The sequence below is a fragment of the Variovorax gossypii genome, from assembly GCF_003965815.1.
Lineage (GTDB): Bacteria > Pseudomonadota > Gammaproteobacteria > Burkholderiales > Burkholderiaceae_C > Variovorax > Variovorax gossypii.
The window spans coordinates 57,032-279,033 of record NZ_RXOE01000001.1 but is presented as its reverse complement, the minus strand read 5'-3'; the positions used below and the strand labels follow the sequence as shown (position 1 = coordinate 279,033).

General features: G+C 67.5%; 202 protein-coding genes, 8 tRNA genes, 1 pseudogene and 2 riboswitches (2 of these 213 running past the window's edge). Of the genes and pseudogenes, 93 read left to right on the top strand and 118 right to left on the bottom strand.

All coding sequences use genetic code 11. The features are described from left to right. Positions 1 to 259 carry the beginning of a 30S ribosomal protein S2 gene (gene rpsB, locus EJP69_RS01280; protein WP_093202355.1) on the bottom strand. Its footprint begins 494 nt before the window's first position, so the window shows 259 of its 753 coding nt (coding positions 1–259); it begins with the start codon at positions 257 to 259; the stop codon falls past the left edge of the window. Positions 260 to 465: 206 nt separating this feature from the next. Between rpsB and EJP69_RS01275 the strand changes: the two genes are divergently transcribed. Both EJP69_RS01275 and EJP69_RS01270 read left to right on the top strand, forming a co-directional pair. Continuing rightward, positions 466 to 1,788, top strand: a complete 1,323-nt coding sequence (locus EJP69_RS01275; protein ID WP_126468472.1) for an amidase — start codon at positions 466 to 468, stop codon at positions 1,786 to 1,788. A gap of 56 nt (positions 1,789 to 1,844) precedes the next feature. Further along, positions 1,845 to 3,098, top strand: a complete 1,254-nt coding sequence (locus EJP69_RS01270) for a D-amino acid dehydrogenase (protein ID WP_093202360.1) — start codon at positions 1,845 to 1,847, stop codon at positions 3,096 to 3,098. Here the strand turns inward: EJP69_RS01270 and EJP69_RS01265 are convergent. After that, positions 3,088 to 3,516, bottom strand: a complete 429-nt coding sequence (locus EJP69_RS01265; RefSeq protein ID WP_126468471.1) for a hypothetical protein — start codon at positions 3,514 to 3,516, stop codon at positions 3,088 to 3,090. The genes EJP69_RS01270 and EJP69_RS01265 overlap by 11 nt on opposite strands. Before the next feature lie 41 nt (positions 3,517 to 3,557). Here EJP69_RS01265 and EJP69_RS01260 point away from each other — a divergent pair, with 41 nt between their 5' ends. After that, a complete protein-coding gene (locus EJP69_RS01260; protein WP_126468470.1) occupies positions 3,558 to 5,018 on the top strand; it encodes an NAD(P)H-hydrate dehydratase in 1,461 nt (486 codons plus the stop codon). Between the two features lie 6 nt (positions 5,019 to 5,024). Here EJP69_RS01260 and EJP69_RS01255 read toward each other — a convergent pair whose 3' ends face one another. Continuing rightward, complete coding sequence (locus EJP69_RS01255) at positions 5,025 to 5,789, bottom strand: SDR family oxidoreductase (protein ID WP_093202368.1); 765 nt, start codon at positions 5,787 to 5,789, stop codon at positions 5,025 to 5,027. Positions 5,790 to 5,846: 57 nt separating this feature from the next. Continuing rightward, the gene (gene rnr, locus EJP69_RS01250; protein ID WP_240652065.1) at positions 5,847 to 8,117 is read right to left on the bottom strand and encodes a ribonuclease R; all 2,271 of its coding nucleotides are present in this window, start codon (positions 8,115 to 8,117) and stop codon (positions 5,847 to 5,849) included. A gap of 81 nt (positions 8,118 to 8,198) precedes the next feature. Here rnr and EJP69_RS01245 point away from each other — a divergent pair. Beyond that, positions 8,199 to 8,283 (top strand) — tRNA-Leu (locus EJP69_RS01245). Between the two features lie 209 nt (positions 8,284 to 8,492). Continuing rightward, positions 8,493 to 8,577: transfer RNA gene (locus tag EJP69_RS01240), tRNA-Leu, on the top strand. Positions 8,578 to 8,658: 81 nt separating this feature from the next. On the opposite strand, the gene rimO is transcribed toward EJP69_RS01240, so the two are convergent. The 6 genes from rimO to EJP69_RS01210 all read right to left on the bottom strand — a co-directional run bounded on the left by rimO (position 8,659) and on the right by EJP69_RS01210 (position 14,699). After that, on the bottom strand, positions 8,659 to 10,065 hold the full coding sequence (gene rimO / locus EJP69_RS01235) for a 30S ribosomal protein S12 methylthiotransferase RimO (protein ID WP_126468469.1): 1,407 nt from the start codon (positions 10,063 to 10,065) through the stop codon (positions 8,659 to 8,661). 78 nt (positions 10,066 to 10,143) lie between these two features. Continuing rightward, positions 10,144 to 10,704 (bottom strand): polyhydroxyalkanoate synthesis repressor PhaR, encoded by a 561-nt coding sequence (phaR, locus tag EJP69_RS01230; protein WP_093202373.1) that lies wholly within the window; start codon positions 10,702 to 10,704, stop codon positions 10,144 to 10,146. 74 nt (positions 10,705 to 10,778) lie between these two features. Continuing rightward, positions 10,779 to 11,090: a hypothetical protein gene (locus EJP69_RS01225; RefSeq protein WP_240651998.1), complete on the bottom strand. Its 312-nt coding sequence runs from the start codon at positions 11,088 to 11,090 to the stop codon at positions 10,779 to 10,781. A 227-nt stretch (positions 11,091 to 11,317) separates the two neighbouring features. Further along, positions 11,318 to 11,394 (bottom strand) — tRNA-Val (locus EJP69_RS01220). 48 nt (positions 11,395 to 11,442) lie between these two features. Continuing rightward, positions 11,443 to 13,632: a RelA/SpoT family protein gene (locus EJP69_RS01215; protein WP_240652064.1), complete on the bottom strand. Its 2,190-nt coding sequence runs from the start codon at positions 13,630 to 13,632 to the stop codon at positions 11,443 to 11,445. Positions 13,633 to 13,694: 62 nt separating this feature from the next. Next, a complete protein-coding gene (locus EJP69_RS01210) occupies positions 13,695 to 14,699 on the bottom strand; it encodes an alpha/beta fold hydrolase (protein ID WP_126468468.1) in 1,005 nt (334 codons plus the stop codon). 26 nt (positions 14,700 to 14,725) lie between these two features. On the opposite strand from EJP69_RS01210, the gene EJP69_RS01205 reads away from it, so the two are divergent. Beyond that, on the top strand, positions 14,726 to 15,496 hold the full coding sequence (locus EJP69_RS01205) for a 3-hydroxybutyrate dehydrogenase (protein ID WP_093306436.1): 771 nt from the start codon (positions 14,726 to 14,728) through the stop codon (positions 15,494 to 15,496). A 27-nt stretch (positions 15,497 to 15,523) separates the two neighbouring features. On the opposite strand, the gene EJP69_RS01200 is transcribed toward EJP69_RS01205, so the two are convergent. Next, positions 15,524 to 16,234 carry an SIMPL domain-containing protein gene (locus EJP69_RS01200; protein ID WP_126468467.1) on the bottom strand — a complete coding sequence of 237 codons (711 nt, stop codon included), beginning with the start codon at positions 16,232 to 16,234 and terminating at the stop codon, positions 15,524 to 15,526. A 76-nt stretch (positions 16,235 to 16,310) separates the two neighbouring features. Continuing rightward, positions 16,311 to 16,670 carry a hypothetical protein gene (locus EJP69_RS01195; RefSeq protein WP_093202384.1) on the bottom strand — a complete coding sequence of 120 codons (360 nt, stop codon included), beginning with the start codon at positions 16,668 to 16,670 and terminating at the stop codon, positions 16,311 to 16,313. 172 nt (positions 16,671 to 16,842) lie between these two features. On the opposite strand from EJP69_RS01195, the gene ompR reads away from it, so the two are divergent. Then, complete coding sequence (ompR, locus tag EJP69_RS01190) at positions 16,843 to 17,574, top strand: osmolarity response regulator transcription factor OmpR (protein ID WP_007837017.1); 732 nt, start codon at positions 16,843 to 16,845, stop codon at positions 17,572 to 17,574. A 74-nt stretch (positions 17,575 to 17,648) separates the two neighbouring features. After that, the gene (locus tag EJP69_RS01185) at positions 17,649 to 19,073 is read left to right on the top strand and encodes a sensor histidine kinase (RefSeq protein ID WP_093202386.1); all 1,425 of its coding nucleotides are present in this window, start codon (positions 17,649 to 17,651) and stop codon (positions 19,071 to 19,073) included. 18 nt (positions 19,074 to 19,091) lie between these two features. Here the strand turns inward: EJP69_RS01185 and ispF are convergent, their stop codons facing one another. Beyond that, complete coding sequence (gene ispF / locus EJP69_RS01180; RefSeq protein WP_093202389.1) at positions 19,092 to 19,580, bottom strand: 2-C-methyl-D-erythritol 2,4-cyclodiphosphate synthase; 489 nt, start codon at positions 19,578 to 19,580, stop codon at positions 19,092 to 19,094. After that, positions 19,577 to 20,299 (bottom strand): 2-C-methyl-D-erythritol 4-phosphate cytidylyltransferase, encoded by a 723-nt coding sequence (ispD, locus tag EJP69_RS01175; protein ID WP_126468466.1) that lies wholly within the window; start codon positions 20,297 to 20,299, stop codon positions 19,577 to 19,579. Before ispD ends, ispF begins: the two co-directional genes overlap by 4 nt. A gap of 118 nt (positions 20,300 to 20,417) precedes the next feature. On the opposite strand from ispD, the gene mfd reads away from it, so the two are divergent. Genes mfd through EJP69_RS01160 form a run of 3 tightly spaced genes read left to right on the top strand, consistent with a single transcriptional unit; the run spans position 20,418 to position 25,674 of the window. Further along, positions 20,418 to 23,906, top strand: coding sequence for a transcription-repair coupling factor (gene mfd, locus EJP69_RS01170; protein WP_126468465.1), 3,489 nt, complete (start codon positions 20,418 to 20,420; stop codon positions 23,904 to 23,906). Next, positions 23,903 to 24,613, top strand: a complete 711-nt coding sequence (serB, locus tag EJP69_RS01165) for a phosphoserine phosphatase SerB (protein ID WP_093202396.1) — start codon at positions 23,903 to 23,905, stop codon at positions 24,611 to 24,613. The genes mfd and serB overlap by 4 nt, the downstream gene beginning before the upstream one ends. After that, positions 24,610 to 25,674 (top strand): Ldh family oxidoreductase, encoded by a 1,065-nt coding sequence (locus EJP69_RS01160; RefSeq protein ID WP_126468464.1) that lies wholly within the window; start codon positions 24,610 to 24,612, stop codon positions 25,672 to 25,674. Before serB ends, EJP69_RS01160 begins: the two co-directional genes overlap by 4 nt. A 7-nt stretch (positions 25,675 to 25,681) precedes the next feature. On the opposite strand, the gene EJP69_RS01155 is transcribed toward EJP69_RS01160, so the two are convergent. Next, complete coding sequence (locus tag EJP69_RS01155) at positions 25,682 to 26,005, bottom strand: DUF6172 family protein (RefSeq protein ID WP_093202400.1); 324 nt, start codon at positions 26,003 to 26,005, stop codon at positions 25,682 to 25,684. 90 nt (positions 26,006 to 26,095) lie between these two features. Here EJP69_RS01155 and EJP69_RS01150 point away from each other — a divergent pair, with 90 nt between their 5' ends. Both EJP69_RS01150 and EJP69_RS01145 read left to right on the top strand, forming a co-directional pair. Next, positions 26,096 to 27,118, top strand: coding sequence for a histone deacetylase family protein (locus EJP69_RS01150; RefSeq protein WP_126468463.1), 1,023 nt, complete (start codon positions 26,096 to 26,098; stop codon positions 27,116 to 27,118). Between the two features lie 67 nt (positions 27,119 to 27,185). After that, the gene (locus EJP69_RS01145; RefSeq protein WP_093202405.1) at positions 27,186 to 27,413 is read left to right on the top strand and encodes a hypothetical protein; all 228 of its coding nucleotides are present in this window, start codon (positions 27,186 to 27,188) and stop codon (positions 27,411 to 27,413) included. A 13-nt stretch (positions 27,414 to 27,426) separates the two neighbouring features. Here EJP69_RS01145 and EJP69_RS01140 read toward each other — a convergent pair whose 3' ends face one another. Further along, positions 27,427 to 28,614 carry an aminotransferase-like domain-containing protein gene (locus EJP69_RS01140; RefSeq protein ID WP_126468462.1) on the bottom strand — a complete coding sequence of 396 codons (1,188 nt, stop codon included), beginning with the start codon at positions 28,612 to 28,614 and terminating at the stop codon, positions 27,427 to 27,429. Between the two features lie 122 nt (positions 28,615 to 28,736). On the opposite strand from EJP69_RS01140, the gene nth reads away from it, so the two are divergent. Both nth and EJP69_RS01130 read left to right on the top strand, forming a co-directional pair. Beyond that, positions 28,737 to 29,384, top strand: a complete 648-nt coding sequence (nth, locus tag EJP69_RS01135; RefSeq protein ID WP_126468461.1) for an endonuclease III — start codon at positions 28,737 to 28,739, stop codon at positions 29,382 to 29,384. 26 nt (positions 29,385 to 29,410) lie between these two features. Beyond that, positions 29,411 to 30,259, top strand: a complete 849-nt coding sequence (locus tag EJP69_RS01130; RefSeq protein WP_126468460.1) for an Ivy family c-type lysozyme inhibitor — start codon at positions 29,411 to 29,413, stop codon at positions 30,257 to 30,259. Positions 30,260 to 30,315: 56 nt separating this feature from the next. Here the strand turns inward: EJP69_RS01130 and EJP69_RS01125 are convergent, their stop codons facing one another. After that, complete coding sequence (locus tag EJP69_RS01125) at positions 30,316 to 31,878, bottom strand: methyl-accepting chemotaxis protein (protein WP_126468459.1); 1,563 nt, start codon at positions 31,876 to 31,878, stop codon at positions 30,316 to 30,318. 145 nt (positions 31,879 to 32,023) lie between these two features. On the opposite strand from EJP69_RS01125, the gene EJP69_RS01120 reads away from it, so the two are divergent. Next, a complete protein-coding gene (locus tag EJP69_RS01120) occupies positions 32,024 to 34,813 on the top strand; it encodes a LuxR C-terminal-related transcriptional regulator (RefSeq protein ID WP_126468458.1) in 2,790 nt (929 codons plus the stop codon). A gap of 26 nt (positions 34,814 to 34,839) precedes the next feature. Here EJP69_RS01120 and EJP69_RS01115 read toward each other — a convergent pair whose 3' ends face one another. Genes EJP69_RS01115 through EJP69_RS01100 form a run of 4 tightly spaced genes read right to left on the bottom strand, consistent with a single transcriptional unit; the run spans position 34,840 to position 38,688 of the window. Further along, positions 34,840 to 35,391 (bottom strand): histidine phosphatase family protein, encoded by a 552-nt coding sequence (locus EJP69_RS01115; protein ID WP_126468457.1) that lies wholly within the window; start codon positions 35,389 to 35,391, stop codon positions 34,840 to 34,842. After that, positions 35,388 to 36,185, bottom strand: coding sequence for an adenosylcobinamide-GDP ribazoletransferase (locus EJP69_RS01110; RefSeq protein ID WP_126468456.1), 798 nt, complete (start codon positions 36,183 to 36,185; stop codon positions 35,388 to 35,390). Before EJP69_RS01110 ends, EJP69_RS01115 begins: the two co-directional genes overlap by 4 nt. Before the next feature lie 5 nt (positions 36,186 to 36,190). Next, positions 36,191 to 37,231, bottom strand: a complete 1,041-nt coding sequence (cobT, locus tag EJP69_RS01105) for a nicotinate-nucleotide--dimethylbenzimidazole phosphoribosyltransferase (RefSeq protein ID WP_126468455.1) — start codon at positions 37,229 to 37,231, stop codon at positions 36,191 to 36,193. Next, positions 37,228 to 38,688, bottom strand: a complete 1,461-nt coding sequence (locus EJP69_RS01100; RefSeq protein WP_126468454.1) for a cobyric acid synthase — start codon at positions 38,686 to 38,688, stop codon at positions 37,228 to 37,230. The genes cobT and EJP69_RS01100 overlap by 4 nt, the downstream gene beginning before the upstream one ends. A 180-nt stretch (positions 38,689 to 38,868) precedes the next feature. Here EJP69_RS01100 and EJP69_RS01095 point away from each other — a divergent pair, with 180 nt between their 5' ends. Further along, positions 38,869 to 39,099, top strand: coding sequence for a hypothetical protein (locus EJP69_RS01095; RefSeq protein WP_093202428.1), 231 nt, complete (start codon positions 38,869 to 38,871; stop codon positions 39,097 to 39,099). 69 nt (positions 39,100 to 39,168) lie between these two features. On the opposite strand, the gene EJP69_RS01090 is transcribed toward EJP69_RS01095, so the two are convergent. The 4 genes from EJP69_RS01090 to EJP69_RS01075 all read right to left on the bottom strand — a co-directional run bounded on the left by EJP69_RS01090 (position 39,169) and on the right by EJP69_RS01075 (position 46,277). Then, positions 39,169 to 40,650: an efflux transporter outer membrane subunit gene (locus EJP69_RS01090; RefSeq protein ID WP_093306343.1), complete on the bottom strand. Its 1,482-nt coding sequence runs from the start codon at positions 40,648 to 40,650 to the stop codon at positions 39,169 to 39,171. A gap of 25 nt (positions 40,651 to 40,675) precedes the next feature. Beyond that, on the bottom strand, positions 40,676 to 43,954 hold the full coding sequence (locus EJP69_RS01085; RefSeq protein ID WP_093202433.1) for an efflux RND transporter permease subunit: 3,279 nt from the start codon (positions 43,952 to 43,954) through the stop codon (positions 40,676 to 40,678). A gap of 40 nt (positions 43,955 to 43,994) precedes the next feature. Continuing rightward, entirely contained in the window at positions 43,995 to 45,245 is a 1,251-nt protein-coding gene (locus EJP69_RS01080) for an efflux RND transporter periplasmic adaptor subunit (protein WP_093202435.1), read from the bottom strand. Between the two features lie 147 nt (positions 45,246 to 45,392). Then, entirely contained in the window at positions 45,393 to 46,277 is an 885-nt protein-coding gene (locus tag EJP69_RS01075; protein ID WP_093202438.1) for an alpha/beta hydrolase, read from the bottom strand. A gap of 182 nt (positions 46,278 to 46,459) precedes the next feature. Between EJP69_RS01075 and EJP69_RS01070 the strand changes: the two genes are divergently transcribed. Next, entirely contained in the window at positions 46,460 to 47,374 is a 915-nt protein-coding gene (locus EJP69_RS01070) for a LysR family transcriptional regulator (protein ID WP_093202440.1), read from the top strand. A gap of 197 nt (positions 47,375 to 47,571) precedes the next feature. Continuing rightward, a complete protein-coding gene (locus tag EJP69_RS01065; RefSeq protein WP_126468453.1) occupies positions 47,572 to 48,348 on the top strand; it encodes a flagellar brake protein in 777 nt (258 codons plus the stop codon). 15 nt (positions 48,349 to 48,363) lie between these two features. On the opposite strand, the gene EJP69_RS01060 is transcribed toward EJP69_RS01065, so the two are convergent. The 17 genes and pseudogenes from EJP69_RS01060 to EJP69_RS00980 form a co-directional block, all read right to left on the bottom strand. Further along, positions 48,364 to 48,828 carry an OsmC family protein gene (locus tag EJP69_RS01060; protein ID WP_093202446.1) on the bottom strand — a complete coding sequence of 155 codons (465 nt, stop codon included), beginning with the start codon at positions 48,826 to 48,828 and terminating at the stop codon, positions 48,364 to 48,366. Between the two features lie 20 nt (positions 48,829 to 48,848). After that, complete coding sequence (locus EJP69_RS01055) at positions 48,849 to 49,430, bottom strand: GNAT family N-acetyltransferase (protein WP_240651997.1); 582 nt, start codon at positions 49,428 to 49,430, stop codon at positions 48,849 to 48,851. A 5-nt stretch (positions 49,431 to 49,435) separates the two neighbouring features. Next, on the bottom strand, positions 49,436 to 50,164 hold the full coding sequence (locus EJP69_RS01050) for an LrgB family protein (protein ID WP_093202451.1): 729 nt from the start codon (positions 50,162 to 50,164) through the stop codon (positions 49,436 to 49,438). Continuing rightward, positions 50,165 to 50,518 carry a CidA/LrgA family protein gene (locus EJP69_RS01045; protein ID WP_093202453.1) on the bottom strand — a complete coding sequence of 118 codons (354 nt, stop codon included), beginning with the start codon at positions 50,516 to 50,518 and terminating at the stop codon, positions 50,165 to 50,167. 61 nt (positions 50,519 to 50,579) lie between these two features. After that, positions 50,580 to 51,569: an aminotransferase class I/II-fold pyridoxal phosphate-dependent enzyme gene (locus tag EJP69_RS01040; RefSeq protein WP_126468452.1), complete on the bottom strand. Its 990-nt coding sequence runs from the start codon at positions 51,567 to 51,569 to the stop codon at positions 50,580 to 50,582. Beyond that, entirely contained in the window at positions 51,566 to 52,546 is a 981-nt protein-coding gene (gene cbiB, locus EJP69_RS01035) for an adenosylcobinamide-phosphate synthase CbiB (protein WP_170217022.1), read from the bottom strand. Before cbiB ends, EJP69_RS01040 begins: the two co-directional genes overlap by 4 nt. 21 nt (positions 52,547 to 52,567) lie before the next feature. Continuing rightward, entirely contained in the window at positions 52,568 to 56,575 is a 4,008-nt protein-coding gene (cobN, locus tag EJP69_RS01030; RefSeq protein ID WP_126468450.1) for a cobaltochelatase subunit CobN, read from the bottom strand. Next, positions 56,572 to 56,937, bottom strand: coding sequence for a DUF2149 domain-containing protein (locus tag EJP69_RS01025; RefSeq protein WP_126468449.1), 366 nt, complete (start codon positions 56,935 to 56,937; stop codon positions 56,572 to 56,574). Before EJP69_RS01025 ends, cobN begins: the two co-directional genes overlap by 4 nt. Beyond that, entirely contained in the window at positions 56,934 to 57,407 is a 474-nt protein-coding gene (locus tag EJP69_RS01020) for a MotA/TolQ/ExbB proton channel family protein (protein ID WP_093306325.1), read from the bottom strand. The genes EJP69_RS01025 and EJP69_RS01020 overlap by 4 nt, the downstream gene beginning before the upstream one ends. Continuing rightward, positions 57,407 to 58,090 carry a 5,6-dimethylbenzimidazole synthase gene (gene bluB, locus EJP69_RS01015; protein WP_126468448.1) on the bottom strand — a complete coding sequence of 228 codons (684 nt, stop codon included), beginning with the start codon at positions 58,088 to 58,090 and terminating at the stop codon, positions 57,407 to 57,409. Before bluB ends, EJP69_RS01020 begins: the two co-directional genes overlap by 1 nt. Positions 58,091 to 58,101: 11 nt before the next feature. Then, positions 58,102 to 58,674, bottom strand: a pseudogene (gene cobO / locus EJP69_RS01010) (cob(I)yrinic acid a,c-diamide adenosyltransferase); the annotation flags it as partial. Positions 58,675 to 58,704: 30 nt separating this feature from the next. Further along, a complete protein-coding gene (locus EJP69_RS01005) occupies positions 58,705 to 59,490 on the bottom strand; it encodes an ABC transporter ATP-binding protein (protein WP_093202474.1) in 786 nt (261 codons plus the stop codon). Further along, the gene (locus EJP69_RS01000) at positions 59,487 to 60,515 is read right to left on the bottom strand and encodes a FecCD family ABC transporter permease (protein WP_093202477.1); all 1,029 of its coding nucleotides are present in this window, start codon (positions 60,513 to 60,515) and stop codon (positions 59,487 to 59,489) included. The genes EJP69_RS01005 and EJP69_RS01000 overlap by 4 nt, the downstream gene beginning before the upstream one ends. Beyond that, positions 60,512 to 61,405, bottom strand: coding sequence for an ABC transporter substrate-binding protein (locus EJP69_RS00995; RefSeq protein ID WP_126468446.1), 894 nt, complete (start codon positions 61,403 to 61,405; stop codon positions 60,512 to 60,514). The genes EJP69_RS01000 and EJP69_RS00995 overlap by 4 nt, the downstream gene beginning before the upstream one ends. Next, entirely contained in the window at positions 61,402 to 62,004 is a 603-nt protein-coding gene (locus EJP69_RS00990; protein WP_126468445.1) for a bifunctional adenosylcobinamide kinase/adenosylcobinamide-phosphate guanylyltransferase, read from the bottom strand. Before EJP69_RS00990 ends, EJP69_RS00995 begins: the two co-directional genes overlap by 4 nt. Further along, entirely contained in the window at positions 61,979 to 63,406 is a 1,428-nt protein-coding gene (locus tag EJP69_RS00985) for a cobyrinic acid a,c-diamide synthase CobB (protein ID WP_126468444.1), read from the bottom strand. Before EJP69_RS00985 ends, EJP69_RS00990 begins: the two co-directional genes overlap by 26 nt. Further along, complete coding sequence (locus EJP69_RS00980) at positions 63,391 to 65,310, bottom strand: TonB-dependent receptor domain-containing protein (protein WP_093202481.1); 1,920 nt, start codon at positions 65,308 to 65,310, stop codon at positions 63,391 to 63,393. Before EJP69_RS00980 ends, EJP69_RS00985 begins: the two co-directional genes overlap by 16 nt. 90 nt (positions 65,311 to 65,400) lie before the next feature. Further along, positions 65,401 to 65,656: riboswitch (cobalamin riboswitch) on the bottom strand. 55 nt (positions 65,657 to 65,711) lie between these two features. Here EJP69_RS00980 and EJP69_RS00975 point away from each other — a divergent pair. The 5 genes from EJP69_RS00975 (at position 65,712) to EJP69_RS00955 (ending at position 69,718) form a co-directional block, all read left to right on the top strand. Beyond that, positions 65,712 to 67,433: a ClcB-like voltage-gated chloride channel protein gene (locus tag EJP69_RS00975; RefSeq protein WP_126468443.1), complete on the top strand. Its 1,722-nt coding sequence runs from the start codon at positions 65,712 to 65,714 to the stop codon at positions 67,431 to 67,433. Positions 67,434 to 67,547: 114 nt separating this feature from the next. Continuing rightward, positions 67,548 to 67,772, top strand: coding sequence for a hypothetical protein (locus EJP69_RS00970; RefSeq protein WP_019652365.1), 225 nt, complete (start codon positions 67,548 to 67,550; stop codon positions 67,770 to 67,772). Beyond that, complete coding sequence (locus EJP69_RS00965; protein WP_093306314.1) at positions 67,769 to 68,092, top strand: cell division protein ZapA; 324 nt, start codon at positions 67,769 to 67,771, stop codon at positions 68,090 to 68,092. The genes EJP69_RS00970 and EJP69_RS00965 overlap by 4 nt, the downstream gene beginning before the upstream one ends. 281 nt (positions 68,093 to 68,373) lie before the next feature. Further along, a complete protein-coding gene (locus tag EJP69_RS00960) occupies positions 68,374 to 69,201 on the top strand; it encodes a sulfite exporter TauE/SafE family protein (RefSeq protein WP_093202489.1) in 828 nt (275 codons plus the stop codon). A 91-nt stretch (positions 69,202 to 69,292) separates the two neighbouring features. Next, entirely contained in the window at positions 69,293 to 69,718 is a 426-nt protein-coding gene (locus EJP69_RS00955; protein ID WP_093202492.1) for a universal stress protein, read from the top strand. A 17-nt stretch (positions 69,719 to 69,735) separates the two neighbouring features. Here the strand turns inward: EJP69_RS00955 and EJP69_RS00950 are convergent, their stop codons facing one another. Further along, positions 69,736 to 70,701: an AraC-like ligand-binding domain-containing protein gene (locus EJP69_RS00950; RefSeq protein ID WP_093202494.1), complete on the bottom strand. Its 966-nt coding sequence runs from the start codon at positions 70,699 to 70,701 to the stop codon at positions 69,736 to 69,738. A gap of 189 nt (positions 70,702 to 70,890) precedes the next feature. Here EJP69_RS00950 and EJP69_RS00945 point away from each other — a divergent pair, with 189 nt between their 5' ends. Further along, entirely contained in the window at positions 70,891 to 71,913 is a 1,023-nt protein-coding gene (locus tag EJP69_RS00945; protein ID WP_093306311.1) for a carbon-nitrogen hydrolase family protein, read from the top strand. 17 nt (positions 71,914 to 71,930) lie between these two features. Further along, the gene (locus EJP69_RS00940; RefSeq protein ID WP_126468442.1) at positions 71,931 to 72,998 is read left to right on the top strand and encodes a phenylacetaldoxime dehydratase family protein; all 1,068 of its coding nucleotides are present in this window, start codon (positions 71,931 to 71,933) and stop codon (positions 72,996 to 72,998) included. 6 nt (positions 72,999 to 73,004) lie between these two features. On the opposite strand, the gene EJP69_RS00935 is transcribed toward EJP69_RS00940, so the two are convergent. The 8 genes from EJP69_RS00935 to EJP69_RS00900 form a co-directional block, all read right to left on the bottom strand. Beyond that, the gene (locus tag EJP69_RS00935; RefSeq protein ID WP_126468441.1) at positions 73,005 to 74,543 is read right to left on the bottom strand and encodes a malonate--CoA ligase; all 1,539 of its coding nucleotides are present in this window, start codon (positions 74,541 to 74,543) and stop codon (positions 73,005 to 73,007) included. A gap of 18 nt (positions 74,544 to 74,561) precedes the next feature. Further along, positions 74,562 to 75,344 carry an enoyl-CoA hydratase/isomerase family protein gene (locus tag EJP69_RS00930; protein ID WP_126468440.1) on the bottom strand — a complete coding sequence of 261 codons (783 nt, stop codon included), beginning with the start codon at positions 75,342 to 75,344 and terminating at the stop codon, positions 74,562 to 74,564. Beyond that, complete coding sequence (locus EJP69_RS00925) at positions 75,341 to 76,327, bottom strand: Bug family tripartite tricarboxylate transporter substrate binding protein (RefSeq protein WP_093306308.1); 987 nt, start codon at positions 76,325 to 76,327, stop codon at positions 75,341 to 75,343. Before EJP69_RS00925 ends, EJP69_RS00930 begins: the two co-directional genes overlap by 4 nt. 141 nt (positions 76,328 to 76,468) lie before the next feature. Beyond that, on the bottom strand, positions 76,469 to 77,935 hold the full coding sequence (locus tag EJP69_RS00920) for a malonyl-CoA decarboxylase (RefSeq protein ID WP_126468439.1): 1,467 nt from the start codon (positions 77,933 to 77,935) through the stop codon (positions 76,469 to 76,471). A gap of 28 nt (positions 77,936 to 77,963) precedes the next feature. After that, positions 77,964 to 78,632, bottom strand: coding sequence for a GntR family transcriptional regulator (locus tag EJP69_RS00915; protein WP_093202514.1), 669 nt, complete (start codon positions 78,630 to 78,632; stop codon positions 77,964 to 77,966). A 134-nt stretch (positions 78,633 to 78,766) separates the two neighbouring features. Then, a complete protein-coding gene (lgt, locus tag EJP69_RS00910) occupies positions 78,767 to 79,597 on the bottom strand; it encodes a prolipoprotein diacylglyceryl transferase (protein ID WP_126468438.1) in 831 nt (276 codons plus the stop codon). A 67-nt stretch (positions 79,598 to 79,664) separates the two neighbouring features. Beyond that, positions 79,665 to 79,934 (bottom strand): hypothetical protein, encoded by a 270-nt coding sequence (locus EJP69_RS00905; protein ID WP_126468437.1) that lies wholly within the window; start codon positions 79,932 to 79,934, stop codon positions 79,665 to 79,667. A gap of 44 nt (positions 79,935 to 79,978) precedes the next feature. Beyond that, the gene (locus EJP69_RS00900) at positions 79,979 to 80,752 is read right to left on the bottom strand and encodes an SDR family oxidoreductase (RefSeq protein WP_126468436.1); all 774 of its coding nucleotides are present in this window, start codon (positions 80,750 to 80,752) and stop codon (positions 79,979 to 79,981) included. Positions 80,753 to 80,891: 139 nt separating this feature from the next. On the opposite strand from EJP69_RS00900, the gene EJP69_RS00895 reads away from it, so the two are divergent. Further along, positions 80,892 to 81,833: a LysR family transcriptional regulator gene (locus tag EJP69_RS00895; protein WP_126468435.1), complete on the top strand. Its 942-nt coding sequence runs from the start codon at positions 80,892 to 80,894 to the stop codon at positions 81,831 to 81,833. A gap of 21 nt (positions 81,834 to 81,854) precedes the next feature. Here EJP69_RS00895 and EJP69_RS00890 read toward each other — a convergent pair whose 3' ends face one another. Further along, positions 81,855 to 82,394, bottom strand: coding sequence for a hypothetical protein (locus EJP69_RS00890; RefSeq protein WP_126468434.1), 540 nt, complete (start codon positions 82,392 to 82,394; stop codon positions 81,855 to 81,857). After that, the gene (locus tag EJP69_RS00885; RefSeq protein ID WP_126468433.1) at positions 82,391 to 83,356 is read right to left on the bottom strand and encodes a LysR family transcriptional regulator; all 966 of its coding nucleotides are present in this window, start codon (positions 83,354 to 83,356) and stop codon (positions 82,391 to 82,393) included. Before EJP69_RS00885 ends, EJP69_RS00890 begins: the two co-directional genes overlap by 4 nt. A 101-nt stretch (positions 83,357 to 83,457) precedes the next feature. Between EJP69_RS00885 and ilvD the strand changes: the two genes are divergently transcribed. Next, positions 83,458 to 85,152, top strand: a complete 1,695-nt coding sequence (gene ilvD, locus EJP69_RS00880) for a dihydroxy-acid dehydratase (RefSeq protein WP_126468432.1) — start codon at positions 83,458 to 83,460, stop codon at positions 85,150 to 85,152. 6 nt (positions 85,153 to 85,158) lie between these two features. On the opposite strand, the gene EJP69_RS00875 is transcribed toward ilvD, so the two are convergent. Next, complete coding sequence (locus EJP69_RS00875; RefSeq protein ID WP_126468431.1) at positions 85,159 to 85,992, bottom strand: DUF3592 domain-containing protein; 834 nt, start codon at positions 85,990 to 85,992, stop codon at positions 85,159 to 85,161. Between the two features lie 55 nt (positions 85,993 to 86,047). Continuing rightward, positions 86,048 to 86,302 (bottom strand): TIGR04438 family Trp-rich protein, encoded by a 255-nt coding sequence (locus EJP69_RS00870; protein WP_093202537.1) that lies wholly within the window; start codon positions 86,300 to 86,302, stop codon positions 86,048 to 86,050. Between the two features lie 108 nt (positions 86,303 to 86,410). On the opposite strand from EJP69_RS00870, the gene EJP69_RS00865 reads away from it, so the two are divergent. Beyond that, positions 86,411 to 86,725: a c-type cytochrome gene (locus tag EJP69_RS00865; protein ID WP_126468430.1), complete on the top strand. Its 315-nt coding sequence runs from the start codon at positions 86,411 to 86,413 to the stop codon at positions 86,723 to 86,725. 18 nt (positions 86,726 to 86,743) lie between these two features. On the opposite strand, the gene EJP69_RS00860 is transcribed toward EJP69_RS00865, so the two are convergent. Together EJP69_RS00860 and acs are read right to left on the bottom strand one after the other, a co-directional pair. Continuing rightward, complete coding sequence (locus EJP69_RS00860; protein ID WP_126468429.1) at positions 86,744 to 87,244, bottom strand: DUF485 domain-containing protein; 501 nt, start codon at positions 87,242 to 87,244, stop codon at positions 86,744 to 86,746. A 280-nt stretch (positions 87,245 to 87,524) separates the two neighbouring features. Continuing rightward, a complete protein-coding gene (gene acs, locus EJP69_RS00855) occupies positions 87,525 to 89,525 on the bottom strand; it encodes an acetate--CoA ligase (protein WP_093306291.1) in 2,001 nt (666 codons plus the stop codon). A 163-nt stretch (positions 89,526 to 89,688) separates the two neighbouring features. Between acs and EJP69_RS00850 the strand changes: the two genes are divergently transcribed. Continuing rightward, positions 89,689 to 90,324: a YqhA family protein gene (locus EJP69_RS00850; protein WP_093202546.1), complete on the top strand. Its 636-nt coding sequence runs from the start codon at positions 89,689 to 89,691 to the stop codon at positions 90,322 to 90,324. Between the two features lie 4 nt (positions 90,325 to 90,328). Here EJP69_RS00850 and EJP69_RS00845 read toward each other — a convergent pair whose 3' ends face one another. After that, the gene (locus tag EJP69_RS00845; RefSeq protein WP_093202548.1) at positions 90,329 to 91,261 is read right to left on the bottom strand and encodes a LysR family transcriptional regulator; all 933 of its coding nucleotides are present in this window, start codon (positions 91,259 to 91,261) and stop codon (positions 90,329 to 90,331) included. A gap of 104 nt (positions 91,262 to 91,365) precedes the next feature. Between EJP69_RS00845 and EJP69_RS00840 the strand changes: the two genes are divergently transcribed. Beyond that, on the top strand, positions 91,366 to 91,983 hold the full coding sequence (locus EJP69_RS00840; protein WP_126468428.1) for an NAD(P)-dependent oxidoreductase: 618 nt from the start codon (positions 91,366 to 91,368) through the stop codon (positions 91,981 to 91,983). Positions 91,984 to 92,047: 64 nt separating this feature from the next. On the opposite strand, the gene fumC is transcribed toward EJP69_RS00840, so the two are convergent. Further along, positions 92,048 to 93,445, bottom strand: coding sequence for a class II fumarate hydratase (fumC, locus tag EJP69_RS00835; RefSeq protein ID WP_126468427.1), 1,398 nt, complete (start codon positions 93,443 to 93,445; stop codon positions 92,048 to 92,050). A gap of 517 nt (positions 93,446 to 93,962) precedes the next feature. On the opposite strand from fumC, the gene proV reads away from it, so the two are divergent. The 7 genes from proV (at position 93,963) to EJP69_RS00800 (ending at position 102,980) form a co-directional block, all read left to right on the top strand. Then, complete coding sequence (gene proV / locus EJP69_RS00830; RefSeq protein WP_126468426.1) at positions 93,963 to 95,222, top strand: glycine betaine/L-proline ABC transporter ATP-binding protein ProV; 1,260 nt, start codon at positions 93,963 to 93,965, stop codon at positions 95,220 to 95,222. 22 nt (positions 95,223 to 95,244) lie between these two features. Next, positions 95,245 to 96,426: a glycine betaine/L-proline ABC transporter permease ProW gene (gene proW, locus EJP69_RS00825; protein ID WP_126468425.1), complete on the top strand. Its 1,182-nt coding sequence runs from the start codon at positions 95,245 to 95,247 to the stop codon at positions 96,424 to 96,426. A 17-nt stretch (positions 96,427 to 96,443) separates the two neighbouring features. Beyond that, positions 96,444 to 97,454 carry a glycine betaine/L-proline ABC transporter substrate-binding protein ProX gene (gene proX, locus EJP69_RS00820; protein WP_126468424.1) on the top strand — a complete coding sequence of 337 codons (1,011 nt, stop codon included), beginning with the start codon at positions 96,444 to 96,446 and terminating at the stop codon, positions 97,452 to 97,454. Positions 97,455 to 97,519: 65 nt separating this feature from the next. After that, the gene (locus EJP69_RS00815; protein ID WP_093202564.1) at positions 97,520 to 99,073 is read left to right on the top strand and encodes a fumarate hydratase; all 1,554 of its coding nucleotides are present in this window, start codon (positions 97,520 to 97,522) and stop codon (positions 99,071 to 99,073) included. A gap of 1 nt (position 99,074) precedes the next feature. Beyond that, on the top strand, positions 99,075 to 99,863 hold the full coding sequence (murI, locus tag EJP69_RS00810; protein ID WP_126468423.1) for a glutamate racemase: 789 nt from the start codon (positions 99,075 to 99,077) through the stop codon (positions 99,861 to 99,863). Between the two features lie 30 nt (positions 99,864 to 99,893). Further along, positions 99,894 to 100,685 (top strand): PA3715 family protein, encoded by a 792-nt coding sequence (locus EJP69_RS00805; RefSeq protein ID WP_126468422.1) that lies wholly within the window; start codon positions 99,894 to 99,896, stop codon positions 100,683 to 100,685. A 90-nt stretch (positions 100,686 to 100,775) separates the two neighbouring features. Continuing rightward, positions 100,776 to 102,980 (top strand): Ig-like domain-containing domain, encoded by a 2,205-nt coding sequence (locus EJP69_RS00800; protein WP_126468421.1) that lies wholly within the window; start codon positions 100,776 to 100,778, stop codon positions 102,978 to 102,980. Between the two features lie 16 nt (positions 102,981 to 102,996). On the opposite strand, the gene EJP69_RS00795 is transcribed toward EJP69_RS00800, so the two are convergent. From EJP69_RS00795 to tig, 9 genes are all read right to left on the bottom strand, one after another. Further along, positions 102,997 to 104,295: an MFS transporter gene (locus EJP69_RS00795; RefSeq protein ID WP_126468420.1), complete on the bottom strand. Its 1,299-nt coding sequence runs from the start codon at positions 104,293 to 104,295 to the stop codon at positions 102,997 to 102,999. A gap of 55 nt (positions 104,296 to 104,350) precedes the next feature. Next, on the bottom strand, positions 104,351 to 104,992 hold the full coding sequence (locus EJP69_RS00790; RefSeq protein WP_093306269.1) for a DUF6806 family protein: 642 nt from the start codon (positions 104,990 to 104,992) through the stop codon (positions 104,351 to 104,353). Between the two features lie 20 nt (positions 104,993 to 105,012). After that, positions 105,013 to 105,104: transfer RNA gene (locus tag EJP69_RS00785), tRNA-Leu, on the bottom strand. A 100-nt stretch (positions 105,105 to 105,204) separates the two neighbouring features. Beyond that, a tRNA-Cys gene (locus EJP69_RS00780) sits at positions 105,205 to 105,278 on the bottom strand. Positions 105,279 to 105,341: 63 nt separating this feature from the next. After that, positions 105,342 to 105,417: transfer RNA gene (locus EJP69_RS00775), tRNA-Gly, on the bottom strand. A 61-nt stretch (positions 105,418 to 105,478) separates the two neighbouring features. Continuing rightward, complete coding sequence (gene lon / locus EJP69_RS00770) at positions 105,479 to 107,920, bottom strand: endopeptidase La (RefSeq protein ID WP_093202580.1); 2,442 nt, start codon at positions 107,918 to 107,920, stop codon at positions 105,479 to 105,481. A gap of 23 nt (positions 107,921 to 107,943) precedes the next feature. Then, the gene (clpX, locus tag EJP69_RS00765; RefSeq protein WP_093202582.1) at positions 107,944 to 109,209 is read right to left on the bottom strand and encodes an ATP-dependent Clp protease ATP-binding subunit ClpX; all 1,266 of its coding nucleotides are present in this window, start codon (positions 109,207 to 109,209) and stop codon (positions 107,944 to 107,946) included. 107 nt (positions 109,210 to 109,316) lie between these two features. Continuing rightward, a complete protein-coding gene (gene clpP / locus EJP69_RS00760; RefSeq protein ID WP_093202585.1) occupies positions 109,317 to 109,925 on the bottom strand; it encodes an ATP-dependent Clp endopeptidase proteolytic subunit ClpP in 609 nt (202 codons plus the stop codon). A gap of 115 nt (positions 109,926 to 110,040) precedes the next feature. After that, a complete protein-coding gene (tig, locus tag EJP69_RS00755; RefSeq protein WP_093202586.1) occupies positions 110,041 to 111,357 on the bottom strand; it encodes a trigger factor in 1,317 nt (438 codons plus the stop codon). Positions 111,358 to 111,622: 265 nt separating this feature from the next. Here tig and EJP69_RS29615 point away from each other — a divergent pair, with 265 nt between their 5' ends. Further along, positions 111,623 to 112,627 carry a tetratricopeptide repeat protein gene (locus EJP69_RS29615; RefSeq protein WP_206169269.1) on the top strand — a complete coding sequence of 335 codons (1,005 nt, stop codon included), beginning with the start codon at positions 111,623 to 111,625 and terminating at the stop codon, positions 112,625 to 112,627. A gap of 84 nt (positions 112,628 to 112,711) precedes the next feature. Here EJP69_RS29615 and EJP69_RS00745 read toward each other — a convergent pair. From EJP69_RS00745 to EJP69_RS00730, 4 genes are all read right to left on the bottom strand, one after another. Next, a tRNA-Leu gene (locus EJP69_RS00745) sits at positions 112,712 to 112,798 on the bottom strand. Positions 112,799 to 112,903: 105 nt separating this feature from the next. Then, the gene (locus EJP69_RS00740; RefSeq protein WP_093202590.1) at positions 112,904 to 116,062 is read right to left on the bottom strand and encodes an efflux RND transporter permease subunit; all 3,159 of its coding nucleotides are present in this window, start codon (positions 116,060 to 116,062) and stop codon (positions 112,904 to 112,906) included. Then, positions 116,059 to 117,258, bottom strand: coding sequence for an efflux RND transporter periplasmic adaptor subunit (locus EJP69_RS00735; RefSeq protein WP_093306265.1), 1,200 nt, complete (start codon positions 117,256 to 117,258; stop codon positions 116,059 to 116,061). The genes EJP69_RS00740 and EJP69_RS00735 overlap by 4 nt, the downstream gene beginning before the upstream one ends. Before the next feature lie 116 nt (positions 117,259 to 117,374). Then, positions 117,375 to 119,219 carry a potassium transporter Kup gene (locus tag EJP69_RS00730; RefSeq protein ID WP_093202596.1) on the bottom strand — a complete coding sequence of 615 codons (1,845 nt, stop codon included), beginning with the start codon at positions 119,217 to 119,219 and terminating at the stop codon, positions 117,375 to 117,377. Between the two features lie 151 nt (positions 119,220 to 119,370). On the opposite strand from EJP69_RS00730, the gene hpnC reads away from it, so the two are divergent. From hpnC to EJP69_RS00710, 4 genes are all read left to right on the top strand, one after another. Then, complete coding sequence (gene hpnC / locus EJP69_RS00725) at positions 119,371 to 120,285, top strand: squalene synthase HpnC (protein WP_093202598.1); 915 nt, start codon at positions 119,371 to 119,373, stop codon at positions 120,283 to 120,285. Then, entirely contained in the window at positions 120,282 to 121,121 is an 840-nt protein-coding gene (hpnD, locus tag EJP69_RS00720; protein ID WP_093202600.1) for a presqualene diphosphate synthase HpnD, read from the top strand. Before hpnC ends, hpnD begins: the two co-directional genes overlap by 4 nt. 175 nt (positions 121,122 to 121,296) lie before the next feature. Then, positions 121,297 to 122,553 (top strand): hydroxysqualene dehydroxylase HpnE, encoded by a 1,257-nt coding sequence (gene hpnE / locus EJP69_RS00715; protein WP_126468419.1) that lies wholly within the window; start codon positions 121,297 to 121,299, stop codon positions 122,551 to 122,553. After that, complete coding sequence (locus EJP69_RS00710; RefSeq protein WP_126468418.1) at positions 122,550 to 122,858, top strand: hypothetical protein; 309 nt, start codon at positions 122,550 to 122,552, stop codon at positions 122,856 to 122,858. The genes hpnE and EJP69_RS00710 overlap by 4 nt, the downstream gene beginning before the upstream one ends. A gap of 15 nt (positions 122,859 to 122,873) precedes the next feature. Here EJP69_RS00710 and EJP69_RS00705 read toward each other — a convergent pair whose 3' ends face one another. Beyond that, on the bottom strand, positions 122,874 to 123,515 hold the full coding sequence (locus EJP69_RS00705; RefSeq protein ID WP_093202607.1) for a LysE family translocator: 642 nt from the start codon (positions 123,513 to 123,515) through the stop codon (positions 122,874 to 122,876). Positions 123,516 to 123,654: 139 nt separating this feature from the next. On the opposite strand from EJP69_RS00705, the gene EJP69_RS00700 reads away from it, so the two are divergent. Then, complete coding sequence (locus EJP69_RS00700; protein ID WP_093202610.1) at positions 123,655 to 123,960, top strand: NIPSNAP family protein; 306 nt, start codon at positions 123,655 to 123,657, stop codon at positions 123,958 to 123,960. A 4-nt stretch (positions 123,961 to 123,964) separates the two neighbouring features. Here the strand turns inward: EJP69_RS00700 and EJP69_RS00695 are convergent, their stop codons facing one another. After that, positions 123,965 to 124,696, bottom strand: coding sequence for an HAD family hydrolase (locus EJP69_RS00695; protein WP_093202612.1), 732 nt, complete (start codon positions 124,694 to 124,696; stop codon positions 123,965 to 123,967). 15 nt (positions 124,697 to 124,711) lie between these two features. On the opposite strand from EJP69_RS00695, the gene hemH reads away from it, so the two are divergent. From hemH to EJP69_RS00680, 3 genes are read left to right on the top strand one after another with little or no spacing between them, the layout of a single operon-like run. Continuing rightward, on the top strand, positions 124,712 to 125,746 hold the full coding sequence (gene hemH / locus EJP69_RS00690; RefSeq protein WP_126468417.1) for a ferrochelatase: 1,035 nt from the start codon (positions 124,712 to 124,714) through the stop codon (positions 125,744 to 125,746). Then, the gene (locus EJP69_RS00685; RefSeq protein WP_126468416.1) at positions 125,743 to 126,591 is read left to right on the top strand and encodes a class I SAM-dependent methyltransferase; all 849 of its coding nucleotides are present in this window, start codon (positions 125,743 to 125,745) and stop codon (positions 126,589 to 126,591) included. Before hemH ends, EJP69_RS00685 begins: the two co-directional genes overlap by 4 nt. Continuing rightward, complete coding sequence (locus EJP69_RS00680; protein WP_126468415.1) at positions 126,588 to 127,700, top strand: hypothetical protein; 1,113 nt, start codon at positions 126,588 to 126,590, stop codon at positions 127,698 to 127,700. The genes EJP69_RS00685 and EJP69_RS00680 overlap by 4 nt, the downstream gene beginning before the upstream one ends. Positions 127,701 to 127,713: 13 nt before the next feature. Here the strand turns inward: EJP69_RS00680 and EJP69_RS00675 are convergent, their stop codons facing one another. The 12 genes from EJP69_RS00675 to EJP69_RS00620 all read right to left on the bottom strand — a co-directional run bounded on the left by EJP69_RS00675 (position 127,714) and on the right by EJP69_RS00620 (position 138,692). Next, positions 127,714 to 128,277, bottom strand: coding sequence for a thioredoxin family protein (locus tag EJP69_RS00675; RefSeq protein WP_126469249.1), 564 nt, complete (start codon positions 128,275 to 128,277; stop codon positions 127,714 to 127,716). A 140-nt stretch (positions 128,278 to 128,417) separates the two neighbouring features. Continuing rightward, the gene (locus tag EJP69_RS00670; RefSeq protein WP_126468414.1) at positions 128,418 to 128,924 is read right to left on the bottom strand and encodes a DUF1993 domain-containing protein; all 507 of its coding nucleotides are present in this window, start codon (positions 128,922 to 128,924) and stop codon (positions 128,418 to 128,420) included. A 68-nt stretch (positions 128,925 to 128,992) separates the two neighbouring features. Beyond that, a complete protein-coding gene (locus EJP69_RS00665) occupies positions 128,993 to 129,886 on the bottom strand; it encodes an alpha/beta fold hydrolase (protein WP_126468413.1) in 894 nt (297 codons plus the stop codon). Further along, positions 129,883 to 130,950, bottom strand: coding sequence for a branched-chain amino acid ABC transporter permease (locus EJP69_RS00660; RefSeq protein ID WP_093202627.1), 1,068 nt, complete (start codon positions 130,948 to 130,950; stop codon positions 129,883 to 129,885). The genes EJP69_RS00665 and EJP69_RS00660 overlap by 4 nt, the downstream gene beginning before the upstream one ends. A 16-nt stretch (positions 130,951 to 130,966) precedes the next feature. Continuing rightward, positions 130,967 to 131,950, bottom strand: a complete 984-nt coding sequence (locus EJP69_RS00655) for a branched-chain amino acid ABC transporter permease (RefSeq protein WP_093202629.1) — start codon at positions 131,948 to 131,950, stop codon at positions 130,967 to 130,969. After that, positions 131,947 to 132,675: an ABC transporter ATP-binding protein gene (locus tag EJP69_RS00650; protein ID WP_126468412.1), complete on the bottom strand. Its 729-nt coding sequence runs from the start codon at positions 132,673 to 132,675 to the stop codon at positions 131,947 to 131,949. Before EJP69_RS00650 ends, EJP69_RS00655 begins: the two co-directional genes overlap by 4 nt. Further along, positions 132,672 to 133,436 (bottom strand): ABC transporter ATP-binding protein, encoded by a 765-nt coding sequence (locus tag EJP69_RS00645; protein WP_093202634.1) that lies wholly within the window; start codon positions 133,434 to 133,436, stop codon positions 132,672 to 132,674. The genes EJP69_RS00650 and EJP69_RS00645 overlap by 4 nt, the downstream gene beginning before the upstream one ends. A gap of 49 nt (positions 133,437 to 133,485) precedes the next feature. Further along, positions 133,486 to 134,937 carry an extracellular catalytic domain type 2 short-chain-length polyhydroxyalkanoate depolymerase gene (locus EJP69_RS00640; protein WP_126468411.1) on the bottom strand — a complete coding sequence of 484 codons (1,452 nt, stop codon included), beginning with the start codon at positions 134,935 to 134,937 and terminating at the stop codon, positions 133,486 to 133,488. A 189-nt stretch (positions 134,938 to 135,126) separates the two neighbouring features. Continuing rightward, entirely contained in the window at positions 135,127 to 136,314 is a 1,188-nt protein-coding gene (locus EJP69_RS00635) for a substrate-binding domain-containing protein (protein WP_093202639.1), read from the bottom strand. 132 nt (positions 136,315 to 136,446) lie between these two features. Further along, positions 136,447 to 136,734, bottom strand: coding sequence for a hypothetical protein (locus EJP69_RS00630; RefSeq protein WP_126468410.1), 288 nt, complete (start codon positions 136,732 to 136,734; stop codon positions 136,447 to 136,449). Continuing rightward, on the bottom strand, positions 136,731 to 137,069 hold the full coding sequence (locus tag EJP69_RS00625; protein ID WP_126468409.1) for a hypothetical protein: 339 nt from the start codon (positions 137,067 to 137,069) through the stop codon (positions 136,731 to 136,733). Before EJP69_RS00625 ends, EJP69_RS00630 begins: the two co-directional genes overlap by 4 nt. Before the next feature lie 81 nt (positions 137,070 to 137,150). Beyond that, complete coding sequence (locus EJP69_RS00620; protein WP_093306425.1) at positions 137,151 to 138,692, bottom strand: sigma-54 interaction domain-containing protein; 1,542 nt, start codon at positions 138,690 to 138,692, stop codon at positions 137,151 to 137,153. Positions 138,693 to 138,861: 169 nt separating this feature from the next. On the opposite strand from EJP69_RS00620, the gene EJP69_RS00615 reads away from it, so the two are divergent. The 4 genes from EJP69_RS00615 to EJP69_RS00600 are packed head-to-tail and all read left to right on the top strand — an operon-like array spanning position 138,862 to position 145,417. After that, positions 138,862 to 139,560: a TetR/AcrR family transcriptional regulator gene (locus EJP69_RS00615; protein ID WP_240651996.1), complete on the top strand. Its 699-nt coding sequence runs from the start codon at positions 138,862 to 138,864 to the stop codon at positions 139,558 to 139,560. After that, positions 139,557 to 141,059, top strand: coding sequence for an efflux transporter outer membrane subunit (locus tag EJP69_RS00610; protein ID WP_126468407.1), 1,503 nt, complete (start codon positions 139,557 to 139,559; stop codon positions 141,057 to 141,059). The genes EJP69_RS00615 and EJP69_RS00610 overlap by 4 nt, the downstream gene beginning before the upstream one ends. Then, the gene (locus tag EJP69_RS00605) at positions 141,056 to 142,264 is read left to right on the top strand and encodes an efflux RND transporter periplasmic adaptor subunit (RefSeq protein WP_126468406.1); all 1,209 of its coding nucleotides are present in this window, start codon (positions 141,056 to 141,058) and stop codon (positions 142,262 to 142,264) included. The genes EJP69_RS00610 and EJP69_RS00605 overlap by 4 nt, the downstream gene beginning before the upstream one ends. A 33-nt stretch (positions 142,265 to 142,297) precedes the next feature. Then, positions 142,298 to 145,417 (top strand): efflux RND transporter permease subunit, encoded by a 3,120-nt coding sequence (locus EJP69_RS00600; RefSeq protein WP_126468405.1) that lies wholly within the window; start codon positions 142,298 to 142,300, stop codon positions 145,415 to 145,417. On the opposite strand, the gene EJP69_RS00595 is transcribed toward EJP69_RS00600, so the two are convergent. From EJP69_RS00595 to EJP69_RS00580, 4 genes are all read right to left on the bottom strand, one after another. After that, positions 145,414 to 145,746, bottom strand: coding sequence for a DMT family transporter (locus EJP69_RS00595; RefSeq protein WP_126468404.1), 333 nt, complete (start codon positions 145,744 to 145,746; stop codon positions 145,414 to 145,416). The two genes, EJP69_RS00600 and EJP69_RS00595, sit on opposite strands and share 4 nt — an antisense overlap. Before the next feature lie 124 nt (positions 145,747 to 145,870). Next, on the bottom strand, positions 145,871 to 147,394 hold the full coding sequence (locus tag EJP69_RS00590) for a tripartite tricarboxylate transporter permease (RefSeq protein ID WP_093202659.1): 1,524 nt from the start codon (positions 147,392 to 147,394) through the stop codon (positions 145,871 to 145,873). 1 nt (position 147,395) lies between these two features. Beyond that, the gene (locus EJP69_RS00585; RefSeq protein ID WP_093202661.1) at positions 147,396 to 147,932 is read right to left on the bottom strand and encodes a tripartite tricarboxylate transporter TctB family protein; all 537 of its coding nucleotides are present in this window, start codon (positions 147,930 to 147,932) and stop codon (positions 147,396 to 147,398) included. Between the two features lie 139 nt (positions 147,933 to 148,071). Then, complete coding sequence (locus tag EJP69_RS00580; protein ID WP_093202664.1) at positions 148,072 to 149,031, bottom strand: tripartite tricarboxylate transporter substrate binding protein; 960 nt, start codon at positions 149,029 to 149,031, stop codon at positions 148,072 to 148,074. Between the two features lie 135 nt (positions 149,032 to 149,166). On the opposite strand from EJP69_RS00580, the gene EJP69_RS00575 reads away from it, so the two are divergent. From EJP69_RS00575 to EJP69_RS00560, 4 genes are all read left to right on the top strand, one after another. Further along, positions 149,167 to 149,850: a response regulator transcription factor gene (locus tag EJP69_RS00575; RefSeq protein ID WP_093202666.1), complete on the top strand. Its 684-nt coding sequence runs from the start codon at positions 149,167 to 149,169 to the stop codon at positions 149,848 to 149,850. Between the two features lie 19 nt (positions 149,851 to 149,869). After that, positions 149,870 to 151,312 (top strand): sensor histidine kinase, encoded by a 1,443-nt coding sequence (locus EJP69_RS00570; protein ID WP_126468403.1) that lies wholly within the window; start codon positions 149,870 to 149,872, stop codon positions 151,310 to 151,312. A gap of 46 nt (positions 151,313 to 151,358) precedes the next feature. Beyond that, complete coding sequence (locus EJP69_RS00565) at positions 151,359 to 151,796, top strand: RNA-binding S4 domain-containing protein (RefSeq protein ID WP_093306232.1); 438 nt, start codon at positions 151,359 to 151,361, stop codon at positions 151,794 to 151,796. A gap of 64 nt (positions 151,797 to 151,860) precedes the next feature. After that, the gene (locus tag EJP69_RS00560; RefSeq protein WP_126468402.1) at positions 151,861 to 152,667 is read left to right on the top strand and encodes a PPK2 family polyphosphate kinase; all 807 of its coding nucleotides are present in this window, start codon (positions 151,861 to 151,863) and stop codon (positions 152,665 to 152,667) included. A 39-nt stretch (positions 152,668 to 152,706) separates the two neighbouring features. Here EJP69_RS00560 and EJP69_RS00555 read toward each other — a convergent pair whose 3' ends face one another. Continuing rightward, positions 152,707 to 153,375 (bottom strand): hypothetical protein, encoded by a 669-nt coding sequence (locus EJP69_RS00555; RefSeq protein ID WP_126468401.1) that lies wholly within the window; start codon positions 153,373 to 153,375, stop codon positions 152,707 to 152,709. Positions 153,376 to 153,516: 141 nt separating this feature from the next. On the opposite strand from EJP69_RS00555, the gene EJP69_RS00550 reads away from it, so the two are divergent. After that, positions 153,517 to 153,876 (top strand): c-type cytochrome, encoded by a 360-nt coding sequence (locus EJP69_RS00550; RefSeq protein ID WP_126468400.1) that lies wholly within the window; start codon positions 153,517 to 153,519, stop codon positions 153,874 to 153,876. Positions 153,877 to 154,028: 152 nt separating this feature from the next. Beyond that, the gene (locus EJP69_RS00545) at positions 154,029 to 155,918 is read left to right on the top strand and encodes a sensor histidine kinase (protein WP_126469248.1); all 1,890 of its coding nucleotides are present in this window, start codon (positions 154,029 to 154,031) and stop codon (positions 155,916 to 155,918) included. 25 nt (positions 155,919 to 155,943) lie between these two features. On the opposite strand, the gene EJP69_RS00540 is transcribed toward EJP69_RS00545, so the two are convergent. Continuing rightward, a complete protein-coding gene (locus EJP69_RS00540; RefSeq protein ID WP_093202680.1) occupies positions 155,944 to 156,825 on the bottom strand; it encodes an MBL fold metallo-hydrolase in 882 nt (293 codons plus the stop codon). 36 nt (positions 156,826 to 156,861) lie between these two features. Between EJP69_RS00540 and EJP69_RS00535 the strand changes: the two genes are divergently transcribed. Beyond that, on the top strand, positions 156,862 to 158,232 hold the full coding sequence (locus tag EJP69_RS00535; protein ID WP_126468399.1) for an MmgE/PrpD family protein: 1,371 nt from the start codon (positions 156,862 to 156,864) through the stop codon (positions 158,230 to 158,232). 15 nt (positions 158,233 to 158,247) lie between these two features. On the opposite strand, the gene EJP69_RS00530 is transcribed toward EJP69_RS00535, so the two are convergent. Further along, entirely contained in the window at positions 158,248 to 158,994 is a 747-nt protein-coding gene (locus EJP69_RS00530; RefSeq protein ID WP_240651995.1) for an IclR family transcriptional regulator, read from the bottom strand. Positions 158,995 to 159,152: 158 nt separating this feature from the next. On the opposite strand from EJP69_RS00530, the gene EJP69_RS00525 reads away from it, so the two are divergent. The 6 genes from EJP69_RS00525 to EJP69_RS00500 are packed head-to-tail and all read left to right on the top strand — an operon-like array spanning position 159,153 to position 167,297. Further along, the gene (locus tag EJP69_RS00525) at positions 159,153 to 160,610 is read left to right on the top strand and encodes an FAD-binding oxidoreductase (RefSeq protein WP_126468398.1); all 1,458 of its coding nucleotides are present in this window, start codon (positions 159,153 to 159,155) and stop codon (positions 160,608 to 160,610) included. A 15-nt stretch (positions 160,611 to 160,625) separates the two neighbouring features. Then, on the top strand, positions 160,626 to 161,987 hold the full coding sequence (purB, locus tag EJP69_RS00520; RefSeq protein WP_093202688.1) for an adenylosuccinate lyase: 1,362 nt from the start codon (positions 160,626 to 160,628) through the stop codon (positions 161,985 to 161,987). A gap of 55 nt (positions 161,988 to 162,042) precedes the next feature. Continuing rightward, positions 162,043 to 163,035 (top strand): Bug family tripartite tricarboxylate transporter substrate binding protein, encoded by a 993-nt coding sequence (locus tag EJP69_RS00515; RefSeq protein ID WP_126468397.1) that lies wholly within the window; start codon positions 162,043 to 162,045, stop codon positions 163,033 to 163,035. A gap of 51 nt (positions 163,036 to 163,086) precedes the next feature. Beyond that, positions 163,087 to 163,944 (top strand): sulfurtransferase, encoded by an 858-nt coding sequence (locus tag EJP69_RS00510; protein WP_126468396.1) that lies wholly within the window; start codon positions 163,087 to 163,089, stop codon positions 163,942 to 163,944. A gap of 40 nt (positions 163,945 to 163,984) precedes the next feature. Continuing rightward, positions 163,985 to 164,962: a Bug family tripartite tricarboxylate transporter substrate binding protein gene (locus tag EJP69_RS00505; protein ID WP_240651994.1), complete on the top strand. Its 978-nt coding sequence runs from the start codon at positions 163,985 to 163,987 to the stop codon at positions 164,960 to 164,962. Positions 164,963 to 165,011: 49 nt separating this feature from the next. Then, positions 165,012 to 167,297, top strand: a complete 2,286-nt coding sequence (locus tag EJP69_RS00500; protein WP_126468395.1) for a molybdopterin-dependent oxidoreductase — start codon at positions 165,012 to 165,014, stop codon at positions 167,295 to 167,297. On the opposite strand, the gene EJP69_RS00495 is transcribed toward EJP69_RS00500, so the two are convergent. Further along, positions 167,284 to 168,981: an acyl-CoA dehydrogenase family protein gene (locus EJP69_RS00495; protein ID WP_420824194.1), complete on the bottom strand. Its 1,698-nt coding sequence runs from the start codon at positions 168,979 to 168,981 to the stop codon at positions 167,284 to 167,286. The genes EJP69_RS00500 and EJP69_RS00495 overlap by 14 nt on opposite strands. A 299-nt stretch (positions 168,982 to 169,280) precedes the next feature. Between EJP69_RS00495 and EJP69_RS00490 the strand changes: the two genes are divergently transcribed. The 11 genes from EJP69_RS00490 to ileS all read left to right on the top strand — a co-directional run bounded on the left by EJP69_RS00490 (position 169,281) and on the right by ileS (position 181,864). Beyond that, the gene (locus tag EJP69_RS00490) at positions 169,281 to 170,120 is read left to right on the top strand and encodes an AraC family transcriptional regulator (protein WP_093202703.1); all 840 of its coding nucleotides are present in this window, start codon (positions 169,281 to 169,283) and stop codon (positions 170,118 to 170,120) included. A gap of 283 nt (positions 170,121 to 170,403) precedes the next feature. Continuing rightward, the gene (locus tag EJP69_RS00485; RefSeq protein WP_093202706.1) at positions 170,404 to 171,396 is read left to right on the top strand and encodes a class I SAM-dependent methyltransferase; all 993 of its coding nucleotides are present in this window, start codon (positions 170,404 to 170,406) and stop codon (positions 171,394 to 171,396) included. A gap of 68 nt (positions 171,397 to 171,464) precedes the next feature. Further along, a complete protein-coding gene (locus EJP69_RS00480; protein WP_093202709.1) occupies positions 171,465 to 172,289 on the top strand; it encodes a hypothetical protein in 825 nt (274 codons plus the stop codon). Between the two features lie 65 nt (positions 172,290 to 172,354). Further along, positions 172,355 to 172,666 carry a DUF1330 domain-containing protein gene (locus EJP69_RS00475; RefSeq protein ID WP_093306205.1) on the top strand — a complete coding sequence of 104 codons (312 nt, stop codon included), beginning with the start codon at positions 172,355 to 172,357 and terminating at the stop codon, positions 172,664 to 172,666. An 89-nt stretch (positions 172,667 to 172,755) separates the two neighbouring features. Beyond that, positions 172,756 to 173,679: a DMT family transporter gene (locus EJP69_RS00470; RefSeq protein WP_126468393.1), complete on the top strand. Its 924-nt coding sequence runs from the start codon at positions 172,756 to 172,758 to the stop codon at positions 173,677 to 173,679. Positions 173,680 to 173,716: 37 nt separating this feature from the next. Then, the gene (locus EJP69_RS00465; RefSeq protein WP_126468392.1) at positions 173,717 to 174,442 is read left to right on the top strand and encodes an alanyl-tRNA editing protein; all 726 of its coding nucleotides are present in this window, start codon (positions 173,717 to 173,719) and stop codon (positions 174,440 to 174,442) included. Positions 174,443 to 174,452: 10 nt separating this feature from the next. After that, positions 174,453 to 175,109, top strand: a complete 657-nt coding sequence (locus tag EJP69_RS00460) for a Rieske 2Fe-2S domain-containing protein (RefSeq protein WP_126468391.1) — start codon at positions 174,453 to 174,455, stop codon at positions 175,107 to 175,109. Positions 175,110 to 175,382: 273 nt separating this feature from the next. Next, positions 175,383 to 176,501 (top strand): Leu/Phe/Val dehydrogenase, encoded by a 1,119-nt coding sequence (locus EJP69_RS00455; protein WP_240651993.1) that lies wholly within the window; start codon positions 175,383 to 175,385, stop codon positions 176,499 to 176,501. Beyond that, entirely contained in the window at positions 176,498 to 177,637 is a 1,140-nt protein-coding gene (argE, locus tag EJP69_RS00450) for an acetylornithine deacetylase (protein WP_093202722.1), read from the top strand. Before EJP69_RS00455 ends, argE begins: the two co-directional genes overlap by 4 nt. Beyond that, positions 177,634 to 178,995, top strand: a complete 1,362-nt coding sequence (locus tag EJP69_RS00445) for an MFS transporter (RefSeq protein ID WP_126468390.1) — start codon at positions 177,634 to 177,636, stop codon at positions 178,993 to 178,995. Before argE ends, EJP69_RS00445 begins: the two co-directional genes overlap by 4 nt. Positions 178,996 to 179,071: 76 nt before the next feature. Beyond that, positions 179,072 to 181,864 carry an isoleucine--tRNA ligase gene (ileS, locus tag EJP69_RS00440; protein ID WP_126468389.1) on the top strand — a complete coding sequence of 931 codons (2,793 nt, stop codon included), beginning with the start codon at positions 179,072 to 179,074 and terminating at the stop codon, positions 181,862 to 181,864. A gap of 40 nt (positions 181,865 to 181,904) precedes the next feature. Here the strand turns inward: ileS and EJP69_RS00435 are convergent, their stop codons facing one another. Continuing rightward, on the bottom strand, positions 181,905 to 182,831 hold the full coding sequence (locus tag EJP69_RS00435; protein WP_126469246.1) for a LysR family transcriptional regulator: 927 nt from the start codon (positions 182,829 to 182,831) through the stop codon (positions 181,905 to 181,907). A 141-nt stretch (positions 182,832 to 182,972) separates the two neighbouring features. On the opposite strand from EJP69_RS00435, the gene EJP69_RS00430 reads away from it, so the two are divergent. Together EJP69_RS00430 and EJP69_RS00425 are read left to right on the top strand one after the other, a co-directional pair. Then, positions 182,973 to 183,710 carry an SDR family NAD(P)-dependent oxidoreductase gene (locus EJP69_RS00430; protein WP_126468388.1) on the top strand — a complete coding sequence of 246 codons (738 nt, stop codon included), beginning with the start codon at positions 182,973 to 182,975 and terminating at the stop codon, positions 183,708 to 183,710. Positions 183,711 to 183,722: 12 nt separating this feature from the next. Further along, entirely contained in the window at positions 183,723 to 183,974 is a 252-nt protein-coding gene (locus EJP69_RS00425) for a tautomerase family protein (protein ID WP_276318368.1), read from the top strand. Between the two features lie 99 nt (positions 183,975 to 184,073). Here EJP69_RS00425 and EJP69_RS00420 read toward each other — a convergent pair whose 3' ends face one another. The 3 genes from EJP69_RS00420 to EJP69_RS00410 all read right to left on the bottom strand — a co-directional run bounded on the left by EJP69_RS00420 (position 184,074) and on the right by EJP69_RS00410 (position 186,733). Continuing rightward, positions 184,074 to 184,664, bottom strand: coding sequence for a recombinase family protein (locus EJP69_RS00420; RefSeq protein ID WP_126468387.1), 591 nt, complete (start codon positions 184,662 to 184,664; stop codon positions 184,074 to 184,076). A gap of 61 nt (positions 184,665 to 184,725) precedes the next feature. Further along, a complete protein-coding gene (locus tag EJP69_RS00415; RefSeq protein ID WP_126468386.1) occupies positions 184,726 to 185,670 on the bottom strand; it encodes a rolling circle replication-associated protein in 945 nt (314 codons plus the stop codon). Positions 185,671 to 185,827: 157 nt separating this feature from the next. Beyond that, positions 185,828 to 186,733: a zonular occludens toxin domain-containing protein gene (locus EJP69_RS00410; protein ID WP_170217021.1), complete on the bottom strand. Its 906-nt coding sequence runs from the start codon at positions 186,731 to 186,733 to the stop codon at positions 185,828 to 185,830. On the opposite strand from EJP69_RS00410, the gene EJP69_RS29390 reads away from it, so the two are divergent. Further along, positions 186,732 to 186,980: a hypothetical protein gene (locus EJP69_RS29390; RefSeq protein WP_170217020.1), complete on the top strand. Its 249-nt coding sequence runs from the start codon at positions 186,732 to 186,734 to the stop codon at positions 186,978 to 186,980. The two genes, EJP69_RS00410 and EJP69_RS29390, sit on opposite strands and share 2 nt — an antisense overlap. Here EJP69_RS29390 and EJP69_RS00405 read toward each other — a convergent pair. The 6 genes from EJP69_RS00405 to EJP69_RS00385 form a co-directional block, all read right to left on the bottom strand. Beyond that, on the bottom strand, positions 186,947 to 187,300 hold the full coding sequence (locus tag EJP69_RS00405; protein WP_126468384.1) for a hypothetical protein: 354 nt from the start codon (positions 187,298 to 187,300) through the stop codon (positions 186,947 to 186,949). The genes EJP69_RS29390 and EJP69_RS00405 overlap by 34 nt on opposite strands. Continuing rightward, positions 187,300 to 187,560 (bottom strand): hypothetical protein, encoded by a 261-nt coding sequence (locus EJP69_RS00400; protein ID WP_126468383.1) that lies wholly within the window; start codon positions 187,558 to 187,560, stop codon positions 187,300 to 187,302. Before EJP69_RS00400 ends, EJP69_RS00405 begins: the two co-directional genes overlap by 1 nt. A gap of 62 nt (positions 187,561 to 187,622) precedes the next feature. Next, positions 187,623 to 188,018, bottom strand: a complete 396-nt coding sequence (locus tag EJP69_RS29610) for a hypothetical protein (RefSeq protein WP_206169268.1) — start codon at positions 188,016 to 188,018, stop codon at positions 187,623 to 187,625. A gap of 905 nt (positions 188,019 to 188,923) precedes the next feature. Beyond that, positions 188,924 to 189,148, bottom strand: a complete 225-nt coding sequence (locus tag EJP69_RS00395; protein WP_126468382.1) for a hypothetical protein — start codon at positions 189,146 to 189,148, stop codon at positions 188,924 to 188,926. A gap of 878 nt (positions 189,149 to 190,026) precedes the next feature. Beyond that, positions 190,027 to 190,356 carry a hypothetical protein gene (locus tag EJP69_RS00390; protein WP_126468381.1) on the bottom strand — a complete coding sequence of 110 codons (330 nt, stop codon included), beginning with the start codon at positions 190,354 to 190,356 and terminating at the stop codon, positions 190,027 to 190,029. 79 nt (positions 190,357 to 190,435) lie between these two features. Beyond that, entirely contained in the window at positions 190,436 to 190,783 is a 348-nt protein-coding gene (locus tag EJP69_RS00385; RefSeq protein WP_126468380.1) for a hypothetical protein, read from the bottom strand. Between the two features lie 77 nt (positions 190,784 to 190,860). On the opposite strand from EJP69_RS00385, the gene EJP69_RS00380 reads away from it, so the two are divergent. Next, complete coding sequence (locus EJP69_RS00380) at positions 190,861 to 191,232, top strand: hypothetical protein (protein WP_206169267.1); 372 nt, start codon at positions 190,861 to 190,863, stop codon at positions 191,230 to 191,232. Here EJP69_RS00380 and EJP69_RS00375 read toward each other — a convergent pair. From EJP69_RS00375 to cysS, 6 genes are all read right to left on the bottom strand, one after another. Beyond that, positions 191,200 to 191,292: transfer RNA gene (locus EJP69_RS00375), tRNA-Ser, on the bottom strand. The two genes, EJP69_RS00380 and EJP69_RS00375, sit on opposite strands and share 33 nt — an antisense overlap. 27 nt (positions 191,293 to 191,319) lie before the next feature. Beyond that, positions 191,320 to 192,588, bottom strand: a complete 1,269-nt coding sequence (locus EJP69_RS00370) for an aspartate kinase (RefSeq protein ID WP_093202738.1) — start codon at positions 192,586 to 192,588, stop codon at positions 191,320 to 191,322. Positions 192,589 to 192,643: 55 nt separating this feature from the next. Then, complete coding sequence (gene tilS / locus EJP69_RS00365; RefSeq protein ID WP_126468379.1) at positions 192,644 to 193,621, bottom strand: tRNA lysidine(34) synthetase TilS; 978 nt, start codon at positions 193,619 to 193,621, stop codon at positions 192,644 to 192,646. Positions 193,622 to 193,636: 15 nt separating this feature from the next. Further along, complete coding sequence (locus EJP69_RS00360) at positions 193,637 to 194,620, bottom strand: acetyl-CoA carboxylase carboxyltransferase subunit alpha (RefSeq protein ID WP_093202743.1); 984 nt, start codon at positions 194,618 to 194,620, stop codon at positions 193,637 to 193,639. Positions 194,621 to 194,770: 150 nt separating this feature from the next. After that, positions 194,771 to 195,421: a DNA-3-methyladenine glycosylase family protein gene (locus tag EJP69_RS00355; protein WP_126468378.1), complete on the bottom strand. Its 651-nt coding sequence runs from the start codon at positions 195,419 to 195,421 to the stop codon at positions 194,771 to 194,773. Between the two features lie 17 nt (positions 195,422 to 195,438). After that, positions 195,439 to 196,815, bottom strand: coding sequence for a cysteine--tRNA ligase (cysS, locus tag EJP69_RS00350; RefSeq protein ID WP_093202748.1), 1,377 nt, complete (start codon positions 196,813 to 196,815; stop codon positions 195,439 to 195,441). 204 nt (positions 196,816 to 197,019) lie between these two features. Between cysS and EJP69_RS00345 the strand changes: the two genes are divergently transcribed. The 6 genes from EJP69_RS00345 to EJP69_RS00320 all read left to right on the top strand — a co-directional run bounded on the left by EJP69_RS00345 (position 197,020) and on the right by EJP69_RS00320 (position 201,135). Next, positions 197,020 to 197,610, top strand: a complete 591-nt coding sequence (locus EJP69_RS00345) for a tetratricopeptide repeat protein (protein ID WP_093202751.1) — start codon at positions 197,020 to 197,022, stop codon at positions 197,608 to 197,610. A gap of 81 nt (positions 197,611 to 197,691) precedes the next feature. Then, a complete protein-coding gene (locus EJP69_RS00340) occupies positions 197,692 to 198,285 on the top strand; it encodes a peptidylprolyl isomerase (protein ID WP_093202753.1) in 594 nt (197 codons plus the stop codon). A gap of 24 nt (positions 198,286 to 198,309) precedes the next feature. After that, entirely contained in the window at positions 198,310 to 198,822 is a 513-nt protein-coding gene (locus tag EJP69_RS00335) for a peptidylprolyl isomerase (protein ID WP_093306184.1), read from the top strand. 37 nt (positions 198,823 to 198,859) lie between these two features. Then, positions 198,860 to 199,636, top strand: a complete 777-nt coding sequence (locus EJP69_RS00330; protein WP_093306183.1) for a UDP-2,3-diacylglucosamine diphosphatase — start codon at positions 198,860 to 198,862, stop codon at positions 199,634 to 199,636. 17 nt (positions 199,637 to 199,653) lie between these two features. Next, a complete protein-coding gene (locus tag EJP69_RS00325) occupies positions 199,654 to 200,445 on the top strand; it encodes a M90 family metallopeptidase (RefSeq protein WP_126468377.1) in 792 nt (263 codons plus the stop codon). 93 nt (positions 200,446 to 200,538) lie between these two features. Continuing rightward, positions 200,539 to 201,135, top strand: a complete 597-nt coding sequence (locus EJP69_RS00320) for a hypothetical protein (RefSeq protein WP_093202764.1) — start codon at positions 200,539 to 200,541, stop codon at positions 201,133 to 201,135. Between the two features lie 98 nt (positions 201,136 to 201,233). On the opposite strand, the gene EJP69_RS00315 is transcribed toward EJP69_RS00320, so the two are convergent. Both EJP69_RS00315 and EJP69_RS00310 read right to left on the bottom strand, forming a co-directional pair. After that, the gene (locus EJP69_RS00315) at positions 201,234 to 204,086 is read right to left on the bottom strand and encodes a DUF349 domain-containing protein (RefSeq protein ID WP_126468376.1); all 2,853 of its coding nucleotides are present in this window, start codon (positions 204,084 to 204,086) and stop codon (positions 201,234 to 201,236) included. Positions 204,087 to 204,304: 218 nt separating this feature from the next. Further along, complete coding sequence (locus tag EJP69_RS00310; RefSeq protein ID WP_126468375.1) at positions 204,305 to 208,129, bottom strand: DUF748 domain-containing protein; 3,825 nt, start codon at positions 208,127 to 208,129, stop codon at positions 204,305 to 204,307. A gap of 671 nt (positions 208,130 to 208,800) precedes the next feature. Between EJP69_RS00310 and EJP69_RS00305 the strand changes: the two genes are divergently transcribed. The 3 genes from EJP69_RS00305 to nrdR all read left to right on the top strand — a co-directional run bounded on the left by EJP69_RS00305 (position 208,801) and on the right by nrdR (position 211,572). Beyond that, positions 208,801 to 209,640 (top strand): lytic transglycosylase domain-containing protein, encoded by an 840-nt coding sequence (locus tag EJP69_RS00305; RefSeq protein ID WP_093202772.1) that lies wholly within the window; start codon positions 208,801 to 208,803, stop codon positions 209,638 to 209,640. Positions 209,641 to 209,683: 43 nt separating this feature from the next. After that, a riboswitch (ZMP/ZTP riboswitch) is annotated at positions 209,684 to 209,809 on the top strand. A 41-nt stretch (positions 209,810 to 209,850) separates the two neighbouring features. After that, the gene (glyA, locus tag EJP69_RS00300; protein WP_093202774.1) at positions 209,851 to 211,095 is read left to right on the top strand and encodes a serine hydroxymethyltransferase; all 1,245 of its coding nucleotides are present in this window, start codon (positions 209,851 to 209,853) and stop codon (positions 211,093 to 211,095) included. A 33-nt stretch (positions 211,096 to 211,128) separates the two neighbouring features. Further along, on the top strand, positions 211,129 to 211,572 hold the full coding sequence (nrdR, locus tag EJP69_RS00295) for a transcriptional regulator NrdR (RefSeq protein ID WP_007836918.1): 444 nt from the start codon (positions 211,129 to 211,131) through the stop codon (positions 211,570 to 211,572). 39 nt (positions 211,573 to 211,611) lie between these two features. Here the strand turns inward: nrdR and EJP69_RS00290 are convergent, their stop codons facing one another. The 6 genes from EJP69_RS00290 to EJP69_RS00265 are packed head-to-tail and all read right to left on the bottom strand — an operon-like array spanning position 211,612 to position 218,061. Further along, positions 211,612 to 212,073 (bottom strand): type IV pilin protein, encoded by a 462-nt coding sequence (locus EJP69_RS00290; protein WP_093306176.1) that lies wholly within the window; start codon positions 212,071 to 212,073, stop codon positions 211,612 to 211,614. A gap of 10 nt (positions 212,074 to 212,083) precedes the next feature. Further along, complete coding sequence (locus EJP69_RS00285; RefSeq protein ID WP_240651992.1) at positions 212,084 to 215,452, bottom strand: pilus assembly protein; 3,369 nt, start codon at positions 215,450 to 215,452, stop codon at positions 212,084 to 212,086. A 53-nt stretch (positions 215,453 to 215,505) separates the two neighbouring features. Beyond that, entirely contained in the window at positions 215,506 to 216,198 is a 693-nt protein-coding gene (locus tag EJP69_RS00280; protein WP_126468373.1) for a pilus assembly PilX family protein, read from the bottom strand. Continuing rightward, on the bottom strand, positions 216,195 to 217,022 hold the full coding sequence (locus tag EJP69_RS00275; RefSeq protein WP_126468372.1) for a PilW family protein: 828 nt from the start codon (positions 217,020 to 217,022) through the stop codon (positions 216,195 to 216,197). The genes EJP69_RS00280 and EJP69_RS00275 overlap by 4 nt, the downstream gene beginning before the upstream one ends. Beyond that, a complete protein-coding gene (pilV, locus tag EJP69_RS00270; RefSeq protein WP_126468371.1) occupies positions 217,019 to 217,561 on the bottom strand; it encodes a type IV pilus modification protein PilV in 543 nt (180 codons plus the stop codon). The genes EJP69_RS00275 and pilV overlap by 4 nt, the downstream gene beginning before the upstream one ends. Continuing rightward, positions 217,561 to 218,061 (bottom strand): GspH/FimT family pseudopilin, encoded by a 501-nt coding sequence (locus EJP69_RS00265; RefSeq protein WP_126468370.1) that lies wholly within the window; start codon positions 218,059 to 218,061, stop codon positions 217,561 to 217,563. Before EJP69_RS00265 ends, pilV begins: the two co-directional genes overlap by 1 nt. Positions 218,062 to 218,256: 195 nt before the next feature. Between EJP69_RS00265 and ribD the strand changes: the two genes are divergently transcribed. The 5 genes in view from ribD to nusB are tightly spaced (at most 44 nt apart) and all read left to right on the top strand, a layout consistent with a single transcriptional unit that may run on beyond the window. Next, positions 218,257 to 219,378 (top strand): bifunctional diaminohydroxyphosphoribosylaminopyrimidine deaminase/5-amino-6-(5-phosphoribosylamino)uracil reductase RibD, encoded by a 1,122-nt coding sequence (ribD, locus tag EJP69_RS00260; protein WP_126468369.1) that lies wholly within the window; start codon positions 218,257 to 218,259, stop codon positions 219,376 to 219,378. Positions 219,379 to 219,422: 44 nt separating this feature from the next. Then, on the top strand, positions 219,423 to 220,079 hold the full coding sequence (locus EJP69_RS00255) for a riboflavin synthase (RefSeq protein WP_093202792.1): 657 nt from the start codon (positions 219,423 to 219,425) through the stop codon (positions 220,077 to 220,079). Continuing rightward, positions 220,076 to 221,233 carry a bifunctional 3,4-dihydroxy-2-butanone-4-phosphate synthase/GTP cyclohydrolase II gene (gene ribBA / locus EJP69_RS00250; protein WP_126468368.1) on the top strand — a complete coding sequence of 386 codons (1,158 nt, stop codon included), beginning with the start codon at positions 220,076 to 220,078 and terminating at the stop codon, positions 221,231 to 221,233. The genes EJP69_RS00255 and ribBA overlap by 4 nt, the downstream gene beginning before the upstream one ends. Before the next feature lie 6 nt (positions 221,234 to 221,239). Then, positions 221,240 to 221,704, top strand: a complete 465-nt coding sequence (gene ribH / locus EJP69_RS00245) for a 6,7-dimethyl-8-ribityllumazine synthase (RefSeq protein WP_093306166.1) — start codon at positions 221,240 to 221,242, stop codon at positions 221,702 to 221,704. Then, positions 221,701 to 222,002: the 5' portion of a transcription antitermination factor NusB gene (gene nusB, locus EJP69_RS00240; protein WP_093202799.1), read on the top strand. 253 nt of this gene lie beyond the right edge of the window; 302 of the gene's 555 nt are visible here — the first part of the coding sequence; its start codon is at positions 221,701 to 221,703; its stop codon lies off the right edge, out of view. The genes ribH and nusB overlap by 4 nt, the downstream gene beginning before the upstream one ends.

Here is a 222,002-nt window from a genome sequence, read left to right as displayed (position 1 = left end):
CGGCGCGACGGGCTTCAGCCGCCACGATTTCGCGGGCCTGCCGCTTCGTGCCGACCATCAGGATCGTGCCGCGGTTGGCGGTGAGCTGCTTGGCGTACTTCATCGCATCCTGGAACATCGGGAGCGACTTTTCCAGGTTGATGATGTGGATCTTGTTGCGATGGCCGAAGATGTACGGAGCCATCTTGGGGTTCCAGAAGCGGGTTTGGTGACCGAAATGGACACCTGCTTCCAGCATTTCGCGCATGGTGGTAGACATTGAAATTACTCCAAAGGTTGGGTCTAAAATCCAGCCCGTTTTGCGCTCTTTGGATCGAGTCACAACACCTTGATTGGGCCGGTTTGCGGATGTGTCTGGCTGGATGCAACGGGAGCCGTTGCTCGACCAGCGAAACCCAAAGAGTATAGCACGGCCGCCGCCCCTTCCCTGAACCAGCCGCCCCCGACGGTACCTGCAGCCTCCCAATGAACGACCTCCACGCCGCCCGTCTCGACCTTCTGGCAGGTGGCACCGATGCACGCACCGAAATGGAGCGTGCCATCGGAATCGCCGAGTCCCCGGCCTGCGCCCACGCATTCACCAGCACCATGTTCGACGAGGCCCGTCAGGCCGCCGCTGCGTCGGATCCAGGCAGCCGGCTGGCAGGCCTCGCCTTCACGGCAAAAGACCTGTTCGACGTCGAAGGCCAGCCGACGCCCGCCGGTTCCGCCGTTCTGAGCCACGCCCCCGCCGCCACGGCCGATTCGCCAGCCGTAGCCCGGCTGCGCGCGGCAGGCGGCGTGCTGACCGGCCGAACCAACATGACGGAGTTCGCCTTCTCGGGCGTCGGCGTCAATCCGCACCACGGCACGCCGTCCAACGTGAGCGACTCGGCCGTGCCGCGCATTCCGGGCGGCTCTTCGTCCGGCGCCGCGATCTCGGTGGCCAGCGGGGCCGCATTCATCGGCCTGGGCTCCGATACCGGCGGCTCGATCCGCATTCCCGCAGCCCTGAACGGCATCGTCGGCTTCAAGAACACGGCCCGGCTGACGCCTGCGGCTGGCGCGCTGCCGCTCTCGACCACCCTGGACACTGTCTGCGCCATGACACGCTCGGTGCGCGACGCCATCACCGCGCACGAAATCCTCGCCGCGCGCCGCGTGACAGCCGGCAACGCGCCCCTGGCCGCCTACAGGCTGGCTGTGGTGAAGAACGTGTTCTTCGACAGCATCGAAGCCCCGGTGGCCGCTGCCTTCGAGCGCTCGCTGAAAACACTTCGCGCGGCTGGCGCCCGCATCGTGGAAATCGAGCTGCCAGAGCTCGCGGAGCTGGCGGCCATCAACGCCACCGGCGGTTTCTCGGCCGCCGAGTCGTACGCCTGGCACCGTCTGCTGCTGGAGCGCAGCGGCGCGGGCTACGACCCTCGCGTGGCCCAGCGCATCCTGCGCGGCGCCACGATGAAGGCGCATGAATACATCGACCTGATCAACGCCCGCCGCGACTGGATCGCCCGCGTCGAAGCCGCGCTCGCGCCGTTCGACGCGGTGCTGTCGCCGACCGTGCCCATCACCGCGCCGCCCATCGCCAGCGTGGCGCCGGGCGCCGAGCGCGACGAGGAGTTCTTCCGCGTCAATGCCCTGCTGCTGCGCAATCCGTCGATCGTCAACATGCTCGACGGCTGCGCCATCTCCCTGCCCTGCCACGCCGCCGGCGAACTGCCGGTGGGCCTGATGCTGTGGCACGCCGCGCTGCACGACGACGCCATCCTCGCGATGGCGCTCCAGACCGAGCGCGCGCTGCAAGAATAAAGGCCGTCGCGTCCGCTCCTGCGGGCGCCAGCCATCTCTCTCATCCTGAACACTCAATGAAAATCGCGATCGTGGGCGCCGGCATCATCGGCGTCACCACCGCCTGGGAACTGGTTTCCGACGGCCATGAAGTGACCGTCTTCGAGCGCCGCGGCGCTGCCGCCGAGGAAGCCAGCTTCGCCAACGCCGGCGTGGTCGCCCCCGGATACGTCACGCCATGGGCCGGCCCCGGCATGCGCGGCAAGGTGCTGCGCTCCCTGTTGTCTTCTCACGGCGCCATCAAGCTGCGCTGGCCGCTGGGTTCGCGCGACCTCGGCTGGCTCTCTCGCTGGCAGAAGGCCTGCAAGCTCGAGACCTACCTGGCCAACCGCGCCCGCATGCAGCGCCTGGCCTTCTACAGCCGCAACCGGCTGCACGAGGTGACCGAAGCCCGCGAACTCAGTTACGAACGCAGCGACGGCTACATGGTGCTGCTGCGCTCCAAGCGCGACAAGAAGCTGGTGCAGCCCGGGCTGGACGTGCTGCGCGCGGCCGGCAGCGTCTTCAAGGAAATCGACGCCGACGAAGCCCGTTTGATCGAGCCGGCCCTCAACCCCGACACCCCGCTGGTGGGCGCCATCCACCTGCCCGAGGACGAGGTGGCCAACTGCCGCCAATTCGCGCTACTGCTCAAGTGGGAGGCCGAGTCCTTCGGCGCGCAGTTCCACTTCAACTGCGACATCGCACCGCTGAGCCGCGCCGCCCCCACCTCGCTGTCGCTGGCGAGCGGCTCCGACCCGGTTCGCTATGACGCGGTCGTGGTCTGCGCCGGCCTGGCCTCGGCGGCGCTGCTGCGCCCGCTGGGTCTGCGCATTCCGATGGCGCCGGTCTACGGCCATTCGGTGAGCGCGCCGATCCGCGAGCCGCTCAACGCACCGCGCAGCGCGGTGATGGACGAGCGCTACAAGGTCGCCATCTCCCGCCTCGGCCAGCGCGTGCGCGTGGCCGGCAGCGCCGAGATCGGCGGCTCGCTGGACACGATGAATCCCGCGGCCGTGCAAACGCTCTACAAGGTGCTGCACGACTGGTTCCCGGGAGCCGCCACGCTGCAATCCGGCATCCAGCAATGGAAAGGTGCGCGACCGATGCTGCCCGACGGCCCACCCGTGCTGGGCGCCAGCGGCATACCCGGCGTGTGGCTCAACCTTGGCCACGGATCGAGCGGCTGGGCCTTGTCGTGCGGCAGCGCGCGGGTGCTGGGCGACCTGATCGGCGGACGGGAGCCGGGAATCGACCTCGAAGGGCTCGGCGTCGAGCGGCTCAGTCTCTAGGGCCCCAGCGGCGCAGCGCCTCGGGGCTGGCCGGCTGCTCGACGGGCAGCTCGGGTTCGGGTGGCGGCCGAAGCCTTCCAGCGGCCCACCCCAGCAAGCCGGGAACGAGCACCGCGAAGAAGATCAGGCAGAGCGCAGCCGCACCCAGCAGTGCCCAGCGCGCCAGGCCGGAAGCGGCTTCGCCCGGCACGTCGAACCACCGGATCACGCTGCAGCCGAAGCCGACATTGGCCGCCCAGGCCATGTCGCGCAGTCGCTCCCATCGCTTGAATTCCGCCAGCAGGAAGGCACCCCACACGGCGCACATCAGGCCCAGAACCCAGCCCAGGCCCGCAATCCACGCCAATGTCGCGGCCACAAAGGAGGCGAGCGCAGCGAAAAGCAGTGCAAGCAGCCAACCGACGCTCTTGAAGTTCATCCCCGGATGATAGGAACGCAGCCCGACGGCACAATGCGCCGATGCAACGCATCACCCCAGCCACCGCTGCCGATCTGTTCGACATCGCCGCCACGCGCCGCATCGAACAGGCTGCTGCGGCCGCCCTGCCCGCCCACACGCTGATGCAGCGCGCGGGTCTTGCGGTCGCCCGGCTGGCGATGGCGATCGCGCCGCATGCACGCACCATCTGGGTGGCCTGCGGGCCGGGGAACAACGGCGGCGACGGCTTCGAAGCTGCCGCGCAGCTGCGGCATCGAGGCTTCTTTCCGGTGGTCACCTTTCTGGGAGAAGAAGGCCGGTTGCCGCCAGACGCCAAGGCATCGCTTCAGCGCGCCCGCGATGCGGGTGTCACCTTTGCCGCGACGCCCCCTTCGGCCCATGAGCTGGCGATCGATGCGCTGCTCGGCATCGGATCGACGCGGCCTCCCGAAGGCGCCATGGCGCAGTGGCTGGCGCGGATGCACTCCAGCAGCCAGCCGGTACTTTGCGTGGACGTTCCCTCGGGTCTGGACGCGGACACGGGCACTCTGCCCCAGGGCGCCAGCCACCCGCGGGAATCGGCTCTCACCTGCATCACCTTTCTCACCTTGAAGCCAGGCTTGTTCACCGCCCAGGGCCGTGACGCGGCAGGCACGATCTGGTTCGATGACCTCGGCTGCGGTGCATTCAAGGATCGGCCGACGGCCCGGATCGCGGGAGCGCCCGACTCGCAACCGCGCAGCCACGCATCGCACAAGGGCAGCTACGGCGACGTCGCGGTGATCGGCGGAGCGTCCGGCATGGCCGGAGCCGCATTGCTGGCCGGCTCGGCGGCGCTGCATGGCGGCGCGGGACGCGTCTTCGTCGGCTTGCTCGACCCGAACGCAGCCCCCGTCGACACCGCGCAGCCCGAACTGATGTTGCGCGACGCACGGACGCTCGATCTTTCCGGCATGACGGCGGTCTGCGGTTGCGGCGGCGGAGAAGCCGTTCGCGAGCTGCTGCCGAACGTGCTCTACACGGCGGCCGCCCTGGTGCTCGACGCCGATGCACTCAATGCGATCGCAGCCGATGGTGCGCTGCAAACGCAGCTGTCATCACGCGGCAGAGACGGAGCCCCCACCGTGATCACGCCGCATCCGCTGGAAGCCGCGCGCCTGCTGAACTGCACGGTCGGCGACGTTCAGGGCGACAGGCTGACCGCAGCACGCGACCTCGCCGCGCGCTTCAATGTGGTGGTGGTGCTCAAGGGCTCGGGCACCGTCATTGCCGGCGGCGCCGATACCCTGCCGGTCATCAACCTGAGCGGCAATGCCCGCCTGGCGACCGCCGGCACCGGCGACGTGCTGGCCGGAATGATCGGTGCCGCCCTGGCCATGCGAAAACCGGCTTTCGACGCGGCGCGCGAAGCCGTCTGGCTGCATGGCCGCATCGCCGACACCTGGCCGGCCGATGCAGCCCCGCTCACGGCCGGCGCACTGGCCCGCCGCGCATCCGATTGAGAGGCGTCAGCCGCGCCCGACGAAGGGCATCTTCGTCGCCATGATGGTGTGGAACAGCACGTTAGCTTCGAGCGGCAGGTTCGCCATGTAGAGCACCGACTGGCCGACGATCTTGACGTCGATCAGCGGTTCGATGGCGAGCTCGCCATTGGCCTGCGGCACGCCCTTGGCCATGCGTGCGGCCAGCTCGGTCATGGCGTTGCCCACGTCCACCTGCCCGACGGCGATGTCGTACTTGCGGCCGTCAAGCGAAGCGGTCTTGGTGAGCCCTTCGACCGCATGCTTGGTCGCCGTGTAGGCAGCCGAGTTCGGACGCGGTGCCGTGGCCGAGATCGAGCCGTTGTTGATGATGCGGCCGCCCATCGGCGTCTGGGCCTTCATCGTGCGGAACGCCTGCTGGATGCAGAAGAACATGCCGGTGAGGTTGATGTCGACCACGCCCTGCCACTGCTCGGGCGTCCAGTCCTCGAACGGGCCCGGCGGGTTGCCCACGCCGGCGTTGTTGAACAGCAGGTCGACACGGCCGAAGCGCTCGACGGTGGCGGCGAACAGGGCCTGCACCGAGTCTGCGTTCGACACGTCGGTCGGCACGGCGAAAGCGCGCGCGCCGGCGCCCGATTCTTCCGCAACCTGCTCCAGCGGCTCGAGGCGGCGACCCGCCAGCGCCACGCTCCAGCCGTCGCCCAGCAGCGCCAGCGCGGCGGCGCGGCCAATGCCGGAACCCGCACCCGTGACGATGGCGATACGGCCCTTGTTGTCTTCAGCGCTCATGCTGTCTGTCTCTTTCTTTTCGGTTGTCGATGGTTCGTTCGATGGTGTGAGGCCCGGTCAGCGGCGCGGCTTGCGCCCCTTGCCCTTCATCTTGCTGGCGGCCTTCTTCACCGCAGACTTGAAGGCCTGCATCGCCGACTGCGCCCCGGCCGTGGTGGAGGTGGGTCGCTCGCCGCGCGGCTCGGCCTTGCCGGCTTCCGCCTTGTGGCGCGTACTGCGCTTCGCCGAGGCCTTCACCGGCACTCCCGATGATGCCGCACCCTTGTCCTTCATGGCGCGGGCCGCGAGCTCTTCACCTTCGCGCACGAGACGGAAGTCGATCTTGCGGCCGTCCAGGTCGACGCGGCTCACCTGCACGCGCACCCGCGTGCCGATGGCGTAGCGGATGCCGGTGCGCTCGCCGCGCAGCTCCTGGCGCATCTCGTCGAACTTGAAGTACTCGCCGCCGAGCTCGGTGATGTGCACCAGGCCCTCGACGTACATCGCATCGAGCGTGACGAAGATGCCGAAGGTGGTGGCCGCGGTGACCACGCCGCCGTACTCCTCGCCGAGATGCTCGCGCATGTACTTGCACTTGAGCCAGGCTTCGACGTCGCGGCTGGCCTCATCGGCACGGCGCTCGTTGGCGCTGCAATGCAGACCAGCAGCCTCCCATGCCATCACTTCCTTGCTGGGCGCGACGGTGGCCTTCTGCGGCTTTGCAGTGGGCGCCTTCACGCGCGACGCCAAGCGCTTGGCCAGCTTCGCATGCGCCTCGCCGGGGGTGGGCAGCATCGGCAGCTGGTAGCGCGTCTTGCCGAGGATCGCCTTGATCACGCGATGCACCAGCAGGTCGGGATAGCGCCGGATCGGGCTGGTGAAGTGCGTGTAGGCCTCGTAGGCCAGGCCGAAGTGGCCGCTGTTGATCGGCGTATAGATCGCCTGCTGCATCGAGCGCAACAGCATGGTGTGGATCTGCTGCGCGTCGGGGCGCTCCTTGGTGGCCTCTGCGATCGCCTGGAACTCGCCCGGACGCGGGTCGTCGGTGATGCTCAAGCCCACGCCCATGGCCTTCAGGTAGCCGCGCAGGATTTCCTTCTTCTCGGGCGTCGGACCTTCGTGCACGCGGTACAGGCCTGGATGCTTGCCTTCAGCGATGAAGTCGGCGCTGCAGACGTTGGCCGCGAGCATCGCCTCTTCGATCAGGCGATGCGCCTCGTTGCGAGTGCGAGGCACGATCTTCTCGATGCGGCCGGCTTCGTCGCAGATGATCTGGGTCTCGGTGGTTTCGAAATCGACAGCGCCGCGCTTGCCGCGCTGCTTGAGCAGCGCCTTGTAGACGTCGGCGAGGTTCAGCAGGTCCTTGACGCGCTCCTTGCGCTTCGCAGCCTCTGGGCCGCGCGTGTTGCCGAGGATGGCAGCCACCTCGGTGTACGTGAAGCGCGCGTGACTGAACATCACGGCCGGATAGAACTGGTAGGCGTAGATCTCGCCGTCGGCCGCGACCAGCATGTCGCACACCATGCACAGGCGCTCGACCTCGGGGTTGAGCGAGCACAGTCCGTTCGACAGCTTCTCGGGCAGCATCGGAATGACGCGGCGCGGGAAGTAGACGCTGGTGGCGCGGTCGTAGGCATCGATGTCGATGGGCGAGCCGGTCTGCACATAGGCACTGACGTCGGCAATGGCCACCAGCAGGCGCCAGCCCTTGCCGCGGCCTACCTTCGCGGGCTCGCAATAGACGGCGTCGTCGAAGTCGCGGGCATCCTCGCCGTCGATGGTGACGAGAGGAATGTCGGTGAGGTCGACGCGGCCCTTCTTGTCGGCGGGGCGGACCTTCTCGGGCAACGCCTTGGCAGCCGCCAGGCATTCCGCGGAAAACTCGTGCGGCACGCCGTACTTGCGCACGGCGATCTCGATCTCCATGCCGGGGTCGTCGATCTCGCCCAGCACCTCTTTCACACGGCCCACGGGCTGACCGAACAGCGCCGGCGGCTCGGTGAGCTGCACGACCACGACCTGCCCCACCTTCGCGGGGCCGGTCGCCCCCTTGGGAATCAGGACGTCCTGGCCGTAGCGCTTGTCTTCCGGCGCCACGAGCCAGATGCCGCCTTCGTGCAACAGGCGGCCGATGATGGGCTGCTCGGGGCGCTCGACGATTTCCACCACGCGCCCCTCGGGGCGGCCACGGCGGTCCTGGCGCACGATGCGCGCCTTGACGCGGTCCTTGTGCAGCACCGCGCGCATCTCGTTCGGAGGCAGGTAGATGTCTGCCTCGCCGTCGTCGCGCTGCACGAAGCCGTGCCCGTCGCGATGTCCTTGAACAGTTCCTTCGATTTCATCCAGCAGGCCGCTGGAAGTAACGTTATTTTTGATATGATCTCCTTCTTTCCTGAAATTCAAAACGCAGTTGCTTCTGCAACTACGTGGGCCCAGATGGCGGAATTGGTAGACGCACTAGTTTCAGGTACTAGCGAGTAACATCGTGGAGGTTCGAGTCCTCTTCTGGGCACCAAGTTTAAACAGACCTTTACCGGGTCAATCGATTCAAGCCACCGGTCTCCGGTGGCTTTTTTCATTGCCGATCGAATCCGCATCGAACGGCCGGCGCAACCGGACAGGCAAGAGCCGGACCAGTGCCAAATTTTTTCTGCGCGGCCCGTTTTTTTCAGGCCATCGCGACAAATTGTGTATACTCGCAGTCTTTGCTGAAAAGCAGAAACTGCCCAGATGGCGGAATTGGTAGACGCACTAGTTTCAGGTACTAGCGAGTAACATCGTGGAGGTTCGAGTCCTCTTCTGGGCACCAGATCCGAATTGACCCCCGCCAGGTCATCCGAAAGAAGCCACCGGTCTCCGGTGGCTTTTTTCTTGCTCATCCGGATCTGCATCAAATGGGCAGTGCGATCAGGTCGTGGCCCTCGGCACCCACGATGCGCGCGCGGGTGAACTCACCCACCTTCAGCGTCTTGCTGATCTTCTCGGGCGGCAGCAACCGGACCGTTCCGTCGATTTCCGGTGCATCGGCATACGTGCGCCCCACCCCGCCCTTGCGGCCCATGCCAGGCGCCGAGTCGACCAGCACCTGCATCGTCGAGCCGATGCGCCTTTGCAGCTTGGCGATCGACACGGCCTCGGCCACCTCCATGAAACGCGCACGGCGCGCCTCGCGCTCGGCCTCGGGCAGCATGCCCGGAATGTCGTTCGCCGTGGCGCCTTCGACCGGGCTGTACGCAAAGCAACCGGCACGATCGATCTCAGCCTCGCGGATGAAGTCGAGCAGATGCTCGAACTCCTGCTCCGTCTCGCCGGGGAAGCCCGCGATGAAGGTGCTGCGGATCACGAGCTCCGGGCACACCTCGCGCCAACGCGCCAGCCGCTCCAGGTTCTTCTCGCCGCTAGCCGGGCGCTTCATGCGCTTCAGCACATCGGGATGACTGTGCTGCAAGGGCACGTCGAGGTACGGCAGCACCTGTCCGCTCGCCATCAGCGGAATGATCTCGTCGACGCTCGGGTACGGGTACACATAGTGCAGGCGAACCCAGGCACCGTACGGCTCGGCGATTTCACCCAGCGTGCGCACCAGTTCGAGCATGCGGGTCTTGACCGGCTTGCCATCCCAGAACCCGGTGCGGTACTTCACGTCGACGCCATAGGCCGAGGTGTCCTGGCTGATCACCAACAGCTCCTTCACGCCGCCTTCGAACAAGGCCTTGGCCTCGCTCAGCACATCGCCCACGGGCCGCGACACGAGGTCGCCGCGCATCGAGGGAATGATGCAGAAGGTGCAGCGATGGTTGCAGCCCTCGCTGATCTTCAGGTACGCGTAGTGCCGTGGCGTCAGCTTGAGCCCCGCGACACCGAAGGTGTTCGGCACCAGGTCGATGAATGGGTCGTGCGGCTTCGGCAGGTTGGCATGCACCGCATCCATCACCTCCTGCGTGGCGTGCGGACCGGTGACGGCAAGCACGCTCGGATGCATCTGGCGCACCAGATTGCCGCCCTGGTCGCCGGTCTTGGCACCCAGGCAGCCGGTGACGATCACGCGGCCGTTCTCGGCGAGCGCTTCGCCGATGGTGTCGAGGCTTTCCTTCACGGCATCGTCGATGAAGCCGCAGGTGTTGACGATCACCAAGTCGGCGCCTTCGAAAGTCTTGGCGGTTTGATAGCCCTCAGCACTCAACTGGGTCAGGATCAATTCGGAATCGGTAAGGGCCTTGGGGCAGCCCAGGCTCACGAATCCGACCTTGGGGGCGGTCGGCGTGGCCGTACGTTCGGGGGAGGCAACTTCGCTCATATGCCTCTATTGTCCCAGCTATCGGTGACGGCGGGGCATCGACCGGTCAGTCTGCGCTTCCGGTCGCCTGCACGTCGATCAGGAGCGCTTGATGCCAAAGGCCCCCAGCACCTGTTCGGTATTCTTCTGCATCTGCTCCTGCATCTGCAGAAAGACATTCTTCGATTGCTCGACATAGCTGCCCATCAGCCCCTGCAGCATCGGCGACTGCATGGTCATGAAGCGAGCCCACATCTCGGGCGTCAGGCCTTCGGCCTTTTCGGCAAGCTGCGCCTGCACCTCGGTCATGGCCTGGATGTTCTTCTCGAGATACGGGCCCATGTAACCCTGCATCGCCTGACCGTAGAAACGAATGATGTTGGCCAGCACCTGCTCGGTGAACATCGGCGCGCCGCCCGCCTCTTCCTCAAGAATGATCTGCAGCAGGATGCTGCGCGTGAGGTCGTCGCCGGTCTTGGCATCACGCACCACGAACTGGGCATTCTGGATGACCAGCTGCTTCACCTCGGTCAGCGTGATGTACGTGGATGTCTCGGTGTCGTAGAGCCTTCTGTTCGGGTACTTCTTGATCACACGCTGCACCGGTTTCGCCCCGGACTTCTTGCTCTGCACTGCGGACTCCTTCACATGGACGCCCATGTCATCGGATGATTCTAGGGAGCGGTTTTGCTGCGTCGCGACAAGGTTTACCCTGACCGGCTGCGGCACTTTCTTCAATCCGCCGACGTCGCGTACTCCGCGCCGCATGCATGACAACCAGCAACCTCGGGTCGCTCTTCGTCTGCCTCGCGAAACCGCAGCGGGGTTTTCTGCCCGTAGACGACCCAGCATCGCGGGCAATGCTCTTGCCCGACCGTCGGCAGATAGGCACGGGCGCGCTGTTCGGCACGCTCCTCGGTCAGGGGCATGCCCTGGCGTTGGGCGCGCGCCACTTCACGCGCTGCCATGGTGTCGGTGCGACCGCTTTCGTAGTCATTGATGCCGTACACAGCACGCGCAAACTCGATGGGAGCCTGCTTGAGCAATGCTGTCAGCCGCTTGTCGGCATGAGCCCGATCAACGAAGGTTGATCGCGTATTTATCGGATCGCTTATCAAGAAAAATGGAATGTAGTTGCAGAGTGACCAAGGTAGCACAAGAACATGCCAAGGGTCTTTGTCTGCATCACCACAAGGGACGATATGTGCACCGGGGAACCCGGTGCATGCTCTGTTCGACTGAACCGGTGGTTGGCCGGGGCTGAAACAGAAATTGGTAGGCGCGATTGGACTCGAACCAACGACCCCCACCATGTCAAGGTGGTGCTCTAACCAGCTGAGCTACGCGCCTAAGGATGTGTCCGAGAAGCAGTTATTGTAGCAGGAGAAATCGCGTTTTTCAGCGACGACGTGCAGATCGCACACCAATAACTGCAGTGACCAGTCCGAGGACCTGCGTGAGACGCGCGGCATCGGCGATTTCGACAGTGAACGTCATCCACGCAGTGCCCTTGATCGACTGCGTCTGCACGCCGATCACATTCATCTTCTCGCGCGCGAACACATCGGAGATATCGCGCAGCAGGCCCTGACGATCCGCTGCCTCGACAGCAACGTCTACCGCATACACAGGCGCATCGGCGCCCTTCTTCGCGGCACCCCACTCCACATCGATGACGCGCTCGCCATCTTTCGCGGCCATCATGCGGAAGTTGCTGCAGTCGCTGCGATGCACGCTCACACCGTGGCCCCGCGTGACGAAGCCACGAATGGCGTCAGGCGGTGCCGGCTTGCAGCACTTGGCGAGCTGCGTCATCAACGAAGACACGCCCACCACGAGCACACCGCCCTTGCCCGATTTCTCGCTGCCGCGCGCCTTCTTGATGAGCACGCCATCGTCAGGCCCGGGTGCGGGCTCCGGCGGCCGCAGCAAGGCTTCGATGTTGCGCAGGGAGAACTCGTCCTTGCCCACCACTTCGAACAGGTGGTCCGCCGATTTGAAGCCCAGCTGCGAAGCCAGGTCCTCGAGCCGCACCGCAGTCTTGCCCTCGCGCTGCAGCAGCTTCTCGACCGCCTCGCGTCCGCGCGCCACTGTCTCGTGCGTGATCTGCGCGTTGAACCATGCTCGCACCTTCGCGCGCGCACGATGGCTGGCCAGATAACCAAGCTCCGCATTGAGCCAGTCGCGCGAAGGCCCGCCCTCCTTGGCCGCAATGATCTCCACCGTCTGTCCGTTCGACAGCGGCGTGTTCAGCGGCACCATCGCGCCATCGACACGCGCTCCGCGGCAGCGATGGCCTAGTGTGGTGTGCACCGTGTAGGCGAAGTCCACGGGCGTCGCGCCCTGCGGCAGCTCGACGATGGCGGCATCGGGCGTCAGTACATAGATGCGGTCGTCGAACAGGCCCTGCCCCTGCAGGCCACCAGAGAGATCACGCTCCCACGCCAGCAACTGCCGCAGCACGGCGATCTTCGCGTCGTACTCGCCGCTGGCCCACACGCCCGCGTAGCCCTTGTGACCTGCTTCCTTGTAGGCCCAGTGAGCGGCCACGCCATGCTCGGCGTGGTCATGCATTTCTTCAGTGCGGATCTGGATCTCGATGGGCTTGCCCGCCTTGCCGTCCACCAGCTCGCGCACCACCGTGTGCAGCGACTGGTAGCCATTGGGCTTGGGCCGCGCGATGTAGTCGTCGAACTCCTCGTCGATGGGCTGGAAGTGCGAATGCACCCAAGCCAGCGCCGCGTAGCAATCCTTGACGTCGGGCACCACCACGCGCAGCGCGAGGATGTCGAAGACCTGAGCGAAGTCGAGCGACTTGCCGCGCATCTTCTTCACGATGCTGTAGATGTTCTTCGGCCGCCCCTGCACCACGGCCTTGACGCCTTCGGCCTGCAGCTCACGCTCGAGCTGCGAGCGCAGCTGCTCGACATGCCCTTCGCGCTCGATGCGCTTCTCGTCGAGCAGGCGCGCGATCAGCTTGTAGGTCTCGGGCTCGAGGAAGCGGAACGAGAGATCCTCGATCTCCCACTTCACCTGCCAGATGCCCAGGCGGTTGGCCAGCGGCGCGAACACCTGCAGCGACTCGCGCGCCACGCCCTCGGGCGCCGGCCGCTTGCTCGCTGCCGCATGCCTCAGCGTCTGCAGGCGCGAAGCCAGCCGCAACATCACCACGCGCAGGTCGCGCGAAAACGCGAGCAGCATCTTGCGCACGTTCTCGGTCTGCGCGCCGGCACCTTCTCCGTGATGCCCCTGCGAGGCCGACCGCGCCTGTTCCTGCACTCGAACCAGCTTGGTCGTCTCTACCGCCAGCGCCGCGAAGTTGTCGCCGAACACCTTGGCGATCACTTCCTGCGGGCGATTCAGGTGCTGGCACGAATAGACCAGGTAGCTCGCGGCCTGCATGGCCTCGGAGCCGCCCATCTTCGCGACGATGCCAGCCACCGCGTCGGCATGCGCGAGCGTGTTCTCGCCGGTGTCGAGCTTCTCGTCGGCGATCAGGGGCTCGGCGAAGGCGCGAGCGCGCGCCAGCATGTTCTCCATCACCGGCGTGCGCTCGGCAGTGGCCGCGGACAGCGGATAGTCGACCATGACCGCGTCGGACGCGGATGCCGTCTGGAGACTCGAAGAATCGCGCTTCACGCTTCGCTCGCTCAATCGCTCGATGGGTCGAAAAGGAAGTTGGTGACGGCGGCGATCTGTGCGGGGTCGACGAAGGTCGGCGCATGGCCCACGCCCTCGAACTCGACCAGGGTTGCATGCGGGCCGCGCTGCGTCATGGCCAGGGCCGTTTCGCGCGACAGCAGATCCGACTCGGCGCCGCGCGTGAGCAGCGTGCGCGCCGTGATGGCGTCGTACAGGCTCCACATGATCGCACCGCCCTGCGCCGCGGCCTCGGGCGTGATGGCGCGAAGCGCAACGCCGATGGCCGGGTCGTAGTGAAGCAGCCAGCGCCCGTCTTCGCCACCGCTCGCCTCGACCTTCGCCGAGCCGTCGGCCGTGCGCTGCGAGGCGGGCACCACCATGTGCCGCGACAACTCCAGCCACTGGGCCGGCGTGTGGGGACCGAAGGTGGTCGACAGCGCCCACATGGCATCGGCCGCCGCCTGCTCGCTCTCGAAGCTGCCGTTCTTGCCGACATAGGCGCCGATGCGCTGCAACGCGACCGGCTCGATCGTCGGGCCGACGTCGTTCGCCACGAAGCGACGGATGGAACGGGCCAGCGGCAGCTCCTTGTGCCCGGCGAGCACGAAGCCGATCAGCCCGCCCATGCTTGTGCCGAGGTAGTCGAGCGTGTCGATGGGCTGCTCGCGATGCAGCTGCGCAATCAGCGCAACCATGTCGGCCGCGTACACCGGCACCTGATATAGGGAAGGGTCGCGCAACCAGTCGCTGCGCCCTCGGCCCGCCACATCGGGGCAGACCACGCGCACGTCGCCGCCGGCGCGCGCCACGATGGCCTGCGCCAGCAGGTCGAAATCGCGGCCCTGCCGGGTGAGACCGTGCACGCAGACAACGACGTGTGCGCTGCGCGCGTCGCCCCATTGCCAATAGGCCATGCGGTGGCCGCCCTGGGCGTCATCGCACGCCACGTAATGAAGCGTCGGCTCGGTCATGGAAACAATCTTGTTCTGGTGCTGATAATTGTCTCGTCGCATCCTAATTCATCCGGAGATTGATCTTCATGCTCAAAGGCAAAACCGCGCTTGTCACGGGGTCCACCAGTGGCATCGGCCTCGCTGTCGCCAAGTCCCTCGCCCAACAGGGTGCAAACATCGTGCTCAACGGCTTCGGCGATGCCTCGGCCCCCAGGGCCGAGGTCGAAGCACTCGGCGTTCGCGCCGAATACCACGGCGCCGACATGAGCAAGCCGGAACAGATCGAGGACATGATGAAGTTCGCCGCGTCGAAGTTCGGCCGCGTCGACATCCTCGTGAACAACGCCGGCATCCAGCACGTGGCCAAGGTGGAAGATTTCCCCACCGAACGTTGGGACGCCATCATCGCGATCAACCTCAGCAGCGCCTTCCACACTACGCGCCTGGCGATCCCCGCGATGCGCGAGGCGAACTGGGGCCGGGTCATCAACATCGCATCGGCGCACGGCCTCGTGGCTTCGGCGCAGAAGTCGGCCTACGTGGCGGCCAAGCATGGCGTCGTGGGCCTGACCAAGGCCGTGGCGCTCGAAACCGCGACCACCGGCGTCACCGTCAATGCCATCTGCCCCGGCTGGGTGCTGACCGCACTGGTGCAGAAGCAGATCGACGACCGCGCGGCGCGGGAAGGCATCACGGCCGCGCAGGCACAGAACGACCTGCTGGGCGAAAAGCAGCCTTCGCTGCAGTTCACCACCGTCGAGCAACTGGGCGGCCTGGCCGTCTTCCTGTGCTCGCCGGCTGCCGACCAGGTCCGGGGCGTTGCCTGGGCCATGGACGGCGGCTGGACTGCCCAGTAATGGGTAGCCCCGCGGTACGCGTTTCCCTTATTTGAGCTGCACCGAGCCCGACACGCTCACCGTCACGCTGGTCTTGCCGGCCTCGACCGGCACGGCCGAATCGGCCGACGAGAACGACTTGGCCTGCACCGCCATCATGCGCGGGCGGATCGGGCCGTTGTCGCTCGCGTTCACCGACACCTCGCGCAGCGTGTAGCCGCTGAAGCCGAAGCCCTTGGCAAGCTCGTCGGCCTTCTGCTTGAAGTTCTGGATGGCGATGGTCTGCGCCTCGGTCTCGGTCTTGGCACGCTGTTCGCGGCTCAGGCCGAAGCCGACGTTGCCCACGCTGAGCGTGGTGATGCGCCCTGCCGTCTGGGTGATTCGCGGGAAGTCGCGGCCTTCGAGCACCAGCTCGGTCGAGCCCTGCCAGCCGTTGATCTTGCCGTCCTTGGTGTAGCGCGGCGACAGGCTGAAGTTGCCGGTGCGCACGTCGAGCTGGCCCGCCTGGGCATTCTTCTTCGCTTCGGCCAGCGCGGCGTCGAGCGCGGCCTTCAGCTGCGTCTGCACGGTGGCAGCGTCGGTCGCGTCGCGGGTGGTCACGAGCGTCATGCTCAGCATGTCCTGCTGGACTTCGACCGCACCCGATGCGGTGAGCTGCAGCACGTTCTGGGGAGCCGGCGTGACGACGTTCTGGGCCAGGGCAGTGCCGGCCGTGGCCAGGGCGGCACAGGCCGCGAACAGTTTGATTTTCTTCTTCATGGCAAGGTTCTCCCGATTGATATGAAAGACAGACAGGCCTGCCCCGAGAAGGCAGGCCGGCGCTTCGCGCGCTGTCTCAGCGGCGTTCGCTGCGCGGCGCGACAGGCAGCTGGCGGGCCGCGGCCGGTGGCACCGGCACGATCCGCTCGGCCGGCTGCGATTCTGCCGAATTGAGCAAAGCACCCGCGGCGGGCGGGGTCCATTGGCCGCGAACCTGCTGACGCAGCTCGAACAGCTCGGCGGGAGTGAGGCGCCGTCCGGCAATGGCCTCTCCGCGGCGGACTTCCTCGCGTTGCGCGGCCCTGTGGGCGGCAACGGCGTCCCTGACTTCATTGCGCCGGACCTCGCCCACCCTGAACAGATCGCCAGACACCGCCAGCGAAGGACCGCAGGCGAATACGAGGAAGAACGGCAGCGCGAATGTAGGACGTCTCATTGATTGGAAGTCGGCAGGAAGCGCGACTTTGCCATCACCTCGCTAACGTCGGATGACCAGACCGCGAACGTCCGCAAGTTTTGTAACTTAGTGTCAAACCATAAGTAAATCCGGCTCAACGAACCCTCAACGCCTTCAGAATCGGCCCTGTTACAAATTCAACGTTGTAGAAATGACTCAAGTTCCCGCTCGCACCGACAAGATCGTGATCGTCGACGACGACGCCCGCATCCGCGACCTGCTGCGCCGCTACCTGACGCAGGAAGGCTTCGAAGTGATCGTGGCCGAGGACGGCAAGGCGCTCAACCGCATCCTGTTGCGCGACACGGTCGACCTGATCGTGCTCGACCTGATGATGCCCGGCGAGGACGGCCTCTCCGTCTGCCGCCGCCTGCGTGCCGCCAACGACCGCACGCCGATCATCATGCTCACCGCCAAGGGCGAGGACGTTGACCGCATCGTCGGCCTCGAGGTCGGCGCCGACGACTACCTCGGCAAGCCCTTCAACCCGCGCGAACTGCTGGCCCGCGTCCACGCGGTGCTGCGCCGCCGCCCGCCGCTCGAGGCGCCGGGTGCTCCCTCCACCGAGAACGAGACCGTCACCTTCGGCCCGTTCGCCTTCGACCTCGGCTCCCGCACCCTGAAGAAGGACGGCGAAGAACTCTCGCTGACCACCGGCGAGTTCGCCATGCTGAAGGCGCTGGTGCGCCATCCGCGCCAGCCGCTGTCGCGCGAAAAGCTCGCCCAGCTGGCGCGCGGCCGCGAGTTCGAGCCCTTCGACCGCAGCCTGGACGTGCAGATCTCGCGCCTGCGCAAGCTCGTCGAATCCGATGCCGCTGCGCCCCGCTACATCCAGACCGTCTGGGGCGTGGGCTACGTGTTCGTGCCGGACGGCACGGCCTGATACCACGTTGACAGGTGGCCGTCGGCCAAACCACCGGACCAGGCGCTGCCCAGGAGGACGGTGCGCAGGTCACGATGCCGAGCCCGCTCGAAGCGAGCGCGCAACGTGACCGCCGCCCCGGCCTCAAGCTGGGCTTCAGCCTTTTCTGGCGCACCTTCTTTCTGCTCGCACTGCTGCTGATCGGCTGTACGGTCGCCTGGCTGCAGACTTTCCGCTCGCTCGAATACGAGCCGCGCGCCATCCAGACGGCGCACCAGATCGCCTCGCTCGTGAACCTCACGCGCGCGGCGCTAGTGTATTCCGACGCCATCACCCGGGTGTCGCTGATCAAGACGCTGGCCGACCAGGAGGGCGTGCGCATCCTGCCGCGCGAGCCCAACGACCGCTTCCAGCCCTACACCAGCGGCGCGCTCGACCTGCGCGTGACCGAGGAGCTGATCGACCAGCTCGGCGAAGGCACCACGGTTGCAAGCCGCGTGAACGACGAGGCCGGCCTGTGGATCGGCTTCACCATCGAGAGCGACACCTACTGGCTGCTGCTCGACCCCACGCGCTTCAGCCGCGTGGGCGGACGCACCTGGCTGGTGTGGCTCAGCACCGCCATGGCTCTGTCGCTGGCCGGCGCGGCGCTGATCACGCGGCTCATCAACCTGCCTCTCAAGCAGCTGTCGCGCGCGACCATGCAGGTGCGCGAGGGCGAGTACGAGGCGCACCGGCTCGACGAGCGCGCCCGCACCAACGAGATCCGCGCAGTCAACATCGGCTTCAACCGCATGGCAGACCAGCTCGCCAAGATCGAGCAGGACCGCGCCATCATGCTGGCCGGCATCTCGCACGACCTGCGAACGCCGCTGGCCCGGCTGCGGCTGGAAACCGAGATGAGCGTGGCCGACGAGGACGCGCGCGACCACATGGCCGCCGACATCGCCCAGCTCGACGCGATCATCGACAAGTTCCTCGACTACGCCCGGCCCGACCACGTCGACCCCAAGCCGGTGCTGCTGCGCGACGTGGTCGATGCCTGCACCTATGCCGTGCAGGACTACGAGGAGATGAACATCAAGGTCGAGGTGCCGCCCGACCTGCGCGTGATGGGCGACGAGGTCGAGCTCACGCGCGTCATCTCCAACCTGGTCGAGAACGCGCGGCGCTACGGCAAGACGCCCTCCACCGGCGTTGCAGACGTGACGATCCAGGCGCAGGCCAACAACGACGCGGTGCTCATCAAGGTGCGCGACCACGGCGCCGGCGTCGAGCCCGCCCTGCTCGCGCAGCTGACCAAGCCCTTCTTCCGCGGCGACGCGGCCCGCACCTCGGCCGCCGGCGCGGGGTTGGGGCTGTCGATCGTGGCGAAGAACATCGAGCGCATGGGCGGCACCTTCGCGCTGACGAGCACGCCGGGCCGCGGCCTGGCGGCGCACATCCGCATGCCGCGCGCGATGCCGCCCGGCATCAAGCCCGGCGAACCGCAGGGCAGCGGCGCCAAGAAGCCGGCCTGAGCGCCGGCAGCGTCTTTCTTATCTGTGGAGCAGAACGGCCGCGCGGGCCTCCATCGCGCGGCCCTCGCCCACCGGGCCCAGCTTCTCGGCCGTCTTGGCCTTCACGTTCACCTGCTCCAGCGTCACGCCCAGCGTGTCGGCGATGCGCTGGCACATCAGCGGGATGTGCGGCGCGAGCTTGGGCGCCTGCGCGATCACGGTGCTGTCGACGTTGCCGATCTCCCAGCCGGCCGCGCGCACCCTGCGCGCCGCCTCGGCCAGCAGCACCGCCGAATCGGCGCCGCGAAACTGCGGATCGGTGTCCGGAAAGTGCCGGCCGATGTCGCCGAGCCCCGCGCCGCCCAGCAGCGCGTCGGTGATGGCGTGCAGCAGCACGTCGGCATCCGAATGCCCCAGCAGGCCGGTGGTGTGCGGCACCTCGACGCCGCCCAGGATCAGCTTGCGCCCCGCCACCAGCTGGTGGACGTCCCAGCCCTCGCCGATGCGGATGTTGAATGCGCCTGTCATGCCAGCCCCTTCCTGCGGCCCAGCAGCACCGCTTCGGCCAGCGCGAAGTCTTCGGGAAAGGTCACCTTGAAGTTCTGCGCGCTGCCCGGCACCAGCAACGGCGACAGGCCGACGGCCTCGATCGCGCTGGCCTCGTCGGTCACGGCGTCTCCGGTGCGCTCCAGCGCGTCGAGCAGCATGCCGATGCGGAACATCTGCGGCGTCTGGGCCAGCCACTTGTCGGCGCGCGACAGGGTCTGGGCCACGCGGCTCTCGGCGGTGGACGACTTCAACGTGTCCGCCAGCCGCTGCGCCAGCAGGCCGCCGACGGCGTCGTGCTCGCAGGCGGCGATCAGCGCCTCGATCTGGCTGGAGGTGACGAGGCAGCGCGCCGCGTCGTGCACCAGCACCCAGTCGTGCGCGCCGGCGCCCTTCTGCCGCAACGCCACCAGGCCGTTGCGCACCGTGGCCGCACGGGTCACGCCGCCCACGCGCAGCAGGTATTCGTTCTCCGAGGGAAAGCGCGGCAGCACCGCATCCACGTCCCGGTCGTCCGGCGACACCACCAGCGCCAGCCCGGCGAAGCGCCCCGCCAGTGCGCGGAAGGCCTCCAGGGTGTGGGCCACCATCGGCAGGCCGGCCAGACGCCGGTACTGCTTGGGCTGCGTGGACTGCGCATGCCCCGCGCGGTGGCCGGAGCCGGCGCACGGGATCAGCACGAAAAGTCGGGAAGAGGACATGGGCCCTGCGGTCGGCTGCGGCCGACAAGCGGATAAAGGGCCGCCATTCTAGAATTGCCCGCTACGCACACCCCTCGCCAGCCGGCGCGGGGTGTTGTGCATTTCCATCAAGCGTTCCATGGACCTCCCCCACCTCACGGCGGGCAAGCGATTCACGCTGCCGCGTCCCCCGTTGTCGGCCGATGCACTGCTGCTGGCGCAGCTGGCCATGCGCGAGAAAGCCGCCGGGCGCGCCACCGCGATGTTCACAGCCGACGCCAACGACGCCCAGCGCCTGATCGACGAGATCGCCTTCTTCGCCCCCGAGCTGCGCTGCGCCCTGTTCCCCGACTGGGAGACGCTGCCCTACGACAGCTTCTCGCCCCACCAGGACCTGATCAGCGAGCGCCTGGCCACCCTCTGGCGCATCAGCCAGAAGGAGGCCGACGTGGTGCTGGTGCCCGCCACCACCGCGCTCTACCGGCTGGCGCCGCCGTCCTTCCTGGCCGGCTACACCTTCCAGTTCAAGGCAAAGCAGAAGCTGGAGGAATCGAAGCTCAAGGCCCAGCTCACTCTCGCCGGCTACACCCACGTGACGCAGGTGGTGAGCCCCGGCGAATACGCGGTGCGCGGCGGACTGATCGACCTGTTCCCCATGGGCTCGCCGGTGCCCTTCCGCGTCGACCTGTTCGACGACGAGATCGACACCATCCGCACCTTCGACCCCGACACCCAGCGCAGCCTCTACCCCGTGCCCGAGGTGCGGCTGCTGCCCGGCCGCGAATTCCCCATGGACGACGAGGCGCGCGGGCGCTTCCGCAGCCGCTGGCGCGAGCTGCTCGAGGGCGACCCGACCAAGAGCCGCATCTACAAGGACATGGGCAACGGCGTGGCCACCGCCGGCATCGAGTACTACCTGCCGCTGTTCTTCGACGAGACGGCCACGGTGTTCGACTACCTGGGCGCCGACGCCACCGTGGTGCTGCACGGCGACCTCGAACCAGCCTTCCAGCATTTCTGGCAGGACACGAACGAGCGCTACCGGCTGGTGCGCGGCGACCCCGAGCGCCCCGCCCTGCCGCCCGAAGCGTTGTTCCTGAACGCCGAGCAGTTCTACCAGCGCGCCAAGCCCCATGCGCAGCTTGCCATCCGCGGCGGCGGCGACGTCCCCACCGAGGCGCCCTACGCCGAGTTCGACAGGCTGCCCCCCTTTGCCGTGGTGCGCGGCGCCGAGGATCCGCTGGTCGGACTGAAGGCGCACATCGCCAGGACGCCGCACCGCGTGCTGCTGATCGCCGAGAGCGACGGCCGCCGCGAGAGCCTGCTCGACTTCCTGCGCGCCAGCGGCGTGAACCCGCCCGCCTTCGACTCGCTGGCCGAGTTCGAGACTTCCGGCGACGAGAAGATCGGCATCGCCACCGCCGCGCTGGCCTCGGGCTTCGCGTGGCGCGAGCAGGCCATCGACTTCGTCACCGAGACCGAGCTGTTCGCCGCCGCGCCCACCACGCGCCGGCGCAACAAGAAGCAGGAGCAGGTCAGCGACGTCGAGGCGCTCATCAAGGACCTCTCGGAGCTCAACGTGGGCGACCCGGTAGTCCACAGCGCGCACGGCATCGGCCGCTACCGCGGCCTGATTCACATGGACCTGGGCCAGGGCAACGGCCCCGACGGCAAGCCGCTGCTGCAGGAAATGCTGCACCTGGAGTACGCCGACAAGGCCACGCTCTACGTGCCCGTGAGCCAGCTGCACCAGGTCAGCCGCTACACCGGCGTCAGCGCCGACGAGGCCCCGCTGCACAAGCTGGGCTCGGGCCAATGGGAAAAGGCCAAGCGCAAGGCAGCCGAACAGGTGCGCGACTCGGCCGCCGAGCTGCTCAACATCTACGCCCGCCGGGCGGCCCGCGAGGGCCATGCCTTCCGCTATTCGCCGGCCGACTACGAGTTGTTCGCCAACGACTTCGGCTTCCAGGAAACGGCCGACCAGAAGGCCGCGATCCACGCCGTGGTGCAGGACATGATCTCGCCCCAGCCCATGGACCGCCTCGTATGCGGCGACGTGGGCTTCGGCAAGACCGAGGTGGCGCTACGCGCGGCCTTCATCGCCGTCACCGGCGGCAAGCAGGTGGCGTTTCTTGCGCCCACCACGCTGCTGGCCGAGCAGCACTACCAGACGCTGGTGGACCGCTTCGCCAAGTGGCCGGTGAAGGTGGCCGAGATGAGCCGCTTCCGCTCGGCCAAGGAAGTGACGGCCGCCGCCAAGGGGCTGGCCGACGGGCAGGTCGACATCGTGGTCGGCACGCACAAGCTGCTCTCGCAGTCGGTCAAGTTCAAGAACCTGGGCCTGCTCATCATCGACGAGGAGCACCGCTTCGGCGTGCGCCACAAGGAGGCGATGAAGGCCATGCGCGCCGAGGTCGACGTGCTCACCCTCACCGCCACACCGATCCCGCGCACGCTGGGCATGGCGCTCGAAGGCCTGCGCGACCTGAGCGTGATCGCCACCGCGCCGCAGCGGCGCCTGGCCATCAAGACCTTCGTGCGCAACGAAGGCACCGGCGTGATCCGCGAGGCCGTGCTGCGCGAGTTGAAGCGCGGCGGGCAGGTCTACTTCCTGCACAACGAGGTCGAGACCATCGAGAACCGCCGCCAGAAGCTGGAAGAAATACTGCCCGAAGCCCGCATCGCCGTGGCCCACGGCCAGATGCCCGAGCGCGAACTGGAGCGCGTGATGCGCGACTTCGTGGCGCAGCGCTACAACCTGCTGCTGTGCTCGACCATCATCGAGACCGGCATCGACGTGCCGACCGCCAACACCATCGTGATGAGCCGCGCCGACAAGTTCGGCCTGGCGCAGCTGCACCAGCTGCGCGGCCGCGTCGGCCGTTCGCACCACCAGGCGTATGCCTACCTCATGGTGCCCGACACCGAGGGCCTGACCAAGCAGGCAGCCCAGCGGCTGGACGCCATCCAGCAGATGGAAGAACTCGGTTCCGGCTTCTACCTCGCCATGCACGACCTGGAGATCCGCGGCACCGGCGAGGTGCTGGGCGAGAACCAGAGCGGCAACATGATGGAGATCGGCTTCCAGCTCTACAACGAGATGTTGAGCGAGGCGGTGCGCGCGCTCAAGGCCGGGCAGGAGCCCGACCTGTTGTCGCCGCTGTCGGTCACGACCGAGATCAACCTGCACGCCCCTGCCCTGCTGCCTGACGACTATTGCGGCGACGTGCACCTGCGGCTGTCGTTCTACAAGAAGCTGGCGACGGCGAAGACGCCCGACCAGATCGACACGCTGCTGGAGGAAATCGTCGACCGCTTCGGCAAGCTGCCGCCGCAGGCGCAGACGCTGATCGACACCCACCGCCTGCGCGTGCTCGCGCGGCCCTACGGCGTGGTGAAGGTCGACGCGGCGCCGGGCATCATCAACATCACGTTCAAGAAGGATCCGCCGGTCGACGGCATGGCCATCATCCAGTTGATCCAGAAGAACAGGCACATCAAGCTCGCCGGCAACGAGAAGCTGCGCATCGAGCGCGAACTGAAAGAACCCAAGGACCGGGCCCAGATGGTGCGCGACGTGCTGCGCAGCCTGGGCCAGCCCACCGTCAAGGAAACCGCCACCGCATGAGCGCTACTGAAATCTCCCCCGGCCTCGTCATCCAGCGCGTGAAGCCGCCGCTGAAGCTCGCCGACTTCAGGCTGATCGCGTTCGACATGGACTCGACGCTGATCAACATCGAATGCATCGACGAGATCGCCGATGCCGTCGGCAAGAAGGCCGAGGTGGCAGCCATCACCGAAGCCACCATGCGCGGCGAGATCAAGGACTTCAAGGAAAGCCTGCGCCGCCGCGTGGCGCTGCTGAAAGGCGTGCCGGTCGAGGCGCTGCAGCAGGTGTACGACCAGCGCCTGAAGCTCAACCCCGGCGCGAGCGAACTGGTGGCCGCGTGCAAGGCGGCCGGCCTCAAGGTGCTGCTGGTGTCGGGCGGCTTCACCTTCTTCGCCAACCGCGTGAAGGACCGCCTGGGCATCGACTTCGCGCGCTCCAACCTGCTCGACGAGGCCGACGGCAAGCTCACCGGCGAGGTCGTCACGCAGAGCTGGGGCGACATCTGCGACGGCGCCGAGAAGCGCCGCACGCTGCTCGAGGTGGCCTCGCTGATGGGCATCTCGCCGCAGGAGACCATCGCCGTGGGCGACGGCGCCAACGACCTGCCGATGATGGGCGAGGCCGGCCTCTCGGTGGCCTATCACGCCAAGCCGAAGGTGCGCGAACAGGCCATGGTGGCCATCAACGAAGGCGGCCTCGACCGCGTGCTGGAAATACTGAAATGACCGACACCGCCCCGCTCTATCGCGCCGACGCGCTCAAGGACTACGCCAGCGCCCTGCTGCAGAAGGCCGGGCTCGCCCCGTCGAAGGCCGACAGCGTGGCCCGCACGCTGGTCGAAGGCGACCTGCTGGGCCACGACACGCACGGCCTCGCGCTGCTGGCGGGGTACGTCAAGGAACTGGAATCCGGCGGCATGACGCGCGACGGCGCCCCCGAGGTGCTGTCCGACCGCCCCGCCGCCGTGCTGTGGGACGGCAAGCGCCTGCCCGGCCCCTGGCTCATGGACCAGGGCATGGACCTGCTCGTGCCGCGCGCCCGCGAACTGGGCACGGCCTCCCTGGTCATCCGCCGCAGCCACCACATCGCCTGCCTCGCCGTCTACATGCTGCGCGCGCTGCAGGAAGACATGCTCATGCTGCTGGCCTGCTCCGACCCCAACGCCGCCAGCGTCGCGCCCTTCGGCGGCACGCAGGCGGTGTTCACGCCGAACCCGCTGGCCATGGGTTTTCCGCTGTCGCAGGGCGGCGTGATGGTCGACATCTCGGCCTCCATCACCACCAACGGCATGAGCAACCGCAAGCGCGCGGCCGGCGAGACCTTCGCGGAGGAATGGCTGATCGACGCCGCCGGCAAGCCCACGAACGACCCGCAGGTGCTGTTCGACCAGCCGCCCGGCACGCTGCTGCCCGTGGGCGGGCTGAGCCACGGCCACAAGGGCTACGGCATGGCACTGCTGGTGGAAACGCTCACGGCCGGCCTCGCGGGCCACGGCCGAGCCGACGCGCCCGAGGGCTGGGGCGCGACGGTGCACATCACGCTGCACGACCTGAACGCCTTCGGCGGCAAGGAGGCCTTCCTGCGCCAGATGGACCATGTGGCGGCAAAGTGCCGCGGCAACGTGCCCATCGACCCGGCGAAGCCTGTGCGGCTGCCGGGCGAAGGCGGATTGAAGCGTCGGGAAGTTCAGTCGAACGACGGGGTGCGGCTGCACCCGTCGATCGCGCGCTCGCTGCAGGATGCGGAGCAGCGCCACGGCCTGCGGCTGGCGCAGGCGCTGGTCTGAGCGGGGGTCAGTCCTCGGCGTCGGGCGACGCCGCTGCCTCGCCGGCGGGGCGCGGCTTGCGCTTGCCGGGCCTGGCCAGGATCTCGATGTAGAACTGCTTGCCGGCCTCTTTCGCCACGCCGTCGATGAGGCCGGTGATGGCGGAAAGGTGAATGACTTCGGCCGATTCCTGCGATGCGCCGAACCTGCAGTCGAAGTCCCAGAAGTCGGCGCCTTCGGGCAATGCGCGCCGCCGTTCGCGCTTGATGTACTTGCGGATCTCGTGCTTGATGGCTTCGAGTAGACGGTCGGGGTGCTTGCCCTCGACCTGAAGCTGGAAGGTTTTTCTCATGGGTGATCGTAACCAATGTGGAATGGGCACCGAACTTGCTGGCTACCATGGCCGACGGGCCCATTCCGCGGCAGCCATGCCGAGTCATCCATGCAGACCTTCTTTCATCCGGAACAACTCTTGCACCATCCGCGCAGCTACCTGTCGCGCGGACAGATGCGCACCCCGCAGGAAGTCCCGGAGCGCGCGCTGCGGCTCGTGGAAGCCACACGATCGCTCGGCTTCGACCTGCGGACGCCGGCCGATGCCGGCATGGCGCCCATTGCAGCTGTGCACGGCGCCGACTACCTGCGCTTCCTCGAGGAAGCCCATGCCGAATGGAAGCAGATGCCGTCCGACTGGGGCGACGAGGTGATGTCCAACATCTTCGTGCGCGAGCCCAATCGCCTGCGCGGCATCCTCGCCAAGGCGGCGCGCTACCTGGCCGACGGCAGCTGCCCGGTGGGCGCAGAGACGTGGCGCTCGGCGTACTGGTCGGCCCAGAGCGCGGTGGCCGGCGCAGCGGCCATCAACGACGGAGCACGCGCGGCCTATGCGCTGTGCCGTCCTCCCGGCCACCATGCGCGCGTCGAGGCCGCCGGCGGCTTCTGCTACCTCAACAACGCCGCCATCGCCGCCCAGGCGCTGCGCGGGCGATTCGCCCGCGTGGCGGTGCTAGACACCGACATGCACCATGGCCAGGGCGTGCAGGAAATCTTCTACGGCCGCAGCGACGTGCTGTACGTGTCGATCCACGGCGACCCGACCAACTTCTATCCGGCGGTGGCCGGCTACGACGACGAGCGCGGTGCCGACGATGGCGAGGGTTTCAACCTCAACTTCCCGATGCCGCACGGCTCGCCGGAATCGGCCTTCTTCGACCGGCTCGACGACGCGACGCAGGCGCTGCAGCGCTTCGCGCCCGACGCGCTCGTGCTGGCGCTGGGTTTCGACATCTACAAGGACGATCCGCAATCGCAGGTTGCAGTGACGACCGAAGGCTTCGGCCGGCTGGGCAAGGCCATCGGCGCGCTTGACCTGCCGACCTTGATCGTCCAGGAAGGCGGCTATCACCTCGAGAGCCTGGAAGCCAACGCGCGCGCCTTCTTCGGGGGATTCGCGGCCGCCGCGTGACCGCCCTCGCGGCTATGGGTGCCGCGCTGTGTACAGTCGGTGCCTCGAACGAAAGCAGGTGAAAGACATGGCGCGCGCAAACGACTGGGCAAGCAAGGTGATGGCATTGATCAACGGCGGGAATCCCACCGCCGCCATCGCGCAGATCAAGGTCGCGCCCTCGGTCAAGGACCTGAAGGCGCTGCAGACCATCATGACGCTCTCGAAAATGAAAGGCCGCTATCCGAACGTGGATGCGGCCATTTCAGACAACCTGGACCTGCTTGCAGCGCCCAGGCTGCACCGGTCCCCCTGATCGACAGCGTCTTTTACAGCGCCTGCCCGAGGCGCTTCACGCCCTCTTCGATCTTCGCCACGTCGGCCGTCGCAAAGCTCAGGCGCAGCGTGGCGACGTCGGGCTTTTCCGCGAAGAACGGCGCGCCGGGCACGAAGGCCACGAGCTTCTCGATGGCGCGCTTGGCCAACTCGTTCGCATCGGCCAGCTTGCCGTTGGCGCCCGTGAGACGGGCCCAGAAGAACAGACCGCCGTTGGGCTGCGTGAAGCTCACGGCATCACCCAGTTCGCGCTTGAGCGCCGCGCCCATGGCCTGCGCGCGCTGGCCGTAGACCTCGCGAACATGCGCCAGCGTGCGGGGCATGCGGCCGCTCTTGAGGTACTGGGCGGCCGTGGCCTGCGCGAAGGTGCTGGTGTGCGCGTCGCTGAACTGCTTGCACATGGTGGCCTTGGCCAGCAGCTCGGGCGGGGCGATCATCCAGCCGATGCGCAGGCCGGGGCTCAGAACCTTGCTCAGGCTGCCGCAGTGCGCCAGCAGTTCGCGGCTGCCGGACACGTCCTTGCTCAGCGCCATGATCGAAGGCGGCGGCGCTTCGCCGAAGTAGAGGTCGCCGTACGGGTCGTCCTCGACGATCAGCGTCTGGTACTTCACGGCCAGCTCGAGCACCTTCTTGCGGCGCTCCAGGCTCAGCGTGGCGCCGCTGGGGTTGCCGAAGGTGGGAATCAGGTACACGAGCTTGGGCTTGTGCTCGGCGATGAGCTTCTCGAGCTCGTCGGTCTTCACGCCGTTGGCGTCGATGGGAGCGCTGATGAGCTGGGCGCCGTAGAGGCGGAAGCACTGGATGGTGGCCAGGAAGGTCGGGCCCTCGACGATCACCTTGTCGCCGGGCGAGATCATGGTCTTGCCCAGCAGGTCCAGCGCCTGCTGGCTGCCGGTGGTGACGATCAGGCCGTTGGACTCGACGTCGACGCCTTTTGTCTTCATGAAGGCGCTGAGCTGGGTGCGCAGCGGCTCGTAGCCTTCGGTCGCGCCGTACTGCAGGGCGCCGCCGGCTTCCTCCGTGAGTGCCTTCTGGCTCGCCTCCTTGAGGCCCTCGACGTCGAACATGGCGCTGTCGGGAAAGCCGCCCGCGAAGCTGATGATGCCGGGCTTGCCCAGCAGCTTGAAGAGTTCGCGGATGGCGGAGGTCTCGACGTTGTCGAGGCGGGAGGCGAATTGCATGGTCAGTCTCACTTTCTGGGTGGCATTGTCGCCAAAGCGCAGTCAATAAAGCTGCGTAAGGCTATCCGCTTTCGACGATATATTGCGCCTGCCGCCTTTGCCCGCTGCCGTTACGACGCCCCATGAAAAAAGACAACATCCCCCTCTTCTTCGCCACCCTGCAGGCGGCCAACCCCACGCCCGAGACCGAGCTGGAATACAGCACTCCCTTCGAGCTGCTGGCCGCCGTGCTGCTGTCGGCGCAGGCCACCGACGTGGGCGTGAACAAGGCCACCCGCAAGCTCTTTCCGGTGGCGAACACCCCGCAGGCCATCCTCGACCTGGGGGTCGAGGGGCTGGAGGAATACATCAAGACCATCGGCCTGTACCGCAGCAAGGCCAGGCACCTCGTCGAGGCCTGCCGCATGCTGGTGGAGCAGCACGGCGGCGAAGTGCCACGCACCCGCGCCGAGCTGGAAGCGCTGCCGGGCGTAGGCCGCAAGACGGCGAACGTGGTGCTCAACGTGGCCTTCGGCGAAGCGACCATCGCGGTCGACACGCACATCTTCCGCGTGGGCAACCGTACCGGCCTAGCGCCGGGCAAGACCCCGCTGGAAGTGGAACTGAAGCTCGAGAAACGCGTCCCTCTGGAGTACCGTCTTCATGCGCATCACTGGCTGATCCTGCACGGCCGCTACATCTGCGTGGCTCGCAAGCCGCGCTGCTGGGAATGCGCGGTGGCGACCTTCTGCTCCTACAAGCCCAAGACGCCCGCCCCGAAGACGGCCTGAGAGACAAAGACAGAACACGACAACGGATGACCAGAAGCAAGACCACATCGACGAACACCCGCACGCTGCTGGGCGCGGCCCTGCTGGCTGCGCTGCTCCCGGCCTCGGCCTGGTCGCAGCAGGGCGGCACGCAGTTTCCCAACAACGTCGAGCAGTACACGGGCCGCTGGTCCGCCAACTGCGCCGACAACTCGGCGCCCACGCTGCAGGTGCGCCAGGACACGCTGATCGCCGAGAGCGGCAAGCGCCGCGTGGTCGCCCGCGAGCCGCAGACGATCTACAGCCTCTTCGGCAACAGCCCGCCGCCCGCGGGCTTCGACGTGGCGCTCGTCGGCGAGTCGGGCAAGGCCGGCGCGCTGACCTTCCTCGTCTACCGCGGATCGCGCGGCCAGCACATCACGATCGATGCCGACAAGCCGGTTGCCGGCCAGCTCGGCCCCGAGATGATGAAGCTGCGCTACTGGCGCTGCAACGGCGCCGAGCGGGCGCTGCCCCCTCCCGCAGAACCGGCCGCCAAGGTGCCGCCCCCGCCCACCGGAAGCCCCGCCGCGCTGGCGCAGGGCCCCGCCATGCAGAAGGCCTGGCGCGCCGCGCTGGGCACGCGCGAGAACGAGCGCTGGCTGGTGCGCCGCGAAGGCCCGGCACCGGAGCCGCAATGGGTGACGATCGACGGCACGCGCTACCTGCTGCACGCCTTCTGCAAGCCGCACGACTGCTACGACAACAACGCGATCGCGCTCTACGACCAGGGCTCGGGCCGCATCTACGGCCTGGTGCAGCGCAACGGCGGCAACCGCCTGGTGGGCGCGCCTCCCTCGGCGCTCGCGCCCCAGCTCGACAAACTCTGGCGCGAGCAGTGGCGCAAGTCGAACTGAGCTGAGCCGGGCACGCCGCCGGCTCAGGGCCGGCTCAGGGCCGATACGAGGCCGGTTCAGGCCAGCTTGAACATGCGCACCGCGTGCACCAGCCCCGCGGCCTGATCGTTCATCGACTGCGCCGCGGCCGAGGCCTGCTCCACCAGCGCCGCGTTCTGCTGGGTGGCGCGGTCCATCTGCTTGATGGCGTCGTTGACCTGGCCGATGCCGCTCGCCTGCTCCTGGCTGGCCGCGGTGATCTCCGCCATGATGTCCGTCACCCGTCGCACGCTGCCAACGACCTCTTCCATGGTCTTGCCGGCCTCGTTGACCAGCGTGCTGCCCGCCTCCACCTCGTCCACCGAGTCGCCGATCAGCGTCTTGATTTCCTTGGCCGCCGCGGCCGAGCGCTGGGCCAGGCTGCGCACCTCCGAAGCGACCACCGCGAACCCCCGCCCCTGCTCGCCGGCGCGGGCCGCCTCCACCGCCGCGTTGAGCGCGAGGATGTTGGTCTGGAACGAGATGCCGTCGATCACGCCGATGATCTCCACCACCTTCCTCGACGAGGCGTTGATGGACGCCATCTTCTCCACCACCTGATCGACCACCGCGCCGCCGCGCGAAGCCACCTGCGAGGCCGAGTCGGCGAGCTGGTTGGCCAGCCGCGCGTTGTCGGCGTTCTGCCTGACGGTGCTGGTGAGCTCCTGCATGGCCGCCGCCGTCTGCTCGAGCGAGCTGGCCTGCGCCTCTGTGCGCGACGACAGGTCGCGGTTGCCCGAGGCGATCTGCCCCGATGCCGAGGCGATGGAATCGGTGCCGTCGCGCACCTGCCCCACCACCTTGGCGAGCTCGTCGTTCATCGAGCGCAGCGCGCGCATCAGCATGCCCGACTCCGACGCGTCGGCCACCTCGATGCGCGCCGTCAGGTCGCCGGAGGCCACCTGCTGCGCCACGTTCACGGCCTGCCCCAGCGGCCGCGTGATCGAGCGCGTCATGAGGAACGCCAGCAGCAGCCCGCCGGCCAGCGAGGCGCAGCTGATCCCCAGGATCATCCACTTGGCGCGCCAGTACGCGGACTGGGTCGACGCCGTGCCTTCGTCGGCGCTCTTCCTCAGCTGCGCCTGGAAGGCCGAGACATGCGCCAGCACCTGGTTGAGCAGCGGCATGCACTCCTGCGTCAGCACCTTGACGGCCGCGTCGGTCTGGCGCGACGTGGCGAGGGCGACGACGTTCCCGGCAATGGGCAGGTACTGGGCCTCGAGCGCGCGGAGCTTCTCGAGCATCCGGCGTTCCTCGGGGCTCGCGGCGGCCTGGTCGGCCATCACCGTCGCCAGGCCCTGCAGGCCCTTGTCGATCTCGCGCTGGGAGCTTCCCACCAGTTCGATGTCGCCTTTCTGCAAGGCCGGCTCCGTCACCAGCGCCAGGTTGCGCGCCGCGATGGCCCGCTTGCCGATGGCGGCCTGCACGTTGTTGAGCTCGTCGAGCTTGCGCGCCCCGATCTCGGTCGCGAAGGTGACCCGATCCGAGAGATTCGCCATCTCGTGCAGCCCGATGCCCGTGATGAGAAGCTGCAACAGCAGCAACAGCGCGAAACCCAGTCCGAGGCGGGCTCCGATCTTGAGATTCGAAAGACCGAACATGTGGCGTTCTCCAAATTGGTTGCGGGGGCTCCCCGTCGTCATCGGCCGGACCGCGGCGCGCCACCCCACCCTCGAAGGGTGGGGATGGGCAAACCCTTGAATATGGGATTCGATCCGCGCGCGAGATGACCCAGAATCCGCACGGATGCAACCCGCCTCAATCCTCGGCACACCAGCACTGCGCACCCGGAGCCGCCGCCTCCTGGTTCGCCAGGGCCTGCTCGACCGGCTCGACGCCTCCGGAGGCCGCCGCTGCGTGGTGCTGCAGGCACCGGCCGGCTTCGGCAAGAGCTCGCTGCTGCTCACCTGGCAGCGCGAACTCGTCTCGGCCGACGCCGGCATCGCATGGCTCAGACTCGCGGACCTTCCCGAGGGCGACCTGCACTTCATGACCTCCCTGATGACGGCCCTGGCCGGCATCGACTCCGCCATCCCGAAGGAGGCCGTGGCGCACGCCCGCCCCGACGCCCTGGCGATGGAGCGGCTGGTCATCGCGCTCGTTCGCGGCATCGCAGCGCACGGCCGCAGGGTCGTGCTGATCGTGGACGACGTGCAGTGCGCGCAGAGCGGCCACGTGCTGCACGCCCTGCGCCTGCTCGTCGAGTACGCGCCCTCCAACCTGCTGTGCGTCTTCGCCAGCCAGGACGAGCTGCCGATGACGCTGGGCCATACACCGGCCTCGAAGACGGTGCTCGAGCTGCGCAACGACGACCTGCGCTTCAGCCTGCCGGAGTCGATCGACTACCTCGGCATGCGCCTGCCCCAGCTCGACGAGCGCGCCGCCGCCGCGATCCACCGGCTGACCGAGGGGTGGCCGGCCCTGCTGCGGCTGGCGAGCGCCGACGTGCGCCGGCGGCGCGGCGTGCAATCGCCCCTGGTCCACGGCGTGCCCGACCCCGAGCCGTTTGCCGCGTACTTCCACGCGCACGTCTTCCCGCGCCTCTCGGCGACGCAGCTGCGCCTGCTCACCTGCTGCGCGGCCTGCACCCGCTTCAGCGCACCGCTGTGCGCCGACCTGGTGGGCGACGGGTACACGCCGGCCCAGTGCGCCGAGTTGCTGGAACCGCTGGCGCGCGAGGGCCTGCTGTCCGCCGCACCGGAAGCGCCCGTGGCGGAGGACGTTTCCGCGCCCGCGCACGAACGCTGGTGGCACATGCATCCGCTGCTGCGCAGCGTGCTGCTCGTGCGCTTCTCGGCCTGGCCCGAAGTCGCGCGCGTGAAGCTCCATGCCACGGCCTGCCACTCGTTCATGACCCGCGGCATGCACCACCAGGCCGTGCGGCACGCGCTGGCAGCCGGCAACCGCGAGACCGCCGCCCGCCTGGCTGAGCACGGCGCGCAGGCGCTCTTCGTCCAGGGCAGGATGAGCGAGACGATCGCGCTGCTGCGCCAGATCGACGCCGAGACGGTCGGCAACAACGCCAACCTCGGTCTCTGGATTGCCTGGGTCGAGCTGGCCGACTACCGGCTCGACGACTGCGCCCGCAGCATCGAAAGGCTGCGCGCGAAACCCGGCGCCCTCGAGCCGGCCATGCGCTACCGGCTGACGCTGCTGGACTGCCTGCTCGCCATCCGCAACGACGACAACGACGCGCTCTCGCGGCTGCTGCCCGAGCTGCTGGCTCCGCCGCCGGCGGCCGACGAGTTCGCGCTGGCCGGCCGGCGCAACGTGCTGACCTGGCTTCACCTGCATCGCGGCGAGTTCGAGCAGGCGCGGCGCATCCAGCGCGACGAGCCGGCGCCCCGCATCGACGGCGAGCCCGTCGCCGGCACCCTGTTCGGGTCGCTGGTGGGCCAGTGCCTGGTCGGCCTGTCGTATGCCGTCGAGGGCCACATGCACCGTGCGGAGCGCATCTACCGCCAAGTGCTCGACGAGGCCCAGGAGCGCGGCGCGCGCTGCGCCGAGGCGGCGCGGCTCACCGCCCAGCTGCTGGTCGAGGTGCTGTACGAACAGCACGGCCCGCTGGTGGCGGCGCGCTTCATCCAGGAACAGCTCGGCACGCATGACGGCCTGATTCCCGACACAACCCTGCGCATGATCCTCGTGGCGAACCGGGCGCAGCAGGCGGCCGGCCGCTGGCGCGAGGCGCTGGAGCACCTGGCGCAGACCGGCTGCTTCCTGCGCCGCTTCGGCATGGACCGCACGCTGGCCTGCGTGCTGCTGGAGCAGCTCGAAATCCAGCTCGCCAACGACGGGGCCGAAGGGGTCGACGCGGCGCGGGCCTCGCTGCAGGAGCTGGAAGCGCTGCACGACCGGCATCCGGGCGTCGAGCCCGGCACCCTCCGGCGCATTGCCGACATCGTGGAGCGGGCGCGCATCTGCATGGCGGTGCACGACGGCGAGCTGCTGCCCGCGCTGGCACGACTCGAGGCCCTGTCGCAGTGCTACGAGGAACGCGGGCAGCTCAGCCTTTCCGTCACGCTCCAACTGCAGGCGGCCGAGGTCGAGCGCAGGCTGGGGCGCACCGAGGCGTCGAACACGCGCGTGTGCAAGTCCCTGCGCCTGGGCCACCGGCTGGGGTTGCTGCAGACCCTGCTGGGCGCGCACCCCAACGCCCTGCAGCTGATCCGCACGGCCGGCGCGACTCCCCGGCTCGACCCGGTGCTGGGCTTCTTCATCGAGCGCATCGAGGCGTTGGCGCAATCGCAGAGCGCCACGCGCGCCGAAGCTCCGCCGGTGCCCCGCTTCCGGGACGACGGGCGCCTGACCCGCCTGCTCACGCTGCGCGAAGCCGAGATCGCCGAGTTGCTGCTGCAGTCGCTGCCGAACAAGAAGATCGCGCTCACGCTCGGCCTGTCGCTCGACACGGTCAAGTGGCACCTCAAGAACATCTACATGAAGCTGGACGCCCACGGGCGCGGCGCCGTGGCCGAGCGCATCCGGCACGAGCTGGAACGCGACGACGGCGGCGGGGACGGCAGGCGCGGAAGATAGCCGCCGCCGGGCCTGTCAGGTGCCGGTTATTTGTCGAAAACCAGCCATCCACCGAACGGCATCTCGCCGGCGGGCCAGTCGCCGGCACTCGACGGACAGCGGATGCCGCGCTGCAGCAGCGTCACCGCGCGCAGCACGCCGGCATGCGTGACCCAGAGCGTGTCGCGCCCCTGCGCCAGCCATTCGTCGTGCGCCTGCGCGATGCGCGACATGAAGGCACGCACGCTCTCGCCGTGCACACCGGCCCGCAGGTCCGCGAAATCGGCGGTCCAGGCATCGAAGTCCTCGCGGGGGATGCCCGCCCAGGGCCTGCCCTCCCAGGCGCCGAAATCCATCTCGGCCAGCCGCGCGTCGCGCTGCACCGTCAGGTCCGGGCGCCGCGCGACGATGGCCTCGGCCAGCGCGGTGCAGCGCTTCAGCGGCGAACTGCACAGAACGATGCCCACCGGCAGCAGCGGCGCGATCCGCTCGGCGGCGGCCAGCGTGGCGTCCGCATGGGCTTCGAGGTCCGTCGCCCCGTAGCAGAGGCCCGGTTCGGCCACCACCGGGGCATGGCGCTGGAGCCAGAGCGTGCTCATGCGTGCCAGGCCAGCGCGAGGTAGATCGCGAGCTCGCAGACCTGCTGGGTCGCGCCCAAGCCGTCGCCGGTGAAGCCCTGCAGTCTGCGCAGGAAGAGACGCGCCATCCAGCCCGCGGCGAGAGCGGCCGCGAGCACGGCGGCCCCGACGTTCACGGCGCCGTACACATGCAGCAGCAGCGCCACCGCCGGAACGGTCCACACCACGGCAATCGCCAGCGCTCCCCGGCTGATCGCATCCGCGAGCGGCTTGGCCTTGCTCGCGCCGCTGTCGCCCACATAGGGCAGCCAGCGGATCAGGAACAGCGGCATCAGCCGCGACAGCACATGCGCGCCCACGATGGCGACGGCCACGGTTTCCAGGCCGCGCCCGGCCAGCACCGCCAGCAGCGCGCACTTCAGGCCGAGCGCCAGCACGAGCGCGACGGTGCCGAAGGCGCCGATGCGCGAGTCCTTCATGATCTCCAGCGCCCGCTCCCGGCTGGCCGAGCCGCCCAGGCCGTCGGCCACGTCGGCCAGCCCGTCTTCATGGAAGGCGCCGGTCAGCATCACGGTGGCGACGGTGCTCAGCACGGCCGCCGCCAGCGCGCCGCCGACGCCGGGCAGCCCCATGGCCACGCCCGCGAACACCAGCGCCGCCACGCAGCCCGCCAGCCACCCGATGCCGGGCAGGTGCGCCGCGCTCGCGCGCAGCATCTGCGGGCTGAAGCCCACCCATTCGGCCAGCGGCCCCGTCACCGGCACCCGCGTGAAGAACTGCAGGGCGAGCAGGAAGTGGCGAACGCCGTTCTTCATTCGCTTCAGCTGTCCTTGCGCGACACACCGGCCGATTCGAAGCTGGCCATCTCGCGCAGGATGCGGCAGGCGGATTCGAGCAGCGGCCAGGCCAGCGCGCCGCCCGAGCCCTCGCCCAACCGCAGGTCGAGCTGAAGCAGCGGATCGAGCCCCAGCCGCTCCAGCATCAGCGCATGCCCCGGCTCGGCCGAGCGGTGCGCCGCCACGCAACGCTGCACCACATGGGGCTGCAGCGCCTGCGCCACCAGCACCGCCGCGCTGGCGATGTAGCCGTCGACCACGATCACCCGCCGCTCGGCCGCCGCCTGCAGCACTGCGCCCGTCAGCGTGGCCAATTCGAATCCGCCGAAGGCTGCCAGCGCATCGAGCGGCGCGGTGACGCCGGCGTGCAGCGCCAGCACCTGCCGCAGCACCTCGCGCTTGCGCGCCAGCCCTGCCCCGTCGAGGCCGGTGCCGATGCCGATGCAGGCGTCGATGTCCAGCCCGCCCAGCCGCGACAGCAGCAGCGCGGCGGACGAGCTGTTGCCGATACCCATCTCGCCGAGCAGCAGCGCGTTGCCCGGCAGCGCCTTCACGACCTCGCGCCCGTTGGCGATCGCCTGGGCGCACTGCGCGGCAGTCATGGCCGGACCTTCGGAGGCGTCGGCCGTGCCGGCGGCGATCCGGCGCGACACCAGCCCCGGGCGGGGCTGGAAGTCCTGCCGCACGCCGCAGTCGACCACGGTGAGCGCCAGTCCGTGCTGGCGCGCGAGCACGCTCACGGCCGCGCCGCCGGCGAGGAAGTTCTCGACCATCTGCCAGGTCACCTCGCTCGGATAGGCCGAGACGCCGCGCGCCGCCAGGCCGTGGTCGCCGGCGCAGACCAGCATCTGCGGAGCCTCGAGCACCGGGCTTTCGGTGCCCAGGACGCTGCCGATGCGCAGGGCCAGCGCCTCCAGCCGGCCCAGCGCGCCGAGCGGCTTGGTCTTGTTGTCGAGCGCGCCCTGCAGGCGGGCGGCGAGCGCGGCGTCGGAAATATCGGGGATCGTGGGAATGGGTTCGGTCATGCAATCAGTCCGGCGAGCACGCCGGCGTCGAAGTGTGAATCGATGAAATCGGCCAGGCCGTCGAAGGTGGCCTCGAGCGTGGGCGCCGAGGCGCCGAAGAGCGCATGCAGCGTGCCAGGGTCCTCGAACAGGCCGTGAAGATAGATGCCGAGCACGTTGCCCTGCGCGTTCTGCCAGGCCAGCCCGTCGGGCATGACCGGCCGGCCTGCCTGCGCCATCTGCGGATGCGCGGCGGTCTGGCCGTGATGGATCTCGTAGCCGGCGACCGGCACGCCGGACAGCGCGGCCCAGGCGCCGGTCAGGTCGCCGAAGCGCGCGGCGCGATGCCGCACCGTCTTCTCGCGCTCGAACACCGTCACCAGCGGCAGCAGGCCCAAACCCGGCGCATTGCCGTCGATACCGTGCGGATCGACCAGCGCCTCGCCCAGAATCTGCAGGCCGCCGCAGATGCCCAGCACCGCGCCGCCGCGCCCGGCATGCGCGGCCACGGCCTGGTCCAGCCCCTGCGCGCGCAGCCAGGCCAGGTCGCCGCTGGTGTGCTTGGAGCCGGGCAGCACGATCCAGTCGGCCCCGGCCACGTCGGCCGGCGTGCGCGCCCAGACCAGCCGTACGCCCAGCACGTTCTTCAGCGCCTGGAATTCGTCGAGATTGCTGATGCGTGGGTATGCGACCACCGCCACCGTCCGCGTGACCGCGCCGCTCGCGCGGCTGCGGTCGTCGAACACGCCATCTTCCTCGGGCAGGCCGTGCTGCCACCACATGGGCAGCGTGGCGACGGTGGGCACGCCGGTCAGCTCCTGCAGCTGCTGAGGCGCGGGCGCGAGCAGCGAGGCGTCGCCACGGAACTTGTTGAGCACGAAGCCTCGCAGCAGCGCCCGGTCGGCCTCGGGCAGCAGCGCCCAGGTGCCGTAGAGGTGGGCGAAGGCGCCGCCGCGGTCGATGTCGGTCGCCAGCAGGCAGCGCGCCTGCGCATGCCGGGCGATGCGCATGTTGACGATGTCGCTGGCCATCAGGTTGATCTCGGCCGGCGAGCCGGCGCCCTCGATCACGACCACGTCGTTCTCGGCACGCAGTTCGTCGAGCGCGCCCGAGATCTCGGGCCACACGCGCTCGCTGCGGCCGCGCCAGGGCAAGGCCGAGAGAGCTTCGCTCACCTGCCCCATCAGCACCACCTGGCTGTGGGTGTCGCGCTCGGGCTTGAGCAGCAGCGGGTTCATGCGCACGTCGGGCAGCGCATTCGCGGCCAGGGCCTGGAAATACTGGGCGCTGCCGATCTCGCCGCCGTCGACCACGCGGGCGTTGTTGCTCATGTTCTGCGCCTTGAAGGGCGCCACCTTCAGGCCCCGGCGCGCATACCAGCGGCACAGCGCGGTGGCCAGCCAGCTCTTGCCCGCGCCGCTGGTGGTGCCCAGGACCATGACGCAGCACGCCGGCCCGCTATTCGCCTTTGAACTCATCGGCGGATTGTCGTTGAGCGCCACGGGCGCCCGGAAAGCGCCGGCCGGACCCGACGGATTGCGACATCTTTCACGCTGCCGCGCTGCAAATGCGCCCGGTGAATCCGATTGAGGTTTTCCTGCGTACACCCGGGACTGCACTCGGCAGCACACTTACATCGCATCGCACCCAGGGAACCCATGCCAGCCTTGAACGATTTGGCATTGACCGTCGAGGAGCACGAGCCCGGCCAGTTCTTCTGGACCCTGCTCGAGGCCCACCACGGCGACGCAAGCACCGAGACCCTCGACTACCGGGTCTACCGAACCGCGGCCAGCCCGCAGGCCAGCTACTCCAACGCCATGGCCATGGGCGTGCTGGAGCTGCAAAAAATAAGCGCCGCCGCGAACCTCGCCGGCAATGCCGGCTGAGCCCACGACGGCGCAAGACCGCCTTGCGGCGTTCAGGCTGTCAATCTTTTCCGTGGTCCGGGGCCTGCTTCAGCGAGCTGCCACCGTGGTCCGAGCGGCACCGGCCGCTACCGGCGCCGGCACGTCCCAGCCCCCGCCGATGGCGCGGATCAGGCCCACCGCAGCCTGGTATTGCGCCGACTTCACCTGCAGCGCCTGGCGACGGTTGCGCAGTTCGCTGCGGCGTGCGTCGAGCAGGTCGAGCTGGCTGATGTAGCCGTTGCGGTAGCGCGTGTCCGACAGGCTGGTCGCGCGCGCCGCCGATGTGACGGCCTGCGCCTGCACCACCGACTGCTCCTGCAGCGTGCGGATGGCGGCCAGCTGGTCTTCGACCTCCTGGAAGGCCACCAGCACCTGCGTGCGATAGCTCGCGAGCGCGCCGTCGAGCTGGGCGTTGGCGCCCTGCACGCCGGCCTCGCGACGGCCGCCGTCGAAGATCGGCAGCGACAGCAGCGCACCCACGCCCCACGAGCGGGCCGACCACTTGAAGAGGTCGCCGATCTCGGGCGAGGCATAACCGGCGGCGCCGGTCAGCGAGATGTTCGGGAACCACGCAGCCTGCGCCACGCCCACGCGGGCCTGCGCGGCCAGCACGGCGCTCTGCGCGGCCGACACGTCGGGGCGGCGCGTGAGCACCGTGCCCGGCACGCCCGCCGGAATCGACGGCAGCGCCGTCGTCCAGTCGTCGGTGCGCAGGCCGAAGCTGGAGGCCGAATCGCCCACCAGCACCGCGAGCGCATGCTCGACCTGGGCGCGCTGGCGGTCGAGCGCGAGCGCATCCGATTCGGTGGACGACACCTCGGTCTGCACGCGCGCCACGTCGAGCTCGGCGATGTCGCCGGCCTGCTCGCGGCGCTGCGACAGGCGCAGCGTGTCGCGGTAGGCCTCGACCTGCTCGCGCACCAGCACGCGCTCGGCGTCGAGTGCGCGCAGCTGCAGGTAGGTCTGCGCCGTCTCGGCCTGCACCGCGAGCCGGGTGCTCTGCAGCAGCGCCTCGCGGCCGGCGGCGTCGAGGTTCGCCGCGTTGCTTGCGCCCGAGAGGCGGCCGAACAGGTCGACCTCGTACGAGAAGGTGGCGCCGATGTTGGTCATCGTGGCCGGGCGGGTGCTGGCCGTGGCCTTGTCCAGGCCGGCGCCGCGGTTGGCACCGGCGCCGAGGCCGATCTGCGGCAGGCGGTCGGCGTTGGCGCTGCGCGCCAGCGCGCGGGCCTCGGCCAGCCGCGCCGCCGCGGCCTGGATGTTGCCGTTGTTGACGTCGGCCTTCTCGACCAGCGCGTTCAGCACCGGATCGTTGAACGCCAGCCACCAGGCGCCGCGCGATTGCGCCTCGGCGGGCACGGCACGCGTGAAGCCGGCGGGCGGCGTGGGCCCCTGCTCCTTGAACTGGGCCGTGGTCGTGATCTCGGGCAGGCCCGAGGGCACGGTGGCACAGCCGGCGAGCACCAGGGCGGCCATCAGCGGCAGCAAGGCGGTACGGAGGGGCTTCACCAAGGGTTGTACTGAGAATTTCATGATCAGCTTTCTTTCTTCTTCCCGATCAGTCATGCGAACCGTGCGAGGGACGCGGCGACGCAGGCACCGGATGCAGGCCGCCACCGCCCGAGCCGCCGTGCGATGCAGGCGCCACGGGATGCTCGGCCGACACGAAGTCATCGCCGTGCGGCACTTCGCCATGCAGCTTGAGCGGCCGGTTGCCCGCGAGGCGGCGCAGCAGCACGTAGAACACCGGCGTCAGGAACAGGCCGAAGGCCGTCACGCCGATCATCCCGGCGAACACCGCCACGCCCATGGCCTTGCGCATTTCAGAGCCTGCGCCGGTGGACAGCACGAGGGGCAGCACGCCCATCACGAAGGCCAGCGAGGTCATCAGAATCGGGCGCAGGCGCAGGCGGCTGGCTTCGATGGCGGCCTGAATGGGCGAGCGTCCGGCGAATTCGAGCTCCCGTGCGAACTCCACGATAAGAATCGCGTTCTTCGCACTCAGCCCCACAAGCACTATCAGCCCGATCTGCGTGAAGACGTTGTTGTCGCCTCCGGAGATCCACACGCCGGTCATCGCGGCCAGGATGCCCATGGGCACGATCAGGATGATCGCGATCGGCAGCGTCAGGCTCTCGTACTGCGCGGCCAGCACCAGGAACACCAGAAGAATGGCCAGCGGGAACACCAGGAAGGCGGAGTTGCCGGCCAGGATCTCCTGGTAGGTCAGCTCGGTCCACTCGAAGCTCACGCCCTTGGGCAGCGTCTCGGCAGCAATCTTCACGATCGCGTCCTGCGCCTGTCCCGACGAGTAGCCCGGCGCCGGGCCGCCGTTGATGTCGGCGGCGAGGTAGCCGTTGTAGCGCATGGCGCGTTCCGGACCGAAGGTCGAATTCACCTTCATCAGCGCGGCCAGCGGCACCATCTCGCCCGAGGTCGAGCGCACCTTCAGCAGGCCCACGTCCTCGGCACGGGCGCGGTAAGGCGCATCGGCCTGGACGCGCACGGAGTACGTGCGGCCGAACTTGTTGAAGTCGTTCGCATAGAGGCTGCCGAGGTAGATCTGCATGGTGTCGAAGATGTCCGTCACCGGCACGCCGAGCTGGCGGGCCTTGGTGCGGTCGATGTCGGCATACAGCTGCGGCACGTTGACCTGCCAGCTCGTGAACATGCCTGCCAGTTCGGGCGCCTGCTGTGCCTTGGCCATGAAGGCCTTCACCGCCGCGTCCATCTGGTCGTAGCCCACCGAGCCGCGGTCTTCCAGCTGCAGCTTGAAGCCGCCCGTGGTGCCCAGGCCCGCCACCGGCGGCGGCGGGAACATCACGATGAAGGCGTCCTGGATGCCGGCGAAGGCACCGTTGAGCTGTCCGGCCACCGCGCCGCCGCTCTGGTCGGGGCGCTTGCGCTGGTCGAAGGGCTTGAGCGTGGCGAACACGATGCCCGAGTTCGAGCTGTTGGTGAAGCCGTTGATCGACAGGCCCGGGAAGGCGATGGCGTCTTCCACGTTCGGGTTCTTCTTCATGATCTCGCCCATGCGCTGGATCACTTCGTCGGTACGGTCGAGCGTGGCGCCGTCGGGCAGCTGGGCGAAGCCGATCAGGTACTGCTTGTCCTGCGCCGGCACGAAGCCGCTGGGCACCGCCTTGAAGAGGCCGAAGGTCACGCCGATCAGCGCGAGGTAGATGGCCAGCATCAGGGTCTTGCGCGAGATCACGCGCTTGACGCCGCCGCTGTAGGCCTCGGAGCCGCGATGGAAGAAGCGGTTGAAGCCGCGGAACAGCCAGCCGAAGACGCGGTCCATGCCGCGCGTCAGCGCGTCCTTGGGAGCATCGTGGCCGCGCAGCAGCAAGGCGGCGAGCGCGGGCGACAGCGTCAGCGAGTTGATGGCCGAGATCACCGTCGAGATCGCGATGGTCACCGCGAACTGGCGGTAGAACTGGCCCGTGAGGCCGCTGATGAAGGCCAGCGGCACGAACACGGCCACCAGCACCAGCGCGATGGCGATGATCGGACCCGACACTTCACGCATTGCGCGGTACGTCGCTTCACGCGGCGTGAGCCCCGCCTCGATGTTGCGCTCGACGTTCTCCACCACCACGATGGCGTCGTCCACCACGATACCGATCGCCAGCACCAGCCCGAACAGGCTCAGCGCGTTGATCGAGAAACCGAGGATGTGCAGCACCGCGAAGGTACCGATCACCGACACCGGCACGGCCAGCAGCGGGATGATGGAAGCGCGCCAGGTCTGCAGGAACAGGATCACGACCAGCACCACCAGCATGATGGCTTCGAGCAGCGTGTGGATCACCGATTCGATGGACGCGCGCACGAACTGCGTCGGGTCGTAGGCGATGCGGTATTCCAGGCCCTCTGGCATGTTCTTGTTGAGCTCAGCCATCGTCTTGCGAACGTTGGCCGAGATGTCGAGCGCGTTGGAGCCCGGCGCCTGGAACACGCCCATGCCGACGGCCGGGTCGTTGTTCAGCAGCGAACGCAGCGAGTAGTCGGCGGCGCCCATCTCGAGGCGGCCGATGTCGCGAAGACGCGTGACGGCGCCGTCGGTGCCGCTCTTGACGATGATGTCGCCGAACTCTTCCTCGCTCTGCAGGCGCCCTTGCGCATTGATGGAGAGCTGCATGTCCACGCCCGACAGGCCCGGCGAAGCGCCGACCACGCCGGCCGCGGCCTGCACGTTCTGGCCACGGATGGCGGCCACCACGTCGGAAGCCGACAGGCCGCGCTGCGCGACCTTCTGCGGGTCGAGCCACACGCGCATGGAGTAGTCGCCGCCGCCGAAGATCTGGACCTGGCCCACGCCTTCGATGCGCGCCAGCGGGTCCTTCACGTTCAGCACCGCGTAGTTGCGCAGGTAGTTGATGTCGTAGCGGTTGTTCGGCGAGACGAGGTGGACCACCATCGTCAGGTCGGGCGCGCTCTTGACGGTCGTGATGCCGAGCCGGCGCACTTCCTCGGGCAGGCGCGGCTCGGCTTGCGAGACGCGGTTCTGCACGAGCTGCTGCGCCTTGTCGGGATCGGTGCCCAGGCGGAAGGTGACGGTGAGCGTCAGCACGCCGTCGGTGGTCGCCTGGCTGCCCATGTAGAGCATGCCTTCGACGCCGTTGATCTGCTCCTCGAGCGGAGTGGCGACGGTTTCGGCGATCACCTTCGGGTTGGCGCCGGGGTACTGGGCCCGCACCACCACCGAGGGAGGCGCGACCTCCGGGTACTCCGAGATCGGCAGCCCGCGCAGCGCGATCAGGCCGGCTATCAGCATCAATAGCGACAGCACGCCGGCAAAGATCGGCCGGTCGATGAAGAATTTTGAGAGATTCATGTTGGTTCTCCGGCGGGCGCGGATACGCCCTCCTCCGAAATCAGGACTTGGCCGCTTCCGCGACGCGTTCCGGTTGTTGTTGCTTGGGGTCCGCCTTGGCGTCCATCGTCACTTGCTGCGGCGCGACCAGCGCACCCGGGCGGACGTGCTGCAGGCCGTTGACGATCACGCGGTCGCCCGCCTTCAGGCCCTTGCTCACGACACGCAGGCCGTTGATCGAGGCGCCCAGCGTCACTTCGCGGTAGGCGGCCTTGCTGTCCTCGCCCACGACCATCACGAACTTCTTGTTCTGATCGGTGCCGATGGCGCGTTCGCTCACCAGCAGCGCGGTGTCGTTGCGGGCCTGGCCCATGCGGATGCGGGCGAACTGGCCGGGGATGAGGGCGCCGTCCTTGTTGTCGAACGAGGCACGCACGCGCACCGTGCCGCTGCGGGCGTCGACCTGGTTGTCGATCAGCTGCAGCTTGCCGGTGAAGGGCGTGCCGTCGATGCCGGCGGTGCCCATCTGCACGGGAATGCTCTCGATCTGGCCGCGGGCGCTGGAGCCGCTGGGCAGTTCCTTCAGCGCGCGGGTGATGACCTGCTCGTCGGCGTCGAAGCTAGCGTAGATCGGGCTCACCGACACCAGCGTGGTCAGCACCGGAGCGCCGGGACCGGCCGCCACCAGGTTGCCCACCGTCACTTCGATGCGGCCGATGCGGCCGGACACCGGGGCGCGAACCTGCGTGTAGCCCAGGTTCAGGCGCGCCGACTGCAGCGAGGCTTGGGCCGCGCGCAGGTTGGCTTCGGCTTCACGGCCGGCGTTCACGCGCTCGTCGTACTCGCGCTGGGCGATGGCCTTGTCGTCCCACAGGCGCTTGGCGCGCTCCTGCTCGCTGCGGCTGAAGGACTGGCGGGCCTGCGCGGAAGCCACCTGCGCCTCGGCGCGCTCGACCTCGGCCGCGTACGGCGCGGGGTCGATGGTGACCAGCAGGTCGCCCTGCTTCACCAGCGCGCCTTCGCGGAAATGCACCGACTGCACGGCGCCCGCGACGCGGGAGCGCACATCGACGCGCTGGACGGCTTCGAGGCGGCCCGAGAACTCGTCCCAGGCGTTGATCTCGCTCGAGGCCACCGTGGCGACCGACACCGGCGTGGCCTGCGGCGCCGCCGGTGCGTTGTTGGCCTCGGCCTTGAAGCTGTACATGCCCACCACCGCGGCAGCCACTGCCAGCAATGCGGTGAGGCCGGTCACAGCGGGCCAGAGGCCCTTGCGGGCGGCGGAAGACAGCTTTTTCTCGTTGTTCGACATGATGGTTAGTCCTTCTCGATGACTTTGGGATGCAACAGGCCACCCCGGCGCTTTTGGCACCAGGAGGCGGATTTCAGGGAAAAAGGGGCCCCGGCACGCGGCCGCGCTGGCAGCGTGTCGATCAGGCAGCCGGTGACCGGCGGGAAACTAGCTGGGGTGGTTCGCCGTCGCGGGCGGCGGCGTGGTCGCGCTGAAGAACTCGCGGAAGTGCTGCTGCACCGAGGCTTCGCAGGCCACGCAGCCCGTGTTCTCGGTGTCGTACAGCGCCTTCGGCCAGTTGGAGGCGCTGGGCAGCACGCTGCTCGTGACCTCGATGCCGGCCGCGCGCAGGCGGCCCGCGAAGGTCAGCGCCTCGTCGCGCATGGCGTCGTCCGCGCCCACCAGCACCAGTGCGGGGGCCAGCGACGACAGCCGCAGCGAACCGCTCGGCACCGCGTAGGGGTGCATGGCGTTCGAGGGGCAGCTCAGGTACTTCTCCCAGCCGCTGGCCCAGCGGCACTCGGCCGCGTCGTTGGTGGCATTGCGCAGCGAGGCAGTGCCAGCACAGGGGTCGAGCATGGGCGACAGCAGGATCTGGCCTGCGAGCGGCGGATGAGCCCGGTCGCGGGCGATCAACGCCACCGCGGCCGCCAGGTTGCCGCCGGCTTCCTCGCCGGCCAGGTACACCTGCGCGCCCTTGCCGCCGAGCTTGGTGCGCTGCTTGTAGAGCCATTCGAGGGCGGCATAGCCCACCTCGATGGGTTCCGGGAACGGCGACTGCGGTGCCAGCGGGTAAGCCAGCGACACCACCACCGCACCCGCCCCGGCCAGCAGCCGAGCCACGTTGCGGCCGTTGTCCAGGCCGCCGCAGACGAAGGTGCCGCCGTGGAAATGCAGCACCAGCGGAGCCACGTCACCCTTGGCGCGCTGGCCGTACACACGGGCACCGACCGGTTCGCGGCCTGGCAGCTCGATCGACAGATCGGCTTCCACGCCTTGCGCCGCAGCACGGGCGGCGGCTTCGGCGGAACGGGACGATGGAACGGGTGACATGGGCGACCTCGGGGATTTGGGCGATGGTTGAAATATAAGTCGCCCGATGCGGCGTTAAACAGGAAACATGCCCCCACTCTGTTTCCAAACCGACAACAATCAGGGCGCTCCGCAAAGGTTGGACGGCTTGTGTGAGAATCCGCGTCCCCCGGTGTGGGCCGGGTACCAAGAACAGGCATTCAATGGATCAGATCCAGGCCATGCGGATCTTCGTCCGCGTCGTGGAAGCCGGCACTTTCACCCGGGCGGCGGACTCGCTTGCCCTGCCCAAGGGCACAGTCACCAAGCAGATCCAGGCGCTCGAGTCGCGCCTGCGCGTGAAGCTGCTCAACCGCACCACGCGCCGCGTCACGGTCACGCCCGACGGCGCCGCCTACTTCGAGCGGGCCGCGCGCCTGCTCAACGACTTCGACGACATGGAAGCCAGCATGACGAATGCGCAGGCCAACCCCACGGGGCGGCTGCGCATCGACGTCGGCACCTCGGTGGCGAGGCTGATCATCCTGCCCGCGCTGGCCAGCTTCTGCGACCGCTACCCCGACATCCAGGTCGACCTTGGCGTGAGCGACCGCACCATCGACCTGATCAGCGACAACGTCGACTGCGTGATCCGCGCGGGCGAGCTCAACGACCAGTCGCTGGTCGCGCGGCGCATCGGCACGCTCGACTTCGTCACCGTGGCGTCACCGGCCTATGTCAAGCGCTACGGCATGCCACAGCACCCGAACGACATCGAGAAACGCCACCACGTGGTGAGCTACTTCTCTGGCACCACCCGCCGCGTGTACCCGCACGAGTTCAGGAAGGGCGACGAGCATATCGAGCTGAACGGCCCCTACCGCGTGGCGGTGAACGAGAGCAACGCCCACATCACGGCGGTGCTGGGCGGTTTCGGCATCTCGCAGTGCATCACCTTCATGGCCGAGCCGCTGATCGAGAGCGGCGAGCTGATCCAGCTGCTGCCCGACTGGCAGCGCGACCCGCTGCCGATCCACGTGGTGTATCCGCCCAACCGGCACCTGAGCGCCAAGGTGCGCGCCTTCGTGGACTGGGCCGCCGAGCTCTTCGCGAAGAACCCGAGGCTCCAGCGGCGCTGATCGCGCGGCACTGCAACAAACAATTCACGCCGGCGCCCTAAATTCTGGCCGCCCGATGCCGTTAATCAGTTCGGCGCGATACCTGAAAGCCGCTGCGTTTTCCGGTTGAACGCGCGTACCGCGGCCTCGGTGAAGGCCGTTCAGAGGCCCGGGAGGAGCCCTGGCGCGCCCGCTAGAACATACGAACCGGCAAGCTCATGGATACAGACCAGTCGAACGGCCAGGCCGAAGCGCCCGATCAGCCGCACGCGCCAGCAGGCGAACGCACAAGCGAGGAATTCGGCCGCCGCACGCCGGTGGAGATCGGCGTTCACCTGCGCAACCTCGCCAGTCGCCGCGACAACCTCACCGTCCAGTACGCGGGCGGCCATCTGGTGACGCAGCTCCTCGACGTGGACATGCGGGCCCGCGCGTTCACCTTCGACTGGGGGGCGTCGCCCGAGCAGAACCGGGCCCTGCTTGCGGCGGCGCGCTGCCACTTCGAGGCCCAGCAGGACGGCGTGCGCGTCGAGTTCTCCATCGCCTCGCCGCGCGAGACCCGGTACGAGGGCCTGCCCGCCTTCGAGGCCGACTTTCCCGAGGTGCTCGTCTACATGCAGCGCCGCGAGTACTTCCGCGTCGATGCGCCGATCGTCGAGTCGTACACCTGCTCGGGCAGCCTGCCCAAGGGCGATGCCTTCTCGTTCGAAGTGCAGGACCTGTCGCTCGGCGGCGTCGGCCTTCGCACCCGGGACGCACGCGCCGCCGGCCTGCAGCTGGGCACCTACCTCAGGGACTGCGAACTGTCGCTCGGCACGCTCGGCCGGCTCACGCTCGACATGGAACTCGTCTCGTTGCGCCCCGCCGTGCAGCCCAACGGCACGCTGCGCTACCAGCTGGGCTTTCGCTTCCTGGCGCTGCCGCCCGGTGCCGAAACCGCCCTGCAGCGCCTGGTCACGCGGCTCGAAATGAAGAGCCGCTCGCTGGTCGGCTGACGCCAGTACAGCCGGTCAGAACACCGGCTCGCAGCGCACCTCGGTCTTCACCGAATTGGCGATGAAGCACTCCTCGTGCGCCCGGTGATGCATCTGCTCGATCTGCTCGCGCGTGGGCTGGTTCTGTCCCGAGAAAGTCACCTCCGGGCGCAGCGTGACGACGGTCATCGCCATCTTGCCCTCGGCGTTCTTCTCCATCGTGCCGGTGGCCGCGTCGAAATACCGGTCGACGACGAACTTGCGCTTCACCGCCATCGTGAGGAACCACAGCATGTGGCAGTTGGAGAGCGAGGCGACGAACATTTCCTCGGGGTCGACCGCCGAGGCATCCGACATCGGCAGCGGCACGACATGCGGCGACGACGAGCCCGCCACTTCCGCGCCTCCGTCGAAACGCAGCGAATGCCGCCTGCTGTAGGTGTTCGCGAGAAAGTCCTGCTCGCCACGCAGCCAGAGGATTTCCGCTGTGTACTGGGCCATGGGATTCCTTTTTCCGATGTTCAAAGATCGATGCGATATCGCAACTTGGTCAGGCTGCCCTGGCTCGGCAGCGTGATGAAGGTCTCGATCAGCACGCCGCCGTTGGCCTCGATCACCTTCTGCGACGCGAGGTTGCCCGGGCTGGTCGTGATCTCGACGCGGCCCAGGCCCTCGCCCGCGGCCAGCTTCAGCATCGAGCCCAGCGCGCGCGTCGCGTAGCCCTTGCGCTGCTTCCAGGGCACGACGTTGTAGCCGATGTGACCCAGGCAGTAGAGCGGAAGAGCGTCGGTGCCCGGCTGCCAGCGCAGGTCGATGCTGCCGCAGAACTCGCCGTCCCACATCCAGCACTTGTAGCCCGGCAGCCGCCGCACCTTGGAGCCGTCGGGCATGAGGATGCGCCCTCCCCTGGCCTTGCGGTCCACGAGGCTGGCCAGGAAGCGGTCGGGGTCGGCCTTGATGGCTGCGCGCTCCTCCGCGCCCGACTCGGGCCGCGTCTCGTCGCGCGCCCAGCCCCGGTTCAGCGCCGAGACGTAGCTGGGCAGGTAGGCCTTCGCGGGCCAGACCAGCTCCATCGGGCGCGATGCCGGCGCGGGTTTCGCCATCCTGCCTAGGCCCCCATCAGCTTGACGATGAGCGGCACCAGCAGCGCCGTCGCGATACCGTTCAGCCCCATGGCCAGCGCCGAGAACGCGCCGGCCGTCTCGTTCACCTGGATGGCACGCGCCGTGCCGATGCCATGCGCCGCCATGCCGACCGCGAAGCCGCGCACCGCCGGCTCCCTGATGCGCAGCAGGTTCAGCAGGCCGGTGGCCATGATCGCGCCCGAGATGCCGGCAACGGCCGCTGCCACCGCCGCCAGTGAAGGCAGCCCGCCGATCTTCTCGGCCACGCCCATCGCGATGGGCATGGTGGCCGACTTGGGCGCGAGCGACATCATCAGGTCGTGCGACCCGCCCAGCACCCAGGCGATGCCGACCGCCGACACGATGGCGGCGACCGAGCCCACGAGCAGCGCCACGCCGATGGGCAGCCACAGCCGTCGCAGCCGGTCGATCTGCCCGTACAGCGGCACGGCCAGCGCCACGGTGGCGGGGCCGATCAGGAAGTGGACGAACTTCGCGCCCTCGAAATACGTGTCGTAGGGCGTGCGCGTGAGCAGCAGCACCGTGACGATGACGATCACCGACACCAGCACCGGATTGACCACCGGATTGCGCCCGCTGCGCGTGTGCAGCCACAGCGCGCCCAGGTAAGCCAGCAACGTGAGCGACAGCCACAGCAGCGGCGACTGGGCCAGGAACACCCAGATCTCGAAGAGCTTCGCGGGCGCGGTCATTTATTGGGCGTCCTTGCCGGTGATGCGGATCATCCAGCGGAAGGTGAGCGCGGTGACCGTCATGGTGAAGGCGGCGCCCACGATGCCGGCCGCGAGAAACGGCAACCACTCGCGCCCCACCCGCTCGAAATGCAGCATCACGCCGGTCACGGCCGGGATGAACAGCAGCATCAGGTTGCGCAGCAGATGGCCCGAGGTGTCGGTCAGCACCTGCGGAACGCTGCCGCGCACGATCAGGCCGATGAACAGGAACACCATGCCGATCAGCGGGCCGGGAATGGGCAGGCCCAGCCACTGCACGAGCAGTTCGCCGGCGAGCTGGCAGAGAAAGAGCGTGGTGATGGCGTAGAGCATTTTTCCTGTCGATCTGAGAGGTCTGGGCGGTCGGGTCGGTCGGGGATGTGGGTGTATGTGTTCAGGCCGCGCTTGTCCAGGCCTCTTTCAGCGCCTGCTGGCTCGCCGGCGGCAGCACGCCCATGCGCACATGGCCCGGCAGGCCGAAGGAGGCGCAGTCGCGCAGCTTGATCCCCGAGGCGCGCAGCGCGGCGGCCAGGCCGGGATACGGCCGGTCGGTGCGCGCGCAGAAGAAGTTGGCATCGCCCGGGAGGCATTGCCAGCCGAGCGATTCGCACATCGCGCGTTGCAGGGCCTTCCAGTCCCTCAGCGTCTGGAGGCTTTGCGCGAGCCAGCGCTGCGCGTCGTCGCCGGTCCAGGTCTCGAGCAGCGCCACGCCGTGCGTGCCCAGCGGCCATGAGGGGGCCAGCCTTTCGATTCGCGCCATGAACGAAGCATCTGCCTCCTCGGATGCGATCGCGTAGGCGGCACGGATACCGGTCAGGCCCATCGCCTTGTTCGGCGTCCACAACTGCCAGACGCGGTTGCGCTGCACGGCATCGAGCGACGGCCGGCCCTCGAGGCGCAGCGGTTCGTAGGCGAGATCGAGCACGCTGGCGCCGCCGGTGCCCGCGGCCTGCAGCGGCAGGTCGGCCTGCGGCTGCCCCAGCGGGCTCGACGGCTCGCAGCACCAGCGCAGCGCGGCATCGGCATGCGGCTGCGGCGCACGCAGCACCCGCAGGCCCCAGGCCTGCGCGGCGCGCTCGTAGTCGCCGTAGCTGTGCGGCGGCAGCCAGACCCGGCTGCCGCCGCCCTGTGCCACGGCTGCGCTGATGCGGTGAATGAACTCGCTCGCGCTGGCCGCGATCACGATGCGGTCGACCACCACGCCATGAAAGGCCGCGAGACGGCCCCGCAGCGCCGTGTAGTGCGGGTCCGGGTAATGCGCCGCGTCGGCAGCGCGCAGTGCCGACACGACGGCCGGGCACGAGCCCACCGCGTTGCCGTTGGTCGAAAAGTCGTGCGGCGCCGTGCCGGCGGCATCGGGCCCGCCGTGAACCGCCGGGCTCATGCGAGCCTCCAGCCGGTAACCGCCACGATGGCCACGATACCCAGCGAGGCGAACACGCCCAGCGCCAATGCGGCCCGACCGCCCAGTTGCGCGGTGCGCTGCATATCGTCGGCCGAAGGCGCACGGCCTTCCGCGTTCAGCGCATACACGCCCGGCTTCGCCAGTCGCACGCCGAGCAGCAGCGCCACCGTCGCCATCGGCCAGCCGCTGTTGGGCGACGGCGTGCGGCGGGCTTCTTCAGACAGCCCCGAAGGCCAGCGCCATGCCGCGAGCGCAAGCAGCGCCACGGTGATGCGTGCCGGAATCCACGAGAGCACGTCGTCCGCACGCGCGGCCCATTTGCCGAACCAGGTCCAGTCGCGGCCGCTGCGCTCGCCGCGATAGCCCCACATCGCATCCGCGGTGTTGGCGAAACGGTAGAGCGCCGCGCCCGGCAGGCCCAGCAGCACGAACCAGAAGACGGGCGCCACGAGCGAGTCGTTGAGGTTTTCCGCGAGCGACTCGATGGCGCTTTCGCGCACTTCGCGCTCGCTGAGCCGGCTCACGTCGCGGCTCACGAGGCGCGCCAGCTGCTGGCGGCCTGCATCGAGCGAAACACCCAGCGCGGCTTCGACCGCGAGCACCTCGTCGCGCAGCATGCGCCAGGCGAAGAGAGGCTTGAGCAGCAGGCCGATCAGCAACGCCATCACCCACGCGGGCAGGTAGAGCATCGCCAGCGTCTGCAGAGCCATGGCAACGCCCCAGACGCACGCCGCCCCCACGCACCACAGCAGCGCGCCGGTGAAGAACATCGGCAGGTCGACCGCCTTCGCCTGATGCGCGCGCGGAGCGATGCCGGCCCCCATCCCGAGATATCGCCCCATCCACACGACCGGATGCAGCGGCGCGGGCGGCTCGCCCAGCCAGCGGTCGACGGCCAGCGCGATCCACAGCGCGGCGGCAAAGGCGATGGCGTATTCGGAACTCGGCAAGGGCATGGGAGCCGCCATTCTCGCGAATCAGGCGACGGCCCTGCCCCGGCGCCATTGCATCAGCGCGCCGAACGCGACGAGCAGCGCAGCACCCAGCGCCACCCAGAGCCGGAAGACGACGCTTTCGGCGTGGGGCGATGGCGCCTCGGCGGGTGTCGGCTCGAGCTTCAGGCCGCTCACGGGCTGGGGGCCGTCCTGCGCCGGGCTCTCGTTCGGAACAGGCTCGGGCGCCGGCGTCGCCACAACCACTGGAGCGACTGGCGGATGCGACTTGGGGACGGGCGAGGCCGGCGGCGAAAGCTCTGACTGCGCGAAACGCTGCACGCCCGCATTGCGCTCGCGCAGTCCCGTCGCCCGAACCGCCTCCGCGTACGCCCGCGCCAACTCGCGCCGCGTGGCGGCATCTGGGCTCCAGTAGTTCAGCCGCACCGCGTCGAGCATGCGCTCCAGCGTCTGCGCGAAGGCCGCGCGGTTGTCGCCTTCCAGCCATTCGCGCGTGCCCAGCCTGTACCGGTCGCGCACGTACACGTCGTGCAGCGACTGCCACTGGTCCTGCCGCACGGCGGCCGGCGCCGTGACCTGCCAGCCCCAGAGGAACTGCGCGGTCTTCAGCACCTGCAGCGTGCCGCTGTAGCCCTCGGCCTTCTGCGCCTCGATCCACTGCGGATGCAGGTAGCGCGTCTGCATCTCGCGCGCGATGGCGCCTGCGGCGGTGTCGGTGCGCACCGCGCTGCCGTCGCGCAGGTTCTGCACGTACAGCGCCGGGTCCTTGCCGGTGAGATGCCGCACCGCCTGCGCGATGCCGCCGAGATACTGGAACGGGTCGTCGTTGGTCAGCACGCCGTACAGGTTGGAGCTGCGTGCCATCAGCGCAGCATCGACCTGCACGAGGTTGCCCGCATAGGCACCGGGCCGCACGGCGCCATCGAGGCCCTTGCCGTAGGCATGGCCCATGCGGTCCATGTAGAGCTGCGCCATCTGCGCGTCGCCGCCTCCGCGCTGCTGGTTCTTCCACACCTCGCTCGCAAGCGCGGCTTCTTCCAGCCCGGCGCCGTAGCTGCCCTGCTCGTTCGAGAACACACGGGCCGTCGACCAGCGCTGCGCCTCGCTCGCCGTCGCGCCTTCCGCGCGCAGCCTGCGCGCCATCGCCTCGCTGTTTCCGGCCACGGCATTGCCGGGTTCGCGCAGGGCCGCCACCTGCTGCACCGCCTCGTCGAGCCAGCGCATCACGGCCGGGAACTGGTCGCGGTAGGAGCCGGTGACGCTGACGAGCACGTCGATGCGCGGCCGCTTCAGCTGCAATGCGGGAATGATCTCGATGCCCGCCATGCGCCCGCCCTCGTCCCAGCGCGGCTTCACGCCCATGGCATAGAAGGCCTGACTCTCCAGCACGCCCTGGTGGCGTGAAGCCTCGCCGGCCCAGAGGGTGAAGGCGATCTTCTTGGGCGCCTTGCCGGCATGGGTCTTCGCATGCTCCGCGATCCAGGCATCCATGGCGGCCACGCCCGTCTCCCAGGCTGCGCGAGTGGGCACGCGGCTCGGGTCGAAGCCGTAGAGGTTGCGCCCGGTCGGCAGGCTGTCGGGGTTGCGCACCGGGTCGCCGCCGTAGCTGGACTTCAGGTAGCGGCCGTCGAGCGCGGTCAGCAGGCCCTCGATTTCCTCGTTGTGCGCAAACACATCGTCGAGCTTGCGGGCGCGCTGGGCCAGCTCCAGCAGCTTCTGCCGGTCGGCGGGCGTCGCGCCCATGGCGCCCGCGGCCTGCGCGTCGGTGAGCGCCTGTTCCACCCAGCGCGCGGGGCGCGAGCCGGCGATGTTCCTCGCGTCGATCAGGAAGGCCTCGTCGATGTCCTCGCCAAGTGCTTCGACCAGCGGCTTGCCGAGGATCTGCAGGATGGTCATGCGCCGCCGCTGCGCATCGGGCGCCTGCCCGAAGGTGGCGAGGCCCAGCGGCTGGGCGGTCTGCGCGAGCTCGTCGAGGTAGGGATGCAGCACCGCGATGAAGCCGGCGAAATCGGCGCGGATGCGCGCGGGCGTCCAGCCCAGGTCGCGGTCGTAGCGGTGCTCCGCGAACTCGGCTGCGAGCCGCCTTTCCAGCGCGGTCTTCACAGGGCCGGGCGACAGCGTCTCCCACTCGTGCATGCGCTCGTGCATCTCCTGCACGCCGGGGCGGAAGCCGGCGGGCGCGAACAGCGGCGTCGAATGGCTCACCATGGTCGCGCGCCCGCGCCGCTTGGCGGTGGTGGCCTCGCCGAGGTTGTCCATGATGAACGGGTACACGTTGGGCAGGTCGCCCAGCGCGAGCAGCGGGTCGTCCTGCACCGACAGCCCGCGCTCCTTGCCCGCCGACCATTCGACCGTGCCGTGCGTGCCGACGTGCACCACGGCGCCGGCACCGAAGCGCGTACGCAGCCAGAGATAGGTGGCGAGGTAGCCGTGGCTCAGCGGAACGGCCGAGCGGTGATAGACCTGCTCGGCCTTGCCGGCCACCTGCGTGCCGGGCTCGAAGCGCGGCGGCTGGCGCAGCACGACCACGTTGCCGAAGCGCACGCGCGGAATCACGAAGGCCGGCTCGCCCGCCACGGGGCGCAGCATGGTCGACTTCTCGGGCGGGCCCCAGTAGCTTTCGATGCGGCGCTGCGTCTCCTGCGGCAGCGCGCGGAACCACGCGAGGTAGGCCGGCAGCGGCAGCGTGTCGGCCAGGCCCCTGTCGAGCAGCGGCTGCAGCTCGTCGCCCTGGCCCGTGGGGTTCGGGTAGTAGGCCTTCATCGTCGCCTGCACCTGCGCGATCAGCGCGTCGGTGCCCGGCAGCTCGGTGCCGTAGCCGGCCGACTTCATCGCCGCCAGCATGTTGCTCACGCTGCGCGGCACGTTGAGGAAGGAGGCGCCGAAGTTGGCTTCGCCCGGCGGGTAGTTGTAGACCAGCATCGCCACGCGCCGGTCGGCCGGCGGCGTGCGCTGGAGCCGCAGCAGCGCGGCGGCCTTGGCTGCGACGGCGTCGATCTGCGCGGGCAGCGGCTGCAGCGTGCCGCTTGCCCCGTCGCGGGCGCTCACGAGCATCGGGTCGGTCATGCCGGCCAGCTCGCTCGGGCTGTAGTAGGAGGCGATGTCGGTCTGCGCGAGGCCGTCCCTGCTGCGCGCCCATTGATCGGCGTCCATCGCCAGCGACGGCAGCGTCTGCAGCACCGGCACGCCGATGCGCTCCAGCTCGGCCTTGCGCTCGTTCGGGCTGAAGACCAGCGAGGCATTGACGATGACATCGGCCACTCGGCGTTCGCCGTCGTGCGTCATGCGAAAGAACAGGTCCTTCTGCTGGCGCGGGCCGTAGAAGGCATAGGCGCGCAGGCCGCGCCGTTCGAGCGAGGCGATCAGCGCGTCGAGCCAGCCGGTGTCTTCGCCGGCCACGGTGGCGCTGTTGATCGCGATGGCGACGGTGCCGCTGCCCGCCAGTCCTTCGATGGCCGGGACGCCGGTCTCGATGCGCGGCCATGCCGGGTGATAGAGGCCGGCCAGCGGCATCGGCACGGGATCGGGCAACCCGTCGGCCTTGCCGGGCTGCGCCATCGCCTTCATCGCGGCGCCCAGGTTGGCCGCGCCCGGAAAGCGCCAGTATTCGCGCAGCCGCTGCGCCCACGCGGCATCGACGCCACGCTCCGCCGCGAGCGGCGCGGCGGTGGAAGCCTGCCCATTGGCGACCAGCGCGAACTCGCCGACCAGCACATACGGCACGCTACCGCGCGAGATCGCGTCACCGAAGCGCGCGGCCGCCGCCTGCGCGACGCTGATGTGCGGCGCATCGACGACCAGCAGGCTCGCGCCCTCCACCGCGCCCGCCAATGCCTCGGGCGAATCCCTCGATGCCGACACCACCTGCAAGGGCAGGCCCGCTTCGCGCGCGGCCGCCTGCAGCCGCATCACCCTTGCCGGCGATACGAGCGAAGTGCTCAGCACCACGACCCGCCCGCCCGCGGGATGGGCCTGCGCCGGCGCGACGAACCCCAGCGCCGCCAGCAGCCAGAAAAGGAAGACCCGCGTCACTTCCCGCCCGGGCCCGGACCGGCCGGCACCGCGTCCGCCGGCACGTAGACCATCGTCCCGTCCTTCAGCCGCCAGGCGGTGCCGGCCTTCTCGCCGTCGCCCTGCCCGGTCGCGCCGCTGGCCTTGAAGCGCGTGATCTTGCGGCCCTCGCGGGTCACGATCTCCATGTTCGGCTGGCCCTCGTTGCGGATGATCGTCACCTTGTCCTGCGCGAAAGGATTCATCGGGTTGTTGATGACCGCGATCATCAGCATGCCGATCACCACCATGAACACGTCGATCAGGTTGATGGTGGAAAGCACCGGGTCGTCGTCGTCGATGTCCAGGCTGCTCAATATCGAGAACTGGCGCCGGCTGCTCATGAGAGGCGGTCCCGCGCGTCGAGCACCGTCACCAGCTCGCGCATCAGCCAGCGGCGGCGCACGGTGTAGACCACGAAGGTGATCGAGGCCGAGGCCAGTGCCACGATCACGCTCGCGAAGGCCGGTGCCAGGCTCTGCGCCACACCCTGCGATTCCCCCGAGGCCACGGCAACCAGCGCCGGGCCCATCGGGATCATCGTGGCGATCAGCCCGAGCATCGGCGCCACGCGGCTGCACAGGCGCACGCCCTCGAGCTGCTTGAGCACGACCAGCTCCATCTGCTCCTGGCTGGCCTGCGCATGCGGCTGCAGCACCAGCGCGCGCGACGGGTCGCGGCGCCGCTGGATGTACTCGACGCCGAACGCGCCCAGGCAGTACACGGCATAGACGAAGGACAGCAGCACGCCCAGCGTCACCGGCCAGAGAAACAGGCGCGCTAGCTCGAAAAGAACGGAGTCGAAGGCCAGCATCAGGTGGGCTCCACGGTGGACGGATGGTCGAAGAGGTCCGAAGGCCGGCCCCAGCCTTCGTCGAACACCAGCGACGCGAGCGGCTCGCGCTTCGCCCAGCGTTCGCGCTGCAGCATCGGCTCTTCGTAAAAGTCGGCCACGGGGCCCAGGCACAGCAAGGCGATGGGTTCCGCGCCTTCGGGCAGGCCCAGCAGCGCGGCCACCTCGGCCGGGTCGAACAGCGACACCCAGCCCATGCCCAGCCCCTCGGCGCGCGCCGCCAGCCAGATGTTCTGGATGGCGCAGGAGGCCGAGGCCAGATCCATCTGCGGCAGCGTACGGCGGCCGAACACGTGCTTCTCGCGGCCGTCGGCCAGCGTCACCGCCAGCAGCTCGGCGGCGTCGAGCAGGCCCTGCACTTTCAGGCGCATGAACTCGTCCTCGCGTTCGCCGAGGGCGCGGGCGGTCAGCACGCGCTCCTGTTCGACGATGCGATGCAACTGGTGCCGAAGCGCCTCGCCACGGATGCGGATGAATCGCCACGGCTGCATGAAGCCCACGCTGGGCGCATGGTGCGCCGCGTCGAGCAGCCGGCGAAGCACCTCGGGCGCGACGCTGCCGCCAACGAAGTGGCGCATGTCGCGCCGCTCGTGGATGGCGCGATACACCGCCCTCGCCTCGCCAGCCTCGAACGCGTGTGCCATGTCTTTCTTCTTCAGTCCTCGATGCCGCGCTGCGCGGGAATGCCGGCCTTGAAGGCGTGCTTGACCAGCATCATCTCGGTCACGGTGTCGGCCAGCTCGATGATCTCCGGCGGGCAGCGCCGGCCGGTGAGCGCCACGTGCACGTGCTTCGGCCGCGCGCGCAGCGTTTCGAGCACGCCTTCGAGCGGCAACCAGCCGTAGATCAGCGGATAGGTGATCTCGTCGAGCACCACGAGGAAGAACTCGCCCGAGAGGATCGCCGCCTTCGCCTTCTCCCAGCCGTCGCGCGCGAGCTGGCCGGAGCGCTCCAGGTCCTGGCTCTTCCAGCTGAAGCCGTCGCCCAGGCCTTCGATCGGGATGCCGATCTGCTCGAACATGCGGTGCTCGCCGAAGCGCGCGCTCGGCACCTTCATGAACTGGTAGATCTTCACGGCCTTGCCGCGGCCATGCGCGCGCAGCGCGAGGCCGAAGGCGGCCGTGCTCTTGCCCTTGCCGTCGCCGGTGTTGACGATGACGATGCCGCGGCGCTCGCCCTCGGGCTTTTCGTAGGGCTTCTCGCTGGGTGGGGTTTCGATCTGCATGGTGTGTTGTTCCTGTGCTTGTTTTCTGTGTGGCTACTTCGGCAGCGCGATCCATTGGTCCGCCACGCGATGCACGCGGATGCGGTGGTCGAACACCTGCTCCAGCGCGGCATGGGTGGCCGGGTCGTCGCAGCCGCCATGGCGGACGACGCGGCCCCGGTCCATCACCACCAGTTCGTCGGCCGCCAGTGCCATCGGCAGCTCGTGCAGCACGCTGACCACGGTGCGGCCTTCGGCGACGAGCGCGCGGACGATCTGCATCCAGTCGGCCTGGTGCGGCGGGTCGAGGTTGGCGAGCGGCTCGTCCATCAGCAGCACCTCGGCCTCCACCGCGAGCGCGCGCGCCAGCAGCACGCGCTGGCGTTCGCCGCCCGAGAGCTGGCCCAGCGGGCGGTCTCGCCAGTCCCAGGCCTGGGTGCTGCGCAGGGCCCGCTCAACCGCCTCGCGGTCGGCTTCCCCGGGCGCGGCCAGCCAGCGCTGGTGCGGCAGGCGGCCGAGCATGGCGACGTCGTAGACCATCAGGTCGTCGGCGCTGCCCTCGCCCGTGCCGCTCTGGCCGAGCCAGGAAAGGCGCCGGGCACGCACACGGGCGGGCACCTTGTCCTGCGCCTCGCCGAAGAGCCGCACTTCGCCGCGATGCGCGAGCAGCCCCGCCAGCGCCTTGAGCAGCGTCGACTTGCCCGCGCCGTTCGGTCCGACGATGCTGGTCCAGCGGGCCGACGGCAGCGCCAGGTCGATGTCGTGCAGCACCTCGGTGACACCGAGCGTGGCGCTCAGGCGGCGCGCCTCGAGCGCGGCGGGCGTGTCGTCGCGGCTCATGCCACGCCTCCGCGCGCGCTGCGCCGGTGCATCAGCCACAGCAGGTAGCTGCCGCCCAGAACGGCCGTGAGCACGCCCACCGGCAGTTCCTGCGGCGCGATCAGCCAGCGCGCGAGCAGGTCGGCCGCCATCAGCAGCAGCCCGCCCATCAGCGCCGACAGCAAGATCAGCCTCGCGTGCGTGGTCTTCACGACCGAACGCACCAGGTGCGGCGCCGCCAGGCCGACGAAGGCGATGAGCCCGGTCTGCGCCACGGCCGCGCCGGTGGCCAGCGCCAGCACGACGACCAGCGCCGCGCGCATCGCGCCCAGCGGCAGGCCCAGGCTGCGCGCGGTGGCTTCGCCGAGCGCGAGGCCGTCGAGCACCGGTGCCAGCGCCCAGCCCGCCAGCAGGCAGACGGCGCCGACCATCGCCATCACCGCGCAGGCGCTCCAGCCGACGAGGCCGGTGCTGCCGAGGACGAAGCCCTGGATGGCCTGGAGGATGTCCGCCGAGGCGATGGTGATGAGGTCTTTCGCGGCGCCGAGCACCACGCCGACGATCACGCCGGCCAGCAGCAGCCGCAGCGTCTGCTGCACGCCGCGCGCCAGCATCAGCGTGAGCATCACCGCGAGCACCGCGCCCAGGAAGGCCGCGCCGGTGAGCCCGAGCCGCATCACCCACTGCGCGCTGGCGGCCGAGCCGCCGAACATCAGCAGCGCCAGCGCCACGCCCAGCGAGGCGCCCGAGGCGCTGCCCAGCAGGTACGGATCGGCCAGCGGATTGCGGAAGAGCCCCTGCGCCACCGCGCCCGCCAGCCCGAGCAGCGCGCCCGCGAGCCAGGCGCCGAGGGTGCGCGGCAGGCGGATATCCCACACGATCTGCAGCGCCACCGGGTCGTGCCGCGCAGCGAACAAGCTCTCGAAGCCGGTGCTGCCGATGCCGAGCCCCAGCAGCATGAGCGCGGCGCCCAGCACCAGCAGCCCGGCGCCCAGCAGCAGCACGCGACGCAGATGGGCCGTGTGCCTGACGGTCGCCACGCTCATCGCCCGCCGCCCTTGTCACCGAACTTTTCGCCGAACTTGTCGGCAAGGCATCGGGCCATCAGCCGCGCCGCCTCGTCCATGCGCGGGCCGGGCCGCACGAGCACGTCGGACTGCTCTTCGCTGAAGCGGCAGATACGTCCTTCGCGCACCGCGCGGATGCCGCCCCAGCCGGGTCTCTGCTCCAGCCCCTGCGCGCTGCGCACACTGACCATGATGAGATCGGGGTTCGCGCGCACCACGTACTCGGGGTTGAGCTTGGGGAATGGGCCCAGCGATGCGGGCACGATGTTCTTCATGCCCAGCCGCGAGAGCGTCTCGCCGATGAAGGACGACTCGCCGGCCGCGTACGGCGCGCTGTTCACTTCGAAATACACGCGCTGGCCCTTCGCGCCCGCGGGCACCGACTGTGCGGCGGCCGACACGCTGGCGTCGATCACGCGCCAGACCTTGGGCGCCTCGTGCGTGCCGAGTACCTGGTCGAGCTTGTCGAGCACGCGGCGCACGTCGGCATGGCTCTTGGGCTCGAGCACCAGCACCTTCAGGCCCAGCGCCTCCAGCCGCTGCGTGACGCGCGATGACTTGGCCAGCAGCACCGCGTCGGGCTTGAGCGCGACGATGGCCTCCACGTTCGGGTCGATGCCGCCGCCGAGCTGCGGCAGCACCTTCACCTGCGCGGGCGAATTGGAATAGCGATCCACGCCCACCAGCCGGTCGCAGGCACCGAGCGCGCAGACCGATTCGGTGAGCGACGGCAGCAGCGTGACAATGCGCTGCGGCGGCTGCGGCAGCTCGACGGAAACGCCCCGCTCGTCGACCACCTCCAGGGCATGCGCCGACAGCGCGCACAGGGCAAGGCCGAGCACAGCCAGCAGAGCGAAGACCTTCTTCATGCAGCGGGCGCCTTCAGGCTCAGCGGCAGGCCGGCCGCCATCAGCGTGACGCGGTCGCAGGCCGCGGCCACGTCCTGGTTCAGCCGGCCGAGCGAATCGACGAAGGCGCGCGTCTCGCGGCCCAGCGGAATCACGCCCAGCCCGATCTCGTTGCCGACCAGCACCACCGGCCCGGGCGCATCGCGCAGGGCCACCAGCAGCATGGCGATGTGCGTCGCGGGTGTGCGCGTCACGGGGCGGGCGTCTTCCGAAGGCATGGGCATCAGCAGGTTCGTGAGCCACATCGTGAGGCAGTCGACCACCACCAGCGTCTCGGGCGTGCTCTGCGTGACGATGGCGCGCGCGAGCTCGACGGGCTCCTCGATGGTGCGCATGCCGGGCACGCGCTCGGCCCGGTCGGCCTGGTGGCGCACGATGCGCTCCTGCATCTCGTCGTCGTAGGCCTGCGCGGTGGCGATCAGCACGGCGCGGTGCGTACGCGCATCGGCCGCGAGCCAGTCGATGGCGCGCTGCTCGGCGCGGCGCGACTTGCCGCTCTTCTGGCCGCCGAGGATGAACTCGTGCGCCGGGGTCCTAGGCTTGGTCGGTTGATGCGGCATGGCTCTCCAACTCGATGGGCATGGCGCCGAAAAGGCGCGCGGTGGCTTGCGGACTGGAGGCGAACCACGCGTGGAAATAGCTCGCGCGCACCGGCCCGTGCACGTACAGCGCTTCGCCGGCGCGCCCGCCCACGGGCTGCGTCGCCCCGGGCCGGGCGGTGTGCGCGGCGGGCACGAGCGGCGTCTCGCAGCTGGAATAGTGGAATGTGTGGCCACGCAGGACATGGCTGCCGAGCGCGAGCTGCTGCGGCCCGAGGCCGGCCAGCCGCTTCTGCATGGTCACGCGGCCGGGCAGCAGGCCCCAGAGGCGATGGACCTGCCCGCCGTCCTGCAGCGCGAGTTCGTCGAACAGCGCCATCATGCCGCCGCACTCGGCCCAGACCGGCTTGCCCGAGGCGACGTGCGCGGCGAGCGATTCGCGCATGGGCGCGCAGGCGGCCAGGGCCCCGGCGTGCAGCTCGGGATAGCCGCCGGGCAGCCAGGCCGCATCGCAGGCAGGCAGTGCATCGCCCGCGAGCGGCGAGAAGAAGCTTAGCCGCGCGCCCAGTGCCGTGAGCACGTCGAGGTTCGCCGGGTAGATGAAGGAGAAGGCGGCGTCGCGCGCAATGGCGATGGTGCGGCCGGCGAGCAGCGGCGGTACGGCCTGCGCCTCGTCGGATGCGGGAGCCTCGAAGCGCACCTGCGGCATGCGGGCGACCGGCATCTGTCCGAGCGGCGTGGCGGCCAGCACGTCGGCCGCCGCGTCGAGCCTCGCCGTCGCGTCGCCGAGTTCGGTGGCGGCCACCAGCCCCAGGTGCCGTTCGGGCAGCGTGAACCCCGCTTCGCGCGGCAAGGCGCCGAGCCATTGCGAGGGATCGCGCAATGCGTCCTTCAGCATGCCCGCGTGCCGCTCACTGGCCACGCGGTTCGCCAGCACGCCCGCCCACGGCAGGCCGGGGCGGAAGTTCTGCAGCCCGTAGGCCAGCGCGCCGAAGGTGCCCGCCATGGCCTGCGCATCGATCACCGCCAGCACCGGCAGGCCGAAGCGCTGCGCCAGGTCGGCGGCACTGGGAGTGCCGTCGAAGAGGCCCATCACGCCCTCGACGATCAACAGGTCGCATCCGGCCGCCGCCTCGTGCAGGCGCGCGCGGCAGTCGGCCTCGCCGGTCATCCAGAGATCGAGCGAATGCACGGGCGCACCGGTGGCAAGCGCCAGCCAGTGCGGGTCGAGGAAATCGGGACCGCACTTGAAGGCGCGCACGCGCCGGCCCTGGCGCGCATGCAGCCGCGCCAGCGCGGCCGCGACGGTGGTCTTGCCCTGCCCCGAGGCCGGGGCGGCCACGAGCACGGCGGCGCATGAAACCGCCGCGGCACCGCTGGCGGTGCCGTCCGGACGGGGAGATGAGCTTATTGAGGCGTCCACTTGAGACCGACGTACGCGGTGCGGCCTGCGGTGGCGTACAGCCGCGCGAACTGGTAGTCCTTGTTGCCCGCATTGTCGACGCGCGCGACCAGGTTGAGGTCGCGCGTGATCTGCGTGGTGGCCGACAGGTTCAGCACCGTGTAGCCGCCGAGCTTGACGCTGTTGGCGGCATCGTCGTAGCGGCGGCTGGAGGTCTGCACCTCGGCTCCCAGCGTCCAGCCAGCGACGCGCCAGTCGGCGCCGATGGTGGCGTGGCGCTGCGCGCGGCGGGCCAGCAGGTTGTGGGTGGCGAGGTCGCGCGGGTCCTGGAAGTCGAGCGAGCTGCGCAGCGTGACGTCGCCGATGCGGTGGCTGCCCGACAGCGTGACGCCCTGGTAACGCGCGCGGGCCGTGCTCGCGTAGCAGCCGAAGGACGAGGCGCAGCCCTTGGCCGAGCCGTCGAACACGATCAGGTTCTGCACGCGGTTGGCGTACGCCACTACGCCCAGCTGGGTGGCGCCTTCGGTGTACTGCAGGCCCAGCTCGAGGTTGCGGCTCGATTCGGGCTTGAGCGTGGCCAGGCCGTATTCGCTGAAGCGCTGGTACAGCGTGGGCACGCGGAAGGCGGTGCCGGCCGACGCCGTGAAGCGCAGCGACGGCGTGATGGCGTAGCCGTAGGCTGCGCTGCCGGTGGTCTTGCCGCCGAACTCGCTGTCCCTGTCGTGGCGCACGTGCAGTTGCAGCGAGTGCGGGCCCTGCACGAAGCCGTAGCCGAGCGAAATGGCGTTCTGCGAGCGGTCGCGCGACAGCAGCTTCGAGGTGGTGGTGGCCGCGTTCTCGAGCGCGTCCTCGCGGCGCTCCAGCGTGGCGGTGACAAGGTGCGGGCCGAAGCGGAATTCGTTCTGGAACAGGTAACCGCGCAGCTTGGTCTCGGTCCGGTAGAACGAGGGCTGCGTCTTGTAGACCGACTGCGAGTCGGTCACCTGCACGCGGGTGCTGTAGACGTCGTTCCACTTGGCCGACCAGGTCAGGCCGGCGGTGCGCAGCGTGTTGCTCGACACGTCGTCGCGGAACAGGATCGGCGGCTTGGTCTTGTAGGCCACGGTGGCGTCGTAGCCGGCCTTGGTATCGCTGGCGAGCATCGTGGCCTCGATGCGCTGGTCGGGCGTGATCTGGAAGCCCAGCTTCACGTTGCCCGAGGTGCTGTTGTAGCCGTCGCGGTCGGGGCTGGTGAAGCCGTCCTTGGTCACGTTGCGCTTGTCCACGGGCTGCACGTTGTAGCCCTTGCTCTCTTCATGTGCCACGCCGAACGAGTAGTCGAAGAGGCCCGACTTGCCGCTCACGCCGCCTTCGATCTTGCGCAGGCCGTAGCTGCCGATGCCGATGCCCGCGTAGGGCGACACGCCCTCCTCGCCGCGCCTGGTGAAAAGCTGGATCACGCCGCCCACGGCGTCGGAGCCGTAGACCGCGGCGGCCGGGCCGCGCAGCACTTCGATGCGGTCGATCTGCGAGAGCGGAATGCCTTCCCAGCCGGCGCCGCCGGTGGATTGCGAGTCGATGCGCACGCCGTCGAGGTACACGGCGGTGAAGCGCGTCTCGGCGCCACGGATGAACAGGCTGGTGGTGTTGCCCACGCCGCCGGAGCGCGAGATCTCGATGCCGGGCAGGCGCGAGAGCACGTCGGCCACGCCGGTCGCGCCACTGCGCTCGATCGCCTTGCGGTCGACGATGGAGACGTCACCCACGAGGTCCGACAGCGGCTGCGGCGTGCGGTTGGCCGTGACCACCGTCTCGGCGAGGGCTGGCGCCTCCTGCGCATGGACCGCCGTGCCGCCGAAGGCGGAAACCAGTGCGAGCGGCAGGCAGGCCTGGCGGAAACGGCGCGCAGGAACGCGGCCGCGGGAAAAGCAAACGTGGGAAATCATGAATCAAGCGAACGAACGTCAATACCCCTGGCCGGCCTCCCCGCCGGCGCCTGGGCGCAATGGCCGCGCATGCGTTCATCGTCGACGCGTGCGGCAGCCGCCTTGTTGGCCGGTATCCGGGCTGGCAGAACGGCTCCTCACCGCCTTCCCAGACACCTGTTTCAGGGCGTCCAGTGGCTTCGATGGAAAGGGGCTGGCACCTTGCGGCGCCGTCTGCTTGACCGTTGCGGGGGCAGCGCAGGCGGCTTCGGCCTTGTTCCGGTACGAACCCGGGGCTTCCACTCCTGCTTCCCGTTGAACTGCGCCGTGCGAACCACGGCGCGAGCACCAACGGGCGGAATTCTATGCCCTGCCCAGCGTTACTTAAGTCGAAAGTCGTGGTACCGCTAACATCGACGGCCATGATGCGGCCCGCCTCGGTCTTCCTGAATCTTCGCTCGGCGCTGCAGCGTCTCTTCGGTGTCTCGGGCTGGCAGTCGATGCTGCTGTGGTCCATCGTGGCCGGACTGCTCGGCACGCTGGCGACCGAACTCTTTCGCGCGGCACTGCTGGCCTTCGAGCATCTGGTGCTCGGGCCGGGCGAAGGGCTCGTGGCGATGGCCAAGCACCTGCCGTGGTGGGCGCGCATCGCCTGCCCCACGCTCGGCGGGCTGGTGGCGGGACTGCTGCTGGTGCTCGCGAAGCGCGTGGCCGAACGCAGCGCCACCTCGGACTACATGGAAGCCATCGTGCTGGGCGACGGGCGCATTCCGGTGGCGCAGACGCTGGCGCGCAGCGCGTCCTCGCTGGTGAGCATCGGCACCGGCGGCTCGATCGGGCGCGAGGGCTCGATGGTGCAGTTGGCGGCGCTGGCCTCGTCGCTGCTCGGGCGGGTGTTCCGCTTTCCGGCGGAACGGCTGCGGCTGCTGGTGGCCTGCGGCGCGGCGGCGGGCCTTACGGCAGCCTACAACGCGCCCATTGCCGGCGCCTTCTTCGTCGCGGAGATCGTGCTGGGCTCCATCGCGATGGAGAGCGTGGGGCCGATCATCATCGCCTCGGTGGTCGCCAACGTCGCGATGCGGGCGCTGCCGGGCTACCAGCCGCCCTACAGGATGCCGCCGTTCCCGGAGATCCACGGCACCGAGGTCGTGCTGTTCTGCGTGCTCGGCGTGCTGCTGGGCTTCGCGGCGGTCGGCTTCCTGCGCGCGCTGCAGGGCAGCCGGGCGTTGTTCTCGCGGCTGCCGATCGCTCTGCCGTGGCGGCTGGCGCTGGGCGGGCTCGTGATGGGCGCAGTGTCGGTGCCGATGCCGGAGGTCTGGGGCAATGGCTACAGCGTGGTGAATTCAGTGCTGCACACGCCATGGGCATGGACGCTGATCGCGATGGTGTTGCTCGCCAAGGCGGTCGCCACCATGGCCACGGCGGGCTCGGGCGCGGTGGGCGGCGTGTTCACGCCGGCGCTCTTCTTCGGTTGCATGATCGGCGCGCTGTTCGGCCAGGGCGTGCAGGCACTGTGGCCGGCGGCGAGCTCGGCGCCCTTCGCCTACGCCATCGTCGGCATGGGAGCCTTCCTGGCGGGCGCGACGCAGGCGCCGCTGATGGCCATCCTGATGATCTTCGAGATGACGCTGAGCTACCAGGTCATGCTGCCGCTGATGGCTGCGAGCGTCATCGCGTACTTCGTCGCGCGCTCGGCCAATGCGGGCTCGATGTACGAGATCACGCTGCATCGCAACGCGCAGCGCGACGACCAGATGCGCCTGCGCGGGCTGCACATGCGCGACCTGGTGCAGCCGGCCGAAACGGTGGTCGGACCGCAGGCGGACCGCGAGGCGATGAGCAGGCTCTTCCTGCAGTACCCCGTGAAGTACCTGTACGTGGTGGACGCGGACAACCGTTATCTCGGCGTGGTGCCGCTCTCGTCGCTCGGTACGGCGCCCCAGGAGACGACGGCCTCCGCCCTGCTCTCCCAAACGATCCAGCCGATCACCGCCGGCACCGGGCTGGGCGAGGCGCTGCAGCGCTTTCTCGACCATCTGGGCGAGCGGCTGCCGGTGATCGAGAGCGCGGAAAACCCCGTGCTGCTGGGCGTGGTCGCCAAGAGTGCGCTGCTGGCCACCTATGTGCGGCTGAGCGAGGCCTGAAAAGGCCCCCAAGGGTTTGATCGGCAGGCGGCAAAGCCGCAGAATCCCTGCCACGCCGGGCAGCGCGTCCGGCCTCGGCGGGACCGCCTCCCCGGGAAACTACAATCGCCAACCATGCCCGCCTCCAGCCCCATCGATCAGATCGCCGAGCGCGTCGAACGACTGCTCGTGCGTCACGAAGAGGTGCAGCGCACCAACGCGCTGCTGCAGGAACAGGTCGATGCGCTCACGCGCGAACGCGACGCACTGAAGTCGCGGCTCGTCGCGGCCCGCACGCGCCTCGATGCCCTGCTCGAACGGTTGCCGGCTGAACCACCTTCCGAAGATTCCCCCGCATGAAGCAGATTGAAGTACAGATCATGGGACAGAGCTATCTGCTCGGCTGTCCCGATGGCGGCGAGGCGCAGCTGCGCGAAGCCGTCGAACGCGTGGATGCCGCCATGTGCAAAATCCGCGACGCGGGAAAAGTCAAGGCCCGCGACCGCATCGCGGTGCTGGCCTCGCTGAACCTGGCATTCGACCTCGCGGCCCAGCAGGCCGCCGCCAGCGCGCCGCCCGCTCCGGCAGCCGCGCCTGATACCACCGAAACCGATCCGAAGGCCGCCCAGCTCATTCAAAGACTCGATCAGGCCCTGGCGGGCGATGGACATTTGCTCTGAGCGGGTTCCGCCGGCGGGGCGGCAGCGGTAAAATCCGATTCGTCTGCGGTGCGCGTTGGGCTTTATATGTCCTTGTTCCAATGCTCTACGGAGCCGGGCTTGGTAAATCGCTCGACGGGTGTGATCATCTCGCGTCAGATGAACCCGAAGTCCTGCTGCCCTCGCCCACCTGAACCCCGGTTCAGGATGCGAGTCCGGCGCCCACTTGCAGACACCTAATTCCGCCACGGCCCCCTGCACACACTGCTCGGGGCCGTTGCTTTTTGCGATACAGAATTTCCGTGAACGTCTCCAGCCTGCTCGACCCCATCCTCATCGCCGAACTCGCCGCCCTCGGGCTCGGCACCGGTTTCCTCGCAGGCCTGCTGGGCATCGGCGGCGGCATGCTGATGGTGCCCTTCATCACGATCATCATGGGCCACCGCGGCGCGCCGGCCGATCTCTCGGTGAAGATGGCCATCGCGACCTCGATGGCGACCATCATCTTCACCTCGGTGTCGAGCGTGCGCGCGCACCACAAGCGCGGCGCGGTGCGCTGGGACATCGTGAAGCGGCTCGCGCCGGGCATCGTCATCGGCAGCCTGGTGGGCAGCCTGGGCGTGTTCTCGCTGCTCAAGGGCACGGCGCTGGCGATCTTCTTCGCGCTGTTCGTGGGCTTCTCGGCCACGCAGATGTTCCTCGACAAGAAGCCTGCCCCCACGCGGCAGATGCCGGGCACGGGCGGCCAGTTCGCGGCGGGCGGCGCCATCGGCTTCATCTCGGGCCTCGTGGGCGCGGGTGGCGGCTTCATCAGCGTGCCGTTCATGACGTGGTGCAACATCTCCATCCACAACGCGGTGGCCACCAGCGCGGCGCTGGGCTTTCCCATCGCGGTGGCGAACGTGCTGGGCTATGCGGTCAGCGGCCAGTCGGTGCAGGGGCTGCCCGCAGGCTCCTTCGGCTACATCTGGCTGCCCGCGCTGGCGGTGATCGCCCTGTGCAGCGTGCTCACCGCACCTCTGGGCGCGAAGGCGGCGCACAGCCTGCCGGTGAAGAAGCTCAAGCGCGTGTTCGCGAGCATCCTCTACCTGCTGGCGGCCTACATGCTCTGGAAGGGCCTGCACGGCTGATCCTTGCTGCTGAAGAAGAAAGGGCGCAAAGCCCTTCGGCAGGAGGTGCGACTCGTTGCCGCCCCCGCGGCACGCGCCGTATAACGGGGCCATGAAAATCCTCATCGCAGTCGACGGCAGCGCCTACACACAGAAGGCTCTGGCCTATCTCGTCGCCAACCGCGCCATGTTCGTGGATGGCCACGATCTCGTGATCGTGCACGTGTGCACAGGCATCTCGGGCCATGTCACGCGCCACCTCAGCAAGGAGCTCGTCTCCGATTACTACGCCGAGGAAAGCGCCAAGGTGATCGAGCCCGTGAAGGCACAGCTCGCGGCGCAGGGCATCGCCAACTACACGGTCGACGCGCGCCACGGCCATATCGCCGAGGAAATCCTCAAGTCGGCCACCGCCGCGCAAGCCGGTCTGATCGTGCTCGGCACGCACGGCCACGGCATCCTGGGCCGCGCGCTGATGGGCTCCGTCGCCACCAAGGTGATCGCCGAGACGAACACCACGGTGCTGCTGGTCCAGTAGTTTTTCTTCTTCGCTCGCTACTGCTGCGTGCGCTGCTGCCGCCATTCGCGCGGCGAGCAGCCGAAGCGTTCCCTGAACGCGCGGCTGAAATGCGCCGCGTCGTTGAATCCCCGGCCATAGGCGATGTCCGCCACCGGACGGCCCGCGAGGCGCGGCTCCAGCAGGTCGCGGCTGCATGCCTCCAGCCTGCGCTCCCAGATGTACTGCGACGGCGTGAGCGGCTCGCTCCTGAACACGCGGTGGATGTGGCTGACCGACACGCCAAGCTCCGTCGCCAGCGTGCTGACCGACAGCGACGGATCCGACAACTGCTCGTCGATGCGCCGCTTCACGCGCGCGAGGTGATAGGCGGTGAGATTGCTCAGCGCCGGAGCGCGCGCGGCAGGCAGTGTCTGCAGGCCCGCCACCAGGATGTTCTGCACGCCGTTGGCCACCGCGAGCGCGGAGGCAGGCTGCAGCGTGTCGATGTCCTCGCGCAGCGTATGGATCATGCCCAGCAGCAGGTGCCCCGCGCCCTCGCGCCCCGACACCGTGGTGGCCGTCAGCGCCTCGGTGTCGCGCAGCTCGCTGCGCAGGCGCTCGCCGGGCAGCTTGAGCACGATCTGCTCGAATGACTCGTCGAAGAGCAGCTGGTAGGGCCGGGTGCTGTCGTACAGGGCGAAGTCGCCGGCCGACAGCACCGCGTCGCGGCCGTCCTGCCGCACCACGCCACGGCCGCGCGCCTGGATGCTCACGAGGAAGTAGTCGTCGCCGGAATGCGAGATGTGGCCCGGCGTGCGCATCACCTTCTGCGGGCTCGAGGTGACGACCGACACGTCGAGCCCCGGCAGCGTGTGCTGGCGGATGCTGCCCTCGAAGTCGCGCGTGTCGCCCTCCCGCACGGGGTCGCAACCCAGCTGCACGTAGACGTTGCAGATCATGTCGGTCCAGTAGGCGAGCCGCTGGTCGCGCGGGACGGCGTCGGTGCTGAGCAGCTGGGTCATCGGGGTTCCTCGGAAGGCCTGGGCAACGAACGGATGCAACGCTGGAACAAGAACGCCGCCAATCCGGGTCAAGGCGTTCCGGCGGCGCGAATCTACGCTTCAAGCAACCCGCATGCCACAGCGCAAACCCGGTGCAGGCACGCGGCGGACGCTTCGCCTCGTTACTTTCATTGCATCTGGAGAACCTTCATGCCGACCACCGTCCATCCCAAGCTGCGCGTCGCCGCAGTGCAGGCCGCCCCCGTGTTCCTCGACCTCGACGGCACCATCGACAAGACCATCGACCTGATGGCGCAGGCCGCGAAACAGGGCGTGAAGCTCATCGCCTTTCCCGAGACCTGGGTGCCCGGCTACCCGTGGTGGATCTGGCTCGATTCGCCGGCCTGGGGCATGCAGTTCGTGCAGCGCTACCACGACAACTCGCTGGTCGTCGGCTCGGCCGAGTTCGAGCGCGTCGCGCAGGCGGCGCGCAGGCTCGGGATCTGGGTGTCGCTCGGCTACAGCGAAAAGGCTGCCGGCAGCCTCTACATCGCGCAGGCGCTCATCGACGACCAGGGCCGCACGGTGCAGACGCGGCGCAAGCTCAAGCCCACGCACGTGGAGCGCACGGTGTTCGGCGAAGGCGACGGCTCCGACCTCGCCGTGGTCGAGACACCACTGGGCAACATCGGCTCGCTCTCGTGCTGGGAGCACCTGCAGCCGCTGAGCAAGTACGCGATGTATTCGCAGAACGAGCAGATCCACTGCGGTGCATGGCCGAGCTTCTCGTTGTACCGGGGCGCAGCCTACGCGCTGGGCCCCGAGGTCAACAACGCGGCGAGCCAGGTGTATGCGGCCGAGGGCCAGTGCTTCGTGATCGCGCCCTGCGCCACCGTGTCGAAGGCCATGAGCGAGCTGATGTGCACCGATGCCGGCAAACAGCAGATGCTGCGCACCGGCGGCGGCTACGCGCGCATCTACGCGCCCGACGGCTCGCCGCTGGGAACGCCGCTTGCGGAGGACGAGGAAGGCCTGGTCGTCGCCGACATCGACCTCGGCATGATCTCGCTCGCCAAGGCCGCTGCCGACCCCAGCGGCCACTACTCGCGGCCCGACGTCACGCAGCTGCTGCTCAACAAGACGCGCCGCGAGCCCGTCGTGGTGCAGCAGTCGCCGTCGCCCTTGCCCTCGCCGGAACCCGAGAGCAGCGCGACCGAGCCGGTCGCGGCCTGAACCATCGGAGGCACGCCATGGAATCCGCCATTGCCGAGCACCTGAAGTGCCCCCGCACGCGGCACCGCCGCGTGGAAGACGACTACGTGCCGCCCTACCCCGTGTGGTCGGCCCGCGCCCCGGTTTCGGTGAAGCAGGTCGTGATGGGCTTCTTCGGCGTGCAGTCGCGCGGCTCCGGGATGCAGGGCCGCGCCTGCGCCGCGCTGATGAAGATCGCGCGCGACTTCGCCCTGCCCGACGGCCCCGGCCATCACGACCTGACGCACTACGTCGACGCGCAAGGCTTCGACAACATGGTCGCCATCGCCTACTGGAGCGATTCTGCCGCGTACGCACGTTGGTGCGCGACACCCGCGGTCGACGCATGGTGGCGCTCCGACGAGCGGCTCTCGGAAGGCTTGGGCTACTTCCGCGAGATCGCGTCGCCGCGCGTCGAGCACTTCGAGACCATGTTCAACACGCCCGATCGCTTCGAGGGAGTCGGCGTGGTGATGGGCAGCGTCAGCGGCGAACTGCAGGAGCACGGCTACTGGGGTTCGATGCGCGACCGCATTCCGCTGTCGCAGACCGACGCGATGGCGCCCTCGGGCACGCGCGCGGTGATCGCAGGCATGCCGGCTCCCGGTCAGCGCGTGCGCATCGCGGGGCACGAGAACATCGCGATGATCCGCTCCGGCCAGGAGTGGACCGACACCACCGGCCAGGAACGCAAGCTCTATCTGGAAGACATGGAGCCGGTGCTGCGCGAAGGCATGGATTTCCTGCGCGACCAGGGCCTGCCGATCGGCTGCTACAGCAACCGCTACATGCGCCACCTCGACGCGCAAGGCTCGCCGCTGCAGAAATCCTTCGGCCTGAGCTACTGGCGTTCGCTGGCCGACATGGAGCGCTGGGCCGAGTCGCACCCGACGCACGTCGCAATCTTCGGCAGCTTCATGCGCTACGTGCAGGCGCTGAACTTCCAGCTGCAGCTGCGCGTGTACCACGAGGTGTCGGTGCTCAAGGCCGACAAGCAGAGCTACGAATACGTCAACTGCCACGCGGGCAGCGGGCTGATGAACGGACTCGCGCCCTCCTCGGCTTGAACCGGCTCAGGCCGCGAACAGGCCCTTGTGCTCGGTGCGCAGCAGCGCCTTCTGCACCTTGCCCATGGCGTTGCGCGGCAGCTCGGGCACCACGAAGCAGCGCTTGGGAATCTTGAAGTTGGCGAGCTTCGACTTCAGCTCCGCCACGATGGCGTCGCCGTCGAGCGCGGCGCCTGCCTTGGGGATGACGATGGCCACGCCCACCTCGCCGAAGTCGGGGTGCGGCACGCCGACCACGGCGCTCTCGGCCACGCCGGCCATCTCGTTGATGTAGCCCTCGATCTCGGCGGGGTACACGTTGTAGCCGCCGCTGATGATCAGGTCCTTGCTGCGCCCGACGATGGTGATGTAGCCGCGGCCGTCGATCTTGCCGACGTCGCCGGTCTTGAAGAAGCCGTCGGCGGTGAACTCTTCCTTCGTCTTCTCGGGCATGCGCCAGTAGCCCGCGAACACGTTGGGGCCGCTGACCTCGATGTTGCCGATCTCGTCGGTGGTGCAGTCACGGCCGCTGTCATCGCACACGCGCAGCTGCACGCCCGGCAGCGCGAAGCCCACGGTGCCGCCGCGGCGCTCGCCCTGCTCGGGCTTGTAGGGGTTGGAGGTGAGCATGACCGTCTCGCTCATGCCGTAGCGCTCCAGGATGGTGTGGCCGGTGCGCTCGCGCCATTCGTCGAAGGTCTCGATGAGCAGCGGCGCCGAGCCCGCGACGAACAGGCGCATGTTGCGCACCGCCTCGCGCGTGAGGCCCGGCTCGGCCAGGAGGCGCACGTACAGCGTGGGCACGCCCATGAACACGGTGGCCTCGGGCAGCTTCTGCACGACGCGCTTCGGATCGAACTTCGCGAACCACAGGATCTTGCTGCCGTTGAGCAGCGCGCCGTGCAGCGCAACGAACAGGCCGTGCACGTGGAAGATGGGCAGCGCGTGGATCAGCACGTCGCCTTCGGTCCAGCCCCAGTAGTCCTTGAGCACCTCGGCGTTCGACAGCAGGTTGCCGTGCGTGAGCATCGCGCCCTTGCTGCGGCCGGTGGTGCCGCTGGTGTAGAGGATGGCGGCCATGTCGCCGGCCTTGCGCTTTGCCGGCACGTGCCGGTCGCTGCACTGGGCGGCCACCTCGAGCAGCGTGCCGGTGCGGTCGTCGTCCAGCGTGAAGACGTGCCTGGTGCCCGCCGCGCTGGCGATGGGCGCAACCCACGACGCGTTGCGGCTGGTGCACACCACCACGGCCGGCTCGGCGTTGCCGATGAAGTATTCGATCTCGGCGCTCTGGTAGGCGGTGTTCAGCGGCAGGAACACATAGCCAGCGCGCAGCGTGGCAAGGTACAGCAGCATCGCCTCGACCGACTTCTCGACCTGCACCGCGATGCGCGCGCCCTTCTCCAGCTTCAGTGCGTCGAGCAGGTTGGCGATCATGGCGCTGGCGCGCTCGATGTCGCGCCATGAATAGAACAGGCCGTTGTCGGTTTCGACGGCGATCGCGTCGAGGTCGGCGGGAAATGCCGCGCGCAGGGCGGCGAACAGGTTGGCGTTGGCGGTCTTCGTCATTCGGACAGGTTCTTCTCTTCAGAAATTCGGGCGGCGCTTCGCAAGGAACGCGGCGATGCCCTCGCGGTGCTCCGCGGAATCGGCGTAATCGTAAGCAGTGGCCAGCAGCACATGAGCCGAGGGCGCGCCGGCGCGCAGCGCCGCGAAGGTCGCCTTGTGCAGGCGCGCAGCCTGCGGCGAGAGCACGGCGATGCGCTGGGCGTGCGACTGCGCTGCGAGCGCCACCTCGTTGTCGGGCAGCACCTGCAGCAGGAAGCCGGCGTCGTACAGCCGTTGCGCACCATGCACGCCGGCGGCCAGCAGCATGTCGCGCGCGAGCACGTCGCCGATGGCGCCGTGCACCAGCGCGGCTTCGCGCGGCGCCATCGGAAAGCCGAGCTTGGCGATGGGCGCGCCGAACTTCGCGGACGCGCCTGCCAGGCGGATGTCGCAGCAGCTGGCAATCTCGATGCCCGCGCCCATGCAGGCGCCTTCGATCTGCGCGACCAGCGGCAGCGGGCAGTCGAGCATGGCCTGCAGCGCGGCCCAGACCTCGTTCTCGTGGAACTCACGCAGGCTGGGCTCGCTGAAGCGGAACGACGGGTACTCGGAAATGTCGCCACCCGCGCAGAAGGCACCGCCCTCTCCGCGCACGACCACGCAGCGCAAGGCGCTGTCGCCTTCGCTGCGCAGGCCGTCGAACACGGCGCGCAGCTCGCGCCACATGGCGCGCGTCATGGCATTGAGACGCCCCGCGTTCGACAGCGTGACGACCGCGATGGCGCCATCGCGGCGCAGTGAGATGGAGCTTTCCGTCGTCATTCGAGCTTGGCGCCCGACGCCTTCACCACCGCGGCCCAGCGCTTGATCTCGGCATTCACGAAGCTGCCGTAGGCGGTGGTGGTGAGGTTCGGGATCTCGGAACCGTTCTGGGCCCAGATGCCCTTCAGGTCATCAGTGGCCAGCGCCTTCTTCATGTCGTCGATGGCGCGCGTCTGCGTGTCGGCCGGCGTGCCCTTGGGCGCCCACAGGCCGTACCAGGTGGTCACGGTGTACTCGGGCAGGCCCACTTCGGCGGCGCAGGGCACGTCGGGGAAGGCGGGGTTGCGCTTGGCGCCGGCCACCATCAGCGCCTTGATGCGGCCGCTCTTGATGTGCTGCGCCGAGGAGCCCAGGCCATCGAACATCAGGTCGACGTTGCCCGAGATCAGGTCGGACAGCGCCGGGCCCGCGCCGCGGTACGGAATGTGGGTGATGAAGGTGCCGGTCTGGATCTTGAAGAGCTCGCCCGCCAGGTGATGCGAGGTGCCCGAGCCGGCAGAGCCGTAGTTGAACTTGCCGGGGTTGCGCTTCACCAGCGCGATGAATTCCTGGATCGTGTTGGCCTGCACCCGCTTCGGGTTGATGACCACCACCTGCGGCACGTTGGCCAGCAGCATCAGGGGCGCGAAGTCTTTCTCGATGTCGTAGTCGAGCTTCGGATAGATGGACGGCGCGATCGCGTGGTGCACCGCGCCCATGAAGAGCGTGTACCCGTCGGCCGGCGCCTTGGCGGCGATGCTGGCGCCCAGCGTGCCCCCTGCCCCGCCGCGGTTGTCGATGACCAGCGTCTGGCCCGCGACGCGCGAGAACTGCCCCGAGAGCGGCCGCGCGAAGGCGTCCGTGCCGCCACCGGCCGGGAACGGCACGATCATCGTCACGGGCTTCGTCGGCCAGCCCTGCTGGGCCCGCGCGGCGCCGCACAGAACGGCCGCACCGGCGGCGGCCACGCGCAGTACGTCGCGGCGCTGAAAGCTTGGGTTCATTTGTCTCATCTCCTGTGTGTCGTTGTGGATCTTGCCGCCCCGTGCGGCTGCCGGCCATCGGTGCACCGGCTCTTTGCTCTGTTTCGACTTTCCAGACTCTCTCGACTTCCTCGACTTCCTCGACTTCCTCTTCGACGGACTTCAGCCTTTCTTGAAATACAGGCTTTCGACGTCTCCCGATACTGCCACCTTGCCCTCGGCAAGCCAGGTGCGATGCTTGTCCAGGCGCTTGAGGTCATAGAGGTAGTTGACCATGAGCCCGTAGGACTGCTTGTGCCCCTTGGGCGACGGATCGCCTGCCCAGTTCAGGCGCTCGACGCGCGCGCCGTTGCCCAGGTGGAAACGCGCCACCGGATCGGCCGGCGTGCCGTCGACCAGCGCGCGGCCGAGATACTCGGCGGCCGCCTGCATCAGCCATTGGCGCAGCGGCGACTTCGCGTCGAAGGTGGCGGCCGCGTCCACCGCGGCGAGCAGGCGCTCGGCGGTCGGCGGCAGCGAGCCGACGAGACGGCCGATCTCGGCCTCGCGCTTCTCGTCGAGGCGCGGCAGCAGGTCGGCGGCGTTCTTCGCGAGCCAGGTGCGGAAACCCGGAATCGGCGAGAGCGTGGCGAAAGTCTTCAGGCGCGGCAGCTCGTCCTGCAGCGTCTCGACCACGCGCTTGATGAGCGAGTCGCCGAAGCTCACGCCGCGCAGGCCGTTCTGCGTGTTGCTGATCGAATAGAAGATGGCGGTGGTGGCCCGGGCGGCGGGCACCGGCACGGCAGCCTCGTCGAGCAGTGGCGTGATGCCGGCGCTGATTCGGTCGACCAGTGCCACCTCGACGAAGATCAGCGGCTCGTTGGGCAGGCGCGGATGGAAGAAGCCGTAGCAGCGGCGGTCGCTGTCGTCGAGCCGGTTCTTCACGTCGGACCAGCTCTTGATGTCGTGCACCGCCTCGTAGCGGATGAGCTTCTCGATCAGCGACGCCGGCGAATCCCAGTCGATGCGGCGCAGCTCGAGGAAGGCGACGTCGAACCAGGTGGAGAAGAGCTGCTCCAGCTCGGCGTCGAGCGCGAGCAGGCGCTTGTCGGCCTTCAGGCACGGCAGCAGGTCGGCGCGCAGGTCCACCAGAAAGCGCATGCCCTCGGGCTCGACAGCGAAGCGCTGCAGCAGGCGCATGCGCGGCGACACCAGCGCGCGGCGCAGGCGCAGCTCGGCCTGTCCTTCGTCGGGCGTGCCAACGGCTGCCTGGTGCTGGTCACGGGCGACCTTGAGCTTCTGCGCGTCGGCTGCGAAATGCTCGCTCATGAGCGACCAGTAGTCGCGGCGCTCGTCGGCCGTGGCTGCGCGGTAGGCGTCGGCGATGGCATGCGCGCGGCGGCCGCCCTCGACCTCGCTCACGCGCGGGTCGATCACGGCCTGCAGGTCGGCCAGCACCCGGCGCAGCGCGCGCGGCGAGAGGGCTTCGTCAGCCTTGCGCAGCGTGGCCTGCAGGCGCTCGGCCGTCGTGCGCGCACTGGGCTTGGGCGCATTCTTCGACGCGCTCTTCGCTGCGCCTTCCGGTGCCACCGGCACCTTCGACTTCTCGCCAGAACGCAGCCGCGCCTGGAACCATTCGGTCGCACTCATCGGGGCACTCCAATGCTTGAGGGGGTTGTCACGACATCACCCTGGATTTCTGCTGGCGCGCGACCTCGCGCAGCGCCTCGCGCTGCCGGGTCAGGTGCGTGCGCATGGCGGCGTCGGCGCCTTCGCTGTCTCGAGCCTTCAGCGCCGCGAACACGGCCAGGTGCTCCGACAGGCTCTGCTCGAGCCGCCCCGGCGCATGCAGCTGCTGCAGGCGGGCGAGCTTGAGGATCTTGCGCAGGTCGCCGATCACCTGTGCCAGCCACTTGTTGTCGGCCAGCTTGATGATCGCCTCGTGGATGATGTGATTGGTGGCGTAGTAGTCGTTGATGCGCTTGGCCTTGGCGTGGCGCACCAGCCGCTCGTGCAGCGCGTCGAGCTCCTGCAGTTCGGCGTCGCTGGCGTTGCGGGCGGCCTCGTAGGCGCAGCGGCCTTCGAGCAGAGCGATGACGGGGAAGATCTCGTCGAGGTCGCGCTCGGTCACCTCGTTGACGAAGCAGCCCCGGCGCGGCTCGTGCCGCAGCAGGCCTTCGGCGGTGAGCACCTTGAGCGCTTCGCGCAACGGCGTGCGCGAGATGGAAAGCCGCTCGCACAGGGCGATTTCATCGACGAAGCTGCCGGGAGCCAGCGAACCGTCGAAGATCTGCTCGCGCAGCGTGGCGGCGACTTCGTCGTGCAGGGAGTTGGGGACCAGGCGCATGGATCAGGACCGCATAATTTCCTGTAATTACGCGTAATTCTGAGCCTGCATCCGGATCGATGCAAGTGCCGCGCATCGGATGCGCGGCTGGTAGTTACCCTGAAAACTCAGGGCTCAACGAGCCCTCCGAAGGCTCAGGCGCGAGCGGTGGCCGTCTTGCCGCCGGTGCGGCCGAACCAGAACCACAGCACGATGCCGGCGACGACCATCGGGATGCTGAGCCACTGCCCCTGGCTCAGGTCGAGAGCGCGCAGGCCCAGGAAATCGTCGGGTTCGCGGAAGTACTCCGCCACGAAGCGCAGCACGCCGTAGCCGATCAGGAACACCGCGGCCACCTGCCCTTGCCTGCGCTCCTTGCGCGCATAGAGCCACATCACGACGAAGAGAAGCAGCCCCTCGAGCAGGAACTGATAGACCTGCGAGGGATGGCGCGGCAGCATCGAGTTGCTCTGCGGAAACACCATGCCCCAGGGCAGGTCGGGGCTGCTGAAGCGTCCCCACAGCTCGCCGTTGATGAAGTTGCCCACGCGGCCGGCCGCGAGGCCCGTCGGCACGCAGGGCGCGACGAAGTCCATCACCTGCCAGAAAGGACGCTTGCGCGAGTGCGAGAACCACACCATCGCGCCGATCACGCCGAGCAGTCCGCCATGGAAGCTCATGCCGCCCTGCCACACGTAGAGGATTTCGAGCGGATGCGTGAGATAGAACTCGGGCTTGTAGAACAGGCAGTAGCCCAGCCGTCCGCCGACGATGACGCCCATCACCCCGAGGAAAAGAATGTCCTCGATGTCCCGGCGCTGCCACACGCCCGCGTCCACCAGGCTGCGGAAAGGCTCGTGCCGCAGGCGGCGCGTGCCGAGGAAATAGAACAGCGCAAACGCGGCCAGGTAGGTCAGGCCGTACCAGTGGATGGCCACCGGCCCGATTTGCAGGGCGATGGGATCGATATGCGGATACATGAGCATCCGCGGATTGTGCCCCGGCCGAATGTCGGGGCCGAGGCGGGGCTTTTCGGGCCCGCTCAGGCGTGAATCAGCGCCCGAACTTCCACCAAACGAGCCCCGCCACCACGGCCGGCACCGCGAAGATCAGCAGGAAGATCGGCAGCTCCTCGGCCACCGAATACCCCGCCTTGATCACGCCCACGGCCATGTTGATGCCCGCGCCGACGAACCACGCCGGAATGAACCACCTGGCCGCCACGGCCAGCGCCGCCGAAGAGCCGTCGCCCAAGAGGCGCCCTGCCAGCAGGAACACCGCCAGCAGCACGAAGCCGCCGCCCATCACCATGATCGTGTGCATGTCGTTCGTCCTCCAAGCGGCATCTTGCCGGATCTGCACGCGGGTCAGCGCGTCGTGTAGCCGCCGTTGGCGAAGATCGTCTGGCCGGTGATCCACCAGCCCTCGGTGACGAGGAAGCGCACGATGGGTGCGATGTCCTCGATGTCGGTCAGGCCCTTCTTCGAGAACTTGCTGAGCGCGGCGGCGCTGCTGTGGTACTCGACGGCTTCCTTGCTTTCCTGGCCGTAGAAGAACGGCGTGTCCATGGGGCCGGGGCCGATGGCATTGACAGAGATGCCGCGCTCGCCGAACTCCTTGGACGCGGCGCGCGTGTAGTGCTCCACCGCCGCCTTCGAGCCCGGGTAGATCGCGTAGAACGGCGTGTAGGCCGCCAGCAGCGAGCTCACCAGCGTGACGATGCTGCCGCCGTCTGCCAGCGTGCGGCCCGCCTGCTGGATGAAGAAGAAGGCAGCCTTGGCGTTGGCGTCGAAGCTCTTGTCGTAGTCGGCCTCGGTGACGTCGAGAATCGGCTTCTTGATGACCACGCCGGCAGTGTTGATCGCGATGTCGACCTGGCCGAAGTGCTTCACCGCCTTGTCAAACAGGCCGACGCAGTTCTCGACCACCGAGAGGTCACCCTGCACCAGCAGCGTTTCGGCGCCCTTGGCCTTGAGTTCGGCGGCGGTCTTCTCGGCGTCGGCGCGCGAGGCGTCGCTGTTGTAGTGGATGGCGATGCCGCGGGCGCCGCCGTCGACCATCTGGCGGCCGATGAGCGCGCCGAGGTTCTTGCCGCCGCCGGCGATGACGACGACCTTGTTCTTGAGAGTATGTGCGGACATGGGTGAGCTCCTTGAAGTAAAGCGTGATGCGTGACGAGAGCCTTCAGTCTATTGATGGCTCCGTCACTGATAAATCACCCATCCAAGGCTAGACTGTTCAATAAATCACGAACAATCAAGCCGATATCGAAGAACGACGATGGACCGCATCGACCTCCTCCAGGTTTTCGTGTGCGTGGCCGAAACCGGCAGCTTCACGCGCGCCGCCGACCGCCTCGGCCTGCCGCGCGCAAGCGTCTCGATGGCCGTGCAGCAGCTCGAGACCCGCCTCGGCTCGCGCCTGCTTCACCGGACCACGCGACGCGTCGGCCTCACGCCCGACGGCGAAGTGATGCTGGAGCGCGCCCGCGCGCTGGTCGCCGACATGGAAGACATGGAGCAGCAGTTCCTCCCCGCCCACGGCCAGGTGAGCGGACGCCTGAAGGTCGACGTGCCCAGCCGCATCGCGCGGCGGCTCATCGCGCCGGCGCTTCCGGAGTTCTTCGGGCGCCATCCCGCCATCGAGCTCGAGCTGGGCTCCAGCGACCGCGCGGTGGACCTCGTGCTCGAAGGCGTCGACTGCGCGCTGCGCGTCGGCCCGATGGCCAGCAGCAGCCTCGTGGCACGCCCTCTCGGGCGCTTCACACTGATCAACTGCGCGAGCCCGGCCTACCTGGCCCGCCACGGCACGCCGCGCACGCCCGCCGAGCTGCCGCAGCACATCGCCGTCAACTACGCCTCGCCCACCAGCGGCCGCGCCGCGCCCTGGGAGTGGCTGCGCGATGGCGAGATCGCGACGCTGCGCATGCGCAGCCAGGTGGCGGCAAACAACGCCGAAACCTACATCGCCTGCGCACTGGCCGGGCTGGGCCTGATCCAGATCCCGGCCTACGACGTGCGCGAGCACCTCGCGGCCGGCGAGCTGGTCGAGGTGCTGCCCGATGCCCGCGCCGAGCCGCTGCCCGTGCAGCTGGTGTATCCGCACCGGCGCAACCTGTCGCGGCGTATGCAGGCCTTCGCGGGCTGGCTCGAAACGGTGCTGGCCGATTCGCTCGACCGGCCTGCGGCATCGGCATCCGGCCGGCCGCGCAAGACGCGCTAAAGCGGCGGCTGCGAGCCTCGCTCAGGGCTTCGTACGGTCCGCGCGACCGTAGGGCACGCTGCGGATGAACCTGAACTCCCCGTCGCGCAACTCGTAGAACTCCATCGCGTCCTTGCCGCTGCTGTTCGAGCTGTCGATGTCGCCCGCCTGCACCAGCAGCCGGCTCGACAGCTTGTAGATGAGTTCCTGGCCGTCTTCCTTCTCGTACTGCGGCTTCAGCGGATAGACGCTCATCAGCGCGTTCGGCATGCTGACGGCATGGCCGGTGCTCGCGTCGATCACCGCCCCCACGTTGCAGCCGCCCGTGCCGCAGCCCCAGCGCGTGACGATGTAGCGCCCGGCGAAACTGGGCTTGCCGCTGGCGATCGCCTCGCGCAGCCGGGTGCGGTAGCTGCGGGAGAAATCGCTGTCGAGTACGAGCGGGTGGTTCTTGCCGGTGTACGGCGCGTCGGCCGGATAGTCCTTGAACTGCGGCACGGCGGGTGGCGCGGGCGTCATCTGCGCCGTGGCAGCCGCGCTGCACAGCAGCGCCAGCAAGGCAAATCGCGTCTTCGTCTTCATTCGGTTCCCTCCTCTGTGTTCTTTGGATTGGCGCCCCGCTCGCGCACGAAAGCAATGAAGCGGGCAAGCGCCGGATTGACCGCTCCCTCGGGCCACACCAGGCTGGTCTCGCAGGCAGGCAGCATGGGCGTATTGCGTCGTCGCGCGGCCGGCGCGAATTCCGAGGCACGCCGGTACACCACCCCCGCGCGGCGGAACTGCGTGACGCTCTCGGGCACCCAGGCCACGCCGATGCCGCCCGAGACGAGGTTCACGATGGTCTGCATCTGGATCGCCTCCTGCCCCAGTTGCGGCGTGCGGCCGGCCGCGTGATACAGGTCGAAGATGGCGTCGTGCAGCGAAGGCACGATGCGGCGCGGAAAGATCACCAGCGGCTCGGCCAGCACATCCGCCAGAAGCAGCCTGTCGGTGCGCGCGAGCACATGCCGTTCGGGCAACGCCAGCACCAGAGGTTCTTCCGACACGGCCAAACGCGCGAGTCCGGGCGGCGCGGCGCCGGGCGAATGCAGCATCAGCCCGGCATCGATCTCGCCGCGCGCGAAGGCTTCGAGCTGCACGTCGCCGGTGGCCTCGACCAACTCCAGCGCCACTTCCGGGCACAGCACGCGGAATTCGCGCACCCAGGCCGGCAACTGCTCGAAGCCCACCGTCGAGACGAAACCGATGCGCACCCGCCCCACCTGCCCTGCCGCCGCCGCGCGAGCCCGCGCCGGCAGCGCCTGCGCGCGGGCCAGCAGTTCGCGCACGTCGGGCAGCAGCGCCTCGCCGGCCGGCGTGAGCGCCACGCGCCGGCGGGTGCGGTCGAACAGCACCACGCCCAGCGTCTTCTCGAGCTGGGCAATGGCCTGCGTGACCGGGGGCTGCGTCATGTGCAGGCGCTGCGCTGCCCGGCCGAAGTGCAGCTCTTCAGCCACGGCAACGAACTGGCGCCAGGCCCGCAGATCGATGAGGGCTTCATTCATATGCCGAGCATATCAATCTGCAATTGAAAATGGATTGGAAGCAATCAATCAGAAGTCCGATACTTGGACTCCCCCGATCTCCCCACGACAGAAGAGACACCATGGACACCAAGCCAATCCAGATCAATCGCCGCAGCGCCAACATCGTCGAAGGCAAGAGCCGCGCCCCCAACCGCTCGATGTTCTACGCCATGGGCTACGAGGAAGGCGACTTCAAGAAGCCGATGGTCGGCGTCGCCAACGGCCACAGCACCATCACGCCCTGCAACTCGGGCCTGCAGAAACTGGCCGACGCGGCCATCGCAGGCATCGAGGAAGCCGGCGGCAACGCTCAGGTGTTCGGCACCCCCACCATCTCCGACGGCATGGCCATGGGCACCGAGGGCATGAAGTACTCGCTGGTCAGCCGCGAAGTCATCTCGGACTGCATCGAGACCTGCGTCGGCGGCCAGTGGATGGACGGCGTGCTCGTGGTCGGCGGCTGCGACAAGAACATGCCCGGCGGCCTCATGGGCATGCTGCGCGCCAACGTGCCGGCCATCTACGTCTACGGCGGCACCATCCTTCCCGGCAAGTACAAGGGCCAGGACCTGAACATCGTGAGCGTGTTCGAGGCCGTGGGCCAGAACGCGGCCGGCAACATGAGCGACGAGGATCTGCTGGAGATCGAGAAGCGCGCCATTCCCGGCACCGGCTCGTGCGGCGGCATGTACACGGCGAACACCATGTCGAGCGCATTCGAGGCGCTGGGCATCTCGCTGCCCTACTCGTCGACCATGGCCAACCCGCACGACGAGAAGGCCAACTCGGCCAAGGAATCGGCCAAGGTGCTGATCGAGGCGATCAAGAAGGATCTGAAGCCGCGCGACATCGTGACCAAGAAGGCCATCGAGAACGCCGTGGCCGTCATCATGGCCACCGGCGGCTCGACCAACGCGGTGCTGCACTTCCTGGCCATCGCGCACGCCGCGGGCGTGGAATGGACCATCGACGACTTCGAGCGCATGCGCAAGAAGGTGCCGGTCATTTGCGACCTGAAGCCCTCGGGCAAGTACCTCGCGGTCGACCTGCACCAGGCCGGCGGCATCCCGCAGGTGATGAAGGTGCTGCTGAACGCAGGCCTGCTGCACGGCGACTGCATCACCATCAGCGGCCAGACCATCGCCGAAGTGCTGAAGGACGTGCCCGACGTGCCGCGCGCCGACCAGGACGTGATCCGCGCCATCGACAACCCCATGTACGCCGAAGGCCACCTGGCCATCCTGAAGGGCAACCTGTCGCCCGAAGGCGCGGTCGCCAAGATCACCGGCCTGAAGAACCCGGTCATCACCGGCCCGGCGCGCGTGTTCGACGACGAGCAGTCGGCGCTCAAGGCCATCCTCGACGGCAAGATCAAGGCCGGCGACGTGATGGTGCTGCGCTATCTCGGCCCCAAGGGCGGCCCGGGCATGCCCGAAATGCTGGCGCCGACCGGCGCACTGATCGGCGCAGGCCTCGGCGAGAGCGTCGGCCTCATCACCGACGGCCGCTTCTCCGGCGGCACCTGGGGCATGGTGGTGGGCCACGTGGCGCCCGAAGCGGCTGCCGGCGGCACCATCGCCTTCGTGAACGAGGGTGACTCGATCACCATCGACGCGCACGAACTCAAGCTCGAACTCAACGTGCCCGAAGCCGAGATCGCCAAGCGCCGCGAAGGCTGGAAGGCACCGGCTCCGCGCTACACGCGCGGCGTGCAGGCGAAGTTCGCGTTCAACGCGTCCAGCGCCAGCTCGGGCGCCGTGCTCGACAAGTTCTGAGATCGCTCAAGCCATCATCCACGCGCCGTAGCCGAAGGCCAGGAATCCGAGGCCTACGATCGCGAGGATGCTGCGCGACTGGAAATCCATCGCCGGCGGCAGGCTTTGCACGAGAAAGTGCAGCATGGCGCCGGCGCCTATGGTCATGAAGCCGGCGCCGAACTGCTTCATCGGGCTCGGGTCCGGGTAAAGAAACACGAGTGCGAAGCCGGCCAGGAAGACGAGGTTGGCAAGCACCGTACCGCGCGTGCGCCAGCGCTTCTGCCCCGGCGTGGACTCGCGCACGGGCGGCGGTTTGCCGGCACGGCCGGACTTCTCTGGCGCCTCCTTCACCGCCATGCCGATGAAGAACAGGCCGAACATGGTCGGAAACGCGCCGAAGATGCCGAGCCCCCAGACCCCGCCCCACATGTTCTGGAAATCGGCCACCAGCGCCTGCGAAGGGTCGGTCACGCTGTAGCGCACCTCGACCGGGTCGCCCCATTCCTTGTCGGAAAGGCCGCCGCCCAGCCCCTTGACGCGGCGCTTCTGGCCATCGGGCGTGACGTACTCGACGACGGGCGCTCGCGACACCGTGGTGCGCCCCTTGCTGTCTCGGCTTTCCTCTTCGACGAATTCGACCAGGCTGCCCTGCACGCTGGTGGTGCCGGCGATCGACTGGTACCTATGCCAGCCGAGGGTGGCCGCGCCATAGAGGCCGGCGCAGCCGATGAGCAGCGCCCCTACGCCCACGCCCCAGAAAAAGTTCTTCAGCCATCCCACGAGCCCGCCGATGGCCGGGCCGACCAGCAGCGAAAGTCCGAAGACGATCAGCGCGCGGGTGGTGGCTTCCTCGTCCATGGCACTTCAGCGTGATGCATGCGGTGCGAGGACTCTGGCCGATGGAAGAAGCGTCTCAGCGGCGCGGGCGCTGCCCGTTGCTGGTCTTCATGCCCATGTTGGTCTTCTGCCGGTCGATGCGGGCCTGCTTGCGCCGGTCTTCACGCTCGACGACCTTGCGCTTGGTGTAGCCCGACGAATCGGCCCAGGCCCACCAGGCGACTGCCATTGCGAATGGCGACAGCACGATCCACCAGCTCCAGCTGGCGACCATGCCGATTTCGAAGTATTTGAGGGCCAGCGCAAGCAGGCCCAAGCCGAGAAACCACATCGCGAATCCCTCAGGGTTGTATTGGCACCGCATTCGTGCGCCGTGCACGGTGCTGCCTAAAATCGCGTTGAGTCGAATGTAACTCAGCCCTTACCAATTACATCCCCCATGAAAAGAGTCTTGTTGTCGGCAGCCCTGGGCCTCGGCCTTGCGGGAGCCGCTGCGCCCGCCCTCGCCGACCTGGCACTGGCGACTTCGAAGAACTGCATGAGCTGCCACGCTGTCGAGCGCAAGGTGCTCGGCCCGTCGTTCAAGGACGTTGCCGCCAAGTACAAGGACGACAAGGGCGCCGTCGACGCCCTCGCCAGCAAGATCATGAAGGGCGGCTCCGGCGTGTGGGGACCGGTGCCTATGCCGGCGAACAACCAGGTCAGCGAAGCCGATGCGAAGAAGCTCGCCGCCTGGGTGCTTTCGACGAAGTAAGCCCCAGGGACTTTCGCATCACACCTGCGGGTTGATGTCCGCCGGCACGGGCCGGCGCTCGATGCGATCCTCGAGCTGGCCGATGTGCGCGGCCATGGTGTTGTCGGTCTGGTCCGAACGCAGGCGGATCGCCGTCTCGAGCTGCTCCAGCCGCGCCAGGATCGCCGACTGGCGGTCGGCGTTCTGCGCCATGTGCTTGTTCTCCTGCGCCTCCAGGAAGTTGCGCAGCTCGGTGAAGCGCGAAGCCTCGGCCTTGTCGGCCAGGTCGCGCTGGGCCTGCATCTCCTTGGTGTGGCGCTTGGTGTCGATCAGCACCGAGCTGTGCAGGTACAGCACGTAGACGAGGAAGAAGGCCGCCAGCACCGTGGTCAGCCCCAGCATGATCAGTCCCAGCGGGGCCGAGACGGTCATGAAGCCCAGCCACACGTCGGTGGGCGTGGACAGCGCGCCCCAGTTGAGCGCGGCGAGCGCCACGATCAGCAGCACGACGACGAAAAGAAAAGCGGATCTCACGCCCATTGGAGGCCTCCTTCGGAAAGATCGAACACATGGGAAACCCGCGCGCTTCGAGGCGCGCGGTGATCCGATGGTTTTACCTCAGCGAAGAGCCCCGTTCGGTGCAAATGGCCGCATTAACGGCCACGTCCTACAGTACTACTGCTCAGTTGGTCTGAGACATCTGCGACAACTGCTCCAGGATCGCAGGGTTCTGCCGGCACATCACATCGCTGCGCGATATGAGTGCCGTCTTCACCTACGCGCGTGCTTCGCACGCACCGGCCTTCGGCCGGATCCCGGATCAGTTCGTCTGCGACAACTGCTCCAGGATCGCAGGGTTCTCGAGCGTCGATGTGTCCTGCGTGATCGCCTCGCCCTTGGCGATGCTGCGCAGCAGGCGACGCATGATCTTGCCGCTGCGGGTCTTGGGCAGGTTGTCGCCGAAGCGGATGTCCTTGGGCTTGGCGATCGGGCCGATTTCCTTGGCGACCCAGTTGCGCAGCTCGTTGGCGATCTGCTTGGCTTCTTCACCCGTCGGGCGTGCGCGCTTGAGCACGACGAAGGCGCACACGGCTTCGCCGGTCACGTCGTCGGGACGGCCCACCACGGCGGCTTCGGCCACGAGGTCGGTCTTGGCGACCAGCGCCGATTCGATTTCCATGGTGCCCAGGCGGTGGCCCGACACGTTCAGCACGTCGTCGATGCGGCCGGTGATGCGGAAGTAGCCGCGGTCGGCACTGCGCACCGCGCCGTCGCCGGCGAGGTAGATCGTGCCGCCCATCTCCTCGGGGAAGTAGCTCTTCTTGAAGCGCTCGGGGTCGTTCCAGATCGTGCGGATCATCGAGGGCCACGGCCGCTTGATGACCAGCATGCCGCCGGCGCCGTTGGGCAGGTCCTTGCCTGTCTCGTCGACGATGGCGGTCATGATGCCCGGCAGCGGCAGCGTGCACGAGCCCGGCACCAGCGGCGTGGCGCCCGGCAGCGGCGTGATGACGTGGCCGCCGGTCTCGGTCTGCCAGAAGGTGTCGACGATGGGGCAGCGCTCGCCGCCCACATTGCGGTGGTACCACATCCATGCCTCGGGATTGATCGGCTCGCCGACCGAGCCCAGGATGCGCAGGCTGGTGAGGTCCCAGTTCTTCGGGTGCACCTTCTCGTCGCCGTCGGCCGCCTTGATGAGCGAGCGGATCGCGGTGGGCGCCGTGTAGAACACCGACACCTTGTGCTTCTCGATCATCTGCCAGAAGCGGCCCGCGTGCGGGAAGGTCGGGATGCCCTCGAACACCACCTGCGTGGCGCCGGCCGCGAGCGGTCCGTAGGCGACGTAGGTGTGGCCGGTGATCCAGCCGATGTCGGCGGTGCACCAGAACACGTCTTCGGGACGGATGTCGAAGGTCCAGTCCATCGTGAGCTTCGCCCACAGCAAGTAGCCGCCGGTCGAATGCTGCACGCCCTTGGGCTTGCCGGTGGAGCCCGAGGTGTAGAGGATGAAGAGCGGATGCTCGGCGTTGACCGGCACGGGCGCGCACTCGGTGCTCTGCCCGTTCAGCGCCTCGGTGAAGGTGATGTCGCGGCCCTCGACGCGGTTCCATGCGGTGGGCGTGCGCTCGTACACCAGCACGGTCTTGATCGACTCGCAGCCGCCGAGCGCGATGCCGTCGTCCACGATGGCCTTCAGCGGCAGTTCCTTGCCGCCGCGCAGCTGGTAGTTGGCGGTGATGACGGCCACCGCGCCCGCGTCGATGATGCGCTCCTGCAGCGCCTTGGCCGAGAAGCCGCCGAACACCACGCTGTGAGTGGCGCCGATGCGCGCGCAGGCCTGCATGGCGACGACGCCCTCGATGGTCATCGGCATGTAGACGATGACGCGGTCGCCCTTCTTGATGCCGCGCGCCTTCAGCGCATTGGCGAACTGGCTCACGCGGGCGAGCAGTTCCTTGTAGGTGACCTTGGTGACGGTGCCGTCGTCGGCCTCGAAGACGATGGCGGTCTTGTTCTCGACCGGAGTGCCGACGTGCCTGTCGAGGCAGTTCGCGCTGGCATTGAGTTCACCGTCGCCGAACCACTGGTAGAACGGCGCATTCGATTCGTCGAGGGTCTTCGTGAAGGGCTTGGTCCAGTTCAGGTTGTCCTTGGCCAGGCGGGTCCAGAACCCTTCGAAGTCCTGTTCGGCCTCCTTGCACAGGGCCTCGTAGGCAGCCATGCCGGAAATGCGCGCGCCCTGGGTGGCGCGGGTATCGGGCGGGAACACGCGGTTCTCGACCAGGACGGATTCAATGTTCTTCGATGCGCTGCTGCTCATGCTCTTTGTCTCCAGGAGGGGTGCGGCCGTAATGTCGGCGGGCCCACTTACGGGTCACTGACGGTTGCGATGTTAGAGCCTGTTCGATAGCCCTCTCGGGGTTATCACGAGTGCGTCACTGGGACACCCCTAGAATTCCCGGTCCCCCACAACCGCCCTGCCGATGTCCGCTCCCGATCCTTTCGATACCCGGAACCCGCCCGTACCGCGCCGTGGTTCACCGCTTCGTCCCCTGCCCAAGCTGATCTTCGCGAGCCGCTGGCTGCAGCTGCCGCTGTACCTGGGCCTGATCGTGGCGCAGGCCGTGTACGTGGTGCACTTCCTGGTCGAGCTGCTGCATCTGGTCGAGGCTGCTTTCGGCAGCAAGGAAGCGCTGCAGGCGCTGATCACCAGCATCGGCTACAAGACCACCGCGCCGGTCGGCACGCTGAACGAGACGGTCATCATGCTGGTGGTGCTCGCGCTCATCGACGTGGTGATGATCTCCAACCTGCTCATCATGGTGATCGTGGGCGGCTACGAGACCTTCGTGAGCCGCATGGACCTCGAAGGCCACCGCGATCAGCCCGAGTGGCTGAGCCATGTGAACGCCTCGGTGCTCAAGGTGAAGCTGGCCACCGCCATCATCGGCATCAGCTCCATCCACCTGCTGAAGACCTTCATCAACGCGGACAACTACACCGACCGCGTGCTGATCGCGCAGACCGTGATCCACATCGCGTTCCTGTTCTCGGCCATGGCCATCGCCTACACCGACCGGCTGATGGCGCCAGCCCACCCGCCGGGCGACTCGCACTGAGTTCCTAACCCCGATCCTGGCCGGCCTGCGATGCAATGTCCCAGGCCGGCGGGTCGGTGAAGCGCGCGGCCAGGAAATCGAGCATCGTGCGCAGCGTGGCCGGCATGTGCTTGCGCGAGGCATACACCGCGTACATGCCCACCACCTGCGGCTCGAAATTCGCGAAGAGCCGCACAAGTTCACCGGACTGCAGCAGCTGGCATGTGAGATAGGTCGGCAGCATCGCGATACCGGCCCCAGCCCTCGCCAGATACATCAGGCTCGCAGCATCGTTGGTCGAAACGTTGCCACCCACGGCCACGGATACCGGCTCCCCGCTCTCCTTGCGCGTGAAGTTCCAGAGGCTGCGGCCGAAATACGAGTGAGTGAGGCAGTTGCGCTGCGCCAGCTCTTCCACGCTCGACGGCCTGCCGTGCTCCTTCAGGTAGGCCGGTGAAGCGCACACCACCGAGCGGCAATCCGTAAGCCGCCGCGCGATCAGGTTCGGGTCGATCTCCGCCGCCACGCGGATCGCGAGGTCGATGCGCTCGTCGACGAGGTTCACCGCGCGGTCCAGCAGCACCAGGTCGACCGCCACGCCCGGATAGAGCCGCACGTACTCGGCCATCGCATCGGCCAGTTGGGCCTGCGCGAACGAGGTGCTGGCCGTGATGCGGAGCTGCCCGCGCGGCGCCTCGGCCGGATGCCGCACCGCCGCCTGCATGTCGCCCGCGAGTTCCAGCACCTGGCGGCAGCGCGGCAGCAGCTCCTCGCCGGCGGCAGTGAGGCTCAGGCGGCGCGTCGTGCGATGCAGCAGGCGCGCGCCGGTCCATTGCTCCAGTTCGGCCACGTAGCGAGTGACCACCGGGCGGGACATGTCGAGCTTGTCGGCCGCAGCCGAAAGGCTGCCCGAATCGACCACCGTCACGAACACGCGCATTGCATTCAATCGATCCATTCGAACGATTTTAGGAATAAACAAGCGCGTAAATCGAGGTATTTCTTTCGAAAGCAGAAACCTAAGATTCGACTCATCCCATCCGATCTTTCACAGGAGTCACCATGAGCCACATCGCCATCATCGGCGCCACCGGACGCGCCGGCAGCCAGCTTCTCGAAGAGGCACTGCGCCGCGGCCACACCGTCACCGCCATCGCTCGCAAGGCCAGCGCCAAGCTGGCGGGCCGCGCCAACGTGAAGGCCGTCGACCTCGACGTGCTCGACGGCGCCGCCCTCGAGAAGACGCTGGCCGGCCACGACGCCGTGTTCAGCGCCGCGCATTTCGCCACCGTGCCTCCCGCGGCCATCATCGAGCCGACGAAGCGCGCCGGCGTGAAGCGCCTGCTGGTGGTCGGCGGCGCGGGCAGCCTGTTCGCGGCGCCCGGCCTGAAGGTGATCGACACGCCCAACTTCCCCGACGCGTACCGCGCCGAAGCCTCGGCCGGCGGCGTGTTCCTCGACACGCTGCGCAACGAGAAGGACCTGGACTGGACCTTCCTCTCGCCCTCCGCCGAATTCGTCGAAGGCGAGCGCACCGGCAAGTTCCGCCTGGGCAGCAACGACCTGCTCGTGAGTGCCGAAGGCCGCAGCTGGATCAGCTTCGCGGACTACGCGATCGCGTTCATCGATGAGCTGGAAAAGCCGGCGCATTCCCGCCAGCGCTACACCATCGGCTACTGAGCCGCAGGCAACAACAAAAAAAGGACCTTCGCGGGTCCTTTTCTGCTTGAGCTGGCCGGATCAATCAACGGCCAGTCATGTTCTCCGGCACCACCCACTGGTCGAACTGCTCGGCCGTCAGGTGGCCCGAAGCGATCGCCGCTTCGCGCAGGCTGGAGCCTTCCTTGTGCGCCTTCTTGGCGATGAAGGCGGCCTTGTCGTAGCCGATGTGGGTGTTGAGCGCCGTCACCAGCATCAGCGAACGCTGCACCAGCTCGGTGATGCGCTCGCGGTTGGGCTCGATGCCCACTGCGCAGTGGTCGTTGAAGCTCACCATGCCATCGGCCAGCAGGCGCACGCTCTGCAGGAAGTTGTGCGCCACCATCGGGCGGAACACGTTCAGCTCGAAGTTGCCCGAGGCGCCGCCGATGTTGATGGCGACGTCGTTGCCGAACACCTGCGCGGCCAGCATCGTCACGGCTTCGCTCTGCGTCGGGTTGACCTTGCCCGGCATGATCGACGAGCCCGGTTCGTTCTCGGGAATGCTCAGTTCGCCGATGCCGCTGCGCGGGCCGCTGGCGAGCCAGCGCACGTCGTTGGCGATCTTGTTCATGCTGGCGGCCAGCGTCTTCAGCGCGCCGTGCGCATGCACCAGCGCATCGACGCTGGCCATGGCCTCGAACTTGTTCGGCGCGGTCACGAAGGGCAGGCCCGTGAGCTTCGCCAGTTCGGCCGCCACCTGTTCCGCATAGCCCTTGGGCGCATTGAGGCCGGTGCCGACGGCGGTGCCGCCCAGCGCCAGTTCGCACAGGTGCGGCAGCGCGGCGCGCACGTGCGCCTCGCCGTGCGCAAGTTGCGCGACGTAGCCCGAGAACTCCTGGCCCAGCGTGAGGGGCGTGGCGTCCTGCAGGTGGGTGCGGCCGATCTTCACGATGTCGGCGAAGTCCTTGGACTTCTGCTCCAGCGTGGCGCGCAGCTTGCCGATGGCCGGCAACAGCTTGTGCGTGATGGCCTCGACGGCGGCCACGTGCATGGCGGTCGGGAACACGTCGTTGCTCGACTGGCTGCGGTTCACGTCGTCGTTGGGGTGAACGAGGCGGCCCTCGCCGCGCTCGCCGCCGAGGATCTCGCTGGCGCGATTGGCCAGCACCTCGTTGACGTTCATGTTGGTCTGCGTGCCCGAGCCGGTCTGCCAGACCACCAGCGGAAACTCGCCCGGATGCTTGCCGGCGATGACTTCGTCGGCCGCGGCCACGATGGCGCCGGTCTTCTTCTCGTCCTGCAGGCCCAGCGCGTTGTTGACCACCGCGGAAGCGCGCTTGACCTGGGCCAGCGCCTTGATGATCTCGCGCGGCTGCTGCTCGCCGGAGATGTCGAAGTTCTGCAGCGAGCGCTGCGTCTGCGCGCCCCACAGCTTGTCGGCCGGCACGTCGATCGGTCCGAAGGTATCGCGCTCGGCACGGGTCTTGGGGGAAGTCGTCATGAGAAAAAGCTCCGCAGGATCATGAAAGGTCGCGCCGCTTTCCGGCGCGCCCGAGAGTATCGCCCCAATGAGAGTAGCTCTCATCTGACGAGGGCATTGCGCCGCCGCCGACAGAGGCGGCGCCTGCCCTGCCTTGACCTCATCATGTCGAAAAGTTATAATCGATAGCTTCTGACGACCAACAAGTCATGATGATGACGCCGTTGGTCAAGCCTTCACTACTCGCGGATCTCCGAATCCCGTCGCGGTGCAAGGTGCTCCCGCCGGGCACTGCCCGGCAAACCGGCCGGATCTTTCCAGCCCCATTGCCACGTCACGCTCATCCAGTCGGCGCCCCTCGACCAGGCCCGTCGTTCTGCGAATGAAGCATCCGGCGGGCACTGGCTTCGTCGCCCTGTCGTCTTCAGTGCCTGTCGGCAGCCCCTCCATCTGACGGGCTGGGGCGTGGTCGCGTCGCCCTTTCGGAGCTTTCGGAGGGTGGCGATCTGTCAACCCTTCACCCAAGGAGCCCCGACGTATGGCCAAAGGAATTCTCATCGACCATGTCTTCAAGGTGTTCGGCGACGAGCCCGAGCAAGCCCTGGAGCTGGTCCGGCAAGGACTTTCCAAGAAGGAGATCCTGGCGCGCACCGGCCAGTCGATCGGCGTGTTCGACGCCACCTTCGAAATCCAGGCTGGAGAAATCTTCGTCATCATGGGTCTCTCGGGCTCGGGCAAGTCGACGCTGGTGCGGCTGTTGAACCGCCTCATCGAGCCGACCGCGGGCCGCATCGTGATCGACGGCGCGGACATCAACGAGCACTCCGACATCAAGCTGCGCGCGCTGCGCCGCAAGGACATCAGCATGGTGTTCCAGTCGTTCGCGCTGATGCCGCACATGACGGTGCGCGAGAACACCGCCTTCGGCCTCGAACTCTCGGGCACCGGCAAGAAGGAACGCCTGGCGCAGGCCGACAAGGCGCTCGCCCAGGTGGGCCTGGCCGGCTGGGGCGACAGCTACCCCGACGAGCTCTCCGGCGGCATGCAGCAGCGCGTGGGCCTGGCGCGCGCGCTGGCCTCCGACCCGTCGATCCTGCTGATGGACGAGGCCTTCTCGGCGCTCGACCCGATCATCCGCACCGAGATGCAGTCGGAGCTCCTGCGCCTGCAGCAGGAGCAGCGCCGCACCATCGTCTTCATCTCGCACGACCTCGACGAAGCGATGCGCATCGGCGACCGCATCGCGATCATGAAGGACGGCCAGGTGATCCAGGTCGGCACGCCCGACGAGATCCTGCGCAGCCCCGCCAACGACTACGTGCGCAGCTTCGTGCGCGGCGTGGACGCGGCGGCCGTGTTCAAGGCCGGCGACATCGCGCGCAAGCAGCTCACCGTGGTCTGCGAGCACCCCGAGCGCGGTGCACGCGCGGCGCTCAAGCAGCTGGAAGACCAGGACCGCGACTTCGCCTACGTGACCAGCCCCAACAGGCGCTACCTGGGCACCGTGTCGGCAGACACGCTGCGCGCCGCGCTCGACGGGCATTCCGGCCCGCTGGGCCTGCGCCACGCCTTCCTGAACGACCTCGGCACCATCGACGCCGATGCGCCCGTGGCCGGCCTCTTCGGCCAGGTGGCCCAGGCGCCGTGCGCAATGCCGGTGGTCGCGGCCGACGGCCGCTTCTGCGGCGCGATCAGCAAGACGACGCTGCTGAAGTTCCTCGACCGCGACACGCCGCCGATCGACCCTGCGCACCAGCCCCAGCAACCTGCTGCCGCAGCCGCCACGGCCGCCATCTGAACGAACTCGAAGGACACAACCGATGAACGACACCGCACTGCCCTCCGAACTCGCCCCGCTGAGCGACGCCGCGACGACGCTGGCGACGCCCGTCCCTGCCGCCGCTCCGATCGATCCGTGGGAAGCCCTGTCGGCCGCGCCCGATGCCTCGGCGACGAGCGCATGGCTCGACGCTCCTGCGCAGCTCGACACGGCACATCAACTTGCCGGCCAAGCCGACGCCGCGACCGGCGGCTTCCAGCTGCACCGCCTCTGGGACGGCTCGCTTCCGATCGAATCCTGGATCAACAGCGGCCTGGGCTGGGTGGTCGAGCACTTCCGCCCCTTGTTCCAGACCGTGCGCCTGCCCATCGACAGCACGCTCAACTGGGTGCAGGCCATGCTCACCGGCCTGCCCACGCTCGCGATGATCGCGCTCATCGGCCTGCTGGCCTGGCAGTTTGCCGGCCGCGCGCTGGCCGTCGGCACCACGGTGGCGCTGCTGCTGGTGGCCATGCTGGGCATCTGGCCCGAGGCGATGGTGACGCTGTCGCTGGTGCTGACCTCGCTGGTCTTCTGCATGGTCATCGGCCTGCCCCTGGGCGTGCTGCTGGCCAGCAGCGACCGGGCGCAGCGGGTCATGCGCCCGGTGCTCGACGCGATGCAGACCACGCCGGCCTTCGTGTACCTGGTGCCGGTGGTGATGCTGTTCGGCATCGGCAACGTGCCGGGCGTGATCGTGACGATCGTCTTCGCGCTGGCCCCGCTGGTGCGCCTGACCAACCTCGGCCTGCGCCAGGTGCGCCCCGACCTGATCGAGGCCGCGCGCGCCTACGGCGCCTCGCCGTGGCAGATGCTGGTGAAGGTGCAGCTGCCGCTGGCCATGCCGTCGATCATGGCGGGCATCAACCAGGCGCTGATGCTGTCGCTGTCGATGGTCGTCATCGCCTCGATGATCGCCGTGGGCGGCCTGGGCCAGATGGTGCTGCGCGGCATCGGCCGGCTCGACATGGGCCTGGCGACCGTGGGCGGCCTGGGCATCGTGCTGCTGGCGATCTCGCTGGACCGCCTGACGCAGGCCATGGGCAAGTCGCGCCGCAGCGCCGGCCGCCGCTGGTGGCACACGGGGCCGGTGGGCCTTGCACTGCGGATGCTGCAGCGCGCCGTGGCACCGGGCCGCACGGATGCCGAACCGGCACCCGCCCTGTCGACGCAAGCCCAGTGACAGGAGGCCCCGCACACATGATCAAGAAGACCAGACTCATCGCACGCGGCCTGCTGGCCCTCGCCTTCGTGGCCTCGGGCGTGGCCGTCCAGGCAGCCAACGATCTGCCCGGCAAGGGCATCACGGTGCAGCCGCTGAAGAGCTCGCTCGCCGAGGAAGCATTCCAGACGCTGCTGGTGATGCGCGGCCTCGAGAAGCTCGGCTACAAGGTCGAGCCCATGAAGGACCTGGAGCCCGCCACCGAGCACCTGGCCATCGCCAACGGCGACGCTACCTTCATGGCCAACCACTGGAGCCTGCTGCACGCCGACTTCTACAAGAACAGCGGCGGCGACGCCAAGCTGTGGCGCAAGGGCGTGTACTCCGACGGCGCCGTGCAGGGCTACCTGATCGACCGCAAGACGGCCGAGCAGTACGGCATCACCAACATCGCGCAACTGAAGGACCCGGCCATCGCGAAGCTGTTCGACACGGACGGCGACGGCAAGGCCGACCTCACGGGCTGCAACCCCGGCTGGGGCTGCGAGCTGGCCATCGAGAGCCACCTGACGGCCTACCAGCTGCGCGACACCGTCACCCACAGGCAGGGCAGCTACGCCGCGCTGATGGCCGACACCATCGCCCGCTTCAGGCAGGACAAGCCGGTGCTCTACTACACGTGGACGCCTTACTGGGTGAGCGCCGTGCTGCGCCCCGGCGCCGACGTGGTGTGGCTGCAGGTGCCCTTCTCGTCCTCTCAGGGCGGCAACTCCGTCGATACGCAGCTGCCCAACGGCAGGAACTACGGCTTCCAGGCCAACCAGGAGCAGATCGTGGCCAACCGGGCCTTCATCGAGAAGAACCCGGCCGCGGCGAAGCTCTTCGAGGTGATGAAGCTGCCGATCGGCGACATCAACGCCCAGAACCTGCGCATGAGCCAGGGCGCGAACACGCAGCAGGACGTGGAGCGCCACACGGACGGCTGGATAAGGGTGCACCGGCAACTCTTCGACGGCTGGGTGGAGCAAGCCCGGGCCGCCGCAAGGTAAGCGGGGTAGGCGCGGCGGCTGAGATAATCGGGGGGCGTTTCCACACTCCTAAAAAAGCCCCCACCATGACGACCACGATCCAGCAGGCCGACCTGATCGAATCGATCAGCGCCGCGCTGCAGTACATCAGCTACTACCACCCCGCCGACTACATCTCCCACCTGGCACGCGCCTACGAGCGCGAGCAGAGCCCCGCGGCCAAGGACGCCATTGCGCAGATCCTGACCAACAGCAAGATGAGCGCCACCGGCCAGCGCCCGATCTGCCAGGACACCGGCATCGTCAATGTGTTCCTCAAGGTGGGCATGGACGTGCGCTGGGGCGGCTTCACCGGCAGCCTGGACGACGCCATCAACGAAGGCGTACGCCGCGGCTACAACCACCCCGACAACACGTTGCGCGCCTCGGTCGTGGCCGACCCGCAGTTCGACCGCAAGAACACCAAGGACAACACGCCCGCGGTGATCTTCACGGAGATCGTTCCGGGCGACAAGCTCGAGGTCACCGTGGCCGCCAAGGGTGGCGGCAGCGAGAACAAGAGCAAGCTGGTCATGCTGAACCCCGGCGACAGCGTGGTCGACTGGGTGCTCAAGACCGTGCCGACCATGGGCGCCGGCTGGTGCCCGCCGGGCATGCTGGGCATCGGCATCGGCGGCACGGCGGAAAAGGCAGCGCTGATGGCCAAGGAAAGCCTGATGGACGACCTCGACATGCACGAGCTGCTGGCCAAGAAGAACTCGGGCGCAGAGCTGAGCAAGGTCGAGGCGCTGCGCGTCGAGCTGTACGAGAAGGTCAACGCGCTGGGCATCGGCGCGCAGGGCCTGGGCGGCCTGGCCACCGTGCTCGACGTCAAGATCCAGATGTACCCCACGCACGCGGCGAGCAAGCCCGTGGCGATGATCCCCAATTGCGCGGCCACGCGCCACGCGCACTTCACAATGGACGGCAGCGGCCCCGTGTACCTCGAGGCGCCCTCGCTCGACCTGTGGCCCGACGTGAACTGGGCTCCCGACGAGAAGAAGAGCAAGCGCGTCGACCTCGACAAGCTCACGCCCGCCGAAGTGGCGAGCTGGAAGCCGGGCGACACGCTGCTGCTCAACGGCAAGATGCTCACCGGCCGCGACGCCGCGCACAAGCGCATCCAGGGCATGCTGGCCAAGGGCGAGAAGCTGCCGGTCGATTTCACCAACCGCGTCATCTACTACGTCGGCCCGGTCGACCCGGTGAAGGACGAGGCCGTCGGCCCCGCAGGTCCCACCACCGCCACGCGCATGGACGGCTTCACCGAGATGATGCTGGCGCAGACCGGCCTGATCGCCATGATCGGCAAGGCCGAGCGCGGCCCGGTCGCCATCGAGGCCATCAAGAAGCACAAGAGCGCCTACCTCATGGCCGTGGGCGGTGCCGCCTACCTGGTCAGCAAGGCCATCAAGACCGCCAAGGTGGTGGGCTTCGAGGACCTGGGCATGGAAGCCATCTACGAATTCGACGTGGTCGACATGCCCGTGACGGTGGCGGTCGACGCCGGCGGCACCAGCGCGCACATCACCGGCCCGGCCGAGTGGCAGAAGCGCATCGCCACGGGCGAGTTCAAGACCATCATGATGGAAGAAGCCTGAGTTGAGCCCGATAGGCGTCTTCGACAGCGGTGTCGGCGGCCTCAGCGTGCTGGCCGCGCTGAGGGCCGAGCTCCCGCAGGAGAACTTCGTCTATTTCGCCGACACGGCCTACGCGCCCTACGGCGAACGCGGCGACGCCTACGTGATCGAGCAGTCGCGCAGGGTGATCGGGCACCTGCGGCGCGAACACGGCATCAAGGCGCTCGTCATCGCGTGCAACACCGCCACGACCGCCGCCGTCCACCTGATGCGCGCCGAGAACCCCGACCTGCCGATCGTCGGGCTGGAGCCCGCCCTCAAGCCCGCAGTGGCGGCAAGCCGCACGGGGCACATCTCGGTGCTGGCCACGCGTGGCACGCTGGCCAGCGCCAAGTACGCCACGCTGCGCGCTTCGTTCGGGGGCGGCGCCGACGTGCGGCCGGTGCCGTGCGACGGGCTGGTGAAGGCCATCGAAGGCTTCGACTCGGCGGGCATCGCGGCGCTGAGCGAACGTTACATGGCCGAGGCCGGCCCCTTCGGCGACGGGCCCGGCGAGGTCGACACGGTGGTGCTCGGCTGCACCCACTATCCGCTGGTGAAGGACGAGCTGGGCAAGCATGCGCCGGCCACGCTGCGCTTCATCGACACGGGCGTGCCGGTCGCGCAGCAGACGAGGCGCCTTCTCGCATCCGCGGGCCGGCTTGCCGAGAGCGGCAGCGGCGGTCTCCTGCTGCAGAGCAGCGGCGACGTCGCCGTGCTCGAGGCTGCGGCCGCGAAATGGCTCGGGCTTCCCGCCGCGGCCACGGCCTGAGCCGGACCTGAGCCGGACGACGACCGAACCATGCGCCTGCCGCGCCGCATCGCCTTCTGCGCCCTCTTCCTCCTGGGCCTTTCGACGGCCGGCCTGAGCCATGCGGCCTGCGAGAGCGGCCTTGCCGAGCGCATGCACGCCAAGCTGCATCCCAACCGCCAGCTCGACGAGCGGCTCGCGGCCTGCAAGATCTGGCCGGCCTTTCCGGGCCGCAGCATCGTCGTTCTGCCGATGCCGCGCGAAACCACCGACCGCGGCGCCAAGGTGTTCGACCTCGAGATCCTGCTGATCCAGCGCCCGGACAACGGCAACACCGACCGCGACACCGTGATCGGCCGGCTCATGCAGCCCGAGGCGCTCGACGAGGACGCCACCACATCGATCCAGGACATCCGCATCGACACCTCGCGCTACGTGCTCTCGCCCGAGGCGCGCGCCTTCGGCCTGCGCGTTCGCTATCGCGGCAGCAACGCGCCGGGCAACCCGCTGGCCAGCGAGACCGTGCGGCTCTACGTGCACCACGGCAAGCAGCTGCGCCAGGTGCTGCAGGAGGTCGAACTCGACCACGACCATGGCGGGTGGGATTCCACCTGCACCGGCCACTTCGAGAAGCTGCGCACCATGGTGTCGGTCGGCAAGGGCAGCAGCAACGGCTTTGCCGACCTGCAGCTGTCGCGCACGCTGCTGCAGAGCCGCGCGCAGGAGCAGGAGGACCAGGGCTGCGTGGAGAAGGCGCTGCCTCCGAAATTCAACACCGTCACGCTGCGCTACGACGGCGAGCGCTACAAGGTGCCGAGGTCGCTCCAGCAGCAGACACCCTGACGCAGGCCTGACCCCGGGGCCGATTTTTCACGGGGCCGTCACACAAAAGTACCAGCATGCGCGGTTTGTCAAAAAGTATTGCCGCGCACAATGAACTCACTCTCCCAGGCCCGCGTCCCCTTCAAGCCTCTCCTGCTCGCCGGCGCGCTCGCGCTGATGCTGGGTGCCTGCGGAGGGGGTAGCGGCGGCTCAGGCTTCGGCGGATTCCTGCCGCCCGCCAGCACCAACCCGCCAGCGCCCGCGCAGCCGCCGGCCACGCAACCCCCAGCCGAACCCGACCAGCTCGTATCGAAGGCCCGGTTCACGCCCAATGCGGGCACCACCAAGGGCTCTTCGGACGCATCCACCGCCATCGCCCTGCCCGAGAACTTCATGATCGTGGCAGACGACGAAGCCAACGTGCTGCGCATCTACCCGCGCGGCGGCGGCGCGGCGGTGAAGGAATGGAGCTATGAGCTCGAAGGCCCGAAGCTGGCCAAGGAGCTCGACCTGGAGGCCGGCACGCGCATCGGCGACACGCTGTACCTCACCGGCTCCAACAGCAACAAGAAGGACGGCGCCGACGCGGCCGCCGATCGCTCGCATCTCTTCGCCGTCAAGGTCAGCGGCACCGGCGCGGCCACCGCGTTCGACTATGTCGGCAAGTTCTCGCAGCTGGAGGCCCAGCTGATCGCCTGGGACGTCGGCAACGGTCACGGCCTCGGCGCCAACCGCTTCGGCTTCGCGGTGTCGGCCGGAGCCGGCATCGTGCCCGAGCGCGTCGACGGCTTCTCCATCGAAGGCATGACCAGCTCGCCCGGCGACACCGCACTGTGGCTCGGCTTCCGCGCGCCGCAGACGGGCACCCGCGTGCGCGCCAAGGCACTGATCGTGCCGCTGCAGAACTACGCAGCCCTGATCGCCGGCACCGCCACGCAAGCCACCTTCGGCGCTCCCATCGAGCTCGAACTGGGCGGCCGCGGCATCCGCTCGATCGACAAGGGCACCGACGGCAACTACCTGATCGTTGCCGGCCCCGCGGGCGCTGCAAGCCCGGACGTGGACCGCAACTTCGCGCTGTTCGCGTGGGATGGCAATCCGAACAGCGCCCCTGTGGAGCTGTCGAACGACCTCGACGCGCTGCGCAAGGAAACGGGCGGCAGCTTCGAATCGACCGTCGAGGTGCCGGGCCCCGTGAAGGCCGGCACGCAGGTCCAGCTGCTGCTGGACAACGGCGACACCAAGTGGGACGGCAAGACTGCGTCCAAGGACCTGCCCGCGGCCGACCAGAAGTTCGACGGCTTCGTCGTGAACCTCGGCAAGCCGTGGGTCGATACCGCCGCCCCGACGCTGAAGAAGTCGATGCCGGCCGCCGGCCGCGTGGGCGTGAATCTCGACACCGCGATAACGCTGTCGTTCAACGAGGCCGTGCGTCTGGGCTCCGGCAGCATCGTGCTGCGCAAGGCCGACGGCAGCGTCGTCGAAACCTTCCACTCCAACAGTCCCGCCGCGCGCCTGCAGGTGGCCTTCAACGTGCTGAAACTGGTGCCGACGGCCCCGCTCGAGCTCAGCACCGGCTACTACGTCACGGTGGATGCGAACGCGATCACAGACGCCACCGGCAACGCCTTCGCCGGCATTTCCGACGCCACCAGGCTGAGCTTCACGACGACCGCCGGCGCCACGCCGCTGGTGGCCGGCGACCTGCTCTTCATGGCCGCCAATGCCGAGGCGCCCGATGCCTATGCCTTCGTGCTGCTGAAGGCAGTGAACGGCGGCACGCAGGTGCTGTTCACCGACCGCGACCGCAAGGCGGGCACGACCGAGTTCGCCGGCATCACCAATGAAACGGCCTTCTTCTGGACCGCCGACCAGAACCTGCCGGCAGGCACCATCGTGACGATCCAGACCGACGTCACGGGCAATCCGATCGCGGACAAGGGCTTCACGCTCGGGTCGCCGGGCGGCATCGGCAAGTCGGAAACCGTCTACGCAATCGCGGGCGGCACCATCGCCGGACTGGGCGACGGCGTGGCCGGACAGATCACCGCCGTCGGCAACCATCTCGCGACCATCACGCTCGGCGGTACCGCAGGCACCATCCCCGACGCCGTCACGACGGCCGGCACGGCGTTCAGCTTCACCGTGACGCCCGCGAACCAGACCAACGCGATCTACACCGGCTCGCTCGACCGCTCCGATCTGGCTGCCTTCGCGGCCCGCGTGAAGAACCCGGCGAACTGGACGGTGCGCTATGCGCCGGAAGTCGGCTGGCCGTTGACCAACGACAGCCTGTTCGGCGACAAGCTGCCCTGATCGAAGCCTGGCTTGGTTAGTTGCGCAGCGCGGCCTGGCGGCCGCGCTGCATGTCGATCGGCAGCAGCAGCACCAGCCCCACCACGAAGAGCACGGCCGTCGAGAGGATCGCGATGCGCTGGTTGCCTCCGGTCATCCAGGTGATGGCGCCGAAGCTCAACGGGCCGACGATGCTCGCCAGCCGCGTCGCGAAGGTCCAGAGGCCGAAGAACTCCGCCAGCTGCAGCGGGGGCGCCAGGTAGCCCGTCATGGCGCGGCCGGCCGACTGGCTCGAACCCATGGCCAACCCCGCGATGGTCGCGGCCCACCAGAAGCCGCCCTTGGTGGTGACCACCGCGGCGATGACGCAGACCGCGATCCACGCGACCAGCGTGCCGGCCAACGAGACCTTGTGGCCGATGCGGTCCTGCACGTAGCCGAAGCCGAAGGCCCCCAGCGATGCCGCGATGTTGAGCACGAAGATCAGCACCATCGTCTCGCTCGCCACGAAGCCGATCACCTGCTCCGCATAGATGGCCGCGAGCGTGATGGCCACCGCTACGCCGCCCTGGTAGCAGACCGTGCATGCCAGCAGCCACATGAAGTCGCGATATGCCCGCGCCTGGCGGTAGGTCGCGCGCAGCTGCTGCCATGCGCCGAGCCCGGTATCGGCGGCCCTGGGCTGCGCGCGCTCGGGCAGCAGCACGAAGGTGGCGCATGCGGCCAGCCCATAGATGGCGGCCGTGATCAGCATCGTGACCGGAACGAAATGCGCCGCAGGCAGGCCCCTGGATTGAGACCACAGCACGTAGGCCAGGCAGATGCCCAGCGCCAACATGCCGCCGACATAGCCGAAGGCCCAGCCCCACCCGCTCACCTTGCCCATTCCCTCGGCCGTGGCGAGCTCGGGCAGGAAGGCGCCGGTGAGCGACTCTCCGTAGGAATAGAAGGCGTTGGAGACGACGATCAGCGCCATCGCGAGCGCAACTCCGGCAGCGCCCGAGAAGCTCGGTGTGACGGCCAGCGCCGCCGTCGCGAAGACGCAGCCGATGGTCGCCAGCACGAGCACCCGCTTCTTGGCCGCGCGCAGATCGGCCCATGCGCCGATGGCGGGCATCGTGAGCATCACGATGGCGTACGAGGTGCTGAGTGCTGCCGTCCACGCAAAGGCGGCCCATGGAGCGCCCTTGGCGATACCGCCCACGAAGTAGGCGGCGAACACCGCGGTGATGACGACCGTGGTGTAGCCCGAGTTGGCGAAGTCGTACATCGCCCAGCCGAACACCTCGCGCTTGCGCACGCCCGGTCTCAGCGCCGAGGCAGGGAACAGGGCCATGCGACGGCCTGGCTGGGTCTTGTTGCGGCGTCTTTTCGCGGAGGATGCCGCGGAATCAGTGCAGGTGACGCGGACGGCGGCCGCCGCCATGTCCACCGCCGCTGCCCCCGCTGCCCGACCCACCGGCGCCGCGCGGACGCTTGCCGATCTCGAGCGAGTTCACGAGCGCATCGAAACGGTCGCTGAAGAGCCGATCGATCTCGGCAACCACGCCGCCCAGTTCGGAGCCGTCGAAGTGACGCTCCATGAGGTTGACGACGTCTTCCACGAGCAGGTCGCGCTGCACCTGCATGATCGCGGCGGGGTTCGGGCCGACGAACAGCATCAGGAAGTCGTCGCGCGATTCTTCCTCGGGGTCGCCCTCTTCCTCGTCGAAGTCGGTGTCGTAGAAGGTGACCTCGATGGCGGCTCCGCGCTCGGAGAGTTCGTTCAGGCCCATGCACATCTCGTCGAGTGCCTGGCGGAAGTCTTCGTCGCCTGCCACGGTCCAGCACATCTGGAGCACGTGGTCCTTCTGCTCGAAACGGATGCCGGGTTCTTCCTCGTAGCTGCTGGTCGCGCCATCGGCCAGCGACTTGGCACCGGCGTATTTCCACAGCGGCTTGAGCGCTTCCTGGATCTGCTCGAAGCTCACGTCCGAACGCAGCGGCACATCGCCGTGCACATGAATCTCAAATGGAGCGTTGTAGCGAGGCATCTAATGCTCCCTTGTAAGTGTGGTACCCGGAACGGGGGTCGAACCCGTATGCCCCGATTAAGGAAGCGGCGGATTTTAAGTCCGATGTGTCTACCAATTTCACCATCCGGGCGTCAGGTTGGACATCGACGATAACCCAAACAAAACAAGCCCCGGCAACGTCGGTTGGCGGGGCTTGGCAGTCGGAGTCGAATCTGGTTGAACCGAGAGAGTGGAGGCGCGATCCGGAGTCGAACCGGACTAGACGGATTTGCAATCCGTTGCATAACCGCTTTGCTATCGCGCCACGCAGAAATACGAAATCGAACTAGCGAAAAAAAGGGAAGCTGCTGCTTCCCTTTTTCAAAACTGGAGCGGGAAAAGAGTCTCGAACTCTCGACCTCAACCTTGGCAAGGTTGCGCTCTACCAACTGAGCTATTCCCGCGTTTCGAGCCTTGAATTATATACCAGTTTTTCGAGGCTCCACAAGTTTTGCGAAGGGCTCGTCAGTGCTTGACCGAACCTTCCGAAGCCGGCGCCGGCGCGCGCTGCTTGGCCAGTTCGGCCATCGCGGCAGCGGACGCAGCAACCTCCTCGTCGGACAGCGGCTCGGGCTGCTTCTCGAGAGCGATCTCGAGAACCTTGTCGATCCACTTCACGGGCACGATCTCGAGGCCGTTCTTCACGTTCTCGGGAATCTCCTGCAGGTCCTTGGCGTTCTCTTCCGGAATCAGCACGGTCTTGATGCCACCGCGCAGCGCGGCCAGCAGCTTTTCCTTCAGGCCGCCGATGGCGGTGACCTCGCCTCGCAGCGTAATCTCGCCCGTCATCGCGACATCGCCGCGCACCGGAATGCCCGTGAGCGCCGACACGAAGGCCGTCGTCATCGCAGCGCCCGCGCTGGGGCCGTCCTTCGGCGTGGCACCGTCGGGCACGTGGATGTGGATGTCGCGCTTCTCGAACATCTCGTCCTTGATGCCGAGCCGGCGCGAGCGGCTGCGCACCACCGTGCGCGCGGCCTCGACCGATTCCTTCATCACGTCGCCCAGCGAACCGGTGCGGCTGATCACGCCCTTGCCGGGCATGGTCACGGCCTCGATCGTCAGCAGGTCGCCGCCGACTTCGGTCCACGCGAGGCCGACCACCTGGCCGACCTGGTTCTGCTTCTCGGCGAGACCGAAGGTGTACTTGCGCACGCCGAGGAACTCGTTGAGGTTCGCGCCGTTGACGGTGACCTTGGGCGTGAGCTGCTTGAGCAGCAGGCCCTTCACCACCTTGCGGCAGATCTTGGACAACTCGCGCTCGAGCGAACGCACACCCGCTTCACGCGTGTAGTAACGCACGATGTCGCGCACGGCCTCTTCGGTGACGAACAGCTCGTCGTCCTTCACGCCGTTGTTCTTCATCTGCTTGGGCAGCAGGTACTTGATCGCGATGTTGGTCTTCTCGTCCTCGGTGTAGCCCGAGAGGCGGATGACTTCCATGCGGTCCAGCAGCGCCGGCGGGATGTTCATCGAGTTCGAGGTGGCGACGAACATCACGTCGCTCAGGTCGAAGTCGACTTCCACGTAGTGGTCGCCGAAGGTGTGGTTCTGTTCGGGGTCGAGCACCTCGAGCAGCGCGCTCGACGGGTCCCCGCGGAAGTCCGTGCCCAGCTTGTCGATTTCGTCCAGCAGGAACAGCGGGTTGCGCGTGCCGATCTTGCTCAGGCCCTGCAGCACCTTGCCCGGCAGCGCGCCGATGTAGGTGCGGCGATGACCGCGGATCTCGGCTTCGTCGCGCATGCCGCCCAGCGCCATGCGGGTGTACTTGCGGCCGGTCGCCTTGGCGATCGACTGCCCCAGCGAGGTCTTGCCCACGCCCGGAGGTCCCACGAGGCACAGGATCGGCGCCTTGACCTTGTCCACGCGCTGCTGCACCGCGAGGTACTCGAGGATGCGGTCCTTGACCTTCTCGAGGCCATAGTGGTCGGCGTTGAGCACCGCCTCGGCGTTGGCCAGGTCGTGCTTGATCTTGGTCTTCTTGCTCCATGGCAGGCCGATCAGCACGTCGATGTAGTTGCGCACCACGGTGGCCTCGGCCGACATGGGCGACATGAGCTTGAGCTTCTTGAGCTCGCCCTCGGCCTTCTTCAGGCCTTCCTTGGACATCTTCGCGAGCTTGATCTTCTTCTCGATCTCCTCGATGTCCGCGCCCTCTTCGCCTTCGCCGAGCTCCTTCTGGATGGCCTTGACCTGCTCGTTGAGATAGAAGTCGCGCTGGTTCTTCTCCATCTGGCGCTTCACGCGGCCACGGATCTTCTTGTCGACGTTCAGGATGTCGACTTCGCGCTCGAGCTGGCCGAACAGGTTTTCCAGGCGCGCCTTGACGTCGTCGAGGTCGAGCACGGCCTGCTTGTTGTCGAGCTTGAGCGGCAGGTGAGCGGCGATGGTGTCCGCGAGGCGGCCCGGATCGTCGATGCTGGAGATCGAGGTGAGGATCTCGGGCGGGATCTTCTTGTTCAGCTTGACGTACTGGTCGAACTGCTGCATCACGGCACGGCGCAGCGCCTCGACCTCGGTGCCCTTCTCGCCGCCTTCGGGCGCCTCGACGGGCGTCACGTTGGCCGAGAAGTGGGTCTCGCCGTCATCGATGCGGTTCACGCGGGCGCGTTGCTGGCCCTCGACCAGCACCTTCACGGTGCCGTCGGGCAGCTTGAGCATCTGCAGGATGGTCGAGACGCAGCCGACCTCGAACATGTCCTCGACGGAGGGCTCGTCCTTGGCGGCGGCCTTCTGGGCCACCAGCATGATGCGGCGCTCCGCCTCCATGGCGAGTTCGAGTGCCTTGATGCTCTTGGGGCGCCCCACGAACAGCGGGATCACCATGTGCGGAAACACCACGACGTCGCGCAGCGGCAGCAGCGGCAGGTCGAGGGCTTCGGGAGGCAGAGGGGTGTGGCCAGACATGCAGATCCTTCGCGTCTTTGGCTTTAAGCCTTTTTCGCCGCTTCGCGATACACGAGCAGCGGGGGCTTGTTTTCGTCGATGGTCGATTCCTCGACCACCACCTTGTCGACATTGGTCGCGTTCGGCAACTCGAACATGGTGTCGATCAGCGACTGTTCAAGGATCGATCGCAAACCGCGCGCACCGGTCTTGCGCGCCAGCGCCTTGCGGGCGATCGCCTTGAGCGCCGCCGGGCGGATCTCGAGATCCACGCCCTCCATCTGCAGCAGCTTGGTGAACTGCTTGACCACGGCGTTCTTGGGCTCGGTCAGGATCTGGACCAGCGCATCCTCGCTGAGTTCCGCGAGCGATGCGACCACGGGCATGCGGCCCACGAGTTCGGGGATCAGCCCGAACTTGATCAGGTCCTCGGGCTCGACTTCGCGGAACACCTCGGTAATGCTGCGCTGCTGCTTGCTCTTGACCGAAGCGCCGAAGCCGATGCCGGAGGCCTCGGTGCGGTTTTCAATGACCTTCTCCAGACCCGCGAACGCGCCGCCGCAGATGAACAGGATATTGGTCGTGTCGATCTGCAGGAAGTCCTGGTTCGGGTGCTTGCGTCCGCCCTGCGGCGGCACGCTGGCCATGGTGCCTTCGATGAGCTTCAGCAGCGCCTGCTGCACGCCCTCGCCCGACACGTCGCGCGTGATCGAGGGGTTGTCGGACTTGCGCGAGATCTTGTCGATTTCGTCGATGTAGACGATGCCGCGCTGTGCGCGCTCGACTTCGTAGTTGCAACTCTGCAGCAGCTTCTGGATGATGTTCTCGACGTCCTCGCCGACATAGCCGGCTTCGGTCAGCGTGGTGGCGTCAGCCATCACGAAGGGCACGTCGAGCATGCGCGCGAGCGTCTGCGCCAGCAGCGTCTTGCCCGAGCCGGTGGGGCCGATCAGCAGGATGTTGCTCTTGCTGAGCTCCACGTCGTCGCCCTTGGCCTTTTCCTTGTGGCGCAGGCGCTTGTAGTGGTTGTAGACGGCCACCGACAGCATGCGCTTGGCCGGCTCCTGGCCAATCACGTAGTTGTCGAGGTTGGCCTTGATCTCCAGCGGCGTCGGCAGGTCGTTGCGCGACTCGCGCGCTTCCTCACCCGCCGGGAGTTCGTCGCGGATGATCTCGTTGCAAAGGTCGATGCACTCGTCGCAGATGAAGACCGAAGGGCCCGCGATCAGCTTCTTGACCTCGTGCTGGCTCTTGCCGCAGAACGAGCAATAAAGCGTTTTTTCGCTGGAGGAGCCTTTTTTATCGGCCATGGACATTTGCCTCGTTACAGGGTAGGGACAATGATAACTAAACAAAAACGGCGTTTCCCGTGTGGAAAACGCCGTTTTTTGCCATTTGGCGCCCTCGGCGCCGGCGTTCAACCGCGCTTCGCGACGACCTGATCGACCAGGCCGTAGTCCTTGGCCTCGTCGGCCGTGAGGAAATAGTCGCGCTCGGTATCGGCCTTGACCTTTTCCAGCGGCTGGCCGGTGCGCTCAGCCAGGATGCGGTTCATCTGGTCCTTGGTGCGCAGGATGTCGCGCGCGTGGATCTCGATGTCGGTTGCCTGGCCGCGTGCGCCGCCGAGCACCTGGTGGATCATGATCTTGGAGTTGGGCAGCGAGAAACGCTTGCCCTTCTCGCCGGCCGCCAGCAGGAAGGCGCCCATGCTGGCCGCGAAGCCCAGGCACATGGTCGACACGTCGGGCTTGATGAACTGCATGGTGTCGTAGATGGCCATGCCGGCGCTCACGCTGCCGCCCGGGGAGTTGATGTAGAAGGAAATGTCCTTGTCCGGGTTCTCACTCTCGAGGAACAGCAGCTGGGCCACCACGAGGTTGGCGGTCTGGTCGTTGACCTCGCCCACCAGAAAGACGATGCGCTCCTTGAGGAGGCGCGAATAGATGTCATACGACCGCTCGCCGCGGCCGGATTGCTCGATGACCATCGGGATCATGCCGAGGGCCTGGGTTTCCTGTGCGCTCATGTATTTGCTCTCCGGGAAATGGAATCGTTCGCTGTTTCTGAACTGTACGCCTGAGTGAAATGGGGCTCGTGCCGCAAAGCACAAGCCCCATCGGCGTAGCGGGCGGCGACGGAAATCAGCCTTGCTGCTGAGCCATCAGTTCGTCGAACGACACCGACTTTTCGTTGACCTTGGCCTTGCCGAGGACGAAATCGGTCACGTTGTTCTCGATGACCACGGCTTCGACTTCCGCCAGGCGGTTGTTGTCGCTGAAGTACCAGCGCACCACGTCGGCCGGCTTCTCGTAGCTGGCGGCCAGCTCGTCGATGTGGGCCTTGATCTGCTCGGGCTTGGCCTGCAGGTTGTTGGCACGCACCAGCTCGGCCACCACCAGACCCAGGCGCACGCGGCGCTCGGCTTGCGGGCGGAACACTTCGTCGGGGATCGGGGCCTTGTCGGCGTCCTTGATGCCGCGCTGCTTCAGTTCGGCGCGGGCGCCTTCGACCATGCGGCTGACTTCCGACTGCACGCTGGCGTTCGGCAGGTCGAGCTCGGCGTTGGCCACCAGGGCGTCCATCACGGCGTTCTTGTTGCGGGCCAGCAGGCGGAACTTCACTTCGCGCTCGAGGTTGCGCTTGATGTCGGCGCGCAGGCCTTCGACGGTGGCTTCGGCGATGCCGAGCGACTTGGCGAGCTGCTCGTTGACTTCGGGCAGGTTCGAGGCTTCGATCTTCTTCACGGTGACGAGGAAGTCGGCCTGCTTGCCGGCCACGTCCTTGCCGTGGTAGTCGGCCGGGAACGACAGCGGGAAGGTGCGGCTGTCGCCGGCCTTCATGCCGCGCACGGCGTCTTCGAATTCCTTCAGCATCTGGCCTTCGCCGACGACGAACTGGAAGTCTTCGGCCTTGCCGCCCTGGAAGGGCTCGCCGTCGATCTTGCCTTCGAAGTCGACGGTCACGCGGTCGCTGTCCTGAGCGACGGCGTCCTGCGCGCGCTGGGCGAAGGTGCGGCGCTGCTTGCGCAGGATGTCGAGGGTCTTGTCGATGGCGTCTTCGCCGACTTCGGCCGACAGCTTCTCGACTTCGGCGCCCGACAGGTCGTTGATCTTGACGTCGGGGAACACTTCGAAGATCGCGTCGAAGGCCAGTTCGCCTTCAGGTGCGTCTTCCTTCTCGGTGATGCGGGGCTGGCCGGCGACGCGCAGCTTGGCTTCGTTCGCGGCTTGCGAGAAAGCCTCGCCGACCTTGTCGTTCATGACTTCGTAGTGCACCGAGTAGCCGTAGCGCTGGGCAACGACGTTCATCGGCACCTTGCCGGGACGGAAGCCGTCCATCTTGACGGTGCGCGCGAGCTTCTTGAGGCGCGAATCGACTTCGGACTGGATGGTGCCGACCGGCAGGGTCAGCGTGATCTTGCGTTCGAGCTTCTCGAGAGTTTCAACGGTCACGGTCATGATGTCTTCCTTGTGAGGGGGCTGTTGCGCGGGGCCTGCGTCTTTTTACCGATACAGATCAAGGACTTGCACGCGCTAGCGGGATTTATGCGGAGGCACACGCGTGCCGCCTGCAAAACTGGGCAACCCATGATTCTAATCGGCTGGAAGCGCCCGTTTTGAGCGGGTCGGCGACCAGCTGCAGCAGAGATTGCGCACCACGCCCGGATTCATGGCCGATTTCGCCTTTACAGTGGCTGCGATTCGACATTTCCCCAAGGAACGAATGCCCATCCTCTTCCAGCGACTGTTCGCCGCCCTCGCCTTCGCCCTGGTCCTCGTGTTCGGCATGCCTTCGCCCGCGCTGGCCAAGACCACCGCGGCGCCGGCGGCAGCGGCGAAGGAGCCGACCATCCAGCAGATCTACGAAGCGGCAAGCAACGGCAGGATGGCCGATGCCGACGCGATGATCGCGAAGGTGCTGAAGAACCATCCGAAGAGCGCGAAGGCCCACTACGTGCACGCCGAGCTTCTTGCGATGAAGGGCGAGCTCGACGATGCCAGGGACGAACTGGCCCTGGCCAAGGAGCTGTCGCCCGGACTCAAGTTCGCGAAGGCCGAGTCGGTCGCCAAGCTCGAACGCAAGCTGGAGAAACCGGTCGAGACCAAACCCGAGCCACCGCCCGTACCCAGCCCGGCTGCAGCATTGGCATCCGGCAAGGCGGATACGGGCTCATCGTCCGGCCCGATTCCCTGGGGGCCGATCGGCATCGTGGCGCTGTTCGTCGTCGCCTATGTGGTCTTCCAGCAGCGCCGCCGCGCCACCACCTTCGAGGCGCCTGCCCCCGCCGGGAGCGGAACCAGGTTCTCCAGGCCCACCAGCGATTCGTCGATGGGCTACGGCAGGACGGACGACTACAGGGACTACGGCTCCGCCCCTCCCGCCCCCAGCCAAGGCCCCGGCATCGGCGGTGCACTGGCCGCGGGCGCCGCGGCGGGCGTCGGCGCGGTGGTCGCGGGCGAGCTGCTGCGCCACATGCTGAACGACCGCTCCGACGACCATCAGGGCAACACGACCAACATCTTCAACAACCACCGCCACCACGACAGCGGCAACGACAGGATGGGCAGCAGCCTCTGGCCCTCGTCCGATCCGGAGCCGGAGCGGCAGGTCGATCGCAGCTTCGTGGACAACAACTTCGGCATCAGCGACACGAGCTCGTGGGACGACTCGAGCAGCAGCAGTTCCGACAGCGGAAGCAGCGACAGCAGTAGCAGCAGCGACTGGTAGAGCGGGAAAAAGGAAAAGAAAAAGCCCCGCTCCTTGCGGAACGGGGCTTCATTGCTGCTCGATAGAACGGGCTACATGCAGGGCTGGTGCGCGGGGCCGGACTCGAACCGGCACGTTCTTGCGAACGTCAGGACCTAAACCTGGTGCGTCTACCAATTTCGCCACCCGCGCGATGCCAATCTTTTTTTCAGGTGAATGCAAAAGCGGACGGGCTTTTCGCACCACGGATTCCCGTGGGCCAAAGACCATCCGCTTGAAATCGGTCAGCCTGCGATTTTAGACGCTAATCGGCACCGTTTCCGGCTCGCGCTTCACGCGGAACGCGGCGGCGTACATCGCGGGCAGGGCAAGCAGGGTCAACACCGTTGCCACGATCAGCCCACCCATGATTGCAACGGCCATCGGCCCCCAGAAAACGCTGCGCGACAACGGGATCATCGCCAGCACCGCCGCGGCAGCGGTCAGCACGATCGGCCGCAGCCGCCGCACCGCCGACTCCACGATCGCGTCCCACGCCGGCACGCCCGCCGCGCGGTCGAGCTCGATCTGGTCGATCAGGATCACGGCGTTGCGCTGGATCATGCCCATCAGCGCGATCACGCCCAGCAGCGCGACGAAGCCGAAAGGCCGGTTCAGCACCAGTAGCGCGCCGGCCACGCCGGCGATGCCCATCGGGCCGGTGATGAACACCAGCAGCGAACGGCTGAAGCTGTGCAGCTGCAGCATCAGCAGCGTGAACACCAGGAACAGCATGATCGGCACGCCGGCCACGATGGAGGCCGAGCCCTTGCTGCTTTCCTCCACCGCGCCCGCCACTTCGATGCGATAGGCGCCCTGCCCGGCCGCGACCCAGCCGGCCTCGAGCTCGCGCAGCTTCGGCAGCAGCTGCGCCGTCACGGTCGCGCCCTGCAGGCCTTCGATCACGTCGCCCTGCACGGTGATGGCGTAGTCGCGGTTCTCGCGCCACATCACTCCCGGCTCCCAGGTGAACACCGGCTTGGCGATCTGCGTCAGCGGAATCGAGCGGCCCGAGGTCGTCGGGATGTATGCATTTCCGATGTCCGAGATGGCCTGGCGCTCGTCGGGCGCCTGGCGCAGCACGATGTCTATCAGCAGGTCGTTCTCGCGGTACTGGCCCACGGTGGTGCCGCTGAACATGGTCTTGGAAGCCTGCGCGATGGCCTGGCTAGTCACACCGAGCGCACGCGCCTTGGCCTGGTCGATCTCGAGGCGGATGACCTTCACCGACTCGTTCCAGTTGTCGTTCACGCCACGCATGTTGGCGTTGTCGCGCAGCACGGCCTTCACCTCGTCGGCATGGCCGCGCAGCAGCGCCGGGTCGGGGCCGATCACGCGGAACTGCACCGGGTACGGCACCGGCGGGCCGTTGGGCAGCAGCTTCACGCGGCCGCGCACCTCGGGGAATTCCTGCGCCAGCACCTGCGGCAGCTTGATGCGCAGGGTCTCGCGCACCTTCAGGTCCTTGGCGAGCACGATCAGCTGCGACACGTTGGTCTGCGGAAACACCTGGTCCAGCGGCAGGTAGAAGCGCGGCACGCCCGAGCCGATCCAGGTGCTGACGGTGCTCACGCCGGCCTCCTGCATGACGCGTTTCTCGACGCGCTTGGCCACTTCCTCGTTCGCGGCGAACGAGGTGCCTTCGGGGAACCAGATGTCGACCAGGATCTCGGGCCGGCTCGAATCCGGGAAGAACTGCTGCTGCACCTTGCCCATGCCGAAGATGCCGAGCGCGAAGATCAGCACCGTGGCGCCGATGGTCATCCAGCGGTGCTGCACGCACCAGTTCACGGTGGAGCGGAAGGCGTTGTAGAACGGCGTGTCGAAGAGCTCGTGCGGCGGCGCATCGGGGTCGTGCGGCTTCACCTTCAGCAGCAGCGTGCCGAGGTAGGGAACGAAGTACACCGAGACGATCCACGACAGCACCAGCGCGATCACCGTCACCGCGAAGATGGCGAAGGTGTACTCGCCCGTCACCGACTTGGCGATGCCGATCGGCAGGAAGCCCGCCGCGGTGATGAGCGTGCCCGTGAGCATCGGCTTGGCCGTCACGTCGTAGGCGAAGGTGGCGGCGCGGACCTTGTCGTAGCCCTCCTCCATCTTCCGCACCATCATCTCGACCGCGATGATCGCGTCGTCCACCAGCAGGCCCAGCGCGATGATGAGCGAGCCCAGCGATATCTTGTGCAGCCCGATGCCGAAGTAGTTCATCGCCAGGAAGGTCACGGCCAGCACCAGCGGAATGGTGATCGCCACCACCAGCCCCGGTCGCATGTCGACGTACCAGCCGAAGCGCCCGCCCTTGTGCAGGCCCAGCGAGATGATGCTCACGGCCAGCACGATGGCCACGGCCTCGATCAGCACGCCGACGAACTCGTTGACCGAGCTCGCCACCGCCACCGGCTGGTCCTGCACCTGCGCCAGTTTCACGCCGGCCGGCAGGCGCTGTTCGATGGTGACGGCGGTGGCCTTCAGCGCCTTGCCCAGCGCGATGATGTCGCCGCCCTTGGCCATCGACACGCCCAGGCCGATCACTTCCTTGCCCTGGTGGTGCATCTTGACCGTGGGCGGATCGACGTAGCCGCGGTGGATGTCGGCGATGTCGCCGAGCTTGAGCTGGTTGCCCGAGCTGCCGCGGATGGGCATTTCGCGCAGCTGGTCGACGCTGGTGAACTGGCCCGCGACGCGCACCTGCACCACGTCCAGCGGCGACTGGATCGTGCCCGCGCTCTCGATGGCGTTCTGCGAGCCGAGCTGCGAGAGCACGGCGTTGAAGTCGAGCCCCAGCTGCGCCAGGCGCTTCTGCGAGATCTCGATGTAGACCTTCTCGTCCTGCACGCCGAACTGGTCGACCTTGGCCACGTCCTTCACGCGCAGCAGTTGCTGGCGCACGTCGTCGGCCAGCGTCTTGAGTTCGGCGTAGCTGAAGCCTTCGCTCTCCAGCGCGTAGATCACGCCATAGACGTCGCCGAAGTCGTCATTGAAGAACGGCCCCTGCACACCGGCGGGCAAGGTGGCGCGCATGTCGCCGATCTTCTTGCGCACCGTGTACCAGACGTTCGCTACCTCGGTGGACTTCGACGAGTCCTTGATGTTGAAGATGATCTGCGACTCGCCGGGCTTCGAATAGCTGCGGATCTTGTCGGCGTACGGCGCCTCCTGCAGCGTACGCTCGAGCTTGTCGGTGACCTGCTCGGCCACCTGCTGTGCGGTGGCGCCGGGCCAGTAGGTCCGCACCACCATCGCGCGGAAGGTGAACGGCGGGTCTTCGTCCTGTCCGAGCTGGAAGTACGCGAACGCACCCAGCACCATCAGCACCACCATCAGGTAGCGCGTGAGGGGCGCGTGGTCCAGCGCCCATTTGGAGAGATTGAAGCCGGAGGGCTTGTCGTTGGGGTTCGCCGCGCCGCCGCTCATTTGGCGGCACCCGCTGCGATCTCCTTGTTCGTCGCGGCAACGGCCGTGACCGGCTGCACGGACTCCTTCGCACCGGCATTGGCGGCGGCCGCGGCCGCCTCCTTGGACTGGTAGATGGTGACCTTCTGACCCGGCGACAGCACATGCACGCCCGCGGCCACGACCATCATGCCGGGCGAGATGCCGCCGGCGATCACGGCCTCGTTGCCGTCGGCCGTGGCCACCTGCACGGGCTGCGAGCGCACCGTCATGGTCGACTTGTCGAGCACCCACACGGAAGTGCCCTTGCCCTCCTGGCGCAGCGCGCTGGTCGGCAGCTTCATCACCGGGGCGCTGGAGTGAGCCAGCGCCTGCGGACGCGCATAGACGGTGGCACCCAGCGGCGGCGCGGTGGCGGCATCGATGGCCACCTTGACCGAGTAGGTGCGCGTGACCGCATCGGCGCTCGCCGCCACCTCGCGCACCTGGCCCTGCAGCTCGTTGCCGCCGGACCAGCCGCGCACCGTCACGGGCGAGCCGGTCTTGATCAGCGTGGCCCGGTCTTCGGGCACCGCGAACACCACGTCACGGGCGCCGTCCTGCGCGATGCGCACGACCGGTGTGCCGGCCTGCACCACCTGGCCGGGCTCGGCCTCGATGGCGGTGACGATGCCGGCCACGTCGGCCACCAGCGTCGTGTAGTTGGCCTGGTTGCCCTGTGAGGCGAGTTGCGCCTGCGCCTGCTCGAGCTGGGCCTGCGCGGCCTTCCAGGTGGTTTCGCGGCGCTCCAGCTCGGCTCCGCTGATGAAGTTCTGCGACCGCAGTTCGGTGTAGCGCTTGAGGTCGGCGGCTGCCAGGTCGCGGTTGGTCAGCGCGGCGGCCTGCTGGGCGCGTGCTGCTTCGGCGGCAAGGCGGTAGTCCTGCGGATCGAGCTGGGCCAGCACCTGGCCGGCCTGCACATGCTGGCCGAGTTCGGCCTGCCGCCTGGTGATCTTGCCGCCGACGCGGAAGCCCAGTCGCGATTCGACCCGGGCGCGCACCTCGGCCGAGAACTCGGGCTGGGCGTCGAACTCGCTCGCCCCCACGGTCACGAACTTGACCGCGCGGACCGGATCCTCGGCTGCGGGTTTAGGCGAACAGCCAGCCAGAAAGATGGCGGGAAGCAGCAGCCAGGCGGCACTGCGGAGGCGGGACGGGAAGACGGCGGAAGCGGTCATGAGACACCCTGGAAAGGACGAACCGGGCCATTACTGACCCACTGGTTAGTAATCTAGGGTAAACGTGAACCAGTGTCAATGACCCGCTGGTCACTAGGGCCTGCCGACCGCGAAATCTAGGTGCGCTGGCCCATCTCCACCAAGCGGTTGTCGGGCAGCTCGAAATAGTCCGAGGCCCTCCCCGCATTGCGCTGCAGCCAGCCGAAGAGCACGCGCCGGATCGGGTTCATGCCCGGCAGGTTTTCCTCGCCCACCGAGGCCCGCGAGACGAAGTACGACGTCTTCATCGAGTCGATCGCCAGCGTCTTCTGGTACGCCAGGATGCGGATGAATTCCGGCACGTCGGGCCGCTCCATGAAGCCGTGGCGCGCCGTGACCATCCAGATGCCCTCCATCAGCTGCTCGGCCTCGATGCGGATGCGCGCGTCGACGCGTGGCGTGTCGCAGGCCAGCACGCGCAGCACGATCACCTGCTCGTGCAGCACCTGGTTGTGCTTGAGGTTGTGCAGCAGCGCATGCGGCACCGCCGTGGCGTCGGGGTTCAGGAACACGGCCGTGCCGCTCACCCGGTGCGGCATGTGCTGCGCCAGCGATTCGACGAAGGGCCGCAGCGGCAGGCTCTCGGCCGCGGCCGCCTCCAGGCCCAGCCGGCGCCCCTTCGACCAGGTCGTGAAGAGCACCATCACCACGGCCGCCACCGCCAGCGTGAGCCAGCCGCCCTCGGCCACCTTCAGGCTGTTGGCGATCACGAAAGTCAGGTCGACCACCGCGAATGCGGCCACGCCGATCGCCACCGCCACTTTGTTCCAGCGCCACAGCCCCCAGGCCACGATGCCGGCCAGCAGCGTGGTCGTCACCATCGTGATCGACACTGCGATGCCGTAAGCCGCCGACAGCGCGCCGGAACTGCGGAAGCCCAGCACCAGCAGCAGCACGCCCACCATCAGCAGCCAGTTGACGGCCGGCACGTAGATCTGCCCGATGGCCGTGCCCGATGTCTGAATGACCCGCATGCGCGGCAGGTAGCCCATGCGCATGGCATGCGCCGTGAGCGAGAACGCGCCCGAGATCACCGCCTGCGAGGCGATCACCGTCGCCATCGCGGCCAGCACCACCATCGGCAGCACGCCCCATGAGGGAAAGAGCCGGAAGAACGGGTTGTCGATCGCAGCCGGGTTCGCCAGCACCAGCGCCCCCTGCCCGAAGTAGTTCAGCACCAGTCCGGGCAGCGCGATGAAGAGCCACGCCAGCCGGATCGGCCTGGCGCCGAAGTGCCCCATGTCCGCATACAGCGCCTCGCCGCCGGTGAAGGCCAGGAACACCGCGCCCAGCACCGCCAGCGACTGCGCCCGGTGCTCGATCAGGAAGCCGAGGGCGCGCCGCGGATCGAGCGCCGCCAGCACCTGCGGCTGCTGCAGCACCTGCCATGCGCCTGCCGCGGCCAGCACGATGAACCACAGCAGCATGACCGGCCCGAAGATCTTGCCCACCGTGCCGGTGCCCTTCTTCTGCACCATGAACAGCGCGATCAGGATCACCACCGTGATCGGCAGCACCGCGCGCTGCAGCACCGGCGCCTGCACTTCCAGCCCCTCGACCGCCGACAGCACCGAGATGGCCGGCGTGATCAGGCTGTCGCCGTAGAACATGGCCGCGCCCACCAGGCCCAGCAGCCCGATGGCGTTCCACACCCAGGGCTTCGTCTTCGGCCCCGCCACGGCGCTGCGCGCGAGCGCCTGCAGCGCCAGGATGCCGCCCTCGCCGTCGTGGTCGGCGCGCAGCACGAACACCACGTACTTCAGCGTGACCACGAACATCAGTCCCCAGAAGATCAGCGAGAGCAGCCCCAGCACCGAATCGGGCGTGAACGGCACGCCGTGCTCGGGGTTCATCGTTTCCTTGAAGGCGTAGAGCGGCGAAGTGCCGATATCGCCGAACACGACGCCCAGCGCCGCCACCATGAGCGCCGGGCCCGTCGGGTGCGGCGCCTCGCCGTACGCTGAAACCTGGGACCCGGAAGCCGGAGCGGATGCTTTCATGAAGCGGGGAGTTCGTAGTGGCGACGCTGCGAGCATAGTGCCGGGGCATTGCGTCGTGGCTGACAATCGTGGCGTGCCCGCCACTCCCCACCTCGCCGCTGCGCCGGCGCATTACGAAAACTTCCCCGTAGCCTCGTGGCTATGCCCGCCGCACCTGCGCCCGCCGATCGCGGCCATCTACCACTTCGCGCGCACCGCCGACGACATCGCCGACGAAGGCAGCGCCTCGCCGGCCGAGCGCCTGGCCGATCTGCACGCCTACCGTGAAGAGCTGGCCGCAGCCGTCCGCGGCGAAGTACCGCCCGAATCGCGCTGGCCCCACGTCTTCGGCCCGCTCGCCCACAGCATCGCCCGCCACGGACTGCCCGAAGACCTGCTCGCCGACCTGCTGAGCGCCTTCGTGCAGGACATCGAGAAAACCCGCGACCGCGGCACCTACGCCGACCGCGCGGAGCTGCTCGACTACTGCCGCCGCTCCGCCAACCCCGTCGGCCGCCTGCTGCTGCACCTCTACGGCGTGCACGACGCCACGGCCCTCGCGCAGAGCGATGCCATCTGCAGCGCGCTGCAGCTCATCAACTTCTGGCAGGACCCGAGCGTCGACCTGCCGCGCGGCCGCTTCTACTTTCCGCTGACCGACTGCGACCGGCGCGGCCTGACGCCCGAGAACTTCAAGGTCTTCGCTCCGCTATCCGCCGCCGAGCCTCCGCAGGAAGCTATCAATCTGATAGCAGTAGTGGTCTACTGGGCACGCGAGCTCATGCACCGGGGCGCGCCCCTCGTGCATCGCCTGCCGGGCCGCGCCGGCTGGGAGCTGCGCCTGGTCGTGCAGGGCGGCCTGCGCATCCTCGACAAGATCGAGGACCTGGGCTTCGACACCTTCTCCCAGCGCCCCGCCATCGGCAAGACCGACGCGCCGGTGCTGCTCTGGAAGGCCGTGCGGATGCGGAGACAATCAGCGCCCATGAAAGCAGCGCCTCCCCGATGACCCCCGAGCAATACGTGCAAGACAAGGCAGCCGCCTCGGGCAGCAGTTTCTATTACGCCTTCCTGTTTCTTCCCAAGCCGCGCCGCGCAGCGATCACGGCCTTCTACGCCTTCTGCCGCGAAGTCGACGACGTGGTCGACGAGGTCAGCGACCCCGGCGTGGCCGCCACCAAGCTCGCCTGGTGGCGCACCGAGGTGTCGCAGTCGTTCGCGGGCACGCCGCGCCATCCGGTGATGCAGGCACTGATGCCGCACACCGCCGCCTACGGCATCGAGGCGCGCCAGCTCAACGAGGTGATCGATGGCTGCCAGATGGACCTCGACCAGACGCGGTACCTCGACTTCCAGGGCCTCTCGCGCTACTGCCACCTCGTGGCCGGCGTGGTCGGCGAAGTCGCGGCGCGCATCTTCGGCCAGACCGAGACCCAGACCACCGCCTACGCCCACAAGCTGGGCCTGGCGCTGCAGCTCACCAACATCCTGCGCGACGTGGGCGAGGACGCCATGCGCGGGCGCATCTACCTGCCGGTGAACGAGTTGCAGAAGTTCGACGTGAAGGCGCACGAGCTCCTGAACCGCGTGCACTCGGAGCGCTTCGTCGAGCTCATGAAATTCCAGGCCGCCCGGGCCCACGCCGCCTACGACGAGGCGCTCGCCCTGCTCCCGCTGGCCGACCGCCGCTCGCAGAAGCCCGGCCTGATGATGGCCAGCATCTACCGCACCCTGCTGCGAGAGATAGAGCGCGACAACTTCCAGGTGCTGAACCAGCGCGTGAGCCTGACGCCGGTGCGCAAGTTCTGGCTGGCGTGGAAGGTCCAGGCGCTGGGGCGGATATGACTCGCCCCCAGGCTCCGCGCACTTCGTGTCGCTTCGCCAACCCCCTACCGGGGGCAACACCAGAGGCCCGGCAAAGCCGGTTCCTCGGTGTTTCTGGAAGTGGGGCCGCATCACCATCGCGTCGCGAGGCTGAGGACGACGATCGCGGCCGCTTCATCGCCGCGTACCTGCACTCATGAGGGTCGCCGTCATCGGCGCCGGCTGGGCCGGCCTCGCCTGCGCGGTGGAGGCCACGCGCCTCGGCCATGCCGTCACGTTGTTCGAGGCCGCGCACATGCCGGGCGGCCGCGCGCGGCGGGTCGACAACATGCATGGGCTGGCGCTGGACAACGGGCAGCACATCATGATCGGCGCCTACACAGCCACGCTGCAGCTGATGCGCGATGTCGGCGTGGATGTCGAAGGTGCTCTGCTGCGTATGCCTCTTTCGCTGCGTTTTGCCGATGGCGGCGGACTCAAGCTGCCGCGGCTGCCAGCACCGCTCGACCTGCTGGCGGGCATCTTCACGGCGCGCGGCTGGACCTGGCGCGACAAGTCGTCACTGCTGCGCACCGCGATCGGATGGCGGCTCTCGGGCTTTCGTTGTGCCAGCGGCACGACGGTCGCCGATCTCTGCACCAACCTCACGCCACGTGTGATGCGGGAGCTGATCGAGCCGCTGTGCGTTTCAGCGCTCAATACGCCCGTGGCGCAGTCGAGCGGGGAAGTCTTCCTGCGCGTGCTGAAGGACGCACTTTTCAGCGGCAGCGGCGGTGCTGACCTGCTGTTGCCGCGCGCCGATCTGGGCGCCCTGCTGCCCGACGCCGCCATCCGGTGGCTGCTGCAGCGCGGCGCCACCGTGCGCATCGGCACCCGCGTCCGCGCCATTTCGACCGAGGCCGGGCAATGGCAGGTCGACGGCGAAGCGTTCGATCTGGTCGTGCTGGCCTGTGCGCCGTGGGACGCCGCCCGGCTGGTCCGCGCGTCCGGCCTGCCTGCGGCCCCTTGGTGCGAGACCACCGAGGCCCTGCGCTTCGAGGCCATCGCCACCATCTACGTACGCGGCGCAACGCCGCTCGCCGAACCGATGCTCGCGCTGCGCAGCGATCCGGCCACGGCACCAGCCCAGTTCGCGTTCGACCGCGGTCAGCTCGACGGCCTGCAAGGCGTGCTCGCCATGGTCGTGAGCGCGAACGAAGCTTCACGCGAGGTCCTGGAAGAGCGGGTCATCGCCCAAGCCGCCGCGCAGTTGGGCCAATCGAACCTGCAGCTGGTGCAGACCGTGGTCGAAAAGCGCGCCACCTTCGCCTGCACGCCGGGCCTTGCGCGGCCGCCCTCTGCCATCGCACCTGGCCTGCAGGCCTGCGGCGACTACGTCGAAGGCCCCTACCCCGCCACTCTCGAAGGCGCGGTCCTCAGCGGACTGGCCGCCGCCAAGGCACTCGCCCCATGACGACCGAACTGCGCTACCTCGACTTCGACTACAGCGAGGACACCGAAGGCCACGGCACCTTCGACGCGATGGCATCGACCTCGCCGGACAGAACGCCCGAAGTACGGGCCGAAGTCGCCCGGGTGCTGGCCTGGGCCGAGGCCACGTTTCCCGATGGGCGCGGCGCCCTCGACGAAGGCGCGACGTGGGACTGCGACCTGCAGGAATCGAGCGAGGACAACCCGCGCTACGACACCATCACCCTCTCGATCAGCGGCACCGCCGACTTCTGCGCGGCGCTGCGCGAGCGTTTCGGGCTCGACTGAAGAGAGAAAACGGAATCAGGCCGTCTTGTTGCGCAGCCGCAGCAGGCTCAGCCCCAGCAGCACGAAGGCGCCGCCCGACACCTTGTTGAAGATGCGCGTGCGACGCGGATCGGAGAGCTGCTTGCGCAGCAGGCGCGCCAGCAGCACGTAGAACGAGTGCGCGACCACCGAGGCCGCGGCGAAGGTGCCGGTCAGCACCGCGAACTGCGTGAGCATGGGCGCGTCCTGCGTAAGGAACTGCGGGAACAGCGCCGAAAAGAAAAGAATGCCCTTCGGGTTGGTCAGCGCCACCGTCATCCCGTGGCCGAACAGACGCCAGCTCGAACGCGGCGCGGCGGCGCCCTGGCTTCCCTGCACGTCGGCGAACACGCTGCCCTGGCTGCGCCATTGCTTGATGCCCAGGTAGATCAGGTAGGCGGCGCCGGCCAGCTTCAGCACCATGAAGGCGTGGGCCGAGGTGGAAAGAACCACGCCCAGCCCGGCCATCGCGGCTGCGGACACCATGAAGAGCCCTGCCGCATTGCCCAGCGAACTGATCATCGCCCGTCGCGGGCCCACGCTCATCGAATTCGAGACCGCGAGCAGCACGGCCGGCCCCGGGGTGAAGACGACGAGCAGCGTGACGCTGCAGAAGATGAGCCAGTTGGAGAGATGCACTTCGGGTTTCCTGCCCGGCGCGGGGCCGCAAGGGAGATGGGTGGGTGGGAACGAGAAACTATAGTCAGCCCGGCGCCTCGTCGCTGGCGCCGCGCCAATACCCCTGCGCTTCCCTCAACCCACCACCAACCGAACCGCCATGGTCACCTGCTACCTGCGCTACATCGTCGATCCCTACAAGCTCAAGGAATTCGAGCACTACGGCCGGCTCTGGATCCCTCTGGTCGAGAAGTTCGGCGGCAAGCACCACGGCTATTTCCTGCCGTCGGAAGGCACGAACAACGTGGCGCTGGCTATGTTCAGCTTTCCGAGCCTGGCCGCCTACGAACAATATCGCGCCGACTCGATGCAGGACTCGGAATGCCAGGCCGCATTCAAGTACGCGGAAGAAACCCGCTGCATCCTCAGCTACGAACGCAGCTTCTTCAGACCAGTCTTCGGCTAACGCCTCAGCCGCCCAACGCCATGCACAGCGCGTGCAGGTTGGGCACGATCAACTGCGGCCGCGCACCGTGCACCCAGGGCCGCTCGTCGCGCACCAGCCATGCAGCCTGCATGCCGGCGTTGAGCGCGCCGACCACGTCGAGCTCGGCGTCGTCGCCCACATGCAGCACGTCCTTGGGCAGCAGACCGACCGATGCCGCGGCCGCGCGGAAGATGGGCGCATGCGGCTTGCCGCTGCCGAAGGCGCGCGCGTTGAAGGCGGTGCGGAACCAGCGGCCCACGCCCGTCTTGTGGATGTCGGCGTTGCCGTTCGAGATCGCCACCAGCGGATAGCGCTCGCTGAGCCACTTCAGCGCCGGCAGCGCATCGTCGTAGAGCGTCACGCGCTGGCGCTCGGCGAAGAAGGCATCGAAGGCCGGCTCGGCCAGCGCCGGGTCTTCACCGGCGCGCACGAGCGCCGTGCGGATCGACTCGCGGCGCAGCGCACTCAGGTCGTGCGCGAGATCGGAGCGCTCCTTGGCGGTGGCTTCGCGCAACTCGCGCAGGATGCCCGGCGTCATCAGCAAGGTGGCGGTCTTGGGCGCCTCGCGCAGCAGCCACTGGTGCAGCACGGCCTCGGCGCGTTCGATAGTCGGCCAGATCGGCCACAGGGTGTCGTCGAGGTCCAGGGAGATCGCCGAGATGCGCTTGAGATCGAGAGGCGCGGCGCCCGCAGGCACCGGGGAAGCGGAAGTCATGCCCGAGAATATCGCATGCCTTCGACCCAAGAGAACGCCTCCCCGAGTACCCCGCGCACAGCAGTGCTCTGGTGCAACCTGGGCTCCCCCGACGCCCCCACCGCGGCCGCCGTTCGCCCCTACCTCGCCGACTTCCTGGGCGACCCGCGCGTGGTCGAGATTCCGAAGGCGGTCTGGGCGCCGATCCTGCACGGCATCATCCTGCGCACGCGGCCGGCCAAGTCGGCCGCCAAGTACGCGAGCATCTGGATGCGCGAAGGCTCGCCGCTCAAGGTCTGGACGCAGAAGCAGGCGACGCTGCTGGCCGGATGGCTCGGCGAGCGCGGGCACCGCCTGACGGTGCGCGACGCAATGCGCTACGCCAGCCCCTCCATCGCCTCCCGCCTCGACGCGCTGCAGGCCGAAGGCGCCACCCGCGTGCTGGTGCTGCAGGCCTATCCGCAGTACTCGGGCACCACCACCGCGAGCGTGATCGACGCGGTGAACGCCTGGAGCCGCAAGCAACGCCGCGTGCCCGAATTCCGCTTCGTCAACGACTACCACGACGACCCGGCCTACATCGACGCGCTGGCCCAGAGCATCGAGAAGCACTGGAAGACCGAGGGCCGCGGCGAGGTGCTGCTGATGAGCTTCCATGGCATCCCCGCACGCAACATCGCACTGGGCGATCCGTACCAGGCGCAGTGCACCGAAACCGCCCGGCTGCTCGCGACACGCCTGGGCCTTTCGAGCACCCAGTACCGCGTGACCTTCCAGTCGCGCTTCGGCAAGGCCAAGTGGCTGGAGCCGTACACCGAGCCCACCCTGCGCGAGCTCGGCGCATCCGGCGTGAAGCGCGTGGACGTGGTGTGCCCAGGCTTCCCCGCAGACTGCCTCGAGACGCTGGAAGAAATCGCCATGGAAGGCCGCGAGGCCTTCCTGCACGCCGGCGGCCAGGCCTTCAGCTACATCCCTTGCCTCAACGACAGCCCGGCATGGATCACCGCCCTCGCGGGCATCGCCGAACGCAACCTGGCGGGCTGGCCCACGCAAAGAACGCCAACCCCATGAAGCAGGACCTGCACGAAGCCAACCGGCTCTCGTGGAACGCGGCGACCGTCGCGCACAACAGCCACAAGGGCGACCAGGCCGCCTTCTTCCGCGAGGGCGGCTCCACCCTCTTCCCCGAGGAAGCCGGTCTGCTCGGCGATGTGAAAGGCTTGCGTGTGCTGCACCTGCAATGCAACGCAGGTCAGGACAGCCTGAGCATCGCGCGCCTCGGCGCGGAGGTGACGGGCGTGGACATCTCCGACGAAGCCGTCGACTTCGCGACGCAGCTCTCGCAGCAGTCGGGCATCGCGGCGCGCTTCGTCCGCTCGGACGTCTACGACTACTTCCGCGAGGCGCAGGCACGCGGCGAGAAGCACCACATCGTCTTCTGTTCGTACGGCACGCTGTGCTGGCTGTCCGACATCGGCGCCTGGGCACGCGGCGTGGCGCAGATGCTCGAGCCCGGCGGGCGCTTCGTCTTCATCGAGTTCCATCCCTTCGCGCTGGTGTTCGACCCGGCCTGGAAGTTTCACTATGACTACTTCAACGAAGCCCCCGTGCCGGAGGAAGGTGTTGGTGACTACGTGGCCGAGTCCGGCGACGGGCTGGTGCGCGAAGGCTACGAGCGCGGCGTGGAGAACTTCGCGAACCCGCACCCGAGCTTCGAGTTCACATGGGGCGTGGGTCAGGTGACGACCGCGCTGTCGCAGGCCGGCCTCGTCATCGGGCGGCTCGACGAGTACCCGTACGCCAACGGCTGGAAGCCCTTCGAAGGCATGCGCGACATCGGCGGCCGCCGCATGGCGCCGCCAGAGGGCATGCCGCGCATTCCGCTCATGTATTCGATCTCCGCACGCAAGCCATGACGAAACATCTTCGCACCCGATGCCTCGGTGGCCTTGTCCTGCTGCTGCCGCTCCTGGCACATGCCGCCGGTACCGTCGATGTGCCCAAGGGCGTATGGGAAGGCACGCTCGGCACCAAGGCCATCGTGGCCTGTTTCAACTCCGACTATCCGAGCGGCAGCTACTTCTACAAGCAGTACAAGAAGGCGATCGCACTGGGCCGCTCCGACAAGGACAGTTTCTGGCGCGAAGGCGGCGAAACCGGCCTGTGGGCGCTGGACCCCGTCAAAGGCACCACGCTCTCAGGCACCTGGAGGAGCGTGAAAGGCACGCCCACCACGCTGCCGATCCAGTTGAACCTGACCGATGCGACGGGCGGCGACAAGGCCTGCGCAAGCGACGGCTACGCAGGCCAGCTCGAAGCACCGCCGAAGATCGAGATCGGGAAGAAAGAGGAATACGCGACCGTCCGCAGCTTCCGCCGCCTGCGCTTCGCCGGGCAGGAAACCATCGAGCTCTCCGGCCCCGAGCCCGCGCTCGCGGCCATCAACCGGGAGCTTCGCCGCGACTTCGACACCGGCAAGGACACGATCAAGGAATATTTCGACAAGCGCCGCGAGTTTCTCGGCCGGGTCGGCGTGCCCGCCGAGGACGAGAACACCACCGAGCCCGAATACTGGACTTCGCAGTGGCTCAGCATCCGCAACTACACCTGGGCGGCCGGCACGGGCCGCGCCGGCATCTCGTGGTTCTACCGCACGTGGGACCTGCAGACGGGCAAGCAGGTCGACCCGTGGTCATGGTTCGGCCCGCGCCCGCAGGTGCCGCCGCAGAAAGCGCCGGGGCAGATCGCCGGCACCGAAAGCGGCCCGATGCCGCCGAAGCTGCGCCGCTTCCTGTTCAAGTACGCGGGCATCCAGCCGTCGAAGGCCGAGGAGAACTGCAAGTCCAACTACGAGGAAGACGCCCACTACGACCTTACGCTGGAAGCCAAAGGCATGCGTTTCTCGCAGCCCGAATACGGCACCGGCTGTGAGATCGCCATCGAAGTGCCCTACGCCGAGCTCGGCCCGGTGCTCACGCCCGCGGGCAAGGCCGCGGTGCGGCGCATCGTCGAGCCGGCGAAGTAGTTCGGCCCCCTGCTCAGGCCGGCTGCCTGCGCCCCAGCAGCGCCTCGATCGCGGCTTCCATCTCGGCGTACTCCCCTTCGCCGAAGTGCTGCCGCATCACCTGTCCGTTTCTGTCGGCGAGGTAGAACGCCGGCCAGTACTGGTTGTTGTAAGCCTTCCAGGTGGAGAAGCCGTTGTCCTGCGCCACCGGATAGCGGATGCCGAAGCGCTGGATCGCGTCCTGCACGTTGCGCGTCGACTTCTCGTAGGCGAACTCGGGCGAATGCACGCCCACCACCACGAAGCCCTGGTCCTTGTACTTCTCGTACCAGCGAACCACGTAGGGCAGCGTGCGGATGCAGTTGATGCAGGAGTAGGTCCAGAAATCGACCAGCACCACCTTGCCGGCCAGGCCCCGCATCGTGAGCGGCTCCGAGTTGAGCCACTTGTCGATGCCCGCGAACTCGGGCGCCTTGCCGTAGTCGCGCAGGCCCGGCGACACGGCCAGCGCACTGCGCACCGGCCACGCGCCACCCACGGCAGCCGCGAGCGCGGAGGAGCCGGCGGCCAACCCCGAGAACGCCCTTCTGGACAACATCTTCATGATCGCGAACCTCGCTCGAATGCCAGACCGAAAGCGGTCAGGCGCGATTGTTCGCGGCGCACGCCGGGCGTGCGCATGTGTCACGGCAATTTGAAGTTTGTCCCGGCGGCGTGAAGAGCCGCCGGGATCAGAACTCAGAACTTGCCCAGATAGTCCATCTTGCCGATCGGCATGCCCTTGTGGCGCAGCACGTCGTAGGCGGTGGTCACGTGGAAGAAGAAGTTCGGCAGTGCGAACTGCAGCAGGTAGCGCTGCGCGGTGAAGGTCGCCTCGCCTTCGCGGGTCTTGATGGTCACGGCGCGATCTTCGTGGCCATCGATCAACGCGCGGTCGACGCTCACCAGGAAGTCCTGCGTCTTCGCGATGCGCGCGACCAGGTCGTCCCAGGTCTTCTCCTCGTCGGGAAAGCTCGGCGCGGTGACACCGGCGATGCGCGCCGTGCCCAGCTTCGAGGCATCGCTCGCGCGCTGGATCTGGCCAGCCAGCGTGAGCATGTCGGGCGCGAGGCGCGCATCCACCAGCGTGGCCGGATCGATGCCGTTGGCCTTGGCATGCGCCAGGCTCTTGTCGAGCAGATGGGTGAGTTGTCCGAGTCCGCGCGTGAAGACGGGCACGGACAGGTCGTACATCGAGAGCGCCATGATGGTGTTCGGGGCCTTGTCTCGGCCCTGTGGTTGAGGTGGGCGGCGATTGTCCCGCCGCCGCAGCCTCAGCGACCGGCCGCGCGGATAAACCCCTCGATGGGCTCAAGTTGTTCGGGCACGTTGAGCGCGGGAGCGTGACCGCAGGCAGGAACTTCGATCACCTGCAGCCTGCCGGCCGCGCCGGGGCCGCGCCGCTTCATCTCCTCGACCACGCCGGGCAGCACCAGGTCGGACTCGGCGCCGCGCAGGCACAGCACCGGCACCTCGATGGCGTCGTAGTGCGGCCAGATCAGGTAGTCGTTGTCGTGCGCGCTGAACTGCCGGACCATGGCCGGGTCGTAGTGCGGCGTGACGCGCCCGTCGGGCAGGCGGCGCGTGGAGGTCTCGGTCAACCGGCGCCATTGCGCGTCGCTGAGCCAGCCGTAGGGCTTGTAGACCGTGCGGAAGAAGGCCTCCAGCTCGGCCACCGTGTCGAAGGCGGGCGGATTGCCCGCGTAGGCGCGGATGCGCTCGATGGCGGGCTGCGCCAGTTCGGGCGCGTTGTCGTTGAGCACCAGGCTCGCGATGCGCGCCTTCATGCGCGGCTCGAACAGGGCCGAGGCGCAGACGGTGCCGATGGCGCCGCCCATCGAGGTGCCGACCCAGTGCACCCGCCCCAGCCGCAGTTCGTCGCACAGCGCGTTGGCGATGCGCGCATAGAACGCGAGCGTGTATTCCTCGTCGGGCAGCGGGCTCCACTGGCTCAGGCCCCGGCCGATGGTGTCGGGGCAGATCACGCGGAATCCGCGCGACGCGAAGTGCTGCGCCAGTTCGTCCATGTCGCGTCCGGTGCGCGCCAGGCCGTGCCAGGCGATGACCACGGGCGCCTCGGCCGCACCCCATTCGAGCCAGTGGATCTCGCGGCCCGCGAGCTGCGCATAGCGCGAGAGTGGAATCTGATTGTTGTGGTTGTCGCTCATCGCGCCGCTCTCGCTCGCAGTTTTCCGACGATGCCGGTGGGGAAGTAATAGACGGAAAGAACGAAGAGCACGCCCAGCCACAGCAGCCAGCGGTCGGGCGACAGCAGCGCCGCCAGCCAAGGCAGGCCGCTCGCTGCCTCGTTGCCGATGCGCAGCAGGTCCTGCAGGTAGCTCTGCGCCACCACGAAGAGCACCGCGCCGATGGCCGCGCCGTAGATGGTGCCCATGCCGCCGATCACCACGATCAGCAGCACGTCGATCATGATCTCGAAGCTCAGCGAGGTGTCGGGACCGTTGTAGCGCAGCCAGATCGCGAGCATCGCGCCGGCCAGCGTGGCGAACAGCGCCGACAGCACGGCGGCCGTGGTGCGGTAAACCACCACGCGGTAGCCGATGGCCTCGGCGCGGAACTCGTTCTCGCGAATGGCCTGCAGCACGCGGCCAAAGGGCGAGTTCACGATGCGCAGCAGCGCCAGCACCAGCACCACCGCCGCCACGAACAGCAGGTAGTAGCAAAGCAGGCGGCCATCGAGCGAGACGCCGAGGAAAGGCTCTTCCGCGAACTCGAAGCTCGGCGAGATCAGCTCGGGCAGCTTGAAGGTCAGGCCGTCTTCGCCGCCGGTGAAGTCGGACAGCTGCGAGGCCAGCGTCTGGAAGGCCGAGGCCACGGCCAGCGTGATCATCGCGAAGAAGATCGCGCGCACCCGCAGCGAGAACAGGCCGATGGCGAACGAGAGCACCAGCGAGATCGCCAGCGACGCGCCCAGCCCCACCAGCACCGCGCCCCAGTTGGGCCCGAGCCTAGAGGCCGAGATCGCGATGCCATAGGCCCCGATGCCGAAGAACATGGTGTGCGCGAAGCTCACGATGCCGGTGTAGCCCAGCAGCAGGTCGAAGCTCGCAACCAGCACCACGAACACCAGGATCTTGGCCGCGACGCTGAGCGCCTTCACGCCCGGGAAGATGAAAGGCGCGAAGGCCAGCGCGATGAACACCGCGAGCAGCAGCAGCGCAAGCAGCCGGCTGCGGGGCATGTCGTTGGAGAGGAGTCGTTTCAGGAACATGCTTTCGCCCTCCTCTTCAGCGGTTGGCCACCGGGTACACGCCCTGCGGGCGCCACAGCAGCACGGCCACCATCAGGAAGATGCTCGCGAACTGCGTGAGCGTGGGCAGCAGGAAGCCCACGTAGTTGGTCATCAGCCCCACCAGCAGCGCGCCGATGAGCGCCCCGCCCGTCGAGCCCAGCCCGCCGATGATGATGACGATGAAGATCAGCACGTTGACCTGCGCGCCCATCTGCGGCACCAGGTTCTGCTGGAACAGCCCCCACATCACGCCGCCCAGGCCGGCCAGTGCGCTGCCGACCACGAACACGCCGACGAACAGGCGCCCGATGCGGTAGCCCAGCGACTCGACCATCTCGCGGTCCTGCACGCCGGCGCGGATGAGCAGGCCGATCTTGGTGCGGCCCAGCGTCCACGCCAGCACGCCGAAGACGACGGCGCCCACGGCCACCGCGAGCAGGCGGTACTTGCTGATGGCCGCATCGCCCACCAGCAGCGAGCCGCGCAGCGCCTCGGGCAGCGGCAGCGGAATCTGCGCCGGGCCCCAGATCACCTTGATGAGCTCCTCGCCGATGATCATGCCGCCCATGGTGATGAGAATCTGCTTCAGGTGCTGGCCGTACACGGGCCGCACGATGAAGCGCTCGAAGGCCAGCCCCACTGCGCCGGCCACGGCCATCGCGACCAGCATCGCCGGGAACACCGCCACGAGGTTGCGCCACAGCTCGCCCGAGCCGGTCCAGTCGCCCATCAGGCCGAGCACGCTGCTCGCCACGAAAGCGCCGAGCGCGATGAACACGCCGTGGCCGAAGTTCAGCACGTCCATCAGGCCGAACACCAGCGTGAGGCCCGAGGCGATGATGAAGATGATCATGCCCATGGCCAGCCCCGCCACGGTGAGCGTGAGCCAGGTGGAGAAGGAGCCGGTCAGCGGCAGCGCGACCAGCGCGAGCACCGGTGCGAGCAGCAGCGGCCGCCAGTCGAATTCGAGTTTCTTCATAGAGCCAGTCCGAGCAGCGATTGCTGAAGTTGCGCGTCGGCGGAGAACTCCGCCATGGAGCCGGCGTGCACCACGCGGCCGTTGTCCATCACCGCGACGGTGTCGCCCAGTCGCTGGGCGAAGTTGATGTTCTGCTCCACCAGCAGGATGGTCACGCCGCTGCGCTTGAGCTCGGCGAAGGCGTCGATCATGTTGTTGATCATCACGGGCGCCAGGCCCTTGCTGGGCTCGTCGATGATGAGCAGCTCGCGCGGCTCCACGATGGCGCGCGAGACGGCCAGCATCTGCTTCTGCCCGCCCGAGAGCTTGCCCGCCGGGTGGTTCCAGAACTTCTCGACCGCGGGAAAGAGCTTGAAGATCCACTTCAGCCGCGTGTCGTCGATCTGCGCCGCGTTCTTCGCGCCGCGCGCGGCCAGCAGCATGTTTTCCTTCACTGTGAGGTCGGAGAAGATGCCCATGTTCTCGGGCACGTAGGCAATGCCCAGGCCGGCGATCTGCGGCGTGTGCTGGGCGGTGATTTCTTTCTCGCCGAAGCGCACCCTGCCCTGCGATGCATGCCACAGGCCCATGATGGTTCGCAGTGTGGTCGTCTTGCCCGCGCCGTTGCGGCCCAGCAGCATGGTGAGCTGGCCGCGCGGCACGGCGAGGTCGACGCCGTGGAGGATGTGATACGCCCCGATGTGCGTGTGCACGCCCTCGAGGCTCAGCAGATTTTTCGTGCTCATGCGGCCTCCTTAGATACGCCTAGGTAGGCCTCCTGCACCACCGGCGAGGCGATCACCTCGGCCGGTTCGCCGTCGGCAACCAGCGTGCCGTTGTGCAGCACGATGATGCGGTCGGCAAGTTCGCGCACCACGTCCATCTTGTGCTCGACCAGCAGGATAGTCTTGGTCTTGTCCTTCTTGAGCTTGCGGATCAGGTCGAGGATGACGGGCGCCTCGGCCGCGTTCATGCCGGCCGTGGGCTCGTCGAACATGAAGACCTTGGGCTCCAGCGCCATCAGCAGCGCCACCTCGAGCTTGCGCTGGTCGCCGTGCGGCAGGCTCGCCACAGTGGCGTGCTCGCGCGATTTGAGCGCCACCTCGGCCAGGATCTGGTCGGCGCGCTCGGTCAGCGCCTTGTGGTCGCTCCAGATGCTCCACAGGTTGAGCCCGCGCCGGTGCGCGCCATCGCGCGTGGCCTGCACCGCGAGGCGCACGTTCTCCAGCACCGTGAGGTTCGGAAAGAGATTGGTGAGCTGGAAAGCCCGCCCCAGCCCCGCGTGCGTGCGCGCGGAGGGGGACAGGCCCGACAACGAATGCCCGTCGAGCGACACGGTGCCCGCGCTCGCCTTGAGCTGGCCCGAGATCAGGTTGAAATAAGTGGTCTTGCCCGCGCCGTTGGGGCCGACGATGGCCGTCAGCGTGCCCGGCGCGAAAGCGCAGCTCACGCTGTTGACGGCCACGTGCCCACCGAAGCGGATGGTCAGATCTCGGGTCTCAAGCATCGTTGTTGGTCATTGCGAATCGGAAAACAGGAATGAAGACCGGCCTGCCTCAACAGGTGCCGATCACGTAGTAGTTGGGGCCCGTCTGCTTCAGCGTGGTCGTCACGTAGATGTTCCACAAGCCCATCGACTGGTTCGAGCCGTACGCATAGGTCAGGCCGTACAAGGCATAGGCACGCCCGGCGATGGTGTGCGTGTAGTTGCTGGCGGTATAGCAGGTGCCGCCGCTGCCGCCCCCGGTGGTGGTGCCGGTGGCGGCCGACGACATGGTGCCTTCGACGTTGCTCGCGTTCAGCGCGGCCACGGTCCAGCTGTAGGTGGTCGACGCGGCCAGGCCGCTGTCGGTGTAGCTGGTGGCAGTCACCGGCGAGGCGTTGACCTTGCTGCCGCCGCGGTACACGTTGTAGCCGCTGGCGCCGCTCACGGCGTTCCAGGCGATCACCATGCTGCTGGCGGTGGCGCCCGAGGTGCCCACGCCGGTGGGCGCCGGAAGACCGCTGCCGCCCGAGGAGCCGGTGACGCGGTCGATCATCGCCTTCATCGCCGCCATCTGGGGGCCTGACTTCTTCGCGTAGTTGGCGTTGTCGTAACCCCACCAGTCCCAGCAGCTGTTGGTGGCCGCCGTGCTGGTCTGCGGGTAGATCAGCACGATGTTGTTGGTGTCGGCCCAGCGGTTGTAGCCGGTCTTCTTCACGTACTGGTCGCTCACGTCGGTGTAGTTCTGCTTGCAGCCGTGCAGCACCAGGTGCACGCGGCACGAGGTGGTCGTGCAGGCCTGCGGCACGTAGATCCAGCCGGTGGCGGCCATGCCGTGGCCGCTGATGAATTCAGACTGGTTGAACTCGGTGAAGGTGCCGCCGAGCGTGCCGTTGTTGCGCGGGTTCAGCGGGCCGTAGAGCTGCGTGAGGATCTCGCCCGCGAGGTCGAAGCCGCAGTTGTTGATGTACGGGGCGGCCGTGGTGCTGCAGGCGCTGCCGTAGTCGTCGGTGACCATCGCGTGGCCCGCGCCGATGTTGTTCTTGTAGACGACGTTGGCCGCGGGCACGAAGCTCTGGTAGTAGGTCTTGAGGTCGTCCATCACCGGCTGCTTGACTGTGTTGTCCGAGGTGCCCGAGAACATGTACACCTTGGAGTTGCTCATGTTCGACACCGGGTCGATCGCGCCGCTGGCGGCCCAGCTGTTGGTGGTGCTCACGAGCGAGGACACCGGGATGCTGGTGCTGTGCGTCATGCAGCGCCCCGTTGCGTTGACCACAGAACCCTCGGCGCAGTAGTACGGGCCGCCCGCCACCACGCCGGCGCCGCGCTTGAAGGTGGCCGAATAGGCCACGTGCAGTTGCACCGCCATGAAGCCGCCGGCCGACAGGCCCGACACGCTCACCTCCGCCGGGTTGGCGCCGAGCGCAGGCAGCGGCACCGCCGCCTGCGCGGCGTGCGCCGCCACCGTCATTGCCGCGGCCGCGGCAAGTCCCTTCCAGTTCTTCCATTTCATCGCTGGCATCGCTGTCTCCTTGTGTTGTGGGTATCGAACGCTTGCTTTGCTGACTGACGAATCGAATCGGCCGCGGGAACAACACGCCGCCGCGAAAAGGCGCAGGCTGGCGCTTCGCCCGGCGGCCATCCGGGGCGAAAAACGGGCGGCGCTCCTCGGGCGCCGCGCGGGTCAGGGGAACGATCTACGCCGTGGTGCTCAGCGCTTGTTCTTGATGGGGATGTCCATCTCTTCAGGCTTGATCTCGTGCACCAGCTCGGGCACGCCCCAGGCGAACGCCGGGTCGACCTTGATCTTGAAGTGGTACATCGACTGCATCGCCTGGTGGTCTTCCTTGCGGAAGGTCATCTTGCCCTTGGGGGTGTCGAAACTCATGCCTTCCATGGTGCTGATGAGCTTGTTGGTGTTGGTGTCGCCGTTGGTCTTCTTCAGCGCCGTCACTACCGCCATCGCGGCGGAGAAGCCGCCGGCCGTGAAGAAGTCCGGCGGCGTCTTGAATTCCTTGTAGTGCGCCGACACCATCGCCTCGTTCACCGGGTTCTTCGGAATGCCGAAGTAGTAGTAGGCAGCGCCCTCCATGCCCGGCAGCGCCTTGTAGGCGGCCATGGCCGGCAGGATGTTGCCGCCGGTGGCGATCTCGATGCCATAGCGCTTGAGGTCGAGGTCGACGATCTTGAACGGGTTGCCCGCGCCGGCCCAGACGATCCAGATGATCTTGCGGCCCGGCTGATCCTTCAGCTTGTCGATCAGGCGCTGCGCGCCGGCCGTGAAGTCGGTGGTGGTGGGCGGCAGGTATTCCTCGTGGACCAGCTTGGCCTTCTTGAGCGCGGCGCCGAAGGCCTTCACGCCGTCGCGGCCGAAGGCGTTGTCCTGCGCCAGCGTGGCGACGGTCACGCCGGGCTTGTCGACGGCCACCGCATTGGAGATCGCGTCCTGGCTCGAATTGCGGCCGGTGCGGAAGATGTACTTGTTCCACTTGTCGCCGGTGATCGAATCGGCCACGGCGGGCTCGACGATCAGGATCTTCTTGTATTCCTCGGCCACGGGCAGCATCGCGAGCGCGACGCCCGAGGCGGTCGGGCCGACGGCCAGCGCGGCCTTGTCGTCGGAATACGCGGCTGCCAGCAGCGACTTGCCGAGGTCGGGCTTGCCCTGGTCGTCCTTCTCGATGACCACGAGCTTCTTGCCGTTGATCGTCATCGTGCCGCCGGTGGCGTAGTCCAGGCCCATCATGAAGCCGGTCTGGGTCTGCTTGCCGTAGGCCTCCAGCGCGCCGGTCTTGCTGTAGATGTGGGCGATGCGGATTTCGTTGGACTGGGCCCATGCCGGGGCGGCTGCGGCACAGGTGGCGAGCGCTGCCAGCGCGACGAGGTGGCGACGGTTCATTCTTTGTCTCCTGAAAAAGGTGCCTGAATATTGCACACTCCGTGCCATCCTCTAAGCCATTGATAACAAACGTTTCTTCATTCGGGAGAAACGCCGTCAGGCTGAATTCAGAACACTTGCATTGCCTGAATTTCAAACATTTGTCTGATTTTCAGTCAGGGTTTTCTCGGAGACTCGGCGCTGCGCGATCCATTGCTCGAACTGGCGCTCGGCCTGCATGCGGAACTCGTTGCGCGCATGGTTGCACGCCGCGTGCGCCAGCCGACGGTGTTTCGACGAGCGAATGCCGCCGAAGGTCGAGTCGACGAGATGCTCGATGGTGGCGGACTCCGGCCGCCCCGCGGGCTCGTCGAAATCCATGGGCAGGCCGCACCAATGGCAGTTCGGCCCGAAGGTGGAGCGCAGCGCCTTGATGCTCACAGGCTCGCGTACTCCAGGACTTCCTGGCCCATCAGCGTGCAGTCGGCACCCGACACGAAGTAGATCAGCCTCATCCGATAGTTGCCCTTGTAGATCGATCCCCAGACCTCGAGCACCTTGAACTGCTGCTTGCTGTTCGCGGGATTGCGGATGGACGGCAGCTCCTTCACGTCGGGACTGATGCTGATGCGGTCGTCTTCGCCGAAATGGAAGGTCAGGAGCTTTTTCGCGCGGACGACTGCGTCGCTGGAGCACTGGGGTGCGGCGTTGGCGAAGCTGGCAACGGCAGCGTAGAGGGCGACACCCGCGACTGTTCGGGAGAAGGCTTTGTTCATCGGATTCCGGCGACGTTTGTTCGGGCGGCGAGTATCGCCCGACCTGCACACGTCAGGACTGGCGCATGGCGAGCAACGGACTCACGCCGACCGCTCCTGGCTCGTCATCCGCTCGTACAGGGTCGCACGCGAAATCCCGAGCAGCCGCGCCGTCGCCAGCTTGTTGCCGCCGGTGGAGGCCAGCGCCGCCGCGATCGCCCTACGCTCCAGTTCGGCCACCTGCTGAGCCAGCGGGCGCAGCAAGGCCGCTTCTTCGTCCGCATCGTGCGCGCTCTGCAAAGTGGCCGGCAGCTCGATCTGCTCCAGCCCGGCCTCGCGCAGGATGCGTTCGAGCTGCACGGCGTCGATGCGCTGCGAGTCGCTTCGCATGGTCACCTGCTCCAGCACGTTGCGCAGCTCGCGGATGTTTCCGCGCCAGTGCTGGCCCGCCAGCAGTGCGAGCGCGTCGGGTGTCAGCTCGGGCGGAGCCTCGCCGCTGCGCAGCGCCATGTCTTCACCCAGTGCCTCGACCAGCGCGGGGATGTCGGCGCGCCGCTCGCGCAGCGGCGGCACGCGCAGCGGCAGCACGTTGAGGCGGTAGTACAGGTCTTCGCGGAACTGGCCGCGCCGCACGAGTTCGGGCAGGTCGCGCGAGGTGGCGGCGATCACGCGCGCGTCGAAGGGCACGAGCTTGTTGGAGCCCAGCGGTTCGATCTCGCCTTCCTGCAGCGCTCGCAGCAGCTTGGCCTGCAGGCCCAGCGGCATGTCGCCGATCTCGTCGAGGAACAGGCTGCCGCCGTCGGCCAGCTTGAACTTGCCTTCGCGGCCCTTGCGGTCGGCGCCGGTGAAGGCGCCGGGCGCGAAGCCGAAGAACTCTGCTTCGAGCAGCGTGTCGGGCACGGCCGCGATGTTCACGCTGACGAACTGGCCCCTGGCGCGCGCGGACGAGGCATGAATGGCATGCGCCAGCAGTTCCTTGCCGGTGCCGGTCTCGCCCAGCAGCAGCACGGGGCTGGTCGACTGCGCCGCGCGCCGCGCATGCCGTTTCACCTCCACCGCGGCGGGGCTGCTGCCGATGAAGCTCGCGAAGGTGTACTTGGAACGCCGCTGCCCGTCGGCAGCATGCTGGTAGAGCGGGTTGTTGCGCTGGCTCGCGAGCTCGCGCCGCGCATCGTCGAGGTCTCGCTGCAGCAGCGCGAACTTGCTGATGAGCGGCTGCAGCGTGGTCTCGGGCTGGTCGAACAGCACGATGCCGATGGCGCCGATGACCTTGCCCATGCCGCCCTCGCCGCCCGCCGGCTCCTCGCGCAGCGGGATGCGGCTCACGACGAAGGTGCCGGCCTTGTTGGTCAGCAGGTCGACCAGTATGGGCTCGCCGGTCTCGAGCACGCGCCGCATCTGGGTGTTGGGGATCACGTCCTCCACCATGTGACCCATGAACTCGTCGATGGACGAGAAGCCCAGCGCCGGCAGGAAGCGCCGGTAGCCCTCGTTCACCCACACGATGCGTCCGGTGCTGTCGACCAGGAACATGCCCTGGCTGATGCTCGAAAACAAATGAAACATCGAGCGCGCGGCAAGCGCGAGAATTCCTTCTGCGTCCAGCGGCAGCGAGGGCGTTGCGGTAGAGGGAGCGGCGGGCATGGCGGGATCGTAGCGCGCCCCGGTACGGAGCCGTTGCGAAGCCGATGCAGGGCCGGTCCGGCACCCCTCGCCTTCAGCAAGCGCTCAGGTTCCTCGGCTTTCCGGAAGACCCTTCAGCAAACGTTAAGTAAATCAAACGTTTGATTTCGTACATGGTCTAATGCCGGCCATGAATGCGAGAGATCCGATCACCCAGGCACCTCGCCGCGCACCGCGCGCAGACGGCGCCGAGGCACGCCACCGGCTGCTCCACACCGCGCTGCGGCTCTTCGCGCAGAAGGGGTTCGCCAAGACCTCCACGCGCGAGATCGCCCGCGAGGCCGAGGTCAACATCTCGGCCATCAGCTACTACTTCGGCGACAAGGAGGGGCTGTACGCGGCCACCTTCAGCGAGCCGATGGGCGGCGACTCCAGCGACCTCATCGCCGCCTGCAACGCGCCCGGCCAGTCGCTCGAGGAGACGCTGCGCACCTGCATGGTGTCGATGATCGACCCGCTCAAGCAGGGCGAGATCGTGCGCCAGTGCATCCAGCTGCACATGCGCGAGATGCTGGAACCCACCAGCCGCTGGGCCGAGGAGCTGGAGCGCGACATCAAGGGGCCGCATCGCGCCATCGCCGACCTGCTGTGCCGCCACCTGAAGGTGGAGCGGGCCGACGACGACATCCACCGCCTGACCTTCGCGATCACCGGGCTGTCGATGCAGCTCTACGTGAGCCAGGACTTCATCGAGGCCATCCGCCCTTCGCTGCTGCGCACGCCGCGCGCCATCGACGCCTGGGCCGATCGCCTCACTGCCTATGCGCTGGCGCTGGTCGAGGTCGAGGCGACCCGCCGGCGCACCGAGAGAAAGCAGAAGAAACAATGAGCAAACTCCGACTCGAATTGCTGGCTGCCCTCTGCCTGGGCATCGGCCTCTCGGGCTGCGCGCTGACGCGTCCGCCCGCGCAGGTCGAGGCGCCTGTGCCCGCGCAATGGCACGCGCCCCTGCCCCACGGCGGCTCGCTGGCCTCGCTGGCCGACTGGTGGAGCCAGCTCGACGATCCGCTGCTGGTCGAGCTGATCGCCGCCGCCGAGGCCGCGAGCCCCAACGTCGCGAGCGCCGCGGCACGCGTGGCCGAGGCACGCTTCACGCGCGTGCAGGCCGGCGCCGCACTGCTGCCGAGCCTCGACGGCACCGCATCGGCCAGCCGCGGCCCCGTGGGGCTGTCCAGCGGAAGCTCGGGCAGCGGAAGCGGACTCTCGAGCAGCACGCCGATCACCACGCTGCAGGCCGGCCTGCAATCGAAGTGGGAGGCCGACCTGTTCGGCCGCCTGCGCGCCGATCGCGATTCCGCCGAGGCCAAGCAGAGCAGCGCCAATGCCAAGTGGCACGACGCCCGCGTGGCCGTGGCGGCAGAAACGGCCAACGCCTATTTCGCAGAGCGCGCCTGCCAGCAGCAGCTGCGCGTGTCCGAGTCGGACGCACGCTCGCGCGCCGAGACATCGCGGCTCACCGATCTGTCAGCCAGGGCCGGCTTCACGGCACCCGCGGACGCAGCGCTCGCCCGCGCCAGCGCCTCCGACGCATCGGGCCGTCTCACGCAGCAGCGCGCCCAGTGCGCGGTGCAGCGCAAGGCGCTGGTGGCGCTCAGCGGCATCGACGAGACCACGCTCGAGCAGAAGCTCGCGGCCGCGCCGGCGCAGCGCTCGCTGCCGGCAGTGGGCAGCATCGCCAGCGTGCCTGCCGAGGCGATCTCGCAGCGCCCCGACGTGTACGCGGCCGAACTCGGCGTGGCTTCGGCCAGCGCCGACGTGGGCTCGGCCGAGGCCGAGCGCTATCCCAAGCTCACGGTGTCGGGCTCCATCGGCCGCACGCAGTACCGCGTGAGCGGCGTGCACCAGTCGCTCGAAACCTGGACGGTGGGCCCGATTGCGCTGACCGTGCCGCTGCTGGACGGCGGCTCGCGCAAGGCGAATGCCGACGCGGCCAAGGCGCGCTACGCCGAGGCCGTGTCGCTCTACCGGGCCAACGTGCGCCAGGCGGTGCGCGAAGTCGAGGAGGCGCTGGTCAACCTCGACGCGACCAACACCCGCACTGCCGACGCCGATGCCGCGGTGAAGAACTACCAGGCCTCCTTCGATGCCACGCAGGCGCGCTACAGCAGCGGCCTCGCCAGCCTGTTCGAGCTGGAGGATTCGCGCCGCACGCTGTTCACCGCGCAGACCGCGCGCGTGACGCTGCAGCGCGAGCGCACCGAGGCATGGGTGGCGCTGTACCGCTCGATGGGCGGCGGCTGGAACCGCCAGTCCGCCGCGGCCCCCTCCTCTTCCGAATCGACCTCAATGACCACCACACCGACCGCCAAGGTCGCGACGTCGCCATGAAAACAATGAAGCGTTCCACCCTCGCCATCGCGCTGGCCGCGCTGGTCGTCGTCATCGCCGCGGTCTTCTTCATGACACGCGGCAAGCCGGCGGACAAGACCGCCGAACCCGCAGCGGCAGCCAAGGCCAAGGACGGCGCCGCCTCGCCCAAGCCCGCGCTGACCGTCACCGTCGCCAGGCCAGAGGCCACCGAGCTGATGCTCACGCTCGCGGCCAACGGCAACGTGGCCGCCTGGCAGGAGGCCGTGGTCGGCTCGGAGTCCAACGGCCTGAAGCTGGCTGAAGTGCGCGTGAACGTGGGCGACCTGGTGAAGAAGGGCCAGGTGCTGGCAGTGTTCTCGCCCGAGACGGTGCAGGCCGACATCGCGCAGGCGCGCGCCTCGCTGGCCGAAGCCCGCGCCACCGCGGCCGACGCGGCGGGCAACGCCGCGCGTGCGCGCACGCTGCAGGCCACCGGCGCGCTGAGCCAGCAGCAGATCAACCAGTACCAGACCACCGAGCAGACCGCCAAGGCACGCGTGGAAGCTGCCGAGGCCGTGCTGGCCGCGCAGCAGGTGCGCGGGCGCAACACGCAGGTGCTGGCGCCCGACGACGGCGTGATCTCCGCGCGCACCGCCACGGTGGGCAGCGTGGTGTCGGCCGGCACCGAGCTGTTCCGCCTGATCCGCCAGGGCCGCCTCGAATGGCGCGCCGAAGTGACCTCGGCCGAGCTCAGCCGCGTTGCCGTGGGTACCACCGCCTTCGTGGTCAGCGCCAGCGGCGCGCAGGTGCGCGGCAAGGTGCGCAGCGTCGCGCCCACGGTCGATCCGCAGACGCGCGCGGCGCTGGTGTACGTCGACCTGCCCAACGTGCAGCAGAACACCGGCATCAAGGCCGGCATGTTCGCGCGCGGCGACTTCGAACTGGGCCGCAGCACCGCGCCGACGGTGCCGCAGAGCTCCATCGTGCCGCGCGACGGCTTCAACAACGTCTTCCTGCTGAAGCCCGACAACAAGGTGTCGCAGCTGAAGGTGCAGACCGGCCGGCGCCTGAACGACCGCATCGAGATCACCAGCGCGCTGCCCGACGGCGCCCAGGTGATCGTGCAGGGCGCGGGCTTCCTCAACGACGGCGACCTGGTGCGCGTGGTGGATGCACCCGCGCCCGCAGCCGCAGCCGCCGCGCAGCCGGCAAGGTCCGCGGCCTCCGCCGCCACCGCCCGGTAAGCAACGGCAGAAGAAATTCAAAGGAACACGCCCATGAACGTTTCCGCCTGGTCCATACGCAACCCGATTCCGGCGGTGATGCTGTTCGTGCTGCTCACCTTCGGGGGGCTGCTGTCGTTCAACGCGATGAAGGTGCAGAACTTTCCGGACATCGACCTGCCGACCGTCACGGTCTCGGCCTCGCTGCCCGGCGCCGCGCCTTCGCAGCTGGAGACCGACGTCGCGCGCAAGCTCGAGAACTCCATTGCCACGGTGCAGGGCCTGAAGCACATCACCACCAAGGTGCAGGACGGCGCCGCCACGCTGATCGTCGAGTTCCGCCTCGAGAAGCCCGTGCAGGAAGCCGTGGACGACGTGCGCTCCGCCGTGCAGCGCGTGCGCGCCGACCTGCCGGCCGACGTGCGCGACCCGGTGGTCACCAAGCTCGACTTCGCGGCGCAGCCGGTGCTGGCCTTCACCATCGCCTCGTCGGCCATGGATGCCGAGGCGCTGAGCTGGTACGTCGACAACGACGTCACCAAGAAGCTGCTCGCCCTGCCCGGCGTGGGCGCCGTGAACCGCGTGGGCGGCGTCACGCGCCAGGTGCACATCGACCTAGACCCGGGCAAGCTGCAGGCGCTGGGCGCCTCGGCCGCCGACATCTCGCGCCAGCTGCGCCAGGTGCAGACCGAGAGCGCGGGCGGCCGCTTCGACCTGGGCGGCAGCGAGCAGCCGGTGCGCACCATGGCCACCGTGAAGTCGGCCGACCAGCTCGCCGACATGCAGATCGTGCTGAGCGACGGCCGCCGCATCCGCCTCGACCAGGTGGCACGCGTGAGCGACACCATCGCCGAGCCGCGCGCGGCCGCGCTGCTCAACGGCAAGCCAGTGGTGGGCTTCGAAGTGGCGCGCAGCCGCGGCGCCAGCGAGGTCGAAGTGGGCCACGCCATCATGAAGGCGCTGGCCGACATGCGTGCCGCGCGCCCCGACATCGAGCTGACCGAGGCCTTCAACTTCGTCGACCCGGTGGAAGAGGAATACAACGGCTCGCTGCACCTGCTGTACGAGGGCGCCATCCTGGCGGTGGTGGTGGTGTGGCTGTTCCTGCGCGACTGGCGCGCCACCTTCGTCTCGGCCGTCGCGCTGCCGATGTCGGTGATCCCCGCCTTCATCGGCATGCACCTGCTGGGCTTCTCGGTCAACGTGATCTCGCTGCTCGCGCTGTCGCTGGTGGTGGGCATATTGGTGGACGACGCCATCGTGGAGGTCGAGAACATCGTGCGCCACCTGCGCATGGGCAAGACGCCCTACCAGGCGGCGATGGAGGCGGCCGACGAGATCGGGCTGGCGGTGATCGCCACCACCTTCACGCTGATCGCGGTGTTCCTGCCCACGGCCTTCATGAGCGGCGTGGCCGGCAAGTTCTTCAAGCAGTTCGGCTGGACGGCCTCGCTCGCGGTGTTCGCGTCGCTGGTGGTGGCGCGCGTGCTCACGCCGATGATGGCGGCCTACATGCTCAAGCCCGTGGTCGGCGCCGAGAAGGAGCCGGGCTGGCTGCGCTGGTACATGCGCGCCGTGGAATGGAGCACGCACAACCGCTTCAAGACGATGGTGCTGGCCACCCTCTTCTTCTTCGGCTCGCTGGCGATGATCCCGCTGCTCAAGACCGGCTTCATTCCGCCGGACGACAACTCGCAGACGCAGATCTATCTCTCGCTTGCGCCCGGCTCCACGCTGGCGCAGACCACCGCGGCGGCGGAGGAAACCCGCAACCGCGTGATGAAGATCCAGCACGTGAAGAGCGTCTACACCACGGTGGCCGGCGGCAGCGCGGGCGGCGACCCGTTCGCGAACTTCGGCACGCCCGAGACGCGCAAGGCCACGCTCACCATCAAGCTCGACCCGCGCGGCGACCGCCCGCGCAAGCAGGTGATCGAGAACCAGATCCGCGCGGCGCTCGAGACGCTGCCCGGCGTGCGCAGCACGGTGGGCCTGGGCGGCTCGGGCGAGAAGTACATCCTGGCGCTCACGGGCGAAGACCCGGTGGCGCTGGCCAGCGCGGCGAGCGCGGTCGAGAAGGACCTGCGCACCATTCCCGGCCTGGGCAACATCACCTCCACCGCGAGCCTGATCCGCCCCGAGATCGCCGTGCGCCCTGACTTCGCGCGCGCCGCCGATCTGGGCGTGACCAGCTCCGCCATCGCCGAGACGCTGCGCGTGGCCACGCTGGGCGACTACGACCAGTCGCTGGCCAAGCTCAACCTGGCCCAGCGGCAGGTGCCGATCGTGGTGAAGCTGGAGGACTCGGCTCGCAAGGACATCGACCTGCTCGGGCGCCTGTCGGTACCGGGCACGCGCGGGCCGGTCATGCTGAGCCAGGTGGCCTCGCTGAGCATGGAAGGCGGCCCGGCCGTGATCGACCGCTACGACCGCTCGCGCAACGTGAACTTCGAGATCGAACTCTCGGGCGTGGGCCTGGGCGACGCGAAGGACGCGGTGCAGAAGCTGCCGTCGATCGAGAAGCTGCCGCCAGGCGTGCGCATCGCCGAAGTGGGCGATGCGGAAGTGATGACCGAACTGTTCGCCAGCTTCGGCCTGGCCATGCTCACCGGCGTGCTGTGCATCTACATCGTGCTGGTGCTGCTGTTCAAGGACTTCCTGCACCCGGTGACGATCCTGTGCGCGCTGCCGCTCGCGCTGGGCGGCGCCTTCGTGGGCCTGCTGATCGGGCAGAAGGCGCTGTCGATGCCCTCGCTGATCGGGCTGATCATGCTGATGGGCATCGCCACGAAGAACTCCATTCTTCTGGTGGAGTACGCCATCGTGGCGCGACGCGACCACGGCATGAACCGCTGGGACGCGCTGCGCGACGCCTGCCACAAGCGCGCGCGCCCCATCATCATGACCACGCTGGCCATGGGCGCGGGCATGCTGCCCATTGCGGTGGGCTTCGGCACGGCGGATTCGAGCTTCCGCTCGCCGATGGCGATGGCGGTGATCGGCGGGCTGATCACCTCCACCGTGCTGAGCCTGCTGGTGGTGCCGGCCGTGTTCACCTACATCGACGACATCGAGCACTGGATCAGGCGCACCGTGCGCAGGCTGCGCGGGCAGCCGGCCGATCCGCACATCGACGACGACCTGGTCGAGACGCCCGCGGCACCGAGCCGCTAGCGCGCCTCGAGGTTGAGCACGATCACGCCCGCGACGATCGCCGCCACTCCGGCGATCCGCGGCAGCGTGACGGGCTCGCCGAGCCAGATCATGCCGAGCACGGCGATCAGCACCGTGCCGCTGCCGGCCCAGACCGCATAGCTCAACCCCACGCCGAGCTCGCGCACCGCGAGCGACATGAGCCAGATCGCGGCGGCATAGCAGGCGCCGGTGACGACAGAGGGAACAAGGCGGGTGAAGCCCTCGGCAAACCGAAGGGCCATGGTGCCGGCAACCTCCGCCGCGACGCTCGCGGCGAGCAGGAGCCAGGCAAGGGTCTGGGGACTCACTGAATACCTCACTGCACTCCCCGCCGTACCGGGCGGAGAGTGCGTGTGGGGAAAAGCGGTACCCAAAAACGAAAAAACCGGATGCTGACAGCATCCGGTTTCCCGATGATGACGAAGAAAAGACTCAGGCGTCCATCTGCGCCAGCTTTGCCAGCTTGCGTTCGCTCATGCGCTTGGCCAGGCGCGGGAGGATCAGCACGGCCACAACGATGACGATCAGCGTGATCGACATCGGGCGCTGGAAGAACACCGCCGCGCTGCCCTCGCCGATCGACATCGCGTTGCGCAGCTGCGCTTCGGCGAGCGGGCCGAGGATCATGCCGACCACCACGGGAGCGGTCGGGAAGTCGAAGCGGCGCATCACCACGCCCAGGATGCCGATGGCGTACAGCAGGAACAGGTCGAACGCGCTCTGGCGCATGCCGTAGGCACCCACCGTCGCGAAGATCAGGATGCCGGCGTAGAGCTGGGGCTTCGGGATCTTCAGCAGCTTGACCCACAGGCCGACCATCGGCAGGTTCAGCACCAGCAGCATCACGTTGCCGATGTACAGCGACGCGATCAGCGCCCACACCAGCGCGGCCGAGGTGGTGAAAAGCTGCGGACCCGGCTGGATGCCGTAGTTCTGGAACGCGCCCAGCAGGATGGCGGTGGTGTTCGAGGTGGGAATGCCCAGCGTGAGCAGCGGGATCAGCGCGGCCGTCACGGTGGCGTTGTTGGCGGCCTCGGGGCCGGCCACGCCTTCGATGGCGCCGGTGGTGCCGAACTCGGCCTTGGCCTCAGCGTCCTTCGCGAGCTTCTTCTCGGTGGCGTAGCTCAGGAAGGTCGGGATCTCGGTGCCGCCGGCCGGGATGCAGCCGAAGGGCGTGCCGATGGCGGTGCCGCGCAGCCACGCGGGAATGGAGCGCTTCCAGTCGCGCTTGGTCATGTGCACACGGCTGAGCTTGTTCTGGCCCTCGACCACCCGGCCTTCGTACAGCACGGCGTACAGCACCTCGGCCACGGCGAACAGGCCCACGGCCACCAGCACGATCTCGATGCCGTCGAGCAGCTCGGGAATGCCGCCGGTGTAGCGGCCCTGGCCCGAGATCTGGTCGAGGCCGATGCAGCCGGCCGCGAGGCCGACGAACAGTGCCGTCATGCCGCGCAGCGTGCTCTTGCCGAGCACCGCGCTCACCGTGGTGAAGGCCAGCAGCATCAGCAGGAAGTATTCCGGCGGACCGAGCTTGACCGCGAAGTCGGCCACGAAGGGCGCGAACAGCGTGACGATGACGGTGGCGATGGTGCCGGCCACGAAGGAGCCGATGGCCGCCGTTGCGAGCGCCGCGCCCGCGCGGCCGCTCTTGGCCATCTTGTTGCCCTCCATCGCCGTCACCATGCTGGCGGTTTCGCCGGGCGTGTTCAGCAGGATGGAAGTGGTCGAGCCACCGTACATGGCGCCGTAGTAGATGCCCGAGAAGAAGATCATCGAGGCCGTGATGTCGACCTTGCCCGTGATGGGCAGCAGCATGGCCACCGCCACGGCCGGGCCGATGCCGGGCAGCACGCCCACGGCTGTGCCCAGGGCACAGCCGACCAGGCACCAGAGCAGATTGACGGGGGTGATGGCGGCCGCGAAGCCCGCCATGAGTGCGTTGAAGATTTCCATGTCAGATCCACCCGGTGTTGGTCAGGCCAGGCAGGTTGATGGCCAGGAATTGCGTGAACATCCAGAACACCGGTGCGGAAATGACTGCGCCGGTGACGAAATCGGTCACCCAGGTGCGGGGTGCGTTCACGCCGGCCTGCCCGCTCGCGCGGCGCAGCCCCTGCACGGCCAGCAGGTAGCACAGCGTGCAGCTCAGGATGAAGCCGAGCGTGGTGATGAGCGCCGCGTTGAGCAGCAGGCCCGCCGACACCCAGATGAAACCGGGCCAGTAGGCATGCTCAGCGCCAGAGGGAGCGTCGAGCTCGCGGAAGCCGCCGGTGCGCGCCTCCCACAGGATCCAGGCACCGCACAGCATGAGCACCACGGACACCAGCCAGGGCAGGAAGTTGGGGCCGACGCCGCCGTAGCCCGCGTCGGAAGAAATGCCGATGGCACCGAAAGCCAGCGCAATGCCGGTCACCAGCACGCCGATGCCGACCAGGGTTTGCGGCCAGGTGACCGCGGGTTGCGGCGGGGCCGAGGAGTCTGGAGTTGTCATTTTTTGCTCCCGCATTCAGGGGAAAGAGAGCCCCTTCGAGGAACACCGAGGAACCGGCTCTGCCGGGCCTCAGGTGTTGCCCCCGGTAGGGGGTTGGCGAAGCGACACGAAGTGCGCGCAGCCTGGGGGCGAGCCTTGTTCAGACCATGCCGGACTTGGTCATGATGGCGCGCAGGCTCGCGAAGTCGTCGTCGACGAACTTGGCGAAGGCTTCGCCCGACAGCACGGCCGGCGTCCAGTCGTTCTTCTTGAGCGATTCGGCCCACGACGAGCTCTTCATGGCGGCCAGCACCATGTCGGTCAGCGCCTTGCGCTGCTCGGCCGAGATGCCGGGAGCGCCGTAGACGCCGCGCCAGTTGCCGATCTCCACGTCGATGCCCTGCTCCTTCAGCGTGGGCACGTTCACGCCCGGCAGGCGCTGCGCGGAGGTGACGGCGATGGGCTTCATCTTGCCGGCGGCGATGTACTCGGCGAACTCGCTGTAGCCGCTGCCGCCGATGGTGACGTTGCCGCCCAGGATGGCGGCGGTGGCCTCACCGCCCCCACGGAAGGCGACGTAGTTGATCTTGGACGGATCGGCGCCGACCTTCTGCGCGATCATGGCCGCGGCGATGTGCTCGGTGGATCCGCGCGAACCGCCGCCCCACTTGACGCTGCCCGGGTCCTTCTTGAGCTGCTCGACCACGTCCTTCATGGACTTGAACGGCGAGTTGGCCGGCAGCACGAACACGTTGTATTCGGTGGTCAGGCGCGCGATGGGCGTGGCCTGCGACAGGTTGACCGGCGGCTTGCCGGTGATGATGCCGCCCAGCATGACCGAGCCCATGACCATCAGTGCGTTGGCGTCGCCCTTGGAGCCGTTGACGAACTGGGCCAGGCCCAGCGCGCCGGCGGCGCCGCCCTTGTTGTCGTAGGTGACGGTGTCGGCGACCTTCGCGTCCGTCAGCGCCTTGCCCAGCGCGCGGCCGGTGGTGTCCCAGCCGCCACCCGGGTTGGCCGGGATCATCATCTTGACGTTGGCGCCCGCCCGCGCGGACAGTGGCAGGGCCCCGGCGGCGGCCAGTGCGGCCAGTGACTTCAGAAAGGTGTCGCGACGCATGCGTGTCTCCTGGATTGGAAGGAATTTGAAAGGAAGCTGACTTTTAGCTGAGCGCTATCATGCGCCGCCCCGCTGTCAGTTGGCTGTCCGCCAGACTGGGGAAAACACCAAAGTACGCACCCCCGACGCCACCGTATGAAGCTGCTGCTGGTCGAAGACGACCCATCGATGCAAATCACCCTGCAGCGCACCCTCGGGCGCCGCCGGATCGACGTGCGCGTCTGCGGCGACGGCGCCGAGGCCGTTGCGCAATGGCGTGCCATCGAGCCCGACGTGGTCGCCCTCGACCTGAGCCTGCCCAACGTCGACGGCCTGCAGGTGCTGGCCCAGGCCCGTGCCGAAGGCCTGCGCACGCCGGTGCTGCTGCTGACGGCGCGCGGCACCGTCGGCGACCGCATCGTCGGCCTGAACGCCGGCGCCGACGACTACCTGCCCAAGCCCTTCGACCTCGACGAACTCGAGGCCCGCATCCGCGCGCTGCGCCGCCGCAGCCACGGCGTTGCCGGACAGGACGCGGGGCTGAACCCGCAGGAGATCGGCGGGCTGCGCTTCGAGCCCGACAACGGTGCCATATACAACCGCGCCGAACTGCTCGAACTCACGCCGCGCGAACTGGCGCTGCTGAAGGCGCTGATGATGAAGCCGGGCCATGCCGTGACCAAGGAGCGCCTGTTCGAGCTGGTGTTCCCGGGCGAGACCGACGTGCAATACGAGGCCATCGAGGTGGTGGTGTACCGGCTGCGCAAGAAGCTGGTGGGCACCGGCGCCGTGCTGATGACGATGCGCGGGCTGGGTTATCTCCTGCGCCCCGAGACATGACACGCCGCAAGCCCGTTCGATGACCCGTGCGATCTCGTTGCGTGCCCGGCTGCTGCTCGGCATCCTCGCGCCGGTGGCCGTGTTCATCGTGATCAACAGCGTGAGCCTGTATCGCCAAAGCCTGGCGGCGGCCACCACGGCCTACGACCGCACCCTGCTTGCCTCGGCCAAGACCATCGGCGAGCAGCTCGACGTGGAGGGCTACGACGACATGGCGCGGCTGCGGGCCATCGTGCCCTACTCCGCGCTGGAGGCATTCGAGGCCGACAACCGCAGCCGTCTCTTCTACCGGGTCTCGGCACTCGACGGCGAGATGATCTCCGGCTTCGCCGAGCTGCCCTTCTGGCGCGGTCGCATCCCGGACCGCAGCGCCTATGCGGCGCTGGTCGACTTCTACGACGCGCAGTTCCGCAACCAGCCGGTGCGCGTGGCGGTGCTGCTGCAGCCGGTGGCGAGCGCGACCGGCCGCGGCATGGCCGTGGTCCAGGTGGCCGAGACGCTGGAGCTGCGCGAGACGCTCGTGCGCAAGCTGCTGGTCGACATGCTGTGGCGCCAGCTGCTGTTGATGGGCGTGATCGCGCTGGTCACGGTGTTCGTGGTGCAGCGCGCCACGCGGCCGGTGCGCGAACTGGGCGAAGCCATCGAGAAGCGCCAGGCCGACGACTTCTCGCCCATCGACGCACCCGACGCGCCGCGCGAGCTGCGCCCGCTGGTCGATGCCACCACGCAGGTCATGGGCCGGCTGCAGCGGCTGCTGGACCACCAGAAGCGCTTCGTGCGCGACAGCGCCCACCAGCTGCGCACGCCGCTGGCGGTGCTGAAGGCGCAGGTGCAGTCGGCGCAGCGCGGCGACGTGGCGCCCGAACAGGCGCTGGACGAAATCAGCGGCACCGTGGACCGCGCGACCACGCTCGCCAACCAGATGCTGTCGCTGGCCAAGGTGGAACAGCTGCGCCAGCAGCCGGAATCGGTGACGCTCGACCTGGGCGACGTGGCGCGGAACATCGCGCTCGACCTGTCGCCGCTGGTGGCCGACAAGGCGCTCGACTTCGAGCTCGCCATCGAGGAGCCCGTGCCGGTGCGCGCCCACCAGTGGATGCTGCAGGAGCTCACGCGCAACCTGCTGCACAACGCGATCAAGCAGAGCCCGGCAGGCGCCGCGCTGTCGGTGGCTGTGCGCGCGGAAGGCCCCGACGCCGTGCTCGTCGTGCGCGACTGCGGCCCCGGCATCTCGCCCGAACTGCGGCAGTGCCTGTTCGCGCCCTTCGCGGCGGGAAGTACGTCGAGCGGCTCGGGGCTGGGCCTGGCGATCTGCCGCGAGATCGTGCTGGCGCTGGGAGGAAGCGTCAGCCTCGACAACCGGAGCGCGCCCGGCGGCGCCGAGCGCGTGATCGGACTGGACGCGGTCGTGCGTCTGCCGCTGTACCAGCCACCGCACCAGCCGCCGGGCCGGTCGCTGTAGCGGGCCGTCTCGCGGCACAATTCCTGATCTCCACTTCCCCACATCCATGGACCGTCTGCGCATCGACAAATGGCTCTGGGCCGCCCGCTTCTTCAAGACGCGCTCGCTGGCCGCGGAGGAAATCGGCAAGAACCGCGTGCAGGTGAACGGAGACATCGCCAAGGCCTCGCGCGAGGTCAAGGCCGGCGACACCGTCGCCATGCGCATGGGCCCGCTGACGCGGACCGTGACGGTGCGCGGCCTCAGCGGCCAGCGCGGACCGGCGCCGGTGGCGCAGCAGCTCTACGAGGAAACGGCCGAGAGCCTGGCGGCACAGGCTGCGTTCAGGGAAATGCGCCGCGCGGGCATCGAGCCGGCCCTGGCCATCGAACAGGGCCGCCCCACCAAGCGCGACCGGCGCGAGCTCGACGGCGCGGTGCGCCGGCACACCGACTGGGACAGCCGCTGGAGCGCCTCGCTGCCGCCCGAGGACGACGAGCGCTGACGGCCGTCCGCCGGGTCGATCGCTTACGCTGTGGGCTTCGTTGTTCTTCACGGAGTCCCGCTTCATGGCCAGCTTCAAGAAATACCGCGTCGGCGGCAAGTTCAAGCTCTCGCACGTCGACCCCGGCGACACGCCCTTCTGCGAAGGCGACGAAGCCACGCAGCACGCCGAAGTCGACGCGCTGGCGGTCGAGCTCGATGAGCTGCAGGACCTGCTGAACGCCGAAGGCCGGCGCAAGCTGCTGCTGGTGCTGCAGGGCATGGACACCAGCGGCAAGGACGGCACCGTGCGCTGGGTGTTCTCGCGCACCTCGCCGCTGGGCGTGCGCGTGACGGCCTTCAAGGCGCCGACCGTGGACGAACGCGCGCGCGACTACCTCTGGCGCTGCCACGCAGCGGTGCCGCGCACCGGCGAGATCATGGTGTGGAACCGCAGCCACTACGAGGACGTGCTGGTGCCCATGGTCGAAGGCTGGATCGACAAGGCCGAGGCCAAGCGCCGCTACGCGCAGATCAACGACTTCGAGCGGCTGCTCACAGAGACCGGCACCGTGGTCGTCAAGTGCATGCTGCACATCGACAAGGACGAGCAGCGCGAGCGCCTTCAGGCGCGCATCGATACGCCCGGCAAGCAATGGAAGTTCAGCATGGACGACCTGGAAGTGCGCACCAAGTGGGGCGCCTACCAGCAGGCCTACCAGAACGCGCTGGCCGCCACGTCGACGGAGCATGCGCCCTGGTACGTGGTGCCCGCCAACAGCAAGCGGCACCGCAACGTGATGATTGCCCAACTGCTGGTGAAGACGATGCGTCAGATGAAGCTCAAGGCCCCGCCGCCGGATCCGGCGCTCAAGGGCATGATCGTCAAGTGAGCCCGGGGCCGGCGAAGCGGCCCGGCCCGGAACTCAGGCTCAGGAGCGGCGGATGACCGCCTGCGCCAGCACGCGGCACTTGCCGAACTCGCAGCGCACCGCCCAGGTTCCGCCGTTGTCGCAAGGCACGTTGTAGGTTTCGTAGCCTGGGCCCTTGGCCGTGAGTTCGGCGCGCGGCTGGATGTTGCAGCGGCCGGCCTTGGCCAGCGTCTCGACGTTGTAGGTGTCGACGCCCGTGCGGCGCGGCTTGACGATGACGCCCGGGTCGAAGGTGTTGCCGTAGAACGAGTCGCGCACGTTGGGATCGAGGTTGCGATAGCCGCGCTTGGCCATGCAATGCACGATGGCGATCTGCTGGTGCTCGGCGATGAGTTCGGAGCTGGGGCGGCCGTTCCAGTCGATGATGGCGGCGGTGATGCCGGTGTACGACGCAGCGGCCACGATGCCCTGGCCATGCACGGTGATCAGCCCCAGGCCCAGCGCGCCCCACATGGCATCGCCGGTTTCGCTGCGTGCCGAGATGCGATTGGCGGCGGTGCGGCAGTCGGCCACGTCGTTGTCGTAGCGAACCTTGTCCACGCCTTCCATGGCGACCATGGGCACATAGGAAGTGCCCCTGCCCGTTCCGGGCTCCGTGGGCGTGGTCGGTGCACTGGCGCAACCGGCCAGGGCCACGGCGGCGAACGCAATGCTCAGCAGCAGCTTCATGCAATCCCTCTTCTTCTTCGCGATAGTTGCGCGGATTTAACCATACATATAGTTACTCTTGAATCACCTTGTCGTGAATGCACGACGACGGCGCCCTGCCCGGCACATGCGACGATGGCCTGCAGAAGCCACACCCGCCACATGAAGATCGAGACCCCCGGCACATTCCTTTCCGCCCTTACCGCCGCTGCCCTGACAGCCGTCCTGGCAGTACCTCCGAAAACGGCTGCAGCCCAGCAGACGACACCCGCCGACCTGGCCCGCAGGAACGCCTGCATGGCCTGCCACGGCCTCGTCCACAAGCAGGTGGGCCCGGGCTTCGTGCAGATCGCCGAGCGCTACCGCGGCGACGGCGAAGCGGCGGCGCGCCTCGCCGGGAAGATCCGCGACGGCAGCGTGGGCACATGGGGCCGTGTGATCATGCCCAGGCAGACGCAGGTTTCGGAGGCCGAAGCACGCGCCCTGTCGCAATGGATCCTGTCGCAACAGCCGCCACGCTGAAAACCCCAAGGGAGCAAAACTGCTTCCGGATGGTTACAAAGTGAGAAAATAGGTTACATGCCTCGCGTCGGCTCCGGACGCGGCCCATGCCCCTGCACCTCTTGAACTACCGTCCCGCGCCCTTCTTCGCCAACGTGGTGCTCGTCATTTCGATGGCGCTGCTGGGCATCATCGGCGTCTTCCTGGTCGGGGCGACAGGCCTGCAGCAGTCCGACGCGCTGCAGCACCTGACCAGGGCGGACTGGCAGGTCGACGACGCATCGGGCTTCAGCGCCCCGCCAACCACGCAGGAAAGCAGCACGCTGCCGGACAGATGGAAGCCGGTCGAGCTGCCCCTGGCCCTCCCCATCGCGCTGCTGAGCCAGGCCGAGAACACCTCGACCACCACGACACGCACCACCTGGATCAGGCTGAGCACCCGCGGCCTGCACGCGGGCCCGGGGCCGCTGGCCCTGTACGGCGCGCGCATCAAGACCGACGGCACCATCGCGGTCTATGTCGACGGCCAGCTAGTCCATCGCGCGCAGCAGTCGGGCCCGCTGTGGAACAGCACCCGCACTCCGCTGTGGGTCCAGCTCGACGACAACAGCGTCGGCAAGGCGCCGCCCCGCGAGATCCTGCTGCGCCTCGAGCACACCCGCAGCGCGCAGGTGGCGCTCTCGTCGCTGTGGCTCGGCCCCGTCGACGCGCTGAGGGGCCGCCACGGCATGCGCCAGTGGCTGCAGCAGGAGCTCCCCGCGATGCTCGGCGCGGCGTTCATGGCAGTGGGCGTGTTCGCGCTCTTCGTGTGGTTCAGGCGCCGCGACGAAACGGGCTACCTGCTCTTCTTCAACCTCGCGGCCACTTCCTTCATGCGGGGGCTGCATTTCTACGTGAGCCTGCCGGTCCTCAACGACTGGTTCGCATGGCTGACCGTCAACTCGCTCTTCTGGCTGGTGATGGTCGTGCACTTCTTCCTGCGGCAGCTTCATGGGCGGCAGCTTGCATGGCTCACCCGCGGCGTGGTCGTGACGACGGCGGCCATCGGCATCGTCACGATTCCCGGTCTGGCCATCGTGCAGAACACGCCGCAGGTGACGCCGCTGATCTACGCGATCGCGGCGCTCATGGGCACGGCAGTCTGTTTGGTCGGCGCCGTCAGCGCGTGGCGCCGGTCCACCGAAGGCCGGCTGGTCGCGGTCGGCATCGGCATCTGCGTGCTGCTGGGCGTCACCGACTGGCTGCTGCAGAACAACTTCATCAGCCCCGAGGGCTGGTACCTCGGGGCGTACACCAACGCCGTCACCTTCAGCGTGTTCGGCGTGCTGATGTACCGCCGCTACATGCACGCCATCGGCGAAGTCGAGCAGCTCAATGCGAGCCTCGCGCAGCGCCTGCAGAAGCGCGAGGCCGAGCTGGAAGTCAGCCACCGCCGGCTGCGCGAGATCGAGCGCCGGCAGACCATCAGCGACGAGCGCCAGCGGCTGATGCAGGACATGCACGACGGGCTGGGCTCCTCGCTGATCAGCGCCATCCGCTCGGTCGAGGGCGGCGGCATGAGCGACGACAAGGTCTCGCAGATCCTCAAGAGCTGCCTCGACGACCTGAAGCTCACGCTCGACTCGCTGGAGCCGGTGGAGGCCGACGTGCTCCTGCTGCTGGCCACGCTGCGCTACCGGCTCGAACCTCGCCTCGAAGGCACCGGCGTCTCGCTGCGCTGGGAAGTGCAGGAACTGCCCGCGCTGGAGTGGCTGGACCCGTCGAGCGCGCTGCACATCCTGCGCATCGTGCAGGAGAGCATCTCGAACATCCTGCGCCACACGCGCGCGACGGAGATCCGCGTGGCCACCTCGTTCGACGGCGCAGGCGTGTCCGTGACCATCGAGGACAACGGACAGGGCTTCGACATCGACAAGGCAATGGCCTCCTCGTCCGGCCGCGGCCTGCAGAACCAGCGGCGACGCGCGCGCTCGATCCACGGCACCGTCGACTGGGAATCCCGGCCGACGGGAACGCGGTTCGTGCTGTGGCTGCCGCTTCGGCGCGAGGCTCAGGCGGCTTGAGGGACAAGCCGCGCCGGGCGGCCGACTACAGCCGATCGACGGGAATCTTCAGGTAGGCAACGCCGTTGGCCTCGGCGGGCGGCAGGCTCCCGGCGCGGACATTGACCTGGACCGAGGGCAGCATCAGGGCCGGCATCGCCAGCGTGGCGTCGCGCGCACGGCGCAGGGCCACGAACTCCTCTTCGCCGATGCCGTCGCGCACGTGGATGTTGCCCTCCCTTTGCGCGGCCACGGTGGTGCCGGGCGCCGGCTCGCGCGAGGCAGGCGGGTAGTCGTGGCAAAGGTAGAGACGGGTGTCCCCGGGCAGCGCGAGCAGCCGCTGGATGGAGCGATAGAGCTGGCGTGCGTCGCCGCCGGGAAAGTCGCAGCGCGCCGTGCCTACGTCGGGCATGAAGAGCGTGTCTCCCACGAACACTGCCGCGGGCCCTCCGGCCGGGTCCTCCACGAGATAGGCCACGTCCGCAGGCGTGTGGCCGCCTGCGTGGAGAGCCCGAGCCTGCAGCCGGCCGATGCGGAATGCCTCGCCGTCGGCAAACAGATGCTGGAACTGCGAACCGTCCACCGCCAGGTCTTCGGCATTGAAGACGCCCCGAAACACCCGCTGCACCGCGGTGATGCCGCTGCCCACGGCCAGCGTGCCGCCGAAGCGCTTGCGCAGATACGGAGCTCCGGACAGGTGATCGGCATGCGCATGCGTCTCCAGCAGCCATTGCAATGTCAGCCCTCGTCGCGCGATCGCCTCGGCCACCGCGTCCACCGGGGCGGGGTCGGTCCGCCCCGAATTCGCCTGGTAGCCCATCACCGGGTCGATGACCGCGCAGGAGCCTGCACCGTCATCGACCAGATAGGAAAAAGTCGAGGTGGCAGGGTCGAAGAAGTGCTGGATCGTCAGTTCGGCTTGGTTCATATAATGAAAGCAATTTCATTGAACGAAATAAATTATATGACCCGCGATCCGGAATCGGTCCTGGCAGCCCACCTTGCGGCCATGCAGGGCCGCCCTCTTGCCCAAGCTACCCGCGACCGCCTGGCGCAGGCCATGCTCGACTGGTTCACCGCCGGGTGGTCCGCGATCGGCATGGCCGGCGCGACCGCGTTGCACCGGCTTGCCGCCGCCAGCATGCCGGGGCAAGGCCCGGCTCCGGTCTTCGGTGGCCCCTCTCTGCAGCCGCTGGCCGCGGGCTTCGCCAACGCCGGCATCGCCCATCTGCGCGAGATCGACGACGCACACCGCGCCGCGATGCTGCACCCTGGCGTGGTCGCCATCTCGCCAGTGATGGCGCTGGCCGCGACACAACCGCTGCCGATGCGGCGAGCTGCCGACGCGATCATTGCCGGCTACGAGGTGGCGCTGCGCGTCGGCGAAGTACTGGGCACGCGCCACGCCGCCGGCTTCCACGCCACCGCCACCGCCGGTTGCGTAGGCGCGGCGGCCGCGAGCGCGGTTGCGCTGGGCTTGCCGCAAGCGCAGTTGCACCACGCGATGGGAATCGCGGCGACGCAATCCGCCGGCCTGTGGCAACTGGTGGACGACGAGGCGCACGAATCGAAGTCGCTGCACCCGGCCTTCGCCGTGCGCAACGGCATGATGGCCGCATGGGCTGCGCAGGCGGGCTTCCCCGGCGCGCGCGCCTTCGTCACCGGGCGACGCGGCCTCTACGCACTCCTGCAAGGAGACGGCCCGCTGGCAGCGCTGGACGGCGAGCTCGACGCACCCGAACGGCTGAACACCGCCACCATCAAGGCCTGGCCCTGCTGCGCCCAACTGTTCACCCCGCTGGATGCCGCGCGCGAAATCATGGACAGGCACCGCCCCGCGCCGCACGAGATCGAGTCGGTGGACGTGACCATCTTCCCGCACGCGCTGAAGATCGCCGGCGTGCACTGGCCGTCCAAGGCGGCGGAGACGGCCTTCTGCCTGCGCTACGTGATGGCCACCCTGCTGTTGAGCGGCCGACTGGGCATCGAGGACATGGAGACGCCCGACCTGCACTCGCCGACGCTGCTCGCGCTGGCCGAACGCGTGCGTGTGGCGACGGACGACGGCTTCCAGCAGGCCTTTCCGCGGAAACGCCCTGCGCGCGTGATCATCACGATGCAGGACGGCCGCAGCTTCAGCTCGCTGCGCGAACTGCGCCGGGGAGATCCGGAAGACCCCTTCGACTGGCCGCAGCTGCAGGCACGCATGCGCGCATTCGTCCCGGCGATGACCGATGCGCAGGCCGTGCGAATCGCCGACTGGTGCGCCACCTTCGCAGATGCATCGCGGGACGACGAGCCTTGCCTGCCGTCGCCCGAACTCTTCGGCCGCTGAGACCGCGCCCCGGCGTCAGGCCTGCACCGGCCTCCAGCCGCTCGGGGCCTTGCTGGCGAACCCCTGCAGGGCCAGTTCGTGCCGCACGATCTCCGCGGCCTTGCGCTGGGCCGCCACGCTATGGCGCGACGCCAGGCCGATGACCACCAGCGCGCCGAGAAAGGTGCCATCGCCGTCGAACACCGGAAGCGCGACCGATGCCATCTCGGCGACGCGCTCGGCGCGCGTCATCGCATAGCCCTTCGCATCGATCTCGGCCTGATGCTCCGTGGTGCCGCCGGTGAAGGCCAGGAGGATGTGGGCCGAGGAACCGCCGGCGGAGAGCGGAATGCGCGTTCCCACCTCGACGTGGTGGCGCACCTCCCTGGCCGTGTTCTCGCGGTAGAGGCACACGCGCTCTTCCCCGCTGCGGATGTAGAAGGCCACGGTCTCGCCGGTCTGCCGCATCACCTCGTGCAGCACCGGCTGCAGCCGCGTGCCGAGGTCGAAGGTGCTGCGGTAGAGCATGCCCATGTGCAGCAACGCCGGACCGGGCGCGTAGCTGCCGCTGTCGAAGCGATGAATCATCCGGGCGCGCGTCAGCACGCCGAGCAGCCGCAGCAGCGTGGCCTTGTCCAGGCCCGTGCACTCGGCCAGCTCGCGCAGGGACATGCGCAGCCGGTCTTCGCTGAAGCACTCGAGGATGGAAATGCCCCGCTCCAGCACGCCGGCGGGAGGCTTGGGTCCGACGGACGCTGCGGTATCGATTTCTTGGTTTTTCATGGTGGGCGCTCCGGGCTGCGGATTATCCGGGTTGACAGTTGCCGCCTGCGATCCTACAGTTTCATTCATTGAAGTTTGTTTTATTCATTGAAACAAACGAGAAAACGAAGAGACAACCCGCCGCCCAGCGGCGCAGCCATCGCGGAAGCGCGCAATCCATGTCGAACCCTGCCGATCCATTCGTCGAAGAGCTCCGTGCAATCACAGGCGCGGCCCACGTGCTCACCGACGACGCATCCACGGCGCGCTACGTCGGCGACTGGCGCCGCAACTACCCTGGCGCCGCACGAGCCGTCGTGCGGCCTGCGAGCACCGAGGAGGTTTCGCGCGTGGTCGCCCTGTGCGCGACATGGGGAGTTCCCGTGGTGCCGCAGGGCGGAAACACTGGGCTGGTGGGCGGCTCCACGCCGGACGCGTCGAGCCGCGAAGTCGTGCTGAGCCTCGACCGCATGACCAGGGTGCGCCGCGTGGACCCGCTCGACAACAGCATGACCCTGGAAGCCGGCTGCACCGTGCTCGCGGCGCAGGAAGCCGCTGCCGCCGCCGGCCGGCTCTTTCCGCTTTCGCTGGCGTCCGAAGGCAGCGCCACGGTCGGCGGCGTGGTCTCGACCAACGCCGGCGGCGAACAGGTACTGCGCTACGGCAACACGCGCGACCTGACCCTGGGCATCGAGGTCGTGCTGGCGGACGGTCGCGTGCTCGACGCATCGGGAGCACTGCGCAAGGACAACACCGGCTACGACCTGAAGCAGCTGTTCATCGGCGGCGAAGGCACGCTCGGCATCGTGACGGCGGCCACCTTCAAGCTCCATGCAAGGCCGGACAAGGTCGTCACCGGCTGGGTGGCCGTGCGCGATCCGCAGGCAGCCGTGGAATTGCTGGCCCGCCTGGGCGACGCCGTCGGCGAACGGGTGACGGCCTTCGAGCTGATCGGACGCGAGGCGCTGGCCCAGGTGCTCGCGCATGGCACGCCCGGCATGCGCGACCCGCTGGCGGGCGAGCACGCCTGGGCCGTGCTGTTCGACGTTTCCGAGACCTCCGCCCTGCTCGACCCGACGCCCGCGGTGGAAGACGCACTGGCCGGCGCGATGGAGCAAGGCCTCGTGCTCGACGCGGTGCTCGCCGCATCCGGCCAGCAGGCCCATGCACTGTGGGCTCTGCGCGAACACGTGCCCGAGGCCCAGCGGCTCGACGGACCGTCGATCAAGCACGACATCTCCGTCGCCGTGTCGCGCATCCCCGAGTTCATCGCCGAAGCCGGCGCCGCGCTGGAAGGTCTGCTTCCCGGCATTCGCGTGGTCTGCTTCGGCCACGTGGGCGACGGCAACCTTCACTACAACCAGAGCAGGCCGCCCGGCATGTCCGACGCAGCGTTCCGCGCGCGCGAGGAAGCCGTGCACGACGTGGTGCATGCGATCACCGCGCGCATGCAGGGCTCGATCTCCGCAGAGCACGGCATCGGGCGTCTCAAGCAGGAGGCCTTCCTGCAATACAAGCAGCCCGTCGCGCTGGAACTGATGGCGCGCATCAAGCATGCGCTCGACCCCGAGAACACCTTCAATCCGGGGCGAGTGTTGCCCCTGCCCGTCGCCACCCCGCGCCCTTCTTCCCTCTAGCACTTCAGGACTCACATGCCCGTTTCCGTTTTCGACATGCAATCGCTCCAGCACTTGTGGGGCACCGACGAACTGCGCCGGATCTTCGGCGAGGAGAACCGCGTGCAGAAGTGGCTCGATTTCGAAGCCGCGCTGGCCGCCGCGCAGGCCGAGCTGGGGATCATCCCGCCGGCCGCCGCACGCGAAATCGCGATGCAGGCACAGGTGGAGAACATCGACATCGCCGCGATGTCGGCCGAGATCCGCCGCATCAAGCACTCGCTGGTGCCCGCGCTGAAGCAGCTGCAGTCGCGCTGCTCGAAGGAAAACGGCGAGTGGGTGCACTACGGCGCCACCACGCAGGACGTGGTGGACACCGGCGTGGCGCTGCAGCTCAAGGAGTTTCACGCCGTGGCGCTGCGCGACATCAAGGCGGTCGGCAAGGAGCTCGCCCGTCTCGCGACCACTCACCGCGACGTTCCGATGGCCGGCCGCACGCACGGCGTGCAGGCCCTGCCCATCACCTTCGGCCACAAGTGCGCGGTGTGGCTCGACGAGCTGGGCCGCCATCACGAGCGGCTCGTGCAGGCGGCCCCGCGCGTGCTGGTGGGCATGCTGGCCGGCGCCGTGGGCAGCCAGGCATCGCTGGGCCCGAAGGCCGAGCAGCTGGAACACCTGATGCTCGACAAGCTGGGCCTGGGCACGCCCGCCATCAGCTGGGCACCGGCGCGCGACCGCTTCACCGAGTACGCCAACCTGCTGGCCATGCTGGGTGCCACGCTCTCGAAGATCGGCAACGAACTCTTCAACATGCAGCGCAACGAATTCGGCGAAGTGGAAGAAGGCTTCTCGGACGGCAAGCTGGGCTCGTCGACCATGCCGCACAAGCGCAACCCGACATCGGCCGAGAACCTGGCCGGGCTGTCGCGCCCGCTGCGCTACAACGCCGCGATGATGGTCGAGGGCATGGTCCAGGAGAGCGAACGCGATGGCATCGCCTGGAAGATGGAATGGAAGGCTCTGCCCGAGTGCTGCATGATCGCCGGCGCCATGCTGTTCCAGGCGAAGAACCTGCTGGCCGGCCTCAAGGTCAACGCCGACGCGATGGCCGCCAACCTCGACCGGATGCGCGGCTACCTGCTGTCCGAGCGCGTCATGCTGGAACTGTCGGAGCGCGTGGGCAAGCAGACCGCGCACGAATGGATCTATGAAGCCTCGATGCACGGCATCACGTCGAAGCTCGACTTCGCCGACGCCATGCGCAGCCATCCCGGCCTCTCGAAGCTGCTGAGCGACGCCGAGATCCGCGACCTCACCGACCCGCTGCAGTACCTGGGCCAGTGCGGCGCCACCGTCGACCGCGTCGTCGAGCAGCAAAAAGCCTGGCTGCAGGACTGAGCCGCCGCGCCTGAATCGCCGAACGGCACCCACAAGAGCAAAACGGAGACAGCCCATGACAACCTTTGCAAGCGCAACCATGCGCCGCCGCCGCATGGCGCTGGCATTGGCCGGCCTGCTGGGCCTGGCGGCCATGCCGGCATTCGCCGCCTATCCCGAGCAGCCGGTCAGGCTGGTGGTGGGGTTCCCTCCCGGCGGGGGCGGCGACCTGTACGGCCGACTGATCGCCAACGCACTCGGCAGGACGCTGGGGCAACCCGTGATCGTCGACAACCGCGCCGGAGCCGGCGGCAACATCGCGGCGGACGCGGTGGCCAAGGCGAAGCCCGACGGCTACACGCTGCTGCTCGCGATGAGCGGCAACCTCGCGGTGGCGCCCGCCATCAGGCCGCAGGCCATCCCGTACAAGGTGCCCGAAGACTTCACGCCCGTCGGGCTGATCCTGGAAGCGCCGCACGGCCTGTTCGTCGCCCACAACTCGCGCTTCAGGACGGCGCGAGAACTGCTCGACGCGGCCCGCACGCAGAAGCTCAGCTTCGCCTCCACGGGCGCCGGCGCGGCCGCGCACATCGGCATGGAGATGGTCAAGAAGGAAGCCGGCGTCGAGATGCTGCACGTGCCCTACCGTGGCTCGGGCCCCGCCATCACCGACATGCTGGGCGGCCAGGTCGACTGTTTCTTCGCGACCGCCTCGCCGCTGGTCGGGCAGGTGCGCCAGGGGCAACTGCGCCTTCTCGCCATCACGGGCAATGCGCGCAACCCCGCCATTCCAGACGTGCCCACCTTCAAGGAACTGGGCGTGAACGTTCCCGTGACCCAGTGGTACGGGCTGGTCGCGCCGGCGGGCACGCCCGCGCCGGTGGTGAAGTACCTGGCCGACCACCTGGGCCGCGCGCTCGCCACGGCAGAAGTGCGCGACGCGATCCGGCGCGATGCAGCCACGGAGCACAACCTGCCGATGGACGGCTTCGGCAAGTTCATCCAGGAAGACATCGCGCGCTACAAGGGCGCCGCCACGCCCGCCCTGCTCAAGGAGATCTCGCCCTAGGCGAGGCACGCAGCCCCTTCCTTCCGCACCTTTCACCGACTCCTCTCCTCCATGATCTTCGACACCCTGATTTCCCCCGACCAACTCGCCGCGGCACGAAAACAAGACCCCGCGCTGCTGCTGCTCGACTGCAGCTTCGAACTCACAGACCTGCAGGCGGGTCAGCGCGCCTACGACGCAGGGCACATCCCCGGCGCCTTCTACCTGCACCTGGAACACGCGCTGTCCGCCGCCAAGACCGGACGCAACGGCCGCCACCCCCTGCCCTCGCGCGAAGCCTTCGCAAGGACCATGGCTGCGATGGGCCTGAACGCCGACGCGCAGGTGGTGGCCTACGACAACGCCGGCGGCATGTACGCCGCGCGCCTGTGGTGGATGCTGCGCTGGGCCGGGCACCGGCAGGTCGCCGTGCTCGACGGCGGCATCGCCGCCTGGAAGGCCGCCGGCCACGCGCTCGACACCGAAAAGCCGGCACCGCGCCCCGAGGGCAGCTTCAGCCTGAAGGCTCCGCTGGTCGCGACGGTGTCCTATGACGAGGTCCTGGCCAACATCGACGGCACGCAGCGGCTGGTGCTGGACGCCCGCGCACCCGATCGCTTCCGCGGCGAGAACGAAACGATGGACCCGGTGGGCGGGCATATTCCCGGCGCGCGCAACCGCCTCTTCAAGGACAACCTGGGCCCGGACGGCCGCTTCAAGGCACCGGCCCTGCTGCGCAGCGAGTTCGACGCCGTCACCGGCGGACGCCCCGCCGCGCAGCTCATCAACCAATGCGGCTCGGGCGTGACCGCCTGCCACAACCTGCTGGCGATGGAAGTCGCGGGACTGCGGGGCGCGGCGCTGTACCCCGGCTCCTGGAGCGAATGGAGCGTCCAGCCGGGCGCGCCCATCGCCACCGGCGCGGCCTGAGCCCCCATCGAGCGATCACAAGAACAGACTGGAGACACCCGTGCAAAGAATTCCTTCGATCGGACGCTGCTTCCGCATGGTCGCCGCGGCATGCCTGGCAGGCGCCGCAACGGTGGCCATGGCCGCCGGCTATCCCGAGCAGCCGATCCGGCTGCTGATCGGCTTTCCTCCGGGCGGAGGCGGCGACCTCTACGGCCGCACCATCGCCAACGAACTGGGCAAGCACATCGGCAAGCCCATCGTGGTCGACAACAAGCCGGGCGCGGGCGGCAACATTGCCGCCGAGCTGATGACGCAGGCCAAGCCCGACGGATACACCCTGCTGCTGGCGATGAGCGGCAACGTCGGCAGCGCACCGGCGATACGCCCCAACCTGCCCTACAAGGTGCCCGACGACTTCGTCTTCATCAGCCAGCTGGTCGAGACGCCCTACGGGCTGGTCGTCAGCGGCAACTCGAAGATCAAGACCATCCAGGACTACATCGCCGCAGCCAAGGGCGGCAAGCTCACCTACGCATCCACCGGTGCCGGCGGCGCGGCGCAGATCGTGATGGAAATGGTCAAGCAGCAAGGCAACCTCGACATCCTCCACATCCCCTACAAGGGATCGGGCCCGGTCATGACCGACCTCATGGGTGGGCTGGTCGACAGCTTCTTCGCGCCCTATACGCCGCTGATGGGACAGATCAGCAGCGGCAAGCTGCGGCTGCTGGCGGTGAGCAGCGAGAAGCGGATCCCGGGCATGCCCGACGTGCCCACGCTCAAGGAATCGGGCATCGACGTGGTCATGACCCAGTGGTACGGCCTGGCAGCCCCCAAGGGCACGCCCAAGCCCGTCATCGACAAGATCGCCCAGTCCGTGAAGCAGGCCATGCAGGCGCCCGAGGTGCTGCGCGTGTACCGCGCGGACGGCGCCCAGGAAGCGACGCGTACCGGCACCGCCTTCAGGGACTTCGTGCTGCAGGACATCGCCAACTACAGGCGCGGCGTGGAGCGCGGCAATCTCAAGGTGGAGTGACCCGCAGGTGCCCTCGTCGTCCATCACTGCGCCGGAACCCGGCACCGCCATGCGCCCGCACAGCGCCCATTGGGGCGTCTTCTCCGCGGGCTGGAAAGACGGCGCGCTCGTCGTGCGGCCGCACCCCGGCGACCCGGACCCGAATCCGCTGATCGAGAACTTCGCGACGGCCGTTCATCACCGCGCACGCGTCACCACGCCCATGGTGCGCCGTGGCTGGCTCGAGCGAGGGCCGGGCCCCGATGCTCAGCGCGGCGAGGACAGCTTCGTTCCCATGGCCTGGGGCGAGGTCCTGGACCGGCTGGCGACGGAACTGCGGCGCGTGCAGCGCGAGCACGGTTGCGAGGCCATCTTCGGCGGCTCCTACGGCTGGTCCAGCGCGGGGCGCTTTCACCACGCGCAGAGCCAGGTCCACCGCTTCCTGAACACCACGCTGGGTGGCTACGTGCGCTCGGTCAACAGCTACAGCGCCGGCGCTTCGGGCCCGATGCTGCCGCACGTCATCGGCACGATGGAGGAAGTGGCAAGGCGCAACGTGACCTGGGAGCAGATCGTCGAGCACACCGACGTGGTGCTTGCCTTCGGGGGCATGGCGCTCAAGAACTCGCGCGTGGCCTCGGGCGGGATCAGCCGGCACGTCGAGCGCGAGTCCATGCGCGCGGCCGCGGCACGAGGCTGCCGCTTCGTCTCCATCAGCCCGCTGAAGAGCGATCTTCCCGAGGAGGCTGCCTTCGAATGGCTGAGCGCCGTGCCGGGCACCGACACCGCGCTGATGCTCGCGCTGGTCCACCAGCTGGTGACCGACGGCTCGCACGACCGCGACTTCATCGAACGCTATTGCGACGGCTGGAGCACCTTCGAGGATTACCTCATGGGGCGCAGCGATGGCATCGCGAAGAGCTGCGACTGGGCTGCCCCCATCTGCGGACTGCCCGCGACGCAGTTGACGCAGCTGGCCCGCGACCTGGTCGGCAAGCGCGTGCTGGTGGTGGTCTCGCATTCGCTGCAGCGCTCCGAGCACGGCGAGCAGCCCGTATGGATGGGCGCGGTGCTGGCCGCCGCGCTCGGCCAGCCCGGACTGCCCGGCGGCGGCTACAACTACGCCCTGGGCACCCTGGCGCACTACGGCAAGCGCAACAACGCCGTCCCCACTGCGGCGCTGCCCCAGGGCGACAACGGGGTCAAGGCGTTCATTCCGGTGGCCCGCATCAGCGACATGCTGCTGAACCCCGGCCAGCCCTTCGACTACAACGGCAAGCGCCATACCTATCCGCACATCCGGCTCGCCTACTGGGCCGGCGGCAACCCGTTCCATCACCACCAGGATCTGCGGCGCCTGAGCGAGGCCTTCCGCACGCTCGACACCTTCGTCGTGCACGAGATCGCATGGACCGCCACCGCCCGCCACGCCGACATCGTGCTGCCCTGCACGATGACCCTGGAGCGCGAGGACATCGGCGCCACGCCCACCGATCCGCTGATGGTGGCCATGCACCGCGTCTGCGAGCCCCACGGGCTCGCGCGCGACGACTACGACATCTTCTGCGACCTGGCTCGGCGCCTGGGCGGGCTCGAAGCCTTCAGCGAGGGGCGCGACACGCGCGCATGGCTCGCGCACCTCTACGAGCGCACGCGCGCGGGCCTCAAGGCACTCGGCCTCGAAGCGCCGGACTTCCAGGCCTTCTGGCAGCACGGCGAGATCACGCTGCCGCAGCGGGAGGACGACGGCGGCATCCTGCGCGCCTTCCGCAACGACCCCGGAGGAGCGCGGCTGGCCACGCCCAGCGGCAGGATCCAGGTCAGCTCGCCCACGGTGGCGGGCTTCGGCTACGCGGACTGTCCCGGCCATCCGGCGTGGCTGCCGCCGGAGTTCGCGCCTGACGCGGTCCATCCGCTATGGCTCGTGGCCAACCAGCCGCACACCAAGCTCCACAGCCAGCTCGACTTCGGCGCTCACAGCCAGGCCAGCAAGCGCAACGGGCGCGAGGTCTGCACCATGCACCCCTCGGCGGCGGCCGCGCGCGGCATCCGCGAGGGCGACATCGTCCGCCTCTTCAACGAGATCGGCGCCTGCCTGGCCAGCGCGCACCTGTGCACGGACATGCGCGAAGACGTCGTGCAGCTGCCCACGGGCGCCTGGTATGACCCCGTGCTCGACGCCAGGAACAGGCCGATGTGCGCGCACGGCAATCCGAACGTTCTCACCCGCGACATCGGGACATCGTCGCTGGCGCAGGGATGCGCCGGACAGCTGAGCACCGTGCAGATCGAGCGCTTCGACGAGGCGCTGCCTCCGATCCGGGCCTACGATCCGCCGGAGGTCACTGCTCGTTGAGCGCCGCGCGCGAGACGATGTCTCGCAGGTCGGCTCCGTCGGCCAGCGTGCCGATCACGCCGGCATGCCGGCCTCCAAGGCGCGACTCGATGAAGCGCTGCGCGACCGCGCCGTCGCTGTGCCTGAGCATCTCGCTCGCCTGGAGCGCAAGGGCCATGCGCGTCACGATGGCTCGCGAGTTGCCCTCGTCGATCGCGCCCGCGCCGAGATCGTCGCGCAGGCTGGCGATGAACTTCGCATGCGCGGCGTTGCCCGCCGCCTGCGGTACCGACACCTCGTCGAGGAAGACCTCGAGCGCGCCCTTCTCGCGTCCCAGCGCGCGCACCACGTCCATGCACATCATGTTGGTGGTGCCTTCCCAGATCGAGTTGAGCGGCGCCTCGCGATAAAGCCGCGCGATCGGGTTCTCCATGATGAAGCCGTTGCCGCCGTGCACCTGCAATGCCTCGTAGACGAAGTACGTCGCGCGCTGGCAGTTCCAGTACTTGACCACCGGCGTCGCCACGCGGGCCAGAAGCCGCTCGCGTTCGTTCGATTCCATGCCGTCGGTCGCGCGCGCGACGCGCATCGCCGACAGCATGGCCGCTTCGCTTTCGAGCGCGAGGTCCGCGAGCACGTTGGTCTGCATGGGCAGGTCCGCCATGCGGCGGCCGAAGCCGTCGCGCGTCGATGCGTGGCCTATCGCCAATATCAGCGCCTGCCGCATGAGGCCGGCCGAGCCGACCGCGAAGTCGAGCCGCGTCAGGTGCGCGTGCGTGAGGATTTCTCGGATGCCGCGTCCCTCCTCGCCGACCAGCATCGCCCAGGTCTTGTTGAACTCGACCTCGCTCGATGCGTTGGAGCGGTTGCCGCACTTGTCCTTCAGCCGCTGCACCGCGACGCGATTTGCGCTGCCGTCCGGCAGGAAGCGCGGAACGAAGAGGCAGCTCACGCCCGATTGCGTTCGTGCCAGCGTGTAGAAGCCGTCGGAAGTCGGAACCGAGAAGAACCACTTGTGGCCCGTGATGCTGTAGACCTGCACGCCGTTGTCGGTGCCGACGAAGGCCGCCGTGGTCTGCGTCTGGCGCAGGTCGGAGCCGCCCTGCTTCTCGGTCATGGCATAGCCGATCACCGCGCCGGTCTTCTGCGAAAGAGGCAGGCGTCGCGGGTCGTACCGGCCCGAGAGCGTCTTCTCTCGCCACAGCGCGAACTCCGGCCGCCCTTCGAAGCCGGCGCACGCAGCGTACGCCATGCCGGTGGGGCAGCCAGTGCCGTTCTCGACCTGGTTCCACAGATAGCTCAGCACCGCGCGCGCGAAGTGGCCCGAGTCTTCGGTGGTCGTCCATGCAAGGCTTGGCACGCCATGCGCAAAGGCCAGGCTCATCAGCTGGTGCCATGCGGGATGGAACTCGACCCAGTCCAGCCGGTTGCCGAAGCGGTCGTGCGTGCGCAGTTGGGGGTTGTGCTCGTTGGCGAGCCGCGCGAGGTCCTGCACCTGTTCGTCGCCTGCCAATGCACCCACGGCCGTCGCGTTCGGAATGCTCCATGGTGCATGCTTGCGAGCTAGTTCCCGTAGAGCCACGTCGCCCGTGAACGCGTTGTGGCCGATGCAAGGCTCGGCCTGGTTGAATACCTTGTGCGTTTCGACGCCGTCGGCCAGCGAAAACTGAAACGCCAGTTCTGTGCTCTCGAGAGGCATGTTCATGAAGATCTCCATGGAATGGCTTTGCGCCGCGCAGCATGGTGAATCATTCGCCGCGATTCGTGAACCTGATCTTTCCCGGTGCGACGCATCGCGTTCGAACGGAACGCAGACGGAATGCGGACGGCCCGCAAAATGGCATAGCGTTTGCTTGAATCGAGTCACCGCGACCGGAAGCTTCCCGCTTCACCCAAGATCGCGCTGTAATCACCGGAACGAGACGGCCTTGCTCACCATTCAGGTGCCATCGACCGGTTGAACGAAGGGTGCGTTGCAACCGCTGATCCAAACGGAGGTATTCGTTGGCCAAGCTGGACCCTCTGAACACGTCGCGCTACTGGCATGCATCCGGCATCCCCGGCATGGACATGCTGCACGCCGACTTCACCACGCACGAATACGCGCCGCACGTGCACCATTCCTTCGTGATCGCGGTCACCGAAGTGGGCGGCGCGGAATTCAAGAGCCGCGGCCGCACCGGCATTGCGCATCAGCAGGCGCTGCTCGTCTTCAACCCTTCCGAGCCTCATTCGGGCCGCATGGGCGGCAGCAACCGGTGGCGATACCGGGCGCTCTACCTGGCCGACCCGGGCATCAGGCACCTGATGAGCACGCTGGGCGTCGACCAGACCCGATACTTTGGTTCCAACATCTACGACGACCCGGAACTCATTGCCTGCTTCCTGGAGTTGCATCGGGCCTTCGACGGAGACAGCGGCCAATGGGATCCGCTGCGACAGCAGGAGCTCTTCGTCCATAGCTTCGGAACGCTCTTCCAGAACCACGCGCAGCCGGGCCAGCGCGTGCTTCCGGTGCCGGCGGATGCGAGCGTGCTCGCGCCGGTGCTGGAACTGCTGCGCGATGCCTTCGCGGAACGCCTGACCCTCGAGCAGATGGCGGCCGCGGCCGACCTCACGCCCTTCCAGCTGATCGGCGCATTCAACCGGACGATCGGCCTGACGCCGCACATGTACCTGACGCAGCTGCGTCTCAGGGCCGCCATCGGTCTTCTCACCGCGGGCCGTCCCCTGATCGAGGCCGCGGTCGCGAGCGGCTTCTACGACCAGAGCGCCCTCACCCGGCACTTCAAGCGCACCTTCGGCATGACGCCTCTGCAGTACGTCCGCGCGCGGATCAACTGAAAGGCCGAGAGCCTGACTCGCTCCCCGCGATACGCGCCGGGGCACCTTCACTTTTCCCGATACCACCTCGCGCGACATATGCGCGCCGGGTCGGCTTTACCTCGTCCGTTCCGGCCTCGCCAGGCCGGCCGCATTCTTTCGGCTCTCTTTTTTGGCTCTTGCTGCTGTGCCGCAATTTTTACCAATACGGCCTCCGGCACCCTGACTATCGTGCAACTAAATGGTTTCGGCCATTGCAAAGTAATCAGTTCGTTTTCAATAGTGTTTAACCCACAGGTGACCCATGCAAAATGTTGATCGCGGCATTACTGGTTCTTCCCTCGCAGGTTCTGCAATCCTGCTGGAAATAGGCGCTGAATACGGAGTCATCGATTTCCTCCAGAAATCGCCGATCGTGGACGCGGCAGCCGCTTCCCGTTCCTGCGGCATCAAGGAATCGGTCATTTCGGCCTACCTCGATTCGCTGAGCAAGGCCGGCATCATCGAGGACCTCGGCACCAAGGCACCGCCCACCTACAAGGTCGGCAGCAATTTCGACGAGCTGATCAACGAGGTCGGGTACCTCTCCTGGGCGCTTCGCGCCTGCGCGCCCCTGATCAACAACGCGAAGGAATTCTCGGAACGCAACGAGGAAGCTCAGGCCAAGTACCCGCGCAGCGGCGGCCTGGTCGCCCGCACGTCGAAGTGGATGGGGGAAAAGTCCTTCTATCCCCAGCCGGAGAACGCCATCGTCGCGATGGCACCAAAGAAAATCGTGGATCTTGGATCGGGCTCCGGCGGCTTCCTGATCCGCATGCTGCGCAAGATCCCGGGCTCCACGGGCGTGGGCATCGACCTGAGCGCATCGGCCACCGAGCAGGCCGTGCAGGCCGCCAAGGACGCCGGCATGAGCGACCGGCTGCAATTCGTGACGGCCCCCATCCAGGTGCTCGTGGAAGACGCGTCCCTCATCAAGGACGCCGACATCATCCACGCGGGCTTCGTCATGCACGACCTGCTTCCGGCCGAGGAAGCGACGCTCGACGCATTGCTGCGCGCCTGCTGCGCCTATGCGATCAAGGGCACTCTGATCATCGTCGATGCAATTCCCGTCGCCCAGTCGAATTGGGAAAAGCCGTTCGCGGCGGCATTCAACCACCTTCACAACCATTTCATGTCCAGGCGTCTTCTGAGCGAAGAAGAGTGGACTGAAAAATTGTTCCGCGCGGGATTTTCCAATGTGCGGATCGAAGTACTCGATCACCCTGGAGGGCGCATGCTGATGGCAAGCAAGTAATCAAGAAATTCAATTCTTCCGTTTTTTCCTCGTGGCATTTTTTAACCAACCGTAATTAGGAGAAAGAAATGAGCGTTACCATTTCCGATCTGGTCGAAAGAGTTAAAAGTCATCGTTGCTATTCGCACCCGATTTTCAAGAATTGGGCGAAGGTCGAACCGGAGCCGCCCGTCGTCGGGGCGCTTTTCCACCAGATCCAGAGCTTCTGCGCGTCGACGCGTCCTGGATGGGCCTTCCCCGATGCACTGAAGGCGCACGGGCTGCACAGGCAAAGCGAGCTGCTCGAGGAAATCGTCGAGAGCGAATCGGGCCACGGCCCCGAGCTGGCGACGATGGCCGGCTACATCGTCAACCAGTCGGCCGAGCAGCCCGTCTTCGCGGACCTCTACAACCAGGAGAAGGTCGAGGCGAAGCTGAAGGCCTTCTCCGACCAGCTGCTCGGCTCCCTGCCCGGCTACGACATGGAGACCGGCCTGACCACCCAGGTCCGCAAGGCCATCGGCGTGTTCGACCACCGCAAGCTGACGGACATCGAGAACACCTACCGCAACCTCGGCACCACGCTGGCGCTGGAGATGATCTCGAACCAGCAGCTGATCCCCGGCGAGAAGTACTGCCTGGTGGACAGCGGCATCTACAACGCCGATCTCGAAGTGCCCGAGATGCACTACCTGCTGGAGCACTGGGGCGAAGTCGGTGCCGAGCAGCACCACGAGCAGAACGCGCGCACCGCCGTCGAGCTCGCGCTGAAGACGGAGTACGCGCACCTGGTCATCGAAGGCGCTGACGACTTCCTCGATTCGCTGACCGGCCTCTGGGACATCCTGGACGCGGCCCTGCTGCAGTCCGGCGTCGCGGCGCAGGCGCAGCAGCGCAAGGTGGCCTACGTCTGACGGCGGCCGACGACGTCTTCTCCGCGCTCGGACACAGCGTTCATTGAAGCGAGTCGGGTAGCCACATGGTCGCCTATCTGATTGGCCGGATGTCCATCGTGAATCCGGACCAGTACAACGAGTACAAGCAACTCACGCCCGGCATCGTCGAGAAGTTCGGCGGCAGGTTCCTGACGCGGGGAGGCGAGCGCATGCACCTGGAAGGCGCTCACGACGACAGGCGCGTGGTTCTTGTCGAGTTCAAGACCGCGGACGCGGCGAGGAAGTTCTACGAATCGCCCGAATACACCCACGCAAGAGGGTTGCGAAAAGACGCCGCGGTCGACATGCAGCTCATGGTGATCGAAGGATTCGAAGAGCCGCTACTACGGCCCTAGCTTCTCGCCTTCGCCATGTCTGTCCTCCAGATCATTCACAACAAACCGAGCGATACGACCGATGGAGACCCGGTCGTATCGAACAGAACATGACGACAACCATCGCACTACCGGCTGCCTCGAAGAGCAGCTTCTTCTCGTTCGTCGCGCTGCTGCTGGGCGCGGCGGCATTGGCACTGGGCGGCGTCTTCCTGCGCCACAGCGAGCTGCCTCCCACCGCCAGCGCGGTCTACCGGGTGGCGCTCGCGATCCCGATCTTCTTCCTGCTCGACATGCTCGCGGCAAGGGCCGAGCCGGTGCCCACGAACATCGCCCCCGTCGACCGGCAGCAGCGCATGCCGGCCATTCCGGTGAAGCTCATCCTCGTTGGCTTCATCTTTTCCGGAAACCTCGCGCTCTATCACTGGTCGATGACGCTGACCACGCTGGCCAACTCCAACCTGCTGGCCAACCTCGCGCCCATCTTCGTGGTCCTCGGCTCCAGGATCTTCCTCGGCAAGAGGTTCAAGCCGGGTTTCCTGTTCGGCATGCTCTTCGCGCTGACCGGCGCGTTCATCCTCATAGGCCACCGGCTCGACTTCGGCTCCAGCTACATGGCGGGCAACCTGCTGGGGCTGCTCACTGCCGTCTTCTACGGCTCCTATCTGCTGGCGGTGAGCCTCGTGCGTTCCAACTACCGGACGATGACCGTCATGGCATGGAGCAGCGTCGGCACCTTCATCGTGCTGCTGCCCATCACGCTGCTGCGCGGCGAGTCGCTCGTGCCGCACACGCTCCACGGCGTGCTGATGCTGGTGGCGCTGGCCGTCGTTTCGCACGTCGGCGGCCAGGGCCTCATCGCCTATGCGCTGGCCAAGCTGCCGGCCGCGATGTCGTCGATCACCCTGCTGATCCAGCCCGTCATAGCCACCGTGTTCGGGGCCTATCTGTTCCACGAGTACCTGAGCGTCACCGAGTTCGTGGGCGCCGTGGTGATCCTGGTCGGCATCGTGACGGCCCGTCGTTTTTCCTGAGAAAGCAATCAAGCATCCCGCACAACCCGAGGAATTCATGTCCCAGTATCTTTGCCACATCGAACCCGACCGCCTCCAGTTCGAGGCCGACGTCATCGCACGCCGGCCGAACGCAGTTCTTCTCGACAAGTCCTACTTCTATCCGGGCGGCGGCGGGCAACTGGCGGATCGCGGCACGCTGCAGTGGAACGGCAGCGAAGTGAAGATCGACCGCATCGAGATGGAAGGCAGGAACGCCTGGCACGTCTTCGACGAATCGGACATCGGCAAGGCCCCCGGCGACAAGGTGGTCGCAAGCGTCGACCAGGACTTCCGCTTCATGATGAGCCAGCTGCACACGGGCCTGCATATCCTCAACGCGCTCGTCTACCAGCGCTTCGAGGGCTCGCTGGTGACAGGCGTGCAGATGGCAGCCGACGGCACGGCCCGCATCGACTTCGACCTGCCCTCCGTCGACAACAACGAGCTGCGCAAGCTCGAGCCCCAGCTCAACAGCCTGATCTCCGACGGCCTGCAGGTGAATGCCGTGTACCTCGACGCGGCGGCGCTCTCGCTCGAGCCCGGCGTGCTGCGCAGCCGCTCGGTCGCGCCGCCTGCCCAGGACGACGGCACCACGCGCATCATCGATATCGTCGGTCTCGACCGGCAAGCCTGCGGCGGCACGCATCTCGCGAAGACTTCGCAATCGGCGCCGCTGCGCATCCTGAAGATCGAGAACAAGGGGCAGCACAACCGCAGGATCCGGATCGGCCTGCTCAAGTAGGCGGAAAGACATGCCGGCCGAAGCACCACCCGAAGCAGCCAGTTCCCGTCCCCTGCCCGAGGGCTTCCTGCCCTCGAACTGCACCTACGCGGAGCAGGACTGGCCCATTCTCGCGAGGCAGTGGTTTCCGGTCTGCCGGGCCGACGATGCGCTTGCCAGGCCCCGGCAGGTGATGGTGCTGAACCTGCGGCTGGTCGTCTACCGGATGCCCGACGGCATCCGCGTCGGCCGCGACATGTGCCCGCATCGCGGGCTGCCGTTGAGCGGCGGCCGCGTCGAAGGCGAAGAACTCGTCTGCGCCTATCACGGCCTGCGATTCGGCTCCGACGGCCAGTGCACGAAGGTGCCGGAGAAGCTCGCGCCGAAGACGGCGGACTGCTTCAAGGTCACGATGTTCCCTGCGGTCGAGCGGCACGGTCTTGTCTGGACTTGCCTGATTCCGGATGCAGGACCGGAGGTTCCCGATGGAACTTCGGATTCACCATTCAAACTTTCAAGCGACCGCTTCGCTGAATCGATGGTTTTCGAATTTCTCGACAGCAGCATGATTGTCGAACCTGAAAATCATCAATCCTTGAAGAAACTCGGACTCTCCGAGTACCAAAGGCTTCTCGAAGAGATTGGCTTCAGCAGCGAGACAAGCTCTTCCCCCTCACCTTTCTCCTGATCTTTATCAGGCAGAAATTTTCGCCAATATCGCGGCGAATCTACCTGTCATGCTGCACCTCAAAGCGAGGCCAACACATGACGCAATCATTTCGCCAAGCAAGCACTGAAGTCCTTCCTCTATCGGGCATGGATCTCGATGTCCGTCCGGTGGAGCTTCTACTACGACTACGTCGCCTGTTGCTGTTCCTAGCCTGCTTTCGCGGGCATTGATGCGGCGGCCTTGCATTGAAGCCGGTCCGCACTCGTTCACACGAAATCCAAGAAGCACCAGATGACAGTTTTCTCCACCGAGTCTTTCGCGGACCACGAGCAGGTCGTTTTCATATCCGATGACAAGGTCGGGCTGCGGGCCATCATCGCCATCCACAGCACGCGGCTCGGGCCGGCGCTGGGTGGCTGCCGGATGTACCCGTACGCCGACGAAGCCTCCGCCCTGCGCGACGTGCTGCGGCTGTCGCGCGGCATGACCTTCAAGGCCGCGGCCGCCGGGCTGGGCCTGGGCGGCGGCAAGTCGGTGATCCTCGGCGATCCGCGCAAGAGCAAGACGCCCGAGCTGCTGCGGGCCATGGGCGTGGCAGTCAACCGCCTCGGCGGCCGCTACATCACCGCCGAGGACGTGGGCACTACCGTCGACGACTTCGCCTGGGTGAGGCAGAGCACGCGGCACGTGGTCGGCCTGCCGGTGGCACTGGGCGGCACGGGGGATCCCTCGCCGACCACTGCATTGGGCGTCTATCACGGCATCGTGGCCAGCATCGCGCACCGGCTCGGTCGCGACCTGCGCGGGCTGACGGTGGCCGTGCAGGGCCTGGGCAACGTCGGCTGGAACCTCTGCCGGCTGCTCGCCGATGCAGGCGCGCACCTGGTGGTGACCGACATCGACGCGACGCTCGCGCACAAGGCCTCCGCCGAATTCGATGCGCTGGTGGTGGAGCCCGACGCGATCTACGCCGTGCAGGCCGACGTGTTCGCGCCCTGCGCGATGGGCGCCGTCGTGAACGACCGGACCCTGCCGCAGATGAAGTTCCGGGTGATCGCGGGCGGCTCCAACAACCAGCTTGCGCGCGACGAACACGGCAGGCAGCTGCGCGACAGGGAGATCCTGTACGCCCCCGACTTCGTCATCAACGCGGGCGGGCTGATCCGCGTGGCGTCGGAGCACGAGGGCTTCAACGCCGCGAAGGTGGATGCGCAGGTGGAAGGCATCGGCGCCACGCTGCACCGGATCTTCGAACTCGCCTCCCGCACCGGCACGCCGACCCATTCCGCGGCCATGCAGCTGGTGCAGGAGCGGCTGGGCGGACATCCCGCACAGCCCGGACAACCCTTGCATCCGGCCATCGGCGTCCGCGGCAGCGGCAACAACACCCTCGCCGAGCGTGTCGCATGAACACCATCGAAATCCTTCGCGCCCTGGTGGCATTCGACACGACCTCGCATCGCTCCAACCTCGACCTGATCCACTGGATCGCCGACTACCTCGCGGGGCACGGCGTCAAGGTGCAGCTCGTGCACAGCGACGACAAGCGAAAGGCGAACCTGCTCGCCAGCATCGGTCCCGACATTGCCGGCGGCATGGTGCTCTCGGGGCACAGCGACGTCGTGCCCGTGACCGACCAGAACTGGACTTCGAGTCCCTTCGCGCTGGCCGAGCGCAACGGCCGCTTCCACGGCCGCGGCGCGGCGGACATGAAGGGCTTCATCGCCGCCAGCCTCTCGGCCGTGCCCGCATGGCGGCGGCAACGGCTGCGCCGGCCGATCCACCTCGCCTTCTCCTACGACGAGGAGATCGGTTGCCTCGGCGTTCCGCAGCTCGTGGAGCAACTGAAGGCCCAGGTGCCAGCGCCTGCGCTGGCCATCATCGGCGAGCCGACCGAGATGCGGGTCGGCGTGAGGCACCGCGGCTTCTTCGGGCACCGGGCCATCTTCACCGGGCTGCCCGCGCATTCGAGCGACCCGTCGCTCGGTGCCAGCGCGATCGAGCCGGCGGCGTACCTGGTCACCCGCCTGGCCGGACTGCGGCGTCGCCTGGCGGACCAGGGCGGCGAAGCCACCATCAACATCGGCCGCATCGACGGAGGCACGGCAATCAACATCGTGCCGGGCTGCTGCGAAGTGCTGTGGGAGTTCCGCCCGAAGGACGAAGCGACGGCCGAGCTCGTGCGCAGCACGGTCCGCGAAGCGCTGGCCGACCTTCCCGCGGGCGTCACTGTCGAGGCTTCGCAGGTCGCAGGCGTGCCGGCGCTCTCGGCGCGCGACAACGACGCGGCCGTCTCGGTGGCACGCGAGCTCGGCGCCCTCTGGCCCGAGGCGGAACTGCCCTTCGGCACCGAGGCAGGCTTCTTCCAGCAGGTCGGCATCTCGACGGTGGTGTGCGGCCCGGGCTCCATCGCCCAGGCCCACCAGCCCGACGAATGGATCGCCGCATCGCAACTGCAGGCGGCCGACCGCTTCATGCAGTCGGCCGGCGCCTGGGCGCTGGCCAAGCCCGCCGCCCGTCTCACTTCAACTCTCAAGACAGCATGAAAAACATCGACGCAGCCGCGCTGGCGGACGCCACCAGCAATTTCTCCCCGCTCGCCCCCGGCGCCCACGTGGCGCAAGGCGTGCAGACCCACGACGCCAGGCGCCGGACGATTCTTGCGGCGGTCATCGGCAACACGCTGGAGTGGTTCGACTTCGCCGTCTACGGCTTCTTCGCGCTCACCATTTCAAGGCTCTTCTTCCCCACGGGCGACGAGACCTCCTCTCTGCTGCTGACCGTGGCGACATTCGGCGTCGGCTTCGTGATGCGGCCTATCGGCGCGATCGTGCTGGGCGCGCTCGGCGACTCGCGCGGGCGCAAGGCTGCGCTGTCCACCACGATCCTGCTGATGGCGCTGGGCACGGCCATGATCGGTTTCGCGCCGACCTATGCCGACGCGGGCCTCTGGGCGCCTGCGTGGATCGTGGTGGCGAGGCTGATCCAGGGCTTCTCCGCCGGCGGCGAGGTCGGTGGCGCGACGGCATTCCTCGTCGAGCACGCGCCCAAGGGGCGCAGGGGCTACTTCGCGAGTTGGCAGCAGGCGAGCCAGGCCGGCGCGCTGCTGCTGGGTTCGGTCTTCGGCGCGACGCTCACCGACGTGCTGACGCCCGAGCAGCTCGAGGCGTGGGGATGGCGGATTCCGTTCCTGTTCGGCCTGGTCATCGGCCCGGTGGGTTGGTACATCCGCACCCGGACGCAGGAGTCGGAGAGCTTCGTGCAGGCCAAGGCGGCCCAGGGCCAGCACGGCCAGGCCTCCCCGCTGAAGCGGGCGCTCGGCTCCTACCGCAAGGAAATCATCGCCGGCTTCGGCGTGACCATCGTGTGGACGGTGTGCACGTATTTCTTCCTCGTCTACATGCCGACCTATGCGGTGCGCACGCTGAAGCTGCCGCAGAGCGTGTCGCTGTGGGCCAACGGCGCGGGGCTGATGGTGCTGGTGGTGCTGGCGCCCTTCTTCGGCGCGCTGTCGGACCGGATCGGCCGCAGGCCCCTGCTGATCGGCTTCGCCACCGCGATCCTCGTGCTGGCCTATCCGGCGCTGTGGCTCCTCACGGCCGCGCCCAACCCGTCGACCCTGACCATCGTGCTGCTGGTCTTCGCGGTGCTGATCGCCGGCTTCACCGGCCCCGCGCCCGCTGCGATGGCCGAGCTCTATCCACCGGAGGTGAGGTCCACGGGCCTCTCCATTGCCTACAACTTCGCTGTCACGATCTTCGGAGGCTTCGCGCCGTTCATTGCAACGGCGCTGATCGCGCGGACCGGGAATCCGCTCGCTCCAGCCTGGTACGTGGTGTTCGCGGCGGCGGCCAGCCTGGTCGCGCTGCTGGCCGCCGGCTCGGCCCTGCGCAACAGGGACTGAGGCCGACGCGACCGATCGCTCGACCAATCAGTCGATCAACAAATCGTCCCTCTCGAAAAAGAAAACACCACGCCACATGCCAGATCTAAAGAGCACCCTGAACCTGCTGACGACCCCGTTCCCGATGAAGGGAGACCTGCCCCGGCGCGAGCCGGCGCTGGTCGAGCGCTGGGCGCGGCTGCGCATCTACGAGCGGATGCGCGCCGCGGCGGCGGGACGCCCGCCGTTCATCCTGCACGACGGCCCGCCGTATGCGAACGGCGACATCCACATCGGGCACGCGGTGAACAAGGTGCTCAAGGACATGGTCTTCAAGAGCCGCTACTTCGACGGCTTCGACTCGCAGTGGATTCCCGGCTGGGACTGCCATGGCATGCCCATCGAGCACCGCATCGAGCAGATGAACGGCCGGGGCCTGCCGACCGAGCAGGTGCAGCAGCTGTGCCGCGAATACGCCCTTTCGCAGACGCAGAGCCAGAAGAAGGACTTCCTGCGCCTGGGCCTGCTCGGCGACTGGGACAACGCCTTTCGCACGATGGATTTCGAGACCGAGGCCAACGAGATCCGCTTTCTCGACCGCATCCGGCAACGCGGCCTGCTGTTTCGCGGCCAGAAGCCGGTGAACTGGTGCGTCGATTGCCAGTCGGCCCTGGCCGAGGCGGAACTGGAGTACGCGAACAAGCGATCGACGACCGCGTATGTGGGGCAGCGGGTCGTGGATGCGGCCGACCTCGCGGCGCGCTTCAGCCTTGCCATTGCGCCCGGCAGGCAGACCCGCGTGGTGATCTGGACCACGACGCCCTGGACGCTGCCCGGCAACGCGGCCGTGGGCCTGGACCCGCAGGCCAGCTACGGCCTGTACGACTCGCCCGACGGCATGCTGGTGATGGCGGCGGAGACCGGCGGCAAGCTGCTGCAGTCCTTCGGTGTCGAGCACGAGCTCTGCGCGGTCGCGCCGGGCGCCGACCTCGTCGGGCTCGTGCTGAAGCATCCGCTGCAGGACGTCGGCGTGCCCGTGGTGGCCGCCGACTTCGTCTCGCTGGAGACCGGCACCGGCCTCGTGCACCTCGCGCCGGCGCACGGCGCGGAAGACTTCGAGCTGTGCCGCAGCCTCGGCATCGCCGGCGACAACGTGATCGACGGTGCCGGCCGCTTCGTGGCGAGCCTGCCTGCCATCGGCGGCATGTCGCTCGAGGAAGGCAGCAAGGCCATTCTCGAAACTCTGAAGGCGGATGGCTCGCTGCTCAGGCAGGAGCGCATCGAGCATTCGTACCCTCACTGCTGGCGCCACAAGACGCCGATCCTGTTCCGCTCGACGACGCAATGGTTCATTGCCATGGACCATCCCGCGACGGGCGATGCGCGCACGCTGCGCGAGACCGCGCGAGAGGCGATCAGGGACGTGCCGTTCTACCCCGCTTCGGGCCGCTCGCGCATGGAAGCGATGATCGACGGCCGGCCCGACTGGTGCGTCTCGCGGCAGCGCGCCTGGGGCGTTCCGCTCGCCTTCTTCGTCAGGCGCAGCGACAACTCGCTGCACCCCGAGACCTCACGCCTCATCGAGGAAGTGGCGCGGCGCGTGGAGCGCGAAGGAATTTCCGCCTGGACTCGATTGAGTCCCGCGGACCTGGGCGTGGATGAGTCGGAGTTCGAGAAGCTGTCCGATACCCTCGACGTGTGGTTCGACTCCGGCTCCATCCACGCAACCGTCTACCGGGACCCGCGGCGCCCCGACGCGCACGGCCATCCGGCGGACCTGTACCTGGAGGGCTCCGACCAGCACAGGGGCTGGTTCGGCTCCTCGCTCATGACGGGCTGCGCGGCGGACGGCCACGCGCCGTTCAAGGCCGTGCTGACCCATGGCTTCGCCGTCGATGGAAACGGCAAGAAGATGAGCAAGTCGCTGGGCAACACGGTGAGCCCCCAGCAGGTGGCCGGAACGCGGGGCGCGGAGATCATCCGGCTGTGGATCGCGAGCACGGACTACTCGACGGACATCTCAGTTTCGGAAGAGATCCTGGACCGCGTCGTCGAGATGTACCGGCGCATCCGCAACACGATCCGCTTCCTGCTGCTGAACGTGTCGGACTTCGATGCGGGCACCGACCGGGTGCCCGTGGAATATCTCGAAAGCGTCGACCGGCACGCGCTGGCCCGTTGCCGCGAACTCGCGGAGCAATGCCGCAAGGGCTACCGCGACTACGACTTCGTGGCCGTCACACGGCTGGTGCACGGCTACTGCGCCGACGAACTCGGCGGCTTCTATCTCGACGTACTGAAAGACCGGCTGTACGCCAGCGCACGCGACAGCCGCGAAAGACGCTCCGCGCAGACGGCGCTGCACGTCATCCTGGAGAACCTGCTGCTGCTCGTGGCCCCCATCCTCAGCTTCACGGCCGAGGAAGCCTGGGGAGTGCTGTACGAATCGTCCGCCGGGGAAGACAGCGTGTTCCTCCATACCTGGGACGAGGCCGTGCCGCCGGTTACGGACGATCCGGAGGCTGCCGAGTTCTGGCGGCACGCGAGGCAGCTCCGACCGAGCGTGATGAAGGCCATCGAGGATGTCCGCTCGTCCGGGAGCATCGGCCGCTCGGGCGAGGCGAGCGTTGTCATCGAGGCGCCTGCCGAGATCATCGAATCGCTTTCCTTCCTGCGCGCCGAGCTGGCATCGATCTTCATCGTTGCCGACGTGGCCTTGAAGGAGGCCGACAAGGTCGACGTCAAGGTCAGGCGCACCGCGTCGCTGCGCTGCATGAGGTGCTGGAGGCACGACGCCTCGGTGCATGACGACACCGATGCCGAGCAGGGAATGCTTTGCGACCGCTGCAGGACGGTGCTGGCCGGCTTTCCCGAGCTGTCCGGTGCGTGAGGCGGGCCGGGCAAGGCTGGCGCGCAAGCCGATGCTTTGCTCAGGACGGGTGTTTCTCGCCCTGCCCGCGCTCCGCCAGGAAGTCGATGAATGCCCGCACGCGCGATGGCAGCAGGCGGCCGTGCGGGTACATCAGGCTGACGGGACGTGAACGCCCGCCGAAGGGCTGCAGCACCTCGACCAGTTCGCCATTGGCCAGCTCCTTCTCGACCGTGAAGCGATAGGCCTGGAAGAGCCCCGCTCCGGCCTTGGCCAGGGTCACGCCGGCGAGCACGTCCTCCGCGCAGTTGTAGTGGCCCGTGGAGAAGACTTCCTTCTCGCGGCCGTCTTCCATGAACAGCCACGCGATCTGCCTGCCGCTGCTGGGCAGGTCGAACTGGATGCACTCGTGCTGCGCCAGGTCCACGAGCGTGGCGGGCCCGCCCGCGCGCTGAAGGTAGCCGGGGCTGGCGACGACGACCAGTTCGGCGTCTTCGAGGTGCCGGGCCACCATCGTCGAATCGGGCTGAGCCCGCAGGCGGATCGCGACGTCGAAGTTCTCTTCGCGAAAGTCGACATTGCGGTTGCTGACGTGCACCTCCACGCGGATCAGCGGGTACTGCGCGCGAAACGCGGGCAGCAGCGGCAGCAGGCGGTGGTGCCCGTAGGTGGTGGGTGCGCTGATGCGGATGGTGCCGCTGGGCTGCACCTGTTCGCCGGTGACCTTGCGCTCCGCCTCGACCAGTTGCTGGAGCGCGGCACGGCATTGCTCGAAGTACTCCCGGCCTGCCTCGGTAAGGCGACTGCTGCGCGTGGAGCGCACGAACAGGCGCACGCCCAGGCGCTTTTCGAGGCGCGAGACCGACCGGCTGACCGCCGCGGGCGTGACGCCCGCGATGCTGGCTGCCGCGGTGAAGTTGCCCGACTCCGCGGCGAGGCAGAACAGTTCGATGCTGCCCAGCAGCACGTCGTCGAATTGCCGATGCATATTCATTACGCCATGTATCAATACAAGTGCCCTGGAGCCTATTTTTTGCGCCTGAGGTTGTCAATAAAGTCCCACTCAACCGGTGGGCGCACAGAAAAAAGCCGCCGGCCTCCCTGAAACCCAACTCATCCGAGGTACTCCATGAGCAAGTCTGAACAGAACACCGTCGTCATCACCGGCGCCAGCAGCGGCATCGGCCTGGGCTTGGCCGATGCCTTCCTGAAGCGGGGCTACAACGTGGTCGGCACCGGCCGCTCCGCCGATCGCCTGCAGGCCGCGGCCCGCACGCTCGATGCGGGAGAGCGCTTCCTCGCCGTCGCGGGTGATGCCGGCCAGCCCGAATCCGCGAAGAATGTCTTCGAGCAAGCCATCGCCCGCTTCGGCAAGGTGGACGTGCTGGTGAACAACGCCGGCATCTTTGCCGCGCAGCCCTTCGTGCAGTTCACGCCCGAACAGATCGAGGAACAGATCGCCACCAACCTGAAGGGTGTGCTGTACGCGTCGCAGGAGGCGGCCCGCCACATGATCGGGCGCAAGCGGGGCAAGATCGTCAACATCACGGCCGCGCTGGCGATGCAGCCGCACAGCGGCGTGCCGGCGCTGCTGGCGGTCGCGCTGAAGGGCGGCGTCAACGATGCCACGCGCGCGCTGGCGCTCGAGCTGGCACCGCACGGCATCACCGTCAACGCCGTCGCGCCGGGCCTGGTCGATACGCCGATGCATGCGCCGCAGTCGCACGACTTCCTGGCCAAGCTGGCGCCACTCAATCGCATCGCGAGCGTGGGCGAGATCGCGGACGCGGTGCTCTACCTGGTCGACGCGGACTTCGTGACCGGCACCGTGCTTCCGGTCGACGGCGGCTTCAGCGCGGGCCGCTGAGGCGCTTTTTTCATCCTTCATCCGCACGTCAAAAAGGAGAAAGACACCATGCCATTCGTCAGCATCCGCATCACCCGCGAGGGCAACACCGCCGAGCAGAAGGCCCAGGTGATCAAGGAAGTCACCGAGACGCTGGAGCGCGTACTGCACAAGCCGCCGGAGTGGACCCACATCACCATCGAGGAGATCGACACCGACAACTGGGGCTTCGCGGGCGTCACGACCACCGAGATGCGCAAGGCCCAGGCTTCGGGCAAGCGCTAGGCTGGGCGACCCGATCTGTCAGAGGGCAAAAGAAAAAGCCCCGTCGATCAAACGATCGACGGGGCTTCATCAACTTGGCGGAACCGGATGTTTTCGACCCTAGTCGTTACGCTTCTTCCAGTAGTCCGCGCCCTTCGTCACACGGTAAACAGCCCGCTTAACAACCGAAGGCGATACGCCATGTGCCTGAGCTAGCTCGCGATACGTCACACCACCTTCACGATACTGAGCAACCACCTTAGCCTCAACATCAGGCTCCAGATTCCGCCCCCGACCAGGCTCCCTACCACGCTCCCGCGCAGCCAACTGCCCCGCCATCGACCGCTCCCGGATCATCGAGCGCTCCAACTGGGCAACAGCACCCAGTATCTGCACAACGAACACCCCCATACTGTTCGTCGTATCGAGCGGCTCAGTGACACTCTTTATCGTCGCCCCCACACGCTCCAGCCGACGCAAGATATCGAGCAGGTCAAAAAGACTTCGCGCGATGCGATCAATCTTGTAGACGACCAACACATCACCGCGTTTCAACGACGACAGACAGCGCGCTAACTCTGGCCGCCCCCTCTGAGAAGCACCACTGGCCTTCTCGTGAAAGATCACGTCACAACCAGCCTTGTTAAGCGCGTCCGCCTGAAGATGTGTTTCTTGTTCGCGCGTGGACACGCGCGCATAACCTACGAGCATCTAATCCTCCAAATGTAAGACGCCCAAAGGCGTGATGCATTTGGCCCCTCAACAATGCCAGTCAACACGCTGACACGCGCCGCCCCCGAGAAGACTTAGACGGACTCTCAGCAGAGACATAGCCCCAGTCACCCCACTTCGAAAACACGAGGTCTACGAGCTCATGCTTCGCGCACAAACAGGCCATAGCAGTCTTAAGGCCTTCAAGAGCCGTATCCACCGTGCCAAGGTCGACGGGAGCAGGCACGTCGCACTTACCGTATTGAGTCCACCGGTTAGACCACTTCTCCCCCTCCGCGAACTCTTTGATGATGTAGCCCGCGATATAGGTGGCAATGCGCGCAGGCGAGCGCGTCGAATTGCGCTTGGTGCGCTGCACATCGATGTTGCCTTGGCGTTCCTTGGTGACGGACCGCCAAACAGCACGGATCAGGTTGTAGCTATTGACGGAGTAGGCCTGCCCCGTTGAGCTAGTGCGCTTGATCTCGCGAGGAATTCGACGGGTAGCCATGTGGATGTGCAACGCACCACGATCCTGATGCTCGAATGCCGCGATGAAACAGAACTCCGGAAGCACACGCAACATGCGACGATTGAACTCCTTGAGGTCTGCTTTGCAGCGCTGTAAGTCAGTCTCATTGGCCTTGTACGTGAGGGTCAGCAGGGTATCCGCCCCCATAGCCTTGCAACGCTGTCTAACGCGCGTTTTGGCACGGTTGGCGGCCACCTTGAGGGACCGTTGCCTACGCTCCTCTTCGCACTCCTCGCGCCACCGATCCATCAGCTCGAGATGGTCAAGGATCATCACCCGATCCCAATCGAGTTCCTTGGCCACATCGCCACGGCGAAAGGACACCTCCAGATGGCCATTCCCCAAATCGTGGCCCTTGACCTTGAAAGCGCCCGTGCGCTGCACCTGAAAGGCCTTCACGCCCTGCGCGCGGCCAGAGAGAAAGTCCACAGTCTTTACCGACTTCCCGAAGTGGTCGAGAATCATGATCGCCATCGCTACTACTCCTAGTGGTGGTCACGAGGCCCGGACTGTTTGCCGACAGTCGCGGGCCTCACTTTTTGCGGCTTCAAATTCGCCGATGTACCAATGTGTTTATGGGATAAATCTAGCGCGGCGCTGCGCGCCGCGCGTCCGGCCCGCTAGCGCAGGCCTACCGCACGCCGCTTGCCCGCGCATACCTCGCCATCACCCAAAGAGCTTGATTCGGAGGGAGGGAGCGGCAGAGATATGCAACCCGAGACCAGCCGTCATCAGGCCGGGTCCGCGCGATCGCACGAGCAGGCGCAGGTAGAGGCTGCACACGCACGAAGGCCCTCAGCCACTCGACCAGACGCTGCAGCTTGGTCTTCTCCGCAGCCGGAAGAAACCGCCCATGCGTGTGCCAGGGCGAAAGGACGGAGTGCGTGCCGTGGGGGTAGTCGATCAGGAAGACCTGCCGCGTGTCGTAGCACTTCTCCAGATCCTTGCCGATGAACGTCGCGCGGTTCGCCACGAGATCCTGCGGGTTCGTGCCCATGCGGTAGACGGCCATGTGGAACTTCGGAAGGAAACCAGCCTTCGGCCCGAACAGCGCGCCGAGCAGGCCACCAATAAACGGGATGCGCACCTTATCGAATCGGGTGTGGCGCACGGTCTGTTCTATGAAGGACTCGCGCACCTGCTTATCGATCTGCGCGACGTTTTGCATGATGTACCAGTTGTCCCAACCGTGCTTCCGCCCGTGAGCAAAGTAGTCGAGAACATCCGCCCTCCCCTTGTCGGCATAGGTGCGCGTATTAAGCCACGTGCCTAGCTCATCGAGAAACATGCCGCCGTTTTCGTCCTCATCGTAGGTATCCGGGTTTCCGTGGCCAGCGGCCAGCAAATCGAACGCAGAGGGCTTGTCGGGCACACGCACGTAGGTGAACTTCGAGTGCGGACCAAACATCTTCAATAAGTCGATATCGAGGTTCGTCGCAACCCGACGTTTGTTGATCAAGTAGCGATCACGGATGAGACGCACGGCATTCTTGCTTTTGCCGGTCCCCTTCTTGCCCGTCAATGCGTAGTCAGTCATGAGGCCCCCCATCGAAGCCGGCGCGAAGCTACGAAAGCACGCCACCGAGCAAAACGAAACCAAGAAAAGCACACTGGCCAGCGAGAAAGTAGCCACCGCCACGCCGACGCACATAGCCATGCAGCGCAAGCTCCCGAAGATCACGGCAGACCTCAACGCTAAAGCCAGCGAACAACGACAGGACCGCCAGCACGGAGCACACAACAGACGCCATCATTTCGAGAAGCTTTCAATGCCAACCCGCTGAATCTTCCAGATCGAAGTGCCGATCCAGACCGATGCGACACAAGCGATGACAGCACTCGCGTTGCCAGGAATGAACATGCCCATGCCGACCCAGAACATGCGCACCCAGTTCCCGGTCCCACCACCCGAGCCAACAGCAGACGCCATCATCGAGTAAAGCGATGAGCAGCACACGAAGACCGATGCGAAGAAGACGGTAGCGACAGTGATCCACGTCGCATAGGCCGCGATCTTCAACGCGGTGGTGTAGGCCATCTGAGTGGCCAGGAGAGTCGCCAACCCGCTGGCCAGCGAACCAATGAATGCAGCGAGCAATGGCATCAGATGCTCCTCTTGATCATGCCGAGGCACAGGAATAGACCACCAGCGGCCCACAGAAAACCCATGATGTTCCGACCGCCATCGACAACACCACAAGCATCGACGGTCAAGCCTTGCATCTGAGTCGGAAGCGCCATGGGCTCACAGGCAGCGATAGGCGGGGCCCAGAACATAGAACGAGCAGGCTCCAAGAAGCCCTTGTCGGCCGTACCTGAAGCCTTTTGCAGCTGCTCATCATTCTTACCCTTGGTCTCGTCCATCTTGGCCTTCGCAGAATCGAAACTGGTACCGGCGGCAGCAGGCGTGCCAGTCTCATCGACCTTCACGTTGCAAGTTGGCTCGCCGGGACCACCACAAGGCTTGTGCGGCTCATCACCCGTACCAGACCCACCGCTGCCAACACCAGCAGCCGTACCACCAGCACCACCCCCCTTACCGCCCACACCAGCAGCAGAGCCACCGCCAGAAGCCGTGCCACTGCCCGTTCCTGGGGTACGGCCAGCGCTACCAGTGCCAGAGCCTTCACCAGACGGCGGCTTGGCTCCCGCAGCAGGATTACCCGCGATTGGAGTCGCACCAGGAGCCGCGCCCAAAGGCGTCGGCGTGATCGGCTTCGCAGCAGTACCAACACACACCGGCTTACCGTTCCCAAGATCACCGACAGAGCCAGGGCAATCCGGCGGAGGTGCATCCTTCTTCGCACCAGCATCAGCGGCACCCATGGTGCACTCCCTACCAAGGCCGAGGCTGGGGAAATCGATAGAGCGCCGATACAGCCCATTGGCCGTAGGCTGCTGACTGACATAAGGCTGCACGCCGGGACCACTGGTCTGCAACGACACAGCGCAACCACTATCACAAACCTCACCACTCGACGGAGGCGACATGACAGGGCCCACTGCCTGACGATCACCCTCATCCGGAGTCCGCGTATAGCCCTCAGTCCAATTCAAAATGCCCACCTGCCCTGTCTTCGACGCGCACTGGTTCGTGTGAGGAACACACTGACCGTTACTTTCGTCGTACCCAGCCCGGCACTGGCACTGAGCGCCAGACGGGTCACTGTTCGCAGGGCACGAGTCGCCCGGCGTCAAATACAAGTTAGCGCGAGCCGGGTAGCGCGTACCGCCATCCGGATGCACATAAGACCCCTGGCAGTAACCCGTGACAGTGGGCGTTGGCTCCTGTCCCACAACAACCGCAAAACCAGTCACACCGGGCGCCGTGTACTGGGTAATGAAAGCCGGTGTCAACGCAGCGCACACCTCAGAAGAGCTACTACCAGAAGCACTAGTACCAGGACCACCCCACCCCCAGGTGCCCTCATACTGTGGCGCCTTCGGCACCAACGCACTCGCCCACGTCGCCACACACAGCAGCAGCACAGCAGCGCAGAACGAACGGAAGAGACTGCTCATCGACCACACCCCCCGATGAGTGAACCGCAGCGGCTGACACGCTCAGCCACGGATTCATTGAAATCGGGAGGCATACGGGAAGCGCGACCGGCCACACAGCCGACGAGTCCCAAGATCAAGAAGGCGAGCGCGAGGCGTTCCATGGTGGCTCCAGACGTTTACCACTGCACACCCCGAAGGGTGCGCAGCAGAAAAAGCCCGAGGCTTATGCAGCACCGCGGCCGCGCTTGATCCACTTCACGCCGATCAAGATGCCGACCGTGGCCGCAGCGAGGCCCCACATGCCCGGGCCGAAGCCACTGCTGGCCGCCGAGGCCGTCTGGAAGCCCTCCAGCGCAGTGGTCGGGTCAGCAGCCAGCGCCGCAGCACTGGCACCAGCAGCAGCCACGGCAGCAGCGGCCTTATGGGCGAAACGGAAACGCTTGTTCATCACACTTCTCCTATTGAGGTTGACACCGCACCAACCGTGCGGCCATGAGCACTGCGCGCAACGCTCATGGCTGGAGGCTGGAGACTGGGGAAGACGACACGGCCGCACCCTGTAGATGAGGCACCACGGCCGCGCTCGATAGCGGGGGCAAAGCTTCCCGCCAGAAACCTTCGGTTTCCTCTGGGAAGCCCCGCTGCTGGGGGTTGAGCAGAGGTGTGCAGAGGCCGCGCCAGTCTCCCCCGCATGGACAACTCACCTGCCCACACGTCAAGCGTGTGGACAGCCCCTGCGGGGTGCGTGAGTTGCCCACACTCCGACTGACGCGCGATGCCGTGGACAATTTTTTCTTCGAAAAAAGTTGCCCACCGCCCTGCTTGCCTTACCAATTTAAAAAATTGGAAGACCTTCAATGCGGACAGCCAAGAACCGCTGCTACGCCGCATAGAAAGCCGTCCTGATCATGCGCACCTTCCAGCCGGCGACATAGCCGAGCGCCCAAGTGGCGAACATCGCCGCAATGATTCCGCTCATGGTGTGCAGTCCTCTTTGCAGTGCGTCATCGCGGGCATGACGGAAGTAACGGTGGGCACCTGCGAGAAGGGGTTCTTGAAAGACCGCGCCCAGGTATACGCGCCCCAGATGCACGCGAGGAACAGCGCCCACGCGAGAAGACGGTTTGTCATTGCCGATCCCCCGCGAGGTAGCCAAGCGCGAAGATGATCACCACGCCGATACCGTAGAGCGCCGAGTGGAGCTGATCGAACTGGACGTCAGTCACGACAGCCCCCAACGACTACGGCAGTAGGCGACCCCGAACACGAGCAGCACCATGCAAAAGCACAGCGCTACCGAAGGGCCATACAGGGCCGTAAGCACGATTAGGCCTTAGCAGGAGGGGTAGCAGCACCGATGAGCGGCGCACGCAACTGGTGGGGCGTCAGAGCCGTCAGCATGGCCATGATGTCGCCCTTGCTGTCACCGTAGTCGGGAACACCGAGCGCGAAGGTTGCGCGGAACGTGCCCTTCGCAATGGTCTCGCTCATGTCGCGAGGGACACGCAGACGGCCGACAGTAACGACCTCACCGCCATCATCGAGAAGGGCACAGCGTGCAACCTTCCACTTGTTCGGAACACCGGTTTCCGGGTTGACTTTCTTGGAGGTTTGTTCCTCGACGAGGAGAACCTGAACGATGGAAGAAAAGGACATTTGAGCTACTCCGGTTTGAGTCATGAAACTAGCGACGTGCTAGCCGGAAGCCCTCAAGCAAGGGCTACGAGCTAGCGAGTCACAGGTAACGCCTCGACACGCCAAAACCACACGCCTTGACGTAATCGAACAGGTCGAAGCATTGGTGCGAACCACTGGGCAAGGACTCAGGGGCGTCCAGCGCGCAACCGTAGATTTGCCAGTCATCCCAATAAGCGCCGAACACGCCGTCGTGCAACTCGCGCATAGCGAGACGACGCGACGGCTCGAACACACCGCCATAGGGCAGAGGGGTGTCCACCCCCACCCCGGGCTCAGCAGGAGCCGCCAAGCTCAGGACCGAGCCGTTAACCTCTTGCGAGGCAGGTGGGGGAGGACAGACGATGGACTGCGCAAAGGCAGCGAACGAGACTTGAGAGAGGGACATGGCGGCTCCATTAAGATGGTTGTCAAATTGAGAACGTACTCAAACTGACAACACCACTTTACCGGAGTGTACTCATTATGACAACAGTTACACCATTGATTTCTCTTATCGATGAAGCCGCAGAGATAGCCGGAGGATTGCGCAAGCTTGCCGCAGCGCTCGACATGAATGCATCGAACCTGCTAGCGATGAAAAAGGGAGAGCGCCCGTGCAACTGGCGAGTGAGAGGCAAGCTACGAGCAATCGTGGGAGAAGACCCAACGAGAGCGTTCATTGCAGCGATGGCCGAAGACCTCGAAGCATCGGAAAACGCAGACGAAAAAAAAGCCGCCGATGGCTTCAGAGCCATGCTGGCAGCTTTTCCGGAGAATGAAAAAAGCCCTGTTAATCCAAAGATCAACAAGGCTTCATCAACTTGGCGGAACCGGAGGGATTCGAACCCTCGATGAGGCTCTACACCCCATACTCCCTTAGCAGGGGAGCACCTTCGGCCACTCGGTCACAGTTCCTGAAAGAAGCCGAGATTATGCCACTACTTAGGCGCCCGGCTGATCCAGATCGAAGGCTTTATGCAGTGCGCGCACTGCCAATTCCATATATTTTTCGTCGATCACGACCGAAGTCTTGATTTCGCTGGTCGAGATCATCTGGATGTTGATGCCCTCTTCGCTCAGCACGCGGAACATCTTGCTCGCCACACCCACGTGGCTGCGCATGCCGATGCCGACGATGCTGACCTTGCAGATCTTGGTGTCGCCGACCACTTCCGTCGCGCCCAGCGAGGGCATCACCTTCGACTGCAGCAGGTCGATGGTCCGCGCGTATTCGTTGCGGTGGACGGTGAAGCTGAAGTCGGTCTTTCCGTCCTTGCTGAGGTTCTGGATGATCACGTCGACTTCGATGTTGGCGTCGGCCACGGCACCGAGGATGTGATACGCGATGCCCGGCTTGTCGGGCACGCCGAGCACCGAGATCTTGGCTTCGTCGCGGTTGAATGCGATGCCGGATACGACGGCTTGTTCCATGTTTTCGTCTTCCTCGAAAGTGATCAGCGTGCCGGACTTGGCCTCTTCATTGATGTCGATGTCCCACGGCGTGAAGCTCGAAAGCACGCGCAGCGGCACCTTGTACTTGCCGGCGAATTCCACCGAGCGGATCTGCAGCACCTTGGAGCCCAGGCTCGCCATCTCGAGCATCTCTTCGAAGCTCACGGTGGTCAGGCGGCGCGCATCGGGCTCGACGCGCGGGTCGGTCGTGTAGACGCCGTCGACGTCGGTGTAGATCAGGCATTCGTTCGCCTTCATCGCCGCGGCGATGGCCACGGCCGAAGTGTCGCTGCCGCCACGGCCCAGCGTGGTGATGTTGCCCTCGTCGTCCACGCCCTGGAAGCCGGTGATGACCACCACCTTGCCGGCGTTCAGGTCGGCCATCACGCGCTCGTTGTCGATGCTCTCGATGCGTGCCTTGGTGTAGGAGTTGTCGGTGCGGACCGAAACCTGCCAGCCCGCGTAGCTCACGGCCTCGACGCCCTCGGCCTGCAGCGCGATGGCCAGCAGGGCCGACGACGCCTGTTCGCCGGTGGAAGCCAGCATGTCGAGCTCGCGGTTGTGGGCCACGCCGGGTTTGCTCGGCGCCAGTTCCTTGGCCAGGCCGAGCAGGCGGTTGGTCTCGCCGCTCATGGCACTCGGAACCACGATCATCTGGTGGCCTGCGCGCGCCCACTTGGCGACGCGCTTGGCGACATTCTTGATGCGCTCGGTCGAGCCCATCGACGTACCGCCGTATTTGTGAACGATCAATGCCATGGGTGAATTCAGAGAAAAGAAAAGGGCCGCTGGATAGGCGGCGCCCTGCAAGCGGTCAGAGCGAAGTCTTCGGCGAGGGCGGGGCATTGTACCAATGCAGGAAATCGCCCTTCCGCTCGACGAAGCCGGCGGCCACCTTGAGGTGGATGCGATGCCCCCGCGTGACGCACGCGCGGACCTGGTCGAGCAGCTGGTCCAGCTGCGCCGCACTGGGCGCACAGCCGTGCGACTGCATCAGCCAGTGGCGCAGCAGGTTGGCCTGGCGCGCGCGCGTCAGCGTCTGCAGAGTGGCGATGCGCGGCGGGCTCCCCACGCTTTCCAGGTCCTGGGCCGCCAGCTCGTTCAGCAGCTGCTGGGCCTGTGCGGCATGGCCCACGCTGCGTGCGAAGGTGGCGCGAAACTGGGGGAAGGCCTGCTCCAGCGCGGGCAGCAGCACGGAGCGGATCCTGTTGCGCGTGTAGCGCGCGTCATCGTTGGTCGGGTCCTCGATCCACTGGAGGTCACGGCCGGCCAGCCATTCGCGGATCTCTGCGCCCGCAACCCCGAGCAGCGGCCTGTAGATGTCGAGCCCGTTGCGCCGTGCATGCGCCGGCATGGCAGCCAGCCCCGGCAACCCCGCGCCGCGCGACAACGCGAGCAACAGCGTCTCGACCTGGTCGTCGGCATGGTGCCCGAGCGCCACGGATCGGACGGCTACCCCGCCCTCCCCGCTGCGTGCCATTTCCGCAAACGCCGCATAGCGTGCGCGCCGCGCCGCATCCTCAGGGCTTTCGCCTTGCGCATGCCGCGCATCGACGCGATGGACGATCAAGCGCACGCCCAAGCGCTCGCAGGTCGAGCGGCAATGCTGCTCGAATCCGTCGGCCGCGGCCTGCAGCCCGTGATGCACATGGAAAGCGACCACCCGCCCCGGCCAGCGCAATGCGCAGGCAGCGAGCAAGGCCGTCGAATCGGCGCCTCCGCTGAACCCCACCGCCAGCGGCCAGTGCGCCGGCTCGAACGCGGCAATGGCGCGTTCGAAAGCGGAGTTCATGACAGCGCCCGCGTATTACCTGCCGCCGCTCTCGGCCTTGGTGTCGTTGAAGCGGCCGTAGCTCTGCAGGCGCTCGTAGCGGCGCTCCAGCAGCTCCTTCGGCTTCAGGTCGCTGACCTGGCGGAAGGCGTCGTTGAGGGCGCGCTTGAGGAAAGCCGCCATCTGGCGATGGTCGCGGTGCGCGCCGCCAACGGGCTCGTTCACGATCTTGTCGACCAGGCCCAGCGCCTTCAGGCGATGCGCGGTGATGCCCAGCGCATCGGCTGCTTCCTGCGCCTTCTCGCCTGTCTTCCAGAGGATGGAAGCGCAGCCTTCGGGGCTGATCACGGAGTAGATCGAGTACTGCAGCATCAGCAGCTGATCGCCGACCGAGATGGCCAGCGCGCCGCCGGAGCCGCCCTCGCCGATGATCGTGACGATGATCGGCACCTCGAGCTGCGCCATCTCGAAGATGTTGCGGCCGATGGCTTCCGACTGGCCGCGTTCCTCGGCGTCGATGCCGGGGTATGCGCCGGGCGTGTCCACGAAGGTGAACACCGGCAGCTTGAACTTCTCGGCCGTCTTCATCAGACGCAGCGCCTTGCGGTAACCCTCGGGCTTGCTCATGCCGAAGTTGCGCGCGGTGCGCTCCTTCGTGTCGCGGCCCTTCTGATGACCGATGACCATGCAGGGCACGCCGTTGAAGCGAGCGAGACCGCCCACGATCGACAGGTCGTCCGAGAAGTGACGGTCGCCGTGCAGTTCGACGAAATCGGTGAAGATTTCGTTGACGTAGTCCAGCGTGTAGGGGCGCTCCGGATGCCGTGCGATCTTGGTGATCTGCCAGGGCGTCAGGTCGCTGTAGATGTCCTTGGTGAGCTGCTGGCTCTTCTTGCCGAGCTGATCGATTTCTTCAGAGATGTCGACCGCGGATTCGGTCTGCACATAACGCAATTCTTCGATCTTTGTTTCGAGCTCGGCAATCGGCTGCTCGAAGTCGAGGAAGGTTCGTTTCGCCAACGTCTTCTCCTGTTTATTTCAGTTTGCTGCCCGCAAGTCCGTCGCATCCATTCCAGGAACACCGCGGAACCGGCTTCGCCGGGCCGCAGGTGTTGCCCCCTTGAGGGGGTTGGCGAAGCGACACGAAGTGCGCGCAGCCTGGGGGTGTTGCTAGTACGCGACTGGAGCGGGATCCAGCGATCGCCAAATATACCAAGTCGCCACGCTGCAATAAGGCGCCCAGGCCACGGCGACGTCACGGGCATCGCTGCGGCTGACCGGGTCGCCCGAAAAGTAGTTGACGCTGATGCCGTTGAGCAGCCCCAGGTCGTCTACCGGCAGCACGTTCGGGCGCATCAGGTGGAAGATGAGAAACATCTCGGCCGTCCAGCGGCCGATGCCGCGGATGGCCACGAGCTCGTCGATGATCTGCTCGTCGTCCATGTCCTTCCATGCATCGACGTGCACCAGGCCCGAGTCGAAATGCAAGGCCAGGTCGACGAGGTACTCGATCTTGCGGGCGGACAGCCCCGCCCCGCGCATGTCGTCGACCTTGAGCTTCAGCACGTTGGCCGGCGTCAGCTTGCGTGGCAGCGCGGCGAACTTGTCCCAGACCGACTGGGCGGCCTTCACCGAGATCTGCTGGCCGACCACGCTGCGCGCGAGCGTGGTGAACGCGTCGCCGCGCGACTCCAGGCAGGCGTCGCCGAACTTCGGAATCAGCCGCTTCATGACGCGGTCTTTCCGGGAGAGATGCTTGCATGCCTCCTCCCAATAGTCCGGCGTGTAGATCGTGACGCTGGACTTCCTGGGGGCGGGCATGGGGTTCGTCGTTCCGTTCACTGCGCAGCCGCCCAGGTCGTGCCCGTGGGCGAATCCTTGAGCACGATGCCCTGCTCGAGGAGTTCCTGGCGGATGCGGTCGGCTTCGGCGAAGTTCTTCGCTGCCTTGGCGGCGGCGCGTGCGTCGATCTTCGACTGGATGGTGGCTTCGTCGAGCGTTGTTCCGGCGCGCAGGAAGGCCTTCGGGTCGTCCTGCAGGATGTTCAGGCAGCCGCCCAGCGCCTTCAGCAGGCCGGCCTGCGTGGCCGACTGCGTGCGGTTCACTTCGCCCGCCAGCTCGAAGAGCACCGCCACCGCTTCGGGCGTCGCGAAGTCTTCGTCCATCGCGGCCCTGAAGCGCGCTGCGTGCGGGTCGGCCCAGTCGATCTTCACGTCGGCAGGCGCCACGAGGTCGAGCGCCGTGTACAGGCGCTTGAGCGAGGCGCGCGCATCGTCGAGGTGCACGTCGCTGTAGTTCAGCGGACGACGGTAGTGCGCGCGAAGCACGAAGAAACGGATCGTCTCCGCGTCGTACTTCTTGAGCACGTCGCGGATCAGGAAGAAGTTGCCCAGGCTCTTGGACATCTTCTCGTTGTCGGTCACGATGAAGCCGTTGTGCATCCAGTAGTTGGCCAGCGGCTTGCCGTTCGCGCCTTCGCTCTGCGCGATCTCGTTCTCGTGGTGCGGGAACTGCAGGTCCTCGCCGCCGCCGTGGATGTCCAGCGTCTCGCCGAGCAGTTCGCAGGCCATGGCCGAGCACTCGATGTGCCAGCCCGGGCGGCCCGCGCCGAACTCGCTGGCCCACTTCACCTCTTCGGGTTCGCTGGCCTTGGCGCTCTTCCAGAGCACCGGGTCGAGCGGATCGTCCTTGCCGTCGAGCACGGCCACGCGCTCGCCGGCATGCAGCTCGTCGATCGACTTGCCGCTGAGCTTGCCGTAGCCCGGGAACTTGCGCACCGCATAGTTCACGTCGCCGTTCTCGGCGCGATAGGCCAGGCCCTTCTTCTCGAGCGTGCCGATCATCGACAGCATCTGCGGGATGTAGTCGGTGGCGCGCGGCTCGTGCGTGGGGCGCTCGATGCCGAGCGCGTCGGCGTCCTCGTGCAGCGCGTCGATCATGCGATCGGTCAGCGCGCGGATGCTTTCGCCGTTTTCAACGGCGCGGCGGATGATCTTGTCGTCGATGTCGGTGATGTTGCGAACGTAGGTCACGTCGAAGCCGCTCGACTTGAGCCAGCGCTGCACGATGTCGAAGGCGATCATCGATCGGGCATGGCCGAGATGGCAGTAGTCGTAGACCGTCATGCCGCAGACGTACATGCGCACCTTTCCCGGTTGCAATGGGGAGAAATCCTCCAATTCACGCGACAGCGTGTTGTAGATGCGCAGACTCATGAGATTCGGAAAGCGTCATTTCGCGCGCGTGCGGCACGGGCGAAAGACGGTGTTTTTCAGGGGTGACGGGGACTGTGGTCGCGAGGGGGTCGACATGGCCCCTCGGCTACAATCCGGGCAAGTATAAACGGCTGCCACCGCGCAGCGTCCGGGTGTTCCCCAAGCCCGCAAGCCTTCATCTCCCCCCATTTCCGTCGAGGCTTCATGAAGCACGCCGCATTCTCCAGACTCTCCATTGCCTTCGCACTGCTGTTCGGCCTCTGGGGCTCCGCAGCCCATGCGAACGAGTACGACGACGTGAACGCGCTGCTGCGCCAGGGCAAGTCGAACGAGGCACTCGCCAAGGCCGACACCTACATCGCCGGCAAGCCGCGCGACCCGCAGATGCGCTTCCTGCGCGGCGTGATCCTCACCGAGCAGAACAAGCAGGCCGAGGCCATCATCGCCTTCACGCAGCTCACGCAGGACTTCCCCGAGCTTTCCGAGCCCTACAACAACCTGGCCGCGCTGTATGCGTCGCAGAGCAAGTTCGACCAGGCGCGCGCCGCCCTCGAGCAGGCGCTCAAGCTCAACCCGAACTACGCCACGGCGCACGAAAACCTCGGTGACGTGTATGCGCGTCTCGCGGCACAGGAATACGTGCGCGCCCAGCAGTTCGCCAGCACCAACGCCAGCGTCGCACCCAAGCTCGCCCTGATCCGCCAGATCTTCACCTCGAAGACCGAGGCCGAGGCGGCGGCCCTGCCCGCGGCGCCCGTGGTCATCCGCAAGCCGGTCGGCCGCACCAGCAAGTAAGCAGCCAGTCGCCGCCGTCCCGGGCGCCGCAATGGCGCCCACCGCGCGGCCCCGTTCCCTCATCCGCAAACGGAGCTCCATTTGACGATCAACTCCCTCTCCCGTTTCAGCCGCCGCGGCGCCCTCGTGCTGGCCGCAGCCTTCGCGTTCGCCGCCACCGGCCACGCGCAATCGGCAACGCCGCGCGTCAAGCTCGCCACCTCGGCCGGCGACATCGTGGTCGAGCTCGACGAGGCCAAGGCGCCCAAGACGGTCGAGAACTTCCTGCAGTACGTCAAGGACAAGCACTACGACGGCACGGTCTTCCACCGCGTGATCGACGGCTTCATGATCCAGGGCGGCGGCTTCACGGCCGACCTGCAGCAAAAGTCCACGCGCGCCCCCATTCCGCTGGAAGCCAGCAACGGCCTGAAGAACGACAAGTACACGATCGCCATGGCCCGCACCGGCAACCCCAACTCGGCGACCTCGCAGTTCTTCATCAACGTGAAGAACAACGACTCGCTCAACGCCCCCAACCCCGACGGCTACGGCTACACCGTGTTCGGCAAGGTCGTTGCCGGCACCGATGTGGTCGACAAGATCCGCGCGGTGGCCACCGGCAACAAGGGCGGCATGCAGAACGTGCCGCTCGAGGCCGTCACCATCAAGTCCGCCACCGTGGTGGCGAAGTAATCCCTTTCAAGTAGGAGTCCTCTCATGAGCAATCCCCAAATCGAACTGCACATCAAGAACCTCGGCGTGATCACGCTCGAACTCGACGCCGACAAGGCGCCGAAGTCGGCCGAGAACTTCGTCGCGTACGTGAAGAAGGGTCACTACGACAACACGGTGTTCCACCGCGTGATCCCCGGCTTCATGGTGCAAGGCGGCGGTTTCGAGCCCGGCATGAAGCAGAAGCCCACCGACGCCGAGATCCAGAACGAAGGCAACAACGGCCTGAAGAACGACAACTACACCGTGGCCATGGCCCGCACCAGCGCGCCCCACTCGGCCACCGCCCAGTTCTTCATCAACGTGGCCGACAACGGCTTCCTGAACCACACCGCCCCCACGGCCCAGGGCTGGGGCTATGCCGTGTTCGGCAAGGTCACCAAGGGCACCGAGGTGGTCGACAAGATCAAGGGCGTGAAGACCGGCCGCAAGGGCTTCCATGACGACGTGCCCCTCGAGGACGTCGTGATCGAAAAGGCCGTCGTCATCGCCGAATGACCGGCGATCGGCTCGGCTCGGCAGCAGCGGCGGCGGCATGAGCACGGTGGCGAACCCGGCCTTTTCGGAGCTGGTGGCGCCGCCCGCATGGCGCACGGTCGACCTCATCTCCGACCTGCACCTGCAGGCCGGCGAGCCAGCCACCTTCGAGGCCTGGCAAGGCTACCTGCAGACCACGCCGGCGGACGCCCTCATCATCCTCGGCGACCTGTTCGAGGTGTGGGTGGGCGACGATTCCGCCACCCAGCCCGGCTTCGAGGCGCAATGCGCCGAACTCCTGCGCCAGACCGCGCAGCGGCTGCCGGTGTTCTTCATGCACGGCAACCGCGACTTTCTCGTCGGTGCCGCGTTCGCCGCGCAATGCAGCCTCACCCTGCTCGATGACCCGACGGTGCTGGTGCTGCACGGCCGGCGCTGGCTGCTGAGCCACGGCGACATCCTCTGCCTCGAGGACACCGATTACCTCAAGTTCCGCGCGCAGGTGCGCACGCCCGGGTGGCAGGCCGCATTCCTCGCCCGGCCGCTGGAAGAGCGCCGCGCGCTCGCGCGCTCCATGCGCGTGCAGAGCGAAGACCGCAAGCGCAATCCGTCGATGGTCTGGGCCGATGTCGATACCGCCGCGGCGCGCGACTGGCTGCATCGCGCCAACGCCCATGCGCTGGTGCACGGCCATACGCACCGCCCGGCCGACCACGACTTGGGCAACGGCCTGCGCCGCATCGTGCTGAGCGACTGGGATGCCGACGCGCATCCGCCGCGCGCGCAACTCCTCTGCCTGTCCGCCGCCGGCGCACAGCGCGTCGACCTGCGCTAGCCGCGCCGCCGCCAGCAATGTTCAAGTGGCTGCGCCGCCTGCGCGCCCTGCCCCCGATTCCCGAAGCCGCCTGGCAGGCCACGCTCAGGCGCTATGCCTTCCTGGGAGCGCTGCCGGATGCCGACCGCCAGCGGCTGCGAACGCTCACCGCCGAATTCCTGCGCGACAAGGAATTCCACGGCGCGAAGGGCTTCACCATCACCAACGAAGTGGCACTGGCCATCGCGGCGCAGGCCGTGCTGCCCGTGCTGCATCTCAAGGGCGGGCTCGACTGGTACGACGATTTCGTCGGCATCGTCGTGCACCGCTCCGAGGTTGTGGCGCGGCGCAAGGTGATCGACGAAGCCCAGGTGGTGCACGAATACGGCGAAGTCGTCGCCGGCGAGGCCATGGACCGCGGTCCCGTCATGCTGAGCTGGGACGACGTGCTGGCCAGCAGCATCACCAGCGAGCGCGGCTACAACGTCGTCATCCACGAGTTCGCCCACAAGATAGACATGCGCGGCGGCGACGCCAACGGCTGCCCGCCATTGCCGCCCGGCTTCGCGGGCCAGCGCAATTCGCGCGCAGCCCGCGCAGCCTGGATGGCCGTGCTGCAGCCCGCCTATGACGATTTCCGCGAGCAGATCATCAAGGCGGAGCGCTTCGGCACCGAGGCGCCGTGGCTCGATGCCTACGGCGCCACGTCGATCAGCGAGTTCTTCGCGGTGGCCTGCGAGGCCTACTTCGTGAACCGCCCGAACTTCGCCCGCGACTTCCCCGGCGTGCTCGCGATCTTCGATGAATTCTTTCTGCCTAAAAGGCTCTAATCCCTCACCCAATCTCGCTCTTCAGCTACCGATTCGATAGCATCACAACCCTTACCATTGATGGGTTATCAACTCACCAAAAAGGTAAACAACATGAGGGATTGGTTCTATCAGCTGACGGGCAAGGCGTGGATCGCGCTGGTGTTCGGCATCGGCATCCTGGGCTGGGCGGGATATGCGCAGTTCAAGGCGAGTTCGGACACGCACGGCACCGCCGTGGAAGACCTGGTCGCGAAGAGCGGCACGATCGTCAGCGGCAGCGAAGTCACCGAGACCACCAAGCGCCGCCGCGGCGGCAGCACCACGCGCCGCTACTTCGTGCTCGACGCCAAGCTGGCCGACGGCAACACGGAGAAATGGCGCGTCGACTACGCAGTGGGCCGCAGCAAGCTCGAGCCGCTGATCGACGAGGCCGTCGAGGTGCGCGTCGATCCTTCGGACAACAACCTGGTCTACGAAGTGAAGCTCAAGGGCAAGCCCGTGGTGTCGCTGGCCGATGTGCAGAAGATCATGGAAGTGAAGGACAAGGCCGCGGCATCGAGCGCCACGGACAAGGGCACGCTGATCGTCGGCGCCATTGCCCTGCTGCTTGGCATCGGCGGCCTCTTCGCCCGGCGCAAGATCCGCGACAGCTACCTGGCCGAGCAGGCTGGCACCGTGCAGACACCGGCCATCGGCGAAAAGGTCTGAAAGAACGTCTGAGAGAAACTCGGCATCGGCGCTGACGCGCCAATGAAAAAGGCGCCCCGCGGGGCGCCTTTTTCGTGGCCGAAGGCTGCCTTCTTCCCTTACTTCCGCAGCAGCGCCTTCAGCGCGTTCTGCAGACGCCGCGCGCTGGCGGCATCGTGGGCCGCGGCCAGCACCTTGCCGGCGTCCTGGCCCCAGGTCTGGGCAGGCGCCGGGTCGCCGCGCTTCGTCAGCAGCTTGAGCTGCAGTGCACGACGCGCGTCGAGTTGCTCGGCGGGCGTCGGCACCTCGGCAGCCATTTCGAGGCGCAGCAGCGCTTCGGCGGCATCGTTCGCCGCAGCCGTCGGCGCGGAGCCGATGGCTTGCGACCAGCCGCTGCGCACGGCCGGCGTAACCGCGCGACCCAGTTCCTGGATGCTCGGCAGACGGCTGGCGTCGCGCTGCTCCCAGGCGCCCAGCACCTGGGTCAGGGCTTCGCCATGGGCCTGCGCCGCGAGCTTGCGCAGCGCCATGTCGGCACGCTCGAGAGCTTCGCGCTGTGCACGGAAGGCAGCGTCGCCCAGGCGCGGGCCGCGGTCTTCGCGCGGAGGACGATCGCCGAAACGGCCGCCGGGCGCGCCACGGTCGCCACCGCGAGGGGCTCCACGATCACCGCGATCGCCGCCGGGACGACCCGGGCCACCGGCACCGGGACGGCCGCCATCGCGGCGGTCGCCGAAGCGGCCGCCGGCCCCGCCGCGCGCGGCAGGTGCCGGCTCGGCCTTCTTGCTGCTCGGACGGTCATCGCCGCGCATGGCCACGACGGGCTTGGGCGCGGCCTTCGGCGCCGCGGCCGGTGCTTCGACGGCTGCTGCAGCTTCGCCCGCGTCGTGCGCCGCGCCATCGGTGCGTGCCGAAGCGTCGGCACCGTCTGCAGGCGCCACGAGGTCCGTCGAAGCGGCGGGCGCCGCGGCTGGATCGGCGTGCGTGCCGGGCGATGCTTCCGCGTCACTCGGGCTGGGCGCCTGTTCGGCGCTTTCACTGAATTCGGCGGCTGCCTGCCCCGGCGCCACGACCTCGGTCGCGCCGACCGACGGACCGTCGGCCTTGGGAGCGGGCGGCGGCACCTCGCCACGCAGCGCGGCTTCGAGGCCGGCAATGGCCGCGCGGATCTTCTGCGCATCGCCGCCGGCATTGGCCGCGTCGAGCGCCTTGGATGCCTCGAGCACGTGGCGGTCGTGCGCGTTCATCGCGGCCGACGCCTTCTCGCGCTCGGCGGTCTTGCGGTTGAAGGCTTCGTCGATGGGCGCGCGGAAGGCGTCCCACAGCTTCTGTTCATGGCGGCGATCGAGCGGCACGCTCTGCGCCTCAGCCTGCCAACGCTGCTGCAGCGCCTTGACGGCGTCGATGCGCAGCACCGGCTGCGCGCCGAGCTCGGTCGCCTCGGCGATCATGGCCTGGCGGCGCTCGACGCTGGCCTTCTGCGCCGTCTCGAACGGTGCACGGGCGGCGCCGAAGGCTTCGTTCCACAGCGGCTGCAGCTCGGCGAACACCTTCTCGCCCACATGGCCGGCGTCGCGCCAGCGGTCGGCGAACTGGTGCAGCGCGCGGTTGTGCGCCTTCAGGTCGGTGGCGCCGGCATGCTCGGCAGCCCAGGCCTTGACCTCCTCGATCAGCGCGACGCGCAGGGCGCGGTGCTCGGCCGCATCGGCGCGGACCTTCTCGAGCCAGGCCTCGACCACCTTGTGGGCTTCGTTGCAGGCTTCGTCGAAGCGCTTCCAGAGCGCATGGTTGGGCACGCCGCCCTGGTCGGCCTGCTTCCACTGGTCGCGCAGGGAGCGCAGCGTTTCCTGCATCTTGCGGCCGCCGAGGGCCTGGCCTTCGGGACGCTTGAGCAGCCCCTCGGCCTTGGCGACGAGGTCTTCGCGGACCTTGTCGGCGCTCCAGCGCTGCCAGCCTTCGAGTTCGCCGGCAGCCACCAGCGCGGCATGCACGCGGGCTTCGAGCGGTGCCTCGACCAGCTTGCCATGCTCCTTGAGCACGGCGCGCAGCGCGGCGGCCGCGCCGGCGCTGGCCTTGCCGTGGCCTTCGGCAGTTTCCTGCTCGAGCTTGGTCAGCGCGGCCTGAACGGCGTCCTGGGCGGCGGCACGCACGGCCGGGTCGACCTTGGGGGCAGCCGGACGGGCGGGAGCAGCGGGCTTGGGCGCCACGACCTCGCCACGCGCGGCGCGCAGTTCATCGGCCCACACGGGCACGGGCGGCAGCGGTGCCGCGGCATCGGCGGCGGCGGCAACGGCCTGCGCCAGCGCGCTGTGGAAGGCGTCGGACACCACCAGCAACTGCGACTTGGAGGATTCGAGCTGCGGCGCGAACTTGGCGTCGAGGCTGCTCCAGTTGGTATCGGCGACGATCTCGGCCGCCTGCTGCTGCCAGTGCGTCACGTCGGCGCGCAGCGATTCCTCGGCGACCTGGGCATCCTGCCAGCCCTTGGTGGACAGCACTTCGAAGCGCTGCGCCAGCAGCACCGCGGCTTCGCGGTGCACCTGCGCGCGATGCTGCAGGTCTTCGATGCCCTTGACGCGCTCGGACAGCTTGAGCTTCAGGCCGGCCAGCGGCTCGCGCGACAGCGGCGCGCCCGCCTTGGCGGCGTCGCGCTGCCAGGCGAGCGCGTCGGCGATGTTGAGTTTGGACTGGGCGACGAGGGCTTCCGCCTTCTGTGCCCATTCGGCGGCAATCGCCTCCTGGCCCTTGGCGCGCTTGAGTTCGTCGAGCTTTTCGCGCAGCAGGCGCGCGGCACCCTTGTCACGACCGCTCAGTTCCTTGAAGACTTCCTGCATCTGCTCGGGCGCCGGGTTGCCCGCGAGCCAGTCGCGGATGCGCGCGGCGCGCTCGCCGGAAGTCGGCGCGGTGAAGGCGCCGCCGGTGAGCGTGTCGAGGGCCTGAATGTCGTGTGGCTTGGAAGAAGTAGAGGTCACTGCGCGAAATCGTTGTCTTGGTAGAGAAAGCGAAGGCGCCGGCAAAGGCCGGCGCACATCGACATTTTCACCCACTTGCGGTCGCCCGCAGAAATCCGTACCGAAACGGAGACGCGCGCGGGGTCGTGGGTGGTGGAGCCGACGGACTACATATATAGCAAGCCGGAGGAAAAAACCAAGTCGGCGGGCCCGATCGCGCCCGCCCGTTCGGTATCGGGTTACTTCATGGTCAGGCTGAGCTCGGCGCCCGGCTTCCAGTCGCTGCCGCTGGCGCTGGTACGCACCGCGCCCAGGAAGAGCCGCTCGCTCGGCAGCTTCTTCGAGAGCAGGTAGTCGCGCACGGCCGCTCCACGCTCGACGGCGAGCTGGCGCATCGACTCCTCGTCGACCGGCACGCTGGCGAACAGCAGCTTTTCCATGTCCTGCAGCGGCAGGTCTTTGGCCAGGCCGACCATGTTGCGCGGCTTGGTGATGTCGGCGCGCTTGTAAACGGCGGTCAGCAGTTCGGGGTATTCGGCGTCGGTGACGGGCGGCACGTCGGTGCCGGTCTGGCCGCCGCGCACCGCAACGCGGCGCTTCTCGGCGTAGGCGAGCTGGCGCACGCGCTGGCGCTGGTAGGCGTCGCGCTCCTTCTCGAGGCTGGAGGTGCCGACCACGGTCATCTGCAGCGTGGGCCGGTCGGTCAGCGCCTTGGCGACCTTGTCGAGGCTTTCCTTGGCGGAAGCACTGAGTTCGGAACCGCCGGGCTCGAAGGTGATGGCGCTCGATTCGCCGCTGCCGCCGCCCAGGCCGCCCGTGAGCAGGCTGAACGGCGCGGTCACGGCCTTCACGACCAGATTGACCACGGCCTTCCAGATCAGCGGGCCGACGCTGAACTGCGGATCGTTGAGCGAGCCGCTGAGCGGCAGGTCGACGTCGATCACGCCGTTGCGGTCGGCCAGCAGCGCCACGGCCAGCTTCACGGGCAGGCTGTTGGTGGAGCCGGCCACCTCGTCGCCGAACTGCAGCTGGTTGAGCACCAGCTTGTTGGTTGCCGTCAGCTGGCCATCGGGCGCGACCTTGTAGTTGACGTCCATGCTCATCTTGCCGCGCTCGATGCCATGGCCGGCGTAGCGCACCGAGTACGGCGACAACGGCGCCAGATCGAGGTCGCGCATCTTGGCCGTGATGTCGAGTTCGAGCGGCTTGGCCAGCGGATTGAGCCTGCCGGTGATTTCCAGCGCCGCGGTCTGCTGGGCCTTGCCGCGCAGCTCGAGGTCGGCCAGCGCGGGCCGGCCGCTCTCGCCCTTGGGCGGGTTCGACGAGAAGGAACTGAGCTTGCCGGTCAGCTCGCTCAGGTCGGCCGAGTAGTTGGGCTTGACGAACAGGTCGGTGAAGTCGATCTTGCCGTTGACCAGGCTCATCGGGCCGAAGTTGATGACCGGCGCCGGCCCTGCGTCGGTCGCCGCTGGTGCGGGTGCCGCCGCGACGGTGGCCGCCGGCTTGGCGGGCTCGGGCGCTCCGCCGACCATTTCTTCCGCCGACACCGCGCGGCCGGCGGGCCGCTGTGCCGTCGCCCGGGCAGTCGTCGTGGTGGTCGTTCCGCCCGGCCCCTTGCGAGTGCTGGCCTCGCCGGCAGCCGCGGCGGCTGCGGTCGCTTCGGCCTCGCCCTTCTTGGTCAGACTCAGCAGGTTGAGGCGGCCGGTGGGGTCGACGATCACGCGGGCGAAGAAGTCGGTGAGCGTGGTTTCGCGCACGTCCACGTTCGGAGGCGCGTTGGGCGCCATGCTGACCTGCAGGCCGCGCAGGCTCAGGGTCTTCCAGCTCAGCAGCTGGTTGTTGTTGCGGTCGAAGCCGGGCGACTGGGTCAGCGAGACGCTGTTGGCGCGGAAGTCGTCGAGCGCCGTATCGCCGGACAGCTTGACGCTCATGCCCGCAGGCGAGGTCGCGTAGCGCACCGTGCCGCGATAGCTCGCGAAGGCGCGGCGGATGTCGACGTTGAGCGCATCGGCGTAGTAGGCCTTGAAGGTATGCGCGGGGAACGACACCACCTCCACCCTGCCCTCGGCCGCGAGCGGCTTGAGCACGATGTTGCCCTTGTAGTCGAAGCGGCCCGGTTCAGAGCGTCCGGAGCCGATACGGCCCGAAACCTCCAGCGGCGAAGTCGTGCTGGTTTCGGGCGCGAGCTTCTGGGCATGCAGCTTGAAGGCCGTGACTTCGACCGTCACCGGTGTCGCGCTGGCCTTGTCCGAATAGGAAAGCGCGCCGTTGTCGACCGCCAGCGTGCCGATGGTCAGCGCCCAGGGCTTGGTGTTGGCGCCCGGCTGCGGCGTTTCGGCGGCCGCGGGCTTGGGCGCGGCGACCTTGGCCTCGGCTTCCTTCGTGCCGCCGCCGGCCGGCGTCTTGAGCCAGCGCTCGAACATCCAGCGCTTCTCGCTGTCGCGCTCCACGCGCACCTTGGGGTTGGTCGCGGTGAACGAGGCCACGTTCAGCGTGTGCTTCGTCATGTCGGCCTCGGCGTCGACCAGCTCGAAGCGCCCGACGCTGGCCAGGGCAGTCTTGCCCTGGGTCAGCGCCAGCCCGTCGGCGGACAGGCGGCGGGCCTTGAACTTCAGGTCGGGCTGGGCCCAGGCGATGTCGATCTGGCCGCTGAGCTTGCCGTCGAGCGTCGGCTCCAGGCTCTGCGCCAGGTAGGGGGCAGCCAGCGACAGCGGCAGCGCGTCGACCTCGGTCTGCACGTCGGCCACCTTGTCGGTGGCGTTGCCCTTGAACTTGAGCGAGGCGCCGGCAATGGCGGTACTGCCGCTGAATTCGGCCGGCTTCTCCATCGGCCACGTGACGCCCGAGACATCGATGCCGAGGTCGGTCAGGTCGACCGCCGCCGCGGGGTTGACGGTTTCGTCGCGCCAGCCGACGCGCCCGCCGTTCAGCGCCACCTTGTCCACCTGCACCTTCAGCGCCGGCTTCGGCGCGGGCTTGCCTGCCGCCGGCGCGCTCGCTGCCGCGGCTGGTGGCGAGGCGACCTTCTCGGCTGCTCCGGTAGCCGGGTCGGTCGCGAGCAGGTTGAGCTTGCCGGCCGCGTCGCGCGCCACGGCGAGCTGCGGATTGGCCAGGGCCACTTCGCTCAGGTGGAACACCGACTCCAGCGGCCGCACGTCGGCCAGTGCCAGCTTGAGCGACTCGAAGGCCAGCAGGTCGCGGCCGCGCGCGTCGGCGACCTTGGTGGTGTGGGCCTCGACCGTGCCGGTGATCTTCAGGCCTGTGGTCGCGCCCTGCTCGAAGCCGATCTTCAGGTCGGCATCGAGGCTGCCCGCCTGCAGCTTCACCGGCAGGCCGCCGGGGATGTAGCCGAGGTAAGGCGCGAGGTCAAGCCCCTTGAACTGCACATGGGCGTCGGTCTTGCGGTTGTCGGCGAAAGGCGTTGTGAAGGCGGCCGAATCGAACTTGCTGCCGTTGAGCGCGAAGGCGAGCTTGGGCTCCGTATTGATGTCGCGCTTGGAATCCAGGTTGCTCAGGAAAGGCACCTTGAGCACGAAGTCGCGCAGCTCGTGCTTGCGCTTGACGGTCTGGTCGTCGAAGTCGACGGAGCCGCCATTGATCGCGATGTTGTAGATGGCGAAGCGCGCAGGCTTGGCGTTCGGGTCGGGCGGCGGGCCGGCCGAGAGCTTGGCCAGGATGTCGTCGATGTCGTACTTGCCGTCCGCCAGGTGCGTGAGCAGGATGGCCGGGCCGTCGATGGTGACGGCGTCGATCACCGGCGCGAGGCGGAAGATCGATTGCAGCTCCGCGTCGGCATAGATGCGGTTGATGGCCACCTGCGGCTTGCTGCCGTCGGCGGTGGCGATGCGCAGGTCGTTCAGCGCGAGTTCGAGGGTCCAGGGTTTGAAGTCGATCTTGCCGACTGTTACCTGCCGGCCGAGCTTTTCGCTCGCGATCTTCTGGAGCTGGCTCTTGGCGATCGGCGGAACGGCCAGCCAGGCGATGACCCAGAAAGCAAGTAGCGCCAGCAACGCGACGATCCCACGCCGCACCCATTTGTTCTGTTTGATCGTAGCTACGTCCATCGCTGGAGTGTGCCGCAAACATGCGCCAACGCTACGTACGCAGAAAGGACGCAGGCCCCGTCCCGGAAGAATTACCGGAGAAAGGCCTTCATCGGATCTCCCAGATGAAGAAAGCCCGGTGAGTCGACGGAATGTCTTGTCACCGGGCTTGATGGCGGGCACAAAACCCATGCCATCGATTCGCGCGACCGGAAGTCAATGGTTCCCGCCGTGCTGGCAGCAAGAGATTGCCACCGTGACTCCTCGACCGCTGAACCCTCGGACTTGCACCTCGGGTTTCCCGGGCCTCGGAAGAACGCCTGAAAAGCCAGGCCCGTCCAGATTAGGCGTCGCTCCCTCCGATTGCAAACGTGTTTTACAAAGGGATTTCCCGTAAGCCTAAACGCCTCCACGGGAGCCAATTTTTTAAACATCTATTAGCATAAGAAAACAAATACTTATGCTTGACCGGGTATTTAGCCACGCTAGAATCCGCGCTGCCCTGACTGCCCGACGCAGAGGGGCCACCTGAATCCGCTGCCGAATTCCCCCGGCTTGATCAGGCCGCCGCGCTCCCAACCAACCCTTCACTCCATGCGCGGAGCCTGATTCGTACCAATCCAAGCGCCGCCGCCTTCATCCCTCGCCTTCCATGGCGTTGCGACTCGGGTGCCGCACAGAAAGGAAGAGCGATGAACAAGGCGTTTGATGTCACGGCCCGCGGGCTACGGACTTTCGTGTCCGACGTGGCAGACGGCTTTTTTGAAATAACCCACAACGGGTTCGCACTGGTCGGTCTGGCCATCGTGTTCGCGGCCCTCGCCCTGGTGGCGCGGCCCGACCTGCGCAAGACCGGCGAAGAGGAGCTGATGGGCTGGCTGCAGTCGCGCAAGCCCGCGCCCGAAGCCACCGACCTCGAGCCGACCGCCATCGAGCGCACCACGGCTGCGAGCCCCGCCGACCTGCCCAAGCAGCAGGCCGCCGTGGCCTACTGGCTGAGCAAGAAATACCGCGTGGCCGCCGAGCCGCTGAGCGTGCTGGTGGCCGAGGCCTACGGCATCGGCAAGCGCACCAAGATCGACCCGACGCTGATCCTCGCGATCATGGCCGTCGAATCCAGCTTCAACCCCTTCGCCCAGAGCCAGGTCGGCGCGCAGGGCCTGATGCAGGTCATGACCCGCGTGCACGGCGACAAGTACGAGAGCGCGGGCGGCACGCTCACCGCGTTCGACCCCGTGACCAACATGCGCGTCGGCGTGAAGGTGCTGCAGGAATGCATCGCGCGCGCCGGCTCCCTCGAAGGCGGCCTGCGCTACTACGTGGGCGCGGCCAACCTCGAGGACGACGGCGGCTACGCCGCCAAGGTGATGGCCGAGCACGAGCGCCTGCTGCAGGTGGCCAACGGCCGCGCGCCGTCGACGGTCACGCCGCCGACCGTGCGCCCGCAGCCCATCCCCGTGGCGGTGCCTCCGGCCAAGCGCGAGGAAGGCTCCGAGCCGGCCAAGGTGGCCCTGCTTTCTTCCGTTTCCTGAAGAAGGAACATTGCGGTCCGGGTGTGGGCTCCTGAGCTACACTCGGCCGGTACGCGACTGGCGATAGGCGCAGCACCCGAACAAGGTGCCACGCGCTGACGTGGAATACCACTGGGAAGCGTGCCGCCTGGCCACAACAGGCGTTCAGCCGTTCGCCTGGGCAGCCCTTGTTTGGTTGAAGAACAAGGACCTCGTCTTCAAAGGACTGCCATGTACCAACGCAATATCCTGGTCGAACAGACCGATCCCGAAATCTGGGCTGCGATTCAAGCCGAAAACGCGCGCCAGGAACACCACATCGAGCTGATCGCCAGCGAGAACTACGCCTCGCCGGCCGTCATGGCAGCCCAGGGCTCGCAGCTCACCAACAAGTACGCCGAAGGCTATCCGGGCAAGCGCTACTACGGCGGCTGCGAGCACGTCGACGTGGCCGAGCAGCTGGCCATCGACCGCATCAAGCAGATCTTCGGCGCCGACGCCGCCAACGTGCAGCCGCACTGCGGCGCCTCGGCCAACGAGGCCGTGATGCTCGCCTTCCTGAAGCCCGGCGACACCATCATGGGCATGAGCCTTGCCGAAGGCGGCCACCTGACCCACGGCATGCCGCTGAACATGAGCGGCAAGTGGTTCAACGTCGTGAGCTACGGCCTGAACGAGAAGGAAGAGATCGACTACGACGCGATGGAGCGCAAGGCGCATGAGCACATGCCCAAGCTGATCATCGCGGGCGCATCGGCCTACTCGCTGCGCATCGATTTCGAGCGCTTCGCCAAGGTGGCCAAGGACGTCGGCGCGATCTTCATGGTCGACATCGCCCACTACGCCGGCCTCGTGGCCGCGGGCGTGTACCCCAACCCGGTGCCGCATGCCGACGTGGTCACCTCCACCACCCACAAGAGCCTGCGCGGCCCGCGCGGCGGCATCATCCTGATGAAGTCGCAGCACGAGAAGGCCATCAACAGCGCGATCTTCCCGGGCCTGCAAGGCGGCCCGCTGATGCACGTGATCGCCGCCAAGGCCGTCGCCTTCAAGGAAGCGATGTCGCCCGAGTTCAAGACCTACCAGCAGCAGGTGGTCAAGAACGCTCAGATCGTGGCGGAGACCCTCACGCAGCGCGGCCTGCGCATCGTGAGTGGGCGCACCGAGAGCCACGTGATGCTGGTCGACCTGCGCGCCAAGGGCATCACCGGCAAGGAAGCCGAAGCCGTGCTGGGCAGCGCCCACATGACGATCAACAAGAACGCGATCCCCAACGACCCGGAAAAGCCGATGGTCACCAGCGGCGTGCGTATCGGCACCCCAGCCATGACCACCCGCGGCTTCAAGGACGAAGAGGCCCGCATCACCGCGAACCTGGTTGCCGACGTGCTCGAGAACCCGCGCGACGCGGCGAACATCGAAGCCGTGCGCGCCAAGGTTCACGCCCTGACGAGCCGCTTCCCTGTCTACCGCTGATTCCTTCCAGACAGTAGAAGAAGACGTGGCCGCATGAAATGCCCCTTTTGCGGCCATCTTGAAACGCAGGTCGTCGAGACCCGCGTTTCGGAAGACGCCGACTTCGTCCGCAGGCGCCGCCAGTGCAGCGCCTGCGACAAGCGCTTCACCACCTACGAGCGGCCCGACGTCAACTTTCCCGTGGTCGTGAAGAAGGACGGCAGCCGCGCCGACTTCGACTCGACCAAGGTGCGTGCCTCCATGATGCTGGCGCTGCGCAAGCGCCCCGTGAGCATCGAACAGATCGACAACGCCCTGCTGCGCATCGAGCAGAAGCTGCTGGCCAGCGGCCTGCGCGAAATCGATTCGACGAAGGTCGGCGAGCTCGTCATGCGCGAACTCAAGAAGCTCGACAAGGTCGCCTACGTGCGCTTCGCCTCGGTCTACCGCAGCTTCGAGGACGTGGACGAGTTCAGGCAGCTGCTGCGCGACATCTAGCCGCGCCCTCCCCCTCACCCTTCATCCTCCTGCCCGCGTTCAGCGGTTCCAGCAGAGCTGCACCAGCGCATCCGAGGCGCTGACGCGGCCGGCCGCCAGCTTGACGCCCTGCTGGTTCACCGTGAGCGTTCCGCATTCATCGCCTCTCGACGCCCCTTGCGGCACGGCTCGCAGGGTGTAGGTGGTCGCGGTCCTCGTGCCGTAGCTGATGACATAGCTGGCCGAGCCTGACGACGGCGATTGGCTCAGCCCCGCCGGCAGCGCGACGCTGGCGGGCGGATATCCGCCATTGGCAGTCAGGTAGCGCTCGGTCCATTGCGCAGCCTGCAGTAATTGCTGCTTCGCGTCGGCCCGCTTGGCCCTCAGCACATAGCGCGTGTAGCTCGGATAGGCGATGGCGGCGAGGATGCCGATCACGACCACCACGACCATGAGTTCGATCAGGGTGAAGCCGCGCGAGTACGTCCGCTTGCCAGCCTGTGGCCTTGGGTGCTTTTTCATGGATTGGTCTTCAGTTCGTCGAGATCAGGCTGCGCCAGCCGAAGCGGCGCACGATGTCCGGCCGCTTCGGCGTCTTGCAGTCGCCAGCGGCATTGCAGATCACGTCCTTGCCTTTTTCGCGGTCCTGCGGCTCGAAGACGATGTCGTCCCTGCCCGAGCGATTCCGGAAACCCAGATAGGCCCCCACCGCTCCGGAGCTGGTGTAGGCGATGCCCTCGGGGGCCGAGCCGCTGAAGAAGTCGACCACCAGCGACCAGCCGTCGTCGCCCGTGCCGGCAGTGCAATCGATCGAATTGCTGCTCGAGCCGGGAATGGTGGTCGAGAACAGCCCGACACCACTGCCCAGCACGTCACCGGAATAGACGATGCGTTCCCCCGCCGTCGGCAGCTTCAGGTGCCAGCCGCGCCTGGCGTCGGAGCCGGTGTAGCTCACGCCTCTGCGGGAGACGGTGCGCAACGCGACATCGGCTTCCTCGACAGGAGTGGTGCCGATCGTCTGCGCCACGAGGTCGGTCAATGTCGCGGTGCCGGTGTTTCCGTTGGCCGGGTCCCAGATGCCGTACAGGTACTGGTCGGCGGTCGAGCCTTCGTCGCTGGAGGCGAACAGCCGCCCGGTGCCGAAAACCACCATGTAGCCGCCACGCGGATGCCCGACGACCACCGGCGCCGCCGTGATCGGCTGCGCGGCTCCGGCCGCGAACAGCGGCTTGTTGTCGAGGCTGGATGCGGCAGCGGTCGAACGTTTCGGGGCGACCGGGCCCATGGTGGCTTTCCACTTGCGGCTGTCGGAGTTGCTCAGGTCGAATTTCCAGAGGTTGCCGAGCAGGTCTCCGGCGTAGACGAGATCGACCTTGCCGTCGCCGTCGCGATCCACCGGGCGCGGCGCGGACAGGCCGTTGCCGGTTCCGGCCCTCTGCATGGCGGGCGCGGGAATCTTCAGGATCGCCTTGTCGCCGTCGAGATACTGGATCCACAGCACGGCCTTCTCGCTCTTACTGTTGTAGCCGTTGCCCAGGATCAAGGCCTTGCGCTCGTTGTTCAGCAGCGCCACCTGCAGCGCTCGCCCGGAGAAGGAATCGAGCGTGGGTTGCTGGAACTGATGGCCAAGGTCCTCGTCGGCAAGCGCGGTCGTGTCGATCAGCGCCACGCTGGCCGCCTGGCTCTCCTCGATGTTTTCGGGCCTGGTGACATCGAGCACGAAGTAGCCCTTGCCGCCCGCTCCCAGCGTGCCCACGAGCAGGGACCTCCACTGCGCCGCCTTCTCGGCGTCCGTGACCCTGGCGGCAGTTGTCGCCCCGCTGCTGCCCATGTAGATGTCCGCCACGAAGGCGCTGCCGTCGACGTAGTACCTGTGCGAGTAGGCGCCCTCGCTGAGCCGCTTGAGCCCCGGCGCTTCGGCCGTGCCGAAGAGGCCTTCGGGCACATAGGCGAACTCTTCCCTGCCGGTCGACGCGTTGAAGGCGTGCAGCATGCCGTCGTTGGCGCCGACGTAGACCATCGGCGCACGGGCAACGCTCGCGGCGAACCTGGCGTAGGCGTCGTTGGTGAAGCCGCTCCTGGGCTTTCCGGCGTACCAGACGCCGGAGCCCACGATGTCGCCGAGCACGTGGGCGCGCTTGCGCAATCCCAGGCCGGTGCCCTCGTTGCTGCGGTCGCCGCGAACGAAGTCGAGCACGCCCTGACCCAGCGCCGTGCTTGCCGTGTCGGTGTCGGTGCTGCCCTTGAGCGCATCCTTTTGCGCGTTGCTCAAGCGGCTCCACCGGAACGGCACGCCGGAGCCGCTGGTCGCGGCACGGGTGGCCGTTGCCGCGGTCGTGCCCGAGAAGCTGAGCACCTTGCGATCGCTGCCGTGGGCTCCCGGCGTCGCCATGCGCGCGTCGAGCAGATCGCGCGCAGACCAGACGGACGAGGATGCCAGCCTGCCGTCGGCGCCGAACCTCGTGGCGGTGAGCGTGCCCGACCAGTCTGCGGAGTCGTAGCCGGCCTGGTAGACGGTCGTGCCTGTCGACACCCTGGAGCCGCTGGCGGCGATGGAGGTCAGCGGAAGGCGCGTGTCGGTCATGATCTGCCCGAGGATCGATTTGAAGGCGCTGTCGAGCGCCCGGGCGTTCGAGGCCGGCGTGAAGGTGCCGCGGCTGTTGAGCGCGGCGTGCCACAGGTCCATGCGCACGGCGGCGGCGTTGGAAGATTTCTCCTGGTAGTACCCGCTGCCACCGTTGAAAGTATTCCAGGCTTGCATCCCCAGCGTGCTCGCCAACGGGTCCGCCCATGCGACCGTGCCGTCGACCAACCGCGCATAGTCGCCGCTGTAGGTAGGCTGTGCAGCTCCCGACGAAATTACGGGAACGCCTGCCCACGAAGAGGCAGCGCCGAATCCGATGGTGTAGGTCGTCAGGTGCTGCCAGCCGGCCGGATCGTTCTTCGGATTCCAGTACTCGGGGACTGCCTCCGAACCGACCGCCACGGTGCCGGCCTCGGCAACGATCTTCCGAATATTGTTCGGAATACCCGGCTGCAGGTCGCTGGCCCAGTAGTGGAAGGCCATGTCGGCCAGGGTTGGGCGGTATTCGGTCTTGGGCGTCCAGTTGCCCCACCACGCATCCTTGCTCCAGTTGGCAACATCGTGGACGGCGCCAACGTTGTCCTTGTAGGGCGCGCGCGGCACATAGGCCACGGAGTCGGGCAGGACGCGGCGCGTCCCGTCCTCGTTACCGATGGCCGGCATGTTGAGTTCATTGGGATCCTGGTTGAATCCGAAGAGGTTGTAGTCGCCATCCGTCATGAATATGTGGAAGGACCTGCGGCAACCCGACGTCGCGGCCCCCTCCACTCCCGGATCGTCCGAATACGGACTGAACCTGCCGGTGGTCTTCATGTATTCGCCGGCGCGGGTCATCATGGCGTGCAGGGGCGTTCCGCCGTAAGGAACCAGCAAATCGACCCAGGCCATGAAATTGGCGCGATGCGCGCCGTCCAGCGAACGCATCAGGTTCGCATTGCTGCCGCCTCCGATACGGCATTTGCCTGCCCGGTAGCGGCCTGGCGAGGTGTCCCCGAAGAAGCCGACACAGTTGTTGTCGTTGCTGTTGCGGCTGTCGACGTTCATCGCCTGCCAGGCAAGGCGGATCCGGTCGTTGGGAATGTTGGCCTCCGCGAAGTTCTCTCTCAAGGCGGCCTTCAGCGCTTCCATTCGAGAGGGGATTCCGACGACCGAGCTATTTCCATCGGATGCACGCGATGAAAAATCCATGCTGCCCGAGTTGTCGACCGACACGATCACGTTGGGCGCCGGCTCCTTGACCGCGGTGTTGCGCGGCACCTGCGCCAGTGGATACGGCGCGGCGCAGCCGATGGACTGTGCCAAGACAAGTCCGCACACGGTGGTCCTCTTCGAAATTCCGGTGATGCTCATATGTATCCCTCCCGCCATGCTCAATTCACCCCTCTGACCGGGTCCGGGTCGAAGGACGCCTGCAGTTCGACCCGCGTGCCGCCCGTCAGGCTCGGCGAGCGCGCGCCGGTCGCGACCGCTGTGATCCGGTAGAGCGGATATTTGCTGTTCCTTCGGTCGATGACCTCGATCCAGTACCTGGCACCCATCAGCGCCGGGCTGCCGGCATCGGGCGCTCCGGTGAACTGCCCATAAGACGCGTGCCCGTCCCTGTACGCATCGCGGGTCCAGAACCGGTAGGCCTCGCTGCCGGAGGCGGCCGCCACCGAATCGAGCGCGGAGAAGTAGCAGATGCCTCGCGCACAGCTGTCGGCCCCGTCGTTCATGTAGGCGGTCACCCAGCCGGTGTCGCGGTCGGGGAAGACGCGGCCGTCTTCGGCCTTGCGGCAGCGCGATGCGGCAAGCGCCGCGCACGCCACATAGGTCTTGCTCGCGGAATCGAAGGCCAGCTGCCGGATGTCGCGCTCCGCATCCAGCAGTGCGGCTTCGGCCGCCTCGAAGGCACGCTGGTATTCGCGCTGATTGCCCGCCACCGATTCGAGCAATTGGGCCGTTCGCGCGCCGCCGATCACCAGCAGCGCCGAGAGCAGCAGCATGATCATCACGATGAAGAGCGAAAAGCCGTGCTGCACCGGGCGCTCGCCAGCAGGACCGCGGAGCGATCTCGATCTCATAGCGCCCCCAGGTCGTTGCGCAGCGAGAACACCGCCGTGTAGACGCGCCGCAGCCTGCCGTCGCTGCCTGTGCGCGACTCCCCGTTGCAGTCGGTATGGCTGCCGCCGGGGTTGCTCTTCGAGGTACCGACGAGCTGAAGACAGATGCGCACCGTGCGAACGCTGTTGAAGTCCGCGACGTCGTCGGCCGTCACGTAGCGCACCACTTGCTGGCTCCCGGCCCTTGCATTGACGCCATACATCACGTCGAAACGCTCGACGCCGTCGATGACCGGCTGCGGCGTCGCATTGCCGCTGCCGCGGCACCTGAGCACGCCCTTGTTGTCCACCGAGAACTCGCTGGTGATCAGCCTCGCATTGCCCGACGCGGCAGGGTCGGCTGCGTCGTACCCGCCGCCCGATGCACGCCCGGGCTCCTGCCCCAGGCAGTCCTTGAAGTAGTCGGGGTTCGGCGCGTAGCCGAGCTTGAGCCTGTCGTTCTCCGCACCGCCGGGAGACTCCACGCCCCGGATCGCGAAGAAGGCCGGCTCGCCCGTGAGATTGGTGCCCTTGCCGGGGCTCACGCTGAAGTAGTAGAGCGGCTCGGTGGCATCGATGGGGATGTATCCGGCCTGCCGGATCTGCTGCCCCAGCAGTCTGAACGCCAGGGCCGACGACTGATTGAGCGCATTGACGTCGTCGCCCGTCATGGCGGTACTGCGCGTGCCGAGCATGGTCGCGATGGCGGCCAGCACGACGAGCATGCCGATGATCAGCGCGACCAGGAACTCGACCAGCGTGAAGCCCGCCTGCCGCGACTCGGGCGCGATCGACTTGCGGCTCATGGCTGCGGCACCGCGACGGAGACTTCGAGACAGGCCTTGCCCGTGGGGCACTGCCAACCGGGGGCGGGGGCGATCGGATTGAGCACCGCCGGTTCGTCCCAGGCAATGTGCATGAACAGCATGCCGCCGGCTGCCGCCCTGCCCTGCACGTCGGCCAGACCGCCGGGCAGCGCAGCCGCCACCGCGTGCTTCCAGCTCCACAGGTCGTGCGCCGCAAGCTCGGCGGCATTGCAACTGGCAGCGGCGCTCACGCACGAGGGCTTCGGCTCGTCCTCATCCGCAGGCGACCAGTCGGCCACGTAGGGGCTGACCGTTGAGGCACCGGCTACGGGATTGGCCCTGATGCGGTCGGCCATATCGCCGGCCAGTTGCATGGCGATGTTCTGGTTGCTCGCGCCGACGCTGTCGGTCAGCACGCGGATCTGGAAGCCGGCCAGTGCCAGCAGTCCTAGCGAGAGCACGAGAAGCGCCGCCAGGGCCTCGATCATCGAGAAGCCCGCCTGCGCACCGCCCGGCCGGCGGGTAAAAGCGCCCGGCATCAGCACGATCCGCCCCCCTTCACCAGCTTGACGCGCCCGCCGAGCGACAGGCACACCGCGACGGCATTGGGCGAGCTGTCGCTGTCCGACGGGCGAAAGCCGAAGCTGGTCGCGCCTGTCGAATAGCCCATCGCGTCGAACGACATGGCGCCGCCCGTGTTCTTCTCGATCGCGACCCGGCCGTCGGGGTCCTGCCGCTTGAGGGTTTCGCTGGAGCTTCCGCTTGCGACCAGCGTGTCCCAGCCGCAACTCCAATCCCGGCCCCGGCACTCCGCGCGCTGCTGGATGGTCACGGTCGTCCCGCGCCGGGCCGCCTCGGCTCGCGCCTGGCTCACGCTCGCGACCAGCGCGTTGGCCATGCCCTCGACCCGATACCGTTCGATGAGGCCGGTGAAGCTGGGCAGCGCCATCGCCAGCAGCACGGTCATCAGTACTATGACGACCATCATCTCGATGAGCGTGAAGCCCCCCTCAGGCGCGCAGAATCCCTTGTTTTCCATGTCGTGCCGCCTGTCGCCTTGCACCACGTGCCGGACTGGCGTTTCTCCCTGATTGAAATGGCCGCGAATTCTATTTATGCAATTTCCCGCCAAAAGGAATTCGCACGACAAACGGTCAAAACAAATAGATCGAAGGCGAATTGTTTTCGATCGATTCCGAATTCACATTTGCAGCGAATTTGATTTAACAAAAGAATGACAAAAGAAAATCCAAATTTCATGATTCAGGCGCTGAATCTCGCGCGCCAGGCCGGCCCGGAAACCGATCCGAATCCACGCGTCGGCTGCGTGCTGGTCGCTCCCGACGGCACGGTGATCGGCCAGGGCCACACCCAACAGGTCGGCGGCCCGCACGCGGAGGTCATGGCGCTGCGCGACGCGGCGGCGCGAGGCAATTCGGTTGCCGGTGCAACTGCCTGGGTCACGCTGGAGCCCTGCTCGCACCATGGCCGCACCGGCCCGTGCTGCGATGCGCTGGTCGCGGCCGGCGTGGGCAAGGTCGTGGCGGCGATGGCCGACCCCAATCCGCTGGTCGCGGGTCAAGGCTTCGGTCGGCTGCGCGCCGCCGGCGTCGAAGTCGAGGTCGGCCCTGGCGCCGATGAGGCTCGGGAACTCAACCTCGGTTTCTTCAGCCGCATGGTCCGCAAGACGCCGTGGGTGCGGCTCAAGGTCGCGGCCTCGCTCGACGGCAAGACCGGCCTGCGCAACGGCGTGAGCCAGTGGATCACGTCCGAGCCGGCACGCGCAGACGGCCATGCCTGGCGGGCACGCGCCAGCGCGGTGCTGACTGGCGTGGGCACGGTGATCGAAGACGATCCCAGGCTCGACGTGCGTCTTGTGCAGACCACGCGACAGCCGCGCGTGGTGGTGGTCGACAGCCAGCTTCAGACGCCTCCGGGCGCGAAGCTCTTCATGCCCGGCCGCGCGGTCTGGATCTACGCGGCGGTACAGGATGAACAGAAAGCCGCCGCCCTCGAGGCGCGCGGCGCCACCGTCACCTGCCTGCCCAACGCACAGGGCAAGGTCGACCTGGCGGCGATGCTGAAGGATCTCGCCCGCCGCGAAGTCAACGAATTGCACGTCGAGTCCGGGCACAAGCTCAATGGCTCCCTGCTTCGCGAAGGCCTTGTCGACGAGCTGCTGGTTTATCTGGCACCGAAATTGATCGGCGACGGGCTGGACATCGCCTCCGGCATCCACGCCGGCGGGCCATTGACCGAATTAGCGGGCGCATTGCCCCTGGAATTCCGCAGCCTCGGACAGGTCGGCCCCGACCTGCGGATCGTGGCCAGGGTGGCCGGAAGGGACGCCTTCTAGCCCGCCCGCCGCGAAGCCCCTTCGTTCTCTGCGAAAATGCGCGGATGTTCACCGGAATCATCACCGGCGTGGGGCGCATCGCCGCCATCCACGACCTCGGCACCACCTCCTCCCACGGCAAGAGACTCAGCATCGAGGTGCCCGCCGGCTACCTCGACGACGTCGGTCTCGGCGACAGCATCGCGCTCAACGGCGCCTGCATGACCGTCACCACGCTCGCTCCCGAGCGCCAGCAGTTCACCATCGACATTTCGGCCGAATCGCTCGACAAGACCGCCGGCCTGACCGACGAAGGCAGCCGCATCAACCTCGAGAAGGCCCTGCGCGCGAGCGACCGCCTCGGCGGCCACATCGTTTCGGGCCACGTGGACGGCATCGGCAGCGTCAGCCGGTTCGAGCCGGTCGGCGAAAGCTGGGAGCTTCGCGTGGTCGCACCCGTCGCCCTGGCCCGCTTCCTCGCCTACAAGGGCTCGATCACCATCAACGGCGTGAGCCTCACGGTCAACAGCGTCAAGGACATCGCCGACGGCGCCGAGATCAGCATCAACCTGATCCCGCACACCGTCGAGAACACATCCCTGGGCAGCCTGAAGGCCGGCTCGAAGGTCAACCTAGAAATCGACACCGTGGCGCGCTACGTGGAGCGCATGCTTCAGGCGGGCGTGCTCACACCGACTCCATCCAAGGACATCTCCAAATGAACGCCTCCGTCACGCCGATCGGCGCCGCTTCCCGCGCCACGCGCGCTCCAGCCCCGATCTCCTCGGTCGAAGAGATCGTGGCCGAGCTCGCCGCCGGCCGCATGGTGATCCTCGTCGACGAGGAAGACCGCGAGAACGAAGGCGACATCGTCATCGCGGCCGACCACATCACGCCCGAGGCCATCAACTTCATGGCCCGCCACGCACGCGGCCTGATCTGCCTCACGCTCTCGCGCGAGATGTGCGAGCGGCTGCAGCTGCCGCCGATGGTCCAGCGCAACGGCGCCAAGCATTCGACCGCCTTCACCGTCTCCATCGAGGCGGCCGAGGGCGTGACCACCGGCATTTCGGCCGCCGACCGCGCGCGCACCGTGCAGGCCGCCGTGGCGCCCAACGCCGTGGCCGCCGACCTGGTCCAGCCCGGCCACATCTTCCCGCTGCAGGCGGTGGACGGCGGCGTGCTGATGCGCGCCGGCCATACCGAAGCCGGCTGCGACCTCGCCGCCATGGCCGGCTGCTCGCCCGCCTCGGTGATCTGCGAGGTGATGAACGAAGACGGCACCATGGCCCGCCTGCCCGACCTGCAGATCTTCGCGGCCGAGCACGGCATCAAGATCGGCACCATCGCCGCGCTCATCGAACACCGCAGCCGCGTCGAATCGCTGGTCGAGAAGGTCGGCTGCCGCGAGATCCAGACCGCCTGGGGCACCTTCACCGCCCACGCCTTCCTCGACAAGCCCAGCCACGGCGTGCACCTCGCGCTGGTGCGCGGCAAGTGGACGCCCGAAGAGACCGTGTCGGTGCGCGTGCACGAGCCGCTGTCGGTGCTCGACGCGCTCGAAATCAACCGCTCGCTGCACTCCTGGAGCCTGGACGCCAGCCTCTCGCACATCGCGAACGAGGGCAAGGGCGTGGCCGTGCTGCTGAACTGCGGCGAGACCGCCGGCGAGCTGCTCGCGCAGTTCGACGGCACCGCGCGCCCCGCGCAGGCACCCGAGCGCGGCCGCATGGACCTGCGCAGCTACGGCATCGGCGCGCAGATCCTGCGCGAATGCGGCGTGCACAAGATGAACCTGCTGGGCACGCCGCGCCGCATGCCGAGCATGGCAGCGGGCTACGGCCTCGAGATCGCCGGCTACCTCACGAAAGACTGAAAGACCATGCAAGGTTCAAACAAGGGCGAAACGACGCCGCTCAACGGCAAGGGACTGCGCATCGGCATCGTGCAGGCGCGCTTCAACGCCGACATCACCGACGCGCTGGCCTCGGCCTGCCTCTCCGAGCTCGAGGCGCTGGGCGTGGCCGCCAGCGATATCCACCACCTGCAGGTGCCGGGCGCGCTCGAAGTGCCCGTGGCGCTGCAGGCGCTGGCCGAGCGCGGCGGCTACCACGCGCTCGTGGCGCTGGGCTGCATCATCCGCGGCGAAACCTACCACTTCGAACTCGTGGCCAACGAATCGGGCGCGAGCGTGAGCCGCGTTGCGCTCGACTACCGCCTGCCCATCGCCAACGCGATCCTCACCACCGAAAACCTCGAACAGGCCGTCGCCCGCCAGACCGACAAGGGCCGCGACGCTGCCCGCGTGGCTGTCGAGATGGCGCAACTGCTGGCCACCCTTTCATGACCGAAGACCGCTCCAAGTCCCTCAAGGCCCTGAAGGCCGCCGGCGAAAAGCCCAAGCAGTCGCGCGTGGGCCTCACCAGCACCGGCGTGCGCAAGGCTGCGGCCAAGTCGAACCGCACCCGTGCGCGCGAATTCGCGCTGCAGGCGCTCTACCAGCACCTGGTGGGCCGCAACGATCCGACCGACATCGACCACTTCACGCGCGACCTCGCGGGCTTCCACAAGGCCGACGCGCTGCACTACGACGCGCTGCTGCACGGCTCCATCGAAGGCGCTGAACAGCTCGACGCGCTGATCCG

What these genes read in the sequence shown, in the direction of transcription:
- EJP69_RS01275 (WP_126468472.1), top strand. Translation starts at nt 466, where the DNA reads ATGAACGACCTCCACGCCGCCCGTCTCGACCTTCTGGCAGGTGGCACC.
- EJP69_RS01270 (WP_093202360.1), top strand. Translation starts at nt 1,845, where the DNA reads ATGAAAATCGCGATCGTGGGCGCCGGCATCATCGGCGTCACCACCGCC.
- EJP69_RS01265 (WP_126468471.1), bottom strand. Translation starts at nt 3,516, where the DNA reads ATGAACTTCAAGAGCGTCGGTTGGCTGCTTGCACTGCTTTTCGCTGCG.
- EJP69_RS01260 (WP_126468470.1), top strand. Translation starts at nt 3,558, where the DNA reads ATGCAACGCATCACCCCAGCCACCGCTGCCGATCTGTTCGACATCGCC.
- EJP69_RS01255 (WP_093202368.1), bottom strand. Translation starts at nt 5,789, where the DNA reads ATGAGCGCTGAAGACAACAAGGGCCGTATCGCCATCGTCACGGGTGCG.
- rimO (WP_126468469.1), bottom strand. Translation starts at nt 10,065, where the DNA reads ATGAGCGAAGTTGCCTCCCCCGAACGTACGGCCACGCCGACCGCCCCC.
- phaR (WP_093202373.1), bottom strand. Translation starts at nt 10,704, where the DNA reads ATGGGCGTCCATGTGAAGGAGTCCGCAGTGCAGAGCAAGAAGTCCGGG.
- EJP69_RS01215 (WP_240652064.1), bottom strand. Translation starts at nt 13,632, where the DNA reads ATGGTCGACTATCCGCTGTCCGCGGCCACTGCCGAGCGCACGCCGGTG.
- EJP69_RS01210 (WP_126468468.1), bottom strand. Translation starts at nt 14,699, where the DNA reads ATGCGACGAGACAATTATCAGCACCAGAACAAGATTGTTTCCATGACC.
- EJP69_RS01205 (WP_093306436.1), top strand. Translation starts at nt 14,726, where the DNA reads ATGCTCAAAGGCAAAACCGCGCTTGTCACGGGGTCCACCAGTGGCATC.
- EJP69_RS01200 (WP_126468467.1), bottom strand. Translation starts at nt 16,234, where the DNA reads ATGAAGAAGAAAATCAAACTGTTCGCGGCCTGTGCCGCCCTGGCCACG.
- EJP69_RS01195 (WP_093202384.1), bottom strand. Translation starts at nt 16,670, where the DNA reads ATGAGACGTCCTACATTCGCGCTGCCGTTCTTCCTCGTATTCGCCTGC.
- ompR (WP_007837017.1), top strand. Translation starts at nt 16,843, where the DNA reads ATGACTCAAGTTCCCGCTCGCACCGACAAGATCGTGATCGTCGACGAC.
- EJP69_RS01185 (WP_093202386.1), top strand. Translation starts at nt 17,649, where the DNA reads ATGCCGAGCCCGCTCGAAGCGAGCGCGCAACGTGACCGCCGCCCCGGC.
- ispF (WP_093202389.1), bottom strand. Translation starts at nt 19,580, where the DNA reads ATGACAGGCGCATTCAACATCCGCATCGGCGAGGGCTGGGACGTCCAC.
- ispD (WP_126468466.1), bottom strand. Translation starts at nt 20,299, where the DNA reads ATGTCCTCTTCCCGACTTTTCGTGCTGATCCCGTGCGCCGGCTCCGGC.
- mfd (WP_126468465.1), top strand. Translation starts at nt 20,418, where the DNA reads ATGGACCTCCCCCACCTCACGGCGGGCAAGCGATTCACGCTGCCGCGT.
- serB (WP_093202396.1), top strand. Translation starts at nt 23,903, where the DNA reads ATGAGCGCTACTGAAATCTCCCCCGGCCTCGTCATCCAGCGCGTGAAG.
- EJP69_RS01160 (WP_126468464.1), top strand. Translation starts at nt 24,610, where the DNA reads ATGACCGACACCGCCCCGCTCTATCGCGCCGACGCGCTCAAGGACTAC.
- EJP69_RS01155 (WP_093202400.1), bottom strand. Translation starts at nt 26,005, where the DNA reads ATGAGAAAAACCTTCCAGCTTCAGGTCGAGGGCAAGCACCCCGACCGT.
- EJP69_RS01150 (WP_126468463.1), top strand. Translation starts at nt 26,096, where the DNA reads ATGCAGACCTTCTTTCATCCGGAACAACTCTTGCACCATCCGCGCAGC.
- EJP69_RS01145 (WP_093202405.1), top strand. Translation starts at nt 27,186, where the DNA reads ATGGCGCGCGCAAACGACTGGGCAAGCAAGGTGATGGCATTGATCAAC.
- EJP69_RS01140 (WP_126468462.1), bottom strand. Translation starts at nt 28,614, where the DNA reads ATGCAATTCGCCTCCCGCCTCGACAACGTCGAGACCTCCGCCATCCGC.
- nth (WP_126468461.1), top strand. Translation starts at nt 28,737, where the DNA reads ATGAAAAAAGACAACATCCCCCTCTTCTTCGCCACCCTGCAGGCGGCC.
- EJP69_RS01130 (WP_126468460.1), top strand. Translation starts at nt 29,411, where the DNA reads ATGACCAGAAGCAAGACCACATCGACGAACACCCGCACGCTGCTGGGC.
- EJP69_RS01125 (WP_126468459.1), bottom strand. Translation starts at nt 31,878, where the DNA reads ATGTTCGGTCTTTCGAATCTCAAGATCGGAGCCCGCCTCGGACTGGGT.
- EJP69_RS01120 (WP_126468458.1), top strand. Translation starts at nt 32,024, where the DNA reads ATGCAACCCGCCTCAATCCTCGGCACACCAGCACTGCGCACCCGGAGC.
- EJP69_RS01115 (WP_126468457.1), bottom strand. Translation starts at nt 35,391, where the DNA reads ATGAGCACGCTCTGGCTCCAGCGCCATGCCCCGGTGGTGGCCGAACCG.
- EJP69_RS01110 (WP_126468456.1), bottom strand. Translation starts at nt 36,185, where the DNA reads ATGAAGAACGGCGTTCGCCACTTCCTGCTCGCCCTGCAGTTCTTCACG.
- cobT (WP_126468455.1), bottom strand. Translation starts at nt 37,231, where the DNA reads ATGACCGAACCCATTCCCACGATCCCCGATATTTCCGACGCCGCGCTC.
- EJP69_RS01100 (WP_126468454.1), bottom strand. Translation starts at nt 38,688, where the DNA reads ATGAGTTCAAAGGCGAATAGCGGGCCGGCGTGCTGCGTCATGGTCCTG.
- EJP69_RS01095 (WP_093202428.1), top strand. Translation starts at nt 38,869, where the DNA reads ATGCCAGCCTTGAACGATTTGGCATTGACCGTCGAGGAGCACGAGCCC.
- EJP69_RS01090 (WP_093306343.1), bottom strand. Translation starts at nt 40,650, where the DNA reads ATGAAATTCTCAGTACAACCCTTGGTGAAGCCCCTCCGTACCGCCTTG.
- EJP69_RS01085 (WP_093202433.1), bottom strand. Translation starts at nt 43,954, where the DNA reads ATGAATCTCTCAAAATTCTTCATCGACCGGCCGATCTTTGCCGGCGTG.
- EJP69_RS01080 (WP_093202435.1), bottom strand. Translation starts at nt 45,245, where the DNA reads ATGTCGAACAACGAGAAAAAGCTGTCTTCCGCCGCCCGCAAGGGCCTC.
- EJP69_RS01075 (WP_093202438.1), bottom strand. Translation starts at nt 46,277, where the DNA reads ATGTCACCCGTTCCATCGTCCCGTTCCGCCGAAGCCGCCGCCCGTGCT.
- EJP69_RS01070 (WP_093202440.1), top strand. Translation starts at nt 46,460, where the DNA reads ATGGATCAGATCCAGGCCATGCGGATCTTCGTCCGCGTCGTGGAAGCC.
- EJP69_RS01065 (WP_126468453.1), top strand. Translation starts at nt 47,572, where the DNA reads ATGGATACAGACCAGTCGAACGGCCAGGCCGAAGCGCCCGATCAGCCG.
- EJP69_RS01060 (WP_093202446.1), bottom strand. Translation starts at nt 48,828, where the DNA reads ATGGCCCAGTACACAGCGGAAATCCTCTGGCTGCGTGGCGAGCAGGAC.
- EJP69_RS01055 (WP_240651997.1), bottom strand. Translation starts at nt 49,430, where the DNA reads ATGGCGAAACCCGCGCCGGCATCGCGCCCGATGGAGCTGGTCTGGCCC.
- EJP69_RS01050 (WP_093202451.1), bottom strand. Translation starts at nt 50,164, where the DNA reads ATGACCGCGCCCGCGAAGCTCTTCGAGATCTGGGTGTTCCTGGCCCAG.
- EJP69_RS01045 (WP_093202453.1), bottom strand. Translation starts at nt 50,518, where the DNA reads ATGCTCTACGCCATCACCACGCTCTTTCTCTGCCAGCTCGCCGGCGAA.
- EJP69_RS01040 (WP_126468452.1), bottom strand. Translation starts at nt 51,569, where the DNA reads ATGAGCCCGGCGGTTCACGGCGGGCCCGATGCCGCCGGCACGGCGCCG.
- cbiB (WP_170217022.1), bottom strand. Translation starts at nt 52,546, where the DNA reads ATGCCCTTGCCGAGTTCCGAATACGCCATCGCCTTTGCCGCCGCGCTG.
- EJP69_RS01025 (WP_126468449.1), bottom strand. Translation starts at nt 56,937, where the DNA reads ATGAGCAGCCGGCGCCAGTTCTCGATATTGAGCAGCCTGGACATCGAC.
- EJP69_RS01020 (WP_093306325.1), bottom strand. Translation starts at nt 57,407, where the DNA reads ATGCTGGCCTTCGACTCCGTTCTTTTCGAGCTAGCGCGCCTGTTTCTC.
- bluB (WP_126468448.1), bottom strand. Translation starts at nt 58,090, where the DNA reads ATGGCACACGCGTTCGAGGCTGGCGAGGCGAGGGCGGTGTATCGCGCC.
- EJP69_RS01005 (WP_093202474.1), bottom strand. Translation starts at nt 59,490, where the DNA reads ATGAGCCGCGACGACACGCCCGCCGCGCTCGAGGCGCGCCGCCTGAGC.
- EJP69_RS01000 (WP_093202477.1), bottom strand. Translation starts at nt 60,515, where the DNA reads ATGAGCGTGGCGACCGTCAGGCACACGGCCCATCTGCGTCGCGTGCTG.
- EJP69_RS00995 (WP_126468446.1), bottom strand. Translation starts at nt 61,405, where the DNA reads ATGAAGAAGGTCTTCGCTCTGCTGGCTGTGCTCGGCCTTGCCCTGTGC.
- EJP69_RS00990 (WP_126468445.1), bottom strand. Translation starts at nt 62,004, where the DNA reads ATGCCGCATCAACCGACCAAGCCTAGGACCCCGGCGCACGAGTTCATC.
- EJP69_RS00980 (WP_093202481.1), bottom strand. Translation starts at nt 65,310, where the DNA reads ATGATTTCCCACGTTTGCTTTTCCCGCGGCCGCGTTCCTGCGCGCCGT.
- EJP69_RS00975 (WP_126468443.1), top strand. Translation starts at nt 65,712, where the DNA reads ATGATGCGGCCCGCCTCGGTCTTCCTGAATCTTCGCTCGGCGCTGCAG.
- EJP69_RS00970 (WP_019652365.1), top strand. Translation starts at nt 67,548, where the DNA reads ATGCCCGCCTCCAGCCCCATCGATCAGATCGCCGAGCGCGTCGAACGA.
- EJP69_RS00965 (WP_093306314.1), top strand. Translation starts at nt 67,769, where the DNA reads ATGAAGCAGATTGAAGTACAGATCATGGGACAGAGCTATCTGCTCGGC.
- EJP69_RS00955 (WP_093202492.1), top strand. Translation starts at nt 69,293, where the DNA reads ATGAAAATCCTCATCGCAGTCGACGGCAGCGCCTACACACAGAAGGCT.
- EJP69_RS00950 (WP_093202494.1), bottom strand. Translation starts at nt 70,701, where the DNA reads ATGACCCAGCTGCTCAGCACCGACGCCGTCCCGCGCGACCAGCGGCTC.
- EJP69_RS00945 (WP_093306311.1), top strand. Translation starts at nt 70,891, where the DNA reads ATGCCGACCACCGTCCATCCCAAGCTGCGCGTCGCCGCAGTGCAGGCC.
- EJP69_RS00940 (WP_126468442.1), top strand. Translation starts at nt 71,931, where the DNA reads ATGGAATCCGCCATTGCCGAGCACCTGAAGTGCCCCCGCACGCGGCAC.
- EJP69_RS00935 (WP_126468441.1), bottom strand. Translation starts at nt 74,543, where the DNA reads ATGACGAAGACCGCCAACGCCAACCTGTTCGCCGCCCTGCGCGCGGCA.
- EJP69_RS00930 (WP_126468440.1), bottom strand. Translation starts at nt 75,344, where the DNA reads ATGACGACGGAAAGCTCCATCTCACTGCGCCGCGATGGCGCCATCGCG.
- EJP69_RS00925 (WP_093306308.1), bottom strand. Translation starts at nt 76,327, where the DNA reads ATGAACCCAAGCTTTCAGCGCCGCGACGTACTGCGCGTGGCCGCCGCC.
- EJP69_RS00920 (WP_126468439.1), bottom strand. Translation starts at nt 77,935, where the DNA reads ATGAGTGCGACCGAATGGTTCCAGGCGCGGCTGCGTTCTGGCGAGAAG.
- EJP69_RS00915 (WP_093202514.1), bottom strand. Translation starts at nt 78,632, where the DNA reads ATGCGCCTGGTCCCCAACTCCCTGCACGACGAAGTCGCCGCCACGCTG.
- lgt (WP_126468438.1), bottom strand. Translation starts at nt 79,597, where the DNA reads ATGCTCATGTATCCGCATATCGATCCCATCGCCCTGCAAATCGGGCCG.
- EJP69_RS00905 (WP_126468437.1), bottom strand. Translation starts at nt 79,934, where the DNA reads ATGCACACGATCATGGTGATGGGCGGCGGCTTCGTGCTGCTGGCGGTG.
- EJP69_RS00900 (WP_126468436.1), bottom strand. Translation starts at nt 80,752, where the DNA reads ATGTCCGCACATACTCTCAAGAACAAGGTCGTCGTCATCGCCGGCGGC.
- EJP69_RS00895 (WP_126468435.1), top strand. Translation starts at nt 80,892, where the DNA reads ATGGACCGCATCGACCTCCTCCAGGTTTTCGTGTGCGTGGCCGAAACC.
- EJP69_RS00890 (WP_126468434.1), bottom strand. Translation starts at nt 82,394, where the DNA reads ATGAAGACGAAGACGCGATTTGCCTTGCTGGCGCTGCTGTGCAGCGCG.
- EJP69_RS00885 (WP_126468433.1), bottom strand. Translation starts at nt 83,356, where the DNA reads ATGAATGAAGCCCTCATCGATCTGCGGGCCTGGCGCCAGTTCGTTGCC.
- ilvD (WP_126468432.1), top strand. Translation starts at nt 83,458, where the DNA reads ATGGACACCAAGCCAATCCAGATCAATCGCCGCAGCGCCAACATCGTC.
- EJP69_RS00875 (WP_126468431.1), bottom strand. Translation starts at nt 85,992, where the DNA reads ATGGACGAGGAAGCCACCACCCGCGCGCTGATCGTCTTCGGACTTTCG.
- EJP69_RS00870 (WP_093202537.1), bottom strand. Translation starts at nt 86,302, where the DNA reads ATGTGGTTTCTCGGCTTGGGCCTGCTTGCGCTGGCCCTCAAATACTTC.
- EJP69_RS00865 (WP_126468430.1), top strand. Translation starts at nt 86,411, where the DNA reads ATGAAAAGAGTCTTGTTGTCGGCAGCCCTGGGCCTCGGCCTTGCGGGA.
- EJP69_RS00860 (WP_126468429.1), bottom strand. Translation starts at nt 87,244, where the DNA reads ATGGGCGTGAGATCCGCTTTTCTTTTCGTCGTCGTGCTGCTGATCGTG.
- acs (WP_093306291.1), bottom strand. Translation starts at nt 89,525, where the DNA reads ATGAGCAGCAGCGCATCGAAGAACATTGAATCCGTCCTGGTCGAGAAC.
- EJP69_RS00850 (WP_093202546.1), top strand. Translation starts at nt 89,689, where the DNA reads ATGTCCGCTCCCGATCCTTTCGATACCCGGAACCCGCCCGTACCGCGC.
- EJP69_RS00845 (WP_093202548.1), bottom strand. Translation starts at nt 91,261, where the DNA reads ATGGATCGATTGAATGCAATGCGCGTGTTCGTGACGGTGGTCGATTCG.
- EJP69_RS00840 (WP_126468428.1), top strand. Translation starts at nt 91,366, where the DNA reads ATGAGCCACATCGCCATCATCGGCGCCACCGGACGCGCCGGCAGCCAG.
- fumC (WP_126468427.1), bottom strand. Translation starts at nt 93,445, where the DNA reads ATGACGACTTCCCCCAAGACCCGTGCCGAGCGCGATACCTTCGGACCG.
- proV (WP_126468426.1), top strand. Translation starts at nt 93,963, where the DNA reads ATGGCCAAAGGAATTCTCATCGACCATGTCTTCAAGGTGTTCGGCGAC.
- proW (WP_126468425.1), top strand. Translation starts at nt 95,245, where the DNA reads ATGAACGACACCGCACTGCCCTCCGAACTCGCCCCGCTGAGCGACGCC.
- proX (WP_126468424.1), top strand. Translation starts at nt 96,444, where the DNA reads ATGATCAAGAAGACCAGACTCATCGCACGCGGCCTGCTGGCCCTCGCC.
- EJP69_RS00815 (WP_093202564.1), top strand. Translation starts at nt 97,520, where the DNA reads ATGACGACCACGATCCAGCAGGCCGACCTGATCGAATCGATCAGCGCC.
- EJP69_RS00805 (WP_126468422.1), top strand. Translation starts at nt 99,894, where the DNA reads ATGCGCCTGCCGCGCCGCATCGCCTTCTGCGCCCTCTTCCTCCTGGGC.
- EJP69_RS00800 (WP_126468421.1), top strand. Translation starts at nt 100,776, where the DNA reads ATGAACTCACTCTCCCAGGCCCGCGTCCCCTTCAAGCCTCTCCTGCTC.
- EJP69_RS00795 (WP_126468420.1), bottom strand. Translation starts at nt 104,295, where the DNA reads ATGGCCCTGTTCCCTGCCTCGGCGCTGAGACCGGGCGTGCGCAAGCGC.
- EJP69_RS00790 (WP_093306269.1), bottom strand. Translation starts at nt 104,992, where the DNA reads ATGCCTCGCTACAACGCTCCATTTGAGATTCATGTGCACGGCGATGTG.
- lon (WP_093202580.1), bottom strand. Translation starts at nt 107,920, where the DNA reads ATGTCTGGCCACACCCCTCTGCCTCCCGAAGCCCTCGACCTGCCGCTG.
- clpX (WP_093202582.1), bottom strand. Translation starts at nt 109,209, where the DNA reads ATGGCCGATAAAAAAGGCTCCTCCAGCGAAAAAACGCTTTATTGCTCG.
- clpP (WP_093202585.1), bottom strand. Translation starts at nt 109,925, where the DNA reads ATGAGCGCACAGGAAACCCAGGCCCTCGGCATGATCCCGATGGTCATC.
- tig (WP_093202586.1), bottom strand. Translation starts at nt 111,357, where the DNA reads ATGACCGTGACCGTTGAAACTCTCGAGAAGCTCGAACGCAAGATCACG.
- EJP69_RS29615 (WP_206169269.1), top strand. Translation starts at nt 111,623, where the DNA reads ATGCCCATCCTCTTCCAGCGACTGTTCGCCGCCCTCGCCTTCGCCCTG.
- EJP69_RS00740 (WP_093202590.1), bottom strand. Translation starts at nt 116,062, where the DNA reads ATGAGCGGCGGCGCGGCGAACCCCAACGACAAGCCCTCCGGCTTCAAT.
- EJP69_RS00735 (WP_093306265.1), bottom strand. Translation starts at nt 117,258, where the DNA reads ATGACCGCTTCCGCCGTCTTCCCGTCCCGCCTCCGCAGTGCCGCCTGG.
- EJP69_RS00730 (WP_093202596.1), bottom strand. Translation starts at nt 119,219, where the DNA reads ATGGTGGCGGCGCTGGGCGTCGTGTTCGGCGATATCGGCACTTCGCCG.
- hpnD (WP_093202600.1), top strand. Translation starts at nt 120,282, where the DNA reads ATGACCCCCGAGCAATACGTGCAAGACAAGGCAGCCGCCTCGGGCAGC.
- hpnE (WP_126468419.1), top strand. Translation starts at nt 121,297, where the DNA reads ATGAGGGTCGCCGTCATCGGCGCCGGCTGGGCCGGCCTCGCCTGCGCG.
- EJP69_RS00710 (WP_126468418.1), top strand. Translation starts at nt 122,550, where the DNA reads ATGACGACCGAACTGCGCTACCTCGACTTCGACTACAGCGAGGACACC.
- EJP69_RS00700 (WP_093202610.1), top strand. Translation starts at nt 123,655, where the DNA reads ATGGTCACCTGCTACCTGCGCTACATCGTCGATCCCTACAAGCTCAAG.
- EJP69_RS00695 (WP_093202612.1), bottom strand. Translation starts at nt 124,696, where the DNA reads ATGACTTCCGCTTCCCCGGTGCCTGCGGGCGCCGCGCCTCTCGATCTC.
- hemH (WP_126468417.1), top strand. Translation starts at nt 124,712, where the DNA reads ATGCCTTCGACCCAAGAGAACGCCTCCCCGAGTACCCCGCGCACAGCA.
- EJP69_RS00685 (WP_126468416.1), top strand. Translation starts at nt 125,743, where the DNA reads ATGAAGCAGGACCTGCACGAAGCCAACCGGCTCTCGTGGAACGCGGCG.
- EJP69_RS00680 (WP_126468415.1), top strand. Translation starts at nt 126,588, where the DNA reads ATGACGAAACATCTTCGCACCCGATGCCTCGGTGGCCTTGTCCTGCTG.
- EJP69_RS00675 (WP_126469249.1), bottom strand. Translation starts at nt 128,277, where the DNA reads ATGTTGTCCAGAAGGGCGTTCTCGGGGTTGGCCGCCGGCTCCTCCGCG.
- EJP69_RS00670 (WP_126468414.1), bottom strand. Translation starts at nt 128,924, where the DNA reads ATGGCGCTCTCGATGTACGACCTGTCCGTGCCCGTCTTCACGCGCGGA.
- EJP69_RS00665 (WP_126468413.1), bottom strand. Translation starts at nt 129,886, where the DNA reads ATGAGCGACAACCACAACAATCAGATTCCACTCTCGCGCTATGCGCAG.
- EJP69_RS00660 (WP_093202627.1), bottom strand. Translation starts at nt 130,950, where the DNA reads ATGTTCCTGAAACGACTCCTCTCCAACGACATGCCCCGCAGCCGGCTG.
- EJP69_RS00655 (WP_093202629.1), bottom strand. Translation starts at nt 131,950, where the DNA reads ATGAAGAAACTCGAATTCGACTGGCGGCCGCTGCTGCTCGCACCGGTG.
- EJP69_RS00650 (WP_126468412.1), bottom strand. Translation starts at nt 132,675, where the DNA reads ATGAGCACGAAAAATCTGCTGAGCCTCGAGGGCGTGCACACGCACATC.
- EJP69_RS00645 (WP_093202634.1), bottom strand. Translation starts at nt 133,436, where the DNA reads ATGCTTGAGACCCGAGATCTGACCATCCGCTTCGGTGGGCACGTGGCC.
- EJP69_RS00640 (WP_126468411.1), bottom strand. Translation starts at nt 134,937, where the DNA reads ATGCCAGCGATGAAATGGAAGAACTGGAAGGGACTTGCCGCGGCCGCG.
- EJP69_RS00635 (WP_093202639.1), bottom strand. Translation starts at nt 136,314, where the DNA reads ATGAACCGTCGCCACCTCGTCGCGCTGGCAGCGCTCGCCACCTGTGCC.
- EJP69_RS00625 (WP_126468409.1), bottom strand. Translation starts at nt 137,069, where the DNA reads ATGAACAAAGCCTTCTCCCGAACAGTCGCGGGTGTCGCCCTCTACGCT.
- EJP69_RS00620 (WP_093306425.1), bottom strand. Translation starts at nt 138,692, where the DNA reads ATGCCCGCCGCTCCCTCTACCGCAACGCCCTCGCTGCCGCTGGACGCA.
- EJP69_RS00615 (WP_240651996.1), top strand. Translation starts at nt 138,862, where the DNA reads ATGAATGCGAGAGATCCGATCACCCAGGCACCTCGCCGCGCACCGCGC.
- EJP69_RS00610 (WP_126468407.1), top strand. Translation starts at nt 139,557, where the DNA reads ATGAGCAAACTCCGACTCGAATTGCTGGCTGCCCTCTGCCTGGGCATC.
- EJP69_RS00605 (WP_126468406.1), top strand. Translation starts at nt 141,056, where the DNA reads ATGAAAACAATGAAGCGTTCCACCCTCGCCATCGCGCTGGCCGCGCTG.
- EJP69_RS00600 (WP_126468405.1), top strand. Translation starts at nt 142,298, where the DNA reads ATGAACGTTTCCGCCTGGTCCATACGCAACCCGATTCCGGCGGTGATG.
- EJP69_RS00590 (WP_093202659.1), bottom strand. Translation starts at nt 147,394, where the DNA reads ATGGAAATCTTCAACGCACTCATGGCGGGCTTCGCGGCCGCCATCACC.
- EJP69_RS00585 (WP_093202661.1), bottom strand. Translation starts at nt 147,932, where the DNA reads ATGACAACTCCAGACTCCTCGGCCCCGCCGCAACCCGCGGTCACCTGG.
- EJP69_RS00580 (WP_093202664.1), bottom strand. Translation starts at nt 149,031, where the DNA reads ATGCGTCGCGACACCTTTCTGAAGTCACTGGCCGCACTGGCCGCCGCC.
- EJP69_RS00575 (WP_093202666.1), top strand. Translation starts at nt 149,167, where the DNA reads ATGAAGCTGCTGCTGGTCGAAGACGACCCATCGATGCAAATCACCCTG.
- EJP69_RS00570 (WP_126468403.1), top strand. Translation starts at nt 149,870, where the DNA reads ATGACCCGTGCGATCTCGTTGCGTGCCCGGCTGCTGCTCGGCATCCTC.
- EJP69_RS00565 (WP_093306232.1), top strand. Translation starts at nt 151,359, where the DNA reads ATGGACCGTCTGCGCATCGACAAATGGCTCTGGGCCGCCCGCTTCTTC.
- EJP69_RS00560 (WP_126468402.1), top strand. Translation starts at nt 151,861, where the DNA reads ATGGCCAGCTTCAAGAAATACCGCGTCGGCGGCAAGTTCAAGCTCTCG.
- EJP69_RS00555 (WP_126468401.1), bottom strand. Translation starts at nt 153,375, where the DNA reads ATGAAGCTGCTGCTGAGCATTGCGTTCGCCGCCGTGGCCCTGGCCGGT.
- EJP69_RS00550 (WP_126468400.1), top strand. Translation starts at nt 153,517, where the DNA reads ATGAAGATCGAGACCCCCGGCACATTCCTTTCCGCCCTTACCGCCGCT.
- EJP69_RS00545 (WP_126469248.1), top strand. Translation starts at nt 154,029, where the DNA reads ATGGCGCTGCTGGGCATCATCGGCGTCTTCCTGGTCGGGGCGACAGGC.
- EJP69_RS00540 (WP_093202680.1), bottom strand. Translation starts at nt 156,825, where the DNA reads ATGAACCAAGCCGAACTGACGATCCAGCACTTCTTCGACCCTGCCACC.
- EJP69_RS00535 (WP_126468399.1), top strand. Translation starts at nt 156,862, where the DNA reads ATGACCCGCGATCCGGAATCGGTCCTGGCAGCCCACCTTGCGGCCATG.
- EJP69_RS00530 (WP_240651995.1), bottom strand. Translation starts at nt 158,994, where the DNA reads ATGAAAAACCAAGAAATCGATACCGCAGCGTCCGTCGGACCCAAGCCT.
- EJP69_RS00525 (WP_126468398.1), top strand. Translation starts at nt 159,153, where the DNA reads ATGTCGAACCCTGCCGATCCATTCGTCGAAGAGCTCCGTGCAATCACA.
- purB (WP_093202688.1), top strand. Translation starts at nt 160,626, where the DNA reads ATGCCCGTTTCCGTTTTCGACATGCAATCGCTCCAGCACTTGTGGGGC.
- EJP69_RS00515 (WP_126468397.1), top strand. Translation starts at nt 162,043, where the DNA reads ATGACAACCTTTGCAAGCGCAACCATGCGCCGCCGCCGCATGGCGCTG.
- EJP69_RS00510 (WP_126468396.1), top strand. Translation starts at nt 163,087, where the DNA reads ATGATCTTCGACACCCTGATTTCCCCCGACCAACTCGCCGCGGCACGA.
- EJP69_RS00500 (WP_126468395.1), top strand. Translation starts at nt 165,012, where the DNA reads ATGCGCCCGCACAGCGCCCATTGGGGCGTCTTCTCCGCGGGCTGGAAA.
- EJP69_RS00495 (WP_420824194.1), bottom strand. Translation starts at nt 168,981, where the DNA reads ATGAACATGCCTCTCGAGAGCACAGAACTGGCGTTTCAGTTTTCGCTG.
- EJP69_RS00485 (WP_093202706.1), top strand. Translation starts at nt 170,404, where the DNA reads ATGCAAAATGTTGATCGCGGCATTACTGGTTCTTCCCTCGCAGGTTCT.
- EJP69_RS00480 (WP_093202709.1), top strand. Translation starts at nt 171,465, where the DNA reads ATGAGCGTTACCATTTCCGATCTGGTCGAAAGAGTTAAAAGTCATCGT.
- EJP69_RS00475 (WP_093306205.1), top strand. Translation starts at nt 172,355, where the DNA reads ATGGTCGCCTATCTGATTGGCCGGATGTCCATCGTGAATCCGGACCAG.
- EJP69_RS00470 (WP_126468393.1), top strand. Translation starts at nt 172,756, where the DNA reads ATGACGACAACCATCGCACTACCGGCTGCCTCGAAGAGCAGCTTCTTC.
- EJP69_RS00465 (WP_126468392.1), top strand. Translation starts at nt 173,717, where the DNA reads ATGTCCCAGTATCTTTGCCACATCGAACCCGACCGCCTCCAGTTCGAG.
- EJP69_RS00460 (WP_126468391.1), top strand. Translation starts at nt 174,453, where the DNA reads ATGCCGGCCGAAGCACCACCCGAAGCAGCCAGTTCCCGTCCCCTGCCC.
- EJP69_RS00455 (WP_240651993.1), top strand. Translation starts at nt 175,383, where the DNA reads ATGACAGTTTTCTCCACCGAGTCTTTCGCGGACCACGAGCAGGTCGTT.
- argE (WP_093202722.1), top strand. Translation starts at nt 176,498, where the DNA reads ATGAACACCATCGAAATCCTTCGCGCCCTGGTGGCATTCGACACGACC.
- EJP69_RS00445 (WP_126468390.1), top strand. Translation starts at nt 177,634, where the DNA reads ATGAAAAACATCGACGCAGCCGCGCTGGCGGACGCCACCAGCAATTTC.
- ileS (WP_126468389.1), top strand. Translation starts at nt 179,072, where the DNA reads ATGCCAGATCTAAAGAGCACCCTGAACCTGCTGACGACCCCGTTCCCG.
- EJP69_RS00435 (WP_126469246.1), bottom strand. Translation starts at nt 182,831, where the DNA reads ATGCATCGGCAATTCGACGACGTGCTGCTGGGCAGCATCGAACTGTTC.
- EJP69_RS00430 (WP_126468388.1), top strand. Translation starts at nt 182,973, where the DNA reads ATGAGCAAGTCTGAACAGAACACCGTCGTCATCACCGGCGCCAGCAGC.
- EJP69_RS00420 (WP_126468387.1), bottom strand. Translation starts at nt 184,664, where the DNA reads ATGCTCGTAGGTTATGCGCGCGTGTCCACGCGCGAACAAGAAACACAT.
- EJP69_RS00415 (WP_126468386.1), bottom strand. Translation starts at nt 185,670, where the DNA reads ATGGCGATCATGATTCTCGACCACTTCGGGAAGTCGGTAAAGACTGTG.
- EJP69_RS29390 (WP_170217020.1), top strand. Translation starts at nt 186,732, where the DNA reads ATGAGGCCCCCCATCGAAGCCGGCGCGAAGCTACGAAAGCACGCCACC.
- EJP69_RS00410 (WP_170217021.1), bottom strand. Translation starts at nt 186,733, where the DNA reads ATGACTGACTACGCATTGACGGGCAAGAAGGGGACCGGCAAAAGCAAG.
- EJP69_RS00405 (WP_126468384.1), bottom strand. Translation starts at nt 187,300, where the DNA reads ATGCCATTGCTCGCTGCATTCATTGGTTCGCTGGCCAGCGGGTTGGCG.
- EJP69_RS00400 (WP_126468383.1), bottom strand. Translation starts at nt 187,560, where the DNA reads ATGGACGAGACCAAGGGTAAGAATGATGAGCAGCTGCAAAAGGCTTCA.
- EJP69_RS00395 (WP_126468382.1), bottom strand. Translation starts at nt 189,148, where the DNA reads ATGAACAAGCGTTTCCGTTTCGCCCATAAGGCCGCTGCTGCCGTGGCT.
- EJP69_RS00390 (WP_126468381.1), bottom strand. Translation starts at nt 190,356, where the DNA reads ATGTCCTTTTCTTCCATCGTTCAGGTTCTCCTCGTCGAGGAACAAACC.
- EJP69_RS00385 (WP_126468380.1), bottom strand. Translation starts at nt 190,783, where the DNA reads ATGTCCCTCTCTCAAGTCTCGTTCGCTGCCTTTGCGCAGTCCATCGTC.
- EJP69_RS00380 (WP_206169267.1), top strand. Translation starts at nt 190,861, where the DNA reads ATGACAACAGTTACACCATTGATTTCTCTTATCGATGAAGCCGCAGAG.
- EJP69_RS00370 (WP_093202738.1), bottom strand. Translation starts at nt 192,588, where the DNA reads ATGGCATTGATCGTTCACAAATACGGCGGTACGTCGATGGGCTCGACC.
- tilS (WP_126468379.1), bottom strand. Translation starts at nt 193,621, where the DNA reads ATGAACTCCGCTTTCGAACGCGCCATTGCCGCGTTCGAGCCGGCGCAC.
- EJP69_RS00355 (WP_126468378.1), bottom strand. Translation starts at nt 195,421, where the DNA reads ATGCCCGCCCCCAGGAAGTCCAGCGTCACGATCTACACGCCGGACTAT.
- cysS (WP_093202748.1), bottom strand. Translation starts at nt 196,815, where the DNA reads ATGAGTCTGCGCATCTACAACACGCTGTCGCGTGAATTGGAGGATTTC.
- EJP69_RS00345 (WP_093202751.1), top strand. Translation starts at nt 197,020, where the DNA reads ATGAAGCACGCCGCATTCTCCAGACTCTCCATTGCCTTCGCACTGCTG.
- EJP69_RS00335 (WP_093306184.1), top strand. Translation starts at nt 198,310, where the DNA reads ATGAGCAATCCCCAAATCGAACTGCACATCAAGAACCTCGGCGTGATC.
- EJP69_RS00330 (WP_093306183.1), top strand. Translation starts at nt 198,860, where the DNA reads ATGAGCACGGTGGCGAACCCGGCCTTTTCGGAGCTGGTGGCGCCGCCC.
- EJP69_RS00325 (WP_126468377.1), top strand. Translation starts at nt 199,654, where the DNA reads ATGTTCAAGTGGCTGCGCCGCCTGCGCGCCCTGCCCCCGATTCCCGAA.
- EJP69_RS00320 (WP_093202764.1), top strand. Translation starts at nt 200,539, where the DNA reads ATGAGGGATTGGTTCTATCAGCTGACGGGCAAGGCGTGGATCGCGCTG.
- EJP69_RS00310 (WP_126468375.1), bottom strand. Translation starts at nt 208,129, where the DNA reads ATGGACGTAGCTACGATCAAACAGAACAAATGGGTGCGGCGTGGGATC.
- EJP69_RS00305 (WP_093202772.1), top strand. Translation starts at nt 208,801, where the DNA reads ATGAACAAGGCGTTTGATGTCACGGCCCGCGGGCTACGGACTTTCGTG.
- glyA (WP_093202774.1), top strand. Translation starts at nt 209,851, where the DNA reads ATGTACCAACGCAATATCCTGGTCGAACAGACCGATCCCGAAATCTGG.
- nrdR (WP_007836918.1), top strand. Translation starts at nt 211,129, where the DNA reads ATGAAATGCCCCTTTTGCGGCCATCTTGAAACGCAGGTCGTCGAGACC.
- EJP69_RS00290 (WP_093306176.1), bottom strand. Translation starts at nt 212,073, where the DNA reads ATGAAAAAGCACCCAAGGCCACAGGCTGGCAAGCGGACGTACTCGCGC.
- EJP69_RS00280 (WP_126468373.1), bottom strand. Translation starts at nt 216,198, where the DNA reads ATGAGATCGAGATCGCTCCGCGGTCCTGCTGGCGAGCGCCCGGTGCAG.
- EJP69_RS00275 (WP_126468372.1), bottom strand. Translation starts at nt 217,022, where the DNA reads ATGAGCCGCAAGTCGATCGCGCCCGAGTCGCGGCAGGCGGGCTTCACG.
- pilV (WP_126468371.1), bottom strand. Translation starts at nt 217,561, where the DNA reads ATGCCGGGCGCTTTTACCCGCCGGCCGGGCGGTGCGCAGGCGGGCTTC.
- EJP69_RS00265 (WP_126468370.1), bottom strand. Translation starts at nt 218,061, where the DNA reads ATGGAAAACAAGGGATTCTGCGCGCCTGAGGGGGGCTTCACGCTCATC.
- ribD (WP_126468369.1), top strand. Translation starts at nt 218,257, where the DNA reads ATGACAAAAGAAAATCCAAATTTCATGATTCAGGCGCTGAATCTCGCG.
- EJP69_RS00255 (WP_093202792.1), top strand. Translation starts at nt 219,423, where the DNA reads ATGTTCACCGGAATCATCACCGGCGTGGGGCGCATCGCCGCCATCCAC.
- ribBA (WP_126468368.1), top strand. Translation starts at nt 220,076, where the DNA reads ATGAACGCCTCCGTCACGCCGATCGGCGCCGCTTCCCGCGCCACGCGC.
- ribH (WP_093306166.1), top strand. Translation starts at nt 221,240, where the DNA reads ATGCAAGGTTCAAACAAGGGCGAAACGACGCCGCTCAACGGCAAGGGA.